168 protein-coding genes and 26 pseudogenes (2 of these 194 only partly in view) are annotated in these 230,686 nt (G+C 69.5%); 102 read left to right on the top strand and 92 right to left on the bottom strand.

The window, feature by feature from the left end:
- Both QF032_RS01195 and QF032_RS01190 read right to left on the bottom strand, forming a co-directional pair.
- Positions 1-491, bottom strand: the 5' portion of a protein-coding gene (locus QF032_RS01195; protein WP_307039184.1) for an SDR family NAD(P)-dependent oxidoreductase. 310 nt of this gene lie to the left of the window's left edge; the window shows 491 of its 801 coding nt (coding positions 1-491); its start codon is at positions 489-491; its stop codon lies off the left edge, out of view.
- Positions 481-1,554: a MupA/Atu3671 family FMN-dependent luciferase-like monooxygenase gene (locus QF032_RS01190; RefSeq protein WP_307039182.1), complete on the bottom strand. Its 1,074-nt coding sequence runs from the start codon at positions 1,552-1,554 to the stop codon at positions 481-483. The genes QF032_RS01195 and QF032_RS01190 overlap by 11 nt, the downstream gene beginning before the upstream one ends.
- Positions 1,555-1,714: 160 nt before the next feature.
- On the opposite strand from QF032_RS01190, the gene QF032_RS01185 reads away from it, so the two are divergent.
- The 12 genes from QF032_RS01185 (at position 1,715) to QF032_RS01130 (ending at position 47,078) form a co-directional block, all read left to right on the top strand.
- Positions 1,715-15,274, top strand: coding sequence for an SDR family NAD(P)-dependent oxidoreductase (locus QF032_RS01185; RefSeq protein ID WP_307054470.1), 13,560 nt, complete (start codon positions 1,715-1,717; stop codon positions 15,272-15,274).
- Complete coding sequence (locus QF032_RS01180; RefSeq protein ID WP_307054468.1) at positions 15,210-15,641, top strand: acyl carrier protein; 432 nt, start codon at positions 15,210-15,212, stop codon at positions 15,639-15,641. Before QF032_RS01185 ends, QF032_RS01180 begins: the two co-directional genes overlap by 65 nt.
- Positions 15,642-15,707: 66 nt before the next feature.
- A complete protein-coding gene (locus QF032_RS01175) occupies positions 15,708-22,292 on the top strand; it encodes an SDR family NAD(P)-dependent oxidoreductase (RefSeq protein WP_373430273.1) in 6,585 nt (2,194 codons plus the stop codon).
- 27 nt (positions 22,293-22,319) lie between these two features.
- The gene (locus tag QF032_RS01170) at positions 22,320-33,953 is read left to right on the top strand and encodes an SDR family NAD(P)-dependent oxidoreductase (RefSeq protein WP_307054464.1); all 11,634 of its coding nucleotides are present in this window, start codon (positions 22,320-22,322) and stop codon (positions 33,951-33,953) included.
- A gap of 58 nt (positions 33,954-34,011) precedes the next feature.
- On the top strand, positions 34,012-37,296 hold the full coding sequence (locus QF032_RS01165) for a type I polyketide synthase (protein WP_307054462.1): 3,285 nt from the start codon (positions 34,012-34,014) through the stop codon (positions 37,294-37,296).
- Positions 37,293-38,783, top strand: a complete 1,491-nt coding sequence (locus tag QF032_RS01160; protein WP_307054460.1) for an FAD-dependent monooxygenase — start codon at positions 37,293-37,295, stop codon at positions 38,781-38,783. Before QF032_RS01165 ends, QF032_RS01160 begins: the two co-directional genes overlap by 4 nt.
- Positions 38,784-39,154: 371 nt before the next feature.
- Positions 39,155-40,399 carry a cytochrome P450 gene (locus QF032_RS01155; protein ID WP_307054458.1) on the top strand — a complete coding sequence of 415 codons (1,245 nt, stop codon included), beginning with the start codon at positions 39,155-39,157 and terminating at the stop codon, positions 40,397-40,399.
- Positions 40,396-40,617: a ferredoxin gene (locus QF032_RS01150; RefSeq protein WP_306945771.1), complete on the top strand. Its 222-nt coding sequence runs from the start codon at positions 40,396-40,398 to the stop codon at positions 40,615-40,617. The genes QF032_RS01155 and QF032_RS01150 overlap by 4 nt, the downstream gene beginning before the upstream one ends.
- The gene (locus QF032_RS01145) at positions 40,614-42,074 is read left to right on the top strand and encodes an MFS transporter (protein ID WP_307054454.1); all 1,461 of its coding nucleotides are present in this window, start codon (positions 40,614-40,616) and stop codon (positions 42,072-42,074) included. The genes QF032_RS01150 and QF032_RS01145 overlap by 4 nt, the downstream gene beginning before the upstream one ends.
- Positions 42,075-42,280: 206 nt before the next feature.
- Positions 42,281-43,093: a hypothetical protein gene (locus QF032_RS01140; RefSeq protein WP_307039169.1), complete on the top strand. Its 813-nt coding sequence runs from the start codon at positions 42,281-42,283 to the stop codon at positions 43,091-43,093.
- 26 nt (positions 43,094-43,119) lie between these two features.
- Positions 43,120-46,290: a non-ribosomal peptide synthetase gene (locus QF032_RS01135; protein ID WP_307054452.1), complete on the top strand. Its 3,171-nt coding sequence runs from the start codon at positions 43,120-43,122 to the stop codon at positions 46,288-46,290.
- Complete coding sequence (locus QF032_RS01130; RefSeq protein WP_306945764.1) at positions 46,287-47,078, top strand: AfsR/SARP family transcriptional regulator; 792 nt, start codon at positions 46,287-46,289, stop codon at positions 47,076-47,078. The genes QF032_RS01135 and QF032_RS01130 overlap by 4 nt, the downstream gene beginning before the upstream one ends.
- A gap of 81 nt (positions 47,079-47,159) precedes the next feature.
- Here QF032_RS01130 and QF032_RS01125 read toward each other — a convergent pair whose 3' ends face one another.
- Positions 47,160-48,668, bottom strand: coding sequence for an MDR family MFS transporter (locus tag QF032_RS01125; RefSeq protein WP_307054450.1), 1,509 nt, complete (start codon positions 48,666-48,668; stop codon positions 47,160-47,162).
- Positions 48,669-48,893: 225 nt separating this feature from the next.
- On the opposite strand from QF032_RS01125, the gene QF032_RS01120 reads away from it, so the two are divergent.
- Positions 48,894-49,559: a TetR/AcrR family transcriptional regulator gene (locus QF032_RS01120; protein ID WP_306945760.1), complete on the top strand. Its 666-nt coding sequence runs from the start codon at positions 48,894-48,896 to the stop codon at positions 49,557-49,559.
- 63 nt (positions 49,560-49,622) lie between these two features.
- Here the strand turns inward: QF032_RS01120 and QF032_RS01115 are convergent, their stop codons facing one another.
- On the bottom strand, positions 49,623-50,399 hold the full coding sequence (locus tag QF032_RS01115) for a thioesterase II family protein (protein WP_307039162.1): 777 nt from the start codon (positions 50,397-50,399) through the stop codon (positions 49,623-49,625).
- Positions 50,400-50,542: 143 nt separating this feature from the next.
- Between QF032_RS01115 and QF032_RS01110 the strand changes: the two genes are divergently transcribed.
- Together QF032_RS01110 and QF032_RS01105 are read left to right on the top strand one after the other, a co-directional pair.
- Entirely contained in the window at positions 50,543-54,088 is a 3,546-nt protein-coding gene (locus QF032_RS01110) for a multifunctional oxoglutarate decarboxylase/oxoglutarate dehydrogenase thiamine pyrophosphate-binding subunit/dihydrolipoyllysine-residue succinyltransferase subunit (RefSeq protein WP_307054447.1), read from the top strand.
- Positions 54,089-55,214: 1,126 nt separating this feature from the next.
- Positions 55,215-56,339, top strand: coding sequence for a glycoside hydrolase family 5 protein (locus QF032_RS01105; protein ID WP_307039158.1), 1,125 nt, complete (start codon positions 55,215-55,217; stop codon positions 56,337-56,339).
- Between the two features lie 228 nt (positions 56,340-56,567).
- Here the strand turns inward: QF032_RS01105 and QF032_RS01100 are convergent, their stop codons facing one another.
- Positions 56,568-57,095 (bottom strand): hypothetical protein, encoded by a 528-nt coding sequence (locus QF032_RS01100; RefSeq protein ID WP_307039156.1) that lies wholly within the window; start codon positions 57,093-57,095, stop codon positions 56,568-56,570.
- A gap of 477 nt (positions 57,096-57,572) precedes the next feature.
- On the opposite strand from QF032_RS01100, the gene QF032_RS01095 reads away from it, so the two are divergent.
- Positions 57,573-58,223: a DUF7691 family protein gene (locus QF032_RS01095; protein ID WP_307054445.1), complete on the top strand. Its 651-nt coding sequence runs from the start codon at positions 57,573-57,575 to the stop codon at positions 58,221-58,223.
- A gap of 87 nt (positions 58,224-58,310) precedes the next feature.
- Here QF032_RS01095 and QF032_RS01090 read toward each other — a convergent pair whose 3' ends face one another.
- Genes QF032_RS01090 through QF032_RS01080 form a run of 3 tightly spaced genes read right to left on the bottom strand, consistent with a single transcriptional unit; the run spans position 58,311 to position 60,426 of the window.
- Complete coding sequence (locus tag QF032_RS01090) at positions 58,311-58,520, bottom strand: SDR family NAD(P)-dependent oxidoreductase (protein WP_307054442.1); 210 nt, start codon at positions 58,518-58,520, stop codon at positions 58,311-58,313.
- On the bottom strand, positions 58,517-59,509 hold the full coding sequence (locus tag QF032_RS01085; protein WP_307039151.1) for an alpha/beta hydrolase family protein: 993 nt from the start codon (positions 59,507-59,509) through the stop codon (positions 58,517-58,519). Before QF032_RS01085 ends, QF032_RS01090 begins: the two co-directional genes overlap by 4 nt.
- Positions 59,506-60,426 carry a zinc-binding dehydrogenase gene (locus QF032_RS01080; protein WP_307054440.1) on the bottom strand — a complete coding sequence of 307 codons (921 nt, stop codon included), beginning with the start codon at positions 60,424-60,426 and terminating at the stop codon, positions 59,506-59,508. The genes QF032_RS01085 and QF032_RS01080 overlap by 4 nt, the downstream gene beginning before the upstream one ends.
- 89 nt (positions 60,427-60,515) lie before the next feature.
- Here QF032_RS01080 and QF032_RS01075 point away from each other — a divergent pair, with 89 nt between their 5' ends.
- The 11 genes and pseudogenes from QF032_RS01075 (at position 60,516) to QF032_RS01025 (ending at position 71,584) form a co-directional block, all read left to right on the top strand.
- Positions 60,516-61,460: a LysR family transcriptional regulator gene (locus tag QF032_RS01075; RefSeq protein ID WP_307039148.1), complete on the top strand. Its 945-nt coding sequence runs from the start codon at positions 60,516-60,518 to the stop codon at positions 61,458-61,460.
- A gap of 456 nt (positions 61,461-61,916) precedes the next feature.
- Positions 61,917-62,663, top strand: a complete 747-nt coding sequence (locus tag QF032_RS01070; RefSeq protein ID WP_307039147.1) for a class I SAM-dependent methyltransferase — start codon at positions 61,917-61,919, stop codon at positions 62,661-62,663.
- 123 nt (positions 62,664-62,786) lie between these two features.
- Positions 62,787-63,227: pseudogene (locus QF032_RS01065) on the top strand (dihydrofolate reductase family protein); the annotation flags it as partial.
- A gap of 231 nt (positions 63,228-63,458) precedes the next feature.
- A complete protein-coding gene (locus QF032_RS01060) occupies positions 63,459-64,442 on the top strand; it encodes a BtrH N-terminal domain-containing protein (protein ID WP_307054438.1) in 984 nt (327 codons plus the stop codon).
- A 113-nt stretch (positions 64,443-64,555) separates the two neighbouring features.
- Positions 64,556-65,086, top strand: coding sequence for a GNAT family N-acetyltransferase (locus tag QF032_RS01055; protein ID WP_307039143.1), 531 nt, complete (start codon positions 64,556-64,558; stop codon positions 65,084-65,086).
- Positions 65,087-65,327: 241 nt separating this feature from the next.
- On the top strand, positions 65,328-65,885 hold the full coding sequence (locus QF032_RS01050) for a PadR family transcriptional regulator (protein ID WP_307054436.1): 558 nt from the start codon (positions 65,328-65,330) through the stop codon (positions 65,883-65,885).
- A 70-nt stretch (positions 65,886-65,955) separates the two neighbouring features.
- The gene (locus QF032_RS01045; RefSeq protein ID WP_307054434.1) at positions 65,956-67,680 is read left to right on the top strand and encodes an acyl-CoA dehydrogenase family protein; all 1,725 of its coding nucleotides are present in this window, start codon (positions 65,956-65,958) and stop codon (positions 67,678-67,680) included.
- 496 nt (positions 67,681-68,176) lie between these two features.
- Entirely contained in the window at positions 68,177-68,563 is a 387-nt protein-coding gene (locus QF032_RS01040) for a nuclear transport factor 2 family protein (RefSeq protein WP_307054431.1), read from the top strand.
- A 183-nt stretch (positions 68,564-68,746) separates the two neighbouring features.
- The gene (locus tag QF032_RS01035) at positions 68,747-69,685 is read left to right on the top strand and encodes a helix-turn-helix domain-containing protein (RefSeq protein ID WP_307054429.1); all 939 of its coding nucleotides are present in this window, start codon (positions 68,747-68,749) and stop codon (positions 69,683-69,685) included.
- A gap of 260 nt (positions 69,686-69,945) precedes the next feature.
- On the top strand, positions 69,946-70,794 hold the full coding sequence (locus QF032_RS01030) for a class I SAM-dependent methyltransferase (protein ID WP_307039133.1): 849 nt from the start codon (positions 69,946-69,948) through the stop codon (positions 70,792-70,794).
- 235 nt (positions 70,795-71,029) lie between these two features.
- A complete protein-coding gene (locus QF032_RS01025; RefSeq protein WP_373430272.1) occupies positions 71,030-71,584 on the top strand; it encodes a hypothetical protein in 555 nt (184 codons plus the stop codon).
- 75 nt (positions 71,585-71,659) lie between these two features.
- Here the strand turns inward: QF032_RS01025 and QF032_RS01020 are convergent, their stop codons facing one another.
- From QF032_RS01020 to QF032_RS01005, 4 genes are all read right to left on the bottom strand, one after another.
- Positions 71,660-71,797 (bottom strand): hypothetical protein, encoded by a 138-nt coding sequence (locus tag QF032_RS01020; protein WP_307054427.1) that lies wholly within the window; start codon positions 71,795-71,797, stop codon positions 71,660-71,662.
- An 81-nt stretch (positions 71,798-71,878) separates the two neighbouring features.
- A complete protein-coding gene (locus QF032_RS01015; RefSeq protein WP_307054425.1) occupies positions 71,879-72,040 on the bottom strand; it encodes a hypothetical protein in 162 nt (53 codons plus the stop codon).
- An 84-nt stretch (positions 72,041-72,124) separates the two neighbouring features.
- On the bottom strand, positions 72,125-72,730 hold the full coding sequence (locus QF032_RS01010) for a dihydrofolate reductase family protein (RefSeq protein WP_307054423.1): 606 nt from the start codon (positions 72,728-72,730) through the stop codon (positions 72,125-72,127).
- 524 nt (positions 72,731-73,254) lie between these two features.
- Positions 73,255-73,677 (bottom strand): hypothetical protein, encoded by a 423-nt coding sequence (locus QF032_RS01005; protein WP_307039126.1) that lies wholly within the window; start codon positions 73,675-73,677, stop codon positions 73,255-73,257.
- Between the two features lie 442 nt (positions 73,678-74,119).
- Here QF032_RS01005 and QF032_RS01000 point away from each other — a divergent pair, with 442 nt between their 5' ends.
- Positions 74,120-74,758, top strand: a complete 639-nt coding sequence (locus tag QF032_RS01000; RefSeq protein ID WP_307054421.1) for a hypothetical protein — start codon at positions 74,120-74,122, stop codon at positions 74,756-74,758.
- Positions 74,759-74,868: 110 nt separating this feature from the next.
- On the opposite strand, the gene QF032_RS00995 is transcribed toward QF032_RS01000, so the two are convergent.
- The 3 genes from QF032_RS00995 to QF032_RS00985 are packed head-to-tail and all read right to left on the bottom strand — an operon-like array spanning position 74,869 to position 79,681.
- On the bottom strand, positions 74,869-76,308 hold the full coding sequence (locus QF032_RS00995; protein WP_307054419.1) for an MFS transporter: 1,440 nt from the start codon (positions 76,306-76,308) through the stop codon (positions 74,869-74,871).
- Complete coding sequence (locus tag QF032_RS00990) at positions 76,305-78,311, bottom strand: PEP/pyruvate-binding domain-containing protein (protein WP_307039120.1); 2,007 nt, start codon at positions 78,309-78,311, stop codon at positions 76,305-76,307. Before QF032_RS00990 ends, QF032_RS00995 begins: the two co-directional genes overlap by 4 nt.
- On the bottom strand, positions 78,308-79,681 hold the full coding sequence (locus QF032_RS00985) for an ATP-grasp domain-containing protein (RefSeq protein WP_307039119.1): 1,374 nt from the start codon (positions 79,679-79,681) through the stop codon (positions 78,308-78,310). The genes QF032_RS00990 and QF032_RS00985 overlap by 4 nt, the downstream gene beginning before the upstream one ends.
- A 359-nt stretch (positions 79,682-80,040) precedes the next feature.
- Between QF032_RS00985 and QF032_RS00980 the strand changes: the two genes are divergently transcribed.
- Complete coding sequence (locus QF032_RS00980; RefSeq protein ID WP_307054417.1) at positions 80,041-81,246, top strand: PAS domain-containing protein; 1,206 nt, start codon at positions 80,041-80,043, stop codon at positions 81,244-81,246.
- A gap of 206 nt (positions 81,247-81,452) precedes the next feature.
- On the opposite strand, the gene QF032_RS00975 is transcribed toward QF032_RS00980, so the two are convergent.
- Both QF032_RS00975 and QF032_RS00970 read right to left on the bottom strand, forming a co-directional pair.
- Positions 81,453-81,698 carry an ABC transporter permease gene (locus QF032_RS00975; RefSeq protein ID WP_306945701.1) on the bottom strand — a complete coding sequence of 82 codons (246 nt, stop codon included), beginning with the start codon at positions 81,696-81,698 and terminating at the stop codon, positions 81,453-81,455.
- Between the two features lie 36 nt (positions 81,699-81,734).
- A complete protein-coding gene (locus tag QF032_RS00970; RefSeq protein ID WP_307054416.1) occupies positions 81,735-84,179 on the bottom strand; it encodes a WD40/YVTN/BNR-like repeat-containing protein in 2,445 nt (814 codons plus the stop codon).
- 640 nt (positions 84,180-84,819) lie between these two features.
- Here QF032_RS00970 and QF032_RS00965 point away from each other — a divergent pair.
- The 3 genes from QF032_RS00965 to QF032_RS00955 all read left to right on the top strand — a co-directional run bounded on the left by QF032_RS00965 (position 84,820) and on the right by QF032_RS00955 (position 87,296).
- On the top strand, positions 84,820-85,056 hold the full coding sequence (locus tag QF032_RS00965; RefSeq protein ID WP_307039113.1) for a hypothetical protein: 237 nt from the start codon (positions 84,820-84,822) through the stop codon (positions 85,054-85,056).
- Positions 85,057-86,064: a cyanobactin maturation protease PatG family protein gene (locus tag QF032_RS00960; RefSeq protein ID WP_307054414.1), complete on the top strand. Its 1,008-nt coding sequence runs from the start codon at positions 85,057-85,059 to the stop codon at positions 86,062-86,064. It begins immediately after the preceding gene.
- Positions 86,065-86,402: 338 nt separating this feature from the next.
- Positions 86,403-87,296: a S8 family peptidase gene (locus QF032_RS00955; protein WP_307054412.1), complete on the top strand. Its 894-nt coding sequence runs from the start codon at positions 86,403-86,405 to the stop codon at positions 87,294-87,296.
- A gap of 194 nt (positions 87,297-87,490) precedes the next feature.
- Here the strand turns inward: QF032_RS00955 and QF032_RS00950 are convergent, their stop codons facing one another.
- The 5 genes from QF032_RS00950 to QF032_RS00930 are packed head-to-tail and all read right to left on the bottom strand — an operon-like array spanning position 87,491 to position 93,356.
- The gene (locus QF032_RS00950) at positions 87,491-88,876 is read right to left on the bottom strand and encodes an MATE family efflux transporter (protein WP_307054410.1); all 1,386 of its coding nucleotides are present in this window, start codon (positions 88,874-88,876) and stop codon (positions 87,491-87,493) included.
- Positions 88,876-89,961, bottom strand: a complete 1,086-nt coding sequence (locus QF032_RS00945; RefSeq protein WP_307039106.1) for a cysteine synthase family protein — start codon at positions 89,959-89,961, stop codon at positions 88,876-88,878. The genes QF032_RS00950 and QF032_RS00945 overlap by 1 nt, the downstream gene beginning before the upstream one ends.
- Before the next feature lie 13 nt (positions 89,962-89,974).
- On the bottom strand, positions 89,975-91,342 hold the full coding sequence (locus QF032_RS00940; protein ID WP_307054409.1) for an alanine racemase: 1,368 nt from the start codon (positions 91,340-91,342) through the stop codon (positions 89,975-89,977).
- On the bottom strand, positions 91,339-92,370 hold the full coding sequence (locus tag QF032_RS00935) for an ornithine cyclodeaminase family protein (protein ID WP_307039102.1): 1,032 nt from the start codon (positions 92,368-92,370) through the stop codon (positions 91,339-91,341). Before QF032_RS00935 ends, QF032_RS00940 begins: the two co-directional genes overlap by 4 nt.
- Complete coding sequence (locus tag QF032_RS00930; RefSeq protein WP_307039100.1) at positions 92,367-93,356, bottom strand: TauD/TfdA family dioxygenase; 990 nt, start codon at positions 93,354-93,356, stop codon at positions 92,367-92,369. Before QF032_RS00930 ends, QF032_RS00935 begins: the two co-directional genes overlap by 4 nt.
- 230 nt (positions 93,357-93,586) lie before the next feature.
- Between QF032_RS00930 and QF032_RS00925 the strand changes: the two genes are divergently transcribed.
- From QF032_RS00925 to QF032_RS00910, 4 genes are all read left to right on the top strand, one after another.
- The gene (locus QF032_RS00925; RefSeq protein WP_307039098.1) at positions 93,587-95,140 is read left to right on the top strand and encodes an ABC transporter substrate-binding protein; all 1,554 of its coding nucleotides are present in this window, start codon (positions 93,587-93,589) and stop codon (positions 95,138-95,140) included.
- A complete protein-coding gene (locus tag QF032_RS00920) occupies positions 95,125-96,150 on the top strand; it encodes an ABC transporter permease (protein ID WP_307039096.1) in 1,026 nt (341 codons plus the stop codon). Before QF032_RS00925 ends, QF032_RS00920 begins: the two co-directional genes overlap by 16 nt.
- Before the next feature lie 89 nt (positions 96,151-96,239).
- Entirely contained in the window at positions 96,240-97,073 is an 834-nt protein-coding gene (locus QF032_RS00915; protein WP_307060129.1) for an ABC transporter permease, read from the top strand.
- Positions 97,070-98,632 (top strand): ABC transporter ATP-binding protein, encoded by a 1,563-nt coding sequence (locus QF032_RS00910; protein WP_307054405.1) that lies wholly within the window; start codon positions 97,070-97,072, stop codon positions 98,630-98,632. Before QF032_RS00915 ends, QF032_RS00910 begins: the two co-directional genes overlap by 4 nt.
- A gap of 238 nt (positions 98,633-98,870) precedes the next feature.
- Here the strand turns inward: QF032_RS00910 and QF032_RS00905 are convergent, their stop codons facing one another.
- Positions 98,871-99,989, bottom strand: a complete 1,119-nt coding sequence (locus QF032_RS00905) for a fatty acid desaturase family protein (protein WP_307039092.1) — start codon at positions 99,987-99,989, stop codon at positions 98,871-98,873.
- A gap of 7 nt (positions 99,990-99,996) precedes the next feature.
- Positions 99,997-101,058 (bottom strand): ferredoxin reductase, encoded by a 1,062-nt coding sequence (locus tag QF032_RS00900; RefSeq protein WP_307054403.1) that lies wholly within the window; start codon positions 101,056-101,058, stop codon positions 99,997-99,999.
- Positions 101,059-101,144: 86 nt separating this feature from the next.
- Between QF032_RS00900 and QF032_RS00895 the strand changes: the two genes are divergently transcribed.
- The gene (locus tag QF032_RS00895; RefSeq protein ID WP_307054401.1) at positions 101,145-102,284 is read left to right on the top strand and encodes a PucR family transcriptional regulator; all 1,140 of its coding nucleotides are present in this window, start codon (positions 101,145-101,147) and stop codon (positions 102,282-102,284) included.
- A 557-nt stretch (positions 102,285-102,841) separates the two neighbouring features.
- Here the strand turns inward: QF032_RS00895 and QF032_RS00890 are convergent.
- The 3 genes from QF032_RS00890 to QF032_RS00880 all read right to left on the bottom strand — a co-directional run bounded on the left by QF032_RS00890 (position 102,842) and on the right by QF032_RS00880 (position 106,075).
- Positions 102,842-104,038 (bottom strand): SGNH/GDSL hydrolase family protein, encoded by a 1,197-nt coding sequence (locus QF032_RS00890; protein WP_307039084.1) that lies wholly within the window; start codon positions 104,036-104,038, stop codon positions 102,842-102,844.
- A 184-nt stretch (positions 104,039-104,222) separates the two neighbouring features.
- The gene (locus tag QF032_RS00885) at positions 104,223-105,437 is read right to left on the bottom strand and encodes an alpha/beta hydrolase (protein ID WP_307054400.1); all 1,215 of its coding nucleotides are present in this window, start codon (positions 105,435-105,437) and stop codon (positions 104,223-104,225) included.
- A gap of 173 nt (positions 105,438-105,610) precedes the next feature.
- Positions 105,611-106,075 (bottom strand): LysR substrate-binding domain-containing protein, encoded by a 465-nt coding sequence (locus tag QF032_RS00880; protein ID WP_373430457.1) that lies wholly within the window; start codon positions 106,073-106,075, stop codon positions 105,611-105,613.
- Between QF032_RS00880 and QF032_RS40535 the strand changes: the two genes are divergently transcribed.
- A complete protein-coding gene (locus QF032_RS40535; RefSeq protein WP_373430271.1) occupies positions 106,074-106,514 on the top strand; it encodes a helix-turn-helix domain-containing protein in 441 nt (146 codons plus the stop codon). The genes QF032_RS00880 and QF032_RS40535 overlap by 2 nt on opposite strands.
- Positions 106,515-106,787: 273 nt before the next feature.
- The gene (locus QF032_RS00875; protein ID WP_307054395.1) at positions 106,788-107,372 is read left to right on the top strand and encodes an SMI1/KNR4 family protein; all 585 of its coding nucleotides are present in this window, start codon (positions 106,788-106,790) and stop codon (positions 107,370-107,372) included.
- A gap of 245 nt (positions 107,373-107,617) precedes the next feature.
- Here the strand turns inward: QF032_RS00875 and QF032_RS00870 are convergent, their stop codons facing one another.
- Both QF032_RS00870 and QF032_RS00865 read right to left on the bottom strand, forming a co-directional pair.
- Positions 107,618-108,445 carry an SCO6745 family protein gene (locus tag QF032_RS00870; RefSeq protein ID WP_307054393.1) on the bottom strand — a complete coding sequence of 276 codons (828 nt, stop codon included), beginning with the start codon at positions 108,443-108,445 and terminating at the stop codon, positions 107,618-107,620.
- Between the two features lie 310 nt (positions 108,446-108,755).
- Positions 108,756-109,187: a cupin domain-containing protein gene (locus QF032_RS00865; RefSeq protein WP_307039078.1), complete on the bottom strand. Its 432-nt coding sequence runs from the start codon at positions 109,185-109,187 to the stop codon at positions 108,756-108,758.
- Between the two features lie 183 nt (positions 109,188-109,370).
- On the opposite strand from QF032_RS00865, the pseudogene QF032_RS00860 reads away from it, so the two are divergent.
- Positions 109,371-109,749 (top strand): annotated as a pseudogene (locus QF032_RS00860) (RNA-guided endonuclease TnpB family protein); the annotation flags it as partial.
- A 340-nt stretch (positions 109,750-110,089) separates the two neighbouring features.
- Here QF032_RS00860 and QF032_RS00855 read toward each other — a convergent pair.
- Complete coding sequence (locus QF032_RS00855; protein WP_307054391.1) at positions 110,090-110,374, bottom strand: GNAT family N-acetyltransferase; 285 nt, start codon at positions 110,372-110,374, stop codon at positions 110,090-110,092.
- 185 nt (positions 110,375-110,559) lie between these two features.
- Here QF032_RS00855 and QF032_RS00850 point away from each other — a divergent pair, with 185 nt between their 5' ends.
- The 8 genes from QF032_RS00850 (at position 110,560) to QF032_RS00815 (ending at position 122,106) form a co-directional block, all read left to right on the top strand.
- Positions 110,560-110,763, top strand: a complete 204-nt coding sequence (locus QF032_RS00850; protein WP_307039072.1) for a hypothetical protein — start codon at positions 110,560-110,562, stop codon at positions 110,761-110,763.
- Between the two features lie 153 nt (positions 110,764-110,916).
- On the top strand, positions 110,917-112,152 hold the full coding sequence (locus QF032_RS00845; protein ID WP_307054389.1) for an MFS transporter: 1,236 nt from the start codon (positions 110,917-110,919) through the stop codon (positions 112,150-112,152).
- 545 nt (positions 112,153-112,697) lie between these two features.
- Positions 112,698-113,993, top strand: coding sequence for an ABC transporter substrate-binding protein (locus QF032_RS00840; protein ID WP_307039068.1), 1,296 nt, complete (start codon positions 112,698-112,700; stop codon positions 113,991-113,993).
- Entirely contained in the window at positions 113,990-114,958 is a 969-nt protein-coding gene (locus tag QF032_RS00835; RefSeq protein WP_307039067.1) for a carbohydrate ABC transporter permease, read from the top strand. Before QF032_RS00840 ends, QF032_RS00835 begins: the two co-directional genes overlap by 4 nt.
- Positions 114,955-115,812, top strand: coding sequence for a carbohydrate ABC transporter permease (locus tag QF032_RS00830; protein WP_306945650.1), 858 nt, complete (start codon positions 114,955-114,957; stop codon positions 115,810-115,812). The genes QF032_RS00835 and QF032_RS00830 overlap by 4 nt, the downstream gene beginning before the upstream one ends.
- 9 nt (positions 115,813-115,821) lie before the next feature.
- Positions 115,822-118,077 (top strand): alpha-xylosidase, encoded by a 2,256-nt coding sequence (gene yicI / locus QF032_RS00825; RefSeq protein ID WP_307054387.1) that lies wholly within the window; start codon positions 115,822-115,824, stop codon positions 118,075-118,077.
- A gap of 33 nt (positions 118,078-118,110) precedes the next feature.
- A complete protein-coding gene (locus tag QF032_RS00820) occupies positions 118,111-119,121 on the top strand; it encodes a LacI family DNA-binding transcriptional regulator (protein ID WP_307039065.1) in 1,011 nt (336 codons plus the stop codon).
- 84 nt (positions 119,122-119,205) lie between these two features.
- Positions 119,206-122,106, top strand: coding sequence for a glycoside hydrolase family 3 protein (locus QF032_RS00815; RefSeq protein ID WP_307054385.1), 2,901 nt, complete (start codon positions 119,206-119,208; stop codon positions 122,104-122,106).
- Positions 122,107-122,734: 628 nt separating this feature from the next.
- Here the strand turns inward: QF032_RS00815 and QF032_RS00810 are convergent.
- The 4 genes from QF032_RS00810 to QF032_RS00795 all read right to left on the bottom strand — a co-directional run bounded on the left by QF032_RS00810 (position 122,735) and on the right by QF032_RS00795 (position 126,141).
- Entirely contained in the window at positions 122,735-123,382 is a 648-nt protein-coding gene (locus QF032_RS00810; RefSeq protein WP_307054383.1) for an HAD family hydrolase, read from the bottom strand.
- 285 nt (positions 123,383-123,667) lie between these two features.
- Complete coding sequence (locus QF032_RS00805) at positions 123,668-123,979, bottom strand: SCO5918 family protein (RefSeq protein ID WP_307039058.1); 312 nt, start codon at positions 123,977-123,979, stop codon at positions 123,668-123,670.
- 151 nt (positions 123,980-124,130) lie between these two features.
- Positions 124,131-125,624 carry a DEAD/DEAH box helicase gene (locus QF032_RS00800; protein WP_307054381.1) on the bottom strand — a complete coding sequence of 498 codons (1,494 nt, stop codon included), beginning with the start codon at positions 125,622-125,624 and terminating at the stop codon, positions 124,131-124,133.
- A 313-nt stretch (positions 125,625-125,937) separates the two neighbouring features.
- The gene (locus tag QF032_RS00795) at positions 125,938-126,141 is read right to left on the bottom strand and encodes a cold-shock protein (RefSeq protein ID WP_307054379.1); all 204 of its coding nucleotides are present in this window, start codon (positions 126,139-126,141) and stop codon (positions 125,938-125,940) included.
- Positions 126,142-126,954: 813 nt separating this feature from the next.
- Here QF032_RS00795 and QF032_RS00790 point away from each other — a divergent pair.
- A complete protein-coding gene (locus QF032_RS00790; RefSeq protein ID WP_307060128.1) occupies positions 126,955-127,848 on the top strand; it encodes an IS5 family transposase in 894 nt (297 codons plus the stop codon).
- Positions 127,849-127,893: 45 nt separating this feature from the next.
- Here QF032_RS00790 and QF032_RS00785 read toward each other — a convergent pair whose 3' ends face one another.
- Positions 127,894-128,289, bottom strand: a complete 396-nt coding sequence (locus QF032_RS00785) for a contact-dependent growth inhibition system immunity protein (RefSeq protein WP_307038924.1) — start codon at positions 128,287-128,289, stop codon at positions 127,894-127,896.
- 274 nt (positions 128,290-128,563) lie between these two features.
- On the opposite strand from QF032_RS00785, the gene QF032_RS00780 reads away from it, so the two are divergent.
- Complete coding sequence (locus QF032_RS00780; RefSeq protein ID WP_307038950.1) at positions 128,564-129,433, top strand: IS5 family transposase; 870 nt, start codon at positions 128,564-128,566, stop codon at positions 129,431-129,433.
- A 370-nt stretch (positions 129,434-129,803) separates the two neighbouring features.
- On the opposite strand, the gene QF032_RS00775 is transcribed toward QF032_RS00780, so the two are convergent.
- The 12 genes and pseudogenes from QF032_RS00775 to QF032_RS00720 form a co-directional block, all read right to left on the bottom strand.
- Entirely contained in the window at positions 129,804-130,829 is a 1,026-nt protein-coding gene (locus tag QF032_RS00775) for an aldo/keto reductase (protein ID WP_307039051.1), read from the bottom strand.
- Positions 130,826-131,569 carry an HAD family hydrolase gene (locus tag QF032_RS00770; RefSeq protein WP_307039049.1) on the bottom strand — a complete coding sequence of 248 codons (744 nt, stop codon included), beginning with the start codon at positions 131,567-131,569 and terminating at the stop codon, positions 130,826-130,828. The genes QF032_RS00775 and QF032_RS00770 overlap by 4 nt, the downstream gene beginning before the upstream one ends.
- A gap of 55 nt (positions 131,570-131,624) precedes the next feature.
- A pseudogene (locus QF032_RS00765) lies at positions 131,625-132,861 on the bottom strand (beta-ketoacyl-[acyl-carrier-protein] synthase family protein).
- A complete protein-coding gene (locus QF032_RS00760) occupies positions 132,858-133,100 on the bottom strand; it encodes an acyl carrier protein (RefSeq protein WP_307054377.1) in 243 nt (80 codons plus the stop codon). Before QF032_RS00760 ends, QF032_RS00765 begins: the two are co-directional and overlap by 4 nt.
- A gap of 45 nt (positions 133,101-133,145) precedes the next feature.
- Positions 133,146-134,147 carry a beta-ketoacyl-ACP synthase III gene (locus QF032_RS00755; RefSeq protein WP_307054375.1) on the bottom strand — a complete coding sequence of 334 codons (1,002 nt, stop codon included), beginning with the start codon at positions 134,145-134,147 and terminating at the stop codon, positions 133,146-133,148.
- A gap of 5 nt (positions 134,148-134,152) precedes the next feature.
- Positions 134,153-135,247 carry a ScbA/BarX family gamma-butyrolactone biosynthesis protein gene (locus QF032_RS00750; protein ID WP_307054373.1) on the bottom strand — a complete coding sequence of 365 codons (1,095 nt, stop codon included), beginning with the start codon at positions 135,245-135,247 and terminating at the stop codon, positions 134,153-134,155.
- Positions 135,238-136,482, bottom strand: coding sequence for a hypothetical protein (locus tag QF032_RS00745; RefSeq protein ID WP_307054371.1), 1,245 nt, complete (start codon positions 136,480-136,482; stop codon positions 135,238-135,240). Before QF032_RS00745 ends, QF032_RS00750 begins: the two co-directional genes overlap by 10 nt.
- Positions 136,479-137,369, bottom strand: coding sequence for an HIT family protein (locus tag QF032_RS00740; RefSeq protein WP_307054368.1), 891 nt, complete (start codon positions 137,367-137,369; stop codon positions 136,479-136,481). Before QF032_RS00740 ends, QF032_RS00745 begins: the two co-directional genes overlap by 4 nt.
- A 32-nt stretch (positions 137,370-137,401) precedes the next feature.
- Positions 137,402-138,109, bottom strand: a complete 708-nt coding sequence (locus QF032_RS00735; RefSeq protein WP_307039038.1) for a DUF6182 family protein — start codon at positions 138,107-138,109, stop codon at positions 137,402-137,404.
- Entirely contained in the window at positions 138,109-138,762 is a 654-nt protein-coding gene (locus tag QF032_RS00730; RefSeq protein ID WP_307039036.1) for a hypothetical protein, read from the bottom strand. The genes QF032_RS00735 and QF032_RS00730 overlap by 1 nt, the downstream gene beginning before the upstream one ends.
- Entirely contained in the window at positions 138,759-139,667 is a 909-nt protein-coding gene (locus tag QF032_RS00725; RefSeq protein WP_307039034.1) for a hypothetical protein, read from the bottom strand. The genes QF032_RS00730 and QF032_RS00725 overlap by 4 nt, the downstream gene beginning before the upstream one ends.
- Positions 139,664-142,504 (bottom strand): PEP/pyruvate-binding domain-containing protein, encoded by a 2,841-nt coding sequence (locus tag QF032_RS00720; RefSeq protein ID WP_307054366.1) that lies wholly within the window; start codon positions 142,502-142,504, stop codon positions 139,664-139,666. The genes QF032_RS00725 and QF032_RS00720 overlap by 4 nt, the downstream gene beginning before the upstream one ends.
- A 344-nt stretch (positions 142,505-142,848) precedes the next feature.
- Here QF032_RS00720 and QF032_RS00715 point away from each other — a divergent pair.
- Positions 142,849-142,987 (top strand): annotated as a pseudogene (locus QF032_RS00715) (type I restriction endonuclease subunit M); the annotation flags it as partial.
- Between the two features lie 55 nt (positions 142,988-143,042).
- Here QF032_RS00715 and QF032_RS00710 read toward each other — a convergent pair.
- Positions 143,043-143,732, bottom strand: a pseudogene (locus QF032_RS00710) (IS701 family transposase); the annotation flags it as partial.
- Between the two features lie 17 nt (positions 143,733-143,749).
- Entirely contained in the window at positions 143,750-144,616 is an 867-nt protein-coding gene (locus QF032_RS00705) for an aldo/keto reductase (protein ID WP_307054363.1), read from the bottom strand.
- 459 nt (positions 144,617-145,075) lie between these two features.
- On the opposite strand from QF032_RS00705, the gene QF032_RS00700 reads away from it, so the two are divergent.
- Together QF032_RS00700 and QF032_RS00695 are read left to right on the top strand one after the other, a co-directional pair.
- On the top strand, positions 145,076-146,371 hold the full coding sequence (locus tag QF032_RS00700) for a phosphatase PAP2 family protein (protein WP_307060126.1): 1,296 nt from the start codon (positions 145,076-145,078) through the stop codon (positions 146,369-146,371).
- Positions 146,372-147,544: 1,173 nt separating this feature from the next.
- Positions 147,545-147,991 (top strand): hypothetical protein, encoded by a 447-nt coding sequence (locus QF032_RS00695; protein WP_307054362.1) that lies wholly within the window; start codon positions 147,545-147,547, stop codon positions 147,989-147,991.
- A gap of 105 nt (positions 147,992-148,096) precedes the next feature.
- Here the strand turns inward: QF032_RS00695 and QF032_RS00690 are convergent, their stop codons facing one another.
- Positions 148,097-148,423, bottom strand: coding sequence for a hypothetical protein (locus tag QF032_RS00690; RefSeq protein WP_307054360.1), 327 nt, complete (start codon positions 148,421-148,423; stop codon positions 148,097-148,099).
- Between the two features lie 81 nt (positions 148,424-148,504).
- On the opposite strand from QF032_RS00690, the gene QF032_RS00685 reads away from it, so the two are divergent.
- Positions 148,505-149,452 carry a hypothetical protein gene (locus tag QF032_RS00685; protein WP_307054358.1) on the top strand — a complete coding sequence of 316 codons (948 nt, stop codon included), beginning with the start codon at positions 148,505-148,507 and terminating at the stop codon, positions 149,450-149,452.
- A 6-nt stretch (positions 149,453-149,458) separates the two neighbouring features.
- On the opposite strand, the gene QF032_RS00680 is transcribed toward QF032_RS00685, so the two are convergent.
- Both QF032_RS00680 and QF032_RS00675 read right to left on the bottom strand, forming a co-directional pair.
- Positions 149,459-150,208 carry a transposase family protein gene (locus QF032_RS00680; RefSeq protein ID WP_307054357.1) on the bottom strand — a complete coding sequence of 250 codons (750 nt, stop codon included), beginning with the start codon at positions 150,206-150,208 and terminating at the stop codon, positions 149,459-149,461.
- A 92-nt stretch (positions 150,209-150,300) separates the two neighbouring features.
- Positions 150,301-150,630, bottom strand: a complete 330-nt coding sequence (locus QF032_RS00675; protein ID WP_307054355.1) for a hypothetical protein — start codon at positions 150,628-150,630, stop codon at positions 150,301-150,303.
- Positions 150,631-150,721: 91 nt separating this feature from the next.
- Here QF032_RS00675 and QF032_RS00670 point away from each other — a divergent pair, with 91 nt between their 5' ends.
- Together QF032_RS00670 and QF032_RS00665 are read left to right on the top strand one after the other, a co-directional pair.
- Positions 150,722-151,312: an ISAs1 family transposase gene (locus QF032_RS00670; protein WP_307054353.1), complete on the top strand. Its 591-nt coding sequence runs from the start codon at positions 150,722-150,724 to the stop codon at positions 151,310-151,312.
- Between the two features lie 238 nt (positions 151,313-151,550).
- Entirely contained in the window at positions 151,551-152,624 is a 1,074-nt protein-coding gene (locus QF032_RS00665) for a hypothetical protein (RefSeq protein WP_307054351.1), read from the top strand.
- A gap of 253 nt (positions 152,625-152,877) precedes the next feature.
- On the opposite strand, the gene QF032_RS00660 is transcribed toward QF032_RS00665, so the two are convergent.
- The 3 genes and pseudogenes from QF032_RS00660 to QF032_RS00650 form a co-directional block, all read right to left on the bottom strand.
- Positions 152,878-153,288: a hypothetical protein gene (locus tag QF032_RS00660; protein WP_373430270.1), complete on the bottom strand. Its 411-nt coding sequence runs from the start codon at positions 153,286-153,288 to the stop codon at positions 152,878-152,880.
- 175 nt (positions 153,289-153,463) lie between these two features.
- Positions 153,464-153,544, bottom strand: a pseudogene (locus QF032_RS00655) (VOC family protein); the annotation flags it as partial.
- Between the two features lie 245 nt (positions 153,545-153,789).
- Complete coding sequence (locus QF032_RS00650; protein WP_307054349.1) at positions 153,790-154,212, bottom strand: nuclear transport factor 2 family protein; 423 nt, start codon at positions 154,210-154,212, stop codon at positions 153,790-153,792.
- Positions 154,213-154,321: 109 nt separating this feature from the next.
- Between QF032_RS00650 and QF032_RS00645 the strand changes: the two genes are divergently transcribed.
- From QF032_RS00645 to QF032_RS00635, 3 genes are all read left to right on the top strand, one after another.
- On the top strand, positions 154,322-154,930 hold the full coding sequence (locus QF032_RS00645; protein ID WP_307054347.1) for a TetR/AcrR family transcriptional regulator: 609 nt from the start codon (positions 154,322-154,324) through the stop codon (positions 154,928-154,930).
- A 94-nt stretch (positions 154,931-155,024) separates the two neighbouring features.
- Positions 155,025-156,449: a carboxylesterase/lipase family protein gene (locus QF032_RS00640; RefSeq protein WP_307054345.1), complete on the top strand. Its 1,425-nt coding sequence runs from the start codon at positions 155,025-155,027 to the stop codon at positions 156,447-156,449.
- A 256-nt stretch (positions 156,450-156,705) separates the two neighbouring features.
- On the top strand, positions 156,706-156,900 hold the full coding sequence (locus QF032_RS00635) for a hypothetical protein (RefSeq protein ID WP_306945585.1): 195 nt from the start codon (positions 156,706-156,708) through the stop codon (positions 156,898-156,900).
- A 237-nt stretch (positions 156,901-157,137) separates the two neighbouring features.
- Here the strand turns inward: QF032_RS00635 and QF032_RS00630 are convergent, their stop codons facing one another.
- The 4 genes from QF032_RS00630 to QF032_RS00620 form a co-directional block, all read right to left on the bottom strand.
- Complete coding sequence (locus QF032_RS00630; RefSeq protein ID WP_307039017.1) at positions 157,138-157,914, bottom strand: NAD-dependent epimerase/dehydratase family protein; 777 nt, start codon at positions 157,912-157,914, stop codon at positions 157,138-157,140.
- A gap of 72 nt (positions 157,915-157,986) precedes the next feature.
- Positions 157,987-159,144: a transposase family protein gene (locus QF032_RS40530; RefSeq protein WP_373430456.1), complete on the bottom strand. Its 1,158-nt coding sequence runs from the start codon at positions 159,142-159,144 to the stop codon at positions 157,987-157,989.
- A 331-nt stretch (positions 159,145-159,475) separates the two neighbouring features.
- Positions 159,476-160,906 (bottom strand): vanadium-dependent haloperoxidase, encoded by a 1,431-nt coding sequence (locus QF032_RS00625; RefSeq protein ID WP_307054343.1) that lies wholly within the window; start codon positions 160,904-160,906, stop codon positions 159,476-159,478.
- 14 nt (positions 160,907-160,920) lie between these two features.
- A complete protein-coding gene (locus QF032_RS00620; protein WP_307054341.1) occupies positions 160,921-161,301 on the bottom strand; it encodes a hypothetical protein in 381 nt (126 codons plus the stop codon).
- A 216-nt stretch (positions 161,302-161,517) separates the two neighbouring features.
- On the opposite strand from QF032_RS00620, the gene QF032_RS00615 reads away from it, so the two are divergent.
- Together QF032_RS00615 and QF032_RS00610 are read left to right on the top strand one after the other, a co-directional pair.
- Positions 161,518-162,669 carry a sensor histidine kinase gene (locus QF032_RS00615; RefSeq protein ID WP_307054338.1) on the top strand — a complete coding sequence of 384 codons (1,152 nt, stop codon included), beginning with the start codon at positions 161,518-161,520 and terminating at the stop codon, positions 162,667-162,669.
- A complete protein-coding gene (locus QF032_RS00610; RefSeq protein WP_307039009.1) occupies positions 162,666-163,322 on the top strand; it encodes a response regulator in 657 nt (218 codons plus the stop codon). Before QF032_RS00615 ends, QF032_RS00610 begins: the two co-directional genes overlap by 4 nt.
- A gap of 30 nt (positions 163,323-163,352) precedes the next feature.
- On the opposite strand, the gene QF032_RS00605 is transcribed toward QF032_RS00610, so the two are convergent.
- Positions 163,353-163,724, bottom strand: coding sequence for a hypothetical protein (locus tag QF032_RS00605; RefSeq protein WP_307054337.1), 372 nt, complete (start codon positions 163,722-163,724; stop codon positions 163,353-163,355).
- Between the two features lie 54 nt (positions 163,725-163,778).
- Between QF032_RS00605 and QF032_RS00600 the strand changes: the two genes are divergently transcribed.
- Positions 163,779-164,210 carry a VOC family protein gene (locus QF032_RS00600; RefSeq protein WP_307054335.1) on the top strand — a complete coding sequence of 144 codons (432 nt, stop codon included), beginning with the start codon at positions 163,779-163,781 and terminating at the stop codon, positions 164,208-164,210.
- A 67-nt stretch (positions 164,211-164,277) separates the two neighbouring features.
- Here the strand turns inward: QF032_RS00600 and QF032_RS00595 are convergent.
- Positions 164,278-164,645: pseudogene (locus QF032_RS00595) on the bottom strand (transposase family protein); the annotation flags it as partial.
- A pseudogene (locus QF032_RS00590) lies at positions 164,646-165,388 on the bottom strand (transposase family protein).
- A 162-nt stretch (positions 165,389-165,550) separates the two neighbouring features.
- On the opposite strand from QF032_RS00590, the gene QF032_RS00585 reads away from it, so the two are divergent.
- Together QF032_RS00585 and QF032_RS00580 are read left to right on the top strand one after the other, a co-directional pair.
- Positions 165,551-166,483: a methylenetetrahydrofolate reductase gene (locus QF032_RS00585; protein ID WP_307054333.1), complete on the top strand. Its 933-nt coding sequence runs from the start codon at positions 165,551-165,553 to the stop codon at positions 166,481-166,483.
- Between the two features lie 315 nt (positions 166,484-166,798).
- Positions 166,799-167,667 (top strand): annotated as a pseudogene (locus QF032_RS00580) (IS5 family transposase).
- A 24-nt stretch (positions 167,668-167,691) separates the two neighbouring features.
- On the opposite strand, the pseudogene QF032_RS00575 reads toward QF032_RS00580, so the two are convergent.
- Together QF032_RS00575 and QF032_RS00570 are read right to left on the bottom strand one after the other, a co-directional pair.
- Positions 167,692-167,865: pseudogene (locus QF032_RS00575) on the bottom strand (IS5/IS1182 family transposase); the annotation flags it as partial.
- Between the two features lie 115 nt (positions 167,866-167,980).
- Entirely contained in the window at positions 167,981-168,550 is a 570-nt protein-coding gene (locus QF032_RS00570; RefSeq protein ID WP_307054331.1) for a transposase family protein, read from the bottom strand.
- Positions 168,551-168,826: 276 nt separating this feature from the next.
- Between QF032_RS00570 and QF032_RS00565 the strand changes: the two genes are divergently transcribed.
- Complete coding sequence (locus QF032_RS00565) at positions 168,827-169,987, top strand: pentapeptide repeat-containing protein (RefSeq protein ID WP_307054329.1); 1,161 nt, start codon at positions 168,827-168,829, stop codon at positions 169,985-169,987.
- A gap of 133 nt (positions 169,988-170,120) precedes the next feature.
- Here QF032_RS00565 and QF032_RS00560 read toward each other — a convergent pair whose 3' ends face one another.
- Positions 170,121-170,744 carry a helix-turn-helix transcriptional regulator gene (locus tag QF032_RS00560; protein WP_307054327.1) on the bottom strand — a complete coding sequence of 208 codons (624 nt, stop codon included), beginning with the start codon at positions 170,742-170,744 and terminating at the stop codon, positions 170,121-170,123.
- Positions 170,745-170,853: 109 nt separating this feature from the next.
- Between QF032_RS00560 and QF032_RS00555 the strand changes: the two genes are divergently transcribed.
- The 7 genes and pseudogenes from QF032_RS00555 to QF032_RS00525 all read left to right on the top strand — a co-directional run bounded on the left by QF032_RS00555 (position 170,854) and on the right by QF032_RS00525 (position 175,716).
- Entirely contained in the window at positions 170,854-171,702 is an 849-nt protein-coding gene (locus tag QF032_RS00555; RefSeq protein WP_307054325.1) for an oxidoreductase, read from the top strand.
- A 31-nt stretch (positions 171,703-171,733) separates the two neighbouring features.
- The gene (locus tag QF032_RS00550) at positions 171,734-172,111 is read left to right on the top strand and encodes a hypothetical protein (protein ID WP_307054323.1); all 378 of its coding nucleotides are present in this window, start codon (positions 171,734-171,736) and stop codon (positions 172,109-172,111) included.
- Between the two features lie 175 nt (positions 172,112-172,286).
- Positions 172,287-172,727, top strand: a complete 441-nt coding sequence (locus QF032_RS00545; RefSeq protein ID WP_307054322.1) for an ALF repeat-containing protein — start codon at positions 172,287-172,289, stop codon at positions 172,725-172,727.
- Between the two features lie 137 nt (positions 172,728-172,864).
- On the top strand, positions 172,865-173,641 hold the full coding sequence (locus QF032_RS00540) for a hypothetical protein (RefSeq protein ID WP_307054320.1): 777 nt from the start codon (positions 172,865-172,867) through the stop codon (positions 173,639-173,641).
- A 237-nt stretch (positions 173,642-173,878) separates the two neighbouring features.
- A pseudogene (locus QF032_RS00535) lies at positions 173,879-174,196 on the top strand (transposase); the annotation flags it as partial.
- Positions 174,197-174,930: 734 nt separating this feature from the next.
- Positions 174,931-175,269, top strand: a complete 339-nt coding sequence (locus QF032_RS00530; protein WP_307054318.1) for a MerR family transcriptional regulator — start codon at positions 174,931-174,933, stop codon at positions 175,267-175,269.
- Positions 175,270-175,512: 243 nt separating this feature from the next.
- Positions 175,513-175,716, top strand: a complete 204-nt coding sequence (locus QF032_RS00525) for a cold-shock protein (RefSeq protein WP_307054316.1) — start codon at positions 175,513-175,515, stop codon at positions 175,714-175,716.
- 274 nt (positions 175,717-175,990) lie between these two features.
- Here QF032_RS00525 and QF032_RS00520 read toward each other — a convergent pair whose 3' ends face one another.
- Positions 175,991-176,551 carry a hypothetical protein gene (locus tag QF032_RS00520; protein ID WP_307038989.1) on the bottom strand — a complete coding sequence of 187 codons (561 nt, stop codon included), beginning with the start codon at positions 176,549-176,551 and terminating at the stop codon, positions 175,991-175,993.
- A 252-nt stretch (positions 176,552-176,803) separates the two neighbouring features.
- Between QF032_RS00520 and QF032_RS00515 the strand changes: the two are divergent.
- Positions 176,804-177,149 (top strand): annotated as a pseudogene (locus QF032_RS00515) (hemolysin III family protein); the annotation flags it as partial.
- Positions 177,150-177,313: 164 nt separating this feature from the next.
- Positions 177,314-177,802, top strand: a complete 489-nt coding sequence (locus QF032_RS00510; protein ID WP_307038987.1) for a GNAT family N-acetyltransferase — start codon at positions 177,314-177,316, stop codon at positions 177,800-177,802.
- Between the two features lie 177 nt (positions 177,803-177,979).
- Here the strand turns inward: QF032_RS00510 and QF032_RS00505 are convergent.
- The 3 genes and pseudogenes from QF032_RS00505 to QF032_RS00495 all read right to left on the bottom strand — a co-directional run.
- Positions 177,980-178,360, bottom strand: a pseudogene (locus tag QF032_RS00505) (hypothetical protein); the annotation flags it as partial.
- A gap of 311 nt (positions 178,361-178,671) precedes the next feature.
- Positions 178,672-179,562: a PP2C family protein-serine/threonine phosphatase gene (locus tag QF032_RS00500; protein ID WP_307054314.1), complete on the bottom strand. Its 891-nt coding sequence runs from the start codon at positions 179,560-179,562 to the stop codon at positions 178,672-178,674.
- A gap of 567 nt (positions 179,563-180,129) precedes the next feature.
- Positions 180,130-180,534, bottom strand: coding sequence for a hypothetical protein (locus QF032_RS00495; protein ID WP_307038985.1), 405 nt, complete (start codon positions 180,532-180,534; stop codon positions 180,130-180,132).
- A gap of 339 nt (positions 180,535-180,873) precedes the next feature.
- Between QF032_RS00495 and QF032_RS00490 the strand changes: the two are divergent.
- Positions 180,874-181,362, top strand: a pseudogene (locus QF032_RS00490) (IS630 family transposase); the annotation flags it as partial.
- Positions 181,363-181,405: 43 nt separating this feature from the next.
- Here QF032_RS00490 and QF032_RS00485 read toward each other — a convergent pair.
- Complete coding sequence (locus QF032_RS00485) at positions 181,406-183,748, bottom strand: FhaA domain-containing protein (RefSeq protein WP_307054312.1); 2,343 nt, start codon at positions 183,746-183,748, stop codon at positions 181,406-181,408.
- A gap of 1,103 nt (positions 183,749-184,851) precedes the next feature.
- Between QF032_RS00485 and QF032_RS00480 the strand changes: the two are divergent.
- Positions 184,852-185,261 (top strand): annotated as a pseudogene (locus tag QF032_RS00480) (helix-turn-helix domain-containing protein); the annotation flags it as partial.
- 95 nt (positions 185,262-185,356) lie between these two features.
- Complete coding sequence (gene mscL / locus QF032_RS00475; RefSeq protein ID WP_307054310.1) at positions 185,357-185,800, top strand: large conductance mechanosensitive channel protein MscL; 444 nt, start codon at positions 185,357-185,359, stop codon at positions 185,798-185,800.
- Between the two features lie 638 nt (positions 185,801-186,438).
- Here the strand turns inward: mscL and QF032_RS00470 are convergent.
- On the bottom strand, positions 186,439-186,816 hold the full coding sequence (locus QF032_RS00470; protein WP_307038979.1) for an STAS domain-containing protein: 378 nt from the start codon (positions 186,814-186,816) through the stop codon (positions 186,439-186,441).
- A 146-nt stretch (positions 186,817-186,962) separates the two neighbouring features.
- On the opposite strand from QF032_RS00470, the pseudogene QF032_RS00465 reads away from it, so the two are divergent.
- The 3 genes and pseudogenes from QF032_RS00465 (at position 186,963) to QF032_RS00455 (ending at position 190,012) form a co-directional block, all read left to right on the top strand.
- Positions 186,963-187,439: pseudogene (locus QF032_RS00465) on the top strand (ATP-binding protein).
- Between the two features lie 1,290 nt (positions 187,440-188,729).
- Positions 188,730-189,080, top strand: a complete 351-nt coding sequence (locus QF032_RS00460) for an STAS domain-containing protein (protein WP_307054307.1) — start codon at positions 188,730-188,732, stop codon at positions 189,078-189,080.
- Positions 189,080-190,012: an anti-sigma factor RsbA family regulatory protein gene (locus QF032_RS00455; RefSeq protein ID WP_307054304.1), complete on the top strand. Its 933-nt coding sequence runs from the start codon at positions 189,080-189,082 to the stop codon at positions 190,010-190,012. Before QF032_RS00460 ends, QF032_RS00455 begins: the two co-directional genes overlap by 1 nt.
- 56 nt (positions 190,013-190,068) lie before the next feature.
- On the opposite strand, the gene QF032_RS00450 is transcribed toward QF032_RS00455, so the two are convergent.
- Entirely contained in the window at positions 190,069-191,709 is a 1,641-nt protein-coding gene (locus tag QF032_RS00450) for an NAD-dependent malic enzyme (protein ID WP_307054302.1), read from the bottom strand.
- A gap of 438 nt (positions 191,710-192,147) precedes the next feature.
- Here QF032_RS00450 and QF032_RS00445 point away from each other — a divergent pair, with 438 nt between their 5' ends.
- The gene (locus tag QF032_RS00445; RefSeq protein WP_307038969.1) at positions 192,148-192,390 is read left to right on the top strand and encodes an acyl carrier protein; all 243 of its coding nucleotides are present in this window, start codon (positions 192,148-192,150) and stop codon (positions 192,388-192,390) included.
- 128 nt (positions 192,391-192,518) lie between these two features.
- On the opposite strand, the gene QF032_RS00440 is transcribed toward QF032_RS00445, so the two are convergent.
- The 3 genes from QF032_RS00440 to QF032_RS00430 form a co-directional block, all read right to left on the bottom strand.
- Positions 192,519-192,743: a DUF6480 family protein gene (locus QF032_RS00440; protein WP_307054299.1), complete on the bottom strand. Its 225-nt coding sequence runs from the start codon at positions 192,741-192,743 to the stop codon at positions 192,519-192,521.
- 36 nt (positions 192,744-192,779) lie between these two features.
- The gene (locus QF032_RS00435) at positions 192,780-193,202 is read right to left on the bottom strand and encodes a CBS domain-containing protein (RefSeq protein ID WP_307038966.1); all 423 of its coding nucleotides are present in this window, start codon (positions 193,200-193,202) and stop codon (positions 192,780-192,782) included.
- Between the two features lie 910 nt (positions 193,203-194,112).
- On the bottom strand, positions 194,113-196,386 hold the full coding sequence (locus QF032_RS00430) for a catalase (protein ID WP_307054297.1): 2,274 nt from the start codon (positions 196,384-196,386) through the stop codon (positions 194,113-194,115).
- A gap of 783 nt (positions 196,387-197,169) precedes the next feature.
- On the opposite strand from QF032_RS00430, the gene QF032_RS00425 reads away from it, so the two are divergent.
- The 3 genes from QF032_RS00425 to QF032_RS00415 all read left to right on the top strand — a co-directional run bounded on the left by QF032_RS00425 (position 197,170) and on the right by QF032_RS00415 (position 199,557).
- The gene (locus QF032_RS00425; RefSeq protein WP_307054295.1) at positions 197,170-197,784 is read left to right on the top strand and encodes a DsbA family protein; all 615 of its coding nucleotides are present in this window, start codon (positions 197,170-197,172) and stop codon (positions 197,782-197,784) included.
- A gap of 310 nt (positions 197,785-198,094) precedes the next feature.
- Positions 198,095-198,958, top strand: coding sequence for a metalloregulator ArsR/SmtB family transcription factor (locus QF032_RS00420; protein WP_307054293.1), 864 nt, complete (start codon positions 198,095-198,097; stop codon positions 198,956-198,958).
- Positions 198,955-199,557 carry a dihydrofolate reductase family protein gene (locus QF032_RS00415; protein WP_307054290.1) on the top strand — a complete coding sequence of 201 codons (603 nt, stop codon included), beginning with the start codon at positions 198,955-198,957 and terminating at the stop codon, positions 199,555-199,557. Before QF032_RS00420 ends, QF032_RS00415 begins: the two co-directional genes overlap by 4 nt.
- A 422-nt stretch (positions 199,558-199,979) precedes the next feature.
- Here the strand turns inward: QF032_RS00415 and QF032_RS00410 are convergent.
- Positions 199,980-200,138: pseudogene (locus QF032_RS00410) on the bottom strand (dihydrofolate reductase family protein); the annotation flags it as partial.
- A 31-nt stretch (positions 200,139-200,169) separates the two neighbouring features.
- On the opposite strand from QF032_RS00410, the gene QF032_RS00405 reads away from it, so the two are divergent.
- Both QF032_RS00405 and QF032_RS00400 read left to right on the top strand, forming a co-directional pair.
- A complete protein-coding gene (locus QF032_RS00405; protein WP_307054288.1) occupies positions 200,170-201,126 on the top strand; it encodes an ankyrin repeat domain-containing protein in 957 nt (318 codons plus the stop codon).
- Positions 201,083-201,619, top strand: coding sequence for a DEAD/DEAH box helicase (locus tag QF032_RS00400; RefSeq protein WP_307054285.1), 537 nt, complete (start codon positions 201,083-201,085; stop codon positions 201,617-201,619). Before QF032_RS00405 ends, QF032_RS00400 begins: the two co-directional genes overlap by 44 nt.
- On the opposite strand, the pseudogene QF032_RS40525 reads toward QF032_RS00400, so the two are convergent.
- Positions 201,608-201,742 (bottom strand): annotated as a pseudogene (locus tag QF032_RS40525) (transposase family protein); the annotation flags it as partial. The gene QF032_RS00400 and the pseudogene QF032_RS40525 overlap by 12 nt on opposite strands.
- 101 nt (positions 201,743-201,843) lie before the next feature.
- Here QF032_RS40525 and QF032_RS00390 point away from each other — a divergent pair.
- Together QF032_RS00390 and QF032_RS00385 are read left to right on the top strand one after the other, a co-directional pair.
- Positions 201,844-202,080: a tetratricopeptide repeat protein gene (locus QF032_RS00390; RefSeq protein ID WP_307054283.1), complete on the top strand. Its 237-nt coding sequence runs from the start codon at positions 201,844-201,846 to the stop codon at positions 202,078-202,080.
- Between the two features lie 68 nt (positions 202,081-202,148).
- A complete protein-coding gene (locus QF032_RS00385) occupies positions 202,149-202,373 on the top strand; it encodes a hypothetical protein (RefSeq protein WP_307054281.1) in 225 nt (74 codons plus the stop codon).
- 434 nt (positions 202,374-202,807) lie between these two features.
- On the opposite strand, the pseudogene QF032_RS00380 reads toward QF032_RS00385, so the two are convergent.
- The 5 genes and pseudogenes from QF032_RS00380 to QF032_RS40855 all read right to left on the bottom strand — a co-directional run bounded on the left by QF032_RS00380 (position 202,808) and on the right by QF032_RS40855 (position 206,915).
- Positions 202,808-203,676: pseudogene (locus QF032_RS00380) on the bottom strand (IS5 family transposase).
- A 531-nt stretch (positions 203,677-204,207) separates the two neighbouring features.
- Positions 204,208-204,462: pseudogene (locus QF032_RS00375) on the bottom strand (integrase core domain-containing protein); the annotation flags it as partial.
- Between the two features lie 61 nt (positions 204,463-204,523).
- Positions 204,524-205,869 (bottom strand): annotated as a pseudogene (locus tag QF032_RS00370) (IS30 family transposase).
- Between the two features lie 198 nt (positions 205,870-206,067).
- Positions 206,068-206,565: an IS3 family transposase gene (locus tag QF032_RS40860; RefSeq protein WP_307054279.1), complete on the bottom strand. Its 498-nt coding sequence runs from the start codon at positions 206,563-206,565 to the stop codon at positions 206,068-206,070.
- 23 nt (positions 206,566-206,588) lie between these two features.
- Positions 206,589-206,915, bottom strand: coding sequence for a transposase (locus tag QF032_RS40855; RefSeq protein ID WP_282704309.1), 327 nt, complete (start codon positions 206,913-206,915; stop codon positions 206,589-206,591).
- 240 nt (positions 206,916-207,155) lie between these two features.
- Here QF032_RS40855 and QF032_RS00355 point away from each other — a divergent pair, with 240 nt between their 5' ends.
- The gene (locus tag QF032_RS00355; RefSeq protein ID WP_307054277.1) at positions 207,156-207,578 is read left to right on the top strand and encodes an ester cyclase; all 423 of its coding nucleotides are present in this window, start codon (positions 207,156-207,158) and stop codon (positions 207,576-207,578) included.
- Here QF032_RS00355 and QF032_RS00350 read toward each other — a convergent pair.
- The 5 genes and pseudogenes from QF032_RS00350 to QF032_RS00330 form a co-directional block, all read right to left on the bottom strand.
- Positions 207,565-207,867 (bottom strand): YciI family protein, encoded by a 303-nt coding sequence (locus QF032_RS00350; protein ID WP_307054275.1) that lies wholly within the window; start codon positions 207,865-207,867, stop codon positions 207,565-207,567. The two genes, QF032_RS00355 and QF032_RS00350, sit on opposite strands and share 14 nt — an antisense overlap.
- A 92-nt stretch (positions 207,868-207,959) precedes the next feature.
- A pseudogene (locus QF032_RS00345) lies at positions 207,960-208,271 on the bottom strand (ATP-binding protein); the annotation flags it as partial.
- Between the two features lie 336 nt (positions 208,272-208,607).
- A pseudogene (locus QF032_RS00340) lies at positions 208,608-209,326 on the bottom strand (IS6 family transposase).
- A 386-nt stretch (positions 209,327-209,712) separates the two neighbouring features.
- A complete protein-coding gene (locus QF032_RS00335; protein ID WP_307054271.1) occupies positions 209,713-213,366 on the bottom strand; it encodes a hypothetical protein in 3,654 nt (1,217 codons plus the stop codon).
- Positions 213,367-214,689 carry an ATP-binding protein gene (locus QF032_RS00330; protein ID WP_307054269.1) on the bottom strand — a complete coding sequence of 441 codons (1,323 nt, stop codon included), beginning with the start codon at positions 214,687-214,689 and terminating at the stop codon, positions 213,367-213,369.
- Between the two features lie 276 nt (positions 214,690-214,965).
- On the opposite strand from QF032_RS00330, the gene QF032_RS00325 reads away from it, so the two are divergent.
- The 3 genes from QF032_RS00325 (at position 214,966) to QF032_RS00315 (ending at position 215,930) form a co-directional block, all read left to right on the top strand.
- The gene (locus QF032_RS00325; RefSeq protein WP_307054267.1) at positions 214,966-215,160 is read left to right on the top strand and encodes a hypothetical protein; all 195 of its coding nucleotides are present in this window, start codon (positions 214,966-214,968) and stop codon (positions 215,158-215,160) included.
- A gap of 132 nt (positions 215,161-215,292) precedes the next feature.
- On the top strand, positions 215,293-215,514 hold the full coding sequence (locus tag QF032_RS00320; RefSeq protein ID WP_373430269.1) for a transposase: 222 nt from the start codon (positions 215,293-215,295) through the stop codon (positions 215,512-215,514).
- Positions 215,515-215,594: 80 nt separating this feature from the next.
- Positions 215,595-215,930, top strand: a complete 336-nt coding sequence (locus QF032_RS00315; RefSeq protein WP_307054266.1) for a hypothetical protein — start codon at positions 215,595-215,597, stop codon at positions 215,928-215,930.
- Here the strand turns inward: QF032_RS00315 and QF032_RS00310 are convergent.
- Positions 215,927-216,747 (bottom strand): IS5 family transposase gene (locus tag QF032_RS00310; protein ID WP_373430268.1). Its coding sequence is split into 2 segments (ribosomal slippage): positions 215,927-216,393 and positions 216,393-216,747, totalling 822 coding nucleotides; the frame shifts between segments, so codons are not numbered across the junction. The two genes, QF032_RS00315 and QF032_RS00310, sit on opposite strands and share 4 nt — an antisense overlap.
- A 75-nt stretch (positions 216,748-216,822) precedes the next feature.
- Here QF032_RS00310 and QF032_RS00300 point away from each other — a divergent pair.
- Positions 216,823-217,391, top strand: a pseudogene (locus tag QF032_RS00300) (IS5 family transposase); the annotation flags it as partial.
- 130 nt (positions 217,392-217,521) lie between these two features.
- On the opposite strand, the gene ltrA reads toward QF032_RS00300, so the two are convergent.
- Positions 217,522-218,952: a group II intron reverse transcriptase/maturase gene (gene ltrA / locus QF032_RS00295; protein WP_307054263.1), complete on the bottom strand. Its 1,431-nt coding sequence runs from the start codon at positions 218,950-218,952 to the stop codon at positions 217,522-217,524.
- A gap of 819 nt (positions 218,953-219,771) precedes the next feature.
- On the opposite strand from ltrA, the gene QF032_RS00290 reads away from it, so the two are divergent.
- Positions 219,772-220,545 (top strand): hypothetical protein, encoded by a 774-nt coding sequence (locus tag QF032_RS00290; protein WP_307054261.1) that lies wholly within the window; start codon positions 219,772-219,774, stop codon positions 220,543-220,545.
- Between the two features lie 94 nt (positions 220,546-220,639).
- Here QF032_RS00290 and QF032_RS00285 read toward each other — a convergent pair whose 3' ends face one another.
- Complete coding sequence (locus QF032_RS00285) at positions 220,640-221,803, bottom strand: ISAs1 family transposase (RefSeq protein WP_307054259.1); 1,164 nt, start codon at positions 221,801-221,803, stop codon at positions 220,640-220,642.
- 825 nt (positions 221,804-222,628) lie between these two features.
- On the opposite strand from QF032_RS00285, the gene QF032_RS00280 reads away from it, so the two are divergent.
- The 4 genes from QF032_RS00280 to QF032_RS00265 all read left to right on the top strand — a co-directional run bounded on the left by QF032_RS00280 (position 222,629) and on the right by QF032_RS00265 (position 226,419).
- Positions 222,629-222,964, top strand: coding sequence for a hypothetical protein (locus QF032_RS00280; protein WP_307054257.1), 336 nt, complete (start codon positions 222,629-222,631; stop codon positions 222,962-222,964).
- Between the two features lie 193 nt (positions 222,965-223,157).
- A complete protein-coding gene (locus QF032_RS00275) occupies positions 223,158-224,234 on the top strand; it encodes a hypothetical protein (RefSeq protein ID WP_307054255.1) in 1,077 nt (358 codons plus the stop codon).
- A 445-nt stretch (positions 224,235-224,679) separates the two neighbouring features.
- The gene (locus QF032_RS00270; RefSeq protein ID WP_307054253.1) at positions 224,680-225,057 is read left to right on the top strand and encodes a VOC family protein; all 378 of its coding nucleotides are present in this window, start codon (positions 224,680-224,682) and stop codon (positions 225,055-225,057) included.
- A 66-nt stretch (positions 225,058-225,123) separates the two neighbouring features.
- Positions 225,124-226,419 carry an IS701 family transposase gene (locus tag QF032_RS00265; protein WP_444875843.1) on the top strand — a complete coding sequence of 432 codons (1,296 nt, stop codon included), beginning with the start codon at positions 225,124-225,126 and terminating at the stop codon, positions 226,417-226,419.
- A 499-nt stretch (positions 226,420-226,918) separates the two neighbouring features.
- On the opposite strand, the pseudogene QF032_RS00260 reads toward QF032_RS00265, so the two are convergent.
- Both QF032_RS00260 and QF032_RS00255 read right to left on the bottom strand, forming a co-directional pair.
- Positions 226,919-227,035 (bottom strand): annotated as a pseudogene (locus tag QF032_RS00260) (RICIN domain-containing protein); the annotation flags it as partial.
- Between the two features lie 253 nt (positions 227,036-227,288).
- A complete protein-coding gene (locus QF032_RS00255; protein ID WP_307054250.1) occupies positions 227,289-227,975 on the bottom strand; it encodes a PH domain-containing protein in 687 nt (228 codons plus the stop codon).
- Positions 227,976-228,312: 337 nt separating this feature from the next.
- Here QF032_RS00255 and QF032_RS00250 point away from each other — a divergent pair, with 337 nt between their 5' ends.
- The 4 genes and pseudogenes from QF032_RS00250 to QF032_RS00235 form a co-directional block, all read left to right on the top strand.
- Positions 228,313-228,546: a hypothetical protein gene (locus QF032_RS00250; protein WP_307054248.1), complete on the top strand. Its 234-nt coding sequence runs from the start codon at positions 228,313-228,315 to the stop codon at positions 228,544-228,546.
- A gap of 458 nt (positions 228,547-229,004) precedes the next feature.
- Positions 229,005-229,869: pseudogene (locus QF032_RS00245) on the top strand (transposase family protein); the annotation flags it as partial.
- Between the two features lie 172 nt (positions 229,870-230,041).
- The gene (locus tag QF032_RS00240; protein WP_307054246.1) at positions 230,042-230,434 is read left to right on the top strand and encodes an ATP-binding protein; all 393 of its coding nucleotides are present in this window, start codon (positions 230,042-230,044) and stop codon (positions 230,432-230,434) included.
- A 121-nt stretch (positions 230,435-230,555) separates the two neighbouring features.
- Positions 230,556-230,686: the 5' end (the start) of a tyrosine-type recombinase/integrase gene (locus QF032_RS00235; RefSeq protein WP_307054244.1), read on the top strand. 1,015 nt of this gene lie beyond the right edge of the window; 131 of the gene's 1,146 nt are visible here — the first part of the coding sequence; it begins with the start codon at positions 230,556-230,558; the stop codon falls past the right edge of the window.

Below are 230,686 nucleotides of genomic sequence, written 5' to 3'. Positions count from 1 at the left end.
GTGGTCAGGGCGAGTACCGCTCCCTTCGAGGAGCAGTACACCGCCGCGTTGGGCAGTCCGACGGTGGCACCCAGCGAGCACATGTTCACGACGGACGCGTGCTCCGAGCGCCGCAGATACGGCAGTGCGGCACGGGCGACCCGCACCATGCCGAACACATTGACGTCGAAGACCCGCTTCCACTCGTCGAGACCACCCGACTCCACGGTTCCCCGACCGAGGATGCCCGCGTTGTTCACCAGGATGTCCAGGCCGCCCAGCCGTTCGGCGGCCTCCGCCACGGCCGCGTCCACCGAGGTGTCGTCCGCGACGTCGCCGTACACCCCGATCAGCGGCTCGGGAACGGTCGGCCTGCCGTCCGCGTCGAGAGCGTTGAGGTCCAGACAGGCCACCGCCGCGCCCCGGGCCGCCAGCATGCGGGCGGTGGCCAGACCGATGCCCGAGGCACCGCCGGTCACCAAGGCCGTCAGACCGGTCAGTTCACCGCTCATCGCGGTCCTCCATGCGGTCGTCGGCACACCGCTCGCGCAGCGTGTTCAGGTGGTGCATGCCCTCCAGCACCCGGTCCTCGGGCACCCCGAAGTCGATCAGGCAGGCGACCTCGTCGACCCCCGCGGCGCGCAGCCCCCGCACGGTGTCCATGCCGTCCTCCACCGTGCCGAACAGCCCGCCGGTGTCGAAGTAGCGGTCGAAGGACCGCGCCACGAGGAACTCGCGGTCCTGCGGAGACAGCCGTTCCAGGTCGATCCCGCCGGGCAGTGCCGCCGCGGCCGTCTTCATGATCAGTCCGATCGAGCTGCGCAGGTAGTCGCCGAACGGCTCACGGACCTCCTCGCGGACCTTCTCGCGGTCCGTGCCCAGCAAGGTGTGCAGCATCAGCGCCACATGGCCGCGCGTCCCCGGGCCGTGCGCGGCCGCCAGTTCCGCGCGGTAGGCGGCGATGTTGCGCTCCAGATCGGGGATCTCCTGGCCGATCAGATGCGTCAGCACACCCGTGCCGAGCCGGCCGGCCGTACGGAACGTCTCGGCGGAGCCGGCGCTCGTCAACCACAACGGCATCTCCGGCTGTACCGGCGGCGGGAAGATCCGCACCTTCGACTCCTGGCCCGCGCCGTCCGGGAACGCCACCTCCTCCTGCGCCCACAGCCGGCGCAGCGTTTCCACGGTGCGCGTCAGGACCTCCTTGCGGTCCCTGTAGTTCTCCGGCCGCAGGACGAAGTCCATGGCGTGCCAGCCCGACGCCAGCGACACGCCCACCCGGCCGCGGGACAGGTTGTCCACCACGGACCACTCCTCCGCGATCCGCGCCGGATGGTGCAGTGGCGCGACGACACTGCCCGCTCGGATGGCTATCCGCTCCGTCGCCATCGCCAGCGCCGCGCCGGTGACGGCCGGGTTGGGATATTGGCCGCCGAATTCATGGAAATGGCGTTCCGGTGTCCACACCGCGGTGAATCCGTGGGTGTCCGCGAATTGCGCGGTGTCCAGCAGAAGACGGTAGCGGTCATGGGCCGCGGCCCCGTAGTCCGCGAAATAGAAGAGACTGAAGTCCACGAAACTCCTCCCACCTGGCGCGGCTGGTCCTGCAGGACCGTAGCCGCGACCTCGCCACGCAGGGAACTCGCCTTTAGAGCGCGCCAAGAAGACCTTTGGCGGAGGCGGTGACACTGACCCGACGATCTGTGATCGGCACCAGAGGGAGCAGTGAGCCACCGTGGCGAAGACGAGTTTTTCCGACGGTTTCCCGACGGATCAGGCGGGGCCGGCCGAGCAGGAGGCGATCGCAGTGGTCGGCCTCTCCTGCCGGCTCCCGCAGGCCCCCGATCCGGCCGCGCTCTGGAACCTTCTGCGGACCGGCCGCGACGCCATCAGCCCGCCACCGCCCGGCCGTTGGCAGGCCGACGCTCTCGGGGACCTAGCGCCGGACGCCGTCACCGGAGCCGCCCGCGGCGGTTTCCTCGACCAGGTCGACGCCTTCGACGCCGAGTTCTTCAGCATGTCCCCGCGCGAGGCCGCCGCTGTCGACCCGCAACAGCGGCTGGTCCTCGAACTCGCCTGGGAGGTCCTGGAGGACGCCGGGATCCTGCCCGCCGGCCTGGCCGGCAGCCGCACCGGCGTCTTCGTCGGCGCGATGCACGACGACTACGCCGCACTGCTCCAGCGCCGCGGAACCGGCGCCGTCACCCCGCACTCCGCGACCGGTCTGAACCGGGGAGTGCTAGCCAACCGGGTCTCCTACGCGCTCGGCCTGCACGGGCCCAGCCTGGCCGTCGACACGGCACAGTCCTCCGCGCTGGTCGCCGTCCATCTGGCCTGCGAGAGCCTGCGCCGCACCGAATGCGACCTCGCGATTGCGGGCGGCGTCAATCTCAACCTCACCCTGGCCGGCACAGTCGAGGCGTCCCGCTTCGGCGGCCTCTCCCCGAACGGACGCTGCGCCACCTTCGACGCCGACGCCGACGGCTACGTACGCGGCGAGGGCGGCGGCCTGGTCCTGCTCAAGCCGCTGGCCCGCGCCCTCGCCGACGGCGACGAGATCCACGGTGTCCTGCTGGGCAGCGCCGTGAACAACGACGGTGCCACTCCCGGACTGACGGTGCCCGACCAGGCGGCCCAGCAGCGCGTCGTGGAGGCTGCCCACCGGCGAGCCGGAATCCGCCCCGAGCACGTCCAGTACGTCGAACTGCACGGAACCGGCACCAGGGTCGGTGACCCGATCGAGGCAGCCGCTCTCGGTGCGGCCCTGGGCCGGGGCCGCCAGGTCCCGCTGGCGGTCGGTTCGGTCAAGACCAACGTCGGCCACCTCGAAGGCGCCGCGGGCATCGCCGGCCTGCTGAAGACACTCCTGAGCATCCGGCACCGCCAGCTGCCCCCCAGCCTCCATTTCCGCACCCCCAATCCGCGCATCCCGCTCACCGAACTCGGCCTCACCGTCAAGCGCGAGCTCAGCGACTGGCCCCGCCCGGACGCGCCCCTCGTCGCCGGCGTCAGCTCCTTCGGAATGGGCGGCACCAACTGCCATGTGGTGGTGTCGGAGGCACCCGCGCGGACGGAGGCGGCGCAGCGGAGCGACGTACACGAGCCCGACAGGGCGGCCCGTGACGGGCGCCCGGTGGTGTGGCCGCTGGCCGGACGCGGGCCCGAGGCGCTGCGGGAGCAGGCGGCCAGACTGCACGCGCGGCTTTCCGCCGAGGCCACAACGCCCCATCCAGCCGATGTCGGTTACTCCCTGGCCACCACCCGCACCCAGTTCGAGCACCGGGCCGCCGTGGTCGGCTCCGAGCCCGAGCGACTGCTCGGCGGCCTCGCGGCCCTGGCCCGCGGCGAGGCCGCACCCGGCACTGTCACCGGAACCACTGCCCACACCGGTGGTCTCGCCTACCTCTTCTCCGGACAGGGCAGCCAACGGGCAGGAGCGGGATCCGAGTTGTACCGCACCCATCCCGCCTTCACCGAAGCGCTCGACCGCGCCTGCGCCGTACTCGACCCGCACCTGGAACGCCCCCTCAAGGACGTGCTGTTCGCGCCCGAGGGCACCCCCGAGGCCGCCCTGCTGGACCGCACCGGCTACACCCAGCCCGCCCTGTTCGCCGTGGAGGTGGCGCTGTTCCGCCTGCTGGAGACCTGGGGTGTCACCCCCGGCCGCCTGCTCGGCCACTCGGTCGGCGAACTGGCCGCCGCCCACGTCTCCGGCGTGCTGGACCTGACTGACGCGGCGACTCTCGTGACCGCCCGCGGGCGGCTGATGGAGGCGCTGCCCGGCGGGGCCATGGCCGCGCTGGAAGCCTCGGAGCAGGAGGTACTGCCGCTGCTGGAGGGCCGGGACGGACAGGCCGGCATCGCCGCCGTCAACGGCCCGCGTGCCGTCGTCGTATCGGGCGATGAGACCGCCGTCGAGGAGGTCGCCGCAGCCGTGGCCGCACTCGGCCGCCGGACGCGACGGCTGCGCGTCAGCCACGCGTTCCACTCCCCGCACATGGACGCCATGCTGCAGGAGTTCCGCGCCGTCGCTGCCGGACTGACCTACGCCCCGCCGCGCATCCCCGTCGTCTCCGACGTCACGGGCCTGCCCGCGACCCCCGAGCAGCTGTGCTCGCCCGACTACTGGGTACGGCACGTACGATCCGCGGTGCGCTTCGAGGCCGGCATCGCTACGCTCCTAGAGGGCGGCACCACCGCCTTCCTGGAGATCGGTCCCGACGGTGTCCTCACCGCCATGGGCCGCGAGTGCCTGCGGGGCCGACAGGCCGTCCTGCTGCCGACCATGCGCCGGTCGTCCGCGTCCGAGCCGGAGGCCCTGCTCACCGCGCTCGCCGGACTTCACGTCCACGGCCACGCGCCGGACTGGGAGAACCTGTTCGAGGGCACGGGTGCCCGGCGCGTCCCCTTGCCGGGCTACGCCTTTCAGCGTCGGCGGCACTGGTACGGTGACGACGAGGCCCCTCCGCTCGGGCAGCCCGCCCAAGGCGAGAACGTGGCGCCGTTGCCCGCCCCGGAGCCGACGCGGGCCGATCCGGCCGCCGGGCAGGATCATGCCGACTCCGCTTCCGAGGCGTCGGCAGGGTCCCGGACCGATGCTGCGGACCAGGAGCGCGCCATGCTCGATCTGGTGTGCTCCTGCGCTGCCATCGTCCTCGGCCACGGCACGGCCGCCTCCGTCGACCCCACCCGGCCGTTCCGGGACCTCGGTTTCGACTCGCTGCTCGCAGTCGAGCTCCGGGACCGGTTGAGCGAGGCCACCGGCCTCACCCTGGAGTCCGGGCTGCTGTTCAACCACCCCACGCCTGCCGAACTGGCCCGCCGGCTGACGCAGTATCTGTCGGACCCCGCCGACCCGGCCGACTCGCACGGAGCCGAACCGGACACGGCCACGATCACGGCGGCCACGAACGATCCTGTGGTCATCGTCGGAATCGGCTGCCGCCTCCCCGGCGGCGTGCACGGCCCCGAGGACCTGTGGCGGCTGGTCGCCGACGGCCGGGATGCCATCGGCTCCTTTCCCACCGACCGGGGCTGGGACCTGGGCGGCCTCCACGACCCCGACCCCGAGCGCCCCGGCACCACCTACACAAGGGCTGGCGGCTTCCTGGCCGAGGCAGGCCACTTCGACGCCGCGTTCTTCGGCATCTCGCCCCGCGAGGCCACAGCCATGGATCCCCAGCAACGGCTGCTGCTGGAAACCGCGTGGGAGTCGCTCGAACGCGCGGGCATCGTCCCCGAGAAGCTGCGTGGCACCCGCACTGGCGTGTTCGTCGGCGGAACCGCCCTGGACTACGGCCCCCGCCTGCACGAGGCGGACCAGGAAGCGGGCGGCTACCTGCTGACCGGCAGCACCGCCAGCGTGATGTCCGGCCGTATCGCGTACACGTTCGGTCTGGAGGGCCCGGCGGTGACGGTGGACACGGCGTGCTCGTCGTCCCTCGTCGCGATCCACCTGGCGGTGCAGGCGTTGCGGCGCGGTGAGTGCGCTCTCGCCCTCGCCGGCGGTGTGACGGTGATGGCTACACCGGGCATGTTCGTGGAGTTCAGCCGCCAGCGCGGGCTTGCCCCGGACGGCCGCTGCAAGGCGTTCGCGGCGGGCGCGGACGGCACGGCATGGGCCGAGGGGGCAGGGCTCCTGGTCCTGGAGCGGTTGTCGGATGCGCGGCGCAATGGTCATCGGGTGTTGGCGGTGATTCGGGGGAGTGCGGTCAATCAGGATGGTGCGTCGAACGGGTTGACGGCGCCGAACGGTCCGGCTCAGCAGCGGGTGATCCGGCAGGCGTTGGCGGACGCGGGTGTGTCGGCGGCCGAGGTGGACGTGGTGGAGGCGCATGGTACGGGAACGAGGTTGGGTGATCCGATCGAGGCGGAGGCGCTGATCGCGACGTATGGTGCGGCGCGGTCGGCGGATCGGCCGTTGTGGCTGGGTTCGTTGAAGTCGAACATCGGGCATGCGCAGGCGGCTGCGGGTGTCGGTGGTGTGATCAAGATGGTGGAGGCGGTCCGTCGGGGTGAGCTGCCGCGGACGTTGCATGCGGATGAGCCTTCGCCGCATGTGGACTGGTCGGCGGGCACGGTCCAACTGCTGACCGAGTCCCGGGAGTGGGTTTCGGACGGTCCGCGCAGGGCCGGGGTGTCCTCGTTCGGGATCAGCGGCACCAACGCCCACTTGATCCTCGAACAAGCTCCGGACGCCGAACGATCCGCTCTTGCGGACCCGCCCGCCGGCGCCCTGCTGCCCTGGGTGCTTTCCGCGCGGAGCGCCGACGCGCTGCGCGAGCAGGCCCGTCGGCTTGCCGACCGGTTGCCTCTTCTGTCGGCTGGGGCAGGTCTCGCCGACATCGGACACGCCCTGTTGACCACCCGGGCCGCTTTCGACCACCGCGCGGTGGTCGTCGCGGGTGGGACGGACGACTTCCTTGCCGCACTGCGTGCTCTGGCTGAGGGCCGGCGGGTGCCGGGTGTGGTGGCGGGGAGTGTGGTGGGGGCTGCTCGTACGGCGTTTGTGTTCACCGGTCAGGGTGCTCAGCGGGTGGGGATGGGGCGGGAGTTGTATGGGTCGTTCCCGGTGTTCGCGGCGGCGTTGGATGAGGTGTGCGGGTTTGTGGATCCGCTGTTGGGGCGGTCGTTGCGGGAGGTGATGTTCGAGGGTCCGGGTGAGGTGCTGGATCGGACGGAGGTGACGCAGCCGGCGTTGTTCGCGTTCGAGGTGGCGTTGTTCCGGCTGGTGGAGTCCTTCGGGGTGCGGCCGGATGCGGTGGTGGGGCATTCGGTGGGGGAGTTGGCTGCGGCGTGTGTGGCGGGTGTGGTGTCGCTGGCGGATGCGTGCGCGGTGGTCGTGGCTCGTGGCCGGCTGATGGGCGCGGCGCGTGCCGACGGGGCCATGGTCGCGGTGGAGGCGCCGGAGGCGGAGGTCGTGGCCGTCCTCGGCGAGGGGGTGTCGATCGCGGGGGTCAACGGCCCGGCGGCGGTGGTGATTTCGGGGGACGAGGCGGCGGTGCTGGCGGCCGCTGAGGCGTTGGAGGGGCGGGGGTATCGCACGCGTCGGCTGCGGGTCAGCCATGCGTTCCACTCCGCCCACATGGACGGTGTGCTGGAGGAGTTCGCCGCGGTGGTGCGCCGGGTGACGTGGGGGCGACCCTCGTTGGTGGTGGCGTCGACGCTGTCGGGGCGGGTGGATGCGGGGCAGTGGTCGGATCCGGAGTACTGGGTGCGGCAGATCCGTGAACCGGTCCGATTCCTCGACGGTATCCGGGCGTTGGAGGCCGAGGGCGTCACGGCTTATCTGGAGTTGGGTCCGGACGCGGCGCTGACCGGGGCGGTCCCGGCCTGCCTGACGGACCCGGAGTCGGAAACGCCGGCGGTGGCTGCTGTGCGCCGTGACCGCGGCGAAACGGCCACGGTGTTCGCCGCGCTGGCGGTATTGCACACCCACGGCGTGACCGTCGACTGGTCGCCGCTGCTCGCCGGTGCGCGTGTCGTGGATGTTCCGACGTATGCCTTCCAGCGGCGTCGATATTGGCTGGCTGCCTCCCATGGGGTCGGCGGTGCCGACCGGTTCGGGCTCCATGCCACCGGTCACCCCCTCCTCGGCGCCGCCGTCGAACCGGCCGAGGACGGAGGCCTGTTGCTGACGGGCCGGCTCGATCTCGGTACGCATGGCTGGCTGGCCGACCACACCATCGCCGGTGCCGTGCTGCTGCCCGGGACCGTTTTCCTGGAGTTCGCGCTGGCCGCGGCCGACCACGCGGGCTGTGACAGCGTGGCCGAGCTGACCATCGAGAGCCCGCTGGTGATGCCCGACCGTGCTGCCGTGCGTCTCCAGGCCGCTGTGAGCCGGCCCGACGCGGAGGGCCGTCGCACCTTCGGCGTGTACTCCGCCACCGGGTCCGGCGAGTGGACCCGGCACGCCACGGGCATGCTGGACACCGCGCGACCCGCCGTGGTCACCGGGCTCACCGACTGGCCGCCGCCCGGCGCGACCCCCGTACCGACGGATCGCGCCTACGACGAACTGGAGTCGCGCGGATACTCGTACGGCCCGGCGTTCCAGGGCCTGCACGCGCTGTGGCGACAGGGTGAGGAGCTGTACGCGGAGGTACGTCTGCCCGCTGGTCCGGACGGTGAGGCGGGGCGGCTCGGCATCCACCCCGCGCTCCTCGACGCCGCGCTGCATCCCGTCGTACTGACCCAGCCCGAGGACAGGATGCTGCTCCCCTTCTCCTGGAACGGCGTGCGGCTGCACGCGACCGGGGCCACAGCCCTACGGGTGCGCTGGTCGCCGGCCGGAGCGGACACCGTGTCCCTCGCCGCGGCCGACAGCACCGGCGCGCCGGTGCTGAGCATCGACTCGCTGGTGCTGCGCCCCTCGACACCGGTCCGCCGCCGGACCGCGGGCGTCGACGACTCACTGCACCGTGTTCTCTGGTCGCCGGTGTCCACGGGGCAGCCACAGACCGGCGGCTGGGTCGTTGTGGAAGCCGAAGCCGAAGCCGAAGCCGAAGCCGAAGCCGAAGCCGAAGCCGAAGCCGAAGCCGAAGCCGAAGCCGAAGCCGAAGCCGGGGCCGAAGCCGGACGATGCGGTGAGCGGCCCGCCGGGGCCGTGCTGGTGCCGGACCTGCCCAGGTGTGACGGGCTCGGTGCGCTGATCGCCGACGGAGGACCGGTGCCGGACACGGTGGTCGTCGTGTGCGGACCGGTCGGCGGCGAGGAACCGGCGGCCGACGCGGCCCTCGGTGTGGGCCGGGTGCTGGAACTGGTCCAGGACTGGCTGGCCGAGGAGCGGTTCGCCAATGCCCGGCTCGTCGTTGTGACGCGGGGCGCGATCGGTGCCGTGTCCGAGGACACTGTCCCCGATCCGGCGGGCGCCGCGCTGTGGGGCCTGCTGCGCACGGCGCAGACGGAACACCCAGGTCGGTTCGTCCTAGTGGACGTCGACGACACGAACGCGTCGGCAGAGGCCCTGACCGCTGCCCTGGCGGGCGGCGAGCCGCAGCTTGCGATACGTGCCGGCGTGCCCCACGCGCCCCGCCTGACCACCGCCCGCGCCGGCGGCGAACCGATGGAGTTCGACAGTAACGGCACGGTGCTGATCACCGGCGGTACGGGTGGGCTGGGCGCGCTGTTCGCCCGGCATCTGGTCGCCGAGCGGGGCGTACGGCGTCTGCTGTTGACCAGTCGCCGGGGGTTGGAGGCTCCTGGGGCGGAGGAACTGGCCGCGCAGTTGCGTGCGTCGGGTGCCGAGGTGACCGTCGCCGCATGTGACGTGGCGGACCGGGCGGCGCTGGCAGCGCTGTTGGAGACGGTCCCCGCCGAGCATCCGCTGACCGCGGTCGTGCACGCGGCCGGCGTCCTCGACGACGGAACCCTGGAGACGCTGACCCCTGAACGCTGTGCCGCCGTCCTGCGGCCCAAGGCGGACGCCGCCTGGAACCTCCACCTGCTGACCCAGGACAGTCCGCTCACCGCCTTCATCCTGTTCTCTTCGATCGTCGGCCAGATCGGAAACGCAGGCCAGGCCAACTACGCCGCCGCCAACACCTTCCTGGACGCGCTCGCCCACCACCGACGGGGCCTGGGACTGCCCGGCGTCTCCCTGGCGTGGAGTCTGTGGAACAGCGCCGAGGGCATGGGCGCGAGCCTGACGGAAACCGAACTGTCCCGCTGGCGCCGGAACGGGCTGGAACCGCTCGACGTCGAGCTGGGGCTCGCCCTGTTCGACGCGGCGCTCGCCGCCGACCAGGCGCTGCTCGTGCCCGCACGGCTGGACACGGTGGCGATGCGCGCCCGGTTCGAGGCCGGACTCCTCCCCTCGATGCTCCGGCCGACGGTCCGCCGGGCGGCCCGGCCGCAGGTCGGCAACACGACTTCCGGCGAGCGCTCCTGGCTCCGGCGGCTCGCCGCCCTCGAGGCGGACGAACGCCGGAGAAATGCAAAGGAGTTGGTGCTTTCCACGGTGGCCTCTGTGCTCGGCCACGGGGACCAGCAGACCGTCGACGCCCAACTCTCCTTCCGTGAACTCGGATTCGACTCGCTCACCGGTGTCGAACTGCGCAACCGCCTGAACTCCCTCGCGGGCACACGGCTCCCAGCAACCGTGGTTTTCGACCACCCCACGCCCGACGCACTGGTCGAACTGCTGCTCGACCTCATCCCGGGAACGACACCGTCCGGCGCCGGGGAGGAGACCACCTCCCCTGTCGTCTCCGACGACGAACCGATCGCCGTCATCGGCATGGCCTGCCACTATCCCGGAGGCGTCGACAGCCCCGAGGACCTGTGGCGGCTGGTCGCAGACGGCCGGGACGCGATCACCGGGTTCCCGACCAACCGCGGCTGGGACCTGGACTCCCTCCATGACCCGGACCCCGAGCACGCCGGCACCACGTACTGCCGCCAGGGCGGTTTCCTGCACGACGCCGACCGCTTCGACGCCGAGTTCTTCGCCATCTCCCCGCGTGAGGCCGTACCGATCGACCCCCAGCAGCGGCTGCTGCTGGAAACCGTCTGGGAGAGCCTGGAGCACGCCCGGCTCGACCCCGGCACCCTTCGCGGCAGCCGCACCGGCGTCTTCGTCGGCGCCATGTACAGCGACTACGGGTCGCGCATCGCCAAGGCACCCGAGGAGTACGAGGGCTACCTGCTCACCGGTAGCACCGGGAGCGTGATCTCCGGCCGTATCGCGTACACCTTCGGTCTGGAGGGCCCGGCGGTGACGGTGGACACGGCGTGCTCGTCCTCGCTCGTGGCCCTCCATCTGGCTGCGCAGGCGCTCCGGCGCGGTGAGTGCACCCTCGCCCTCGCCGGTGGTGTGACGGTGATGGCCACCCCCAACACCTTCGTGGAGTTCAGCCGCCAGCGGGCACTCTCCCCCGACGGCCGCTGCCGCTCCTTCGCCGCCGGCGCCAACGGCACTACCTGGAGCGAAGGCGTCGGCGTGCTCCTGGTCGAGCGGTTGTCGGATGCGCGGCGCAATGGTCATCGGGTGTTGGCGGTGATTCGGGGGAGTGCGGTCAATCAGGATGGTGCGTCGAACGGGTTGACGGCGCCGAACGGTCCGGCTCAGCAGCGGGTGATTCGGCAGGCGTTGGCGGATGCGGGTGTGTCGGCGGCCGAGGTGGATGTGGTGGAGGCGCATGGTACGGGAACGAGGTTGGGTGATCCGATCGAGGCGGAGGCGCTGATCGCGACGTATGGTGCGGCGCGGTCGGCGGATCGGCCTTTGTGGCTGGGTTCGTTGAAGTCGAACATCGGGCATGCGCAGGCGGCTGCGGGTGTCGGTGGTGTGATCAAGATGGTGGAGGCGGTCCGTCGGGGTGAGCTGCCGCGGACGTTGCATGTGGATGAGCCTTCGCCGCATGTGGACTGGTCGGCGGGTACGGTCCGGCTGTTGGCCGAGTCCCGGGAGTGGGTTTCGGACGGTCCGCGCAGGGCCGGGGTGTCCTCGTTCGGGATCAGCGGCACCAACGCCCATGTCATCGTCGAGGAAGCCGAGCCCGTGGAGCCCACCCCCGCACCGGCTCCGACACCGGGCGCCGTACGTCCGCTCGTTCTCCAGGCCCGTACACCTGCCGCACTGCGTGCCCAGAGCGGCCGACTCCGCCAGGCTCTCAGCGCCGACGCCGGCCTCGATCCGGCGGACGTGGCACTCTCCCTGCTGACCACCCGCGTCCCGATGAAGCACCGAGCTGTTGTCCTCGGCGCGGATCGTGACGAGCTTCTCCGTGGCCTTGAGGCTGTTGCCGAGGGGCGGGATGTGCCTGGTGTGGTTCATGGGGAGGCCGTTGCCAGGGGGCGGACGGCGTTTGTGTTCACCGGTCAGGGTGCTCAGCGGGTGGGGATGGGGCGGGAGTTGTATGGGTCGTTCCCGGTGTTCGCGGCGGCGTTGGATGAGGTGTGCGGGTTTGTGGATCCGCTGTTGGGGCGGTCGTTGCGGGAGGTGATGTTCGAGGGTCCGGGTGAGGTGCTGGATCGGACGGAGGTGACGCAGCCGGCGTTGTTCGCGTTCGAGGTGGCGTTGTTCCGGCTGGTGGAGTCCTTCGGGGTGCGGCCGGATGCGGTGGTGGGGCATTCGGTGGGGGAGTTGGCTGCGGCGTGTGTGGCGGGTGTGGTGTCGCTGGCGGATGCCTGTGCGGTGGTGGCGGCTCGTGGCCGGCTGATGGGCGCGGCGCGTGCCGACGGGGCCATGGTCGCGGTGGAGGCGCCGGAGGCGGAGGTCGTGGCCGTCCTCGGCGAGGGGGTGTCGATCGCGGGGGTCAACGGCCCGGCGGCGGTGGTGATTTCGGGGGACGAGGCGGCGGTGCTGGCGGCCGCTGAGGCGTTGGAGGGGCGGGGGTGTCGCACGCGTCGGTTGCGGGTCAGTCATGCGTTCCACTCCGCCCACATGGACGGTGTGCTGGAGGAGTTCGCCGCTGTGGTGCGCCGGGTGACGTGGGGGCGACCCTCGTTGGTGGTGGCGTCGACGCTGTCGGGGCGGGTGGATGCGGGGCAGTGGTCGGATCCGGAGTACTGGGTGCGGCAGATCCGTGAGCCGGTCCGATTCCTCGACGGTATCCGGGCGTTGGAGGCCGAGGGCGTCACCGCCTACCTGGAGTTGGGTCCGGACGCGGCGCTGACCGGAGCGGTATTGAGCAGTACGGAGGCGGGGACGCTGGCCGTGGCTGCGGCCCGTCGGGACCGGGACGAGGCGTCGACGGTATGTGGCGCGTTGGCCACGCTGCACACGCACGGTGTGGACGTGGACTGGTCGGTGCAGCTGGCTGGTGCCCGGGTGGTTGATGTGCCGACGTACGCATTCCAGCGGCGTCGTTACTGGCTGGATGCCTCCGCGCAGGCCGGCGGGGCCGACCGGTTCGGGCTCGATACCACAGGCCACCCCCTCCTCGGCGCCGCTGTCGCGCTGGCGGCTCGGCAGGAGCTGGTGCTGACCGGGCGGCTGTCGGTGGCGGCGCAGCCGTGGCTGGCCGACCATGCCGTGGGTGGCGCGGTGCTGCTGCCCGGCGCGGCCCTGCTCGACCTGGCGCTGCACGCGGCCGTCTCGAGCGGGTGCTCGTCCGTCGAGGAACTGGAGTTGGAGGCCCCGCTGGTCCTGCCGGAACAGGGTGCTGTGGACGTGCAGTTGATCGTCGGTCAGCCGAAGGACTCGGGGCGGCGGCCGCTGGGAGTGCACTCCCGGCCCGGCGACGCCGAGCCAGACGCCCCCTGGACCACGAACGCGACGGGTGTTCTCAGCCCCGTACCGGCTCCGCCGCCCGCCGATCCGGTCGCGGCCGGAGTCTGGCCGCCGCCGGACGCGGTCCCCGTGGCGCTCGACAAGGTCTACCCCCGGCTGTCCGAACTCGGGTACGCCTACGGGCCCGCCTTCCAGACACTTCAGGCGCTGTGGCGGCTCGGCGACGACCTGCTGGCCGAGGTCCGGCTCCCGGAGGCCGCTCCGTCGGCCGACGGACACACGGTTCACCCCGCTCTGCTGGACGGTGCCCTGCACCCGCTGTTGCTCGATCTGTTCGACGAGACGTCCGACCGGCCCGGGAGTGTATGGCTGCCCTTCGGCCTGCGCGGTGTCTCACACCGTGCCCGGGCGGAGGGAGGGAGCGTACGGGTCCGGCTGGGCCGGGTCGGCGTGGACGAAGTGTCCGTCACCCTGACCGACGCCGCGGGCGCCGTTCTGCTGACCGTGGCCTCGCTCACCCTGCGGAAGGTCGCGGCCGACCGGCTCGCCGACACGGCCGTGCGTGGCATGCTGTTCGGCGTCGAGTGGACCACTCCGCCCGCCAGTGCCTTCGAGGCTCCCGGCACGCCGGAACCGGCGCGCCCCTGGGCGGTCGTAGGTCCCCTGCCCGAGCCGCGCGACGCCGGCGCCCCGGTTCGGCGCCACGAGGACCTCGAGTCGCTGCTGGCCTCGATCGCAGCGGGCGCCCCGGCTCCCGGCATGGTCCTGCTGTCGGCCGGACCGGCGCCCGACGAACCGGATGTCCCGGCGGCGGCCGGAGCGGCACTCGCCGACACCCTCGCGCTGGTGCAGCGGTGGCTCGCCGAGCCGGCCACGGCGGACAGCCGCCTGGTCCTGGTCACCCGGTCGGCGGTCGCCACCCGTGATGGCGAGGTTCCGGACCCGGCCACCGCGGCAATGTGGGGGCTGGTGCGCAGCGCGCAGGCCGAGGAACCCGGCCGGTTCCTGCTGCTGGACACGGACGGGGCGGAGCTGCCCGGCCGTACCGTGGCCGCGGCCCTGGCGGCGGGCGAACCCCAGCTCGCGGTGCGCGGCGGTACCGTCCGGGTCCCGCGGCTCACCCGGACCGCCGCGCCGGCCGAGCAGGCCCCGGCGGAGTGGGGCGGCGACGGCACGGTGCTGGTCACCGGCGGTACCGGTGGGCTGGGCGCGTTGTTCGCTCGGTATCTGGTCGCCGAGTACGGCGTACGGCGTCTGCTGTTGACCAGTCGCCGGGGGTTGGAGGCTCCGGGAGCGGCAGAACTGGCTGCGGAGTTGCGCGGGTCGGGTGCCGAGGTGACTGTCGCCGCGTGTGATGTGGCGGACCGGGCGGCCCTGACGGACCTGCTCGCGGGCATCCCCGCCGAGCAACCGCTGACCGCCGTCGTACATGCGGCTGGCGTCCTCGACGATGCGACCGTCGCCACCATGACCACCCGGCAGTTGCACACCGTCCTGTCCGCCAAGGTGGACGCCGCCTGGAACCTCCACCTGCTGACCCAGGACATCCCGCTCACCGCCTTCGTCCTGTTCTCCTCCGTCGCCGGCACCCTCGGTACCGCAGGGCAGGGCAACTACGCGGCGGGCAACGCCTTCCTGGACGCGCTCGCCCAGTACCGCCGGGCGAGCGGCCGGCCGGCCGTGTCCCTCGCCTGGGGCTTGTTGGGAACGGGAGAGCGGCATGGGCGGCGCACTCGACGCGGGCGCGCTGGCCAGGCTCAAGCGGTCCGGCATCGCCGGCATCGGCGACGCCCAGGGCCTGCGGCTGTTCGACACCGCGCTGGCCCTCGACCGGCCCGTGCTGGCGCCGGTGCACCTGAACCTGGCCGCGTTGCAGGCCTCCGGGGAGGAACCGCCAGCCCTGCTGTCCGGCCTGGTGCGCGCCACCCGGCACCCGGCGCGGGAGACCACCCGGGCCGGGTCCACCGACGAAGCGTTCGCCGACCGGCTGCGCCGCCTCCCGGAGCAGGACCGCCACCCGGCCGCACGGGATCTGGTCCGCGCCGAACTGGCCCGCGTGCTGGGCTTCGAGACGGCCGACGGCATCGACACCGAGCGGGGCTTCCTCGACATGGGCGTTGACTCGCTGACCGCTGTCGAACTACGGCGTCGGCTCGGCACGCTCACCGGACTGCAACTGCGGACCACCGCCGTCTTCGACCACCCCACCGTCACGAGTCTGGCCGATCACCTGCTCGCCGAACTGCTCCCGGACGGCACCGACCGCACATGGACGGCCGCGTTCGAACGCTGGGAGACCGAGCTGGCCGAGTTGGCCGCGGACCCGGAGACCCGCAGCGAGGTCGTGGTGAGACTCCAGCAGTTCCTGGGCAGGCTGCGCGGGCCGGAGCACGAGCCCGACTGCGGCCCGGTCCCCGACGCGATCGACGACGCCAGCGACGAGGAGCTGTTTCGCCTGCTCGACGGCACCCTCGAAACCCCCGAATGACCAGGTGGTGGTCGCGGTCGCCGGCTTTAGCGACGGCTAAGGAGCCGCCAAGACCACCGATCTACCGTGAACGAACCGCGTGGCTGCCGCCCGGAACGGGACGGCCCACCCGCCGCACACCCTGAGGAGAGTGGATCGCCGATGGCGGACGAGGACAAGCTCCGCGCCTATCTCAAGCGGGCGACGACGGACCTTCAGGAGGCCCGACGCCGACTCCAGCAGGTCGAGTCGGACAGGCGTGAGCCGATCGCCCTCGTCGCCATGTCCTGCCGGTACCCCGGTGACGTCCGTACCCCGGGCGATCTGTGGCGGACGGTGGCCGACGGGCACGACGCCATCGGGGAGTTCCCCGCCGACCGTGGCTGGGGCGTGGACGAGCTGTACGATCCCGACCCCGACAGCCTCGGCAAGTCCGCCACCCGCCAGGGCGGCTTCCTGTACGACGCCGGTCACTTCGACGCCGGGTTCTTCGGCATCTCGCCACGAGAGGCACTCGCCGTCGACCCGCAGCAGCGCGTGCTGCTCACCCTCGCCTGGGAGACGGTGGAGCGCGCCGGTATCCTGCCCGCCGCCCTCCGCGGCGAACAGGTGGGTGTGTTCACCGGTGTCATGTACAGCGACTACGGCACCCGCATCCACCAGCCCTCCGAAGAGTTCGAGGGCTACCTCGTACAGGGCAGCGCCGCCAGCATCGCCTCCGGCCGGATCGCCTACACCTTCGGCCTCCAGGGCCCGGCGGTGACGGTGGACACGGCGTGCTCGTCCTCGCTCGTCGCGATCCACCTGGCCGCCCAGGCGCTGCGGCGCGGCGAGTGCGCCCTCGCCCTCGCCGGCGGGGTGACCGTGATGGCCACCCCCAACACCTTCGTGGAATTCAGCCGCCAGCGAGGACTCGCCCCCGACGGTCGCTGCAAGGCCTTCTCCGCGCGGGCCGACGGCACCGGCTGGAGCGAGGGCGCCGGGCTGCTGCTCCTCGAGAGGCTGTCGGACGCACGCCGCAACGGGCACCCCGTCCTGGCGGTGATCCGGGGCAGCGCCGTCAACCAGGACGGGGCCAGCAGCCAGCTCACCGCGCCGAACGGTCCGGCGCAGCAGCGGGTGATCCGGCAGGCGTTGGCGGACGCGGGTGTGTCGGCGGCCGAGGTGGACGTGGTGGAGGCGCACGGCACGGGCACGTCACTCGGTGATCCGATCGAGGCGGAGGCGCTGATCGCCACGTACGGCCGGGAGCGGTCCGTGGACCGGCCGTTGTGGCTGGGGTCGTTGAAGTCGAACATCGGTCACACGCAGGCCGCGGCTGGTGTCGGTGGTGTGATCAAGATGGTGGAGGCCATCCGTCACGGCGAGTTGCCGCGGACGCTGCATGTGGACGAGCCCTCTCCGCACGTGGACTGGTCCGCGGGTACGGTCCGGCTCCTGACCGAACCCCAGGAGTGGCAGTCCTCCGGCCCGCGCCGGGCCGCGGTGTCCTCCTTCGGGATCAGCGGCACCAACGCCCACCTGATCCTTGAGCAGGCCCCCGACGAGGACTCCGCCGCCCCGCGGGAAGAGACGACGCTGCCGCTGTTGCTGTCGGCGCGCTCGCCGGAGGCGGTGCGGGAGCAGGCGGCCCGGCTGCACGCGCACCTGACGGCGCGGCCCGAGACCGGGGCCGGGGACGCGGCGTACACGCTGGCCACCGCCCGTACGGTGTTCCGGCACCGAGCCGTCGTCCTGGGCACCGGCCGCGACGAACTGCTGGGTGCGCTGGAAGCCCTCGCGCAGGACAGGCCGTCCGCCGACGTGGTGTCCGGTGTGGTCCCCGACCACAGCGGCAAGGCGGTGTTCGTCTTTCCGGGGCAGGGGTCGCAGTGGGTGGGGATGGGCCGGGAGCTGCTGGCGGGTGAGCCGGTGTTCGCGGAGCGTCTTGCCGAGTGTGCGGCGGCGCTGGAGCCGTTCACCGGGTGGTCGGTGGTGGATGTGCTGCGGGGGGTGGCGGATGCGCCGTCGCTGGAGCGTGTGGATGTGGTGCAGCCGGTGCTGTTCGCGGTGATGGTGTCGCTGGCGGCGGTGTGGCGGGAGTTCGGGGTGCGTCCGGCCGCTGTGGTGGGGCATTCGCAGGGTGAGATCGCGGCGGCGTGTGTGGCGGGTGCGTTGAGTCTGGAGGACGCGGCGCGTGTGGTGGCGCTGCGCAGCAAGGCGATCAGGGCGCTCGCCGGAAAGGGCGGCATGCTCTCCGTGCCGCTCGCCGCCGAGCGCGTCGCCGCCGACCTCGAACCCTGGGCCGGCCGTGCCGGAGTGGCGGCCGTCAACGGCGCCTCCTCCACCGTGGTCTCCGGCGACGCCTCCGCGCTGGAGGAGATCCTCGCCGAGTACCTGGCACAGGACGTACGCGCCCGAGCCGTACCGGTCGACTACGCCTCGCACTCGGCCCACGTCGAGGCCATCGAGGAGGAGATCCGCACCGCCCTCGCCCCGATCGTCCCCATGAGCACGGAGATCCCGGTGTTCTCCACCCTCACCGGCGACTGGGCCGAGCCGACCGCCTTCGACGCCGACTACTGGTACCGCAACCTGCGCCACCCGGTGCGCTTCGGCCCGGCCACCCAGGCCCTCGCCGCCTCGGGCCACACCGTGTTCATCGAGGTCAGCGCCCACCCGGTGCTGGTGATGGGCATCCAGGAAACGCTGGACGCGGCCGACCTGCCGGGCACCGCCTTCGGCACCCTGCGCCGTGACCAGGGCGGGTTGCGGCAGTTCACCGAGGCCGTCGGGCACGCCCACCTGGCCGGCCTCCCTGTCCACTGGGGCCGACTCGCTGCGGACGGCGCTCGCCCGGCCGAGCTGCCCACCTACCCGTTCCAGGAGGAACGCCTCTGGCTGGAAGCCGAGTCGGCGCTGTCCGACGCGGCCGAACTGGGGCTGCTCGCCGCTGGCCATCCGCTGCTGGGGGCCGCCGTCGATCTCGCCGACGGCGGTACGGTCCTCACCGGACGGCTCTCGGCCACCGCCCAGCCCTGGCTCGCCGACCACGCCGTGTTCGACACCGTCCTGCTGCCCGGCGCCGCTCTGCTCGAACTGGCCATCCGCCTCGGCGACGAGGTGCGCTGCCCGCGCGTCGACGAACTCACCCTGGAGGCACCGCTCGTTCTGCCCGAGCACGGCTCGCTGCGGATCCAGCTGGTGGCCGAGGCAGCCGACGACAGCGGGCGACGCGCCTTCGCCGTGCACTCCCGCACCGAAGACGACCTGCCCTGGCAGCGACACGCCTCCGGCGTGCTCGCCCCGGACGACGGGGTGCCCGCACCCACGCCCGCGCCCGCGACCTGGCCGCCGACCGGCGCCCGACGGGTCGAACTGGACGGTTTCTACGCCGGGCTGGCCGCAACCGGGTACGGCTACGGCCCCGCCTTCCAGGGCCTGCGGGCGCTGTGGCAGGACGGCGACGACCTGTACGCCGAGATCGAACTGGCCGACGCGTCCGCCACCGAGGCCGCACGGTACGGCATCCACCCCGCGCTGCTGGACGCCGTACTGCACGCGCTCTGCTGCGACCGGCCGGACACCGTCCGGCTGCCCTTCGCGTGGGCCGGCGTCCGGCTGCACGCGGGCGGCGCCACCGCCGTCCGGGCCCAGCTCAGCCGTACCGGACCCGACCAGGTCACCCTCATGCTCACCGACGCCACCGGAGCGCCGGTGCTCACCGCCGACTCGCTCACCCTGCGCGCCACCGACGCCGCGCGGCTCGCCGACCGCCGTCACAGCCCCGACGCGCTGCTCGCCCCGCACTGGCGACCGGCCGCCCTGGAGCAGGCCACACCGGTGGCCGTCGACGCCTGGGCCCTCCTGGGGGACGTCCCGCTCGGTGACCCGAGCCGGCCGGCGGCCGACGCCTCGCGCCGCCACTGCCACCTGGACGACCTCTGCGCCGAGGTGGCGTCCGGCGCGCCGGCGCCGGAGATCGTCCTCCTGTCCGTCGACGCGGTGGCCGGCCCGCCGGCGGGCGCCGCTGCCGGGACCCCGGTCGATCCGGCAGCCCCGGACACCACCAGGGCCACCGTCCTCACCGCGCTGACGGCCGTACAACAGTTCCTCGCCTCGCCCGAGTTGGCGGAGAGCCGACTCGTCCTGCTCACCCACGGTGCCGTCGCCGCGGCACCCGGGGAGACGGTGGACAACCCGGCCGCAGCCGCCGTATGGGGTCTGGTGCGCACCGCACAGTCCGAGCACCCCGGGCGGTTCGTGCTGGCCGACCTCGACGCGCCGGATGCCGCACCCGAGCTCCTGGCCGCCGCGCTCGGCGGCGAGGAACCCCAGTTCGCGATCCGGGGCGGCGAGGTCCTGCTGCCTCGCCTGATCCGCACCGGCGAACAGGAGCGGCTCGCCCCGCCGGCCGACGCGTCCAACTGGAAGCTCGACACCACCGGCATGGGCACCTTCGAGAACCTCGCCCTTGTCCCCTCCACCGACGACACCCGGCCCCTGGAACCCGGCGAGGTCCGCGTCGCCGTCCGCGCCGCCGGCCTGAACTTCCGCGACACATTGATCGCCCTCGGAATGTACCCCGGCGAGGCCGCGATCGGCGGCGAAGCCGCAGGAACCGTCGTCGAGGTCGCCCCCGACGTGACCGGACTGGCACCCGGCGACCGCGTGATGGGCCTGTTCCCACGCGGAGGCGTCGCGCCCCTCGCGGTCACCGACCACCGCCTGCTGGGCAGGATCCCGCGCGGCTGGACCTACACGCAGGCCGCCTGCGCCCCGGTCGTCTACCTCACCGCCTACTACGGGCTGCGCGACCTCGCCGACGTACAGCAGGGCGAGTCCCTGCTGATCCACGCCGTCACCGGCGGAGTCGGCATGGCCGCCCTGCAACTCGCCCGCCACTGGGGCCTGGAGGTGTACGGCACCGCCAGCCCCGGCAAGTGGGGCACCGCCCGCGCCCTCGGCCTGGACGGTGAACGCCTCGCCTCCTCCCGCGACCTGGAGTTCGAGGACCGGTTCCGTGCCATGACCGGCGGGCGGGGCGTGGACGTGGTGCTCAACTCCCTCGCCCGCGAGTTCGTCGACGCCTCGCTCCGGCTGCTCGGCCCCGGAGGACGGTTCCTCGAGATGGGCAAGACCGACATCCGGCCCGCCGCCGACCTGGCCGTCGACCACCCGGGAGTCGCCTACCACCCGTACGACCTGGTGCTGGACGCCGGACCAGACCGGATCGGAGAGATGCTCGGCGAACTCGCCGACCTCTTCGACGGGGGCGTTCTCACCCCCCTGCCCACCACCACCTGGGACGCGGCCCGGACACCCGCAGCCTTCCGCCACCTCGCCCAAGCCCGCCACACCGGCAAACTGGCCGTGGTGCTCCCGCCGCGCCTCACCCCCGCCCACACCGTCCTGATCACCGGTGGCACCGGCACCCTCGGCGCCCTCACCGCCCGTCACCTCGTCACCCGGCACGCCGTACGGCACCTGCTGCTCATCGGCCGGCAGGGCGAACGGGCACCTGGAGCGGCCGAACTGTACGCGGAACTCACCGCGTTGGGCGCCCACGTCACCATCGCCGCCTGTGACGCCGCCGACCCCGACGACCTGGCGGCCCTGGTCGCCCGCATCCCGGCCGAGCACCCGCTGACCGCGGTCGTCCACGCGGCCGGCGTCCTCGACGACGCGACCGTGGACCGGCTCACCCCCGAACAGTTCGACCGGGTCCTGCGCGCCAAGGTGGACGCCGCCTGGAACCTGCATCGGCTCACCCGCGACGCGGACCTGTCGGCGTTCGTGGTCTTCTCCTCCCTCGCCGGCGTCCTCGGCAGCCCAGGCCAGGGCAACTACGCCGCCGCCAACGCCTATCTGGACGCACTCGTCCAGCACCGCCGCGGCCAGGGACTTCCGGCCACCTCCCTGGTCTGGGGCCTGTGGACCCAGGCCTCCGGCATGACCGGAGCGATGAACGCGGCCGACGTACGGCGGGTCTCCGCACACGGCATCCGCCCGGTCGAACCCGCTGAAGGCCTGGCCCGGTTCGACGCGGCCCTCGCCCACGGCGGCGCCGTGCTCGTCCCGGCCGACCCCGACACCGCCGCGCTGCGCGCCGCCGAGCCCACGTCCGTAACACCGCTGCTGCGCGACCTGGCCCACCACACCGTACGGCCCACCGCGCGGCCCGCCGGGGGCGCGGTCCTGGACGGCATGGACGAGACCGAACAACACCGGTATCTGGTCGACCTGGTCCGCACCCACGCGGCCACCGTCCTCGGACACGCCACGGCCGAGGCGATCGACGCGGCGCAGGAGTTCAAGAAGCTCGGCTTCGACTCGCTGACCGCCGTCGAACTGCGCAACCGGCTCGCCACCGCGACCGGGCTGCGCCTGCCGGCCACCCTCGTCTTCGACCATCCCACGCCCACCGGCCTGGCCGCCGAACTGCGCACCCGGCTCGCCCCCGCCCACTCCACCCCGAGCGTCCTCGCCGAACTCGACCGGCTCGCGGACCGGTTGCACACCGCCGACGTCGACGCCGACACCCGTACGGCCATCGGGGAACGTCTCGGCGCGCTGCTGCGCTCCTGGACCACCTCAGCCGACGGCGTCCACGACCAGTCCGCCGAGGGCCTCGGCTCCGCCACCGACGAAGAACTGTTCAGCGTGATCGAGAACGAGCTCGGAATCTCCTGAGCCTGCCCCGGAGGATGTTGACGTCGCATGGCAAACGATCAGACGGCGAACGACGCCAAGCTCCGTGACTACCTGAAGAAGGTCACCACCGAGCTCCGGCAGGCCCGCCAGCAACTCGCCGACACCGAGGCCCGCGCACACGATCCGGTCGCGGTGGTCGGCATGGCCTGCCGCCTGCCCGGCCGCGTGACCTCCCCCGACGACCTCTGGCAGCTCGTCGCCGAAGGACGCGATGCCCTCCGTCCCTTCCCGACCGACCGCGGCTGGGACTTCGACACACTGTTCGACCCGGATCCCGAGCGGCCAGGCAGCTGCTACGCCCGCAGCGGCGGATTCCTCGAGGACGCGGACGGCTTCGACGCCGCGTTCTTCGACATCTCCCCGCGTGAGGCACTGGCCATGGCCCCGCAGCAACGGCTCATCCTGGAGACCGCCTGGGAGGCCCTCGAACACGCAGGCCTCGAACCCGGCGCCCTGCGCAGCAGCCGCACCGGTGTCTACACCGGCGCCGACGACCAGGACTACGCCACCGTACTCGCCGGCACCTCCGCCGACCTGCACGGCTACATCGGCACCGGCACCCTCTCGGCCCTGATCTCCGGCCGTATCGCGTACACGTTCGGTCTGGAGGGCCCGGCGGTGACGGTGGACACGGCGTGCTCGTCGTCCCTCGTCGCGATCCACCTGGCGGTGCAGGCGTTGCGGCGCGGCGAGTGCACCCTCGCCCTCGCCGGCGGCGTCGCGGTGATGTCGACCCCCAACGTCCTCACCGATTTCAGCCGCCAGCGCGGGCTTGCCCCGGACGGCCGCTGCAAGGCGTTCGCGGCGGGGGCGGACGGCACGGGCTTCGCCGAGGGGGCAGGGCTCCTGGTCCTGGAGCGGTTGTCGGATGCGCGGCGCAATGGTCATCGGGTGTTGGCGGTGATTCGGGGGAGTGCGGTCAATCAGGATGGTGCGTCGAACGGGTTGACGGCGCCGAACGGTCCGGCTCAGCAGCGGGTGATCCGGCAGGCGTTGGCGGATGCGGGTGTGTCGGCGGCCGAGGTGGACGTGGTGGAGGCGCATGGTACGGGAACGAGGTTGGGTGATCCGATCGAGGCGGAGGCGCTGATCGCGACGTATGGTGCGGCGCGGTCGGCGGATCGGCCTTTGTGGCTGGGGTCGTTGAAGTCGAACATCGGGCATGCGCAGGCGGCTGCGGGTGTCGGTGGTGTGATCAAGATGGTGGAGGCGGTCCGTCGGGGTGAGCTGCCGCGGACGTTGCATGTGGATGAGCCTTCGCCGCATGTGGACTGGTCGGCGGGCACGGTCCAACTGCTGACCGAGTCCCGGGAGTGGGTTTCGGACGGTCCGCGCAGGGCCGGGGTGTCCTCGTTCGGGATCAGCGGCACCAACGCCCACTTGATCCTCGAACAAGCTCCGGACGCCGAACGATCCGCTCTTGCGGACCCGCCCGCCGGCGCCCTGCTGCCCTGGGTGCTTTCCGCGCGGAGCGCCGACGCGCTGCGCGAGCAGGCCCGTCGGCTTGCCGACCGGTTGCCTCTTCTGTCGGCTGGGGCAGGTCTCGCCGACATCGGACACGCCCTGTTGACCACCCGGGCCGCTTTCGACCACCGCGCGGTGGTCGTCGCGGGTGGGACGGACGACTTCCTTGCCGCACTGCGTGCTCTGGCTGAGGGCCGGCGGGTGCCGGGTGTGGTGGCGGGGAGTGTGGTGGGGGCTGCTCGTACGGCGTTTGTGTTCACCGGTCAGGGTGCTCAGCGGGTGGGGATGGGGCGGGAGTTGTATGGGTCGTTCCCGGTGTTCGCGGCGGCGTTGGATGAGGTGTGCGGGTTTGTGGATCCGCTGTTGGGGCGGTCGTTGCGGGAGGTGATGTTCGAGGGTCCGGGTGAGGTGCTGGATCGGACGGAGGTGACGCAGCCGGCGTTGTTCGCGTTCGAGGTGGCGTTGTTCCGGCTGGTGGAGTCCTTCGGGGTGCGGCCGGATGCGGTGGTGGGGCATTCGGTGGGGGAGTTGGCTGCGGCGTGCGTGGCGGGTGTGGTGTCGCTGGCGGATGCCTGTGCGGTGGTCGTGGCCCGGGGCCGGCTGATGGGCGCGGCGCCTGAGGGTGGTGCGATGGTCGCTGTCGAGGCGTCCGAGTCGGAGGTGTTGGACGTCCTTGGTGACGGGGTGTCGATCGCCGGGGTGAACGGGCCTGGGGCTGTGGTGATCTCCGGGGACGAGGGCGCTGTGGTGGCGGCTGCGGGGGCGTTGGAGGGGCGGGGGTGTCGCACGCGTCGGTTGCGGGTCAGTCATGCCTTCCATTCCGCGCATATGGAGGGTGTTCTGGAGGAGTTCGCCGCGGTGGTGCGGGGGGTGTCCTGGGGGCGGTCCTCGCTTGCGGTGGCGTCGACGCTGTCGGGGCGGGTGGATGCGGGGCAGTGGTCGGATCCGGAGTACTGGGTGCGGCAGATCCGTGAACCGGTCCGATTCCTCGACGGTATCCGGGCGTTGGAGGCCGAGGGCGTCACGGCTTATCTGGAGCTGGGTCCGGACGCGGCGCTGACCGGGGCGGTCCCGGCCTGCCTGACGGACCCGGAGTCGGAAACGCCGGCGGTGGCTGCTGTGCGCCGTGACCGCGGCGAAACGGCCACGGTGTTCACCGCGCTGGCGGTATTGCACACCCACGGCGTGCCCGTCGACTGGTCGCCGTGCTATGCCGGTCTGGGCGACGCGGACCGGCCGGTGCACGTGGAGTTGCCGACCTATCCCTTCGAGCACCAGCGTTACTGGGCGGACGGCACGGGCGCCACCGCCTCGGTGGCGTCGGCCGGGCTGGAGACGGTCGAGCACGCGGTGCTGTCGGCGGCCGTCGACCTGGCGGACGCGGACGGCCTGGTGCTGACCGGCCGTTTCGCCCTCCGTGAGCAGGAGTGGCTGGCCGACCACACGATCGTCGGCACGGTCGTCGTGCCCGGTACGGCCTTCGTCGAGCTGGCTGTCCGCGCCGCCGACCGGGTGGGCTGCGACGAGGTCGAGGAACTAGTCCTGGAGTCGCCGTTGGTGATGTCGGGCCAGGAGACCGTCGACCTGCAGATCGTGCTGGGGCGGCCCGACGCGGCCGGTCGGCGCACCCTTGGCGTCCACAGCCGCCCCGGTGGCGCAACCGGCCCTACCGCGCCGTGGACCCGGCATGCCACCGGTGTCCTCGCGCCCGGTACCCCGGTGCCCGGCGCCGACCTGACGGCTTGGCCACCGCCGGCCCCGGAACTGCCCATCACCGACGCCTACCAGCGGCTGGCCGCGCACGGTCTCGGCTACGGACCGGCACTGCGCGGCATGGCCCGCGCCTGGGGCAGCGGGGACAACCTGTGGGCCGAGGTCGAACTGCCCGCCGGCAGTTCGGCCGCCGGGTACGGCGTGCACCCCGCGCTGATGGACGCGGCACTTCACCCGTTCGCGCTGCTCGCGGTCGAGGGCGCCGGAGCGGACACCGCTCCGGTCCGCCTGCCCTTCTCCTGGAGCGGCATCCGGCTGCACGCCTCGGGCGCGACCGCGCTGAGGGTGCACCTCGCGCGCCGGGGCGAGGACGCGGTGGCCTTGGAGGTGGCCGACGCCGCGGGCGCGCCCGTCCTGTCGGTGGCGTCCTTGGTGTTCCGGGCCATCGCTGCGGAACAGCTGACTGCCGCCGGTGCCCAGCGGCACGACACCCTGTTCACCACCGAGTGGACTCCCGTACCGGTCGGCACGTCCAGCGTTCCGCGGGTGGCGCTCCTCGGCCCGGACGACCTGGGACTGACGGGCGTGGAGCGCCACCCGACGCCCGCCGCACTGGCCGAGGCGGCCGCGGCCGGGGCCGGGCTGCCCGATGCCGTCCTGGTGGCTGTCGGCCCGGCGGACGGGACGGGCGCACCCGCCGACGCTTCGGCCCACGGGCCTGTACCCGCCGCCGTCCACGACACCGTCTCTCATGTGCTGACGCTGCTCCAGGAGTGGGTGAGCGACGAGCGGCTGGACGGTTGTCGGCTGGTTCTGGTGACCCGGAGCGCGGTCGCCCCCGACGCCGGGCCCGGCCCGGACGATCCGGTGGCCGCCCCGGCGTGGGGACTGGTCCGCGCGGCGCAGGCCGAGCACCCGGGCCGGTTTCTGCTGCTGGACGTGGACGACGATCCGGCCTCGGCGCGCGCCGCACTGACCGCGCCCGGTGTCGACGAACCGCGACTGTCCATCAAGAGCGGCACGTTGTACGCCCCCAGGCTGGCCCGGGCGCAGCTCGGCGGCCGGCTCCAGCCGCCGGCGGACGCACCGGCCTGGCGGCTGGACGCCGTACCCAGGGGTTCGCTCGCCAACCTGACGCTGGTGCCGGCCGCGACCCCGGCCGGGCCACCCGGTGCCGGGCGGGTGCGGATCGCGGTCCGGGCCGCGGCTCTGGACAACCAGGACGTGCTCGCGGCCCTCGGCATGCTGCCCGATGAGCCGCCGCTGGGCGCGGAGGGCGCCGGAATCGTGATCGAGGTCGGTTCCGGCGTCACCGGATTCGCCCCTGGGGACCGGGTGTTCGGTTTGTTCCCCGGCGCCGTCGCCTCCCTCGCGGAGACCGACCACCGGCTCCTTGCGCCGATACCCTCCGGCTGGACGTACACGCAGGCCGCGACCTTGCCCCTCACCTCGCTCGCGGCTCACCGGGCCCTGCGCGGGCTCGCCGTCGGCCTGCCGGGGCGGACACTGCTGGTGCGCGCGGCGGACAGCGGGGCAGGCCCGGCGGTGGTGTGTCTGGCCCGGCACTACGGCTGGGAGGTCCAGGCGGTGGCTGCGGACTTCACGGAGGACCACGAAAGCCCGTTCGATGCTGTCCTCGACGCCGCCGAACTCCCGCCGTGGCCGGACCGGCACACCCCGGAGGAGGCCCTCGATGCGTTCGCGGAACTGGTGCCGCTGTGGCAGCGGGGTGTGCTCACCCCGCTGCCGGCCGCGGTGCGTGACGTGGCTGGCGTCCGTGAGTCGCTGAGCCTGCTCAACGAGACCGGGCAGGCCCGGAAGGTCGTCCTGGCCATCCCGGCCGCACCCCGGCCGGACGACACCGTGCTGATCACCGGCGGCACCGGCGGACTCGGCGCTCTGCTCGCCCGCCACCTGGTCGCCGAGCGGGGCGTACGGCGTCTGCTGTTGACCAGTCGCCGGGGGTTGGAGGCTCCTGGGGCGGAGGAACTGGCCGCGCAGTTGCGTGCGTCGGGTGCCGAGGTGACCGTCGCCGCATGTGACGTGGCGGACCGGGCGGCGCTGGCCGCGCTGTTGGAGACGGTCCCCGCCGAGCATCCGCTGACCGCGGTCGTGCACGCGGCCGGCGTCCTCGACGACGGAACGCTGAGCGCACTGACCCCCGGCCGGCTGGCCTGCGTGCTGGCCCCCAAGGCCGACGCCGCCTGGCACCTGCACGAGCTGACCCGCGGCCTCGACCTGGCCTCCTTCACGCTGTTCTCCTCGCTCGCCGGCATCCTGGGCAACGCGGGGCAGGGCAACTACGCGGCGGCCAACGCCTTCCTCGACGCTCTCGCCGCCCGCCGTAGCGCCGAGGGACTCCCCGCGACCTCGCTCGCGTGGGGCCCCTGGGCCACCGACGGGATGGCTGGCGATCTCGACGCTGCCGGCCTCGACCGGTTGGCCCGGCTCGGCGCCGTACCGCTGACGGCCGACGAGGGCCTCGCTCTGTTCGACGCGGCGGCCGGTCTTCCCGGAGCGTTCGTGGCGGCCCGCCTGACACCGCCCCGGCACCCGGACGGCGAGGTGCCGCATCTGCTGCGCGGCCTGCTCCCGCGCCCGGTCCGCCGGGCCGCCCAAGCGGCGTCCGCACCGCGCTCCGCACTCGCTGACCGGCTGGCCCGGCTGCCTGAGGTCGCCCGAGCGCGGGCCCTGACCGACCTGGTCCGCGAGCAGGTCGCGGACGTCCTCGGACACTCCGGGCCAGCCACCGTCGACCCGGGACGGCCTTTCAAGGAGTCCGGTTTCGACTCGCTCACCGCCGTCGAACTGCGCAACCGCCTCGACGCGGCGACCGGGTTGCGACTGCCCGCGACGCTGGTCTTCGACCACCCCACCCCCGAGGCCGTCGCAGCCCTTCTGCACGAACGGCTCGCGCCATCCGGACCGCAGCCCGCCCTTCCCGGCACCGGCGCCCCGGCGACTCCGGACGACGAGGACGCCATCGCCATCATCGCCATGAGCTGCCGCTACCCCGGCGGCGCGAACGAGCCCGAGGACCTGTGGCGGCTGGTCGCGGAGGGCCGGGACGCGACCTCCGCGTTCCCGACCGACCGCGGCTGGCGCGTCGAGGATCTCTACGACGCGGACCCGGACGCCCTGGGCACCGCGTACACGCGGCGCGGCGGCTTCGTCGACCACGCAGACGCCTTCGACGCCGCGTTCTTCGGCATCTCGCCACGAGAGGCCCTGGCCATGGATCCACAGCAGCGGCTGCTGCTCGAGACCGCCTGGGAGGTCTTCGAACGGGCCGGCATCGACCCCGGCGCGGTGCGGGGCAGCGACACCGGCGTGATCCTCGGCGTCGTACCCGCCGAGTACGTCACCCGCCCGCCGGGCACCCCGCACGATCTGGAGGGCTACCTGCTGACCGGCAACACCACCAGTGTCGCCGCCGGACGCGTGGCCTACACATTCGGCCTCCAGGGCCCCGCCTTCACCGTCGACACGGCGTGCTCCTCGTCCCTCGTGGCGCTGCACCTGGCCACCCGCGCGCTGCGCGACGGCGAGTGCTCACTGGCCCTCACGGGAGGGGCCACGGTCATCTCCAGCCCCACGGTGTACGTCGAGTTCAGCCGCCAGCGCGCGCTCTCGCCTGACGGCCGTTGCCGGGCGTTCGCGGCGGGCGCGGACGGTACGGGCTTCGCCGAGGGCGCGGGCATGCTGCTCCTGGAGAGGTTGTCGGACGCGCGGCGCAACGGGCACCGGGTGCTGGCGGTGATCCGGGGGAGTGCGGTCAATCAGGATGGCGCGTCGAACGGGTTGACCGCGCCGAACGGTCCGGCGCAGCAGCGGGTGATCCGGCTGGCGTTGGCGGACGCGGGTGTGTCGGCGGCCGAGGTGGACGTGGTGGAGGCGCACGGCACGGGTACCACGTTGGGTGACCCGATCGAGGCGGAGGCGCTGATCGCCACGTACGGCCGGGAGCGGTCCGTGGACCGGCCGTTGTGGCTGGGGTCGTTGAAGTCGAACATCGGTCACACGCAGGCCGCGGCGGGTGTCGGTGGTGTGATCAAGATGGTGGAGGCCATCCGTCACGGCGAGTTGCCGCGGACGCTGCATGTGGACGAGCCCTCTCCGCACGTGGACTGGTCCGCGGGTACGGTCCGGCTCCTGACCGAACCTCAGCGTTGGCAGTCCTCCGGCCCGCGCCGGGCCGCGGTGTCCTCCTTCGGGGTGAGCGGCACCAACGCCCATGTGATCCTCGAACAGGCACCCGACGGCGAACCGCCCGCTCCCGCCCCGGCGGTGCCGCCGGGCACGGTGCTGCCCTGGGTGCTCTCCGCCCGGAGCACCAACGCCCTGCGAGAACAGGCCCGTCGGCTGCTCGGCCGACTCGCGGCCGACCCGGACGCCGAACCGGCCCCGCTCGCGGCAGCGCTCGCCACCACCCGCGCCGAGTTCGAACACCGGGCAGTGATCGTGGGCGCCGACCGCGCCGAGCTGATCCAGGGCCTGACCGCACTCGCCGACGATGTACCCGCGCCGAACCTGGTCACCGGTCTCGCGGAGAGCCGGATCGACCCCGTGTTCGTCTTTCCGGGGCAGGGGTCGCAGTGGGTGGGGATGGGCCGGGAGCTGCTGGCGGGTGAGCCGGTGTTCGCGGAGCGTCTTGCCGAGTGTGCGGCGGCGCTGGAGCCGTTCACCGGGTGGTCGGTGGTGGATGTGCTGCGGGGGGTGGCGGATGCGCCGTCGCTGGAGCGTGTGGATGTGGTGCAGCCGGTGCTGTTCGCGGTGATGGTGTCGCTGGCGGCGGTGTGGCGGGAGTTCGGGGTGCGTCCGGCCGCTGTGGTGGGGCATTCGCAGGGTGAGATCGCGGCGGCGTGTGTGGCGGGTGCGTTGAGTCTGGAGGACGCGGCGCGTGTGGTGGCGCTGCGCAGCAAGGCGATCAGGGCGCTCGCCGGAAAGGGCGGCATGCTCTCCGTCGCGGCCTCCGCCGAACAGGCTGCCGCCCTCATCGCCGACCGGCCGGGACGGCTCGCGCTCGCCGCTGTCAACGGACCCGCCGCCGTGGTCGTCTCCGGCGACGGCGAGGCCCTCGACGAACTGGCCGACCGCTGTGCACACGACGGCATACGCACCCGCCGGATAATCGTCGACTACGCCTCCCACTCGGCCCACGTCGAGGCCGTCGAGGAGGAGATCCGCACCGCCCTCGCGCCGGTCGTCCCCAGGAGTCCGGAGGTCCCGGTGTTCTCCACCCTCACCGGCGACTGGGCCGAGCCGACCGCCTTCGACGCCGACTACTGGTACCGCAACCTGCGCCGGACCGTCCGCTTCCACGAGGTCGTCACGGCGCTGGCCGAGCAGGGGCACCGGCTGTTCGTGGAGAGCAGCCCGCACCCCGTCCTGGCCCCGGCGGTCCAGGAGACCCTGGACGCCGTGGCGCCCGGCACCGCCGGAGCCCTCGGTACGTTGCGGCGTGACGACGGCGGCCGCACGCGGCTGCTGCTGTCACTGGCCGAGGCATACGTCCAGGGCGCCCCGGTCTCCTGGCGCACGCTGTTCGCCGCCACCGAGGCGATCCCGCTGCCGACCTACCCCTTCCAGCGGGAGCGGTACTGGCTCGACCCGGTCGTGCGGCCCGGCACCGCATCCGCCGCCGGCCCGGGTGGCCTCGGGCACCCGCTGCTCGACACCGCCGTCGTCCTTGCGGGCGAGGCCGGTGTCCTGCTCACCGGGACGCTCTCGCTCGCTGCCCACCCGTGGCTGGCCGGCCACGCCGTGGACGGAGTGGTCCTGCTGCCCGGCACCGCCTTCCTCGAACTCACCCTGCACGCCGGCCGGCAGACCGACTGCGCCGAGGTGGAAGACCTCACCCTGGAGGCGCCGCTTGCCCTGCCCGCCGCCGGAGAGACGTGGCTGCAGGTGCTGGTGGGCCCCGCCGACGCCGAGGGCCGCCGCCCGGTCACCGTGCACTCTCGCCCGGCGGCCGCCGCTTCCGCGGGTGAGACGGACTGGACGCGGCACGCCTCCGGCACCGTACGACCCGCGACGGCGCTCACCCCGCCGCCGGCGCCCGCCGGCACCCCCTGGCCGCCGCAGGACGCCGTCCCGGCCGACGTCGACGCGTTCTACCCGCTGCTGGCCGAGCGCGGCTACGGCTACGGCCCGGCCTTCCAGGGGCTGCGTGCCGCCTGGCGACGGGACGGGACCAGGTTCGCCGAGGTGCGGCTCCCCGGCGGCGACGGCTTCACGCTGCACCCCGCGCTGCTCGACGCGGCCCTGCACGTGCTGGCCCTCGAAGCGATCGCCGATCCGGCCGAAGGCGGGATCCGGCTGCCCTTCTCCTGGAGCGGGGTCCGGCTGCACGCGACCGGTGCCACCGCCCTGCGTGTCGAGGTCACCCCGGTCGGCCCGGACGTCGTGTCGCTGGCCCTGAGCACGCCGGACGGCACCCCGCTCGGCACCGTGGACGAACTGACGGTCCGCCCGATCAGCGCCCGGCAGCTGGCCGCCCTGCGCAGCGCCGACCCCCTGCCGCTGCACCAGGTGGAGTGGGTCGAACTGCCGCCCGTACCGGCCTCGCCCGCACCTTCCTGCGTCCTGCTGGAAGCCGTGGACGAGGCGCACACCCCCACCGGGAACCCGGCCGTGGACCCGGAACTGCTGTCCCTCGCCGTCCTGGCCGATGCCGAGCGGGTGCCCGAACTCGTGCTGGTGCGGTCCACGGCCGCCCCGGACGACGGCAGCCCCGAAGCGGTCAGGGCCGCGCTCGACCGCGTCCTGGAACTCGTCCAGACCTGGCTGGAGGACGAGCGCTTCGACGGCGCCCGGCTGGTCGTCTGCACCCGCAACGCGGTCGGCGCCGACCCGGAGACCCGGCTCACCGGCCTCGCGGACGCCGCGGTGTGGGGGCTCGTCCGCTCCGCCCAGTCCGAACACCCCGACCGGCTGGCCCTCCTCGATCTGGACAGGGACGCCGACCGGCCCGACGTACCGCACCAGGTGCTGTCCCGGCTGGCCGCCGGCGAACCCCAACTCGCCCTGCACGACGGGCGGATCCTCGCCCCCCGGCTCACGCCGGCCCCGACCGCCGGGGACATGGCGCCGAGCACCGGCCGGGCGGCCCCCGCCGATCGGCCGGCCCCCGCTGTGCTCACGGGCATCGACCCGGCGGGCACCGTGCTGATCACCGGCGGCACCGGCACCCTCGGTGCCCTCTTCGCCCGCCACCTGGTCGCCGCACACGGCGCGCGGCACCTGCTGCTCGCCGGCCGGCGAGGCACGGACGCCCCGGGCGCCGCCGAACTCGTCGCCGAGCTGTCGGAGTCGGGCGCCGAGGTCACGGTCGCCGCGTGCGACGTGGCGGACCGGACGGCACTGGCGGACCTGGTCGCGGGCATCCCCGCCGAGCACCCGCTGACCGCCGTCGTGCACACCGCGGGCGTCCTCGACGACGGCGTCGTCGCCTCGCTCGCGCCACACAATCTCGACACGGTCCTGCGGGCCAAGGCCGACGCGGCCTGGTACCTGCACGAGCTGACCCGGGACATGGATCTGGGCGCGTTCGTGCTGTTCTCCTCCGTCGCCGGCACCCTCGGCAGCCCCGGCCAGGCCAACTACGCTGCCGCCAACGCCTACCTCGACGCCCTCGCCCAGCACCGCCGGGCCACGGGCCGGCCGGCTATGTCGCTGGCCTGGGGGCTGTGGGCCGAGGCCAGCGACATGACCGGCCACCTCGACGGCGCTCGCCTCGAACGGCTGCGGCGCGGCGGCGTCGTACCGCTCACCGGCGACGACGGGCGCGCCCTGTTCGACGCCGCGCTGAGTTCCGGACATCCCGCGCTCGTTCCCGTCCGGTTGGACTTCGCCGCGCTGCGGCAGGCGGCCGCCCAGGGCACCCTGCCCGGCGTGCTCCGCGACCTGGTCCCCGCCCCCGCTCGCGCGGCCGCGCCCGCCGAGGCGGAGAACTTGGCGGTCGACCGGATCCTGGCCCTCCCTGCGGAGCAGCGCGACGAGGCCCTCCTCGACCTGGTCCGGGCCGCCGTGGCCGCGGTCCTCGGCCACGCCTCGCCGGACTCGGTGGATCCGCTCCAGGCGTTCAAGGAGATCGGCTTCGATTCGCTCACCGCCGTCCAGCTGCGCAACCGGCTGACCGCGGCCACCGGACTGCGGCTGCCCGCGACCCTCGTCTTCGACTACCCCACCCCGGCGACGCTCGCCGCCCACTTGGGCACCGAACTGCTCCCGCCCGCAACCGCCCCGGCGGACCGCCTGCTGGCCAAGCTGACCGAGTTGGAGGACGCGCTGCCCGACGAGGCGACGGACGAGGAGGCCAGGGAGCTGGCGGCCCGGCTGGAGGCCGTTCTCGCCCGCTGGCGCCGTCCCTCGGCCATCCAGTCGGCCGAGAAGCTCCAGGAGGCGTCCGCCGACGAGATATTCGCCATCATCGACAACGAACTCGGCCGACGCACCACCTGACAGGCACCGGCGCGGCTGCGGCCGTCCGCCGACGAGGCTGAGAAGAGGCTGAACCTGCATGACAAACGAAGAGAAGCTCGTCGACTACCTCAAGTGGGTCACGGCCGATCTCCAGCGGACCCGCGAACGCCTCCAGGAGGTGGAGGCCGAACGGCTGGAGCCGGTCGCCGTGGTCGGCATGGCGTGCCGCTTCCCCGGCGACGTCCGTGCCCCGGAGGACCTGTGGCACCTGGTGGCCTCCGGCACCGACGCCATCGGCGGCCTGCCCACCGACCGGGAGTGGGATCCGGACCTGTACGACCCGGACCCCGAGCGGCCGGGCCACGCCACCACCCGTCAGGGCGGATTCCTGTACGACGCGGCCGAGTTCGACGCCGAGTTCTTCGGCATGTCCCCGCGCGAGGCGCTCGCCGTCGACCCGCAGCAGCGGCTGCTCCTTGAGACCGCCTGGGAGACGGTGGAACGCGCGGGTATCGTCCCCGGCACGCTCCGCGGCGAGCGCGTCGGCGTGTACGTCGGCGCGATGTACGGCGACTACGGCTCCCGGCTGCGGCAGGTACCGAGCGACCTTGAGGGCTTCATCGGCAGCGGCAGCGCGGGCAGCGTCGCCTCGGGCCGTGTCGCCTACACCCTTGCTCTGGAGGGCCCGGCGGTGACGGTGGACACGGCGTGCTCCTCGTCCCTCGTGGCGGTCCATCTGGCGGTGCAGGCGCTGCGGCGCGGCGAGTGCGCGCTTGCCCTGGCCGGTGGTGTGACGGTGATGGCCACCCCGGGCGTCTTCGTGGAGTTCAGCCGCCAGCGCGGCCTGGCACCTGACGGCCGTTGCCGGGCGTTCGCGGCGGGTGCGGACGGTACGGGCTTCGCCGAGGGCGCGGGCATGCTGCTCCTGGAGAGGTTGTCGGACGCGCGGCGCAACGGGCACCGGGTGCTGGCGGTGATCCGGGGGAGTGCGGTCAATCAGGATGGGGCGTCGAACGGGTTGACGGCGCCGAACGGTCCGGCGCAGCAGCGGGTGATCCGGCAGGCGTTGGCGGACGCGGGTGTGTCGGCGGCCGAGGTGGACGTGGTGGAGGCGCACGGCACGGGCACGTCACTCGGTGATCCGATCGAGGCGGAGGCGCTGATCGCCACGTACGGCCGGGAGCGGTCCGTGGACCGGCCGTTGTGGCTGGGGTCGTTGAAGTCGAACATCGGGCATGCGCAGGCGGCTGCGGGTGTCGGTGGTGTGATCAAGATGGTGGAGGCCATCCGTCACGGCGAGTTGCCGCGGACGCTGCATGTGGACGAGCCCTCTCCGCACGTGGACTGGTCCGCGGGTACGGTCCGGCTCCTGACCGAACCCCAGGAGTGGCAGTCCTCCGGCCCGCGCCGGGCCGCGGTGTCCTCCTTCGGGATCAGCGGCACCAACGCCCACCTGATCCTGGAGCAGGCCCCTGAGGAGGATCAGCCCACTGCCGTGGAGACGGCGGCGCCGCTCCTGCTGTCGGCGCGGTCGCCGCAGGCCCTGCGGGAGCAGGCGGACCGGCTGCGCGCGCACCTGACAGAGCGGACCGGCATCGGGATGGGAGATGTGGCGTACACACTGTCCACGGCCCGTACGGCGTTCAAACACCGCGCCGCCGTCCTGGGCACCGACCGCGATGCACTGCTCACCGGACTCGAGGCCCTGGCCGAGGGCCGGGAGGCCCCGGGCGTGGTGCGCGGGAAGGCCGTCACCAAGAACCGTACGGCGTTCCTCTTCACCGGTCAGGGGGCCCAACGCGTGGGAATGGGCCGAGAGTTGTACGAGAGCTTCCCGGTGTTCGCCGCTGCCCTCGACGAATTGTGCGGGCATCTGGATCCGCTGCTGGGAAGGTCGCTGCGGGAAGTGATGTTCGACGGTCCAGCCAGGACGCTGGACCGCACGGCCTTCACCCAGCCCGCGCTCTTCGTGTACGAGGTGGCACTGTTCCGGCTCGTCGAGTCCTACGGCGTACGTCCGGATGTGCTGATCGGGCATTCAGTCGGGGAGCTTGTGGCGGCGCACGTCGCCGGCGTGCTGTCGGCCGGCGACGCGTGCGCGCTGGTGGCGGCGCGCGGGCAGCTGATGGAGGCCGCCACGTCGGGCGGTGCCATGGTCGCCGTCCGGGCTTCCGCCAAAGAGGTGGCCGCCTCGTTGCCGGAAGGCGATCCGGTGGTGATCGCCGCGGTCAACTCGCCCGGCTCCACGGTTGTCTCCGGTGACGCCGAGGCCGTGGCCGCGACGGCCGCGCACTGGAGGGAACGCGGCGCCAGGGTCCGCCGGCTGTCGGTCAGCCACGCCTTCCACTCCGCACACATGGACCCGGCCCTCGACAAGTTCCGCGGGGTGGCCGCCACCGTCGAGTTCAGGCCGCCGACCTTGCCGGTCATGTCCAACCTGACCGGCGAGGAGGCCACCGCCGAGCAGCTGACGTCCCCGGACTACTGGACCCGGCACATCCGCGAGACCGTCCGCTTCGCCGACTGCGTCCGCGACGCCGAGGCCCGCGGAGTGACCGCCTTCCTGGAGCTCGGGCCCGACGCGGTCCTCGCCCCGCTCGCCGCCGAGTGCCTCTCCGCCGACGCCCTGTCCGCCGACGCGCTCACCGCTCCCGCCGTGCGGCGCGACCGGTCCGAGGTCCTGAGCCTGCTTGCTGCCCTGTGCCAGCTCCACCTGCACGGAGTCGCGGTGGACCGGTCCGCGCTGGTCCCACCGGCCGGCACCGTAGAGTTGCCGACGTACGCCTTCCAACGGCGCCGGTACTGGTTGCGGGACACGGTCGCCGAGCCGGGCGAGCGGCTGGACGGCTGGTTCTGGACGGCCGTGGCGAACGGCGACACCGAGGCACTCGTCGACACCCTTGGTCTCACCCCCGGACAAGTGGCCTCCGCCGAAGAACTGTTGACCGCCGCGCGACGGTGGCGCGAGAACGCGCTGAGGGCGGCCGCGGTGCTCGACGGCCCACCGCCGGCAGGGGACGCCCGGGAAGCTGTCGCGGACGGTCTGCCGCACGGTCCCGACGCGCTGGCCGAGTGGCTCGCGGGGCACGACCGGGCCGGCCGGGAACGCCTGTTGCTGATCCTGGTCCGCACCATGGCGGCCCAGGTGCTCGCGCTGCCCGGCCCCGACGACCTCGACCCGGAGGCCGACTTCCTCGACGTCGGGTTCTCCTCGCTGACCGCCGTGGAGCTGCGCAACCGGCTGTGCGCCGTGACCGGACTGCCGCTGCCGCCTGGCGTCATTTACGACCTGCCCACCTCGCGCACGGTGGCGGCCTATCTGGACGAGGAACTGGGCGAGAGGGAAGTGGTGGGCGAACCGATCCCGGAGGCGACGCCGTGAACGACACCGTGGTAATCGCCGGCGGCGGACCCGCAGGTCTGATGCTGGCCTGCGAACTCCAGCTGGCCGGGGTGCCCGCCGTGGTTCTGGAGGGCCGGCCCGTACGCGAGCGGTCGTCCGGCGGGATGCTGCTGCACGCCCGCTCGGTCGACGCGCTGCGCAGACGCGGGCTAGCGGACCGCTTCCGCGACGCCACCACTCCCGTCTGGCCGCGCACCCACTTCGCCTTCCTCTGGCTGGACCTGTCCGAACTCGACACCGACTACGACCTGATCGTCCCGCAGTGGCGTACCGAGGAGCTCCTGGAGCAGCGCGCTGTGGAGCTGGGCGTGCGCGTCCTGCCCGGCCACCGGCTTGTCGGGCTGCGCGAGGACGCCGACGGGGTCGCGGTCCGGGTGCGTTCCGCCGCCGCTGAGCAGGTGTTGCGCTGCGCCTATCTGGTGGGGTGCGACGGTCCGCACAGTACCGTGGCTGAGCTGGGCGGCTTTGAATTCCGAACGTTGGCGCCGTCGTACTACGGAGTGATCGCCGACGTGCAGGTGTCCGGAGACGCCCAGGAGCACTTCCGGGCCGGTGTCCACCCCGACGGCCAGTTCGGCGTGCTGCCTATGAACCCGAGCGACCCGTCCGAAGTGCGGCTGATGACCGTCGAGTTCGACCGTGAACCGCCGGCCGCCGACGTGCCGGTGACCGCCGAGGAGATGCGCGCCGCGATCCGCCGGATCACCGGTGCCGACGCCGACTTCACCGAGCCGCGCTGGATGACCCGGTACGGCAGTCCCACACGGCTGGCCACCTCCTACCGCAAGGGACGGGTGCTGCTCGCCGGCGACGCCGCCCATCCGCATCCCCCGTCCTCGGGCAACGGACTGAACACGGCCCTGCACGACAGCCTGAACCTGGGGTGGAAGCTCGCTGCGACGGTCCGCGGCTGGGCGCCGCCCGGCCTGCTCGACACGTACCACGACGAGCGGCACCCCGTGGGTCGCCGGGCCTGTATGCGCGCGCTTGCCCAGGTACCGCTCCAGCACCCGCCGGAGCGGGCGGAGCCACTGCGGGAGCTGTTCACCGAGCTGATCGAGTTCCCCGAGGTCAACCGTCACCTGGTCCAGGCCGTCACCGACGTCCGCTACTCGATCGCCTACCCCGGCCTCCCCGCCTCCCCGTTGCTCGGCGCCACTCTCCCCGACGTGGCCCTGCGCACCGCGGACGGCGAGGTGGAGGCAGCGGGGCTCTTGACGGACGGCCGCGGGCTCTTGCTGTCTCTCGGCGTGGACGAGGCACCCGATCTCACTGGCTGGGCGGACCGCCTGGACGTCGTCCGCGCGGACAAGGCGGAGGACCTGGACGCCCGATGGCTGCTGCTTCGGCCCGACGGCCATATCGCCTGGGCCGACACGGGCGAGGGCGACCGGGACGCGCTGCGGACCGCGGTGACGACCTGGTTCGGACCGGCCCGGAAGCCACGAACCGCCCGAACGAGCTGACCGGGAGACGTCGGCCCGAAACGATGCCGGCGTGCCAGGGGCGAGCCACGGCATCACTGCGGGGTCCCGCACGGAGCCCGGTCGCGCCGGAAGAGATCCAGTGCACCCTTCCGTCGGAACCCGGTGTAGCGCTCGTCCGAGAGTCACTCCTGGTCACAGCGTATTTGACTACCCGCGCACCGTTCGGTTCGCCACTCGCCGACGGTCTGCCCGCCGAACGTCCGGGGCCGCCGCTGCCCGTCCGTCTCGCCGGGCGCAGGCGCTTAGTCCTGCCTTAAGGGCGTCATTAGGTGCCCCCTCCATCCTGGCTGAAGATGCACCGTGTGCGGCCGGTCGCCGTACACGGTTCGGACGTCGGAGGGAGTTGGCGGATGAACCAGACGGCGGCGCAACACCAAGGGTGCCCGGTCGCACCGGGCACCCCGGAGGAACGGATCCGGAGATGGAGCACCTACCAACCGTGGCTCCAGGCCGACCCGGTCGGCGCGTGGCATGAGCTCCGGGAGCACGGACCGGTGCTGCGCTCCGAGGAGTTCGGCGGCTACTGGATCCTCACCCGCTACGCCGACATCGAGTGGGCGGCGCGCAACCCAGACCTCTTCTCCAGCGCCGACATCGGCATACCGAACCGCCAGATCTACAAGGACAAGCTGATCCCGATCCAACTCGACGGGGAGGACCACCGCAAGTGGCGGCAGGCCCTGTCGGCTCTGTTCAACCCCGCCGTGGTCGGCCACATCACCCCGCAGATCCGCGAGGCGGCCGTGGACGCCATCGAGCCCATCGCCGCCCGCGGTTCCTGCGAGTTCGTCGAGGACTTCGCGGTCCGGCTGCCCGCCGAGACCTTCCTGATCAACTTCGGCATCGACCGCTCCTACCTGCCTGAACTCCTCGCCCACAAGAACTGGTTGCGTCGCGAGGGCCTGCCGAACGCCAGGAACGACGAGGAACTGCACGCGGCCGGACGGCCGTTGTGGGAGTTCTTCAGTGCGGCCGTCGACGCACGCCGTGCCGAGGGCATCGAGGGCCGGCGTGACGTCATCAGCTCACTCCTGCGCGCCGAGCACGAGGGCCGGCCGCTGACCCAGGACGAGATCGTCAACATCATCCTGATGACGATGTTCGCCAGCCTGGACACCTCCAACTCGCTGCTCAGCATGGTTTTCCGCCACCTCGCCGAGCACCCCGAGGTCCAGCGCACGGTCGTCGGGGAACCGCACCGCCTCCCGGCCATGGCCGAGGAGTTGATCCGCCACGAGGCGATGGTCTCCACTGCCCGTGTGGTCACCCGGGACGTCGAACTGCACGACGTCAAGCTTCGTGCGGGCGACCGGGTACTGATGTCCTGGGGCTTCGCGGGACTCGACCCTGAGGTCTTCGAGCGTGCCGACGAGGTCGACTTCGACCGGCAGTCGGTGCGCCACCTCGCCTTCGGGATCGGCCCGCACCGCTGCCTCGGCATGCACCTGGCCCGCCGGATCGTCAAGGTCGCGCTGGAGGAGTGGCACGCCAGGATCCCGGAGTACCACATCACCCCCGGCACCGAGCCGGTCTCCCGCTACTCGCCCATTCGCGGTCTGGACCGCCTGGACCTCACCGTGGGGGCGGCCCGATGAGCAAGCCGATCGGCATCCGGGTCGACGCCGAGGTTTGCCAGGGGTTCTCCCTGTGCCACGCCATGGCGCCCGAGGTCTACGAGATCGACGAGGACACCGGTTTCAACGGCATGGGGGAGTTCGAGGTGCCCGAACGGCTGCGCGGCCCGGCCGCGCGTGGGGCTGCGGCCTGCCCCGAACGCGCCATCAAGCTGCTGTCCGAGGAGGTGGAGCGGTGAGCGAGCCCTCGCTGCTGTCCCAGAACGCCGGCACGGAGGACACCGCGACTGCGGTACGGCATCCCGGTGTCACCCTCGCAGTGATCATCAGCTGCCAACTGATGATCGTCGTCGCGACGACCGTGGTGAACATCGCGTTGCCTGGCATCCGGGAGGACCTCGGCTTCTCGCCGACCGACTTGTCCTGGGTCGTCAACGCCTACATGCTGACCTTCGGCGGCCTGCTCCTGCTCGGCGGCCGGTGCGGTGACCTGCTCGGCCGCCGGGCGGTCTTCCTGACCGGCATCGCGATCTTCACCGCCTGCTCGCTGCTGGCCGCGCTCGCGCCGACGGCGCCGGTGCTGCTGGCAGCCCTGGTGGGCCAGGGCCTGGGCGCCGCGCTCGCCGAGCCGACCTCGCTGGCGATGCTGGCCACCACCTTCGCGGAGGGCCCGCGGCGCAACCGTGCGCTCGGCGCCTTCTCCACCGTGGCCGGCGCGGGCACTGCTGTGGGGATGATCCTGGGCGGCCTGCTCTCCCTGGCCTCCTGGCGTTGGACCCTCTTCCTCAACGTGCCGATCGGCATCGCCGTCCTGCTGGTCACCCCGCGGTTCGTTGCGGAGTCCGAACGCCGGCCCGGCCGGTTCGACCTGGCGGGCGCTCTGACCTCCACGGCCGGCATGGCGGCGCTGGTGAACACCTTCATCCAGGCGCAGAGCCACGGTTGGACCGACCAGGCCACGCTGCTCTCGGGCGGAGCGGCCATGCTGCTGCTGGCGATCTTCGTGGTGGTCGAACTGCGGGCCGAGCAGCCGGTGGTGCCGCTGCGCCTGCTGGCCCGCCGTGAGCGTGCGGCCGCCTATGCGGACACCCTGCTGGTCGGTGCCACCGTCTCCGGACTGTTCTTCTTCCTCACCCAGTTCCTGCAGACGGTGCTGGGATACAGCGGGCTGCGGGCCGGCTTCGGGTTCCTGCCCCTGGCCGTGCTCATGGTGGTTTCCGCGTTCGCCGCGCCGCGCCTGCTGACCCGGTTGGGTGCCCGGCCGCTGCTGGTCGTCGGCGCGGCGGTGCTCGGGGCCGGGACGTTCTGGTTCTCCCGCATCACCGAGGAGACCGGCTACGCGAGCGGGCTGGCCGTTCCGCTGGCCCTGGTCGGGCTCGGGCTGGGGCTGACCATCATGCCGCTCAACTCCATCATTCTGGCGGGAGTGTCCCGCGGGGATACCGGTGCTGCCTCCGGGCTCCAGCAGGCCATGCTCCGGGTGGGTGCCTCGTTGGGCCTGGCATTGCTCGTCACGGCGGGCGGGGGTGGCTCCGGAGCCCATCGCGCGCCCGCGCCCGGTGCGGGTCACGGCGCACTCGTGCACAGCATTGAGACGGGATTCACGGTCGCCACAGGTTTCGTTCTCTGTGCACTGGTTCTCGGACTGACCGCCTTCCGGAAGAGATCGACCGAACCCGCTCGAAATGACAACTGACGATCTTTCAGGGCAGTAATTCGACTGTTATGGCATCGCGCGTGAGTGCTAAGTTGCCATTGCATCCCCTCTCTGGCTTGAAAGGAATTCCATAGGTTTGTAGTTGCGTTTCTCGCAACACCGGAATGAGGTATTCCGTTTACCTCTTCAGGCAAGGTGGTAGCAAAAGATTCCCCAAATTCATCTCAAGAATTCGGAATGGGATAATGACCGCGAATGTATGGAATGTTCTGAGCGGCACCGGAGCCGCCGCAGCAGTGCTCGCCTCCGACTTTCCGGCGACCGGCCGCACCGTCGCCGGATTCGGCGACCTGGTGCGTGAGCTCGGCGATGCCTCGCCCGCCGTCTGGGAGACCGCCCCACCCCGCCCCGGCCGGGAAGCCGGAATGACCGGAGAGGACTATCTCCGGCACTGGCAGCCCGGCGTCGAGTCCGCCGGACCGGTGAACGCGGTGCTCGGCTTCTGCGTGGGCAGCGTGTTCGCCGCCGGCCTGGCCGCCGAGATCGGCCGCCGGCAGGGCAAGGCGCCGCGCCTCGTCCTGTTCGACCCCGAGCGGCCCGACGCCGACCTGCTGTACCGCCACTACCACGAACTCATCGGCGGCCTCGCCCCGATGCTCTCCCCGGACGAGGTCGACGAGGCGCGCCGCGCCGGCGAGAACACCCGGCGAGCGCACACGGCCATGCGTCCGCTCGCCGAGGAACTGTGCGAGCTCTTCGGCAAGTACGGAGAGCCCGCCTTCCGGCGCACCGGCTTGGATGCGGAGCGCGGCGCCGAAGTCGTCGCCACGTTCGCCTCCTTTCTCGGCTACCTCGTCGCCGCCTCCGACCTCGACCCGCGCGAGGACTGGGCGAACGCGGTCGCCATCAGCTCCGCCACGCCACACAGCGGCCTCAACCCCCTCCCCCCACGGGAACGTTCGGCGCTGGTTGCCCGCGAGATCTCCTTCGAACTCCCGCACACGGAGCTGCTCCGCGACACCGGCGTCGCGCGAACGGTGTCCGAGCTTCTCGCGTGACGGTGCCCGCAATGGAAGGAACAGCAATGCAGGTGTTGGGAATCGGGGCGTCCACCGAGGTTCGCGGCCTGGACAGAGCAGAGGCCGCCAGCCGTAAGGAGGAAGCCCTCTGGCTGTTGGAGCGACTGGCCCCGCGCAGCGCGGCCAACAACCTGTCGGTCGCATTCCGGGTGGACGGTAGGCTCCAGGAGTCCCCGTTGCAGGAGGCCCTCACCCTCCTGGTGCGCAGACATGAGACGCTGCGCAACGTCTACCGGGCCTCCGGAGCCCATCTCACCCGGTCCGACCTCGCCCCCTCGGCCGTAAGCCTCGTCCCGCGCGTGCTCACCACGTGCCCGGAGGACCTCGACACCGACCTGACGGCCTTCGTCGCCGAGCGCTTCCCGCTCGACGGCAGCCTGCTGCTGCGCGCCGCCATTTTGCGGGGTGCTGACGGCGACGTGTTCTGCCTGGCCGTCCATCATCTGGTGTTCGACACCCTCTCGGGTGTCTCGTTCCTGTCCGAACTGGCCGAAGCCTACGGCGCGCTTGTGGGCCCCGGTGTACCACCGCCGGCCCTGCTGGAGCCGGTGCCGGCCCTCGTCGAGCCCGAGCCCGCCGAGGAGAGCCTGGGGTTCTGGCGCGAGCAACTCGCCGACTACGACCTCAGCGCTCTCGACCTGTGGTGCGGGGTGCCGGACGCCGCCGAACCCACCCTGGTCGGCGACCGTGTGCTCCACGATTTATCCGAGGGCGCTCGAGCGGCGGTGAAGCGACTTCAGCGGGAGCTCCGGGCCCCGGAGGCGGCCGTCCTGCTCGCCGCCTACCAACTCCTCCTGGCCACCCATGGCGCCGGACCCGACCTAGCGGTCGGCTCGCCCGTGGACGTACGCCCGCGTGAGGCGGCGGGCGCCATCGGCTACCACGTGAACGTGCTTCCCCTGCGGACCCGCGTGACACCGGAGCAGACCGTCCGAGCCTTCGTCCGCGGCACCCGTGACGCCTTCTTCGATGCCTTGGCGCACGCCGACGTCCCGGTCGACCACCTGACCCCGCTGGTATCGCGCGGCGGCTCCAACTGGCGGAACATGCTGTTCCGGCACCTCTTCAACTATGTGCCCGGCAGCGTCCTGCCCCGGTTCACCATCGGCTCACTGCAGGCCGAACCGCTGGTAGTGGAGAACGGCTTCAGCAAGTTCGACCTGGAGTTCTTCGTGGTCGCCACATCGGACGGGCTGCGTGTCCGGGCGGTCTACTGCACCGATCTGCTGACCCGTCAGGACGTCGAACTGCTCCTGGAGCGCTACGACGCCCTGCTGGTCCAACTGGCCGAGGACGTCGAGCGGCCGATCGGCGCATTGCGGGTGTGGAGCGACCGGGACCGCGAGGTGATCACGGCAGCCAACCGGACCCAGGCGGAGGTGGGTTCGGAATCGGTCCTGTCGGCGTTCACGGCCGGGCTCCTGGCCCGCCCGGACGCCCCGGCGATGCACACGGCGGACGGCGCCACCAGCTACCGGCAACTGTGGCACGCGGCGCTCGCCGTGCGGGAGCAGCTGACCGAGGCCGGGGTGCAGGGCGGTGACGTGGTCGCCGTCGCCGCCCTGCGCGGCCCCGAACTGGCCGCGGCCGTCCTCGGGAGCTGGCTGGCCAATGCCGCCTACCTACCGCTCGACCCTGAGCATCCTGAGCAGCGGATCGCCTACCAGCTTGCTGACTCCGGAGCCCGCGCCGTCCTCGCCGGGCCGGGAGTCCACCTGCCGGGCGCGGCCAGCCGGACGGTGCTGACCCTGGCCCTGGCCGGTGACGCGCCGGCCCGGCCGCTGCCCGCCGAGCCCGTGGCGGCCGACCCCGCCGCAGCCGCATATCTCATCTACACGTCGGGCTCGACAGGCCGGCCAAAAGGCACGGTCGTCGGCCACCGTGCGCTGGCCAACCTCGTCGCCCACTTCGGGACCGAGCTGGACGCGGGCCCGGACACCACCGTGGTGTGGCTGACCACCTTCTCCTTCGACATCTCCGGGCTGGAGCTGTATGTCCCGCTCGCGTACGGCGGCAGTGTGGTGGCCGCACCGGACGCAGCCCGCACCGACGGCGGCGTGCTGCGTGAGCTGATCCGACGGCACGACGCGGACGTCGTCCAGGCCACCCCCACCACCTGGCGGTTGGTGCTCGAAGAGACCGGGCCCGCGCTGCGCGGCCGGCGCGTCCTGTGTGGCGGTGAGGCGGCGCCCCAGCCGCTGGTGAAGCGGCTGCTGGCCACCGGCTGCATCCTGCACCACGTCTACGGCCCCACCGAGACCACGATCTGGTCCACCTCGGGGATCCTTCGGCCGGGCGACCCCGAGCCCGCCGGGATCGGCCGACCCATCGCCAACACCCGGGTCATGGTGCTCGCACCGGACGGCACCGAACTGCCCATCGGTGTGCGTGGTGAGCTGTGCATCGGCGGCGACGGCGTCGCCCACGGCTATCACGGCAGACCCGAGCTGACCGCCGAACGGTTCGTGGACGATCCCCAGCGGGGCCGCTACTACCGGACCGGGGACCTGGCCTGCTGGCGGGCCGACGGCACCCTCGAACTGCTCGGCCGGGCCGACCGCCAGATCAAGCTGCGCGGCAACCGGATCGAACCGGGTGAGATCGAGGCCGTACTGCTCGCACACCCCTCGGTCCGTGGCGCGGCAGTCGCGCTGGTCGGCGATCCCGACACCGACGCGGCCCTGGTCGCCTTCGTCGAACCGGCCCGCGCCCGTTCCACCGATGCGGCCGAGGACCTGGTGGAGCGGCTCTGGGAGCACGCTCGGGCCGAGCTGCCGCGTGCCTTGGTACCGCAGGAGTTCCTGGTCCTGGACACGCTGCCGACCACACTCAACGACAAGGTGGACTACGCGGCGCTGGCGGAGCTAGCCCGTGCGCGGCGTGCCACGCCGGCGCCCCCGGGGCCGGCGGACGACACCGCAGACGCGTTGGTGCGGGACCTGATCGGGCTGTGGCAGCGCGTGCTGAACCGTCAGGACATCACCGCGGACACCAACTTCTTCTCCCACGGCGGCCATTCACTGCTCGGAGCGCTGGTGGTGCAGGAGGCGGAGGCACTCCTCGGGGTGAGGGTGGCACTGTCCGAACTGTTCGAGCATCCGACGCCGTCACGGCTGGCCGGACATCTGCGCGCGGCCGGAGGGGACCAGACAGAGGGAAGGCGGGAGGGCGAATGAAGTACCAAGTACTGGGGCCGCTCCAGGTCGTCGACCGCGGTGTCGTCCGCCATATCACTGCACCCAAGATGGAGAACGTGCTCGCGACCCTGCTGGCTCGTGGCAACCAGGTTGTCTCGGTGCAGCAGCTCACGCTGGAGATCTGGGGCGAGAACCCGCCCCGGCGGGCCACCTCGGCGATCCACGTCTACATATCCCAGCTGCGCAAGCTGCTGTCCGGAGCCACGTCGGACGAGTCCGCACGCCCGGTCGGCCCGATCGTCACCTCGACCTCGGGTTACCTGCTCCAAGTGAAGCCGGACGACCTGGACTGCCGGGTCTTCCAGCGGCTGGTGCAGCGCGGGCGCGCCGAACTCACCGCACGCCGCTTCACGGCGGCCAGCGCGACCCTGTCCGGCGCGCTCGACCTGTGGCGCGGCTCGGCGTTCGGCCGGCTCGGCAACGGGCCGATCGTCACCGGGGTCAGCGACTGGCTGGAAGAACTGCGTCTGGAGTGCATCGAGATGCAGATCGAGGCCGAACTCGCCCTCGGCCACCACCGCGAGCTGGTGGGCCAGCTGTACCGGCTGATCTCGGAGCACTCGCTGCACGAGGTCTTCTACGCGCAGTTGATGCGTGCGCTGTTCGCCTCCGACCGGCGCGCCGATGCGCTGGCTGTGTACGCGCAGGCCGCGGACGTCCTGCGTAGCGAGCTGGGCTTGGAACCCGGGCTGCGCCTGCGCGAGTTGCAGCGGGTGGTGCTGATTGCGGACAGCCGGCACCGCGTGGCGCTGGCACCAGCGGTCTGACGGAACAGGGTGGTCGGCCCCGTGGCGAGCGCTCGTCACGGGGCCGACTGCTTCCAAGTGGCGCAAACCCGGTCCGTGGACTCAGCTCGTGGACCCTGCCTGCTGGGGCTTGGCCGGCGCGGGGGCCTGGGCTGCCTGCGCCTGCTTGCTCTTGTCCTGCAGGAACAGCGCCACCACGAAGGCGATGACGAAGAACGGAAGAGCCCAGCGGAACATGCTCTGGGTGCCGCTCGCCACGGCGTCCACGTACGCTGTGCGCGCCGACTGGGACAGCGACTCGATCGCGCTCGAACCCGCACGCCCGCCGTTGTTGTGCACGGCGCTCAGCTCGGCGGGGGAGAGCTTGGAGTCGAGCGAGTCGGTCAGTCGGCTGGTGAACACGGCCGCGAAGAGCGCCGTACCGAACGAGCCGCCGACAGAGCGGAAGAACGTCAGTGTGCCGCTGGCCACGCCCATGTCCTTCAGCTCGACGCTGTTCTGGGTGATGACCATGACGTTCTGGAACAGCAGGCCCAGTCCGATGCCGAAGACCACCATGTAGACCGAGGCGATGACGCGGGAGGTGTCCACGTCCAACAGGGACAGCAGGAACGAGCCGACGCTCAGGAACGCCCCGCCGGCCAGGAGGATCGGGCGGTGGCGGCTGGACTCGCTCATCAACCGGCCGCTGTACATCGAGGCGACCAGCATTCCGCCGAGCACGGGGAGCAGCAGCAGACCGCTGCTGGTCGCGGACAGACGCTGCACGCTCTGCTGGTAGACCGGCAGGTAGGTGATGGTGCCGTAGAGGGCGATGCCGACGAGGAAGCCGAGCAGCAGGCTGGCCACGAAGTTGCGGGAGCGGAACAGGTGCGGCGGCAGAATCGGCTGGGCGGCCCGGCGCTCGACCACCACCGTGGCGACGACGGCGACCACCGCCAGCGCGATCAGACCGAGAATGGTGGGCGAGCCCCAGGCGTACTGGTTGCCGCCCCAAGTGGTGAACAGCACCACTGCGGTGCTGGCCACGGAGAGGAGGGCGGCACCGAGGTAGTCGATGCGGCCGGCGCCCCGGTTGTGCGGCAGGTTCAGCCGGGCCGCAACGAACCAGACGGCGACGGCGGCGATCGGCACGTTGAGGTAGAACGCCCAGCGCCAGGAGGCGTGGTCGGTGAGCGCGCCACCGAGCAGCGGACCGCCGACGGTGGCGACCGCGCTGAGGGCGGCGATGTAGCTCTGGTACTTGCCGCGCTCCTTCGGGGGAGCCATGACACCGATCACCGCCATCACGCCCACCATCAGGCCGCCCGCGCCGATGCCCTGCAGAGCACGGAAGGCGATCAGCTGCCCCATGGACTGGGCGACGCCGCAGAGCACGGAACCGATCGTGAAGATCAGGATCGAGGCCAGGAGCAGCTGCTTGCGGCTGAAGAAGTCGCTCACCCGGCCCCAGAGCGGGGTGGAAACCGTGGAGGTCAGGATGTAGGCGGTGATGACCCAGGAAAGGCGGTTGAATCCGCCGAGGTCACCCGCGATGGTCGGCAGAGCGGTGGTGACGATCATCGCGTCGAGCATGGAGAGCAGGAGCGCGAGCATCAGCCCGGGCAGCACTCTCCGGAGGCCGGAGTTGGGGCTTGGCGCCGCTGAAGTTGACACGGTGGGGACTCCCCGGAATGGAAGGAACGGGTGGAACCAGCCGGACTAACCGGGTCCACGGACCCGGTTGCGGACGATACGGGGCCGCCGCCCCGGTTGTCAACGAAGTGCGGTTACACTCGAAGGCCTCCGCCGCCTTGAGGCGTATCCGCGGGGATGTTGTCACGACCGGGAGGCGCCATGGCAGTCGGAAAATCGACGGGGCTGGACTCCGCCATCCCCTATGCGCCGCCACCCCCACGGCCGCTGCGTGCCGACGCCCGCCGCAACCGCGACCAGATCCTCGCCGCCGCGCTGGAGACCTTCGCAGTGGAAGGGCACTCGGTCTCGCTTGATGAGATCGCGCGCCGCGCCGGGGTCGGGCCGGGTACCGTGCACCGGCATTTCCCCACCAAGGAGGTGCTGTTCGAGGCCGTGATCATCACCCGGATCCAGCGGCTGACCCAGAAGGCCCGCGCGCTGACCGGCCTGGCGGATCCCCTCGGGGTACTGTTCGGCTTCCTCTTCGACGTCCTGGAGGAGGGCCGTGCCAAGAAGGACCTGGTCGACGCGCTGATCGGGGCGGGGGTCGATGTCGGCGAGGTCACGGGCCCAGCCGCCCTCGGCCTGAACGAGGCACTCGGCGAGCTGCTGACACGGGCTCAGGAGGCCGGGGTCCGCGAGGACGTGACCGTCGCCGATCTCATGGCCGTCATGGCGAGCACCCTGATCGCGGCGCAGCGCACGGGTGACGCGCAGCTGCCCGGCAGGATGCTCGCGGTCTACTGCGAAGGTCTGTGCGGCGAGGGCAGCTTGACGGCCGAGCGGTGGAAGCGGGCCGGTGACGGCCCGGCACGGGCGGAGTGACATGTGAAACGGGGGTGGGAGCGCCGCGCACGGCGGCGCGCGCCGAGGCGGGCGGGTCCCGGCTCACATGTGCTCGCGCAGCGCCGCCCGAATCCGGGCTACGACGGCATCCCTCTGCTGCTCCAGATAGAAATGGCCGCCCGGCAGCACCTGCAGGTCGCAAGCGCAGCTGGTGTGCTCCTCCCAGGGGAGGGCGTCCGCCTCCGAGACCCTTGGGTCGGCGTCCCCGATCAGCACGGTCACCGGGCAGGCGACCGAGGCCCCCGGCGCACACCGGTAGGTCTCGATGGCCCGGTAGTCGGACCGGATCGTCGGGAGAACCAGGGCACGCAGTTCGGGATCGGTGAGCAGCGCGGGATGAGTACCGCTGAGCGCCTGCAGCTCGGTGACCAGCCCGTCGTCGTCCTTGCGGTGCACGAATTCCGGCCGGAAGACGCTGGGTGCCCGCCGGCCCGAGGCAAAGAGGCGCAGCACCCGCGGACCCGGCCTGTCCTCCAGCCGCCGGGCCGTCTCGAATGCCACTGCGGCGCCCATACTGTGGCCGAAAAACGCCAGGGGCTCGACCGGGTGACGCATCCTCAGCACCTCGGCCGCCCGGTCCGCCAACGCGCCGATCGTGTCCAGGCAAGGCTCTCCGCGCCGGTCCTGCCGCCCCGGATACTGCACCGCCAATACCTCGATTCCGGGCCGCAGGAGTTTGGCGTACGGGAAGTAGAAGCTTGCTGATCCCCCGGCGTGCGGGAAGCATACGAGGCGAAGTCCGGGGACTGCGGATCCGCTTTCCGAACCTGCGTCGAACGTCCGTATCCAGGCGTCGTAGTCGAGTGCTGCAGCGGTCATGGGTGCTCCTTGTGGGTGTGGAACTCGGCAGTTGCAGGCTAACCGCAGCCGGTCCTATTCTGCTGGCCGATTACTGCAAATCAACGGAAGCGCGGAGTGGTCTCCGCGGAGAGATTTTCGTTACCGACGGAAGTTGAACACCGATGCGTGAGGGATCAGTTCCGATTCAGAGTTTCGGCGCCAACGAGTGGGTCGTCGAAGAAATCCGCCAGCAGTACCGCGAGGACCCCGATTCGGTCGATCTGTCCTGGCGTGAATTCTTCGGTTCTCAGAGAGCGGGCGTCGGGACCCGGTCCGAGGCCACCGGCGGCAGGTTGATCCCCGACGCTTCGACCGCCCCCGCCATCGCGCCGGAGCGGATCCCGGCCCTCACCGGCGACTCCTCCCCGGACATTCCCACGGCGACATCGGTACGGGCGTTTCCCGCCAAGTTACTGATCGACAACCGGATCGTCATCGACAACCATCTCAAGCGAGCCCGTGGCGGGAAGACGTCCGTCACGCACCTCGTCGGATACGCTCTGGTACGCGCGGCGCGGCTCCATCCGGGCATGAACCACGGCTACACGGTGCGGGACGGCAAGCCCACCCTGGTCAAGCCCGAGCACATCAACCTCGGCCTGGCCGTCGACGTGGTGGAGCCGAACGGCGCGCACCGGATGGACGTCGTGGTCATCGAGCAGGCCGAGACGATGGACTTCAGGACGTTCTGGCAGAGCTGCGAGGCCGCCGTAGCCCGGGCTCGGGAGAGCCGGCTCACCCCGGAGGACCGCACCGGGGTCACCCTGACGCTCGCCAACCTCGGTGCCATCGGCACGGTCCACGCGGTGCCGCGCCTGCGGCAGGCCCAGGGAACGATCGTGGTCGTCGGCGCGATGGAGTACCCGGCCGAGTTCCAGGGCACCTCCCAGGACACACTGAACAGGCTCGGCGTCTCGAAGACCATGACCCTGACGTCTACGTACGACCATCGGGTGATCCAGGGCGCCGCCTCCGGCGAGTTCCTGCGGACCATGCACCAACTGCTGCTCGGCGAGGACGGCTTCTACGACGAGGTCTTCACGTCGCTGCGCATACCCTACGAACCGGTGCGCTGGGTCGCCGACGTGGCTGACGCGCACGACGACGTTGCCAAGGCCGCCCGGGTCTTCGAGCTGATCCACTCCTACCGGGTCCGCGGCCACGTCATGGCCGACACCGACCCGCTGGAGTACAAGCAGCGCAAGCATCCCGACCTGGACATCGTGGAGCACGGGCTCACCCTGTGGGACCTGGAGCGCGAGTTCGCGGTCGGTGGTTTCGCCGGCAAGTCGATGATGAAGCTGCGCGACATCCTGGGCGTGCTGCGCGACTCGTACTGCCGCACCACCGGCGTCGAGTTCATGCACATCCAGGACCCGAAGCAGCGCCGCTGGATCCAGGACCGCGTGGAGCGCCCGCACACCAAGCCGGAGCGCGAGGAGCAGCTGCGCATCCTGCGCCGGCTGAACGCGGCGGAGGCCTTCGAGACCTTCCTGCAGACGAAGTACGTCGGCCAGCGAAGGTTCTCCCTGGAGGGCGGCGAGTCCGTCATCCCGCTGTTGGACGCGGTCCTGGACTCGGCCGCCGAGTCCCGCCTGGACGAGGTCGTCATCGGCATGGCCCACCGCGGCCGGCTGAACGTCCTGGCGAACATCGTCGGCAAGTCGTACGCGCAGATCTTCCGCGAGTTCGAGGGCAACCTCGACCGGAAGTCGATGCACGGCTCCGGCGACGTGAAGTACCACCTGGGCGCCGAGGGGACCTTCACCGGCCTGGACGGCGAGCAGATCAAGGTCTCGCTGGCCGCGAACCCCTCCCACCTGGAGACGGTCGACCCGGTCATCGAGGGCATCGCCCGCGCCAAGCAGGACATCATCAACAAGGGCGGGTCGGACTTCACGGTCCTGCCGGTCGCCCTGCACGGCGACGCCGCCTTCGCGGGCCAGGGCGTGGTGGCCGAGACCCTGAACATGTCGCAGCTGCGCGGCTACCGCACCGGCGGCACGGTCCACATCGTCATCAACAACCAGGTCGGCTTCACGGCCGCCCCGGAGTCCTCGCGCTCGTCGATGTACGCCACCGACGTGGCGCGCATGATCGAGGCCCCGATCTTCCACGTGAACGGCGACGACCCGGAGGCCGTGGTACGCGTCGCGCGGCTCGCCTTCGAGTTCCGCCAGGCGTTCAACAAGGACGTGGTGATCGACCTCATCTGCTACCGCCGCCGCGGTCACAACGAGTCGGACAACCCGGCCTTCACCCAGCCGCTGATGTACGACCTGATCGACAAGAAGCGCTCGGTGCGCAAGCTCTACACCGAGTCCCTGATCGGTCGCGGCGACATCACCCTGGAAGAGGCCGAGCAGGCGCTGCAGGACTACCAGGGGCAGCTGGAGAAGGTCTTCACCGAGGTCCGCGAGGCCGTCACCGCCCAGCCGAGCGCGGGCCCGGTGTCGGACCCGCAGGCGGAGTTCCCGGTCGCCGTGAACACCGCGATCTCCGCGGAGACCGTCAAGCGGATCGCCGAGTCGCAGGTCAACATCCCCGACTACTTCCACGTCCACCCGCGTCTGCTGCCGCAGCTGCAGCGCCGGGCGTCGATGGTCGAGGACGGCACGATCGACTGGGGCATGGGCGAGACCCTCGCGGTCGGCTCCCTCCTCCTGGAGGGCACGCCGGTCCGGCTGTCCGGCCAGGACTCCCAGCGCGGCACCTTCGGCCAGCGCCACGCGGTCCTCATCGACCGTGAGACGGGCGAGGAGCACACCCCGCTCCAGTACCTCGCCGACGAGCAGGCGCGCTACAACGTCTACAACTCCCTGCTGTCCGAGTACGCGGTCATGGGCTTCGAGTACGGCTACTCGCTGGCCCGCCCCGACGCGCTCGTGATGTGGGAGGCGCAGTTCGGCGACTTCGTCAACGGCGCGCAGACGGTCGTCGACGAGTACATCTCGGCCGCCGAGCAGAAGTGGGGCCAGACGAGCGGTGTGACGCTCCTCCTCCCGCACGGCTACGAGGGCCAGGGCCCGGACCACTCCTCGGCCCGCGTCGAGCGCTTCCTCCAGCTCTGCGCCCAGAACAACATGACGGTCGCGATGCCGACGCTCCCGTCGAACTACTTCCACCTCCTGCGGTGGCAGGTGCACAACCCGCACCACAAGCCGCTGGTCGTCTTCACCCCGAAGTCGATGCTGCGGCTGAAGGCCGCCGCGTCGAAGGCGGAGGAGTTCACGTCGGGCCAGTTCCGCCCGGTCATCGGCGACACGAGGGTGGACGCGGCCGCGGTCAGGAAGGTCGTCTTCGTGGCGGGCAAGCTGTACTACGACCTGGAGGCCGAGCGCACCAAGCGTGGCGCCACGGACATCGCGATCGTCCGCGTCGAGCGCCTGTACCCACTGCCGGGCGCCGAGCTCCAGGAGGAGATCGCCAAGTACCCGAACGTCGAGAAGTACCTGTGGGCCCAGGAGGAGCCGGCGAACCAGGGCGCCTGGCCCTACATCGCCCTCAACCTGATCGACCACTTGGACCTGGCGGTCGGCGCGGACGTCCCGCACGGCGAGCGCCTGCGGCGCATCTCCCGCCCGCACAGCTCCGCCCCTGCGGTGGGCTCTGCGAAGCGACACCGCCAGGAGCAGCAGGGCGTCATTGAAGGGGTCTTCATGCTCTGATGGCGTTGTCGAGTCGCTGGGTCGACCGACATGGTAGGGGTCCGGCTGGGCGGGCATGGCATGGGTGGATCTCATCTGATGCCGACTGGCGCGTGGCGTCGGCGATCCCCGCTAGGGTTCACATCTCGTCCATAGTTGCTCTCGGCGGGGGTCTTGTTCGTGTCGTGGATTGCCGCTCGTCGTGCTTCGGACCGGCTCGGATCGGGAGTCTCCGGGTGGTCGGGTGCTGGGCACGGGTGGGATGTGCACCGTGTACGCCGCGGTCGGGGAGCGGGTAGCGGTGAAGGCCGGGCAGGCCGCAGATGACCACTTCCGGGCCCGATTCCGGCGCGAGGTGCAGGTTCTGCGGCGAGTGTCGGGTCCGTGTCTGGTGCCGCTGCTGGCGGCCGATCCCGACGGCAATGCGAGGCATGTCAGTTCGGCCTCTGGCCGCCGGAGCGTCAGTATGTGGCCGTGACCGCAGGCTTGGAGTGAATCCGCTCCAGTGGACCCAGCCGGTTCGGGCCTTGGCCGACAACAGGATGAACCGGAGCAGGATTGAGGCCATGACATAGCCGCAGCGCTCACCTGCGCGCTGCGGCTCGGCGCCCTCGGTATCGCCGCGGCATCCACGTGGGCAGCGCCCCACGATGAACCTGCGCAGTGAAGGCGTCGAACTGCACGCCGCCGAGTGGACCCCGGGGGCTTGCCGCCGGACACAACAGGCATCCACGGTGTGCTTCCCAGCTGCGTCGGCCAGCGGGTGCCACGGCCTCGCTGATGGTCGCTTCCGAGACCTGGTCGCCCGCCCCGATCTCCACCTGGTCAGCGGAGGCGAGACTGTCGAGTAGCGCGCGCGTTCAGGGCTGTCGCGGGGAGATCCTGGGGACTCCCATTCCCGTTCATGCAGACAGACCCCACTGACGCGTGGAGCCCCGCGGGTATCGTGGCAGTTGTCTCAACGGAGTTGGTGGTCGCGAGATGGAACAATGGCCCCGCCGACGCCACCCGACCATGGCGCGTCTCTTGCGGGAGCCCGCGGCGACCACGGCGTCCGTTTTCCGCTGAGCAACCTCGCACCCCGATTTCCCCGGCGTGGGGCGCATACGGGATGCGCCCCACGCACCGCCCCCCGTCGGGAGACACGATGAGAGTTCGTCACTCCACTGCTGGAAGCCGCTGGGCAGCAGGCGTTCTCGCCACGCTGTTGAGCCTGATCGGAGCGCTGCTCGTGCCCGAGCCGGCGTCCGCGGCACAGGCTGCCCGCGGTACGTCCGTCACCGGGCATGCCGCCTCCGCCTCCGCCTCGGCGTTGCCCACCAGACTGCGTGGAGTCAACCGCTCCGGCACCGAGTTCATGTGCGTGCAGAACCGAGGCATTTTCGACGGCCCCGCTGACAGCGACTCGATCCAGGCGATCAAGAACTGGCAGGCCAACGTCGTCCGCGTGCCGCTCAACGAGGACTGCTGGCTCGGCATCAACGGCGTCAACTCCGCCTACAGCGGCACGGATTACCGTAACGCCATCTCCGATTACGTCTCCCGGCTCCGCCGGGCCGGCCTGTACGTCATCCTCGAACTGCACTGGAGCAGCGGTGTCCACATAGGCTTCGGCTCCAGTTGCTGGACGTATGCCTCGCAGTGCCAGAAACCCATGCCCAACAGCGACCACACCCCGGACTTCTGGAAGTCGGTGGCCAACACCTTCAAGGGCGACCAGGCCGTCGTCTTCGACCTGTTCAACGAACCCTTCCCGAACCTGGTGATGTTCGACCACAACGCCTCGTGGAAGTGCTGGCGCGATGGCGGTCCGGCCTGCATCGGCTTCCTCTACTCCGTGGCCGGCATGCAGACCCTCATCAACGCCGTGCGGTCCACCGGCGCGACCAACTCCATCATGGTTGGCGGCATCAACTACTCCAACGACCTGTCGGGGTGGCTGACGTACGCACCCTCGGACCCGGCAGGAAAGCTCGTGGTGTCCTGGCACTCGTACAACTTCAACAACTGCAACACCCAGAGCTGCTGGGACTCCCAGATCGCGCCCGTTGCCGCCCGCTACCCGCTGGTGGTCGGAGAGATCGGCCAGAACGACTGCGCCCACGGCTACATCGACACCCTCATGAACTGGCTGGACAGCCGGGATCTCGGCTACCTGGGCTGGACCTGGAACACGTGGGACTGCAAGTCCGGCCCGTCGCTCATCACCGACTACAACGGGACCCCGACCGCTTACGGACAGGGACTCAAGAACCGCCTGGCCTCCGGCTGACCGGAGTGCGGGCGGAGGGCTGCTCCGGCACACCGGAGCAGCCCCGCCCCTCCGCACGACCCGGTTCGTGCTCCGGCGGCACGATGGTGCCCCACTTCCACCGGCCTGAAGACGCCCTCCCAAAGTGCCACGCATACCGACCCGTTGATCGACCCCACGTCATGCCAAGGCTCACTGCCCTGGTAGGGCGGGGGAGGCAGTCGATTCCAGGCCGGAACCGCGGTGGGGTCAGTCGTGCCGGCAGGCTTCGCGCTTGAACTCCGTGAGGGAGACGGTGGTGGTGGATTCCTCGCCGTCGTCGGAGATGCTCTGGTAAAGGACTTTTCCCGGGGTGAGTCGGTCACGGTCGGTCAGTGTGAAGGTGACGTGCGTCGACGACCATGAGTCGTCCTCCGTCCAGCCGTAGAGGGCGTAGGTGGTCCTGACGGTCAGCGGAGCAAGGGGAGTGGTCGCGGTCCAGCCGACGGTAGGAGGCTCCAGAGGCCAAGTGGCGAGACCGGCCAGGAGAGGGCGGTCAGCGGTCCACGAACCGACCGTCGTCGTGTCGTCGGCATCGGCGTCATCCACGTAGAGCGTCGCGCCGTCGATCCGATGCCCGCAGACCATCAGGACGCCGAGCAGGCGACCGTCGTCGGTCACCGAGATACCGGCCACGGCATCGATGGGCACCGTGCACCCTGAAACGCCGGTCATGGCGACGCAGGCCGCAACGGCTATGAGAGTGCGTCGAGTTGCTCGCCGCCGCGTCGACTCCATGAGAACCCCCTGCCGAGGGGCAACTCAGTCCCCGTCCTCTGCATGCAATGCACGTACCCGACAGGCTCCCATGTGTTTTCCGGCGACGGGCACGATTTTCCGTCGTCGGCAGACGGGACTCTGCACAAAGGGGTGCTCACGATCCCTCGTACGTCGTGCCCACCGCCTGCCGAGTACCGTCCCCGTCAGTACCGGCTTGGTGGGCAGCGGCTCGGCTTGTGGTCGGTCACCGCGAGGACCGTCGAATCGGTCGGCTCGGCCACATGGTCCCGCGCGATCGGCACGACGAAGTCCCGCCGACGATTCAAGGCGGGATGGATCACCCTGTTCGCCTCACGGTGCGCGGTGAGGCCGTGCCCGGCGTGAGCGCGTACAGCGCGCCGGCGCCCACGGGGCCGCAGTGTGCGGGTGGCCCTGGTCGACGTCGCGTGGGGTAGGCATCAGCGGATGTCAGTGCCGTTTGGCACCATGGTGATCATGAGTCACAACATCGCGTACTCCACCGCAGACAAAGCCGACGTCCTCGCCTATCTGGGCAGCAACGGCGATCTGAGCGCAGACCGACGCCGCCGCCTCGACGCGATGCGCAAGGCCGCGCAGGCCACCCAGGACGACCTTGACCGTCAGGGCGTCGACTGGGGCATCTCCGTCCCCGACGCTCTCGATCACCTCATCGCCGGGCGCACCGACTCGGATGCGGAGTGTGCGGGCAACGCCTACAACTGCGCTGTGCAGCACGTCATCGACCACAACGCGTCCGACTCGATGCAGCTGGGCACCTATGCGAAGCCCGCGACCTTCTTCGGCCTGGTCGACGACGAGATGCGACGCCTCGGCGTCCCCGCCGACCTGCTGCCCCACGGCTATCTCTACGGCGGGTTGCCCGCCGGCTTCCCGTTCATACCGCACTCGATCGACGGCTACCCCGCCATCGGTCATCTGCCGCTCGCCCAGACCAAGCCCGCCGCCGAGGCCTACCGTGCCGTCCTGGACCGGATGGCCCCTGACTTGCGCTACGACGTGGAAGAGCTGATCGAAAAGCTCGAGACCGAGCACACCGAGTGGGAGTACGCAACGAAGAACATCAGCTGGTACACCCAGGACACCCTCTTCTTCAAGCTCACCTGATCGGTGTTCTCGAACGGCGGGAACGTGTCGGTGCCGGCGTTCATGAAGAGGCTGTCCAGCCGGCCGCGGCGGTCCGGCCGGTCTCCATCAGCGTGTCCACTGCGCCGAGGTAGGCGGCGTCGGCCACGATCCCCGAGGCACGGGACCGAGCTGGTGGACGGCGGAGTCCAGCCGTGCGCGGGTGCGGCCGGTGACGATGACGTGGGCGCCTTCGGCAACGAGGCGGTGTGCGGTCACGAGCCCGGCGCCGCTGGTGCCGCCGGTGATGAGGACGGTCTTCCCGGTAGAGCGGTTCATGCCGGTGTTCCCGTCAGGGTGTGCGCGATGTGGTCGCTGAGGTGGGGCAGCCAATCCGGCCGCGCGTTTCCGAGGAGGTGGTCGCCGTGGGGAACGGACAGGTACGTGCCATGCGGTGCCAGCCGGGCCAGGAACTCGCCGTTCGTCACGCCGGGGATGACGTCCTGGCCGCCGTCCACGACCAGCAGCGGGGCGGCGATGCGGGGCGCCAGGGCGGCGAGGTCCACGTGCTGTACGAACTCCTGCGCGGCACCGGCTCCTCCGGCACGTTGGGCCATGATGTCCCGTACCGGCTGGGGTAGCGCCTCCCATTCCAGGCGGAACGGACCGCTGACGGTGGCGACGGCTGCCACGCGCGGATCGAGCGCCGCGGCCCTGGCCGCGAAATAGCCGCCCAGACTCAGGCCGACGAGCCCGATGCGTGTGACGCCGAGGGCATCGATGGCCCGGCCCACGACCCGCTCGTAGTCCGGCACGAATGTCGTGCCGGCCGCGAGCACGCCCTGTCCGGGACCGTCCATCGCGAACACCGCCAGCCCTCGGTCCAGCAGTGCGGACACGAGATCGAGGAACTCCTCCTTGGCCGAGTCCAGGCCGGGGACGACGACCACGGTCCCCGGCGCGTCGGAGGGGCCGCGCAGCCAGCCGGTGAATCCCTCACCGCTCACCCGCCGCGCACCGGGCTCCAGGATCGTGAGGGCTCTGCTCAAGGCGTGATCGGACTCGACGGCAGCACGATGCGCTTCCGCGTACGGCGCCAGGGTGGCCAGGTGGAACCACCGGGCCGCCGCCAGCAGGTACTCGCCCGCTGAGCGGACTGATCCCGCGTCCTCTGCGCGCTGGAGGTACCTGTGTCCGGTGCGAAGGAAGGCCGGGCCCCAGTCGGCGACGGAGGTGAGGCCATCGGTGATGCGCTGGTACTCGTGAGGGTCCACGCCTGCGCCGGTGGCACGGGTCCGCTGGGCGGCGGCGAACTCGGTGGGGGTCATCGTGCTCCTCCAGTCAGCAGGACAGCTTTGCCGCGTATCCGGCGCTCTCGCAGGTCGACCAGGGTCTCGGCGGTCTGTGCCCAGTCGGCGATGCGACCGATCTCCGGGTGCAAGCGGTCCTGCTCCACCAAGCTCACCAGGGCCGAGAGATCGCAGCCGTACGGGGCGCCGGCGTAGTGGAAGTGCTGGATCGTCACGCGCTCGGGCCCGCCGAGGAGGTGGAAGAAGTCGAGGGTCACCGGGGTGCGGCTCGCCTGGCCGAACCAGATGAGCAGGCCGCCCGGGCGCACCTTCGACAGGGCGAGCGGCAGATCCGGCCCACCTGTTGACTCCAGCACGACATCGAACGGTCCCTCAGCCGTCGCGACCTCGTGCACCACCCGCGCGCCCAGCGCCGCGAGCCGCTCGCCGCGCACCGGTGTGGCCGTCACCGCGGTCACCACCGCTCCGGCCCCCACGGCCAGCTCGGTGACATAGTGGCCGACGCCACCTGAAGCGCCGGTCAGCAGCACCCGTCGGCCGGTCAGGGAACCGGCCGTGCGCAGCAGCCGCAGGGCGGTGATACCGGCCAGGGGAAGAGCCGCCGCCCGCGCGCTGTCGATGCTGTCCGGGAGCACCGCGAGCGAGTGCGTGGGCACGGCGGCGTACTCGGCCCAGCCGCCCTGCGCCGGGTGTCCGACGACGCGGGTACCGATGTCGGGGCCGGAGCCATCGGCTGCCGCCTGCACGACGAGCCCTGCGATGTCCTTGCCAGGCAGCGCCTCCGGCAGGGGGCGTTCGAGAAGGAATGTCTCGCCCCGGTTCGGGGCGAACGCCTCAACTTTGATCAGTGCCTGACCGGGCTCCGGCACGGGCTGGGAGACCTCGGCGAAGGCGACCGGGCGCGCCGCTTCTCCTGTGGGAATCAGTCTTTGCATGGAGAGGATGCAACCTCTGTGGCCGCCCTGCTATCCAACAACGAACAAGCAAAGCCGACAACTTTTGGTTGTCACCTATGGTGGGAGCCATGGATCTCGACGTGGCGCAGGTACGTGCCTTCGTGTGCACCGCCGAAGAGCTGCACTTCGGCCGGGCGGCCGGGACACTCGCGATCTCCCAGCAGGCGCTGTCCAAGAGGATCGCACGGCTGGAATCCCTGCTCGGCGCCGAGCTCTTCCAGCGCGGCGGCAACGGAGTACGCCTCACCGAGGCCGGACAGCGTTTCCTCCCGCCTGCCCGGCAGACCGTGGCTGCCGCCGATGCCGCGGTCGCGGCGGTGTCCGGGAAGGAACATCCGCTACGCGTAGACGTCTGGGGACACCTCTACGCGCCTATGCGGATGCTGGCCCAGGTTGCCGGACGAGCCGGTGAACTGGCCCTGGGGCACGGGCGCGACCTGCCGTCGGTGGCGACGGCACTGCTGCACGGCGACATCGACGCGGCCCTCGGCCGTGTCCACCCCCCGCTGCCCGCGGGGCTGGCGCACCGCCTCGTCCGCCTCGAACCGGTGGACGCCGTACTGAGCGAGGACCATCCGCTCGCAGCCGAACCAGCTCTGCAGCCAAACCAGTTGCGCGACAGCACGCTGTGGGCGCCCGGTGCGCTGGACCGGCTCGACTTCCTCCACCGGTTCGCCGACCGATTCGGCATCCAGAACACGGCCACGAGCGTCAATCTGGGGCTCGCCCACTTCCTGGCCGAGGTGGCGGGCGAGCCACGAAGCTTCTCGCTGGTGCCCGCTGATGTGCCACTGCCGGAGATCCCAGGACTGCGCTCCGTCCCCCTGTTCGATCCCACGCCGCTGTATGCCTGGTCGCTGGTGTGGTGCCCCGGAAACGAACACCCAAGGCTGAACGGGCTCGCCGCCGCCTGTGCTGAGGAAGCAGGGCGGAGCCGATGGCTGGAGTACGACCCGACCCGCGACTGGCTGCCTGAACCACCCACGAGTGATGCCGGTTTCGGACACGATTGATCTCGTCGGAAGCGGACAGTGCCGACTGGTACAGCACTCAGGTTCCGCGACCTTGCGTCAGCCCCGGCCGGGAACGGATCCGGCCACCGCGTGATCATCCGGGGTTGTGTGGGCTCCTGAAGATCGTGAGGTGGTAGCAGGCCGTACGGTAGACCCTGCCCCGTCTTCGACCCACCGGCCAAGGCTTTACCTGCCACTGCCGGCTTTGGGCGTGGGTGTGTTCTCGGTCCATCGCCTTCGGCGCGCTCCTCCTGCTCACCACAGCCCTCTGGTCCGCCTTCGGCACCCAGAAACCAGCAGAACCTCGGTTCCGACCCCGCTGCACCCCACTCCCGCCCCGTAAGGACCCACGCCCTCGCCACACCGAGCACGGAGCCTCCGAGTTTCAGAGGCTGGGGCTGCGCAGAGCGGAGAAATCGTTGGACACCGCACAGGGCAGCGGGGAGCTTTGACGGAATGGACCAGGAGATGATTTGGGACGCCGACATCGCCCAGCGCTATGACACGCCCGGCACCGGAATGTTCGCACCTGGGGTCGTGGAGCCGGCTGTGGACCGCCTCGCTGAACTGGCCGGCGACGGAGCAGCACTGGAGTTCGCCGTCGGAACCGGTCGGGTAGCGGTTCCCCTCGCTCGGCGAGGAGTCCGCGTCACCGGCATCGAACTGTCACGGCCGATGGTGGAGCAGTTGCGATCCAAGGCTGACGAAGCCGCCATTCCCGTGATCGTGGGTGACATGGCGACCACCCTGGCTCCCGGCAGATACACCCTGGTCTACCTCGTCTACAACACGCTCTCCAACCTGCTCACCCAGGCGGAGCAGGTCGGCTGTTTCCGCAACGCTGCCCGTCACCTCCTGCCCGGTGGGCGGTTCGTGATCGAGCTCGGGGTGCCCGACTTGCGCAGGCTGCCACCAGGACAGGCAGCCGTCGCCTGGCAGTCCGTGCCCGGTTACGTCAACGTGGGCACCTACGACGTCCTGCGTCAGCAGGTCGTATCGCACCACTTCTCGTTCGACGACACCGGGCAGGCTCGGCTGTTCCGCAGTCCGCATCGCTACGTCTGGCCGGCCGAACTCGATCTCATGGCGCAGTTGGCCGGATTCGAACTGGAGAGCAGGCATGCGGACTGGGCCGGTGCCGAATTCACGGCCGAGTCGCGTTCACACGTCTCCGTCTACCGGCTCCCGCTCAGCACCCAGTGACTTCCGCGCCGTAGCCGCACTCGCCCGACACCGGCACGTTCCTCAGCGGCCGTAACCGGCGCCTGGTCCGGGCACCTTCCTGATTCCCGGGGACGGGCCGGCCGGCGAAGCCGCCGGGAGGGAACGGGGCGGGAGCAGCAGGAAGCCACCGCGGTATTGATGGGCCGGGCCGGCTACGAGGCGTTCAGCCCGGTGTGGCCGAACATGGAGGATTTCGCCGACTACAAGGTGATGCCGAAGTACGTCGTCTCCAGCACCCTCACCGAGGACGACCTCGTGTCGAACTGGGGCGAGACCACGATTCTGCGCTCGCTCGACGAGGTTGCCGCCTTGAAGGAGACCGAGGGTGGCCCGATCATCCTCCACGGCAGCGCCGCCCTGCACCGTAGCCTTTCGGACGCCGGCCTGATCGACCGTTACCACCTGCTCGTCTTCCCGCTCCCGCTCGGCGCGGGCAAGCGTCTGTTCAGCTCCTCGGACACGGACACCCAGAAGCTGAAGCTGGTCGAGCACGAGGTCTACGCCAACGGCCTGCAGAAGAACGTCTTCGACGTGATCCGCTGACAGGACTCCCGTGCCGGCCGTCGCGTCGCACCCTGGGACCGGCCGGAACCAAGGCGGGAAACGCGCCGATCACTCCCGGCATACCGAGCCCACCCACACATGAGTGACGGAACACGCCCGTCCATCACTCGATTTCTGCTGCACTGGCTGCTGGCCCGGGCCGCGCGAGCGGGCCCGGGCCCTGGCACGTCGTCTGTTGTTGTCATCAGGTGAGGCAGGAGTATCAAGGTCATGGCCATGGTGGAAGGGATCGACAGCCGCGGAATGCGGCACTGCGAGACGACGGCGCTCGGCGTACTGCTGCGGCATGAAGGACTCGACGTGTCCGAGCCCATGCTGTTCGGGCTCGGCTCCGGACTGTCCTTTGTCTACTGGGACGCCAAAGGCATGGACTTTCCCTTCCTGGGCGGCCGGGTCAAGCCGTTCGAGCTCACCAGGAACCTGGCCGCCCTGCTCGGCCTCGAGTTACTCGTCGAAGAGACCACCTCACCTCGCAAGGCCTGGCAGAACGTAACGCGCCCCATCGACGCCGGTCGGCCTGTGGGTCTCCAACTCGACAGCTACCACCTGGACTACTTCACCACCAAGGTGCATTTCGGCGGGCACTTCGTGGCCATCTACGGCTACGACGAACAGCACGCCTACCTGGTGGACACCGAGTCGCAGGGCGGGACCGTTTCGACCAGTCTCGCGGGCCTGGCCAGGGCCCGAGCCGAGCGCGGTCCCATGACCGCCAGACACCGTTCGTTCACCATCGCCGTGCCCGCCGGCCTGACGTCGCTGAAGGACCGGATCACCCCCGCGATCAAGGCCTGCGCCGAGGCCTTTCTGAATCCGCCCATCGCGAACCTGGGGCATCGGGGCATCGAGAAGGCCGCGAAACAGGTGCCGAAGTGGCTGCAGCGCAGCGAGAATCCGCGGGAGGACCTGCCAAGGGTCGCCCTCCTGTCGGAGAAGGCCGGCACCGGGGGCGCCCTCTTCCGCACCCTCTACCGGGACTTCCTCGCCGAGTGCACCCAACTGAGCGAGAACGGTCACCTGCGCACCGGCCACCGCCTGTACGCCGAGGCCGCTGCCCTGTGGACACAGGTCGCGGCGCTCATCGCGACGGCAGGCGAATCCGGCGACGCGGAACACCTCGTACAGGCCGGCTCGGTCCTTCATGAACTCGCGCGCATCGAGCACGATGCGATGCGGGCACTCAGCATGCTCTAGCAGGGCCGCGAGCCGTCCAGCGTGGGCCGCGTGGCCTGAGTCGGATGCGACCGGTCCCGGTGGCGATGACTGACGCCGGTCCTGCGCTCCGCTCGGGTGTTACGGTCGCGCGTATGCCTGAATTGACCACCCCCACAGTCCGGCTACGGAACTCATGGCTCGCGGCGCGTGAGGAGTGGCCTGTAGGCGCCCACCAGGACGGAACGGGGCTGCGCCTGGCGGGCGAAACCGACCTCACCGACCCCGGTGCGTTCTCGGTGTGGGTGGAGCGACTGAAGCGCCAGGCGGATACGTCAGTTGCCGTGGGGGAGGGGCGAGTTCACGCCACCCACTGGTGGATCGTCGAGGGCGGTACCTATCTGGGCGCCGTCGACGTACGGCACTACCTGAACGCTCTTCTGCTCGATCTCGGCGGACACATCGGCTACAGCATTCGGCCCTCCGCCCGCGGACGGGGCTTGGCCACGTGGGCCCTCGGAGCCGTTCTGCCGGAGGCCCGCGCGCTCGGCTTGGACAGGGTCCTCGTCACATGCGACGAGGACAACCCCGCATCGGCCCGCACCATCGAGCGCAACGGTGGGGTCCTGGAGGACGTCCGCTCCACAGCCGCCGGCGTCAAGCGGCGCTACTGGATCACCCTGTAGCCCGTGCCGCGGACGTGCTGCGAGCAGCCGGGCGCCGCGCGGTCCCGGGACGTCCGCGCTCCGATTCGCAGCGAGAACCCGCGCTGATCGATCTCACAGAGGAGAGCGGCCGTGCCGAGCCGGGCGAGGAAGGTCGTGCGAGGCCCGGCGGTTCCTGTGACCTGCATGACGTGTTCAGGGTGAGCTGATTCTCATCGCGGCAGCGTTGCTATGCAACGAGGTGCATAGGAGCATCGTGCGCATGGCGCTCGAGCACGCGATCCTCGTTTCCCTGCTGGAGAAGCCGGGCTCCGGTTATGAGCTGGCCCGGCGGTTCGAGCGGTCCATCGGGTACTTCTGGACGGCCACACACCAGCAGATCTACCGGGTGCTCAAGCGCATGGGCAGCGACGGCTGGATCGACGTCCGGGATGTCCCGCAACAGGGGCGTCCGGACAAGAAGGAGTACTCCGTCGCCGGTCCGGGGAGGGACGCGCTCCGCGCCTGGCTCCAGGAACGCACCGAACCGGAGAGCGTGCGGCACGACCTGGCGGTGAAGGTCCGTGGCGCCGCCTTCGGTGACCCGGCCGCCCTCATCGGCGAGGTCGAGCGTCACCGGAAGGCGCACGAGGACCGTCTCGCCCGTTATCTCGCGGGCCGGGCACGCGACTTCCCACTGCCGTCGGCGGACGGAGCGCCCGACGCCGAACACGAGCTCCAGCACGTCGTGTTGCGGGGCGGCATCGCGTACGAGCGCATGATGATCGCCTGGCTCGACGACGTCCTCGTCACCCTCGCCGGGTTCGCCGCCGGTCGCTGACCGGCCGCACGGGCTTCCCGCCCTCTGCCCGCAGTCCACCCTCACTCTTCCCAGCCGAAAGGCGGCATCCATGGCCGACGCGCTGCTGTTCAACCCGCGCACCTACGACCCCGCGCACTTCGACCCGGAGACGCGCCGCTTGCTGCGCGCCACCGTCGACTGGTTCGAGGAGCGCGGTAAGCGCCGCTTGATCGAGGACTACCGCAACCGCGCCTGGCTCGGTGACTTCCTCGCCTTCGCTGCCAAGGAGGGGCTCTTCGCGACCTTCCTCACGCCTTCCTGCGCCGCTGCGGAGGGGGAGGGCGACAAGCGCTGGGACACCGCCCGCATCGCCGCCCTGAACGAGATCCTGGGCTTCTACGGCCTGGACTACTGGTACGCCTGGCAGGTCACCGTTCTCGGCCTCGGGCCGGTCTGGCAGAGCGACAACGGCGCCGCCCGGGCCCGCGCCGCGGAACTGCTGTCGCAGGGCGAGGTGTTCGCCTTCGGTCTGTCCGAGAAGTCTCATGGCGCCGACATCTACTCCACCGACATGCTCCTGGAGCCCGACGGCGCGGGCGGATTCCGGGCCACCGGATCCAAGTACTACATCGGCAACGGCAACGCCGCCGGACTCGTCTCCGTATTCGGCCGCCGAACCGACGTCGAGGGCCCCGACGGCTATGTGTTCTTCGCCGTCGACAGCCGCCATCCGGCATATCACCTGGTCAAGAACGTCGTCGACTCCTCGAAGTTCGTCAGCGAGTTCCGTCTCGAGGACTACCCCGTGGCCGAGGCGGACGTTCTGCACACCGGCCGTGCCGCCTTCGACGCCGCCCTCAACACCGTCAACGTGGGCAAGTTCAATCTGTGCACCGCTTCGATCGGCATCTGCGAGCACGCGATGTACGAGGCGGTCACTCACGCCCAGAACCGCATCCTGTACGGCCGTCCCGTCACCGCTTTCCCCCACGTGCGGCGCGAGTTGACCGACGCCTACGTCCGGCTCGTCGGGATGAAGCTGTTCAGTGACCGCGCTGTCGACTACTTCCGCACCGCCGGCCCCGACGACCGCCGCTACCTCCTCTTCAATCCGATGACGAAGATGAAGGTGACCACCGAGGGCGAGAAGGTCATCGACCTGATGTGGGACGTCATTGCCGCCAAGGGCTTCGAGAAGGACAACTACTTCGCTCAGGCCGCCGTCGAGATCCGTGGCCTGCCGAAGCTGGAGGGCACCGTCCACGTCAACCTGGCGCTGATCTTGAAGTTCATGCGCAACCACCTCCTCGACCCGGTTGCCTACCCGCCCGTAGCCACCCGCCTCGACGCGGCTGACGACGACTTCCTCTTCCGCCAGGGCCCGGCCCGCGGCCTCGGCTCGGTGCGCTTCCATGACTGGCGGCCGGCCTTCGACGCGTACGGCCACCTCTCCAACGTGAGCCGGTTCCGCGAACAGGCCGACGCTCTCTGCGAGTTCGTACGCACGGCCGCTCCTGACGATGAGCAGAGCCGGGACCTCGACCTACTTCTCGCCGTCGGGCAGCTGTTCGCGCTCGTCGTCCACGGTCAGCTGGTCCTGGAGCAGGCAGCCCTGAAGGGCCTCGACGAGGACGTGCTCGACGAGCTGTTCGCCGTCCTCGTACGCGACTTCTCCGCGCACGCGGTGGAGTTGCACGGCAAGGACTCCGCGACCGAGGGGCAGCAGCTCTGGGCGCTCGGTGCCGTCAGGCGCCCGGTGGTCGACGCGACGCGTTCCGCACGCGTCTGGCAGCGCGTCGAGGCGCTGTCGGGCACGTACGAGATGATGCCTTGAGACCGGGGGTTTCTGGGCACGTCTCGGCGTGAGTGCTCTGATCTCGGCGTTCGGCGTTCGGCGTCGTTGCCGGTGCGATGCTGCTCGTTCTCGCCGTTCGCGACTGCCGTTCCGGGGTGTCATCCCTCTTGCTTGTCGCTGGAGTTGTGATCTTCCTCAGCGCTTCGTGCACATTCGTACGGGACGTACTGCGGCGCCGCACTGAGCCGACCGGCTGACAATCAGCACCGTTCCAGCCTGCCACGCCGGTCGTGGTCGTTTGTGCCGCTGGCTGACGGCCCGGCGGATTCGAACTCGGCCGGGCCGTCGTCTCCCACCGTCGGGATTCGATCGACACGGGTGATATGCGCTGGGTCACCGTCCCATGATCAGCGTGCGGTACTCACGAGATCGACGGTGGTCGCACCCGTCCCTGCGCCGACCGGCGCCAAGATGATTCGCTGGGGGGGGGTAACTCGGTTGCGGTGAACTCGGCTTCCTGGGCGAAGATGCCTGCATGAGCCAAGAATCAGATGCGGTGCATGAGGCGATCGCAGGCGAGCTGCGCCTCATGGACCCCAGTGTTCGCAGTTCACGCTCGCTTGTCCGACAGCTACTGGATCCGAACTTCACAGAGGTCGGCGCTTCGGGGCGACGGTGGACGTATGACGAGATGCTTGCCGCGATGCCCGAGATGGACGGTGCCGCAGTAAGCGGTCCGCGCTACGAGCCTTCAAAGTTCACCGGTGTCCTGCTGGCCCCCGGACTGGTGCACCTCACCTACGAGACCACGCTGGAGGGAAACCGGGCACGGCGCAGTTCGCTCTGGCGCAAGCAGGGTGCGAACGCAGCCTGGCAGATGTACTACCACCAGGCCACGCCCATCCCACCCGACAGCGTGTAGCTTCGAGTCTCGGAAAGCGATTGTCCGTTGTCCTATGCAGGGAAATAGCGGAGTGTCTGATGACGGATGGTCCGTGACGGATCTTTCAGCCGGTTGCTCCCTCACCTCCAGTGCGTCCGCAGGCGGGGCCGGCTGGGGCATAGTCTTGAGTCTCCAGTCACTGGAGACAGCAGAGTGGGGGACATGGACGTTACGACCCTCTGCTCGATCGGGGAGCTTTCCCGGCGGACCGGCTTGTCCGTGAGGACCATCCGGTTCTACTCCGATTCGGGGGTGGTAGCGCCGACCACCCGTAGTCCCGCCGGTTATCGGCTCTACGACCTCGACGCACTGCTTCGTCTGGAACTTCTGCGCACATTGCGCGAACTGGGCATGGACTTGGCCACGATTCGACGGGTACTGGACCGCGAGCTCTCGGTGGCGGAAGTCGCCGCGGCGCACGCCGACGCCATGGACGTCCAGATCCGGGTGCTGCAACTGCGTCGGAGTGTTCTGCGAGTCGTGGCCGGACGCGGGTCCGATCCCGAGGAGATCAAGCTCATGCACAGGCTCACGCAGTTGTCCGGCGAGGAACGCCGACGTCTGATCGACGATTTCATGGACGACACCTTCGGCACAATGGATGCCGACCCGGCTGCCGTGGCCATGGTTCGCGCTGCTACTCCCGACCTTCCCGATGATCCGTCCAGCGAGCAGATCGCCGCGTGGGTGGAGCTCGCCGGGCTGGTCGGCGACGAAGACTTCCGGGCCCGGATGCGCCGGATGGCCATGTGGCAGGCCGCCGGGCACCCGCTCGACATCGAGAGCGAAGCGGGCGAGGAACTGATGAAGTGCACCCGTCAGAAGGTGGCCGAGGTCATGGAGTCGGGCATCGACCCGCTCAGCAACAGGGCCGCACCTGTCATCGACGACCTTGTGCACCGCTTCGCCGAGGTGTTCGCGCGTACCCCTGACACGGAATTCCGGGACTGGATGGCCCAGCGGTTCGAAGAGGCACACGATCCCAGGGTGGACCGGTACTGGCGGCTGGTGTGGATCGTCAACGGTTGGCAGGTAGTACCGAACCTCATCCCGGTGTACCCCTGGCTCATACAGGCCCTGCGAAATGAACACGCCGCATAGTTATCGCAGCGGAGGCCGCCCTCGATCCCTGAACGAGTCCACAGGGTGGCCTGCGCACATGGCGCGGGGGCGTCCGATCTCGGTGTGTGAGGACAGGCATGGACACCCGCGCCCACGGCACTGTACGGGTCGCACCGACCGCCGCTGCATCAACCGCGGCGGAGACCGGCACGCCAACAGCACCGTGGCTGGCTGGCCGGCCGCGCATGAATCTCCCTCCCCCACCAGGCCCTTTGGAATCGATCTTCTAGGGTGGCGCGGTGACTGATGAGCAGGAGTGGGTACAGCCGTCGGGAGTGTGGGCCACGGCGGTGGGAGTGGCCAGGGTGCGGGCGTTGGAGAGCGAGCGGGAGAACGCGCTGTTCCGCGACCCACTGGCGCAGGCCTTCGCCACCGCAGGCGGCCTGTGGCCCTCTTCGCCGCCGGCGGATGACGAGGCCGCGCGTCGCCGCCGGCTTGCCGTCTCGTTCTCCATCGTCATCAGGACGAAGTTCCTCGACGACCTGCTGCAGCAGGCGTCCGCGTCCGGTGTACGGCAGGTCGTGTCGCTCGGCGCCGGCATGGACAGCCGGGCCTTCCGGATGGACTGGCCCGGGGGTACCCGGCTGTTCGAGGTCGACACTGCCGAGCCACTGGATTTCAAGGCGTCGGTGCTGCGCCAGGAGCGGGCCGTCGCCCGCTGCGAGCGGATCACCGTCGCGGTGGATCTGCGTGAGGACTGGCCAGGCGCGCTGGCCGCCGCAGGGCACGACCCGGCGGCGCCGACCGTGTGGATCGCCGAAGGGCTGCTGATCTATCTGCCGGAGGACGCGGTGGAACTGCTGCTGGCCCGGATCAGCGCGCAGTCGGCGGCAGGCAGTCGGATGGGGCTGACGTGGGGCTCGCGCGGGGTGATCGAGCGCTTCGGCGCGGACGCCGTTCCGGGATCGGCGGCGTCCATGTGGGTCTCGGAGATGCCGGACGACCCGGTGGGCCGGCTGGCCGGGCATGGCTGGGAGGCCGACTGCCACACTCTGCGCGAGCGCGCTGCCGCCTACGGCCGCCCGATCGACACCCCGCCGCGGCGCGAGGAACGGCCCGGCGGACTGATCTCGGCGGTCCGCCGGTAAGGCGCCTGACCATGGAGTGAAGCCTGCCTTTCCGCAGCGCGCCGGAGGCATCAGCGCGCTCATGGACGTTCGCTGCCTGATGGGGTGTGGGGTGGTTCTGGGGACGGGGATATGGGGGAGTGGCCGGGGGTGCCCCATGTGATGTGCGCGGCCACGCCGACCGCGATCGGTTCACCGCCGGCCTCGACCTGCTCCTGGACGGCCGTCCACACGACCGCCCGTGCCGGGGGAGCGGTTGCCCAAGGACGGCGGCGTCGAGCTCTGCGGTGTCACCTTCGGTTACGCCAGGCCGGCCGAACCCGTCGTCCGAGACCTCTGCCTCACCCTCACGCCGGGCACCCATCTGGCGGCAGTCGACGCCGTCGGAGCGGCCCCTGACCGAGTGCCTGGGCGGCGACGACGCACGGCGGACCCGGCCCTGCTCGCCGCAGGGGAGCGCCAGCTGATCGCTCTGGTCCGCGCCTGCTTCCCCCGCCCGGCTGCTCCTGCTGGACGAGGCCACCTGCCATCTCGACCCGGCCGCGTAGTCGAACCTGCTTTCGATGTCTGCCCCGCCACCCTGATCGTCTGCGCCCACCGGATCAGCTCCGCCCTGCGCGCCGACCTCGTCCTCGTGCTGGGCGGCCCGCGCCGCCACCTGGGCACTCATGACCGTCTGATGGTCGACTGCGCCCTCTACCGCGACCTGATCGGCCACTGGGACCACGCCACGACCGACACGCCGAACGCTGCCCCAGCGGCCACGGGAACCTGGACTGGCTGGATGAATGCGTCCGGTGTCAGAGGCTAGGGGTGCTTGCCGAGGCTGGCGGCCACGGCGGTCAGTCGGTCCGTCGCGTGAGCCACACCGAGCCCGTCCATGTAGTCACGGACATGCACGATCCGGCTGTTCCGGACGGATCACGAGGAGGCCGGGGAAGTCGAAGGACCGGCCGCCCGTGGTCACGGTCCCGGAGACGATCTGCTCGACGACGATCACCTCCGGGTCGGTGTTCTCATGCACGACGACTTCGCGGATCTCCTTCGGCTGCGCCGGGCTTGCACCCCAGGCCGCTCGATAGTCCGCGCGGACCTCTTCACGCCCCTAGTAGCGCTCAGGCATGCCGGGGAAGAAGAAGGGAAACTCGTGCACGGCATCGACCGCGTACCGGTCGGCCAGGTCGTCCGCGGACTTGTCGAGCATCGCCTGCTGGTAGCGGGCCAAGACCTCACGAGGGCCGAGGTCGGCCGAGGTTGTGTCCGGCATGGCTGTTGGACTCCGTTCAGTCAACGTGCGACTGGTACTTGAGCGTTGGGCCAGAACTTCAGGACGAGTTCCTGACTCAGAAGACTAGTAGCTGTCGTAGCTGGGCTTGCCGTTCGGCCGGTAGACGCCGACGACGGTGCCGCCCTTGGTCGTGGAGACGCTGACCGGTTCCAGCGCAGTGGGGATCGCGCCGTCGGCGAACAGCCGCTTGCCGGTGCCGATGATCACCGGGTGGATGGTCAGCCGGTACTCGTCGACGAGGTCGTGCCGCATGAGGGTCTGGGCGAGGTCGCCGCTGCCGACGACGTTGAGGTTGCCGCCGTCGGACGCTTTCAGCTTGCGTACCGCCTCGACGGTGTCGCCCTGGAGCAGCGTGGAGTTCTGCCACTCGACGGACGTCAGGGTCCGAGACGCCACGTGCTTGTGCATGCTGTTCATCCGATGGGTGAACGGATTCTCGGGATCGGCGGTCGGCCAGTACGACGCGAAGATCTCGTACGTCTTGCGGCCGAGCAGCATCGCGTCGGAGTGCTCGTACCAATCGGCGATGGCCGCGCCGACCTCGTCGTCGACAACCGGCTTCTGCCAGCCGCCGTGCTCGAACCCGCTTTCAGCGTCCTCGTCCGGACCACCCGGCGCCTGCATGACGCCGTCAAGGGTCAGGAACGTGCAAACAATGATCTTGCGCATGGTGCGCTCCCTTCGTCGACGGGTAGACGGCACGTCCGCCGGAAACTCATCGGTGGACCGTCCGCGGCGCGGAACCGGGGCCGTCGCCCCCGGCCATCCGGATGGGGGGTGCGGCACCTCTCGGCCGACCCCGGCGAGGTCTGGAGTGTGCGGCGGAAAGCCCCCTTCGATGGTCCCTCGACCTGGGGCCCCGGCACGCTGGAACGCATCTGTGAGTGATCTCCGCGCCGCCGATTCCGCACCTGCACGGCTGCCCGTCCGTCATACGCAGGACTCGACATCCACGCGTCGAGTGGCAACCGGTCCCTGGAACTCACCTCAACGCGACTTCGCGCCCATCCGAACCGCCCTCAGACGGCTCCGAAGATCTGACTCTCCGTAACAACCGCTCGGAAGGCGGGTCAGAGCCCCTTCCCCTGAACATCGACTGGCCGCATCGCTCTCAACGAGAGTCGTTTGTCGTCGAGTTCGGATGCCGCCAGAGGTCCTGTGGGCCTCTGGATATCGGTGAGTTCCGATGTCGCTCAGAGCGTGCCTGCCGCCCCGGCGGCCGCGCGACGCAAGGGGAGCGAGAGCGCGACGACGAACAGGGCGAAGAGGGTGATGGGCGCCAGCCAGAACAGCTTCGCAGGATCATCCTGTAGCCAATGACGGTTGCCCCACCAGTTCGCGCTGACGTCCATCACCATCACGGTGGCTGCCAGCCAGGACCCTTCCCGTCGCACCAGTCCGACCAGCACGGCGGCCAGCGGATCCAGTACCACCAAGCTGACGAAGAACACTTGCAGGGGAACCTGAGGGAACGACGCATAGGCGTGGATGCCGCCACGGACCAGATCGAGAACGTGGGAGCAGAACCCTTCGAGGAATCCGATCAAGTACACCGCGCGAACCCGACGCGCCCACAAAGGCTGTCCGCCCCATCGTTCCCGCAGTTCAAGCCTCACCAGGCCACCCTAGACGGCGTGATCACGGGTTCGAGGACGGTTTCTCGGTTGCCCTGACCGAGAGCGTTTCCCGGCGTGAAGCGCCGGGGCTGCCCGAGTGTGCGGCCAGGTAGCACCGGACATGTGTCGTGGGCAACGGGCAGCCGGAAACGCGGTCCACGACTTCGGCTCTCCGCCCAGCCCCCCGCAGTTCGGGCGCGGGCACGGGCACGGGAGTGCCGGCATGCTCGTCCTTCTCCGGACGACTGCCGAGCAGGGCGTGACGCTCGTCGACACAGTTGCGGCGTACGGCCGTTCCCTTCGGAGACGGTCGTCGGCGACGGCCTCCGTCACGTCGGCGACAAGGTCGTGATCGCGTCGAGCTGTAGTGGGTTCGGCCCGCCGATGGACCACAGGAGCGTTAGCGTGTCATGCCTATGACATCGAAGGGGTGACGGTGCACATGAACGGATCCGTTGACAAGAGTTCGACCCGTCTGGGCCTCGCACTGGGCGCGGCCCTGGTGTCGACGGTGCTCTGCACGCCGGTGACCGCGGCCGCCCCCGAGGAGGCCGGGAAGGGCCAGGGTGCGGCCGCCACCATGCCCGGGCACGGCGAACGGGCATGTCCCGTCGTGTACTTCGACCTGGGGGAGACCCTGGTGCACACCGCCGCCGACGGCAGCACCACCTACCTGCCCGGGGCGGCCTCGTACCTGCGGACCCTGCGGGAACGCCACGTCGAAGTCGGCCTGATCACCAATGTCCCGCCTTCCTGGGGTACGACCGACGCCGAGCGCGCCGCCCGGCTCCGGACGGAGGTCGACGCGACGTGGCGGGGTCCGGCGGCCTTCGCCTGGGCAGACTTCGGCGACCGGATCCGTACGCCGCGCACCGAGGCCGAACGCAAGCCGTCCCCGGTCCTGTGGCAGCGCGCCAAGGAGGACTCGGCCGGCTGCCGGGTCGTCTACCAGGCGGAGACTGCCCAGGAGGTGTCCGTGGCGTCCTCGCTGGGCTTCGTGTCGTACCAGGTCGGTCTGCCGCACCGGCCCGCATTCCTGCCGGCGGGACTGGTCGAACTCCTCGGCTGTCGCCTCACTTGAACGCAGCCGCAGCCGCAGCCGCAGCCGTCGCCCGGACCGCCCGTCGTCGTACACCCCTGATCCGGGGCGTACGACGACGGATCGGTGCCTGCGCCACGGTTGTCAGGCCGTCAGGTCGTTCGTGGTCTCTGCGGGGTCTGGCCCGGTTCGAGGGCCTTCTTGCGGCCGGCGTCCCCCGTGTCCGCCAGGGCGGGAGTACCGTCGCCCACTTCCGCAGACGCGGGGCCATCGGCTCCCGCGTTGCCGCACGTCGGCGTCGGAAGTGCCCTATTCCCGTCACGGCCGGCACGGGCGACCACGCCGCTGCGCAGCAGCAGTTGGAAGGCCCCGAGCAGCAACGCCGTGGCCAGCGCGCTGTGCCACAGCAGGGCGTCCAGATGCCCGGCGGACAGGTACGCGCCCGCGGCGATCGCGGCCAGGGCGCACACCGCGCGGTCCACGATGCTCTCCACCGACAGCAGGGTGGCCCGCGGTGCGTGCGCGGGGACAGCGTCGTTGACCAGTTTGCGCTGGACCGGGAACGCGAACCCCGTGGCGGCGGCGAACAGGCAGAGCAGCACGACGACGGTCCACGGCCCGCCGAGGGTCATGGCCGCCAGGGTGCCCGCCAGCGCGAGGCTGAGGACGGACACCCAGGCGACCGGCGGCAGTCTGCGGCTGAGCCATTGGGGCCGCGCGGACGCCACCGCCTCCGCCACGGTCATGGCGGCCAGCACCCCACCGTGCGATGCCTCGCCGATGCCGTGGTCCAGCAGGATCGGCTGGAAGAGGTTGACCTGGCAGATGCGCGACAGGGTGAAGACCGCGACGCCCTGCACCATCACCAGGGCCAGCCACGGCGAGGAGGCGACACAGCGCAGCGCGGTCCCCGCGTCCCGCAGGAAGGCGCTGCCCCGCCGCCCGCCGCCATCCCGGCCGGTGTCCGCTCCGGCTTCCGCTCCGGCGAGGCGGGGCAGCAGCACGGCGCAGACGAGGGAGCCTGCCGCGCTCGCCGCGCTGAGCACGTACGGGGCCGGGTGCGCGAGAGCCGTCAACGGCCCGACCAGCGGCCAGCACACCACCTTGGCCGCCAGCCCCAGTGCCCGCGCGGTGCCCTCCGCCCGAAGGTAGTGCTCGCCGCACCGTTCCGCCCGCAGCCCGTCGTACAGGTAGGCGCTCGCCGCGCCCGAGGTGAGCGACCGGCCGGCGGCGATGGCCAGGAAGTGGATCAGGAACCCCGTGTAGGAGGCGCTGACCACCGGGGCCAGGTTCGCGGCCGTCATCACCACCGCGCCGAGCCGCAGGCAGTTGCGGGTGCCGATCCGGTCGGCGATCAGCCCGGTCGGGATCTCCAGCAGGCAGAAGGCCACGTAGTAGATGCTCTGGATGCCGAAGATCTGCCCGTCCGAGAGGCCGGCCGCCTTCTGGTAGGCGTAGAACACCGGCATCCACCACAGCAGGTTGAACAACAGCTGGAAGCCGTAGTTGAGCCGGATGATCCGGCGGGCCGTGTCGGTCAGGCCCGTGGCAGCTCCGGTGCCGGGGCGCGGCCGGCCAAGACGCGCCCTCACAGCGCGTAGGGGCGGATCTGGACCAGCCGGAAGTCGCCCTGCTCGGTCATCAGCCACTCGATGTCGAGTGGCTTGTCCACGTCGGCCGCGCTGAAGTGGGACTGCAGGAGCCGTCCGGTGAGGGACAGGTCGGCGAGCCGGGCGCGGACCGCGGCGGACAGCCCCTGGCCCCACGAGCCCAGTGCGAGGGTACGGCCGCCGCCCTCCACGGTGTTGTACAGGTACTGCTGCGGCAGCACCGTCCCGTCGACCACCTGCTCGGGGGAGCCCGGGGAACAGTTGAGGTAGACGTTGCGGAAGTCCTCGCGGCGGGTCGGGTTGCAGGTCACGAGGACGCCGCCCAGGGAGGCGGGCAGGTACTCCTGAACGATCACACCCATGTAGGTGTCGTCGAGGGAGATGCCGACCTGGTGGCGCAGCCGCACGCTGCGGGGCGACACGAGGGAGGCCCACACGTGGCGTACCGCGTCGAGGAGTTCACCCGTGCCGTGGACGGTGGTGACGGAGTCGTAGACGCCGGCCGCGGAGAACCCGGGGAGGTCCTCGGCGTTGGAGGAGGAGCGCACCACCAGCCGCCCGCGGGAGGCCGCCGCGGCGGGGAAGGCCTGGTCGATCTGCCGGGTGACCGACTCGGGGACGGGAGTGTGCCGGATCAGGTGTTGCAGGTGCAGGCACAGTGAGTCCAGGACGTCGGTGGCGTCGAGTTCGAGCGCCATCTTCAGCTTGCCGATGCCCTGCTGGAGGGCCGGGGAGGAGGCGAGGAACCGCTGCTGGAGCGCGAAGGGGAGTGCGACGCCCTCCGGGGCGCCGACCGCCTCGGCGACGAACTCGGCTGCTTTTGCGCGGAGTTGCTCGACGGTGAAGGCACTGAGGCCGAGGCGGGTGGCGAGGTGACCGTAGAGGTCCTCGCGCGGCGGACGGGGCCGACCGTAGAAGGAGGTCAGGTCCACCGTACGGCTGTCGAGGACGTGGTGCAGCTCGCCGAGGTTGGCCGCCTTCGTGCCGTAGCGGTCGCGGTCGGCGCTGCGCAGCCGGTGCAGGGAGAGCACGGGGGCGTCTTCGAGCAGCGGTGGCTCGAGGCGTATGCGCTGCTGGTGCCAGGCCGGCGCCCGCAGGTCGGGTTCGTGGTCGAGACGCTCCAGGGATATGTCGTCCTCGTCGACCCGGTAGCGCACCCACGCGTCGTCGAGGCCGTCCTTGTCGACGAGTTGCTCCAGATCACGGACGATCGCGTTGGGGATGCCCCAGCCGGAGGCGAGGACGTTGGTGTGCGAAAGCGGCGTGATCGGCGCCGTGTTGATGAAGCCGGCGACGCGCGGTACGTCGTCGGGCAGGCACGGCATCGCCACGATGTCGGCCCAGCCCAGGCCGGCCTCCGCCACCGTGTACTCCTCGGCCGTCCGGAAGAATCGCAGCCGCCCGGTGGCCTCGCCGGGGTTCAGCGGTGTGCGCTCCCGGGAACCGAACAGCTCGTGGCCCAGAATGCGGGGCACCCGCCGTTCGCTGATCGCCGACAGTCCTTCCTCCTGCCCGTGGTTGGCGGGCTTGAGCAGCAGCGGCAGCCTGCTGTCGACCCGAGCCCGGACGAACTCGTAGAAGAACGCGAGCAGTTCGCCGCTCATCGTGTCGGCCTCGGTCGTCTCCAGGACGAGGAACGGCCGCTCCCTGCCCTCCTCCTGCTCGGTGTGCAGGGACAGCACACCGAGCAGGAACCGGCGCTCGGGATCGGTGTAGACGGAGGCGTTGAACGCGTCCAACCGCGCGTCCAGCGAGGCCAGGTCCATACCCAGCACCCGGGTGGCGACATAGTTGACGTGGAAGGGGTGCGCGCCGGTGTCGAGCAGGTGCCAGGTGTTCTCCGCGCGGTCGACGACGACCTTGAGGTAAGGGTGACCCGCCAGGACTCCCGACAGCGTCCGGAAGAGCGGCAGGGAGAGGTTCTCGCCGACGACCGTGCGGTCCGTCGCGGGCGAGGCGGCTTCGGTGGCCAGGTGGGTGCTCATGCGGGAACCTCCTCGGACTGCGCGGCGGGCAGCACTCGGGGCAGGGCGTCCACCAGGGTCTCGAAGTCCCGCAGCACCGTCCGCGGGTCGGCGGCGGAGAGCAGGCACAGGGCCGCCATGGTGTTGGCGCCCGCGGCGGGGTCGTAGACCGGCACGACACTGCCGTCGGGCAAGGAGCTCTCCGCCACCACCGACAGCTCACTGTCCGGGCTCAGCGGGACGTCCGACGCGACCACGGGGAAATCCCAGACCTTGCGGCCCTGCCAGGCCTCGCCCCGGCCGTCGACCGCGAGGACGACGAGGGAGCCCGCCGCACCCCGGGCCCGCTCCGGGGTCAGGGCCTGCTCCGGCCAGGTGACCGGGCGTCCCAGCAGATGGTCGACGAGCATGCCCACCAGGTCCAGTTCGAAGACCTCCTCGATCTGCGGCACCGTCATCGCGCCGCCGAACCGGGCGGCTGTCTCGATGAGCCACATGCTGCCGTCGGGGCCGAGCTTGATCTCCGTGTGCGTTCCGCAGTCACGCAGGCCCAGCGCGTCGACGGCACGGCGCGCCAGGGCCACGACGCGGTCCTGCGCGTCAGGCGAAAGCAGAGCGGGCGTGATGCCGGCGCGTTCGGTGAACGGCTCGATGGTGGGCATCCGGCCGCTGAGGCAGACGGGGTGGAAGACACCGTCCGCCACGACGCCCTCGACGCTGAGGTAGTCGCCCCAGCCGGGCTCGTCGAACCAGTCCGCCGCCGTGCCGCTGACGATCTCCTCGACCACGAAGTCGGCATCCGCCTCGGCGACATGCAGCTCCGCGTATCCCAACTGGGCGGACTCCGCCATGACCTGGCGCGAGCGGGCCCAGGCGGCGGACGCCTCGCCGGGCGAGGTGATGATCTGGTGGGCGGTGGATCCCGCGCTCCAGGCAGCCTTGAGGAGCAGTGGACAGGACAGGGAGCTCACCGCCGCCCGCAGATCCGCTTCCGTGGAGACGGGGCGGAACGCGGGCTGCGGAAGGCCGCTCCGCTGCCAGGTGCTGCGCATCAGCCGCTTGTCGCGCGCGAGTGCGGCGGCTGCGCCCGCGCCCGGCAGACCGAGCTTCTCGCAGGCCTCGGCGACCGCGACGACCGCGTACTCGGAGAAGGTGATCACGGCGTCCGCGCCCACCAGCCGGGCATGCGAGACGATCAGGGCGACCAGGTCGGAGCGGCCTGCGTCGTCCGGCGTCGTGACCGAGGCGCACAGTCTCCCTGCGGAACCCGCCACGGCGGGGGGAAGAGCGCTGAGCGCCAGCAGGTGCACGTCCGCCCTCGCAGCCGTCCGGGACAGGACATGGCCGAGCGGCGGACCACCCTTGGCATGCACCAACAGCACCGTGCTCACAGAAATTCGTCTCCATTCACCTGGTCGGCGGGGGCCGTTCTCGGCACCGGTGGCGCGGTGACGGGCCCGGGGATCGTGTCGGGGAACGGCGTCCGCAGAGCCCGCCCGCACACTCCAGGGGACCAGGCTGTAACCGCACATATCGCCGCAGAGGCCGCCCGCGACTCAGGCAAATGCCTGAGTCGCGGGGGTGGTCCGCAGACTCTCGTCCCCGAAGTCCGGGCCCGAGCGATAGGGGCGGCGGGGACCACCGTCCACTTCCGGCAACTCGGCCGGGAATGGAGCTTGTGCTGTACGGGGCGGGATATCCAACGTCGTGTGACTGTGCGTCAGCCAGTCCTATACGGACGGAGACCGTTGTGCCCGACCCGAGCCACAAGACTCTGCTCGAGAACCTTCCCGTGTCCTGGAGGGAAGTCGACGAGCCGTGCCAGGCGGCGGGGGAGAGGGACGCCGAAGGACCCCCGCGGACGGGTGAGCCCGCCGATGCCGACGGCCTCGCCGACCCGGGCGGCTCACAGCGCACCCGGGACCGGCGGCACCACGAAGCCGGGCTCGCGGTGCCCCCCGGTGGCGCCGCCTTCGCGGACCTCGTGGACCTCGCCCCGGCGCCCGCCTTCATCCGGGACCGCGAGGGGCGCTACCTGTGGGCCAACCACGCCTACGCGCACCTCTACGGCACCGCACCACAGCAACTGGTCGGCAGATACATCGAGGACTTCGACGCCCCGGCCGAGGCCGAGCGGTTCCGGGCCCTGGACCAGCAGATACTCACCCGGGGCACGCCCGTCCGCCACACCCTCCGCTATCTGCGCCAGGACGGCACCACAGGCCGCGCGGTCGGCCACCGCTTCCCGGTGCGGGAACACTCCCGTACGTGCGTCGCCGGCATCTACGTGGACATCACCGACCACCTGCGGGCCACCGCGCAGCGCCAGGAGGCCGAGGAGAACCTCAGCGCTCTGCGCGACCACAGCGGTCTGCCCTGCGCCCTGTTGTCGGCGAACGGGCGGGTGATCGAGGCGAGCGTGGCGGCCGCCGAACTCTTCCACCTCGGCCTGACCGACCTCGTGGGCCGCCGCGCCCACACGCTGCTGGCCCCCGAACCGGGGCCGGATCTGGACCGGTTGCACCGCCGGTGGAACAGTCTGATAGCCCGCCGCACCCGACGTGTCGAGACCACGGCCGTGCTCGTCGACACGCGTGGACTGCAGCGGCGGGCGGAGCTCCACCTGACGACTATCGGCCATTCCGCCAGCCGGGCACGGCACGTCTGGGCCGTGATCACCCATCAGAGTCTCGCCCACGAGGCGCATCCGCCGCTGACCGCCGCGCAGATCCGCATCCTGTCGTTGTTGGCGCAGGGCAGCAGCAACAGCGACATAGCCGCCTCGCTGAACCTGTCGCGGCAGACGCTCGACTACCACCTCAGCCGCCTGCGGCACCTGCTGGGCGCCGCCACCCGTCCGGCCCTCGTGGCCCGCGCGTACGTCCTCGGCATACTCGCCCCCCACACCTGGCCACCACGATCGGCCACGGCGGCCCATCCCCTCAGCACCGCGTGACCTGCGCGGGCGCGAATCCTCACGTCGGCACCGGCACCGGCACCGGCACCGGCACCGTCGAGGTGACGGCTTCGTCGAGTACCCCGAGGGCCTGTTTGGAGCTCGTCCGCCACGGTCAACGGCGTCATTTCGTCGCGAGGGCCTGACGTAGTGTCAGTAACCCACGCGGAGGGCCATGAGGGCGGTCCTGGCCGGGGGCGCGGACGTCACGATCTGGACGACGTCAACCGGGCCCTGCGGTACTCACCGCGCGCAAGCAGCGAGAACGCCACCGTCGCGCCCAGCGTCAGGGCGACGATCGCCCACTCGAGGGCCCCGCTGTGCTGATCGGGGTCCACTCCGAACACTGCCTCGATCCAGTCGCGCCAGATCAGCGTGGCCAGGAAGAGCACTGCGCACAGACCGGCGGCCGCCGCCTCGATCCGGCCTCGCAGACGCACGTCTCGTGTCATCGCCGTCACCTTCGAAATGTGCCAGGTCAAGGATCGTCAGACCGTCGACAGGTCGATCCGGAACATGCCACGGCCATGAGTGACGCTGACCAACGTCTCGTCCATCCAGAACAGCTGGTCGACCGAGCAGTTGGTGGGCCCTTCGTTGGCCGCCGACCAGTTGGTCCCGCCGTCATCGCTGGCGAAGAGCCCCACCTCGGTACCGCAGTACAGGAATGACGTGTTCCGCGGATGTACGGCGACCGCCCGGACAGGTACGTCCGGCAGCGTCTGGGCGAGCTGGGTCCACGTGGCGCCGCCGTCGTGGGTGACCCAGAGGTTGTCCGGTTCGTAACCACCGAAGGCGACGTAGGCCGTGTCCGGCTCGGCCGGGTCGAGCGTGACGCAGGTGAGGTAGCGTCGCGGCCGCAGTGGGCCGGGTCCGGTCACCCCGACACGACTCCACGCCGGCGTCGTCGCCGTGCCGTTGACGGTACGGAACAGCATCCCGTTGACGTGCCCCACCCAGATCAGGTCGGAGTGGCCGGCCGCCACGGCGAGCGCACTGATCTTGGATCCCGCGCTGGGTTTGACCGCCCGCCAGCTCGGCCCGGACGTGGGCGTGTTGGCTTCCTTGGCGTTGTCCGTCCGCCACAGCGACAGGCCGCCGGCGAGCATCCGGTCGGGTTCGTTCGGGTCGAGGGCGAACGGTGCGATGAACAGGGCCTGGTTGGTCATGGCGTCGGGGATACGGAATGGCAGCGGCTTCCAGTCCCACTCCCTGATGGCGGCGTTCCAGAACTGGCCGCTGATGTAGCGGTCGCCCTCGGTGTCGTCACTGGCGCCGCCGTCGGTGTTTCGGTGGATGTTCAGGAAGACGTACTCACCGTAGAAGACCTGCGGATCGCCGGGGTCGGAGGCGCACCAGCCGCCGTCGCCGCCGAAGATCTGCTGCCAGCCTTCGGTGCCCTGGGCAGGGTCGAAGCAGAGGGTGCCGTTGTCCTGCGCGCCGCCGACGATCTTTCCGCTGAGCCGGTTGCCGGCGCCGGAGTAGAACTGGGTGACCCCGTAGTTGTTGTCCAGTTCGGTCCAGCCGTCGACGAACGGCGGTTCCTGCTCGGTGCCGGTCTGCGCCAAATCCTGTGCGGTGAACACGCCGCCGTCGTTGCCGAAGAAGACCGTCCGGTTGTTCGCCCCGTCGTATCCGGGGTGCGAGACGATCGTGTGGTGGTCGGCGTGCACGGAACCCGGGGCCCACCAGGTGCTGATCTCGGTGATGTGGTCGCCGCCGTCGGTGCTGCGCCACAGGTCGACGCCGCCGAGCACGACGAGGTTCCCGTCCGTCGGGTCGCCGGCCCACACGGCGTTGCCGTACCAGCCCTGGTCGCCCAGATAGTTGGCCATCTGGCCGCTGGAGTCGAGGGTTTTCCGGAGACGGTAGGTTCGGCCGCCGTCCGTGGAGCGATAGACGCGGCCGCTGGTCATCTGGACGGAGGCGTAGACGATCCCGGGATCCGCGGCAGCGTAGGCGAGTTCGACCCGCCCCGACCACGGGTTGCCGCCCGGAGTCGCCGTCTGCCAGGTGCGCCCGCCGTCGGAGCTGACGAAGGCCGCGCCGGCCTCCAGGGCGCCGGCCACGGCCAGGTCGTCGTCGGTGGGGTCGAACAGGACGGTGCCGAGCGGGACGTCCAGGACCTGTGTCCAGATTTTGCGTTCCTCGTCGGAACAGCGGAAGAGCCCGGTCGTGGTGGCAGCGAGGACGACCTCGCCGGTCGAGGAGACCGCCATCCGGGTCACGGCGCGGAAATCCGTTGTCTGGGTGGCGGTGATCGGCGCCCAGTTGACGCCGTCGGTGGTGCGGAAGACGCCGTTGCCGCGCAGGGCGTCGCTGTTGGAGAAACCCTCACCGGTACCGACATAGATCGTCGAGGGGTCGCCGGGGTCCATGGCCAGGCAGGAGCAGGCCAGGTTGCCGAGGAAGTCGTCGACGGGCGCCCACTGCGCTCCGCCGTCCTCGGTGTGCCACACGCCGCCGCCGGCGCCCGCGGCCCACATCCTCCGCGGCTCCTCGGGATGGATCGCGATGCCGCGGGTGCGACCGCCGATGTTGCCCGGGCCGAGCCACTCCCATGCGGCGAGTTGCATCCCGGCCGTCGGGGTCGGGCCGGCCCCGAGGCCCTCACGTGCGGCGCCGGTCGGCACGCCCGCGGTCCGCGCGGGCGGGGCCTCCTCCGCTGCCAGCCGCGCGTGCATCCTGTCGAGTGCCGTTCCCTGGGCGTGCGCCGGGACCGTGCCGTCGTCGCCGCGCTCCTGGTCGAGCCTGAACAGTCGTCGCGCGTTGGGCAGGTCGGGGTAGTTCAGGCGCCGCAGCGCACGTCGTACCGCGGCGTCGGGCAGCCTCTGGAGGGTCTCGTTGGTCACGCCGCGGCTCCTGCGCAGCAGCGGCACCTGTTCGACCCGGATCTCTTTCGCCCGCGCCAGTTCTTCGTCGGAGATGGCCATGACGTCCCCATTGAGTGCGCCGAGGTGACAGCTGAGCGATTCCCGCTCCGGATCATTGCGCCGAGGTGACAGCTGAGCGATTCCCGCTCCGGATCATCCGGCAGGAGATCCCGCCGAGCGGAACAACCGCGATGCGCTGGGGGAAGCTGATCCTGCCGCACGCCCGCAACGCCTCTCGGCATGCCGTCCCCGTCCGGTCCGAGCCGAGGGTCCACCTCCATCGTCACCCTCGTACGGGGAGGACGCCAACTCGGGGCGAGGGCGACGACAGGCCTCAAGTGCATGCCTCAACTGTTGCCCTTTCATCCAACGTGGCGTGGACGCAGAAGCCCCGGGCCGACCCCGAGTTGCCGACGCGAGAGGGGCGACGGCAGGACATCGCCCGCCTCCGTGTCAGGTCAGTGTCAGGCATCAAGTCGACCGTGACGCAGCGACGTTGCTCTGTGGAGGTGAACCGGTGAGCGGGGCCGTCGACTTGGTGACAGGCCGAGGTGCGGGCCGGGAAGGGCAGGAGGAACATGGGAAGCGGGGGAGACCGAGCCCCTGGCCGCACTGGGCACGTCCGGCCCCCCTTCGGAGCGGTCGTGCCGACCCGTGCGCGCCGGCGGCCGCCCTCACCCTGATCCCGGAAGTGGTGGCGATGAGCAGCGAGGACGAGAACCCCGGCCGGCAAGCCCGGACGGAGGACACCGCCGAGCGACGACCGCACCGGATGCGGATCCCCGGGTTCGTGACCGGTGACGAAGAGGTGGGGCTGGGCGACGTCGTCAAGCGCGTGACGTACGCGGCGGGGATACGGCCCTGCGGCGGCTGTGAGCGACGGGCCGCCGCCCTGAACCAGTGGGTGGCGTTCTCGAGCCGACGCGGCCGCTGGTAGGTGACGACGGCTCACCGTATATCCCAGGAAGGCTTGAGGGAGGAGTCACCCATGGAGCCCGAACAGACCGGCGTGCCGGCCAGCCCGTCCGTGGACGAACCTGACGACGAACAGACGGGGATGGCGTCGGCCGGGGACACCTCGCTCATGCAGACCGCCTGTCACTGTTCCGAGACTCCACCGTCCGCCACGGACAAGGAGCAGGCGTGGGAGGACGCTCATGCGCGGACCGGCGCAGGCTCGGGCTATGTCTACGCGTTGGGGCAGATCCAGGTGCGGTTCCCCAGTCTCGGCGTGGAGAAGGAGTTCGCACAGGTCGTCGGGCGGGCCGAGCCACCGGATCTGACGGACGAAGAGGCGTTGCACCGTGTGTTGTCGGATCCGGACAATCGTTACCTGGTCAGGCAGTTGTGCTTCATCCTGACCGTTCAGGGGGTCGAGACCTACATCCTGCGCCCTCGCGACTCGGCGGGATACGACCTGTTGGTCGAGGCGGTCCGTCCCGTGAGCAGCCCCTGGGACCTCGACGTGGTGATCGGAAGGCGCGGGCCTGTCGCTCCGCCGGAGCTGTGCAACGGCCTGACCGTGCCGGTCGTCGTCTTCGAGCAGATCTACTCCTTCGACAGCGGCGAACTGATCAGGGCGGTCGAGCGCCCTGCCGAGATACCCGCCAAAGACTTCGAAACGGCGTCGAGGAAGCTACTGGAAAGGCTCCTGCAGATCGGCGACAACTCCGGAACCACGGATGAACACCGCGCAATCAACTACGCGGCCGTCCGGAACGAGAAGATCTATCAGGAGACGGTCAAGGAGCACGCGAGGGGATTCCGCCTGAGCGCTGTGGACGTCTGCCCCTCGCGGCTCAGCGGCAGTCGAAGAATTCTTGACATCGTGTTCTCCTACACCAGCCGCAAGACGGATGTGACGGAGAAGTCGTTCGTGCGGATCGATGTCACCGAGTTGTTCCCCTTCACGAGGACCAACTGGTCGCCGTACTACGACCGATGAGAGGGAGGTGGAGACGGGGGCGGACGGAAACGGCGGGGAATGCGGACAGGTGCGAAGGCCTGATACCGGGCTGACGCCGAAGGAGAGGCGATCATCATGAGGATTCCTGGCTTCACCGCCGAATCGGCGGTGTACGAGTCAAGGACAGCGGGAGGCGGCCGGGTGCCGCGTCCCGGGGCCGGACCGGACGGGGCCCGGATCGTCCCACAAGGACTCTGTGAAATTGAGCTCAGGCCGGTGTGCAGCTCAAGTTGCAAACGTTCCTCCGATCCGCGCCGCTGCGTTGCGCAATGCCTCGACGAGCTGTGCAGGCATGAGTACGACGGCTGGTAGGACGAATGGACCCGCTGGCTCTGGTCGGGCTCCAGCCCTTGATGGAGCGCACTCCCGGCCGGCCCGGAGTCGCCGTCGGACTGATCGACGGAAGGGTGGCACGGGATCATCCCGATCTGCGGGGTCATCCCGTGCGGGAGCTCCACCCGGCACCCCGGAGTGGATGCGGCGCGGACGACCGCTGCTGCGCTCACGGAACCTTCGTCGCCGGAATCCTCAGTGCGCGACGAGGGTCCGCGGCACCGGGCATCTGCCCGCACTGCACCCTGCTGTCGCGGCCCGTCTTCCCGTCCCGCCCGGCGACGTCCGGTAGCGCCCCGGAGAAGGGCTGCCTCTCCGGAGCGCGGGCCGATGAGCTGGCGGCGGCCGTCGTCGAGACCGTTGACGCGGGCGCCCGGGTGCTCAACCTCAGCCTCGCGCAGCCGGAGCCGTCCAGCACCCGGCACCGGGTGCTGGAGGAGGCCCTGGACCATGCCGCGAACAACGGAGTGATCGTCGTCGTCGCGGCGGGAAACCAGGGAACGCTCGGCACCTCGGTCATCACCCGCCATCCCTGGACGATTCCGGTGATCGCCTGCGACGGCGACGGGTGGCCGCTGAGCCTGTCCAACCTGGGCGCGGAGATCGGCAGACGCGGACTCAGTGCGCCGGGCAAGGACGTCATGAGCCTCGGCGTCGCCGAGAGGTCGCTGAGAATCACCGGCACCAGCGCGGCCGCGCCCTTCGTCACCGGTGCCATCGCGCTGCTGCTCTCACAGTTCCCGGCGGCACGGCCCGCCGCCGTGCGCTTCGCGGTCACACAGTCCGCCGCCGCCGGCCGGGGCCGGCGCGGTTCGGTGGCCCCACCGCTGCTGAACGCCTGGGCGGCGTACAACGCCCTGCGCCGGGAGAGCGGGTGACGCAAGGCGGTGGAGCTGAGACGTCGCTTCTGCGGCTCCCGCTTCTACGGCTCTGGCTGCTCCGGCCCAGGTGAGGGCTGAGCGGCCCGGGGGAAACCCAGCTGGCCGGAGAGGGCGGAGAGATCGCAGAGAGTGGAGCCGTCGGCGACGCAAGCCGGGTGCCCTGCTCGGCCGGCCCCCGTTCGTCACAGGGCTCAGGGCGTGGCTGTCGCGACCCCGTACAGGCGCCCGACACCCCGGTCGAAGCGGCGCAGGAGGAGGACCGCGGTGGTCGCGAGGCCGGCGAGCAGACCAAGCCAGATGCCGACGGTGTCCCAGCCGGTGGCGAAGCCGAGCAGTGCGGCGGCGGGCAGACCGACGAGCCAGTAGCCGACGAGGGTGACGCGGAAGCCGCCCTTGGTGTCGTCGAGCCCGCGCAGCAGTCCGACGCCGATGTTCTGGGCACAGTCGAAGAACTGCAGCACGGCGGCGACCAGGAGGAGCTTGGTCGCCAGGTCCGTCGCCGCCCGGTCCCCGGTGTCGAAGAAGGGGGCGAGGATCAGTCGGGGCATGGTCGTGTAGATCAGCGCCACGACGGCCATGACCGCGACCGCGTAGGCGAGCGCGGTGGTCTTCAGGCGTCGGGCGGCCGCCAGGTCGCGCAGTGCGAGTTCGCGGCTGACGCCGATGGAGGCGGCGTGCGAGAGGCCCACGGCGATCTGGAAGACAAGGTAGACGAGCTGGTTGACGGCGGTGTGCGCGGCCAGGGCGGCGGTGCCGAAGCTGCCGACGAGCAGGGCGACCACGGAGAAGAAGCCCGCCTCCGAGCCGTAGGTCGCGGCGATCGGCGTGCCCAGGCCGACCAGGCGGCGCAGGGTGGCCGGGCGGGTCTTCCAGACGTTCAGGGAAAGCAGCGGGGCGAGCCGGGGGTCGCGCCGGGCGGAGAGGTACAGCGCCAGGCAGGTCAGGGCGTACACCGAGGACGTGGCGAGCCCGATGCCGGGCAGCCCCAGCTTCGGGAAGAACCAGGTGCCGTGGATGAGTGCCCAGTTGAGACCGGCGTTGAGCGCGATCGAGGCGACGGTGATGCGCAGCAGTGCCTGCGGGCGGCGCATGCCGACGGTGAACTGCCGTATCGACTGGAACCACAGGCACGGGACGAGACCGGGGGCCATCAGATAGAGCACGGGCTTCGCGGCGTCGACGACGTCCGGGTCCTGGCCGAGCCGGACGACCGCGTGGCCGATGAGCACCATCAGGACGGCGCCCGCGATGCCTGCGAGGGTGGACAGCAGCAGACTCGCGCGGACGAGATCCCGGATGTCCTCCTCGGCGTCGGAGGCGCCGGACTCGGCGCGGGCCCCCGCGGCGGCGATCTGGTTGCCGACGGCGGTCACCAGGCCGACGCCCATGGTGCGCAACTGGTTGAAGATCACCATGGCGAGGCCGCCGGCTGCCAGTGCCTCGGTTCCGAGCAGGCCCATCATCACCGTGTCGGTGGTGGTCAGGGCCACCTGCGCGAGCTGGGTGAGGGCGAGAGGCACGGCGAGGGCGCCCAGGGCGCGGCCGTCGGCCAGCAGTCGGGCGAGGGAGGGCTGCATCAGATCTGTTCCTGCGACGTGTGCGGCGAACGGGCTTGCGGGGTGTCCTGCGATGTGGGGAGTCTGCGGAGTTTCGCCAGTGTCTCCTCGACCTCGCGCTCGGCCGTGGGAGACAGGAGGCCGCGGGCTGCCATCCAGTCGTCGTCGAAGACCGTGTCCATGTACTTCTCCCCGCCGTCGTTGATCAACGCGACCATAGTCGTGCCGGGCGGGAGCGAGGGGAGGCGGGTAAGGGCCTCGTGCACGACACCGCCGGCCGAGCCGCCGATCAGCAGCCCGGTGCGGCGGGCGACGACCCGGGCGGTGGCGAACGCCTCGACGTCGCCCACCTTCACACCCTCGTCCAGCAGGCTGTAGTCGACCATGGCGCCGATGGTGGCGCCCTCGGGTGTGCCGGTGCCGGACTGGTAGTAGTCGTGGGCGGGTCCGCCGAAGGCGATGGATCCCTTCGGTTCGACGCCGACGATCCGCACTGCGGGCACGGTCCGGCGCAGCGCGCCGCCGGTCCCGAACAGCCCGCCGCCGGTGCCGACGGCCCCGATCAGCACATCGACGCGTCCGTCGAGCGCGGCGTCGAGTTCGCGGGCGACCGGATGGTAGCCGACACCGTTGGCCAGGTTGTTGTGCTGCTCGGTGAAGTACGCGTTGTCGGTCTCGGCCGCCATCCGCTCCGCGAGCTCCTCGCGGGCGGCGGTGGCCAGTTCCTCGTCACCGTCCGCGGCCACGTACACCAGCTCGGCGCCGAGTGCCTTCATGGCGCGCAGCTTGTCCGCCGCCGCGTGGTGGTCGACGACGGCGGTGAAGGAGTAGCCGCGTTCGGCCGCGACGACCGCGAGGCCCAGGCCGGTGTTGCCGGAGGTGGATTCGATGATCCGACCGCCGGGGCGGAGCAGCCCGCGTTCCTCGGCGTCGAGAACCATCTGCCGGGCCATACGGATCTTGGCGGTGCCGGTCGGGTTGAACTGTTCCAGCTTCAGCAGAAGCCGGGCCTCGCCCTCGGTACGGCACAGCTCGAACAGTGGTGTGGCGCCGATGAGTTCGCAGACCTGGCGGACGACGGGCGGCCGGTGCAGGGGGTGGTCCATGACGGGCGTGTCCCTAGGGGTGGTGGCGGTCGAGGCGCCAGCGGGGGCGGGGGGAGCCGGGGGCCTGGTCGATCACGACCTTGGGCGGCAGCGGCAGGTCGTGGAACGGGGACTCGTTCGAGTCCATCTGGTAGCCCGCGGTGTTGGGGTAGACGAGCAGGTCGCCCACGACCGGCGGGCGGTGGAAGGGGATCTTGCGCCAGGTGAGCATGTCCGACTCCAGGCAGGTGGCGGCGCCCACGCATGCGGGATACGGCCCGCCGGTCCCTGCCTCCTCGCTCTCTTCGGCGGCCGGCACCAGCAGCGGTTCGGGCAGGAACTCGCTCGCGAACCACTGCTCGGACAGGCTCAGGCTGGTCCCGTCCACGGTGAGGAGGGTGTAGTCCCCGCGCTCCTTGACGCCCTGGACGCGGAAGACCGTACAGCCGGCCTGGTCCAGCAGCGCACGGCCCGGCTCTACCAGGAGGGTCACGTCGTTGTCGAGCAACAGGTGTGCCAGGGACTTCTGTTCGCCCGTCGGTGTGGTGGCGAGGACGGCCCGCAGGGCGTGAGCGCCGGCGACGGGGGAGTGGTAGGGATAGAAGGCGGAGAAGGTCTTGCCCGCGTGGTAGTGCTCGGAGGTCTGCCGCTGGGCGAAGCGCAGCCAGTCCTCCTTCGTGACGTAGTCGACCGCGAGGCCGCCGCCTATGCTGATCCGGTCGGCGCGCAGCCCATGCGCCCGGGCCGTGCGGCACAGCCGGATCAGCTCGGCGGCGAGATCGCCGCGCAGACGGGTGTCGTAGCCGGACAGATGGAAGCTGAAGCCTTCCATCAGGATGCCGTCGGCGACGGTGCAGCGATGCAGGGCGCTCTCCAACTCGTCCGCGTCCATGCCGAAGCGGCTGTGCGGCTGGGCGGGAGGCAGGCGGCGCAACAACACCCGTGCCGGGCGGTCGAGTTCAACAGCCAGAGCGTTGAGACGGTCCAGTTCGTCGAGGGCGTCCACGGCGATCAGGGCGTCGTGGAGCACGGAGATCCGCAGCAGGTGGTCCGCCTTGGCGGGTCCGGTGACCACGAGGTCGGCCCCGCGGACGCCGTGGGCGAGTGCCTCGCGCAGCTCGCCGTGGCTCGCCACGTCGATGCCGAGGCCATGCACGGCGGCCCGTTCGGCGAAGACGGCCGCCTTGTTGGCCTTCTTGGCGTAGTACACACGGCCCTTGACGCCCATGTCGGCGAACACCTCGTGGAATGCCGCCACGTTGGCGTCGAACCGGGCGGGGAACAACGCGTGGTAGGGGCCGTCCAGACCGTGACGCAGCTCGTGCAGCAGGGAGCCCGTCCGCAGCAGCTCCCGCGTCTCCTCGCCGAGGCGGGCCGGCAGGGAAGGAGGTGTCGTCGTCATCGCCACAGCGGTACCGCCGTGCCCAGGCCCTGGGTGAGGGCGAGTTGGGCGAAGCGGTGGCCGAGGGCGATGTCGGTGACGACCAGACCGCTGTTGTAGGCGAAGATCCGCTCTCCCGCGTCCGTACGGCCTTTCGCGCGTCCGGCGAGCACTTCGGGGAACTCGGCGTCCACCTCGCGCAGGCGACCGTCCGCGTCGGCCATGTCCACACCGGTGACGAGCATCTGTGCCGCGCTGGTGGCGATCACCCGGTCCGCCCGGTGCAGGGTCGAGGGGGCGATGCCGTAGCCGATGAGCACGGAGAGCGCCGCGGGTCTGAGCCACTCCGCGTCCACGGAAGCGGGCGTGTGGGGGCCGGCCGTGGCGAGCACGATGTCCGCGTCCTGCGCCGCTGTGCGCAGATCGGTCACCAGTTCCAGCTTCCGGTCGGGGAAGTAGGCGTGCAGTTGCTCGCGTACCGCCCGGATGCCGTCCGGATGCGTGCCGAAGAGCATCAGCCGTTCCAGATCCGGCAGCGTGGTCAACAGGAAGGGCAGCGCCAGTCGGCCCTGGGTACCGGTGCCGATGACCAGGGCGTTGCGGGCGCCGGGCACGGCAAGTTCGCGGGCCAGCAGCGCCGAGACCGCCGGGGTGCGCAGGGCGCCGACCCTGCCGCAGTCCAGCATCGCGACCGGCAGTCCGCTCTCGTCGTCGTACAGGGTCAGCGTCGTGTAGTAGTGCTGCATGTCGCGGTCCTCGTGCAGGCCGTGCTTGTACGACGTCTTGACCGCGACCACGCCCCGCTCACCGTCGCGGCCCAGCATCGCGTACGCCACCGAGTGGCCGTCCCGCGGTTTGACGGTGAGCTTGCGCGGGTTGTCCGACCTGCCGTCGGCCAGTGTGCGGTACGCCTGCTCGACGACGGAGACGACGTCGGACAGGGTGATGTCGATGCCGGCCACGTCGCTGGTGCTGAGGATGTGCAGGGTCGAGTCGTCGGACGCCATGGCGCTTCCCGTCTTCGCGATGTCGGAGTCGATGTCGGTCATGCGAACGCCTCGACGGCCGCCTGCCCGTAGCCGTGCTCGAACCGCTCGGCCGGCGGTCGGGTACGCCGGCCCCGCACACGCACCGAGGAGCGCTTCAGCCAGCGGTCCGTGCCGTCGTAGCGCGCCGTGAAGGGGACGCGTCCGTGCACGACGAGGTCGTTGTCGACCACCAGGACGTCTCCGGGTGTCAGGGCCACCGCCACGGAGACCCGTGAGAGCTCGGCCTCCAGGCGTCCGTATGCCGCGCGGTGTTCCTCCGACGCTCCGTCGAGGGGTGTGTAGGCGGGGTCGAAACGCAGGGTCGGGCCGTTGGGTGACTGCCACAACGTCGGTACGGGTGGTGGTGCGCCGTCGTAGCCCTGCGCCTCGGTGTAGGCGTCGTCGGGCAGCACCGGCAGAACCGGTCTGCTGAGCAACTCCTGTGCCTTCGCGTCCAGTTCGACCTCGCGGATGCTGGCGGCCGTGGTTGCCACGGCGTCCGGGTTGCGCAGGCAGCCGAGGACCAGCAGATGGGCGCGGCCCGGGTGGAAGGCGTCCTCGGTGTGCGGGCTGAGCAGCACACTGCTGCTGGCGCCGGTCTGCTCCTCCTCGTGTCCGGGAGAGGGGACGATGTTGTGCACGAACCGGCCGTCCTGTTGGCCCTCCCAGGCGATCGGCGTGCCCATCACTGTGGACAGCAGCAGCAGGACGACGTCGTACACGGCGCCCGCGTCCCCGGCGGTCGACCAGTGGCCCGGCGTGGGGCCGATGGCGCCGTCGTCGACCTCGAGACCGCGCAGGACGAACAGCCCGGCGGGGGTGTCCACAGGGCGGCAGGCGTGTCGGGTGGCCTCGCTCAACGAAGCGGCTACGAAAGGAACGCGAGTGAGAAGGCCAGGGTGAGTGGCCGAGCCGCCGAAGGCGTCGAGCAGGGCGCGGGCGGCGGTGCCGAGTTCCGTCACCGAGTCCTGGTCGAGATGGCGTACGGGGATGGCTCCCGTGGGCATGGGTGAACCGTCCGTTCCGGTGCGGTGGGGGGTGCGGGATCGGTCGTCGGACCTGTGGTCCGTACCGAGCGTCGTGGAGCGGTAACCGAACGGAAACTTAGCCAGTTCACAGAAATTAGGCAAGGGTGCCCTAAGTTGATCTAGGTCACCAGGACGTGTCCTTGCGTTCTGACGTCGCAATAGGATAGGCAAACCTAAGTAAGTGAACCGCCTGTGAAATCGAGGACGAAGTGGACCTGACGAGACGCCAACTGATGTGGGCCGGTGGCGCGTTCGCCGCCACGACCCTCCTCACCGCCTGTGGCGGCACTGACGCCGAGCCCGCCGGGTCGGCCTCCGGCGGCACGGCCACCCCCCGGCGCGGCGGCACCCTGCGGGTCGGGGCCCTGGGCCGGGCCGCGGCCATCACCCGCGACCCGCACGGCAGTCAGGCCAACGAGAGCGACTACCTCATCCTGAGCCTGATCTACGACACCCTCACCGTCCCCGGCGACAAGCCCAACACCGAACCGCGGCTCGCCGCGAGCTGGACGCCCTCCGCGGACCTCAGGACGTGGCGCTTCAAGCTCGCCAAGGGCGCGAAGTTCCACGACGGTTCGGCCCTCACCGCCGCCGATGTCGTCTACTCGCTGCGTCGTCTGCGAGGCACCCCGGCCGGCGCCTCACGGCTGCCCGGCATCCAGGCCAAGAACATCACCGCCGACGGTGACGACACCGTCGTCCTCGTCTCCGACTACGCCAACGCCGAACTGCCCCTGCTCACCCGCCTGACGACCTTCGTCGTCCCCGACGGCACCACCGACAAGGACATGGCGAAGGCCCCGGGCACCGGCCCGTTCAAGCTCGACTGGTTCCGCGGCGGAAACGCCCGGCTGGTCCGCAACGACGGCTGGTACGGCGGGAACGTGTACCTCGACGCCATCGAAGTCAAGATCTTCGAGAACCCGCAGGCTCTCGCCAACGCCCTGCTCGCCGGCCAGATCGACCTAGCCTCGAACGTCGGCGCCGTGGCCGCCCGGACCGCCAAGGGCCGCAGCGACATCCAGACCGTCCGCCGCCCCAACGACATGGCGATGCCCATCGTCATGCGCACCGCCGACGGCCCCTTCGCCGACCCCAAGGTCCGCGAGGCGCTGCGCCTGGCCGTCGACCGCAAGGCCATGGTCGACCAGGTCCTGTCCGGCTACGGCAGCGTCGCCAACGACGTCCTCGGCACCGGCGATCCCGCCTACGCCAAGAGCCTTCCTCAACGCACCCGTGACCTGGCGAAGGCGAGACAACTGCTCGGCGAGGTCGGCTTCGACACCTCCAGGACCTACGAACTGTTCACCACCGAGGACATCTCGGGCCTGGCCGAGGCCGCCACCCTCTTCGCCACCCAAGTCCGCGAGGCCGGCGTCAAGGTCAAGGTCGTCAAGCAGGAGTCGGCGACCTTCTGGGACAAGACCTGGCTCAAGGGCGACCTCTACAGCACCTACTGGGGCACCAACGACTCCGTCGTGTTCTTCGCCAGCAAGACCATGGTCTCCGGCAGCGCCACCAACGAAGCCGGCTGGAAGTCCACCGAGTTCGACGCCGCCTACCAGAAAGCCATCGGGACCGCAGACGCAGCCGAACGCATCAAGTTCCTGCAGCAGTTGCAGAAAATCGAGTACGACAGCTCCGGCTATCTCCTGTGGGGCATGGCCGACGGCATCGACCTCGCCAGGCCCGCCGTCCACGGACTGCCCACCCTGCCCGGCTACGGCCGGGTCCAGCTCGAGAAGACATGGCTGGCGAGTTGACCTCCATGACCACCGCACCGGCCGGCCCCGATCCCACGGCGGAGCGGGGCCGGTCGGCACGCCACGCCGTCCCCGCCGTGCTCCGCCGGGTCGGCGTGGTGCTCGTGAACAGGACCGCCCTGCTCTTCACCCTCCTCGCGCTCGTCTTCATCGGCGTCGAACTGCTGCCCGGGGACGCGGCCCACGCCACCTCCGAACGCGGCGAGAGCGCGGCCGACCTGGCACAGCGGCGCGCGCTGCTCGGCCTCGACAAGCCGGTCCTGGAACGCTTCTGGGACTGGATGTCCGGCCTGCCGACCGGCAACCTCGGCACCTCCGCACACGGCGAACGCGTCACCGACCTGATCTCCACCGCGTTCCCCAACACCCTGCTGCTCGGCGCAACGGCTCTGCTGCTCACCGCCGTCCTCTCGCTCGCTCTCGGCAGCTGGGCGGCGCTGCGACCCGGCCGGCGACTGGACCGGACCGTCACGGCAGCGTCCACGGCGGTCTTCGCCGTCCCCGAGTTCGTGGTCGCCGTCGCCCTCGTCCTCGTCCTGGCCCTGTGGACCGGCTGGCTGCCCGCCGTCACCCTCACCGGCGCGGACGGAACCCCTTCCTCCTGGACCATGCTGGTCCTGCCGGTCCTGGCCCTGACCGTGCCGCAGACCGGCTGGAACACCCGCATCGTGCGCGCCGCTCTCGCCGACGAGGCCCGCGCACCGCACGTGGAGACCGCGGTCCTGGACGGCCTGTCACCCCTGCGCGTCCTCACCCGGCACGTCCTGCCAGGTGCCATGCCGACCATCGCGACCGGCCTCGCCACGTCCTCCGGGGTGCTGCTGGGCGGCGCCGTCGTGGTGGAGACCATCTTCAACTACCCGGGCGTGGGCGCCGTGCTGGCGTCCGCCGTCGCCGACCGTGACACCCCGGTGATCGCCGGCGTCACGGCTCTCGCCGGCGCGGTCATCAGCTGTGTGCTGCTGTTGGCGGACCTGACCCGGGACGCCGTGACGGGAGAGCGCCGATGACCCCGCCCGCCGGGGAACCGGCGCGGAACAAGGACACCGCGGGTCTGGAACCGCCGGTCGGGGACACCTCGCACGAGCGCGCGACAGCCATGGTTGCCGCGGCGCCCCCGCGTGCCCGGATCGGCGTCATCCTGCTGCACAGCCTGCCGGCCCTGCTGCTGGTCTGCCTCGCCCTGGCCGGTCCCTGGCTCGCCCCGCACTCGGTGACCGACCCGGTCACCGCGCCCTTCGCCGAACCCGGCGCCGGCGCACCGCTCGGCGGCGACCAACTCGGCCGGGACGTGTGGAGCAGACTGCTGGCCGGTGGAGGCCAACTCGTCCTGTCCGCCCTGCTGATCGCCGTCGTCGTGACCGGTGCCGCCGCCGTGCTCGGTGCCGTCGCGGCCCTGCGCCCGAAGGTCGGCAAAGTCGTGGAGCGCGTCGCCGACGTGCTGATCCTGCTGCCGGCCGTGCTCGGCATCATGCTCGTCGCGCTGTCCTGGCCGGAAGGCGGACGGTTCGCGGTCGTCCTGGCCGCGGTCGTGCTGGGCGTCCCGTACGCGGTCCGCCTCGCGGCGAACGCGGCGGCGCCGGTGGCCGGCGCCGGCTACGTCGAGTCCGCCGCAGCGGGCGGCGAGCGGCTGTGGGTCCTCGTCGTGCGCGAGATCCTGCCGAACCTGCGCGCCACACTGCTCGCCCTGTTCGGACTGCGGTTCGTCGAGGCCGTGTACGTCGTCTCCACCGCCGGATTCCTCCAGGTGGGACCGCAACCGCCTGCCGCGGACTGGGCCTTGATGATTCGCGAGAACTCACCCGGCCTCCTGCTCAACCCATGGGCCGTGGTCGCTCCCAGCGCCGTCATCGGCCTGCTCGCCCTGAGCGTCAACCTCGCGGCGGGCGCCCTCGCCCCCCAGACCGGCCGGAAGGCGGTGACCGTACGGTGACCCACACCACCGACCGGAACCCCGAAACCCCCGCACCCGACACCGCCATCGCCGCGGTGAGGGTCACCGACCTCACTGTGGCCGCACCCGACGGCCGTCCGATGCTCCACGGTGCGTCCCTCACCCTGCGCCCCGGGCAGCTCGTCGCCCTGACCGGACCCTCCGGCACCGGGAAGACCACCCTGCTGCGTGCGGTCACCGCACTCCTTCCGCCAGGAACCACACGCGTCACCGGTCGCGTCGAGGTCCTGGGCCACGACGTGTTCGCGCTCCCCGAACGGGAGTTGCGCGCTCTGCGCCGCCACCACCTCGCCTACGTGGGCCAGGATCCCGGCTCCGGCCTCAACCCCCGGATGCGGGTCCGTGACCTCGTCGCCGAACTCTCACCCGACCGCAGCAGCCAGGCGGTGGCAAGCCTCCTCGCCGAGGTCCACCTTCCCGACGACGGCCGGCTCGCCGCACGGCGGCCCACGGCCCTCTCCGGCGGACAGCAGCGCCGCGTCGCCCTGGCCCGGGCTCTGGCCCGCCGACCCCGCGTGCTCCTCCTCGACGAGCCGACCGCCGGACTGCACCCGCAACTCCGCGACGAGATGGGCGATGTGCTCCGCCACCTCGCCCGGGAACACCAACTGGCCATCGGCCTGGCCTGTCACGACCACCACCTCGTCGAACGGATCGCGGACGACGTCGTAGAGCTCGGATCCCCCCTTCCCTCCGCGGGCCCGCGGAACGGGAAGCGCTCCGCCACCCGCGCACCGAGCACGGCCGAGGCCCCCCACCGCACGGCCGAACCCGTACTGGAGGCGCGCGACATCCAGGTGACCTTCGGCCGGCGCGGCACCGGCGCCGTGTCGGTCGACGGGGTCAGCCTGAGTGTCGCGCCGGGTGCCGCGGCGGGCATCGTCGGTGTCTCGGGCTCCGGAAAGACCACCCTCGTCCGCGCGATCGTCGGACTGCAGGCGGTGACCGGCGGCACGATCCTCCTCGACGGCACCCCGCTCGGCAGTGGCTTGCGCGGTCGTGACCGGGAACAGCGGCGCCGGATCCAACTCGTGACGCAGAACCCGCTCGGCGCGCTCAACCCGAGCCGCAGGATCGGGGCCGCGATCGGCCGGCCGATGCGCCTGCACCGTCGCCAGGCACCGCGCGACATTCCCGAGCGGGTGGCAGACCTTCTCGAACAGGTAGGTCTGCCGCCCGAATTCGTCGGCCGCTACCCGCACGAACTGTCCGGTGGACAGCGCCAGCGGGTCGCCATCGCCCGGGCCCTGGCTGCCGAACCCGACGTCCTGATCTGCGACGAGATCACGTCCGCGCTGGATCCCGGCACCGCTGAGTCGATCATGGACCTGCTGGCCGGCCTGCGCGAGCGGCACGGAACGGCCCTCGTCCTCATCAGCCACGACCTGCCCCTCGTCGCCGACCGCACGGACACCGTCACCGTGCTGGAGGCCGGACGGGTCGCGGAGTCCGGCTCCACCGCCGAGGTCTTCGCCGCACCGCGGCATGCGGCGACGCGCCAGTTGCTCGGCAGGCAAGCGCCTGCGACGACGCCCTGAACCGAGGTGTCGCGGACCCCGGGACAACGCAGCCCGCGTCACCGCGGCGCGAGCCGAGTTCGGACGTCGGGGGCCGTGCCGACTACGCGTTGGGCCTGGCCGGAGTCTCCCCGGGTTTCGCGAGGAGGGTGGAGAAGGCGCGTTCCGCGGTGCCGAGGACGGCATCCTCGCCGCGTTCGCCGACGCGGAACCGCACCCGGCGGCGCCGCCGGACGGCCGACCCGACCCCGTAACGGGATCAGGCCGCGATGAGCTCCTGCTCGCGGACAGGCGTCTTGACCTTGGGCTTCTTGTTCGGCAGCGAGAGCCGGAAGACCTTGTGCCACGCGGAGAACACCTGCTTGGGCAGCGGCCCGCTGACGTACTCCAGCTCGTACTTCTCGAACAACGCGCGCACCTTCACCGCGACCTCGGCGTACCGGTTGCTCGGCAGGTCCGGGAACAGGTGGTGCTCGATCTGGTGCGACAGGTTGCCGGTCATGAAGTGCATGGCCTTGCTGCCGCTGATGTTCGCCGAGCCCATCATCTGGCGCAGGTACCACTGGCCGCGCGTCTCGCCCTTGATCGACCGGCGCTCGAAGACCTGCACTCCCTCGGGGAAGTGCCCGCACATGATCACCGAGTGGGACCAGACGTTGCGGACCAGGTTCGCCGTGAACGTGGCGGCGAGCGTGGTGAGGAACGACGGGCCCGACAGCAGCGGGTGGATCACGTAGTCCTTGAGCACCTGCTTGCGGATCTTGCGGCCCACGGCCTTGGCCCGCGCGCGGAACTCCGGGTTCTTGCGGCGGCGCTTGTGCAGGTTCTTGCCGAGCTCCAGGTCGTACGCTGCGATGCCGTACTCGAAGAAGCAGGCGTTGATGAAGTTCCACAGCGGCTGGCCGAGGTGGAACGGGTGCCACTTCTGGTCCTCGTCGACGCGCATGATGCCGTAGCCGAGGTCGTTGTCCTTGCCGATCACGTTGGTGTACGTGTGGTGCAGCTCGTTGTGCGAGTGCTTCCACTGGTCCGCCGGCGAGACGTGATCCCATTCCCAGGTGGTGGAGTGGATCTTCGGGTCCCGCATCCAGTCCCACTGGCCGTGCAGGATGTTGTGGCCGATCTCCATGTTGTCCATGATCTTCGCCACGGACAGACCGGCGGTGCCGATCAGCCACGCGGGCGGGAAGATCGAGAACAGCAGCACACCCCGGCTGACCAGCTCGAGCTTGCGCTGCGCCGAGATGACCTTGCGGATGTAGGCGGCGTCCTTCTCGCCACGGTCGGCGATCACCTCGTCGCGGATCGCGTCCAGCTCGCGGCCGAGCTCCTCGATCTGCTCCGCGGTCAGGTGGGCGGTGGGGTCGATGGCGGTCAAGGTGGTCCTACCGTTCGATGTCGCAGGGGCCCGCCGCGGCGGACACGCAGGTCTGGATGAGGACGCCCGGCTCGGCCTCGGTGATCTCGCCGGTGCGCAGGTCGCGGACGGCGCCCGCCTTGAGCGGCGTGACGCAGCCGAAGCAGATGCCCATGCGGCACCCGGACGGCATGAGCACGCCGGCTTTCTCGCCGACGTCCAGCAACGGCGTGGCGCCGTCCGCGTCGACGGTCGTGCCGGTGGTGCTGAACGTGACCTCGCCACCGCCACCGTCCTCGGTGACGACGACGCCGGGGCGGAAGCGTTCGGTGTGCAGGCGCTCCGGGACGCCGTGCTCGGCCCAGTGCTTCTCGGCGGCGTCGAGCAGGCCCGCGGGTCCGCAGGCCCAGGTCTCGCGCTCGGCCCAGTCGGGCACGAGTTCGTCGAGACGGGCGATGTCGAGCATGCCGTCCGTGTCGGTGTGCAGCTCGATGAGACGCAGCTTCCCGTCCGCGACCAGGTCGTGCAGATCGTTGCGGAAGATCACGTCCTGCGGCTGTGGCGCGGAGTGGACCATGACGACGTCGTCGAACTCGGTGTCGCGCAGCATGCCCATCACCGGTGTGATGCCGCTGCCGGCCGTCAGGTAGAGCACCTTGGCGGGCTTGACCTCAGGCAGCACGAAGTCACCGGTCGCCTGGTCGAGCTGGATCAGCGTGCCTGGTCGCGCCCTGCGGACCAGGTGGTTGCTGACCTTGCCGTCCGGGATCGCCTTGACGGTGATCGTGACGCGGCCGTCCCGGCGGTCCGTCGGCGAGGTGATGGAGTAGGCGCGCCACAGGCGCACCCCGTCGACGTCGACCCCGATCCGCACGTACTGGCCGGCTGTGTGGCCGCGCCAGCCCCGTCCCGGCCTGATCACGATGGTCGCGGCGTCACCCGTCTCGGGGTGCACGGCCTCGATGCGCCCACGCAGGTCGGCGCCCGCACGCAGCGGGCTGACCAGGTCGAGGTAGTCCGACGGCAGCAGCGGCGTCGTGACCATCTCCAGCAGTTTCCACGCCCTGCCGCGGAGGGCTGTACTCGTCATGACTCCAGCTTGCTGTGCCTCAAGGCGTAAAGTCCTGACCGCAGGACGTAAATCTGGTCGGCAGAATTGTTCGCAGGGAACAAAACATGAGCCATGTAATCCGGAGGGCCAGCGAACTGGCCCTGGATGAGACGACGGTCACCGCACTCCGGGCCGCGCTGAGGACCACGGCCGACGAGGTCGTCCAGGCGATCATCGACGAGGTCCCTCCCTACGCCAACGCCCTGTCGGGCCACATGGGCGCCACCATCCGCCGAGCCGTGCGCACCGCCCTGGGGCACTACCTGGACGTCGCGAGCGGGAACGCCACAGGCGGCGACGCCGGTGACGCGGCCTACGAGCTGGGCCGCGGCGAGGTGCGCGACGGCCGTTCGATGGACGCCCTGCTCAGCGCCTACCGCGTCGGCGCCCGCGTGGCCTGGCGATGCCTGGCAGCGGGTGCCGTACCCGCAGGTCTGCCCGCCGCCGAGGTCGCCAAGTTCGCCGAGCTGACCTTCGCCTACATCGACGAGCTCTCCGCCGCGAGCGCCGCGGGCCACGCCGACGAACTGGCCGCGCGGGGCAGAGACCACGAGCGCCACCTGGAACACCTGGCCCGCGACCTCCTCGCCGGCGCGAGCCCGGACGTGCTGCTGGCCTCTGTTCAACGGGCCGGGTGGCAGCCTCCGGTTTCACTGACCGCGGTCCTGCTGCCCGCCGCCCAGGCCCGGCCCGCCTACCGCGCGCTCGACCCGAGCACCCTCGTCCTCGACGATCTGCCGGATGCCACCGGGGTGCTGCTCGTCCCCGACGCCGACCGATCACATCTCCTGCGGCAGCTGACCGACCGCACCGCCGTGGTCGGCCCGGCCCGGCCGTGGACCCGTGCGTCCGCCTCGTACGCACGGGCCGTACGCGCGCGCGCCCTCTCCTCCGACATTCGCGACACCGAGGATCACCTGCCCGAGCTGGTGCTGAGCGCCGACGTGGACGCGTTCGCAGACCTGCGTGCCCGAGCCCTCGCACCGTTGCGGACCCTGCCCGCAGCCACCGCAGGGCGGCTGGAGGAGACATTGCGGGCGTGGCTGCTGCACCAGGGCAGGAGGGACGAGGTGGCGGCGGCGTTGTTCGTCCATCCCCAGACGGTCCGGTACCGGATGTCGCAGCTGCGGGAGCTCTTTCCGGATCTCGCAACGCCGCACCGGGTCCTTGAACTGACGCTGGCGGTCGGTCTTCGGGGCAGCTGACGCGTACGTCGACCGTCCACGACCGCGTCCGTGTCCGCGAGCATTTCAGGAATCGTGCTCCGTTCCCGGTGCCACCGTCTGGCTCATGCGGCCCCGGAAAGTGCGGCATGGCCGACTTTCGGGTTGCGTTTGGTGGTCACATCGTGTGACCCCCGCGGTACGCCACTCGCCACCTGCGCAAGGCCGGTCCGACGGCCATGCGCCTGGCTCGCAACCCGCCGCCGCGGCGGGCCATCAGGAGCCGACCGCCGCGCAGGGCGTGAGGCCGGCCCTCTCCTCCGGGGCGGCGAACCACTGACGGCCGCATGGTCGTCGCCGCCGGGGGCGACGACACGACCGTGTGGACGTGGGACGCGGCTACGGAGCGGCAGACCGGCTCCCGCCCGTTCTCCGCCCGGGCCGGCGGACTGGCGATGGCCCCCGGACGGACGGCTGCTGGTCGGCTTCGACACGGACTCGCGGTCGTGGCCCATGGCTGACCGCCCGCTCCGATGCGCCGCCCGGGCGGCGGGTGCACGACGGACCCTCGGCCCGCCGTCGGCGGGGCGGCGGTGTCGTCACCAGCCGATCGGGAGGCCGGCGACGAACGAGGCGAGCCGGTCGGCGACGAGCCGGTCGTCGTGCGCCGAGTAGTGCCAGTGGCAGCCCGTGAAATCGAGTCCGGAGTCGTCGAGGAACCAGTAGCGCACCCGGCTGTCCCCGGCGTCGGTACGCGTCTTGACGACCTGCTGGACATGGCCGGCGAACGATCCGGCTCCGACGGCCACGATGGTCGTCGCGGCTCCGTACCGCGTCCGCAGCTTCTGGAGGAAGTCGCCGTACGCCGTGCGGTAGGCGGCCGCGAGGCTGTCGGGCGTCCACGGCTCACCGGGGTTGACGGCCGTCGAGAAGTCGTTGGTCCCCAGGTTGACCACGACGAGCCGGGGGCGCCACGTGCCGGGGTTCTGCCAGACGTCCCCGGGCACGTTCAGCAGGGCACGGTCGTAGAAGGTCCGGTAGGTGACATCCGGCGAGCCGCCGTTGTAGTTGCGCACCATGCCGAGGCCGGAGTAGGCGTTGAGCTGGTAGTCGGCCCCCAGTCGGCGGGCGGTGAGGGCGCCGTAGCTCACGTCGGCGTCGGTGGTCCTCCTGACCTGGTCCCCCGTGCAGTCGCGGGAGGCTGAGAGGTTGCCGTATCCGACGGTGAGGGAGTCGCCGATGAACTCGATCTGGCGGTCGCGGGCCGCCGGCCTGCTCAGCACGGCGCCGCCCGGCGCGGCGACGAAGCCCTTGAAGGCGCTGGTGTCCCAGGGGGTGTCGTTGCGCTTGACGAGCCGGACGGTGTGCGTGCGATCCCGCAGGCCCTTGACCCAGTACGTGGTCCGGCCGGGCGTGACGAGCGTGGCGACCGTGGCGCCGTCGACCTGGACGTCGTAGTCGGCAGCCGAGTCGTCGAGCACGACGCCCACGCCGGTGCCCCGGAAACGGCCCTCGAAGTACACGCCGGGCCAGCTGTACTGCACCGTGCTCCCCGCGTCCTTGACCCGTCCCGCGGTGTGCACCTGCGCCAGCACGCCCTTCGCGCGGGCCGCCCGCCCGCCGTCCTGGTCGGCCGGTCCCTGCGGCGTGCGGGTGTCGACGGGCGTCGCACGCGCGGCGCCCGCGGTGCCCACACCGCTCAGGAGCGCCGCCAGGAGGGCGGTCAGACCGGCGAACACCGCCGTCCGCCCGTGGTGCGTCCGCCGGGTTCCGTGGGCCGTGCGCAGCGCGGTCATCCCTGGTGTCTCCTTCGCTGAGTCGCCGTCCGGGTCCGCGATGCCGAACGCCGGTCGGCGGGTGGAGGATTCGTTGCGCACGGTAACCAAGTGCATCGTGACCGTCAACGGGCGAAATGAGACGCCGCCGTTCCCGCCAGGCTTCTCCCGTCTTCGGCCCGGAACCGACACATCCCGTGCCTGATCATCCGGCACCGCCGATGAAGCGCACCTCCGGATACCGGGGTGACGGTCCTTCGAGGATCGGGGCGCGATGCCCGCGCAGGTGAAGGTCGAAGTAGGCGAGCAGGAAGCGCCGCTGGACGTCGACGGCGCGTGTCGCGTCGAGCGGGCCTATGAACTCGGCCAGCTGTTCGTCGGTCGCGCCGAGTCGTGCGGCGACCTGCGGCATGAACGTCTCGTAGTCGGTGTACGAGAAGTGCCGGGTACCGGTCAGCCGGAGACGGCGGCGCCAGCCTCGCAGCCGGGGCCAGATCTCGGGCCAGCTCGCTTTGTTGTCCGCGTCCTCGCTCATCAGGAGGAACGGCTTGCGCAGCCCCTTGGCCACCACCGGACCGAAGAGGCTGCCGTCGAGATTCGCGCCAGCCACGATCGGTACCCCTGCCGCCATCGCCGACGCCGCGGTCGCACCACCCAGGGAGTGGCCGAACATGGCGGTTGTGGACAGGTCGAGGATGTCGCCGAGTCCGTGCGGGAGCGGGTCGCGGCGGCCCCGAACACGTCGCCACAGCTCCTCCAGTACGAAACGGGTGTCGGCCACCCGCACGTCAACCGCCTTGAGGATCACCGGGTCGTCGTCCTCCGCCGTGAAAGGAGGCATCGCGTACCTCTCTACCCGGCCACCGGGGAACTCGACCTGCCCGGCGTCATAAGTGTGGTCGATGGTGACCACGATGTAACCGTGGCTGACCAGTTCCTCGACCAGCGCCGTGCTGGAGCCGCGGTGCTGGCCGTGTCCATGGGAGTAGAGGATCACCGGGAGTCGGCCCCCGCGAGTGTCGGGTACCGCGCCGATACGGGCGTGCGTGTCCGGCAGTGTGGCGTACTCGGGGAGGAGATACCCCGTCTGCTGGAAGACCTCGGCAGCCTGTCCTGTCATCCACGGCGCCCTGGGCTGGCCGGTGGACGCACGTGCGGGGTACCAGAGTTGAACCATCAGCTCCCGCGCCGGCAGGGTGGCGACCCAGGGGTCCCGGCGGCTGCGATCGCTGAGATGCAGCGCCGCGGTGCCCAGGGCATGAGGCCCGCCCGGCGGCGGAAGGACGAGCCGTACGGCCTTCTGAAAAGCAATCGGGGCTCGGCCGGACGACGCGGCGCCGGCGGGGGTTCCACGGGCGGTGGTCGGAGCAAGTCCCGCGGCGAGCGTGGTGCCCGTGATCACCATGCGTCTCCTGCTCATTCCGCTGGTCCTGCCGGTGCTGCTCGGTGAGGAGGATGAGGTCGGACGCGGCATGGCGATCTCCTTCGCAGGTCGTTACGCGCGGTGCCCAGGCAGGTTCACACCTACGGAAAGGCTATGAACCGCGCTGCGGGCGAACTACTGCCGTTCCTCATCGCTTTCACTGACATTTGTCACGCAGTCGACGTCGGTGTGGTCCTCTTCCTGCCCGCGGTAGCGGCGATGTCGGCGGTGACGTGGCGCGCCGTGGGGGTGAAGCCGGCTTGGTGGCAGGCTTGCAGGACGGCCTGTCCGCGCACTGTGGTCGGCGGCGGCACCGCGAGGCTGTGCGTTGCCAGTTCCCGAAGGGTGACGGGCCGCCCGTCGGTTCGGTCGGCAGCGGTGACGACGAGCAGCGGATCCTCGAGAAGCGCGCACAGCTCGATACGGCGGGGTGGGGCATCGGGTAGGTGGTGATAGCGCTGTCCCAGCACCACATCAACCGTGCCGAGCGTGAGTTCCCTCAGGTGCGCCTGGTCGGTGACGAGACAGGTCAGGGCGAGCTGGGGGTGGTCCGACCCCAGCCCGGTCCGTGCGGGGGCCACGATCCGGGCGACGGTCGACGGCAACGCGGCGAGGGTGGCGGTGGTGCCGACCATGCCCTTGACCGCCGCGACGGCGCTCTCGGCTTCCTGCACGGCGTCGAGGATCCGGTCGGCGTGCCGGAGAAGCATCCGGCCCGACTCCGTCAGGGCCACCGTTCGCCCGTCGGGGCGCAGCAGATCCACTCCTGCCGACGCCGACGCGCTGCCCCTGTCCGCGGGCTGGCGTGCGCAGCCCTGCCCCGCCGGCGACCCGGTCGGAGCGGCCATGCAGCGCGTACACGTGCTGTGGGAACCCCGTGGTGCCTGCCATCTGGCGGCGGTGTGCCAGAGCGGACTGAGTGCCAGAGAGGCGATGATCATCAACCTGGGTGTCGAAGAGGCGGCGCACCACGGCTGGCCGAAGCCCCGTCCCGTCGCCGTACCCCTGATCCCCGATGGAGGCATGCCGAGCGCCTCACCGACGAGCTGCATGCGTCGCTCTACGTCACACTGACGCACCGGCAACGTACCGAATTCGCCCAGCTCGTCGGCGCGCTGACCGCCTCCCCGTCTCTGTGACCGGACGTCACCACCAATACGAGCGCGAAGCCTGACACTTGCGCGACGAAGCCCCCCGTGCTGCGCGAAGTGCAGCGGTAGGTGTCGCGCCGCACCGGCTTCTACAGCGCACTGGAGCCGGCCCAGGTCACCGCGGACGTATGGCGTGGTCGGGCCGCTGACATACCCATTGCGATCCCACCACAGAACTCTTTGATTCGGATCTTGCATGATGATCGGCATGAACACGGAAACATGCGACCCGGGCGAGTTGGCCGCCCTCGGCGAGATCTTCGCGTCCCGTCCCGAGGCCGCGCCGCCGGCCGGTTGGGAGGCGGTGCAATCCTTCGAGGCGGAGCACGGCATCGTGCTGCCGGAGCCGTACCGCACGTTCGTGGCGGAGATCTGCGACGGGCTGCGCGCCGGACCGCCCTATTACGGTCTGCTGCCCCTCGCGCAAACACCCCCGGACTGGGGCTCGGATCGCGCCGAGCGCCGGCTCGCCGAGCCCTTTCCGCTCACGGCGGCATGGCTGTGGGAGGACGACGAAGAGGCACTGTCGGAGCAGGAGTTCGAGGCCCGGACGGACGCCGTGTTCGACCACGGCTCACTGCTGCTGGGCACCGACGGCTGCGGCATGTACTGGCACCTGATCGTCACCGGTCCGCAGCGCGGTCACGTCTGGCAGATCGCCGGTGAGGGCGCGATACCCTTCGGCCCCCAGTCACCCGACGCCCTGATGCCCGGCATTCCCGGCTTCACGGGCTGGGCGACCCACTGGGCCCAGGGCCGCCCGTGGTTCGGGGATGCCTAGGGAGGCGATCCGAGAGAGGCGGCCCAGCCGTTGCCCTCAGATCGATCGTCCGATCGCTGGTCCATGTGTGTAGGTTGACTGACGCCCGGTGGGCGAGGACCGTGCCGCTGCTGGCGGACGGGGGGCGCGGACATCCCATCAGGAAGGACCTGAGAGCCGGCAGGGCCCCCCTTCGGACCCGCGGAACGCCTTTCAGCGCAGACGACGCCCGGCCGGAGAGGTGCGGGGAGGTTCGTCACTGCGTGTCACTGCGAGCCTGTGGCCACCAGGGTCGCGGTGATGGGTTCGAGCTCGGTGATCAGTTCGTCGAGTTCGGCGGGGGACAGGGCGTCGTAGGGCGGGGCGGCGAGTTCGTCGGTGGACGTTTCGATGCGCTGTTTGGCCGCGCGGCCGGCGTCGGTGAAGTGGCCGTCGGTGTCGATGAGTCCGCGTTCGCGCATGCCGTCCATGACCGCGGCCAGGCGCTCTTTCGGCAGGTGATGGATGCGTCCGAAAGACTCTGGGGGGTGGATGCCCTGTTCCAGAGCAGAGAGCACGTGGGCCTCCGTGCCGCCGATACGCGCGCCGACGAGGGCGGCGATGTGCCCGTCGCCGCGGTGCTCGCGCAGCATGGTCGCGGAATGCCACAGTCGGGCGACGGGGTCGCTGGGTACCTCGAGGGTGCGCATGCCGGCGTACATCACCCGGCCTTCGGTGGGGGCGCTCGTAGCGGCCTTGGTGGTCAGGTCTGCGGCACGCACCAGGCCCGGGGAGTCGGCCAGCTCGTCGCCGAGAATGCGCCGTAGGGAGGCCGTGCTGCCCCGCTCCCGCGCGGCGACGGAGGCCTCGGGCGGGATCGTCGCCCAGGCGCTGGGGATGTGCCGGGCGGCTTCCCCGTCGGCGAAGTTGTAGAAGGCCGCGTGCACGACTTGGGCCGGTACCCGTCCCAGTGGTGCGGCGCGGCTGGCGAAATAGCCGTCCCAGTAGGTGCGGTGGCCGAGTGCGGTCAGTTCCTGGTTGCACTCGTCGGCGAAGTAGGTGACCAGGCAGATCGGCTCAAGGAGCTCGAACATGCGACGGGCGATGTGAGTCATCGGTTTCTCCCTTTGTCAGGTGTGCCGACTTGGACCATCCGGCAGACCGAAACTCATCGGCGACCGAAGCGAAACAGCGCGGATGGGCTGGCGTCCGTGCGGCTGTGCAGGCGAGAGCGGGTTCTGGTCCGATTTGAGCGTCAGGTGCTCAAGGGCAACGAGGGTGCGTCGGCTCGAGGAGCCCGGCTTCGCAACCCGAGTTGCCAAGGCCTGTTCTCGTGTCTTCGGCCAGCTGCGATCACCCGGTCGAGACGCCCGTTGGACGCACACCCCGCAAGACCAGCTCTCGGCAATCCGGGCTCGTGCGGCGTCACAGCATCTCGAAGTCCTCGTACTCGAAGCCGGGAGCGACAATGCAGGACACCAGGACCGGCTGGTCACCCGCTGGTTGTGCGGTCTGCCAGACCCCGGCGGGCACGAGGAACTGCGGCTGCTGCCCGCTCTCGATGTCCGGCCCCATGGAAGCGATGGCAGCCTCCTGCGGAGCGGCTCCGTTTCCGCCGAGCCGAAGTGTCAGCGGGCCGCCCCGGTGCCACAGCCACAGTTCGTCCGAACGCACCCGGTGCCAACGGGACACCTCACCGGGGTGCAGGAGGAAGTAGATGCCGGTCGCGAAGGGGCGGGGCCCCGTGTACCCGTCCGGAACCGCTGTTGGGCCGGTCCGCCAGGTCTGCCGAAACCACCCGCCTTCGACGTGCGGCTCCAGCCCCAGATGACTGACCAGCTCGGAGATCTCATTCATCGGGTCTCTCCTTCGTGGATACCCCTGCCTTCAGGCAGGGAGGAAACGAAGCTCCTGCGGAGCACGGCAGGGAAAGCCGGTTCGCAGCCAGAGCGGACCGGCGTCCACTGACCACCGACCGACAGCCCGTCGCCCGCAGGGTAGTTGATACGGTGTGAGGCGTGACGCAGCAGGTCAAGCGGGCTGCTGAAGAACGGCAGGCTCGCGCGCGCCGTCTCGGACGCGGGCCTGGACGGACCTGCGCTCCATGCTGGAGTACAAGTGCGCCTGGTACGGGCGCGAACTCGTCGTGATCGACCGGTGGTTCCCCAGCTCGAAGCTGTGCGGGGCCTGCGGTACGGTCGCGGCGAAGACGCCGCTGAACGTCCGCGAGTGGACGTGCGAGGACTGCGGCGTCGTGCATGACCGCGACGTGAACGCGGCACGCAACATCCTGGCCGCCGGGCTGGCGGCGTCTGCCTGTGGAGACGGTGTAAGACCTCAACGGGAGTCCTCCCGGACGGGGCGGTCGTCGGTGAAGCAGGAACCCCAGCGGGCGACCGCTGGAATCCCCCGCCTTTAGGCGGGGGAGGAAGTCAAGGACAGCCATGATGCTCGTAGAGATCGGTATCTGCGCCGTCATCCCCGAACTGCTCCGGACTTGTATGCGCAGCAGGTCTGCCCGATCAGTAGACGCACGGTCCTCAACGGTCGGCTCGCCGATCGGCTGACGCCGCAAGTCATGCGCTCTCGCAGACAAGGCGACTTGCATCAGCCTGCGGGGTGGGCCAAACAGTCGCGCTCAAGCTCCTCCGAAGAGCGGTCACGGTTTGTTGTCTCACAGTGGATCAAGCAGCTTCTCCCACATGATGGATAGCGTGCCGACTGCTCATCGGTCAGCAGGCGCATGCGCCCGCTCGTGGTCACCGAGGCCGGTAGGCGGTGGCCAGCACGGAGACGGTGACCCGACGGGAGGAGCCGATCAGCTGACCGCTCTTCCTGTCGATCACCGCGAGAGCGCCCCCGGAGGCCAGCGCATCACGGAAGAAGCGAGTGAACTCCTCCCTGAGGTGGCGGTCAGGGGCTGGATGCTGCTCCCAGACGAGCGGATCGGAGGCGACTGCGTACAGGTCATCGCAGTCCTCCTCACTCAGCGGCCTGACGTTCACGAGCGCGCCGCTCAGGCAAGGCTGGAGGTCGAAGACCATGGGCCGAGGCTATCGAAGCGGCGAGGGCGGGGTGCTGCATGCGGGTCCTGCCGAGATCGTCTGTTATCACGCGGCCTGGCGCGTGGCCCGCGCCCGTGAGATCGCCACGGCTGGAGGCCTGCCGGGCTTCGGCTGCGTCCAGCAGCGCCACATCTACCTGCGACCGCGCCCGGGAGTCGAGTACGGTGCGAACCCGCACATCACTGGCCGACGTTGCGAAGGAACTGGGTGCGACGCGGAACCAGGTGGTACTCGCCTGGCCACTGCGCGGCAAACCGCCGGTGCTACTGGCGCTCGGCGTCAGCTCGGTGAGCCAACTCGACGGGTGCCTCGGCGCGCTGGACCTGGAGCGGGACGACGAGCTGCGGCACCGCCTCGACAACGCCTGATCGACTCGGGCGACGCCGACACTGCAACGCCGACACTGCAACGCCGACATTGCGGCTACGGCACCGTGACCATGCCCCTGTGATGGAGACATCGCGGTGGTGGCCCTGATATCCCGCTCCGTGGCCGCGGCCGACGGCGCAACTGGAGGTCTCATGACCCGGATCCGTGACCATCGGACCGTCCTGCATCGAGCCCGCGTCGCGACGTCGCTGGCCTTCCTGGCTTTCGGGACGGCGTTGGGCGCCTGGACCTCCCGCATCCCCGCGATCAAGCAGCGGCTCGACCTCGGGGACGGACAGTTGGCTGTCGGGCTGCTCGCCTTCGCAGCCGGCGCGATCACCGGCATGCAGGTCGTCGGCCGTCTCCTCGACCGGCACGGCAGCCGTACGGTGCTGGTCCCGATGGTCTTCGTCGAGGGACTGTTCCTGATCCTGCCCGCCATGGCGGGCGACGTAGTGACCCTCGCCGTCGCCCTCTACGCGTTCGGCGCCGTTCACGGCACCCTCAACATCGCCATGAACGCCAATGCCGTCGATGTGGAACGCGCCGCCGACAGGCCGCTCATGTCGTCCTTCCACGCGATCTACAGCATCGGCGGCTTCGTCGGGGCGGCGGCCGGTGGCCTGTCCGCCCATGCCGGTTTCGCCGCATCCACCACATTTCTCACCGTCGGCGCCGCCGTCGGCGCGGCCGCCCTGTGGACGGCACGCTGGGCGTTGCCCGCCGCCGACGTCTCATCGGTGACCCGGGACCGCTCCGAGACCGGAGACGACCGTCCACAGCGGAGCGCCGCCACTTCGGCCGGAGTACCGTTCCTCGGGATCCTGGTCTTCTGCTGCCTGGTCGGAGAGGGCGCGGCGGCCGACTGGAGCAGCGTCTATCTGCGCGACACGCTGGGTAGTGGAGCCGGGTTCGCGGCCGCGGCGTACGCCGCGTTCTCGATCATGATGGTGGCCGGCCGCCTCGTCGGGGACCGTTTGACTGCGCGGGTCGGCCCGGTAGCCCTGGTCCGTGGTTGCGGTGCCGTCGCGGCGGTCGGCCTGGGCGCCGCGCTGCTCGTCGGCCATCCGCTGGCAGGCATCGTCGGCTTCGGCTGTCTCGGTGCCGGTCTGTCCTGCATCGCGCCGCAGGTGTTCTCCGCCGCCGGCAGCCGCGACCCGACGCACGCCGGCCGCGCGCTCGCCCGCGTGGCCAGCATCGGCTACCTGGGCTTCCTGACCGGGCCGCTGCTCATCGGTGCCGTAGCGGAGCTGACCGGCCTGGCATGGGCCCTGATCATTCCCGTGGTCCTCGCCCTGTTCGTCACTCTGACGGCCGCCGCCCTGCGGCCACGACCGGCGGGGGTGGGTCCGCCGGGGGAGGCCCGTCCGCGTTCGCCGTCCGAGTGACGTAGGCCCGGCCGTGTCCCGCCGCCGGAGGCAAGGACGTGTCCCGCCGCCGGAGGCAAGGTTCGCGACAAGTTCATCTGCGCCAAGAACCAGCAGAACGCCGTCAGTCCATGGTGGTCACGGACGGCGAAGGCCGCGTGCCGTGGTGCAGCCCGGCGCGGCCCGCAAGCTGCGCGGACATCATCCACGCCCGCCAGTCAGGGCTGATCGAGCCAGAGCCGCTCGAACGAGGGCGTGACCCTCGCCGTGACGGCTCTGCTCGGGGCATGGCCTGCGGATTCCGCCACCGGTGGCTGGGCGGTGGAGCACTTGCCTCCGACCGGCGGTTTCGCCCTCCCCACGACCGCCTCGGGACTCGCCATGGCGATCACCCTCGGACACAGGGCGGTCGAAGGAATCCGGACCGATTCGTGCGCCCCCCATTGACGCGCTCACACCGTCCACATACCTTCCCCCGTCGAAGCGCTTCGACATCACGCATCGAAACGATTCGATGATTCGTGCGTGATGGCTCCGATACCCATCCGACTCCCCGGAGGCACTGGATGTTGACAGCACGACGGCGTGTGGTGGCGACGGCCGCGGTGGTCCTTTCCGGATCCCTGCTTCTGGCCTCCTGCGGTGGCTCGGACAGCGGATCCTCCGACGGCAAGACGCTGAAGCTGTGGCACTACGAGGGACCTGACAGCGCGATGGGCGCCGCCTGGAACGCGGCCATCAAGGAGTTCGAGGCCAAGCACCCGGGCGTGAAGGTGAAGTTCGAGGAGAAGGGCTTCGAACAGATCCAGAAGACCGCGCCCATGGTGCTCAACTCCTCCGACGCACCCGACATCATGGAGTACAACAAGGGCAACGCGACGGCGGGCCTGCTGTCCAAGCAGGGACTTCTCACCGATCTGACCGATGAGGTCGCCAAGCGCGGCTGGGACAAGAAGCTCAGCGCGGGTGTGAAGACCACGAGCCAGTACGACGCCAACGGCGTCATGAGCTCCGGCAAGTGGTACGGAGTGCCCAACTATGCCGAATACACCATGGTCTTCTACAACAAGGACCTGTTCAACAAGTACGGGATAGCCGAGCCGAAGACGTTCGACGACCTGACCGCCGCGATGGACAAGTTCGTGGCCAAGGGCATCACCCCGCTCGCCAACTCCGGTGCCGAGTACATGGCCCAGCAGTACCTCTACCAGCTCGCGCTGTCGAAGGCCGACCGCTCCTGGGTCGACAAGTACGAGCTGTACAAGGGCAAGACCGACTTCCACGACGCGGCCTGGACGTACGGCGCGACCACCTTCGCCGACTGGGTGAAGAAGGGCTACATCAGCAAGACGTCCAGCGGCGCCAAGGCCGAGGACGCGGGCGTCGCCTTCACCCAGGGCAAGAATCCGATCCTGTTCAGCGGGAGCTGGTGGTACGGGCGTTTCAAGACGGAGAACAAGTTCGACTGGGGCACCATGCTCTGGCCCGGCTCCAACCTCACCCTCGGCTCCGGCGGCAACCTCTGGGTCGTGCCCAAGGGCGCCAAGAACAAGGACCTCGCCTACGACTTCATCGACATCACCATGTCGCCGAAGATCCAGAACCTTCTGGGCAACAAGGGCGGCGTCCCGGTCGCGGCCGACCCGAACGCCATCACCGACCCGCGGTCCAAGACCCTCATCGCCGACTTCAACACGCTCTCCCAGCGTGACGGCCTCGCCTTCTACCCCGACTGGCCCGTCCCCGGCTTCTACGACACCCTCGTCTCCGAGACGCAGAAGCTGATCACGGGCAGCGAGCAGCCCGACGCCTACCTCAGCGCGCTGCAGAAGGCGTACGACCAGGGCGCGCCGAAGCAGTGACGATCACCGTCGAACGGGGCGCGCGGGCCGTCGGCAAGCGTCCGCACCCCGGTCCTCGCCGCCCCCGCTCCCAGAACTCGTACGCGCTCTTCCTGCTCCCCGGCGTGCTGGCGTTCCTCGCCGTGATCATCGTCCCGTTCCTGATGAACACGGGCGTCAGCTTCACCGAGTGGAGCGGCATCGGCTCGCCGAAGTGGACCGGGCTCGACAACTATCGCCGACTGCTGGACGACAGCGAGTTCTGGGCGTCGTTCCGGCACAGTCTGTTCATGGTCGTCGCCATGGCGGCCGTGCCGACGATGATCGGACTCGTCCTCGCCGCCGCGCTGTTCGACTACATCGGCAAGCACTTCGGCAGCAAGGTCGCCGCCGTGCTCCGCGCCTGCTTCTACCTGCCGCAGGTGCTGCCGATCGCGGTGGCGGGCATCGTCTGGAGCTGGATCCTCGCCCCCGACGACGGCTCGCTGAACGCGCTGCTGAAGGCGGTCGGTCTCGGCTCCTGGCAGCAGGACTGGCTCGGCGACCCGGACGTCGCCCTCTACAGCGTGATGGGGGTGATGGTGTGGGTGCAGCTCGGTTTCCCGCTGGTCGTCTTCATGGCGGGACTCCAGCGCGTCGACCCGCAGTTGTACGAGGCGGCCGAACTGGACGGCGCCGGCTGGTGGCGCCGCTTCCGGCACATCACGCTGCCGCAGATCAGGCCGGAGATCTATGTGGTGCTGACCTGGTGCACGGTCGCGGCGCTGAAGGTGTTCGGGGCGGTGTACGTGCTGACGAAGGGCGGCCCCGGCGGGGCGACCGACGTCCCGTCCTACTTCTCCTTCACCACCTTCTTCGAGAAGACGCAGGCCGGGTACGGTGCCGCGATCTCCACCGTCCTCACCGTGATCATCCTGCTCCTCGCGATGGTGGGCCTGAAGCTCCAGACCCGCGCCGAGGACGCCGAGGAAGGAGCCCGCGCATGACCGCCGTACGCACCGAGATCCGCACCCGGCGCCGCACGGCCCTCGGCCGCTCCCCGGTCCTCGTCGCCCTGTCCATCGCGGCCCTGTTCATGGTGCTGCCGTTCCTGATCGTCGCCGTCAACGCCGTGAAGTCGCCCGCCGAATACTCCCAGCACGGGCCGTTGAGCCTGCCGAATGGCCTGTACCTGGACGGTCTGAAGGACTTCTGGCAGCGCGTCGACTACGGCCAGAAGCTCCTCAACTCCGTTCTCATCAGCGGCTCGGTGGCCGTCCTGGCAGCGGTCCTGTCCGTGCTGAACGCGTACGCGATCGGCATCGGCCGCATCAAGGGACGCACCTGGGTGCTGGCCTTCTTCGTGCTCGCCAACGTGCTGCCGCAGGAGGCGCTGGTCTACCCGCTGTACTACCTCAGCAAGCAGGCCGGCCTCTACGACACCCGGCTGAGCGTGATCATCGTCTTCACGGTGATCCAGGCAGCCTTCGGCACCTATCTGCTCTCCTCGGTCCTCGGGCAGTTCCCGCGCGAGATCATCGAGGCCGCCCGGATCGACGGGGCGAACAAGTGGCAGGTGCTGTGGCGGATCGTGGTCCCGGTCAGCCGGCCCACGATCGGGGTGCTGCTCGTCTTCTTCTTCATCTGGACGTGGAACGAGTTCCTGCTGCCCCTGGTCATGCTGATCTCCAACGACAACCAGACGGTGTCGGTGGCGCTCGGCGTCCTGCAGGGCCAGCGCCTGATGGACGCCACGATGACCAACGCGGCAGCCCTGCTGGGCGTCCTGCCCGCCATCGTCTTCTTCCTCGTCTTCCAGCGCACTCTCACCCGCGGCATCGCCGTGGGCGCCGTCAAGTAGGGGGCACGCTTGAAGTTCACCGACGGCTACTGGCTGCTGCGCGAAGGCGTCACCGCAGCCCATCCGGTGCAGGTCCTGGACGTGACCACGCCCCCGGGAGCCCTTGAGATCCACGCCCCGACCCAGCCCATCCGCCACCGCGGCGACCTGCTGAAGGGACCGGTCGTGACGATCAGCGCGCACGCTCCCATGCCGGACGTCATCGGCCTCACCTTCACGCACTTCGAGGGCGAACAGCCCCGGGGGCCAAGGTTCGACATCCAGCGGGACGACGCCTTCACCCCGCACGCCGAGTACGACGAGGAGACGGCCACTCTCACCGCGGGCGTCCTCTCCGTCCGGGTCACACGCACCGGCCCCTGGCACGTCGACTTCATCGCCCACGGCCGCACCCTCACCACCAGCGGCCCCAAGAACATGGGCATCATGCGAGACGCCACCGGCGGCCACTACCTGCGCGAGCAGCTGGGCCTCGGGGTCGGCACGTCGGTGTACGGCCTCGGTGAACGCTTCGGGCCGCTGGTGAAGAACGGCCAGGTCGTCGACATCTGGAACGCGGACGGTGGCACCGCCACCGAACAGGCCTACAAAAACGTCCCGTTCTTCCTGACGGACGCGGGCTACGGCGTCTTCGTCGACCACCCGGGCAAGGTGTCCTTCGAGGTCGGCTCGGAGGCGGTGTCGCGGGTCCAGTTCAGCGTGGAAAGCCAGCAGTTGACGTACTACGTCATCTACGGGCCCACCCCGAAGGACATCCTGCGCAAGTACACCGCCCTCACCGGCCGCCCGGCCCTGCCGCCCGCCTGGTCGTTCGGCCTATGGCTGTCGACCTCCTTCACCACCTCCTACGACGAGGCCACCGTCACCTCCTTCATCGACGGCATGAAGGAACGCGAACTGCCCCTGTCGGTCTTCCACTTCGACTGCTTCTGGATGCGCGAGTTCAACTGGTGCGACTTCCAGTGGGACCCGCGGGTCTTCCCCGACCCGGAGGGCATGCTGTCCCGCCTGAAGGAGCGCGGGCTGCGGGTAAGCGTGTGGATCAACCCCTACATCGCGCAGCGCTCGCCGTTGTTCGCCGAGGGCAAGGCCCTTGGCCATCTGCTGAAGAGGCCGGACGGCAGTGTGTGGCAGTGGGACCTGTGGCAGCCGGGCATGGCCCTGGTCGACTTCACCAGCCCGGGCGCCCGTGCCTGGTACGCCGCCGAACTGGAGGCGCTGCTCACCCAGGGCGTCGACTGCTTCAAGACCGACTTCGGGGAGCGCATCCCGGTCGACGTGGCCTACGCGGACGGCTCGGACCCGGAGCGGATGCACAACTACTACACGTACCTGTACAACCGCACCGTCTTCGAGGTGCTGCGCAAGCACCGCGGTGAGCAGGAGGCCGTGGTCTTCGCCCGCTCGGCGACCGCGGGCAGCCAGAAGTTCCCCGTGCACTGGGGCGGCGACTGCGAGGCCACGTACGAGTCGATGGCCGAGTCGTTGCGCGGCGGGCTCAGCCTCGGTCTGTCGGGCTTCGGGTTCTGGAGCCATGACATCGGCGGCTTCGAGGGCACGCCGACGCCGGCGCTGTTCAAGCGATGGCTGGCCTTCGGGCTGCTGTCCTCGCACAGCCGGCTGCACGGCAGCTCCTCCTACCGGGTGCCGTGGCTGTTCGACGAGGAGTCCGTGGACGTGCTGCGGCACTTCACCCGGCTCAAACTGCGCCTGATGCCGTATCTGTACGAGGCCGCGCGCACCGCCCAAGAGGGCGTGCCGGTGATGCGGGCGATGGTGCTGGAGTTCCCGGACGACCCCGGCTGTGCGCACCTGGAGCGGCAGTACATGCTCGGCCCGGACCTGCTCGTCGCGCCGGTCTTCAGCGACGAGGGGGACGTCTCCTACTACGTACCCGAGGGCACGTGGACCGACTACCTGACCGGGAGGACGGTGACCGGACCGCGCTGGGCGCGCGAGCGGCACGGGTTCTCCAGTGTTCCGCTGCTGGTCAGGCCGGGTGCGGTGATCCCGGTCGGCGCGGTGGACGACCGCCCCGACTATCCGTACGCCGACGGGGTCACCCTGCGCGCGTTCGGGCTGGAGCAGGGCGCGCAGGTGACGGTGCCGGTCGGGGACGTGACCTTCACGGTCGTACGCGAGGGGAAGACACTGCGGGCCTCCTGCAGTGATCCCCGGGCGCCTTGGAGCCTTGCGAGCGGGGAGCGGACCGCCCGCGCGGCGGCGGGCACCGGGTTCCTCTCGCTGGAGGTGGACTCGGAGTGATGGTTCCTCGCCCCCCACAGGAGCTGGACTGACATGGTGAAGATCACGGACGTGGCCCGGCACGCGGGGGTCTCCCCCAGCACCGTTTCCTACGCCCTCAGCGGCAAGCGTCCCATCTCCGAGGAGACCCGGCTGCGCATCGAGGAGGCCATCCGCGAGCTGGGCTACCGCCCGCACGCCGGCGCCCGCGCGCTGGCCAGCAGCCGGTCCAACGTGCTGGCGCTGGTGATGCCGCTGCGCTCCGGGATCAACGTCCCGGTGGTCATGCAGTTCGCGGTGGCCGTCGTCACGGCCGCGCGCCGGCACGACCACGACGTGTTGCTGCTCACCCAGGAGGAGGGCGAGGACGGGCTGCGGCGCGTAGCGGACACGGCGTTGGTGGACGCGCTGATCGTGATGGACGTTCAGTTGCACGATCCGCGGCTGCCGCTGCTGCGGGCCCTGAACCGGCCGTCCGTGCTGATCGGGTTCCCTGCCTCCGCGCAGGGGCTGACCTGCATCGACCTCGACTTCATAGCGGCGGGCGAACTGTGCGTGGAGCACCTGGTGGGACTCGGGCACCGGGTGGTCGCGCTGGTCGGGTCGCCGCCGGAGGTGTACGTGCGGGGGACCGGGTTCGCGCAGCGGGTGGTGCAGGGGTTCACCGCGGCGGCCGACCGGCACCGGCTGGTGTCGTCGGTGCACCCCTGCGAGGCGGCGCCGGCCGCCGCGCGCGGGGTCGCCGAGCGGCTGCTGCGCGAGCAGCCCGCGCTGACCGGGGTGGTCGTGCACAACGAGGCGGTGCTCGAGCCGCTGATCGACGCCTTCGAGTCACTCGGCCTGCGCGTACCCGGCGATATGTCCGTCACCGCCATCTGCCCGGAGGAGCAGGCCGCCGACGCCCGGGTGCCGGTCACGTCCGTCGCCGTCCCGTCCGCCGAGGTGGGTGAGCGGGCGGTGGAGCTGCTGACGAAGAAGCTGGGTGGGTCGGCCGTTCCGGAAGCCACCCTCCTCGCCCCGCACCTCACGCTCCGCGCGAGCACCGCACCGCGCTCAGCACCCTGAAGCCCGGAAGGCTCGAAGCCGCGAGACCCGGCAGTTCGACCCGTTTCATCACGTTGCAAGGCCCTGATGAGAAGGAGCCGTGGCATGAATGACACGCGAGGAAGACGCAGAACCACCCTGGTCGTGGCGCTCGCCCTGATCGCGGGACTCGGCGCCACCGTCCCCGCCCAGGCCGACGACCCCGCCTACCCCTTCCGCAACCCGAACCTCCCTGTCGACCAGCGCGTGGACGACCTCCTCTCCCGCCTCACTCTCGACGAGAAGATCTCCCTCCTCCACCAGTACGAACCCGCTATCCCCCGCCTCGGCATCCAGTCCTTCCGCACCGGCACCGAGGCCCTGCACGGCGTGGCCTGGCTCGGGAAGACGACGGTTTTCCCCCAGGCGATCGGGCTCGCCGCCACCTGGGACCCTTCGCTGATCCGCCAGGTCGGCTCGGCGGTCGGCGACGAGGCCCGCGGCTTCCAGCAGCAGCGCCCGGCCGGCTGGGGCCTCAACCTGTGGGCACCGGTGGTGAATCCGTTGCGGGACCCGCGCTGGGGCCGCAACGAGGAGGGCTACTCCGAGGACCCGTACCTCACCGGCTCGATCGCCACGGCCTACGGCACGGGCCTTACGGGCGGCGACCCGAACCACCTGAAGACAGCACCCACCATCAAGCACTTCCTCGCCAACAACAACGAGATCCACCGCGACACCACATCCTCGCAACTGCGCCCGCGCGTGTTGAAGGAGTACGACGAGCAGGCGTTCAAGCCCGCGATCGAGGCGGACGCGACGACGGGCGTCATGTCCTCGTACAACCTCGTCAACGGCCGCCCCAACACGGTGAACCCGGCCCTGAACGACACCGTGCGCACCTGGACCTCGCAGGACCTGCTGAACGTCACGGACGCCTACGCGCCCGGCAACCTGGTCGGCAGCCAGAAGTACTACGGCACCCAGACCGAGGCGGACGCGGCGGCGCTGAAGGCCGGCATCGACAGCTTCACCGACAACGACACGGACTCCGGGCCGACGACGACCGCGCTCAAGTCGGCGCTGTCGTCGGGCTTGCTGAAGGAGTCGGACGTCGACACCGCGGCACGCCATGTCCTGAGCATCCGGGTGCGGCTCGGCGAGTTCGACCCCGGCGGCGGCAAGTACGGCTCCATCGACGCGTCCGTCATCGACAGCCCGGCGCACCGAGCGCTGGCCCGCAAGGCGGCGACCGAGGCGGCCGTGCTGCTGAAGAACGACGGCGCGCTGCCGCTGAGGAAGTCGGGGAGCGCGGCCGTGGTCGGCCCGCTCGCCGACACCCTCTACACCGACTGGTACTCAGGCAGTCTGCCGTACGCGGTGACGCCGAAGGACGGCATCGAGGCCAAGCTCGGCACGTCCGTAGCGAGCAGCGAGGGCGTGGACCGGATCACGCTGAAGGACACGGCGACCGGTAAATACGTGACGGCGGGGGCCGGGGACGCGGGTGCGCCGCTGAAGGAGACGACTGAGAACGGATCCGGCGCGCAGTTCGACGTGTTCGACTGGGGCTCGGGAGTCGTCGCCCTCCGCTCGGCCGCGAACGGGAAGTACGTCGGCTACAACTGGTCGAACTTCGTCAACGACCAGACGCAGCCGAACGGCTGGTTCGTGCAGCAGCAGTTCAAGCTGGAGCGGCAGGACAACGGGACGTACCTGCTGCGGTACGCGGGCTACGAGACCGGCGAGTCCTGGTGGTCGAACCCGGTGTACCTGGGCCCGGTGGACGCCGACGGCACGCTCGGCCTGGTGGCCGAGGACAAGGCCGCGCACTACTCGAAGGACGTGGTCCGCAGCGGCGTCGACGAGGCGGTCGCCGCGGTCAAGGGCAAGGACACGGCCGTCGTGGTGGTCGGCTCGATGCCGGCGATCAACGGGCGCGAGGCCCACGACCGCACGGACATGGGCCTGTCCCCGTCGCAGGAGGCGCTGGTCAAGGCGGTCCGCAAGGCCAACCCGAAGACGGTGGTCGTGGTCGAGAACAGCTACCCCACCACGCTGGGCGCGCTGCAGAAGGAGGTCCCGGCCCTGCTGTGGACGACGCACGCGGGCCAGGAGACCGGCACCGCGCTGGCCGACCTGCTGTACGGCGACGCGAACCCGGCGGGCCGCCTGACACAGACCTGGTACCGCTCGGATGCGGACCTGCCGTCGATCCTGGACTACGACATCATCAAGTCGAACCGGACGTACCTCTACTACAAGGGGCAGCCGCTCTACCCCTTCGGTTACGGACTGTCGTACACGACGTTCCGCTACGGCGGGCTGAAACGGGTCTTTGACGGTTATGAGGTGAAGGTCACCAACACGGGCCGCCGGGCCGGTGACGAGGTGGTCCAGCTGTACGTCCACCAGCGGGAATCCCGCGACAAGCAGCCGCTGAAGCAGCTGAAGGCGTACAAACGGGTGTCGCTGAAGCCGGGCGAGACGCAAACGGTCCGTCTGAAGCTGCGGGATTCGGACCTCGCGCACTGGGACGTCACGCGCTCGAAGTGGGTCGTGGAATCGGGGACGTACGACGTGATGGTCGGCGCGTCGTCGACGGACATCCGCTCGCGGACGTCGCTGAAAGTGCGGGGGGAGACCATCCCGCCCCGGGACCTGTCGGCGGTGACGTCAGCCGAAGACTTCGACGACTACAGCGCGACCAGCCTGGTCGACGAGTCCAAGGCCGGCGGGACGGCGGTGTCGGCCACGACGGGCGGGGCGTGGCTGAAGTTCGCGGACACGCGGCTCCGGTCAGGGGCTTCGGAGGTGACGGCCCAGCTGGCGGGCGCGTCCGGAACGCTGGAGGTACGGCTGGGTTCACCGACGGGCCGACTGGTGGGAACGGTCCGCTTCGACGGGACGTCGTCCCCGTACACGTACGAGACGGTGACGGCTCCGCTGACGGGAGCGAGGGGTCGTGCGGATGTGTACTTGGTGCTGAGCAAGGGGGTGCGCTTGTCGACGTTCAGCCTGCGCTGAGTAGTGGGCCGGTCAGCGGCGGATGACCCGGCCGAGAGGGCGTCCGCCTGCCGGTGACCGGGCATCTTCGGCGAGGCGGCGGTACGAGTCGTCTGCTGTCATCTGGCCTCTCGGCAGAACGCATTGAGGGCCCTGGGGCCGTACGGCCCAGGGCCCGAAGGAACGGCTGCACCATCTACCGGCCCTACTCCTGCGCCGGCCTTCTGCCTCCGCACACCCGACCGAACTGCTGCCGGGGATGCTGGGATCGCGGTTGCTCGACCGGAGACCGCCTCACTGTCGATGTCCTGCGGTACGCGGGCTCAAGACTTTCGCCCGGGCGACCCTGATGGCGCGCGAATCCTCCGTTCATTCCCTCATTGCTGGTGCTGCTCTCTGCCCACTGCTGGTGATGCGACCTGCTCCGCGGCCTGTCACAGCGCCGCTCCTCGGCAGCCGGCCCCGTTGCCCGTCCTGCATCTGCTGAGGCTTGGAACCCCACCGCCGAACCTCCCGGTGCGCGCGTCCGCAGCCGACGCCTTCACCGAGATGCCGTTTACTGACTTCACTGCTGGGGGAACTGCGGTACTACGGGGTACTGCTCGCGGCGGCCCCTGATCACTGCGGCGGGCGGGGACGGCGGTGCGTATCACGGCGTTCTGACAACGTGGCTGATCGCAGAGGCTACGTCCTCAGCGATATGCGTGGGTTGGTAGGAGTCCTGGGCCCAGGAACGTCCGTCCGTGACCCACACGCTTCGAAGGCCGAGCGTGCTGGCGCCCGCGATGTCGGCGTGGGGTGAATCACCGATGATCCATGCGCCTGGGAGGGGGACACCGACGGCATCGGCTGCCGCTTGGAAAATCTCCGGTTCTGGCTTCTTGTGGCCGACGGCTTCGGAGATGACCCAGCTGTGGACCAGTCGGTCGAGTCCGGTTTTCCTGATCTTCGCCTCCTGCTGGACGGTGCGGCCGTTGGTGACAATGACGCAAGTCCAGCCGTGCGCCCGCGCTTTGCCCAGCGCCTCGCGGGCCGACTGAGCCAGGACAACGCGGTTGGCGGCGCCGCTGTCGAGAAGGGCACGGACGGCGGCGGTTGGCACCACGTGGCCGTATCGGTCGGTCAGGGCTGCGGCGACCTCGCGACGCGCGGTGTAGCCGCCTGCGTCGATGGCCATCACCCACGGAAGGTCGGAGTTGGGCAAATCGTGCACGGCCAGGAAATCGGCGACGGCGGCGTGGAAGGCCGCGTCCCGGTCGACAAGCGTGTTGTCGAGGTCCAGCAGCAACAACGGCATGACCGGGAGTAGATCACGGGATCCGCTGCGAGGCAGGTCAGTTTCTGGCTGACAGCGGCCCGCGGCCGGCGAAGCGGAAGTTGTGGATCGTCAAGGATGGACTTCTGCAGGGCCACTCAGCAGCGGTAGTAGGGGTGGAAAAAAGGACTCCGCCATGTTTCGACGTCGGATTCACCGGGTTGGTGCGGTGCCTTTCGCACGTCGGCCACGCGCTGAGGGTCCGGCCGGAGTGTTCCGGTCGGACCCTCAGCGCTGCTCGGGCGGCGGCTCGCGCCTGCGCGCCGCTCAGACGGCCGCAGGGGCTCCGAGCAGTGCGGAAGCCTCTTGGTACGGGTCGAGAGTGCGTGCGGGCGCGGCGGTCCGGGAGACGTCGCGGCAGGTGAAGCCGAGCTGGGTCATGGCCCGCAGGACTTCGGCGGCAGTAAAATCGCGGCGGTCCTGGCGTGTGATCACCTGCCCGACCTGCTTGACGGGGTAGGTGCGGCGGCCGACGATCACGGACGTGCCGAGGACTTCCTCAGGCTTCACGCCTTTCATCGATTCCAGGACGCCGCTCTTGGTGAGGTCGAACGGGAAGCGGGCGATGACACAGCGCATGATGCCTCACAGGGAGAAGGAACGACGAGGGGGTTCTGTTGCGGTCGAGGCGGTTCAGCGGGCGACGATGCACGTGTCCGTGCAGGCGGAGCCGGCCCGGACCGCGGTGAGCCGGGCCGGGCCGGGGCCGAACGCGCGGATCACGAACTTCCTAGGCAGCCGTGTCGAGGGAGGACTGCCGCAGGCCCACGCGGCGGGCCGCCGCAGCGGGGCTGCGCCGACCGCGTGAGGCCGTGCCGCGCTTACGCCGCTCGGCCACCGGCGCGGTGATCGTCACCGGAATCCCGGAGGGGGCCTGGGCGCCGGTGATCCGGCTGAGTTCGTCCTCGCCGGAGTGGACCTGCGTGGTCCGGGGCACGATGCCGGCGGCGGTCATGAGGCGGGTCATGTCGCGGCGCTGGTGGGGAGTGACCAGGGTGACGACGCTGCCGGACTCGCCGGCGCGCGCGGTACGGCCGCCGCGGTGGAGGTAGTCCTTGTGGTCGGTCGGCGGGTCGACGTTGACGACGAGGTCGAGGTGGTCGACGTGGATGCCGCGGGCCGCGACGTTCGTGGCCACGAGCACGGTGACGTGCCCGGTCTTGAATTGGGTCAGGGTTCGGGTGCGCTGCGGCTGTGACTTGCCGCCGTGCAGGGCGGCGGCCCGCACACCGCAGTTCAGCAGGTCCTGCGTCAGCCGGTCGACGGCGTGCTTGGTGTCCAGGAACATGATCACGCGGCCCTCGCGCGCCGCGATCTGCGTCGTCGCCCACTGCTTGTCGGCGGCGTGGACGTGCAGCACGTGATGCTCCATCGTGGTGACCGCGCCTGCGGAGGGGTCGACGGAGTGGACGACCGGGTCGGTGAGGTAGCTGCGGACCAGGCGGTCGACGTTGCGGTCGAGGGTGGCGGAGAACAGCATCCGCTGGCCCTCGGGGCGGACCTGGTCCAAAAGCGCGGTGACCTGGGGCATGAAGCCCATGTCGGCCATCTGGTCGGCCTCGTCCAGGACCGTGATCGCGACCTGGTTGAGTCGGCATTCACCGCGGTCGATGAGGTCCTTGAGCCGGCCCGGCGTCGCGACGACGACCTCGGCGCCACCGCGCAGCGCACTGGCCTGCCTGCCGATCGACATTCCGCCGACGACGGTGGCCATGCGCAGCTTCACCGAGCGGGCGTAAGGGGTGAGCGCGTCGGTCACCTGCTGGGCCAGTTCACGCGTCGGCACGAGGACGAGGGCCAGCGGCCGGCCGGGCTCGGCGCGCTGTCCGGCGGTGCGGGCCAGCAGGGCCAGGCCGAAGGCGAGGGTCTTGCCGGAGCCGGTGCGCCCGCGGCCCAGGACGTCGCGCCCCGCGAGGGTGTTGGGCAGGGTCGCGCCCTGGATCGGGAACGGGACGCTCACACCTTGTGCGGTCAGCGCGGCCAGCAGCGGCCCCGGCATGTCGAGGTCGGCGAACCTCTCGACTGCGGGCAGCGGGGGAGTGATGGTCTCCGGTAGGGCGAACTCTCCCTGGACCGCTGCGGGCCGCCGGCCGTGGCCGCCCGAGCGGCTCGAGGTGGGCGAGCGGAAGCGTCCGCCCTGCCTCGAACCGGTGCTGGGGGCGAAAGCGGGTCCGTCGGTCCGGCGGGAGCGGGAGGAGCGGCCGTTCGTACGTGTGGGGTTCATGGAGAACCTTCCTTGATACGGCGCGTATCAAGGAATTCCCGCAGCAGGAGAACAGCGCGGGGAATCACAAGAACGGGCCGGAATGGAATGTGTAAGTGAATATGGCGTGCAGTGGAGACCCGCTGCGGGGTGCAGGCGGTGGAACGGGGGCGTCATGTGGTCATGGAATCCCGGACGCCGGCCGGTTCAGCTCCGAAGAAGCACGCATCCGTGAGGGATCGCCGCGTGCGGTGGGCCGCCACGGCAGGAATGTCCGCAGCTGGGGCCCGCACCCCGAGGGATGCGGGCCCCAGCTGCGAAGTGTGCGCCGACGTCAGGCGAGAACGATGTTCTCAGCTGTCGGGCCTTTCTGGCCCGCCGCGATGTCGAAGGTGACCTTCTGGCCTTCGAGCAGCTCGCGGTAGCCGCGGGCGGCGATGTTCGAGAAGTGGGCGAAGACGTCGGGGCCGCCGCCCTCCTGCTCGATGAAGCCGAAACCCTTGGCTGCGTTGAACCACTTCACCATGCCTGATGCCACGTCATATCTCCTCTGGGGCAGTACGCCGGGACCCGTGATGCACGGATACCAGGTCGCCGCGATGATGCCCCGTCCGGGAAAAACCGGCAATGACGAAAGCTTCCGGTGGCCGGGATATGCCGGCGACGGAGCTTGAAGTTTTTTGGGAACCACAACTGCAACTGAGATCAACAGTAGCATGAGGTAGCAGGTCGTGTACGGAGGATATTTCCGCTCTGCCAGTTGCGGTAAAAACGCTCCCCGTGCGGCGTGGTAAATCCTCATCTCGGGGTCACAGATATTTTCCCGGCCGGGATCGCGGTGTTTCTGCAGGAGCGGTGGCTGTTCACGGCCGGGAGCGGTGTGATCTTCCCGGCGGCGTCGCACTTCGCCCGGCGGCGTCGCACTTCGCCCGGCGTCGGGCGCATCGGCCCGTCGCCGGGCGCGGCCCTGCTCACGTGCTGCCCAGGATCGGGCCACCGTGCGCCCGGAGGGCCGACGCCCGGTGCCGGGTCGGCAGTGGGCGCCTGGCCTGGAATGCCACAGAGGCCGGCCGCCAGGATCGGTGACTACCTGCACGTCCACGCCGTGGCGGCGGTGCGTGGCCGGGCAGTCCCGTTGATGACGCTCTTTGCAATCGGCCACCCAGACAAGCGCGACAATTTCACCGTCAATCGAAGCGGGGCCGTACTCGCGGAGGTGCTCCGCTGGCGTCGAGGTGTTCGCTCTGCCGGAGCGGCTGACCCGAGCGCTCGGCAAAGCGAGTTCCGCCGAACTCGAAGATCTCGCAGGCCGCTGGATGACGCGGCTCCGGTCTGAGACCGTGTTTGAGATCTGTCGTGTCCCGGGGCGGGAGGGGGCGTTGGGCCTTGGGTGAGTGGCTCTGGGGACGGGTATCCGTCGGATCTGACGGATGAGCAGTGGGCTCTGGTCGAGCCATTACTGCCGGCGGCGAGGGTCGGGCCGAAGGGCGGACGGCGGGAGAAGCACCCACGTCGGCGGATCGTGGACGCGATCTTCTATGTAGTACGGACCGGGTGCGCTTGGCGCCAGCTGCCGAAGGACTTCCCGCCCTGGCCCACTGTGTACTGGTACTTCACCTGGTGGCATGACGACGGCACCGTCGAGCGGGTCCACGACACGTTGCGTGGCCGGGCCCGTGAGGCTGACGGCCGTAACGCGGAGCCGAGCGCCGGGCTGATCGACTCGCAGTCCGTGCGCACGGCCGATACGGTCCCTGCCGACAGCCGGGGCTTCGACGCGGGCAAGAAGGTGAAGGGCCGCAAGCGGTTCATCGTCACGGACACTCTGGGCCTGCTGCTGGCAGTTCACGTGGTCGCGGCGAACATCCAGGACCGCGATGGCGCGAAGCGTTCACTGCTGTGGACCCGCCTTGATCATCCGGGCGTGCAGAAGATCTGGGCGGACCAGGGCTTCGCCGGCCGCCTCGTGGAGTGGTCAAGCACGATCCTCGGCCGTGAGTTGGAGATCGTGCGCAAAGCTCCGGACCAGCGCGGATTCCAGGTCCAGCCCAAGAGATGGGCGGTTGAGCGCACTTTCTCGTGGCTCACCGCTCACCGCCGTCTCGCGCGTGACTACGAGAGCAGCCCGGCCCGGTCGGAGACCATGATCCGCTGGGCGATGATCGGCATTATGGTCCGCAGACTCACCCGTGGCCGACCAGCGACGCGTCCGGGCCCGCGCTTGCTCCTGCGAGACGTTCCGTAGATTTGTCGGCCGTCCCTTCGATGGGGACCGTCCTGCGTCGGTGCTCTATGGAGCCAGGAAGCGTTCAACCTTCTGCTGCAGGTCAGGGGGCAAACCGGTCAGCTTCAAGACGATCACGCGAAGTTCTCGGCTGAGTTCGGAACACTCGGCCCAGACTGATGGGTTCCTGGTGAGGACCGCGGACAGCAGATCGCCTTCGTACATGTGCCCCTCTGCCATCGGGTTGTCCCGCAGTACCTCCAGTGCCAGTGGCAGGAGGTGGGGCAGGCCGATGTCCTGCCCGATCAACAAGCGCATGTCCTCGACGGTCAGCTCGCCGATCGGCCGACGCCGCAAGGCGAGTGCAGTAGCGACAAGACGGGTGTCGTCGGCTGACGGGGCTGGCCAGCGGTCGCGTTCAAGCTCTTCAAGGGAGCAGTCACGATTCAAGGGGCGCGTCACCGATCGATTGTCCTACGACCAGATCTCAAACGCGGTCTGAGAGGTCGTTTTCATCTGTCTTGCCTGTTTATAGACGGATTCCCGATGGGTGAGGATGCGATGCGAAGGAGGCAGCCGGTGTGGCTGGGGTCGATGAGTCCTGAGGTGTGGCTGTTGGGGCGGAGTGCTGCTTGTTCCTGTCTCATCCCAGGATGCCCGGCTTCCCAGGCTGCGTGCTTCCGTCGTCATTGCTGTGCGCCTGGGCGCACTCGTTGAGCGGCGGTACGCCGGAGGCATGCCAAGCCGACGTCCTTATCCAAGTGATCTGTCCGATGCCCGCTGGGAGTTGGTCGAGCCGGTCCTGGCGGCCTGGCGCTTCGAGCGCCGCGGCAGGGCCCTGGACTTCGGCCGGCCGCCGGAACACGACCTGCGCGACATCATGGACGCGATCTTGTATGTGGACCGCACCGGCGTCCAGTGGCGCTACCTCCCGCACGACTTCCCGCACTGGAACACGGTCTACGGCTACTTCGCCAGGTGGCAGCAGGAAGGCGTATTCGCCCAGCTCAACGGCCTGCTCAGGCAACTCTTACGACAGAAGGAAGGCCGGGAGGCCGAACCGTCGGCCTGCGTGATCGACGCGCAGAGCGTGAAAACCTCCACCAGCGTGCTCGCCACCAGCCAGGGCATCGATGCCGGCAAGAAGATCGTCGGACGGAAACGGAGCATCGTCACCGACACCATCGGCCTTGTGCTCGCCGTGCTGGTCACCGCGGCAAGCGTGCAGGACTCCATCGCCGGCACCCAGCTCCTGGACCAGGTCGCCGCCGCACATCCCAGCATCCGCAAAGCGTGGGTCGACGGCGGCTACCGCCAGCACCTCGTCGAGCACGCAGCCACCCTCGGCATCGACATGGAAATCACTCAACGCAAGCCCGGCACCAAGGGGTTCGTCCCGATCTCGAAGCGGTGGGTGGTCGAGCGGACCTACGGCTGGCTCATGCTCCACCGCCGACTGGCCCGCGACTACGAAACCCACCCGCACCGATCCGAAGCCATGATCCACATCGCCATGACCGACCTCATGGCCCGCCGCCTCACCAGCGAGAACACCATCTCCTGGCGCGACCCGGAACCGCAGACCAAACAGCAGATTCCGGGATGAAACAACGGGAGAAAACGACCTCTGAGGACGGCGACGATATGACCGACGATGATCTCCTTGCGGTCTTGCAGGGCGTTGCCCGCCTTGCAGCGTCTGCGACGAATACGGGTGGCGGCCTCTACAGCTGGAGCTTCTGACTGTTCCCCCGCGAGGACCGCTCGTTCTTCACGCCGCTGTATGCCAGGGGCTCGGTCCCGATGGCGTCGAAGTACAGGGTCGAGCGCCGTGGCGCGTGTCGCCGTGATCCACATCGCCATGAACCGACCGCATGGCCCGCCGCCTCACCGGCGAGAACACCATCTCCTGGCGCGACCCGACCCGCAGAGCAAACGGCGGATTCCGGGATATGACACCGGGATAGCACGACCTCTCAGCGTGTCCCTCCTTCTGCGACAGCGTCAAACTTCAGGCCGATGTGGCGGGAGCCGGCCACCTGGCCGGCGATCGGTTCCAACTCGGCGAGTTCCTCCGCGGTGAGCTCCAGGGCCGCAGCGGCGGTGTTCTCCTCCAGCCGGGTCCGTCGACGGGTGCCGGGGATGGGTATGACCGTCAGGCGGTGGACGGATGCCCGCTGGTGGAGCCAGGCCAGCGCGATCTGGCCCGGTGTCGCGCCCCGCTCCATCGCGATCCGCTTGACCGGGGCCAGCAACGCGGTGTTGTGTCGGCCGTTCTTCCCGGTGAAGCGCGGCATTGTGCGGCGCCAGTCGTCGCCGGACAACTCGTCGACGCTGGTGAAGGCGCGGGCGAGGAAACCCCGGCCCAGAGGCGAGTACGGCATGAACGCCACACCGAGCTCCGCCGCGGTCGGAACCGTCGCCGTTTCGACGTCGCGGGAGAACAGCGACCACTCCGACTGGACTGCGGCGATCGGATGGATCTCGTGGGCGGCCCGCAGATGTTCGCCGGTGACCTCGCACAGGCCCAGCCAGCGGACCTTGCCTTCCCTCACCAGCCCGGCCATGGCACCGACGGTCTCTTCGACCGGTATGCCGGGGTCGAGCCGGTGGACGAAGTAGAGGTCGATGGTGTCGACCCCGAGACGTCGCAGACTCCCTTCGACAGCGGCACGCAGATATCCGGGCGAGTTGTCGATCCCCCGGTATCTGGGGTCGTCGGCCCTGCGTACGAGGCCGAACTTGGTGGAGATCACCACTTGGTCGCGGTGTCCGCGCAGGAACCGGCCGACCAGTTCCTCGTTGTGACCGTGGCCGTAGTTGTCGGCGGTGTCGAAGACGGTGACCCCGAGTTCCACCGCCCGGCCCAGGGTTTCCCACGACTCCGCGGAGTCGCTCGGGCCGTAGAACTCACTCATCCCCATGCAGCCGAGCCCCTGCACGCCGACGGGCCGCCCGGACCTTCCCAGCGGAGTGGTGGACAGCGTCGCAGGAGCGGTCACGCGTCCGCCGTCCTCGTGAGTTCGGCGGCACGTCGCGCGTCCCGGCCGGGCCAGAGAGCCCCGGAGGCAAGGTCCTCGTCGACCCTGGCGAGCAGCTCAGCGTCGATCTGTCGGATGTCGTCGACCATGTAGCGGACGCCGGTGGTCTCCATCTCGGCGCGCTGAAAGTTGTGCGGCATGGAGGCGGGTACGCCGATGAAGCCGGAGCCCAGGCACTTGGTGACCTCCGCCACCCGGTTGATGTCGTCGACGAAGAGGACCTCGTCGAACTCGTAGCCGAAAATACGTGCGATTTCCTTGGTGCCGGGCCGGAAGTCGTTCACGTCGACGTAGGGGATCTCGGAGTCGAAGAACCCGGCCAAGTGGCCGAGGTACTTGTCGAAGGTGTACTCACGGTTGCGGCCGCCGTAGCAGACCACCCGGACGCCGGTCTCCTTGAGGACGGCGAGGAACTCCGCGGTGCCATCGATCACCTCGACCGGGTGCGCCGTGAGGTATTCGTCGCGCTCCTCGAAGAACGCGTCGATGGTTTCCCTCGCCGACCACGGGAGCCGGCAGGCCAGGGCCATGTTCTGGCCCGCCGCAAGCTGCGGCGAGCCCCACACACCACGCTCGACGGCAGCCGTGTACTCGCCTCCATGCCGTCGCACGAAGCGCTCGATGACAGGGCTGTAGGTGTCGTTGAGCAGCACGCCGTCGCTGTCCAGGGCCACCAGGCGGATCTTTTCGAAGGTGCTCATGGGTGTCTCCCGTTGGGGGATGTGGTGGATGGGGAACTGTTCTCGGGTCCGCGGTTCAGGAAGCGGCCAGTACGAGCGCCGCGTTGTGGCCGCCGAAGCCCAGCGACGTGCTGACGGCGACATCGATGACGGCATCGCGTGCGACGCCGCTCACCACGTCGATCTCGACCTCTGGGTCGAGCCGCGTCAGGTTGGCCGTGGGCGGAACGCTGCGGTGCTCGATGGCGAGCGCGGTGTACGCCGCCTCGATGGCACCCGCCGCGGCAAGCGCGTGGCCGGTCACACCCGTTGGTGGAGGTCACCAAGGGGCGGTCGCCCAGGACCCGGTGGAGCATGCGGCCCTCGGTGACGTCGTTGAGCGGGGTCCCGGTGCCGTGTGCGTTGACGTGGTCGACGTCGGCGGCCGTCATCCCGGCGTCGGCCAGAGCCGCCCGCAAGGCCTGCTCGATACCGTGGCCTTCGGGGCTGGGAGACGTCGCGTGGTAGGCGTCCGTGGCGCTGCCGAACCCCCGCACCACGGCTCGGACGTGGGCGCCGCGGGCCCGTGCGTCCTCCGGGCGTTCCAGGACGAGCACGCCGGCTCCCTCCGCGGCCACGAATCCGTCACGGCAGGCGTCGAAGGGACGTGATGCCGTGCTGGGATCGTCCCCGCGCCGGGACAGCGCGCCCATCTTGCCGAGCCCGGCGATGACCAGCGGTGTCAGCGCCGACTCGGTGCCCCCCGCCAGGACCACGTCGCATGCCCGGGAGCGCAGGAGTTCACGGGCGGTGCCCACCGCGGTCGTGCCGGAGGCGCACGCTGTGGCCGTGACCAGGCTGGGCCCCGTCGCCCCGATGTCGATGGCGACGTAACCGGCGACCATGTTCACCATTAGCCGTGGGATCAGGAGAGGGGAGACCTTCCGCGGACCGCCTTCCAACAGGGTGGAGTGCTGGCGTTCGAAGGTCCCGACCCCGCCGAGCGAGTTGCCGAGGACGACCCCGACACGTGCGCCGTCCCAGGCGACCGGGTCCCAGCCGGCGTCCTCCAGGGCCTGCCGGGAGGCGACCAGGGCCAGTTGCACGAACCGCTCCAACTGCCAGGACGAGGAGCCTGTGAGCAGTTCCCGTGGGGCGAACCCCGGTATCCGGCAGCTGAAGGAGACCGGGGAGTCCCGCAGGTTCTCGTCGGCCGTGGCGCAGGAGACTCCGGACTGGACGCGGTCCCAGTTCTCCTTGACCCCGATGCCCGCCGGCGTCACCAGCCCCAGGCCGGTGATCGCCGCCCCGAAGGATTTCGGTCTGCTCGTCATCGGACCGCGGTTCCCTTGGCCGCTACCAGAGCGGCCGTGTCGCCGATGGTCATGGTGTCGGTCAGTTCGCCCTCCTCCACAGTGATGCCGAACTCCTTCTCCAACACGAGTGCCAGCTCGACGAGTGTGAGGGAATCGAACTTGAGTAGCGCGAGTGTCACATCGGAGTCGACCGCATCGGGAGTGATCTCGAAATCTGTCGACAGCACCTTGGCGATGCGCTCTTCGAACGCATGCATCATCGCTCTCCTCACTGTTTGGAATCCTGGTCGTGGAATGTGTGTCTACGGGGTGTTCAGCTGGGGCCAGACGAGGGCCACCGACCCCCAGGTGAGTCCTCCGCCGAAACCGCAGAGCACCACGCGGTGGCCCGGGAGGAGTTCACCCGAGGCGACGCCGTCGGCCAGTGCCAGTGGGATGGAGGCGGCCACGGTGTTGCCCAGCTGGTCGATGTTGGTGACGAACCGTTCGACCGGTTGGCCCAGCCGCTTGGCGGTGGCGGTGAGGATTCGGGCGTTGGCCTGGTGAAGTACGAACCTGTCGACGGTTTCCAGCGGCCACCCGGTCCGGGCGCCGGTCTCTCGAACCGATTCCGACATGCGGTGTACCGCCTGGGCGAAGACGGCCTGCCCCCGCATCGTGAGGTACGTGCCCTCCAGGTCGGTCGGCAGGCCCGTGGACCGCTGGCGGGATCCGCCGCCGGGGATCTCGATGAGATCGCTGCGGCTGCCGTCGCTGCCCAGACCGAGGTCCAGGAGGGCACCGTCCTGCTCCGGGGATCCGGCGCGCAGCACCACTGCTCCGGCGCCGTCGCCGAAGACGGCCCTCGTGGCGCGGTCCGATGGGGAGAGGACCGTGGAGAAGGTGTCCGCGCCGATGACGAGGACGCTGTCGGCGGTGGCCGTGGCGATCAGACCCGCCCCGACCGCCAGGGCGTAGACGAAACCGGAGCACACCGCCGCCACGTCGAACGCCGGGACGGTGCCCAGGTTCAGCCGGCTGGCCACCTGGGGGGCCGTCGCCGGGCAGAGCCGGTCCGGAGTGCTCGTCGCGAGGACGAGTGCGTCGGCGGTCATCGTCCCGGCCGATTTCAGTGCCCGTCGCCCAGCCTCAACGGCGAGATCGCTGGTGGCCTCACCGGGAGCGATCACGCGCCGTTGCCGAATGCCCGTGCGGGTGCGTATCCATTCGTCATCGGTGTCCAGGCACGACGCGAGTTCCTCATTGGTGACCACCGTGGGGGGCGCCCACGCCCCCAGCCCGGTGAGCACTGCCGCTCGGCTCATGGATCTCACCCCCTCGGCCCCGTGACGGGTGACGGGGCGACATGGCTGACCGCCGCCATGACAACGCTCATACGCGCGATCACGGAGCCGTCCTGATGGAACGCCACCGCGACGCGTCGGTGGCCCGCCGTGTCCGTGTGCGCCCCGGAGGGCCCGGCCCCATCCGTCGGGGTGGCAGCCATCGCGACGGGCCGGTCGAGTTCCGCGTAGGAGGAGAACGACGACTCCACCGCGACCAGCGCGGTCGTGCGCGGTGCGCCGCCGCCCCAGGCGTCCGTCGCCAGGGCCGCGATCTGCCGTGCCGCTTCCAACAGCACCATTCCCGGGACGTGGTCCTGGGGATGGTCGAAAAGGCTTGGGTTCTCGACCGGGACCCGGAGAGCCGCCGTCACCGAGTCCGGGTCTGTCACGGCGTCGAGCAACAACGTGTCGGTGGCGTTGATCCGGCCTGCCCGTGCGGGATCGACCGGCCGACCCGTGACGACTGGCGGCTGCTTGTCCGAGGTCGGTGGCGGACCCCCGCGACGACGGCTCCTGATGGCGGCGTACGTCCTCGGAGCGACGTAGCCGACCTCCATGCGCGCCTGGCCGATGTGGACGCCGGAAAGCCGAAGTCCGAACTCGAATTCGAGGCTGCGGACGCTGCCACCGGTCTGCCCGCCGGGGTCGCGGACCACCGCGCTCATGAGCAGTTCCCCGGGACCGGGGCCCCACGGGACGGCCGCGTCCGGTGACAGGACGACGGACCAGTTCCGCAGGATGAAGGCCGCGTCCATGGCGACGTCGAAGAAGGCGTGCGCGGCAAAGGTCTCGGCCTGCCGGCAGCACTCCAGGAGCAGCACCGCGTCCGGAACCCTACGGCCCGTCGGTCCGGTGTGGCTGGTGTAGTGGGCGTGCACCAGGGGCAGCAGGGCCGCTGCCACAAAGCTCCGCCGTTCGACCGGCCGGATGTCGGTGAGGAACACCTCGGTGAGATTCCGGCGGTGGATCAGTTCCCGCTCGACGGTCCGTGAGAATCCCAGTGCGGCTGCGGCTTCCTGGAATTCGGGGCCGGTGGCGGCGCTCGGCATTCCCGCCTCCGACGTATCCGCTAGCGCCATTCCCACTGCCTCCCTGCGGTGCTGAGCACTGTGTGGTCCTCGGTCGCACCCATGACGACACGGAGCAGTCCGGCCACCGGTACCGCCGGATCGTTGCTCATCAACAGAGTGGCCACCTGGTAGGGGTCCGCGTAGCCCCGCCGCCCCGCCCTCGCGGCCAGGAACTGTGCGGTCATGCGGGATGCGCCCGGGTCCATGCCCTCCCCGCCATAGCCGCAGTGCTCTTCGAGCAGCCGCCGGGCGCGGCGCGTCCAGCGGCGGAGTTGATAGGTGGAGAAGGACTCATGGGCAGTACGTCCCAGCCCGGCCACCAGGTACAGGCGCAGGCCGAGACGGAAGGCCTCGGGGCCGAATTCCTCCAGCAGTGGACCGGCGAAGGCCCCGAGGGTGTGGCCCTGCCAGCCCCCCAGCCGGGTCGACTGGGTGACCCCGTCGAGGGGGACGCGGGGCACCTCGAAGCGTGTGGCGTCGGCGCCCAGAGTGCTCAGTACATGGGCGATCGTTCGGTAGTCGGTGCGCAGTTCGTTGTCGTGGGCCAGGACCACCAGGTCATGGCGGCCCAGCAGCGGCACCAGTTCACGGAGCAGGTACAGGAGGTAGTTCCGCTGCCCCTCCGGATTGGTGACGGCTCGCAGGGGAAGTCCGGCCGCGGTCGCATCCAGATAGGCGAAAGCGTTGAGGCCGCGCGCGTCGATGCACAGGTCCCGGCTGACGAGCAGGTCCAGGATCTCCGCCTCGGAGGCGGGTGCGGGACCGGTCCGGCCCAGCTTCGGGTCGAACATGCCCAGCAAGCGGTAGTGGCCCTCCCACACGTCGAGCAGGCGCCTGCTGATCGGATGGGTCCAGCCCGCCTCGGCACGCCGAACCACCGGTTCGACGGCGGCGTACGGAAGCCCTTCGGCCGCCCGATGGTACGCGGTGTACAACTCGCCGATGTCCTCCTCGGTGAGGGCGTCGCAGGCCAGCCCGGGGTGACAGCGCTCGACGTACTCCCAGAACCCGGCGACCTGTCGGCTGCCGGAGTACGTGGCGTGGTGGTAGACGAACGTCACGTCGGCGAACGTGCTCGTGGCCCGGTGCAGGACGTCGAGGGAGAGCAGGTACTTCAGATGGGTCGGTGTCAGCGGTTTGGTGGGACTGACCGTCACCGGCGCGAGCAGGACACGGGCTCTGGTGCCGTCCGCCGCGGCGGAGGCCTCCGCCACCGCGCGGACCGATGTGGCACTGCCGCTCACCGGTCAGCCGCCATGCGGCCCAGCGCCTTCCGGAGCCGGTCGATGACGTCCTCGGCCTCGGCCGGGGTGCAGTACCCCGGGTCGGCTATGAAGGTGCGCCCTGCGGGCTTGTCGTCCGTGCGGGGTACCAGCCAGACGTGGAAGTGCCGCGTTCCCTCCATACAGGAGAACACATGGACCCGGGACGCGCCGGTAGCTGCCTTGATCGGTCCGGTGAACCGCCGGATCAGCGGCCCGATGGAGGCTGCCTCCTCAGTGTCGAGGTCGGCGAAGTCGACGAAGTGGCGCCGGGACTCGATCAGCAGGGTGCCCGCCGGCCAGTACGGTGTGGGACCGTGCCCGACCCGCCACGTCCCGTCGTCGACGAGGTGACCGCCGGGCGGCACGGGAAAGCCCGCCCAGGCCGGCACTGGCAGCCCCGCGTACTTTCCGCAGATGAGACAGTCCTCCGCGCGAGGGGCGCGCCCGTCGAGGAGGCGGCTGAACGGGTCGCGGACCTTCCCCAGTGGTTCGACCTGTGCGTGCTGCACATACCAGGCGTCGAGCGCCGCGGCCTGCGCCGCCGGGTCCGGCGGGTGGCCTACGCCGACTGCGGCCTGCCGGGCGAGTGCCTCCTGCCAGTTCAAGCCGTGTACATCGGGCAGGTCGGCAAGGTCGTGCCCCGTCGTGTTGCGGGTATGCGCGTAGCTTGCGATCGCCTCCTGCAGCAGGGGCACCTCGGTCGCCAGCAGGGACCAGAGCTTCGCCACCAGTCCCGCGCTCTCGTCCGGGGCCGCAGAGCCGTCCTCCTCGGCGACCGTCAATCGTAGGGAGTCCGAGAGTTTCTGCAACTGTGAGGAGAGCGCGAGTCGAGCCAGATCGCTTTCGGTGAAGTAGGGAAGGTCCATGTGTTCTCCGGGGTTCTCGCTTTTCTGATGGTTCATGCCTTGGGCGGGTCGGATGAGAGCGAGACGTAGAGACGGAGCCTGTCCGGGTCGCTGCGCTCTTGGTGGACACGGGCGTAGTCGGGGTCCTGGTCCAAGGCCCTGGCGTCGAGGTCCGGACGGTGGACCAGACGCAGCGGTCCGCCGGGCGCCAGCCGTCCCATGAGCACCGACTCGGCCAGCGCGTGATGGAGATGGACGAGATACTGCGCGAACGACAGGTCTCGGACGGCTATGTGCAGTTCCCGGTACGTGGCGTCGGCCGGGCCGCCGGTGCCGGGTACCTCAACGGTGTCCGGCAGATCCAGCAGCACACCGGCCACCGGTTTGAGCAGCCTGCTCGGCCCGGGCAGACGAGTTGCGGGGAAGGGGCCGAGCCAGGCTGTGTTTCCGCCAGGGGAGATGACGCGCGCCGGAGCGCGTGCGGTGAGATTGGCGGGATTGCCGAACAGGAAGCGGGTCGTGGTCCAGGAACGTCGCCAGGCATCGGCTTCGTCGTGGGTCAGCCTTGCCGTGAAGTCCAGCGCGCCGCGCACCAGTCCGGGCAGGTCGACGGCGCGCAGGACCACCAGCACCGTGGTCTCCGGGGGTTCACCGGCCACTGGGCGGCGCGGAGGCCGCCCCACCCAGGCAGCACGCCGGGCGAGGAGTTCGGCCAACCGCTCCTGTGTGGGCGGTCTGGGCGGGCGTTCGTCCAGGTTCATCACATGGCCTCCGTCCCGAGGACGGCCAGTACCTTCGCCACGACCGTTTCCGGGTCGGCGGCTCCATCGACGACGGTCACCGGGACGCTGCCGACCTCCTCCAGCACCGCGGAGCGCATCTCGGACTGGAGCCGGAGAAAGCCCCCGGGCAAGTCTGGGACGGCGTGGTACTCGAACGGGTTGAGCCGCGAGCCCTGCGCGCTGCGCGTCCAGGCGACTTCGGGCGGCACGTCGAGGTAGAGCACACCCCGTGGGCGGGGGAAGCTGCGCCAGTAGCTGAAGATGGGTTCGTGCTCCACGCCGAGCAGCCGGCACTTCGCGAGCAGTTTGTAGAAGTACGAGTCGACGATCAGCCGCTCGTATCCGGCGAAGCGGGTGAGTTCGTCCCGCAGGTGCAGCACGATGGGGTGCAGTACGGACAGGACGAGTTCGGGGGAGTAGCGCTTGCCGGACCACACGAAAGCGTCGTCGATCCAGTGTTGCCGCAACTGGCTGATCAGCGGATGGTCGCCGAGGTAGCGGTCATCGTAGGACACGACCCGCCAGCCGTGATCGTCGTGCAGGGTGTTCAACACGGTTGACTTGCCGGCGAAGTCGGAGCCGAGGAGTGTCCAGAAGCCGAGGGAATCGGGGGCCGAGGTGGTCTCGTTCATGACAAGGCTCCTTTCGTCAGCCAGCCGATCGCGAGGAAGCTGATGTACACGGCCGGCAGGTAGCTCCTGAGGAGCGGTCCCGGCCAGCGTGGCGTGCCGGCGGAGAAGCGCAGGGCCGCGACGGCCGGCAGCGCCGGCGGCAGCACGACCAGCCATCCCCAGGCATGGACGGGGGAGGCGTCGTGCCACGGCCGCAGGATCACCAGCACGATGGCGGCGGCCGTCGTCGCGGCCGCCATCGCTGCGGCGGATGTCACCGATGGGCCGAGCACCGTGACGTAGGTCCGCTCTCCCGGCCGTGGGTGGCGGGTGGTCTTCCGGCCCAGTTCCAGACAGAGCCCGCACAGGGTCGCCGCGACGAGAATCATCAGCCCCGCCAGGTCCGGCTGTTGGTGCTCGGCGCGTAGGAAGCCGGCGTACACGTAAAGGCTCAGCAGTGTCTGGATCGGCAGGTTGAGGGCGAGGCCCAGCCACAGCCGGTCGGCGGGCGGCCAATCGGTCAGCCAGTCGACCGTCATCACGCCGATGCCGTAGCAGAGTTGCAGGAGGAGTGCGATGAGCACAGGGCCGCGGTCGGCGTTGAGCAGCAGCAGGGCCAAGGCGCCCACGGCGACCAATGCTCCCAGGTCGCGTTGGCTCACGACTCTGCTGGGCAAGGGCCGACTTGGGTTGTGGGTGAGGTCGTACGCGTGGTCGCGTAGATCGTCGAGGGCTCGCAGCAGGAGCATGTCGATCACGAGGGTCACTGCCGTGACGGCCAACTCGCCGTCTGGGCGCCAGTGGTTGATCGTGTCGGAGGCGGCGGCGAACAGGGCGGTCAGTCCGACGGCCCAGGACGCCATGATGGGCAGCTGAATCCTGAGCGGGTAGGCGACAGCGATGTAGCGGCCCCATCTGAGGATCATGACGCCTCGTCCAGGATACGCACGGTGCCGGCGGAGCCGTCGACCTCGACAAGGCTGCCGTCCGCGATGAGATCCGTGGCCTCGGGCACCGCCACGACTGTGGGGATGCCCAGCAACCGCCCGGTGATGGCGGTGTGCGACAACAGCGTCCCGCGCTCCACTACGAGGGCCTTGGCCGACATCATGAGGAACAGCCAGCCGGGGTCTGTCTCACGTGCGATGAGAATGCGGTCACGGCATTCATCGGCGCCGGTCGAGGGGTCGAGGACGACCTTGGCCCGGCCGCGCACGGTGCCCGAGCTGGAGGCCAGCCCGGTCAGTACGCCGGGCGCCGCCGCGCCGGAGCCGGCCGTTCCGGGCTGCGGCTCAATGCCGCCGCCCGCGCCGTCCTCCGACCCTACGACTGCCCGCAGCGCGACAGCCAGCGGCAGGTCGGGGTCGGTCTCCAGTCGGGTCGGCAACACCTCACGATCCGTCCAACGGGCCAGCTCGGCGGCCCGTACCGCCGCCAGCCCTCGTAGGTCAGCCCCCGCAAGCGTGCCCTCGTACGCTCCCAGGACCTCATCGAAGGTGAGGTTCAGCACGTCCCTCGGCCGGTCCAGACGCCCAGTGGCGGCCAGTTCCTCGCCCAGCCGCAGCAGTAGGGCACGGCAGTCCCCGAAGAGCTGGCTGCGGCAGAACCGGGTGTCCTCACGCACGCGCAACAGGACCCGCATCGCCCCGAACACCCCGGTGAGTACGGTCCTCTTCAGTGGGTTGCGGCAGCGCGCCCGAAGTTCCCGCTCAGCCCGCTCCCGCACCTCCTGTCCGACGGCCCGGCTCCCCTGCACGGTCAGTTCCGACTGCAGGAAGGCACGCACAGTGTTCAGCACCGTCCACGGTTCGTCTCGCGGTGTGAGCGTCTCGAGTTTGAGGTCATGCAGTCCGCGGTCGCCGTACACCCGGACGTACTCGCGCAACGCGGACGCGAAGTCCTCGCCGTGGCTGCCCGCCGTCAGCTGGGCCCACAGCCGCTGGGGGTTCGTCTTCGACATGACGGCCGCCCGCAGCGTCGGGTCCTCCGCAGCCGCGGAGGCCAGGGCGACCGCTGAGTGCAGGGCAGCGGCGGACCGGTTCTCCCGTCCGCCGGCCAGCATGCCGTTGAGCAGACTCCGGTCCGCCTGCGGTAACCACCGGTTAAGGAGACTGTTCGCCGCCCAGGTCGCGGTGAACAGGAACACGCCATTGACCAGGGTGACTCCCCAGCGTCGGCTCACCTGCGTCCACAGTTCGCGGTACGCCTGTACCGCCTCGTACGCGCCCATCGCCGACACGTCGGCGAACCGCGGGTGGTAGTCGTCCCACCAGCGCAGAAAACGACGGACCCGGCGGGGGTGGGCCGCCAGTCTGAGGAGGATCTCCGTGACGTCGGCCAGTTCAGCCAGCCGACGGCGTAGCCTCCGGGCGGGTGTCCCAGCGTCCCGGACAGCGCTCCGTTCGGCGACTCCGAGCGCCTGCTCCCAGGTCGACCAGAGCGGGCGGAAGCAGCGGATCTGGCCGTGCAGCCGGTACCAGGAGCCGAGCTGATAGTAGATCCGGCCGTCGAGGTATCCGATCATCCGCTGCAGCAGTGGCCGGTTGTGCCGCAAGGTGGCCGGGGGCACGCCCATCCGCCGGTACAGGTCGGTGAAGCCCACCTCGTACAGCTCACGGGCCACCGAGAAGGTCAGCGCGCTGCTGACACCGGGAAAGCTCTCCGTGACGTTGTTGTTGTCCCACAGGATCGCCGGGGCCCCGCCCTCGGTCCGCGGCGATCCCGTGGGACATTCCGGTGCCACCGCGATGGGCCGCGCCTGTACCAGATGGATCGCACCGTCCGCAGTGATGGTGCCTTCGACATCCTGTGGGGCCCCGAATCGCTTCTCGATATCCGCCGCCAGTGCGGTGATCTCCTGCAGTTCGGTGTCGGTCAGTACGGGCAGGGCCTCCAGCCCCTCCTCGATGGGGACGGCGACGGGCCCCTCGGCCGGCCGTCCCGGGTCGAAGCCGACCGCCCGAGTCTTGATCACCACCTGCGCCTCGATCTCTCCTGACACGGAGTCGACGAAGAAGTGATCGACGTCGGCCTTCTCCTGGACCACTCCCTCCCCGATGCCATGGGCAGCGGCGATCACACAGCGGTTGGAGCCGTCCCGGGGGTCACGGGTGAACGCCACGAACGAGCGCGTGCCCATGACCATGGGCTGGATTCCCACGGCAACTCGCGCCGCGAACGGGTCCAGGCCGCGGACGTCTCGATAGATCACCGCTTCGGAGTTGAACGCCGACGCCCAGCACGCCACGATCCGGTCGGCGATTTCCTCGCGCCTGACATAGAGAAAGCTGTCGCTCAGACCGGCGAAAGGGTCCTGCGCGGAGTCCTCACCCGAGTGCCCCTGACCGGGACGCGGCACCACGCAGGCTCGCACGGCCAACAACCCGTCCGAGCCCGCGAGGCTGTCGAGCCGGTCCGCCAACTCGTGGCGCAGCTCGTCCGGAACCTCGAGGCCGAGGACCCGGCGCCGAAGTTCACGGGCGTGCGCGGCCAGATCTCCGGCCACCTCCGCGTCGGCGGGGTACGAAGCGAGCACGGGACTGACCACGCTGTCGAAGACCGTCGCCGGCACACACACCAGGGGAGGGACCGGGAATTTCTCCCGGGCCAGCACCACCTGCCGCGCGAATTTGTTACCGACCTGTTCTGGATCAGTCAGCTTCGGCCCTTTTTCGAGCAGCCATGTGGTGCGTAACTGCTGGACCATAGTGAACCTCGGGGATGATAGTAAATTCTGGAGCTGATAGAGGGGTGGCGATAACAAGTCACCGCGGATGGCGTTGAACTGGCAGTGTCGCCGAGCTGCGTAAAGTCATGTCGTCTTCGATTGGGGTAAAGCCGAATGTGGGCCGTAGGTGCATCATGCTGGGTGACATCGAATGACGTACTCTTGAAGTGAGATCGACAGACTAGTCATTCCTGGCACGGCTTTCCAAGTCGTGGCCCTGAACGGATTCGATGTTTTGGTGCACTCACTAGACATGACGTGTATCGCCCAGTCTTTTCGCGTGCCCGGCGTGTCCGGGCAATGCGTCGTGAAACCTTTGGAGGTTTTCTCACGTAGCAGGTTCCGCGAGCTTCTGGTAGCAGATCGGTACGGCGGCCATGATCCGGCATGCCGGGCAAGCCGACATCCCGCACGAGGGCTTCGACGGCCGGACCGCGTTTGCGCGCCGAACTCGAGAACCAGATCGACGAGGAGGCCCGCGCAGCCTGCTGCGCGAAGATCGAGCAGGCCGCCAGGTCGGGCTGTACCGATCAACGCTTGGACCCCATGCCGTGTTGCTCCAGCTTGCGGGCCCACCGGTGGTGCGGTTGCGGCGGATCGGCAACTGGTGGCGGCCATGTGCCGCTTCGGCGAGGTCGATGGGCCCAGTCGTAGAACCGCTGCCCCTTCGCGCCGCGTCCGGCTGAGCGCTTCTGCCAGGCACTCTTCGGCACCTTCTTAGCCAGAGCGTCGACGCGGAACGTACCTGTGCCGGTGGGCGCTTCGACCGAGCAAGCCGCCGCGAGGACATAACCGATACCGCGTCCCTACAGAGCCGTCCGCAGTTCTGGGTTGCCGCCGTAGACCTCGTCACCCGTGACCCGGCCGACTCGGTGTCCGGCGTCCAGGAACCGTTCGATCATCACCCGGGCCGGTTCCGGCTTGGTCGCGAAAACGGGGTCCTCGCTGAGCCCCGCGGCCCGGCAGCGGTCCGGGTCGCACGTCCAGGAGCCGGGATGTACAGCTCCCGGTCTACCGCCGCGTGCCCCCGCGCGCCGGCGTAGAGGAGGTGGACGGCGACCTGGAAATTCTCGGTCCGCCCGGCCGTTCCGGTGTACTGCCGCTGCACTCCGCCGGTATGGGTGCCCTTCTTCACGTCGCCGGTCTCGTGGACGACCAGCACCCCGGCCTCGTCGTGGAGGTGCTCGACGACGTATTCGCGCACGTCGTCGCGGACGGCGTCGGCATCCCAAGAGGCCCGGCACAGCAGATGCTGCATGCCGGCCAGTGGCGGTCGGCCCGCTACGCGGGCACGGCCGACCGGTCGAGGCGCTGCCGCTGGGAGTCGGTGAGCCGGAGGTCTGCCGCAGCGAGATTCTCCTCCAGATGGGCGAGCGAAGCGGTTCCGGGGATCGGCAGGACGACCGGGGAACGGGCGAGCAGCCAGGCGAGCAGAACCTGGGGGGCAGTGCCGCCGAGTTCGGTGGCGACGGTGCCGAGCGCGGATGCCCGGCCGGAGTCGGCTGCTGCGGCGACAGGGCGCCAGGGAAGAAAGGCGATGCCATTGGCCTCGCATGCCTCCAGAACCGACTCGCAGTCTCGGTCGAAGAGGTTGTAGCGGTTCTGTACGCTCGCGATCTCGGCGGCCTGCCGGGCCTCTGCGAGCTGCCCGGTAGTGACCTCGGACAGCCCGATGTGCCCAATCTTTCCTTGCAGTTGGAGTTCGCGGAGCGCGCCGACCTGTTCGGCGACCGGAACCTTCGGGTCGATCCGGTGCAGCTGCAGGAGGCCGACGCGCTCGGTCCGGAGCCGGCGCAGGCCCTGCTCGACCTGCTCGCGCAGGCTCTCCGGCCGTGCGTCGTACGCCCACCCTTCCGGCCCGGACTGGGTGATCCCGACCTTGGTGGTGATCAGCAAGTCGTCCGGGTACGGACACAGGGCCTCGGCCAGGAGTTCCTCGTTGGCACCCCATCCGTACATGTGGGCGGTGTCGATCAGGGTGACGCCCAGCTCGACGGCGCGCCGGGCGACCGCGATCGCGGCTTCCCGATCAGGGCCGGGTTCGCTCGACAGGCGCATGGCACCGAACCCAAGCCGAGAGACCCGGTATTCGCCTCCGATGGAGAACGTGCTCGCCGTGCCCGGAGTGTTCGCTGTGCTCGAAGTCATCGGTTCCCCCTCATCGGCCCGACGATACCTGGGCTCGCCCCATGGGGTTCCTCGAACGCGACGCCGCGAACAACCTCGTTCGGGCACGGCGCCGGCCTCACCAAGCAAGTCGATGTCGAGTACCAGAGTGGCCAACGACCAAGGGAAGCACTCAGTCAGCTAGTGCTTGATCCGAGGTCGTCGGTGAGGGCGAGCAGGATGCGCCGGTGAGCAGCCGGGTCGAGTTCGTCCCGGGGAAGCGGTGTTCCGTGCTGGGGCTCGCCGGTGCCTGGGTGGGGTCGACAACCGTGAGGAGGAAGGCCGAGCAGCGAAGCCGCCCGCTCCGCTAGCATGTTCGAGCTCACGACAATCATGTTGAAATATGACGCATCGGTTGAAAAATTGATATCTAGGATAATGCGGGGATCCTCGCGAATAAGCGGTAGCCTTCGGGCGGTTCCGTGGCGTCAACCACGCAGCATGTTGTGGGTCGCGGTGACCGTGGTGGGCCTCGGATTCCTCATCGCGCTGGAGGTCGCCTCGCGTCGACACGGCGCGCGGGGGCCGATCACCGACCAGGCGCGAGAGGTGATCTTCGCCCCCAGATCGGGGACCGTGCTGTACGCCAGCATGGCGTTGATGATGGTGGTGCTCACCTGGCGCCAGCGGTTCATCGCGCTCGGCGCGGCGGTCGGCATCGACGTCGTCTTCTGGCTCGTGCGATGGGCTGTCGGCGCCGAGATGATGTTCGGCAACGGCGCATTGTGGGTGACATTGGCCTGCGGTGTCATCGCCGTCACGCGCCGAACCGGCCGGGACCGTGTCCTGCTGCTGAAGGGCGTGGGACTGGCCCTGCTACTGGTGGCCGGCCGCAAGACCGGCTACGCCTGGCTGCTGATCACGTCGAAGACCCGCCCGAGGGTGCTGGACCAGTACGTGGCCACCGCCGATCACGCCTTGGGCAACCCGTCGTGGCTGGCGGGCCGGATCGTCGCGGCCACCGGCACGGTCGGCGCCCACATTCTCGAATGGGTCTACATCCAGCTCGCGGTCGCGGCGGTCGCGGTCGCGCTGTACCAACTGCGCCATGTGGCGGTCGAGCGCCGCTTCCCGGGCCATCATCTGGTGCGCACCTTCCTGGTCATCGGCCTGCTGGGGCCCGGCATCTACATGATCTTCCCGGTGGTCGGACCGGTCTTCGCCTACGGCGCCGACGGGGGGCACTGGGCCGTGGCCGACCTGTGGCCGGACACGCCGCCGCCGGTCGGCACTCCGCAGCGGATGCCTTTCGACGAGATCACCCCGCGCAACTGCATGCCCAGTCTGCACACGGCATGGGCCACCGCGATCTTCATCCATGCCCTCAAGGGCCCGTGGGTGCTGCGGTTCGCAGGCGCGTTCTGGCTGATCGCCACGCTGGGCGCAACGCTGGGCTTCGGTTACCACTACGGCGCGGACATCATCGCCGGTGTGGTGTTCACCCTCACGATCGATATGGCGCTGCGCTCGCTCGACCGCGGCTGGGACCGGTCGGCGAAGCGGTTCGTCGTCTACGGCGCGGCGGTCTTCACCGCGTTCTTGGCGTCCTACCGCTATCTGTCGACGGAGATGGCCGCCCATCCGTGGGTGTTCGGCCCGCTGCTCATGCTGGCAACGGCTTCCGTGGTCTACGGCTATGCACGGATCACCAGGCTGTCGGAACTGACGGCCGTACCCGCCCACTTGCCGGAACCGCGACGCGAACCGCAGCAGGAACCGCAGCACGAACCGGTCTGATCCGATGTGAGACCGGAGGAGCGGGACAGGGCGTCTCAGTCGGGCGCCGGCGAGGCAACGGGGGTGGCCGGCTGTACCTCGTCAGTCATGGGTGGGTCAGCCGTTTGGCCTGCCCCGCTGGAGCGCACCGGCTGTGCAGGTCAATCTGGGTGGCGAGGCGTGCCGACTCACCTGTCGCCCATGTCGAGGGCCTCACGGTGCCGCCGTTTGCATGGCACGCCCGGCGGCGGCACCCCCTTGCGTGCGAGCCGGGGGGACCTCGTCGATGCGGGAGGCGTCGGCAGTTTCGGCTATGGCGGTCGACGCTATGAAGCCCAGCACGCGTGCGGGAGGACATAGCCCGCGTGCTCCCGCTGTGTCGCACGGTCAGCAGCTGGGACACCGTCGGCTTGTCGCCGTCGGTGATGCCGTCGGTGCGCTGCTGGTGTGGGGCGGGCGGTGGCAGCGGCCTGTTGGGCGCCGTGCCTCCAGCCGCAGGCTCATGATGCCGCTGGCCCGGGTGGTGAAGGCCCGAGCCGCAAGTAGCGCAGCTCCCTGCCGCGCACGCTGCCGGGCCGATCCCGCGTTCTCACCTGGCCCGGCGCGGCCGCGGCGGAGGAGTCACGCGGGAGGTTCTCCCTCGCCGGGCTGGATGAGGACGTCCAGGTCTGGGTGGCCCGCGTCGCCTACGCCCGGCGGTCGACGCGTTCTTCGCCTCCGGCAAGGCCGGCTCCGGGTTCATGGACCTGGAGAAGATCCGGGACAGGCCTGGGTGAGCGGACAGCAGCCGTACGCGGCCCGGCTGTCGCCTCCGGCCGCGAAGGTGCTCGATGCCCCCTGCCCGAGCACGCGGAGCAGAGGGTCTCGGACGTCTTGGCTGCCGCCGCCGGAAACTCGTGGAAGGCTTCCCGCAGCGGGACGCCGGCGACCCGGAGGGCGAGGGGCGGCCCGCCCCCAGCATTGCAGCGACACTGTTGGCGAATCCGGCCCGCCGGGTTCTACATGGTGTTCGTGGGGATCAGTGCCCGCACACAGGGACGACCCAGCCGAGACCCAGGGGCATTGCACGATTGGGATTGGTCCGGTTCGCCGGTCTCGTGAGTGACGTGTCGTCATGTCTGTTGTGCGGCAAGGGATCCCGCAGAGCAGAGCAGAGCAGGCACGGTGCTGGTGAGTATGTGGTTGTCGAGACGCATGAGAACCGAGCGAGACCGTGCCTGCCCGAACATCATCGCCCATCCCTTCCGCACTGGACTGGGCTCCCCGACTGATCCCCTCACCTCAAGCGATGTCGCTGACCTGCGGCGTTTCCTGATCTTGGTCGCCGATTCCCGCGATGCGCGAGGACTGCGGTATCCGGCCCTCGCGCTGCTGTGCGCAGCCGTGTCGGCGGTGCTGACCGGGGCTCGCTCGCTCATCGCGATCAGTGAGCGTTTTCAGCGTTGCCTCTCCAGGGTGAGGGCGGCTCTGGCGAAGGGATCAGGACACTTCCCCGAGCCTCTGCGCTGGATCGCCTCGCTGCGCACCGCCCTTGCCGAAGACAGCTCGACCGCCAACCCGGAAGCCCACCGCACGCAGCTGATCGGAGTCCGCGACCGGCTCACCGTGTGGATGCGAGACCGTCCCGCGGACTACCGCTGAGCACTGGCCACACGGACCTGTAGCAAGGCGGTTGTGCGTGTCAGCCTGTCGACCGGCCGGGGGGCGGTGTCGGAGCATCCACCCCCGAGCCACCGGCGTTCTGTGTCAGCGGTGTTCGACGGCGATGCCGGTGAACAGGACGGTCGCCGACCCGGCCAGGAGCAGATGTACAGCTGCGGCGATCCACAGCCGCAGCCCCAGCAACCCGCTCCCGGCCACCGCCATCACGCAGCCGCTGTTCCAGGCGGCGCGGCGGGCGGCACGGGCCGTACGCGGCCCTGGAGAGCCGAAGTCGTCACCGGCGAACAGCACGCGCCAGCCCAGCCAGAAGACGAGCGCGGCCGTCGCCGCGCCGAGAACAAGCGCCACGACGCCGTCGACCCACACCGAAGGAGAGCCCATGCCCTCCAGGCTGCCGTCGCTGAGACACATACGCCTGAGTACGCCTACTCAGGCGCTGGCGTCCCAGCCAACTTACGATCAGGCCCGAATCGACGGCCGGGGGAGGATGCGATGGGTGCTGCGGTGACCGAACTGCCTGCTGGGCAGGCGAGGCGGGCGGTATGTGCCGCCGCGGCCGGTGTCGTCGCGGTGGCCGCTGCTGGGCTGTCGATGCGGCTGGTGGTCAATTCCAGCGCCTGCCGCAGCGCGCCCGGCTTCGGCTGTCTCGGCTACGCCCTGTGGTGGTCCTACCTGCTGCCGGTCCTGGTCTTCGGCCTCACCTGGCTGGTCTTGCGTCTTTTTGCGGTCCGGCCGGCCTGGCTGATCGCACTGCTGGGCACCGGCATTGGCTGGTATCTGCTGTGGTGCCTGGACTCACTGCGGTGGCTGCCGAATGGCACCCTCCTCATCCAGGCGGCCCTGTGCGCGGGAGCGTACGCTCTCGCGGCCTGGTGCACTCAGCCCCGTCGGCCCCTGTGGCCGCGAGCCGCCGCCGCCCTCGCCCTGGCCCTGCTGATGCCGCTTGACTCCTTCGCCTCCACGCAGCTGGCCCACCACAAGCAGAGCACCGAACTCACCCATGCGGGCGTGCCGTTGCTGGGGCCCAACGTGCCCGACGGCTACCACCTGGAGGGCGTCGGCACCAGCGGAACGGCGCACAGCAGCCAGCCCACCTTCTTCTACCGGATCGCCCCGGACGACGCCGGCCAGCACGCCGAATCCATGGAGGAACTCCACCGAGTCATCCAGGTCGTGGTGGGCCCCCGCCAGCCGAACTTCACACCACCCTCGCACTGCGCGGCGCTCACCAGCGTCTACCCGGTGCCCGCACCCGCCTGCACCCCCGTCGCGCCCGGCGTGTGGCAGTGGTCGAGGTACGAGTTCGTTCAGTACTTCACCCGGGTCGGTGATGCGGTCGCCGTGGTCGAGGCGCGCACCCCACCGGTCAGCAGTGCGGTGCTGCGCAACATCGCCTCCAGCATGCGGGTGCGGCCGCCCGTGTACTTCACCGAGCAGTGAGCGTTTTCAGCGTTGTCTCTCCAGGGTGAGGACGGCAGCGGCGATGGCGGTCATGCGGTTGGGGCTGCAGCGCGACCGGCGGAAGATGCGCCAGGACTTGAGCCGCGCGACGCTTCGTTCGACCGGTGCCCGTGCCGCTGACAGGGCCCGGTTGATCGTCCGCTGGGTCGGGCTGAGGTCCTGGTGCGGAAGTCGTCTGATCGGCGTGGTCACCCAGGGGCCGGCGCCGATGTAGGCGCGGTCGGCGAGGACGGGCACTCCTTGGCGTTCGCAGATCCGGATGATGCGGTGGGTGCGAGCCGCGGTCAGGTCATGGGTGCGGCCGGGCAGCGCAGGCGAGATCCACAGCAAGTTGCCCGCGGGATCGGCGACGACCTGCACGTTCACGCCGTGGCGGCGGTGCTTCTGCGAGAAATCGGCCCGGCTGTCGCCGACCCGGTCGCACTCGGCGAGCGTGCCGTCGAGCAGGACGTGCTCGGGATCGGTCTCCCGCAGGACTCGCAGCAGGCCGGGAGCCCGGCGGGCGAGGTGGCCGACGACGGCGGTGACGTAGGCGTGGGCGGTGCCGACGGATATGCCGAAGCCCGCGGCGATCTGCGTGAGCGGGTCGTGCCGACGCAGGTAGATCAAGGCGACGAGAGCACGCTGGTGCGGTGGGAGCTTGCAGCGGCGGTCACCCTCACGGGTGACGACGAGCATGGTTACCCACTCGACCAAGGCGTGCGGCAGGTCGAGTGAGGCAGGATGGGGAACCAACGAGGCTCCTGCGCTGCTGAGTTGAGACGTCGAACACCTCTCTCAACGGCACAGGAGCCTCGTGCGTTGCGGGCCGCTGGCCGGTCACCCGATCAGTGGCCACACTGAAAGAGCTCAGTGAGTGGATCACGGATGCCCCGCAGCATGTACTGGGTGTCCTCGGCTTTGCTGCCGATCCGCTTACCGGTCTGCGCCCGGTGCCGCACGCCGCAACCGTGCGGCGCCTGCTGCAGCGTGTGGACGGTGACGCGCTGGACGCGGCGATCAAAGTGTATCTGCAGGCCAGAACGCCGCCCCCGACCGATCCGGCTGCGGAGAAAGGGTCGGTGCGACGGGTGATCGCCGTCGACGGCAAGGTGGTCCGCGGCTCGCGAACCGCAACGGCCGTGGCCATCCAGCTGCTGGCGGCGATGGACCACCACGGCGTGGTCCTGGCCCAGCGGCAGGTCGCATCCAAGAGCAACGAGATCCCCTCTTCATACCCTGCTGGATGGTCTCGAGCTGGAGAACACGGTGGTGACCGCCGACGCCCTGCACACCCAGCACGACCACGGGGCCTATCTGACCAGTCGCGGCGCGCACTACGTGGCCGTCGTGAAGAAGAACCATCCGGGCCTGTACGCCCAGGTCAGGACGCTGCCTTGGCAGGACATCCCGCTCGGGCACCGCACACGCGACGACGCCCACCACCGCGACGAGATCCGCCGGCTCAAAGTCGCCGCGTTCAGCCACCTCGACTACCCCGGCGCCCGCCAGGCGATCCAAGTCGTACGGTGGCGACGCGACTTGAGCACCGGGAAGCTGACCATCGAGCGCGTCTACCTGATCACCAGCCTGCGCGTCTTCGACGCCACCTGCGCCGAGCTCGCCACCTGGATCAGAGGGCACTGGGGTATCGAGAACCTCCTGCATCACGTACGGGACCGCACGTTCTGCGAGGACGACTCCAAGGTCCGCACCGGCACTCTGCCCCGCGCCATGGCCTCCCTGCGCAACCCCGCCATCAGCGTCTTCCGCCAGGACGGCCAGACCAACATTGCCGCCGCCCTCCGCCATACCGGCCGCGACTACCACGGGCCGCTACGAGCCCTCGGTCTCACATGACGAACCCAGACAGATCTTGATCACGCAATGACCCTGACCGAAGAATCGAGGATAAAAAGGATCAATAAGCCCCGGGAGGCGCGTAGGTCTCATACGGGCTAATCTGAAAAGGCCGCTCAGTTACAACACAAGGCCGCGTTCTCCTCAAGGGGTTGAGCGCAGCAGTCGAGGTTGTCGGCAAGACCAGGAAAGCTCGGGGGGAACCCACTAGTTCTGCAATGTCAGTCGGGAGAGACAAATGGCAACAACGCTGTCGCTTGGGTTCGTCGATTGGAAGTCCCGCAACGGCAACGTGGCTGCGGGATCTATGGATGGCGCTACAGTGCAGATCGCCGGGCGCCTGGGAGCCGCTATCCTCGACGGATCAGCCCCTGTGTTCAACTCACCGGCATTCACTCCATCACTGTCCGCGTCGGATATGATAGAAATCGTCGGCGAGCCCGAGAATAAGGAGTTCACAGTCAACTTCCTCGGTGAGATGGTGCAGGATCCCGTCTTCCACCTGGGATCGCTCGGCTCAACCCTGACGTTCCCGACAGGCACGCAGATCACCCGGCTCAGCGGCGACACGGGAACAAGCGGGGGGCCCCGGGACTTCAGCGTCGTAGGCAATCAGGTCATCGGCAGAGCGTTCCAGCCCCCACCGGGCGAACCCACTGACTCCAGCGGCAGCGTACGCCTCCCCGGGCGATTCAGCTCGATCAAGTTCAACGTGAAACCGAACTTCGTTGGCGGCTCCATGATAGATGGAGTGGCCCTGCAGATCGGCGGGACAGCCCTTCCCATTCCTTTCACCGATTGGAAGTCCCGCAACGGCAACGTGGCTGCAGGATCTCTGGATGACGCTAGAGTGCAGATCGCCGGGCGCCTGGGAGCCGCTATCCTCGACGGATCAGCCCCTGTGTTCAACTCACCGGCATTCACTCCATCACTGTCCGCGTCGGACATGATAGAAATCGTCGGCGAGCCCGAGAATAAGGAGTTCACAGTCAACTTCCTCGGTGAGATGGTGCAGGATCCCGTCTTCCACCTGGGATCGCTCGGCTCAACCCTGACGTTCCCGACAGGCACGCAGATCACCCGGCTCAGCGGCGACACGGGAACAAGCGGGGGGCCCCGGGACTTCAGCGTCGTGGGCAATCAGGTCATCGGCAGAGCGTTCCAGCCCCCACCGGGCGAACCCACTGACTCCAGCGGCAGCGTACGCCTCCCCGGGCGATTCAGCTCGATCAAGTTCAACGTGAAACCGAACTTCGTTGGCGGCTCCATGATAGACGGAGTGGCCCTGCAGATCGGCGGGATTCGGGTTTAGTATTCCAGCAGCACTTTGACGTTTCCCCTGAACAGGGGAAACGTCAAAGTGCTGCTGGAGAAAAGCTGCTTACGTCGGGTTTCAGCTTCCTCGAGCGGACAGGGGCAATTGCATGATCGAGATCTGTCTGCTCTCCCGGGCCCCTTGCCGCACAACGGACATGACGCCACGTCACTCACGAGACCGGCGAACCGGACCAATCCCAATCACGCAATGCCCCTGAGCCGAGACCCGAGAACACGCACCCGCTGGTCTAGGGCCTGTCCGATGGGTCGGCTGGGCGATCTGCGGTGACCGGCCACGAGGTGCTGCGCAGCCGGACCGTGCCGTCCGCCGCCTCGTGGTCGCGCAGATGTTCCGTCAGGGTGCGGCGGGCGTAGGCCCGTGCAGCCGCGTCGGCCTGCTCCATCAGGTGGCGACCGGGGCCCGTTCCCAGCAGGAACTCCGCCGCGTCCTCGGCTCCGTGTCCCCATGCCCCGTGCATCTGCGCCTGGGTGATGGTGATGCCGGTGAATCCAGCCGCGGTGAGGACATCACGGATGTAGTCCGGGGCGGCTAGGGAGAACATTCCGGGCAGCCCCGGCCTCCCGAAGTCGCCGACCGGCAGGAGGTCGCGCAGTGACGCCACCGCCGCCACCCAGCCGTTGAGCATGGCATCGGCCAACGTCCGCCCCGGTTTTCAGCTCGGCCGGTAGCGGGGACGCCATGACTGACGGAATCGGTGAGCTGCTGCAGCAGCGCACCGATTGCGGGCGCGGCCGGGCCGGTGGCAGGCGGCGGTCTACCGCTGGTAGATGCCCCGGTTCGCCTCGATCTCGACAGGCTGGTCGTCGGGCGTATCAGGCGCGGTCGTGGAGGGTGATCTGGTAGCCGTCGGGGTCGGCGAAGGTGAAGGTCCGGCCGAAGGTGCCGTCGATGATGCCGGTCCTTCCGGTCCCGCCGAGATGCATGAGCAAGCGCCTCGACCTGGGGCCGGCGGCCGCCGTGCCCCGTCCCCGCACAGCGGCGGACACCGCCGAGCGATCGAATACGCAGACGTGATGAGCCGTCGCGGGACCGGGCGGCGGCCCCCATGGCCGGAATATCGCCGAGGTGAGCAGAGCGCGCGGCAAGCGTCCGCGGACGCGTCCCGGGGAGCTGCGGCGCTCTCAGGTCCGGCTGCCCGCTACTGGAGGGGAGGCTGCATGATCTGCTCGATCGCGGTTGCCTGGGACCAGACTGCTTGCCACTGGCCGTCTGCGTTCTCATAGGTGTCGGTGTGCCAGTAGCTCGCGCGGGGTACCCGGCGGCCCTTGAAGATCACCTCCAGCATGGCCTGGTAGCGGATGACGGCGGCTTTTCCGTGAATGCGGACGTCGATGGGACCGGGTTCCCATTCCACGTAGTCGATGTCTCCGGTCGCGATCGCCTGGAGGTATGCGTCTTTGGGCAGTACCTGGCCGACGGGGGTGACGAGCTGGAAGTCGGATGCGTGCAGCTCGGAAGCGGCACTGATGTCGCCTGCGACGAGCGCTCGTAGCCTGGCCCGCTCGACCTCGCGGATCTGCTCGGCGATCACACCACCGGCCGGAACGGCTGTCTGCGCCATGGGTTTCACTCCTGATGGATTGAGAGGCAGGCATCGGGCGTGGAAACCCGGGTTGACCAGCCAAGTTGGACTCATTGACGCTGAGGGTCCATTGCGTCAGAATTACAGCATGGCAGATGACCGAACGGAACACATCCTCGATGCCGCACTGACCGCCTTCTGTCAGTACGGCTACGGCAAGACCACCATGCGGGACGTGGCCCGTGCCGCCGGGATGTCCCGGGCTGCTCTGTACCTGCATTTCGCCAGCAAGGAAGATCTCTTCCGCGCAGGGTCGCGCCGGGCACACTCCCGGGCGCTCGGCGAAGTGGACACGGCTCTCGCCCAGCAGGGCGACGTGCTGTCCCGAATCGACGCCGCGGTGACCGCCTACTTCGGAGGACTCCTGGCGCAGATCTCGTCGAGCGTGCACGGCGGGGAAGTCCTCGATGCGAGTCTCGACGTCGCCGGGGACATCGTGAGCGAGGCCCATGCGGCTCTGGTCGCCCGGCTCGCCTCTGCGCTGCATGCCGCCGCAGCAGCGGGAGAAGTGCAGTTCTCGACCTCCGACGCGACCGCCGAGGACATCGTGCTTCTCCTCCTCGCGGTCGCGGACGGGCTGAAGAAGACGAGCGCGGACCCGCAGTTGCGTGAGCAGCGGAAGGCGTTGTTCCTGCGCCTGGTGACCGCGGGAATCGCACCCATGCGCCAGCCGCCTACAGAAAGCAGCGCCACGTGATGAGGTCCCTGTACTGCCTGCGCCCGTACCCGACACCCCAGGAGCCCGCCATAGCGACCCAGTGCGACCCGACCGTCCCCGCCGGGTGGTCGAGATGATTGTGAGCACGACGACGGGCCGGGTCCGGGGGCTCGGTACTGGTGGCATCACGGCGTTCAAGGGAGTGCCCTACGCAGCAGCCCCTGAGGGCATGCTGCGCTTTCATCCCCCGGCGCCGGCCGCGCCGTGGGACGGTGTCCGCGACTGCGTCGGGTTCGGCGCGGCCCCTCCGCAACTTGCACCGGCGCCCACCGCTCCACCGGCGTGGCGGCCTGGTGCCGGGCTGGACTGCCTGACGCTGAACGTATGGAGCCCGGACATCGGCGCGGCGGGCCTGCCCGTCATGGTGTGGATCTATGGCGGCCTGTGGAAGCACGGCTCCTCGAACATGCCGCAGTACGACGCCTCCACCCTGGCCGGCTCCGGGACCGTGGTGGTCACCTTCAACTACCGTGTCGGCTTCGAGGGCTTCGGGCACCTCCCCGGGGTCGCGGACAACCGCGGGCTGCGCGATCAGGTCGCCGCCCTGGAGTGGGTCCGGGACAACATCGCCGCGTTCGGCGGCGACCCCGCCAACGTGACCGTCTTCGGCCAGTCCGCCGGTGCCGCCTCCACCGCCCTGCTCATGGCTGCGCCCGCCGCGCGCGGCCTGTTCCGGCGCGCGATCACCCAGAGCATCCCCTCCGGGATCCGCACTGGCGCCGAGGCCGAGTCCGTCACCGCGACGATCGCGGCAGCCCTCGGTGTCGCGCCGACCTGGGACGCGTTCGCCGCACTGCCGCCCGAGACGATCCTTGCCGTCCAGGACGCGCCGCTGCGCGACCGGCAGGGGTTCACCGCGTTCGCCCCCGTCATCGACGGCGACCTCGTGACCGGACCACCCTGGACGGCGCTCCGGACCGGCGCAGGCCGGGACGTGGACCTGGTCTGCGGGTTCACCCACGAGGAATACCGGGGCCAAGGACCGCAGTCCCCGTGCGGAGTTGACTTGACGATCGTCGCCGAAGCGGTCGGGCTGGAGAAGGAATCGGCCACCGCCTACCAGCAGAGCCATCCCGGCGTCAGTGACGCCGACCTGTTCACAGTGATGCTGTCCGACGCGCTCGTCCGCATGCCCACCACCTGGGTCGCCGAGGCCCATGCCCGCGCGGGCGGACGGACCTGGCTCTACGACTTCACCTGGCGCGGCCCCACCCTGGGCGCCGCCCACGGCATCGACGTCCCGTTCGTCTTCGGCAACGCCACGAGCCGCCAGGCAGCCCGGTTCCTCGGCTCCCCGCCGCCCGCCGACTTCGCCGGCCTGTCAGAACGTATCCGAACGGCTTGGGCGTCCTTCGCCGCCACCGGCGACCCCGGCTGGCCGCGCTTCGAGCCCGCACACACCAGCCCCACCACCCGGAGCTGGGACACACTCCCCACGGACGCCCCCTACCCGCTGGAAGACTCCCGGCGTATCTGGGAGCACATTGCATCCCGGTAGCCGTTCGTGCCGCTTGCGCCGCCGGGTCGCCGTACCAGCACGACCTGCGCGTCGAGCTCCACGGACGGCTCGGCCGCCACCACGTCGAGCCGGCCCCAGGCCGGCCGAGGGAGCTGGGGCCGGTGACGGGGACGGGTGGAAGGCCTCGTTCGTGGGGCAGCCAAGGGAGCAGGTCTCACCGCCGAGGGATCGACGGCCGTGAGAACGTCCACGGGTGACTCGCGGTGTGCTTACGGCCGCCGGGGGAGGGGAAGTGATGATCTCCATGACGAGCGTGATGCAGAACTACGGCCTCCGGTGGACCGACCCGGACGGCACTCCGCAGGCGTCGGCCGGCAGGTACGACAAACGGTCTGCGAAGCATCGCCGCACCGAACTCAAAGCCGTGGGCTGCACCCGTGTCGAGATCGTGCCGGTCAGGCCGGGCGACGTTCCCGAGCCGCTTTCCTGAGCGAAGCGCGACGAGGCAGAGCATCTCCAGGCGTGAGGGTGTCCGACCGATCAGGCGTATCCCGGCCAGCGGAACCTGAGGGCCGCGTATGCAGCGCCCAGCCACCTTGGCTGTTTCAGGGTGGCCGCTGATCGGGTGACGCCGGTGGTGTGGGACGCCGAACGTGATCGGCAGCGGGCACGGGACGCTGCCCAGGCCGATGCAGGCATGCCCGGCGCACAGCAGCCCAGCCGGCCTTCACATGTGCCGGAGGGTGTATTCCGCGCTGGCGTACTCGCCGCCCTGCGGATCGCTCTCGGCCGGATCCGGGCCCGCCGCAAGACGCGAAGCGAAGGCTTCGGCATCGTCCACGGGTATGTATCCCAAATTCGCCCCTGCATCGGTATCCCAGAAACGGCGGAGGTTGGCGGACACTGCATAGACGGTCTCGAAGCGCACGTCCGGAGCGGTGAGAGCCGTCCGGATGAAACCGAAACCGTCGCGGGGGCTCAACCACGTGGACAGATGCCGTCGCTCGCTCGGCGCGTCCTCAAAGCTCCCGATCCGCAGGCACACCACCGACAGGCCGAACTTGTCCGCATACAGGCGCCCGAGGGCTTCCACGGCAACCTTGCTGACACCATAAAGGCCGTCCGGACGCGCGGGCATCTCGTGTGTCACGGTCTCCGTGACCGGATAGAAACCGCTCACGCGATTGCTGCTGGCCAGCACGACCCGCCGGACCCCCTGCCGACGCGCGCCCTCCAGCACGTGGTGCGTCCCTCGGACATTGCCGTCCAGCAGATCCGGCAATGGTGCCTCATCAGGGATCCCACCCAGATGCACCACCGCGTCCACGCCCTTCAGAGCCGCTGTCACCGCTTCGGCGTCACGCAGATCCAGCTGGTGAACGTCCTCCGTCGGCGTCTGCGCTGTGAGCCCCACACGATCGATGAGCACCAACCGTGCCACCTCATCGCGCAAGCCCGCCCGCACCACCGATCCGATTCGCCCGGCCGCACCTGTGATCGCCACAGTCCCACGTCTTGTTCCCATGACGACCACCCTGCCGCACCGGTGGTCGGTCGCTCGCCGGTGGGCCTGCTTTCATGCGGGCTGTCGGCCTCCAGGGGCGACGACCCCTGGGCGAGGTGGCAGCGGCTGGGGAACCAGGCGATGGGGAGACGGCCGCCGTCCTCCGCGGTGGCCATCGCCTGATGGCTTCTTTCGCGAGCCCGGCTCTGCCGGCGGAGTCACCGCCGACGCCGGGAACTGCCGCTCGGGGAGAGACGCATCCGTGAGGCTGATCGGCGGCGCCGGGTACAGCGAAGTGGTCCTCTCGGCATCTCGCAGGAGCTGACGCGACTGGCGAGTGCGGTGGCACAGGGCCTGTTCGCTGTCCCGTGCGGGGTGACCGTCCTGTAGTCGACTGCCCGATAATCCATGTGGGCGGAGTGGACGATCTTCTGCATTTCCGAGACCGGGAGTGTCCAGTTCGCGAAACGCTTTCGTCGGGCGTGGTAGTCCAGCAGCAGATGGTCCGTGGTCGGTGAAGCGTTGGAACAGCGAGGGTAGGTCTGCTCGGCGTCGGTGCAGGCGCTCCTCCAACGGGCGGAATCTCCCCCAGGAGTCCATCCACGCCACAGGGATGCCGAGGTAGGCCCCTGCTTCTTGCAGTGACATGCCCGTCGCGGCCTGGACGAGATGGGCTGCGAGGCCCCTGCGGATCGCGACGTTGCCGGGCGAGCGGCCCGAGTGGCCGTGCGGCCAGCGGTTCGGCGTCCCGGCCGAGCAGCACGTCCACCGGGCGCGTCTCTCCAGGTCCACCAGGATCGTGGCGTACGAGTCGCCCTTCCGCAGCGCGAAATCGTCGACACCGAGCACACGATTCTGTCCGACGAATTCTTCCGGCGTGGCGCGGACCAGTCGTAACAGGGTGTCCTTGGCGACGCGCAGGCCCAGCGCCGCGGCCAGGCGGGCTCCCGCGCGGCCGGCCAGGGCGAGGGCGATCGAGGTCAACTGCTCACGCACCAGCGGCGTGTAGCGGGCATGCGGGCTTGTCAGCCCCGCGATCTGCTCGGCGAACGTCACCGCCCGGCACGCGGGGTTCGGGCACTTGAACCGACGCACCAGCAACTCGATCACCACTCTGGCGCCACCGGCCGCGGCATCCGCGAGCCGTCGTATGTACCGGCTGTGCACCCGGCCCGATGTGCTACCGCAGTGCGGGCATTCCGCACCCGCCGAGCGGGCCCGCGCATGCATCGTGACCATCCCCGCACAGCCCGCTCGACCAACTCCACCACGACGCCGGCCAGATGAGGGAACAGCACCTCGAAACTCCGCGAAGAACACGCGAGCCCCGATCGCAGCCACCACTGACACCGACAGCGTCACAAGATCAGCGCCAGAGCCGAATTACGTGACGCTCAGGCCGTCGGAAGTGGGGAATTGCGTGAGCGTCGACAAGCGGTGGCGGTCTCGAACAGCCCGAACTGCGGGGCCGCCTGAGGCACGTCGGCCCCGACGACGGTGAAGCCGGGGTCGGCGAACAGGTTGGGCTTGGGCCCGAACCGCGGCCTCGGCCTGAACTTTGCTAGAGCTTGCGCAACTTCGTGGTGAAGACCTGGGCTGCGACCTTGTCACCCAGGGTGAGGCCGTCCTCCGCGTCCCACGGGAAGTGGACTCCGAGCCAGACCCTGCTGTAGGCGTCCTCGGCGGCCGCCGCGCTGAAGCTGGCGAAGTGGCGGGTCTTCACCGGTGACTGAGGCTCGTCGGTGGTCATGTCGAAGGCGATGTTGTCGCTGCCGAAGTAGCGCTTCATCACCCCGGCCCAGGCCCCGCCGAAGGTCGCGTGCCCCGAGGCCCAGGCCGGGAAGCACGGGGTGACGTTCACGCCCGCCCGGGTTTTCAGCAGCGGCTTCCACTCCGGGTCGAGCCCGCCTTCCCGGATCGCGGACACCGGCCGCCACAGGTCGATCGGTGTCAGGAACTTCACGTCCCGTACCGCGATCCCGGCGTCTGCCATGGCGATGGAAACGAGGGCGAACAGCCGAGCGTTCTCGTACGTGCTCAGGCCGCGGGCCTGGGAGACCTCTCGGGTCGCCTGAAGCAGCTGACCCGGCGGTTTGTAGGTGCCGTTCAGGTCGTTGGCCCAGAACCAGGCCGCCGCCTCCTGCTCCGGGGTCCGGTTGACGACGGGTGTACGCGCGGTCGGTTTGTCGGCGCCGGCCGACCGCACCGCCTCGACCTGAGCCTGGTAGGCGTCGCTGGCCAGCAGCTTCTCGTACGTCCCGTACAGGCCCGGGGTCGCCGGGCGGAACTGCGAGCCGGAGGTGAGGGCAAAGGGCTTCACCTCGCCCCAGAACGGTGTGACTGCCTGGCTGTCCCGCTCGCACGAGGGATCGGGCATGTCCGGGTAGCTGGTGGGCCGCCACGCGCCCGGCTTGTTGTCGCCGACGTACACCTTGGGATTGGCGGAGCCGTCACCGTTTCGCGCGTTCCTCATCTGCGTGACCATGCGGTTGACCACGGTGACGTCGAGCAGATCGAACTCGGTGGGCTTGGTGCCGAACCGCTCGAGGAACTTCGAGTCGAGGAACTGCGCCTGGTTCTCGCCGTATAGCCCCAGTAGAATGTTGTACGCCGTACGGCCGATCACCCGCTCCTCCTCGTCGGGACCCTCGACCCAGCCGTCGTACTTGTGGGCGTAGATGTACGGCTCCGAGGTGATCTTGCCCTTCCACTTCAGCTGGTAAGAGCTCTCGGCGTCGTAGAGCGACGCGTTCAGCATCGCCGCGGAACGGGCCATCGGCCCCGGTCCGCCGCCCTCACGCCGGATGACCTGGAGCAGGACATCGTTCCAGTAGTGGACGGGATCGGCGATCTGTTGTTGCGGCAGCGCCGCTTGTGCGGGCTGCGAAGCGACGGTGAGCGCGCTGCCGGTGGTGGCCAGCACCGCCGCCGTGGCCAGCGCCCGGCGCCACATCCCAGTGCTCGGCCGGACAGGTCTGACACTCGTTGACATATCGACTCCCTGGTTCAGTAGAGACGTTGGTTGTACGGCAGGACATTCCTGGTCGGTACGGGCTCGCGCTTGCTGGTGATCCGTTCGAACTCGATGGGCGGTTTCCCGCCGGCCGCACTGAGCTGCGCCACTCCCCGGCGGCGGCACAGCTGCTGGAACGCCTCGGAGGCGTATTCGCTGCCGCATCGGATCCGTATGCCGGCCTCAGCAGATGACGTGGGCACCGCCGACCATGACCGTGCAGACGCCCCCATGTCCCTGCCTTCGCAGACCCAGATCCTCCGCACGCTTAATACGAAGGTGCAGAACACGTCCTTCTCGCTACCGGACCCGCCGCTGTTGCAGATCCACTCGTAGCGGGTTCCGCCAGCCGTGTGGGTGGTGTGGATCTGCACGCAAGCCGACAGGTTGTCTCTGGCAGTGTCCTTGAGAACGGACGCGACTCGTCGTGGTGCTGGTCCAAGACGCTACGGGCGGGCCGCGTGTGGTGTCGCCCCACGCTGGTTGGCACTCCGGGCCGACCCAGCGTGGTAGTCGCCCCGTTCCTGCAACTTCCGTGGTACCGCGGAAGGTTGACGCCCATCAGGCCGGGCAGGCGTTACGCTCCTGCGATGTGGATCCGCCCCCTCGTCGTCGACGCGCTGATTGTGGCGGCGCTGACCGGCGTGGCCTTACTGCTGGGGCCGGAGGCCGCCCGGCAGGGGCAGAACCCGCTCGACGGAGCCGCCTACGCTCTGGTCGTCCTGGTCCACCTGCCGCTCGTCCTCCGCGGCCGTGCCCCTGTCCTGGTCTGCAGCCTCGTGCACGCGATCTGGCTGGCGTACATCACTGCCGGCTACTGGCCCGTGGTGTGCAGCTTCGGCCCCATGCTCGCCGTCTACACGGTCGCCTCCGGGCGCGTGGCGCGCGTCTCCGTAGCCTGCGCCGCGCTGATGGGCGGGGTCTGGATCTACGCGGGTGCGGTGAACCACACCGACTCCTGGGCGTCTGTCATCGGACAGGCGGTGGTCTACCCGGCGATGCTGTGGCGGTTCGGTTTCCTCGCCCGCCGCTCGAACGAGCTGGCCCGGCAGCTGCGCCGGGAGCAGGCGGAGCGGGCCCGGCGCGAGGTGGCCGAGGAACGCGGCCGGATCGCCCGCGAACTGCACGACGTGGTCGCCCACCACATGTCCGTGATCTCCGTGCAGACCGGTCTCGCCCGGTTCGTCTTCGACACCGACCGCCAGACCACACGTACCGCGCTCGACACAATAGAAGCCACCGGCAAGGAAGCCCTCGAAGAGCTGCGCCGCATGCTCATGGTGCTGCGCGCTTCCGACGAGGGTGCCCCCGCCGGTCCGATGCCGGGCCTGGCCCGCCTCGGCGAGATGACCGAACGTGTCCGCGCCGGCGGGACCGAGGTCGCCTTGACCGTCGAGGGCGTCGAGCGTCCGGTGGCCCCTGGCGTGGAACTGTGCGCCTACCGGGTGGTGCAGGAGGCACTCACCAACGTCCTCAAGCACGCGCCCGGCGCGAGTGCGCAGGTACTGCTGAGGTATGAACCGCACCAGGTGACGGTTTCGGTCACGGACGACGGCGAGGGGGTGATTCCAGACAGAGTACGAACCGGCGGGGGACACGGCTTGCTCGGCATGCGAGAGCGGGCCAAGCTCTACGGCGGGCAGATCGACATCGGCCCGCAGGACCAAGGTGGCTTCGCCGTGCGGCTGATCCTGCCGACGTCCGCGCGGGCCGCACAGCAGGGGGACGACACCACCACATGACCACCGTGCTCGTCGTGGACGACCAGTTCCTCATCCGGGCCGGCCTGGTGGGCCTGCTGCGTGCCGCACCCGGCATCGAGGTGGTCGGCGAGGCTAGCGACGGCGCGGAGGGCGTCCTCCTGGCCGCACGAACCGCCCCTCAGGTGATCCTCATGGATGTCCGGATGCCCGGCATGAACGGCATCGAGGCCACCGAACGCATCCTCGCCGCGGCCGGCGACCCCCCGCCCCGCATCCTGATGCTGACCACCTTCGACCTCGACGAGTACGTCTATGGGGCACTGCGCGCCGGAGCCTGCGGGTTCCTGCTCAAGGACTCCGGCCCAGAACGGCTGCTCGCCGCCGTGACCGCGATCGCCGGCGGCGACGCACTCTTCGCGCCCAGCGTCACCCGCCGCCTTGTGGAGGCCTACGCCCGGCAGACCGTCTGCGAACAGCCCCCCGACCTGCAGGCGTTGACCGCCCGCGAACGGGAGGTCCTGAAACTGATCGCACGGGGCCTGTCCAACCTGGAGATCGCTGAGCGCCTCTACATCAGCGAGGCGACGGTCAAGACCCACCTCAACCGCACGATGACCAAGCTGGACCTGGACAGCAGGGCACAGGCCGTGGTGGTGGCGTACGAGTCGGGGCTCGTGACCCCGGGCGGATAGCGGCCGGGAGGCTCTGGCCGTCCCCTGGGCTCAGTGGACGTAGATGCAGGCCTCACCGCCGTAGTGCTGGCTGCCGCCGCTGGCGATCCAGAGCTTGGCGCAGTAGTTGCCCGCCCTCGAAACGGGGCAGTTGAGGACGAAGGTTTCCGTCAATTCGCTGGTGGAGCTTTGGGCGCCGTTCTTCCAGTGCACGCCACCGGCCTTGATGTATTCAAGGTGGATCGACTTCGCATTGTTGTTGTCGGTTCGCCCGGCGCTTCCGATAACTTTCTCGACATACAGGCCATCACCGAAGATCTTGTAGCAGATTTCCCAGTACCCCCAGGGAGTCGGACCCGCCGTTTCCGCAAACTCTTGCGGTGGCGGAGGCGGGGCTGGCTGTAGGGGCAGTCCTCCCGGCAACGTGTGGATCCACCTGCCCGGGGAGATGGGCAGAGCCCCTGTTATCGTGCGCCGATGTCAACGATCAAGCAGTTCCAAGTGACCTTCGACTGCGCGGAACCTGCGCGCCTCGCCGCCTTCTGGTGCGAGGTGCTGGGGTACGTCGTACCCACAGTCCCGGAGGGCTTTGCCACGTGGGAGGAGTACCACCACTCGCTGCCGCCTGAGGAGGAGGTCTACTTCGCGTGCGCTGATCCCTCGGGTGTGGGCCCGCGCGTGCTCTTCCAGCGAGTTCCCGAAGGCAAGGTCGTCAAGAACCGGGTGCACCTTGATGTGCGGGTCGGCACAGGGCTTGTGGGTGACGAGCGCCTGGCCACGCTCGAGGCCGAATGCGCACGGCTGATGGCGCTCGGCGCGAAACACGTGCTGACGCAGCGCGCCGATGGCGTCAACGAGTCGTGCATCACGATGCAGGACATCGAGGGCAACGAGTTCTGCCTCGCCTGATTCTCCTCCGAGACTGCGAGGGAGGGCCGTCTCCCGGGGACCTCTCAGGTCTCGTATGCGGCAGAAGCTATCCCGTGAGAGCGACGTTGTGCAGTCGGGCGATGCCGAGCATGGCGTGTCGGACCCCGTCGCCCTTGAGACGGCAGTCGCGGAGGGTCTTCCAGGTCTTCATGCGGGCGAAGACGTGCTCGACGCGGGCCCGGACCTGCTTGTGCGAGCGATTGTGCTCGGGCTTCCAGCCCGGCAACTCTTCGCCCGGGGTACGACGGTGGGGCATGAGGAGGCCGGTGCCCGGATAGCCGCCGTCGGCCATCGTGGGCTGCCCACGGCGGCCTTCGCGCCAGTCTCCTCCCATGCCCGGCAGCCGTTGTGATTGCCGGGCAAAGGCTCACCGACCACAACGACCAGGCGGATATCCGCGTCAATGAGGGTTTCTCATCCTGAGCGCCAGGCGATCTCGATGGCGTGAACGGCGGCGACCGTGCGGCCGATTCGGTTGGTGCTGCAGCGTGCTTTGCGGAGGATTCGCCATTGCTTGAGGCGGGCGAAGGCGCGTTCTCCCGGGGCCCGCAGCCGAGTGTGGTCGCGGTTGAACTGGGCGTACTTCTCGGGCAGGTCGCGGCCGTAGTACGGGGTGCGGATAGTGGCACCAGCTCCGCGGTAGGCGCGGTAGGCGCGGTAGGCGCGGTCGGCGAAGACGAGGAGCTGACGGGACAGGCATGCCTGGATCACACCGTGCGCGCGGGCCGCGGTCAGGTCGGGCGTGCGGCCGGGCAGTGCCCGCGAGAACCACAGCGGCCTGCCGTCCGGGGCAGCCACGACCTGCACGTTCATCCCGTGACGGCGGTGCTTCATCGAGTAGTACGGCTCATCCGCCGCGATGCGGTCCGTGGCGATCAGGGTGCCGTCGAGGATGACGAACCCCTCTGGTGGCAGCTCGCACAGAGCCTCGTGCAGGCTCGGAGCGCGCTCGGCGAGGATCTCCGACCGGCGGTGGCGGTGGAGACGCCGAACCCCGCGGCGACCTGGGCCAGGGTCTCGTTCTTGCGCAGGTGCACCAGGACGAGCAGGGCCTGCCTGAAGCAGCCCAGCTTGCGCCAGCGGGAGCTCACCTCACACCTTCGGGCGTAGATGAGCCAGGAAACGTGCTCAACGACCTCGTGAGGGACGTAGAGCATGGCACAATACGGGACCAACAGGGCTCCTATGTCGAGACGTTGGCGAGTGAGATCACCAGCGCAACGACCAGGAGCCCTGCTGCGTTACGGACCCCGACCGCCAGTCGCCACCACCCGCGAACCACAAGATCAGAAGCGTTCGTGGGATGAAATGATGCACGAATGGCTTCCCCCGAGACCGTGACAGCCGCCGAGCTCATGGACCGCACCCGTGACGGCGTCCTGCTCTTCGGCCTGACCCCGCCACGGCAGACCACCACCCCCGAGCAGGCCGACGCCGTCGCCGCCGCGGCCCTGACCCGGCTCCGGTCGGTGCAGGTCGACGGGCTCATCCTCTACGACGTGGACGCCGAGGCCGACCGGACCGAGGCCCCGCGACCGTTCCCGTTCATGCCGATGATGGACCCGGCCCACTTCCTCGACGGCCACCTCGCCGACTGGGCCGGCCCGGTGATCGTCTACCGCGCCGTGGGCAAGTACACCGGCGACCAGCTGGACCGCTGGTGGTCGCAAGCCGACCGCGACCGGGTGCTGACCGTCTTGGTCGGCGCGGCCTCCCGGCACCAGGTGGTCCGCACAAGCCTTCCCGAGGCCTACCGCCGGCATGCCGGGTTCTCCCTCCCGCCGCGGATGGGCGGCGTGGTCATCGCCGAACGGCACGCCGCCTCGGGGACGGAGCACGCACGCATGCTGCGTAAGCAGGACGCCGGCTGCGAGTTCTTCGTCTCCCAGGTCTGCTACGACCTGGACCGCACCCGCAACATGCTCTCCGACTACACCCACGGCTGCCGCGACCAGGGCCTGGACCCGAAGCCGGTAGTGCTGACCCTGGCCCCGTGCGGGTCGGTGAAGACCCTGGAGTTCATGACCTGGCTCGGCATCGAGGTCCCGCGATGGCTCCAGGCCGAGATCACCCGCGGCGACCCCCTCGCCGCGTCGTACGAGCAGTGCCTCCTCAACGCCCGGGCCCTGATCGCGTACTGCCGCCGCCTCGGCCTGCCTTTCGGGATCAACGTCGAGAGCCTCACCAACCGCAAACTGGAGATCGACACCTCCATCGACCTCGTCCGGGAGATCCGCGACCTGCTGGGCTGAATCATCGTCAGGTCGGCAAGCGGTCGCCGCCGTTCACGCCATCGAGATCGCCTGGCGCTCAGGATGAGAAACGCTCAGTAAGACGTCGTTTTCATCTGTCTTGCCTGTTTATAGACGGATTCCCGATGGGTGAGGATGCGATGCGAAGGAGGCAGCCGGTGTGGCTGGGGTCGATGAGTCCTGAGGTGTGGCTGTTGGGGCGGAGTGCTGCTTGTTCCTGTCTCATCCCAGGATGCCCGGCTTCCCAGGCTGCGTGCTTCCGTCGTCATTGCTGTGCGCCTGGGCGCACTCGTTGAGCGGCGGTACGCCGGAGGCATGCCAAGCCGACGTCCTTATCCAAGTGATCTGTCCGATGCCCGCTGGGAGTTGGTCGAGCCGGTCCTGGCGGCCTGGCGCTTCGAGCGCCGTGGCAGGGCCTGGACTTCGGCCGGCCGCCGGAACACGACCTGCGCGACATCATGGACGCGATCTTGTATGTGGACCGCACCGGCGTCCAGTGGCGCTACCTCCCGCACGACTTCCCGCACTGGAACACGGTCTACGGCTACTTCGCCAGGTGGCAGCAGGAAGGCGTATTCGCCCAGCTCAACGGCCTGCTCAGGCAACTCTTACGACAGAAGGAAGGCCGGGAGGCCGAACCGTCGGCCTGCGTGATCGACGCGCAGAGCGTGAAAACCTCCACCAGCGTGCTCGCCACCAGCCAGGGCATCGATGCCGGCAAGAAGATCGTCGGACGGAAACGGAGCATCGTCACCGACACCATCGGCCTTGTGCTCGCCGTGCTGGTCACCGCGGCAAGCGTGCAGGACTCCATCGCCGGCACCCAGCTCCTGGACCAGGTCGCCGCCGCACATCCCAGCATCCGCAAAGCGTGGGTCGACGGCGGCTACCGCCAGCACCTCGTCGAGCACGCAGCCACCCTCGGCATCGACATGGAAATCACTCAACGCAAGCCCGGCACCAAGGGGTTCGTCCCGATCTCGAAGCGGTGGGTGGTCGAGCGGACCTACGGCTGGCTCATGCTCCACCGCCGACTGGCCCGCGACTACGAAACCCACCCGCACCGATCCGAAGCCATGATCCACATCGCCATGACCGACCTCATGGCCCGCCGCCTCACCAGCGAGAACACCATCTCCTGGCGCGACCCGGAACCGCAGACCAAACAGCAGATTCCGGGATGAAACAACGGGAGAAAACGACCTCTAAGCGACTGCCAACAGCACCCAGTCCTCCAGCGGCAGACCCCACGGCCGTCCCTGGCCTGGGGAGCTGGCGCCCTCGCGGCGAAGCGCGGTCACCAACTTGCCGAAGATGCGCGGGCTCAGCCCGGTAAACGGGGCTATCCAGGACGGTTCCGACGCCGTGATCACACCTGACATGATCAAGATCATTGCAGAGCGAGATCACTTACGGGACAACCTTACGACCTTGGGAGCGATTGAGTTCGGGGCGTGCTGGTCTGGCGGGTTGGCTGGTGGGTGATCAGCAGGCGGCCTACCGGGCGAGCACCAGTTCCGTGCTCGACTTACGGCGGGTCGCCCGCCGGGCGGAGCGGTCAGAGACCAGGGCTGAGATCGCAAGGTGGGTCTCGGCGTAGATCTCGCGGCGGCCGGTGAACCGTTGCAAGGGCCGCCACTGCTTGTACTCGGCGTTGGTGTGCTCCACGCAGATCCGCGCGGAGGACTGGCGGCGGCGCTGCTCGCGCCAGGCGTGCTGTTCGCCCAGCGGCGCGTCGTCCTTCGGCTTCTTCGGCGGGGCGCTGACCTGGCCGGGGAACTCGTTGGCCAGGCCCCGGTAGCCCTCGTCAACCTCGGCCTTGACTCTGGGGTGCCGGTGGAACTGCTCGGCGATGCCCTCGGTGCGCACGGCGGTTTGGTCGTGCATGCGGCCCGGCCGGACCACACCGCTGAACAGGGTGCGGCCCTGCGGGTCACTGAAGGTGGTGGTCTTAATGGTGTTCTGCTTCTTCTTGCCGGAGACGAACGCCTGTTCAGCCAGCGCGGCGTGCGGGATCCCAAGCCGCAGGTGGACCAGCGTGACCAGGAGCCGGTCTACGAAGACCATGCGCTGCTTGGGCCCGGCGCCGGCCGCCCGCCTCCGGTCTCCGCCACGCCGCTCGTGTAGCGCCGACTCCCGCGCGGCCTGCCACCGGGGCGCGAGTTCTTCGAGTAACTCGCCGAAGTGTGCGCGCGAGATGCCGGACAGGGCAGGATTGGAACAGGCCGCACGGGCCCAGGTGAGCTTCACAACTCATCCAACCCGTACGGCCGTTCTCATGTCACGGGCCAGTGGCACAGCACTCTTGATCGTCTTCTGAGCGGCGCCTAGGCTCTCATGCCCATGGAGATAGGGGAGCCAGACCGCGGGCGGCGGGCATGGCACGACGGGCTGGTCAGGCGTCGTGTAGCCGCAGGTCTGCTGGCCGGGGCGGGGCTGGTCATTCTGGGCACGGTGTTCGTCGTACTGCCGGGGGTGGTGGTCGACCACGATCTCGCCGGGGCGAGCGTCGCCGCGCAGGATCGGCTGAAGGCGGTGAACGATGTCCGTACGACGCTTCTGCAGGTGGTCGGCGGCCTGGTCGTGCTTTTCGGCGCGTACGCCACCTGGCGGCAACTGCGGGTGAGTCAGGACGGATTGCGCGCCACCCAGGAGGGCTACGTCACCGACCGGTTCAGCCGGGCCGTCGACCAGCTCGGCAGCGACAGGCTGGATGTACGCATCGGCGGGTTGCACGCGCTGTGGCGGATCGCGGAGCAGTCCGCCCGCGACCGGGAGGCCATCATCTCCATCCAGGCCGCGTACCTGCGTACACACCTGCCCTGGCCACCCGCCGGGCCGGAATCACCGGCGGCAGACGTGCCCATCAACGACATCGCACCCCTGGAGACTCGCGCCGCCGACGCCCAGGTGGCGCTGACCGCGCTCGGTGTGCTGTGCCAGCACCGGGAGCAGTCCTGGGTCAATCTCAGCATCACCGACTTGCGCCGAGCCGACTGCGACGGACTGTGGTTCCCCGAGGTCAACTTCGACCGCGCCTGCATGGAGGCGGCGGGCCTGTACCACGCCAATCTGACCCAGGCGTCGCTGGTCTCGGTCAACCTGCGGCATGCCGACCTCACGACTGCGATTCTCCGCCGCGCTCGCTGCATTCTGGCCGACCTACGGGCCGCGAAGCTGGTCGAAACCGACTTGCGTGACGCCGACTTCACCGAGACCGACCTGCGCGAGGCAAACCTACGTAAGGCCGACGCCCACGGCGCGGTCTTCCACCGCGCCGACCTCCGCATGGCCGACTTGCGCGGCACCGACTTGAGCACCGCCAGCCTTGTCGAAGCACGCCTGACCGGCGCCCTGGCCAGTGAACACACCCGCTGGCCCGCTGACTTCGACCACACGGCCGCCGGAGTCGTCGACACCGATGACCCCGGACCCGAGCCCTCGCCCCTACTCCAGCCGCCCGGGATGACGTGGCAGGCACCGCCGCTGCGGTCCACTCCCTGACCAAGACGCGCCGGTCAAGGCTGCGGCGACCGCGATCCGCCTCACCGGCGTCACTGCTCCTCAGCGGCGTCCTGATCCCGCAGAGCCCCAGGCAGCCAGGCAGATCCGGGAGCTGATATCGCTCCCCAGGTCGTTAGCGAGGTAACCCCAGCTCGCCTGCACGCAGCCCGGCCTGGAAGCGGGAGTCGGCCTCGAGTTTGGCCATCAGCTCGGCCACACGCCGCCGGTAGGTGCGTAGGGAGACGCCGAGTTGTTTGGCTGCCGATTCGTCGGTGAGGCCCGAAGCGAGGGCTTTGAGGATCATGCGGCCGTCGGCATCGAGGGGCGGGACATCGCTGCGCAGATAGGTTTCGAGATCGACGGCCGCATCCCAGATCGCCCGGAACAGCGAGTGAACGCCGTCGACCAGGATCTGTGACGTCGTCACGGTGTACTCCCGGCCAGTGGGGGTCTCCTGCCCGGCAAGGATCATCACCCGCCGGTCGATGAGGATGGTCTCGTGCGGTAGCGGCGAACGGCTGATCCGAACGAGAGCGCCCTTACTCCGCACCAGCCGCAGGTGCGCGCGGGCCTCCTCGTCGGCGAGTGCCACCGGGCTGAGCAGCTTCCGAGGGGTGAAGTCAGCGGGATCCGCCGCGCGCATCCGATTCCGGACCGCGGCCCTGGCCCCCGGTTGCGACCAGGTCTGGAGGTTTTGGGCGGCGCACAGGAATTCGGTCCGCGCGGACTCGAAGAGATGACCTGCGCGCGCGATCAATTCTGCGTCTCCTCGCACTGAAAACACCTTTTCGTTCCGCATCCTGCCAGTCTGGCATCAAGCTGCCACGAGCTCGCTAGGAGTCGTGCCGGCGGACACCATGAGCGTCATGACGATCAAGACTTTCTCCCTCGGCGGGGAGCTGACGATCAACCGGCTCGGCTTCGGCGCGATGCGCCTGGCGATGGGCGCATTCGCCGGTCCGGCGCGAGATCCCGAGACGGGCATCGCCGTGCTCCGCCGGGCCGTGGAGCTGGGCGTGAACCACATCGACACCGCTGGTTTCTATGGCAGGGACGCGGTGTGGGCCAACGAGCTGATCCGTACGGCATTGACCCCCTACCGTGACGACCTGGTGATCGCGACGAAGGTGGGGCCGTTGCCCGGACCGAACGGTGTGCCGAGCGGGCAGGCGACGGCTGATCAGCTGCGCGGCCTCGTCGAGGCGGATCTGCGCTGTCTAGGTCTCAACCGGCTCAACCTGGTCTATCTGCGCGTCGGCGGGATGACCGGTCCGGGTGGCGAGTCGATCGCCGAACGGTTCGCGGTCCTGGCTGAGCTCCGCGCGGAGGGGCTGATCCAACATCTGGGCGTCAGTAACGTCGACGGCGCCCAGCTCGCCGAGGCCCGGGGAATCGCGCCCGTCACGGCGGTGCAGAACAGGCACACCGGCGACACGGGGTTGCTGCCCGAGTGCGAGGAAGCGGGCATCGCGTATGTGCCGTACTTTCCGCTCGGCGGCGGCGTCGCCAGCGGCCCACTCGACGCCGAACGGCTCGGCAAGGTCGCGGCACGCCTGGGCGCGACCACCGCGCAGGTCGCGATCGCCTCGCTGTTGGCGAAGTCGCCGTCGGTGCTGGCGATTCCGGGCACCGGCTCTCTCGATCATCTGGAGGAGAACCTCGCGGCGAACGACCTCAGTCTCCGTGATGAGGACTTGTCTGACCTGCGAGGCTAACTGGTCGGCTCCGGAAGTCAGCTTGGCTGGCATGCCCATTGCCGCCGCCCGCCCGATATCCCCGACCGCCACCGAGCGGCACCGGCTGAAGAATGCAGTGACCAGCCCCGAACTGGCTCGCGACGCCGTAAAGCGCGGCATCGCGCCCTTCCTGTCGGCCCCCACCGTGCGCCGCTGGCTCGCGCGGGACGCCCTCAAGCCCTGGCAACACCACTCCTGGAGCTTCATCACCGACCCCCACCTCTGCGGCAAGGCCGCGCGCGTCCTGGATATGTACGCCCGCACCTGGAACGGGGCGCCGCTCGGCGCGGACGAATTCGTCGTTCAGCGCCGACGAGAAGACCTCCATCCAGGGCCCGCTGCCGCTGCCACCCCACCCTCACCCCCGGGAAGGCCCGCGCGATGTTAAAAAGCCCGGTTCGGTCTGGTGGGGGGACTGTAAGACGTGCTCGTTTTGACAGACCCTGCCCTGCGACCGCAGCGGGGCAGCTGCCACTGTCAGACCCAGGTGGCAGCATCACCGAATTGAACGCCCTGAGGCGTCCTCAACTCACCTCCGTAGCAAACGAAGAGGAGCATTCCCCTTGCGACTGCATCGCGTAGCGCCCGGCATTGCCGCGGGCATCCTCGCCCCGGCCCTCCTGCTCGCCACCCCGTCCTTCGCCGCCACGGTGGCACCGACCGCGGTGACGGTGCCCGCGGTGTCCTCGTCCGCGGACGAGCCGGACGCCGACGACCTGAGGGTGGCCATAGCCCGGATCCTCGCCGCCCCGGACAGCGGCCGGCGTGTGAGACGAGAAGCCGACGCCCTCCTGGACGCCAACGACCCTGAGGCGATGCGCGCCTGGCTGGAGACCGGCTACCGCATCGCCCAGGCCGAGGACGACCGCGTCGCCATAGCCCGCATCCTCGCCGACCCGTCCATCAGCCCGGCCCTGCGCGCGGCAGCCAACGCCGCCCTCGACGACAACACACCCGAAGCTCTGCGCCACTTCCTGGAAGTCGGCAGGTACCAGGTCGCCTGACCGGCACGGCGCCGCACCACAGCGCGTCGCCCGGCAGGCCCTGTGCCGGCTCGGCGCCCTCCGCAGAGCTCTGGGGTCTCGCCGCCCGGTGCGGCATGGGCCACTGACACCTCCGACAGCAGAAAGCACATTCTTCGATGACCACACAACCCCTACGCACCAAGCGCAGCGGTCCGCAGACCGCTTCCGTCGTGACCGACCTGCCGTTCAAGCCTCAGCTCGTCAAAGCGGTGTTCAGGGACGTGACCTCGTTGCACGTCTCCCGGCCGGCCGCGTGGGCCGCCGCGTCGGTGACGCGGACCGTGCTGACGGAGATCATCGACGGCGCGAGAAGCGCGGCGGCCGAGGAGGCCAGGAAGAGGTTGATTCCCAAGGACCTCATCTCGGCGATCGACCGGAACGTCGAGGTGGAGGTGGGATCGGCGTGGTACCTGCACAGCCCGACCTTCCACGGCCTGATGGGCGAGGTGCGCAACGCAGATGGTGCGCTCGTGTCTCTTCGTGAGCGCCGCGGGGCGCGTACACCGAGTGGTGTGGCTGGCGCCCACCGGTTCGAGGCCGGGGTGAGAAGGCTGCTGGGGAGCCGGGGGGTGAGGGCGGTCCCGGCGATGGTCCGCGACCTGGACGGAATCGCGAGCGTGTTCCTGACGGCCCTGGCCCGGGACGCGGCCAAGGTCGTCCGCGAGGGCGGGGTCAAGCGGTTCGGGACGGTCGGTCTGGTGGTGCCGGGCGAGCCAGCCCCGGCACCGCTGCTCAAGGACCCCCTCCTCGCCCTGTCCACCCGCCGCGGGGACGGGCGCACTGTTGGCGGGGACGACGTCCTGGCCGCCGTCACGATGCAGCTGTTCGGCGATCTCAGACAACGCGCCATCACCGAGGCGGCCGAGATGACACGGAACACGTCGGCCATCTGATCGGGCCAGCCCCTGCGCTCTGCCCACTGCGCACGGTTCCCACGTGTGCGCGGCTCCCGGAATCCGCCACCCGCATCCGGCTCCGGTCGGCTCGCGAGAACGGGCTCGTCGCATGGGCGCGGACCGCCGGCCGCAGGCACCCCAGGGGGAAGTCCTCCCTTACTGATTCGTTTCAGAATGAGTTGAGCTGCGGGTCTTGCGCTCAATGATCTTGGTTGGGTCGGCAGTGTGTTCGGAGTGCGTGCCGATCTTGTTCCTGACGACTTGTGGGAGCGGGTGGCTCCGCTGCTGCCGCCCGCTCCCGAGCGGCGCCGACGCCATCCGGGGCGGTTGCGTGTTCCCGACCGAACTGCACTCGCTGGCGTCCTGTACGTGCTGCGGACCGGTGTCGCCTGGCGTGACGTCCCTGCGGAGGCTGTGGGCTGCTCCGGGGTGACGGCCTGGCGCCGGCTGCGGGACTGGACCGAGGCCGGCGTCTGGCCCTGCCTGCACGCCGCCCTGCTGAGCGAGCTGCGCCGCGCCGACTTGCTGGACCTGGACGACTGCGCCGTGGACTACCTCATCTTCGAGGGCGCGGAAATCTATGCCAGCCGGAGTAGACATTCGTCGGCGGTGCAGTTATGGTTTCTCTCGGCGCCGAGATCGAGCAACACCCGGCAGACATGAACTGCCGGGCAGCAGTACGCAGTTTCAGTTGGCATGACGGTGCGGTGGTGGAGTTCCGAAGCCAGAGCGTTTGCAGGACGGCGACGGGACTGACGACCGGACCGGGTGGCCCGCAGTGATCAGGGGCCGCCATGAGCAGCACCGCAGTGGCAGTGCCAGCAAGTGAAGGTCGCAGTACCCAGCAGTGAAGTCAGTGGCAGTACCTCGGTGAAGGTGTCGACTGCGGGCGCGCGCACCGGGAGGTTCGGCAGTGGGGTTCCAAGCCAGAGCAGACGCAGGACAGGCAACGGGGCTGGCTGCCGAAGAGTGGCGCTGTTCGAGGCCACCAGTAGTTCGCAGTTTCCGTCAGTGAGTAGTTGATCAAGAGGGAAGAACGGAGGAGCCGAGCGCCATCAGGATCGCCCGGGTGGAACTCTTGGACCCGGGTACCGCAGGACATCGATAGTGAGGTGGTCTCCGGTCGAGCAACCGCGATCCCCGCGCCCCCGACAGTGTCTCGGTCGGGTCTGCGGAAACAGAGGGCCGGTGCAGTATCAGGGCCGGCAGATGGTGTAGTAGTTCCTTCGGGGCCCTGGTGCCAGTACGGCGCCAGGGCCCCTCCATGCGTTCAACAGAGAGGTGCAATGACAGCAGACGGCACGTTCGGCCGTCTCGATGACGACGACTACCCCGCCTACACCATGGGCCGGGCCGCCGAGATGCTCGGCACCACCCAGAGCTTCCTGCGCGCCATCGGCGAAGCCCGCCTCATCACCCCACTGCGCTCCGCAGGCGGGCACCGCCGCTACTCCCGCTACCAGCTGCGCATCGCCGCCCGCGCCCGGGAACTCGTCGACCACGGCACCCCCATCGAGGCCGCCTGCCGCATCATCATCCTCGAAGACCAGCTCGAGGAAGCCCAGCGCCTCAACGCCCAATACCGACGCGCCGCCGAGTCGGCGAACCCGACCGCAGCAGCGTGAGATGAGCGTGCCCGGCCCCGTCGGCGGGCACCGCACGCCTGGTCTGCCGTGCGGTGTGATCGCTTCCTGTGGTGACGCGGCGTGTGGGCCTGTAGCGTCTGCGTCAGCTGTCGTGGTTCGGAATTCCCTCCTGCCCACACCTTCGGTGTGGGCGTTTTGCTGTGCTGTGCCGCAGGGACCAGTGCGATCACCCCTGCCTTCCCCATGGAGGGGGAGGCGTTCATCGACTGGAAGGCATCAGACATGGCAACGGGAACTGTGAAGTGGTTCAACGCGGAGAAGGGCTTCGGCTTCATCGCCCAGGACGGCGGCGGCCCGGATGTCTTCGCGCACTACTCCGCCATCAACTCCACCGGCTTCCGTGAGCTCCAGGAGGGCCAGGCCGTGACGTTCGACGTCCCCCAGGGTCAGAAGGGTCCACAGGCCGAGAACATCAACCTGGCCTGACCTCGCAGACCTGCCCGAGAGATCGCGCACCGCGTTCGGTGAGCGCCGCCCGTTGGAGCTTTGCCGCCCACCGGGCGAAGCGCCTGCTTTCGTGCCGGGCGTGCACAGGATCAGGGGCCGCGCAGCCATCGCTGCGCGGCCTCTGATCTGTTGAGGCGGAGGCGAGGCGGGTGCGCCTCGGCCGAACTTCCTGACCTCAGTTGCTTCGAGCGCCGTCCGGTTCGGGTGCCGCATGTGCTGCGTCTCTGTTCGCACAGTTCGGAGCAGCAGACGGTCAGGTGCCCGTCCAGGCGGCGAGGAAGGCTTGACGTCCATCCGGATCGTCCCATCTGCGGTCCGCATGCAGAACGCGCCAGGCGGTGAGCTCGAGATCTCGGAGCCACAACTCGCCGATGACCTGTGTCTTGAGGTCAGGCAAATGGTCGGACTCGGCGAGGGCTTGACCGATCACCTCTCCGGCCGCCACGCGCTGGGGCGGAGTCATCTCATCGACGGCCGAAAGGATCTGCCTGGCCAGGGCGGTTCCTTCTCCTTCCAGAGAACGCAGCACCTGGGCCTTCATGTTGACCGGTAGCAGATACGCGGTGCCCGACGACCTCCACAGGTCCGACCAGAAGCGTTCTCCTGCCTTGGTGGGAGCAGGCAGCGCGGCCAGCAGCCCGAGGAGATGGCCGGTGGCCGCATAGCCGTCGGAATGGGCGGCTGCGACGACCGCGATGCCGGCGATGCCCTCCACATCGAGCCGGCCGGCCTCGAGATGCGGAGTCAGGTCCAGTTGGTGTTCCAACTGGTCTGCGAGGGCGGTGGATACGTGGGGGCGGACCTCAGGAAGCATCGGCGATCCTTGAGCGTAGGCGAGCGGAGATGCCCGTTCGTAAGCCCTGATCTTTCCCATGGCCGGCCGTTCTACTCGGCTTCGGCAGGCCCAATCGGCGGGAGTGTCAACGGGGCTGGTATTCACACGGTGGCGAGCCGGCCCGGGCCCGGCGATGGCCCTGGGGTCCTGGGGTCCTGGACCGACCTTCCAAGAATGCTGCCGGAGTGAGGTCTTTCAGCATTAAGGCATTGCCGCCGGCGGCACCTGCACCCCCTGGCCGTGCTCCTCCTCCGGCCGGAACAGCGGTCCGTGCTGCTGTGGCTCGTATGGACTGGGCGTTGGCCGGCATCGTGTTCCGGGTCTTGTGGGTCGGAGCTCCGCGCTGGCTGTACACCCCGTGTTGTCTGGCCCTGTCCGACTTCCTGCACACCGGCGGAGCGGCCGTAGTCGGCCTGATCGTTGTCGGCGGTCTCCGCTACAGCGCGGCGCGGTCGTCTACGGCCTGCAGCGGCCCGATCCCTCACCCCGCTGGTTCGGTTACCACGAGGTCTTCCACGCCCTGACCGTGGCAGCCTTCACCGCGCACTACATCGCCATCTCCCTGGCCACCTACTGACCGCGACAGCGTCCGGGCTGCGCCGCTGGTCACACGCGTCGACGGTACCCGTGGAGCGGGACGGCATGATCTATTGCCTGTGTGATCTCTCTGTGGCAGCGGGTGAGACGGCGAGGCCCGCCGAGGAACATCCTGAGGGGACATCGATGCGACATACTTTCCCGATGAGTTCACGCACTTCCCCGATCAGCCAGCCGGTCACGATACGGAGAGCCATCGCGCGGGATGCCAAACGGCTCACGCGGCTCGTGCGCGGCTCAGGTGCCTACGAGGGTAAGTACGCAGCCGCAGTCGAGGGCTACCGGGTCGGTCCTGATTACATCGAGGCGCACCGCGCCTTCGTAGCCGTCGGCGCCGGCGAGCATGGAGGCCGGATCTTCGGGTTCTACTCGCTCGTCCTCGTTCCACCGGAGCTCGATCTGCTGTTCGTCGCCGACGAAGCGCAGGGTCGGGGTATCGGACGACTGCTTGTTGCGCACATGCAGTCCGAGGCCCGTGCCGCCGGGCTCGCCCGTGTCAAGGTCGTGTCGCATCCTCCCGCCGAGGACTTCTACCACCGCGTCGGTGCAGTGCTGACCGGGACCGCGTTCGCATCCCCACCCGCCGTGCCGTGGAACCGGCCCGAATTCGAGTTTCGCATTCCTTCGGCATGACGCGGTGTGCGGTACGCGGAGCACCGGATTCTCCTGCGTGCTGCCAGAGTTCGGCGCGCGGCTGCGGACCGTCATGACGACACTGCCGAAGACGCGGTTCAACAACATCAACGTCGGCGTGGTCGCACTCTCGCCGGCCCTTATGGCCGCCGGAGCCGCTTGCCTGGTGAATCAGTCCGTCCCTTTCTGCCGGACCGGCTGGGACAGCCGGTGCTCGATGGTGCGGATGCCGGCTTCCAGGTCCTGCAGGTGCGCCGACTGGCAGCGGCGGGCCAGCGCCCACTGGTCGTGCGTGGCCTTGGTGATCGACCCCGCCCACCGCGACGACGACAACGGCGTCAGCTCCCGCTGACGCACCGCCCACGCCTCACCGGAATGAGAAAGACCGTCCCGACGGCGCGCCTTGAGGTCCTTCGCTGCCAGCGACCCCAGATGCGCGCCCACCAGCCGCAGCACCTTGTCGTCCCCGGGCGTCAGGGACTTGAGGCGGGTCCGGACGGCCACACCGGGCGGACCGGGAATGACGAACGACGCCGCGACACTCCGCAGCTCACCCACCCCTGTCACCCCCTGCCCGAACCCACCCGAAGAAGCCGTCGCCATGAGCAACGAGCACCATCCGCGAAGGTCACACATTCGATGCGAGAACGCCAGTACGCCACCGAGACGCGCCCCCACAGCCAAGGCACACGACCCGGCACAGACCACACTCACTCCCACTCACCAGAACGCTCTTGAGCACACTCCAACGCCAGCAGGCCCAAACCCCCAAACTCAACCGGCATCCTGGGCCAGGGCTGATGTGGTGTGTGAACTGCTCGCACGGCCCGCCCGCCCGGGCTCGTCCCTGAAGCGTCGGACGGGTCGGTTCACGCCACGTTCTGGTCCAGCGGGCTGGTCGGCTGGGCGAGCCGGGCCGGGCGAGGAGCAGGGCGCGGTCGTCGGGGTAGTCGGCGCCGGGCTGGTGGGTGAGGAACAGCTCGCACCGATCGTGCACGTTCATGCCTGCGCCCGAATGGCCGTCTCGGTGAGCCGGTCCAGGCCGGTGTCCAGGGCTTCCCTGCGGCGTTCGATGAGGCCGTCGGTGTAGAGCAGGAAACGGCCTCGCCTTCGGCCAGGGTGGTCTGACCTTGGTGGTAGCGGGCGCCGGGGACCGGTCCCACCGGCGGGCAGATCGGACCGTCGAGGTAGCGGCTGGAGCCGTCGGGGCGTACCACGAGCGGCGGAGGATGTCCGGCCTTGACGTAGGTCAGGGTGCGGGTGGGCCGGTGGTAGAGCAGGTAGGCGGCGGTGGCCATCTGGCCGCGGTGGTACAGGTGCAGGTACTCGTTCAGCTCGGTGAGGACCGCTTCCGGGCGGGTGCCGCAGCGCAGGACGATGCCGCGCAGGGCGGCGATTATCTGGGCCATGACGGCCGCCTGGGGCGAGCCGTGGCCGGCAACGTCACCGATCGACAGGCCGATGTGGTCCTCGTCCAGCACCCGTGCGGCGGTGGCGGCCACGGCCTCGGCGACCTGCGCGAGGGTGGCGGAGGAGGCCAGCACCGCGGTCAGCTGATACAGGCGTTGCAGACGGGCGCGGGCGGCCTGCTCGGCGAACAGCAGTTCCTCGCGCTGGGCCTCCGCGGTACGGCGGATGGCGATCTCCCGGTGGAGTGCGCCGACCTGTTGGCTGAGGACGGCGAACCGGTCGGCATGATCCACCCTGCGCAGGCTCAGCTGCACGACCGGCGCGGGGCCCTGCCACCAGGTGGCGCGCACACCCTGGCAGCGAAAGCGCACCAGGCTGCCGTCGCCGTCCTTGAAGACGAGCGCGTCCGGCAGCGGGCTGCCGCTGCGCAGCCAGTTGCCCAGATGCCTGCGCAGGGCGTCGCCGTTGAGGGCGTACAGGCTCGCACCCGCGCACAGCTGAGGGACCGAGGCGCGGGCGGCCGGATTGGCCGCCAGGATCGTGCCGCCTCCCGCGCATGGCGCGAGACGCGATGCGATGCGGGACGCGATGCGATGCGATCAGTGCCGAGCTGGGGCTTCTCGCTCTGTGGCATGTCCGGGTCAGCGACCAGTGGTCGTTGACCCGGACATCTGCGACTGAGTCACCCGCATTGATCCAGTGCTCTGGTCAGCTACCGGTCGGCGGCTCGTACGGCATCTATGGCGGTCGGGGCCGCTTCCCAGCCCGGCGGCCTGGAGTGAGGCCCGGCTCACCGGTGATCCGTCGGCCCGGCCCTGGGCTGCCGGTTCGAGTGCGGCGGCATGCGGCGCGAGAGCCTCCTCCCAGCCGGGCGGCCGGCGGAGCACGAGATCTCAGGTTACGGAGCCGGCACTGTGTCAGCTGGCTCCGCAGCCGACACGCGGAAGGCAGGCACGGAAGGCCAGGTTCTTGAGGCCGGAGTACGGCGTGTAGTCGTGCGTGCCGACTGCCACCTCGTAGCCTGCGTCCCCGGTGGCGCGCCAGGTGTTCGGGCTGATCCGGGCCTGGAGGTACATGATCCCGTTCGAGCGCGACTGGTCGTTCCACTTGGCGTCGATGACACCGTTGTAGGCACCGTGACCGTCCGGGGTCCAGTTCCAGCAGACGTAGGCGGAGGCACTGTAGCCCGAGACCGCCGGAGTGTAGAACGTCATGCACTTGTCGCCGTTGGCCGCCGCTGCCGGGCCGGCCGTCGTCACGCCGATTCCGACGGTGAGCAGTGCGGCCGCGAGTGCGCCGCCGATGGTTTTCCCGAGTGCCATGGGTGATCCTCCCGTAGGTTCTGACGTCGCCTCGCGGCGAGCCCCGTTCACCCGAGAGTCGCAGAAGCCCCAGATCCTGCGGTACAGCGGCAGGTTGGCTTTTCGGGTAAACCTGCGCGGTAGCACCGGCTGCCCCGTTCCACCCAGCGCGGTACACCTGACCTGGCCCCTGCCCGGTTGTCGCAGGGGTACGAACTCCTCGTGGCCGAAGCGGACGCCGCCCGCGTGCACACCGGCTCGGCGAACTCGGCGAACCCAGGCGGTCGTGACCCTGGTGTTCTGAGTCAGGAATTCCGTTCAGATATGTAGGTTTGCTCCACAGCACGGACGGGGCGGCCGAAGGCCGAGTTGACACTGTCGGACGAGGAACGGGCCGCACTCGAGTTCGCGGCCCTTGAGGTCGCCACCGGCAAGGTGATCGGTTCCCTGCACCGCAGGCATCGGGCCGAGGAGTTCAAGAAGTTCCTGATCAAGCTCGACAAAGAGGTGCCCGCCGACCTGGATGCCCACCTCATCTGCGACAACCACGCCACCCACAAGACCCCCGCCATCAAAAGATGGCTGCTGGCCCACCCCCGTTTCCACCTGCACTTCACACCGACCGGATCGTCCTGGCTGAACCTCGTCGAGCGATGGTTCGCCGAACTGACCAACAAGCAGATACGGCGCGGCGTTCACAGGTCCGTCCAAGCCCTGGAGATGGACATCCGCAACTGGATCGCCGCCTGGAACACCGACCCGAAGCCCTACGTCTGGACGAAGACCGCAGACGAGATCCTCGAACACCTCGCCAGCTATCTGAACAGAATTCCCGACTCAGAACACTAGGGCGTGTTGTGCAAGTGCTGGTCAGAGCCACTAGGGTCCGTCGTCAGCCCCAGCTGGGGGTGGCGAACATGGTGGCCGCGTTGTACCCCGAGTGCGGGTAGGAGGCCGCCCAGTGCAGCGCCTCGGGCTGAGTGCGGGGGAAGTCCGTGGCCACCAGGGTGGCGAGGTTGTAGTAGGCCTCGCGCGTTCGGCCGTTCATCTGTGCGAGGTCGACCTCTGCACCTGCGGCCAGATGCTCGTCGAACGGAATCTCCACCACTCCCCGGCAGCGGGCGCGAAAGTGGTCTACGACCTCGTTCACCTTGACTGCCCTGCTCTTCTTGCGTGCCTCGGACACGACGGTGAGGCTGCGCTTGACGAGGTCGTCGTAGCCATGCGCACTGAGCCAGTCCAGTGTGGTGCTGGCACTGGTGGCACCATCCACGCTGGACGTGGCCACCACGATCAGCTGGTCGGCGACATCCAGGACCCCTCGCATCGCGCTGTGCAGCAGTCCGGTACCCGAGTCGGTCAGGATGATCGGGTAATGCTGACCGAGGCAACCGACGACCCGCCGGTAGTCCTCGTCGTTGAAGGCCGTCGACAGGGTGGGGTCTGCCTCATTGGCCAGGATTTCGAGGCCGCTCGGAGCTTGCGACGTGAAGCGGCGGACTGCCATGTAGTTGGTGAGGTGGGGGATCTCGGCCACGAGATCACGGATGGTCGCTGTGGTTTCCCGGTGCACCCGACGGCTCAGCGTGCCCGCGTCCGGGTTGGCGTCGATCGCGATGACCCGGTCCTGGCGCTCGGTGGCCAGTGTGGCGCCCAGAGCGGTCGTCGTGGTCGTCTTGCCGACTCCGCCCTTGAGGCTGATGACGGCGATCTTGTAGCACTGCATCACGGGGGTGCGGAGAATGGCCAGCTTCTGCAGCCGCTCCCGTTCGGCTGCCTTGCCACCGATGCGCAGCCGGCTGATCCCCCGGCCATCGCCGCGCTTGCCGCGCAACAGCCGGTCGGAGGAGAGATCGGCCGCGGAGCTGTGCTCGGCTCCTCCACTCCGACCTGCCCAGGGAGCCTGAGCATGGTGAGCTGGCGTGTAGGGGGCAGGCATGTGGGACGCTGCCAGGTAAGAGGCGGGCGGCGTGGGCGGAGCCCCAGCCGGACCCCACGGCGGCGCTGTCTGTGCGTAGCGAGCGGACAGAGGCTCACGAGGGTGGCCGTTTCCGGGGGCGGCAGGGAGACTCCCAGGCTCGGGCACCGGGGGCACGGCATCTGCCGCTACTGCCGCGGACGTCTGGAGTTCGGTAGCTGTGCCGGTCTGGTGCCCGTTCGTGAGACTGCGGTCCGGTGGCGCGGCTCCGGGGCCGTCGGCGCACTGGTCGCTTCGGGCGGTTGGTGGACCGCCGACGATGTCTGACTCGTTCGTCATGGTGATCATTCCTTTTGGCGAGAGGGAAGGTCCGTGTGCCGGGGAGTTGTTTCCCCGGTGCCGTTCTTGATCCGCGGGCATCAGCGGGGCCTGCGGCAGGGATCGGTGGTCTGGGGCCGCTATGGGGCGGTATGTGCCGGCCGATCCGCCGAGGGCGGGCGGCCACCGGGGATCCTGGCCGGTCTGGCCTGCTGCCGTACCGATGAGTTCGCGGTCCTCGCCGCTGACGCTCGTGTGAGGCGTTCCGCCCGGCGCCGGCCTGAGGGCAGGCCGCCTGCCCTGGTCGAGGAAAGGCGCAGGCCGTTCCGGCACGGAGAGACACAGGGGGGCGACGCCCGGACGGCCTATCAGCGGCCGTGCCGACGAAAGCGATGCAGCCCTGCCGGGAGACCCGGACCCCTGAGCGTCCGCGCGGACCAGCTTGCCGCTGTCGTTGATGGTGATTCCCAGGGCAAGGAATTGATCCACGCTCAGGACGCTCTTCTCACCGCGCAGAATCAGCGCTTGGGAAAGCTGGACGCCGGTCTTGCCCCCGGCGCGGACGGCAGGCGCCGAACGCGTGATGGCTGCCCGCCGAATGGATCCGAGGGCGTGCTGGACCTCCGGTTGGATCTCGAGGCGGCTGCGCACCCGGAACTGTCCGGCACGCAGGGTTTCGGTCCGCAGCAGCTGGACCTTCAGGGGACCCACGAAGGAGTAGCGCTGCTCCTCGGCGTATTCGCGAACCTTCTCCACCAGGTCTTCACCGAGCATGACCAGACACGCGTTGTTCAACTCGTGGTCGCCTGAGCTCAGTTCGACAACGAAGGCGTTGGGTACGATGGTGCAGTCCTGGTTCCAGATCCTGGCGTTGATGTCGCATTCACGACGCAGGGCCCCGATGAATTCCAGGGGCTGTACCGCGGACTTGAAAACCTTGGCGAACACACCATTTATCAGTATCTCGAAGCGCTGTTCCAGCTTGTTGAGTCCACCCACTGACAGCCTCCTAGAAGCCGAGCTGAAGCGCGCGGGGTGAGAGACCGCGAGCGTCGCATTACTAATAGTATTTTTATAACCACGGTGAGTGATCTCGCTCGCTACGTCGCCCAGGTTCACCGGATCGGGCCCTGAGCCGGTAACCCGTTGGGGACGCCTCCGACGCGGATGGCATGGCTTCCGACGGAAGAGGACGCTCCCAGGGGGGGGCGTCGCCCCCGGCCGCTGCGTGGCGCGTGTCACCGACCCCGGCACCGCCGCCGCCATTGAGAAGGCGCGCACGGCCGCGGCCGACTGGCGGCGTTTCGTCGGCGACGACGAACCCCGCGCGCGCAGGGCGCGCGCCGGCCGGAATCCTGCCGGCTTTCGGCCGGTTCCTGGCAGCGGGCGGTTCCGGCTGCCGCCGGGCAACCATCGCCCCAGCCTGCGACATGGGACACGCGCCCGCCGCTGGCCGACCGGATCGAGGCACTCCTGTCCGACGCTGTGTCCGCCGACGCGCTCGCCCGGCTGCGGCGGTGCGGTATCGCCGTCCGCATGGGTCCTCCTACGGGTGATCTCTGCGGGCCGGAAAAAAGTCCGTCCGTCCCCGACAGGGGGACGGTGCCATTGCGTCGGGCGTAACCCGGGCAGGTCAAGATCATTTGACCGTGCATGCCCAACACCAGACCCTTGCCGCGCTCTCCCTGGGAGCTGCCGCTCTTCTCGGAGCCCTGACCACGCCCGCGAGTGCCGCGCCGGTCCTGTCGACTGTTCGTACAGTTGAGACATGCCCATCGCTGTGACCTGCAACATCTCAACTGCACTCACAGAAACTGGGGTTGAGCCCTCTGTCTGGCTGACTTGCGCTGATGGGATGCAAGGGCTCCTGAGACCCTCGGTGGCAAGCCTGTGAACTGGGGTGCCACATCTCTGTCGAGAATGTCTCAACTGCACGGAGAATTTCTTGGGATTGGAGTCTCCGGGGTCTGGTGAAGTTGATCTTGATGTGAGGAGTGGGAGCCGCTCCAAGAGAGGCGGGGGAGGCGAGGAGTAACGAGCTGGTGCGTGATAGCGGATGAGGCATCGTGCCTGGCTGGTGGCGTGATCCGGCTGTGGTGATCATGGTTCATCGGGCGGTGCTGGCGCGTCGGCTGTTCACGGGGATCTCTCGGCGTCATCTCGCGTTTCTGATCGACGAGTTGGCGGTGCCGTGGCAGGCCGGGGTGGAGGGGCGCCGTCCTGCTGCGCGAGGTGGAGCACGCAAGCGGGCCGCGGGTGCCGGTGCCCGCCACCAGTTGGTGTTCGTCGACCGGCTGGTCGCCACGCTGATCCATCTGCGGCACGATCTGCCGCACGCAGTGCTGGGGCTGCTGTTCGGTGTCGACCGCTCCACCATCACCCGCGCGATCGCAGAAGTACGCGGGCTCCTGGCCGATCGGGGTCTGCGGTCCCCGACCCCGACCGCCCCGGCCTGCGGCTTCGGACCCTGGCCGATGTGTTCGCGCATGCCCAGGCGGAGGGGATCGAACTAACGTCTCCGACCGCATCGCCAATGCCTGACCGCGACCCCGACCAGGAAAACACGCCTCATCCGCTATCACGCACCAGCTCGTTAGGGGTGAGAAGGTGAAGGGCTTCCGCAGCTTCATCCTGCGCGGCAACGTGGTCGACCTGGCCGTCGGCATCGTCATCGGGGCAGCGTTCACCGCCGTGGTGAACGGCTTCGTCAGCGCTTTCCTGACGCCACTCGTCGGGCTGGCCACCGGAGCCACCGGCGACATGAGCCGCAAGACCTTCACCCTAGGCGCCACCGAGTTCCCCTACGGCGCCTTCATCAATGCGGCGATCAGCTTCCTCCTCCTCGCCAGCGCCCTGTACTTCCTGGTCGTGCTCCCGATCAACAAGCTCCACGAACGCCTCGCCCCGCACCACGACGTCCAGGCCCCCGAACGGGACTGCCCCGCATGCCTCAGCCTCGTACCCGCCCAGGCCCGACGCTGCGCCTCCTGCACCGTCTCCCTGCCCGCCGTACCCGCTCAGGCCGGGGAGACAACGCAGCGCGCCGGGTGACCCGACCTCCATGGCCTGGCCTGGGGTGCGGGCCCGTAGCGGGCACGTCCGTGGTGACCGTAGTTACCGACGGCGTCCGATGCCGAACCGGCTGCGTGGCTTCACGGCCGGCGCTACGGCGGCCGCGCTCGCCGACGAGGCCGGCGAGCGTGCCGCTTGGTGCCCGGGTGCCGACCCCCAACCACCTGGTGATGGCCTGTGAGGGTTTCTTAGCCCAGCGGTGACGTTGACGATGCGGAACCGGGGCACATGAACCCGGCACGGTCCATGCGGGTGTCCGGCAGGAGGAGCCAGTGGCCGGTCATGAGGTCTATGCAGCCAGCGCATTGTCGGTGGTGGCCGCGATACTGCTCGCGCGATGGTGCCTGGCGGGCCGAAGCGGCAGGCAGCGCACTGCTGCCGGATCCCGCCGTGCCTCGCGCTGGACGGCGCTTAGGGAGGTCCGGCGCACGGGATCCCCCGCGGCCCAAGCCGGGCCACGCCTGCCGACGGACGCGGCGGGTGCTCAGGGGGCGGTGCAGGAGGCCGAAGAGCTCGTGCACGGCTACTGGCGCCAGCTCAGTCCCCTCTACCTGTCCAAGCGCGATCACCCTCAGCACTGAGCCGGTCGGGCAGCGCAGGCCCCTACGGGGGAGAGGTCAGGGGCCGAGGGCTTCGCGCAGGGTTTCGCGGCAGTCGATGACGGCGTCGACGCCGACGATCTGCAGGAGGCGCATCACGGCCTCGGTCGGTGCGGCCAGGCGGATCCAGCCGTCGGCCTGGGTGAGGCTCCGGTGGGCGGCGATGAAGAGGTTGATGCCGGTGGAGTCCATGAACGTGACCCGGCTCAGATCGACCACGATGCGGGGGCGGCGAGTTCCGGAGGCGTCCAGGGCTTGGCGCAGCGGCGGACTGGTGTCGTAGTCGATCTCTCCCGCCAGAGTCAGCACACGGATGCTGTCGGTGGCGGTGGAAACGACCGTCAGCCTGGTCGGCTGGGCGGCTTGTCCGGTGCCCGCCATCTCTTGCTCGGCCATGTCGGTGATACTGGCACACCAAGACCTTCACCTGGAGTGCTGCCCGGCACAGAGCGGCTAATGCCTTCGCGATCAGGGGGTAAAGCGTGTACCGAGCATGCGCGGGTAAGCGCGGGGTGTGAGTGGGGTAGGAGAAGCGGGCCACGATGGAACCGGCCCCGGTCGGTGAGGACAGCGCGGCACCGGCTGAGCAGGCCATACAGACCACGGTGGCCCTGGAGGGTGACGGCACGTCCATCGCCCGCGCCCGCCACCTCGCCGCCGGCTTCCTCACGCGGGTCCGGACCGAGTGCGGCCGGCCGGTCTCGCAGCGTGCCGTGGACCCACCCAGCTGGTGGTCAGCGAGCTGGTCACCAATGCCCGCAAGTCCGCCGGGCCCGGTGCTGATGGAACTGCGCATCGTCGGCGACGCGGTCGAGGTGGTGGTGTGGGACTGCGATCCGTTGCTGCCGGTGGCCCGGACCGCCGACGCGGGCCGAGTGGGCCAGCACGGTCTGGAGATCGTCATGGCCGTCACCCATGGCTTCGAAGCGCATCGGGAGCCGGTCGGCAAGCGCATCACTGCCCGCATCGCCCTCCTGGACGACCCCGGCGGTGCCATCGCCGGACGCAGGCCCCTGTAGACGCTGCAGACCACCCTCAGTCAGACGGGGCGTGAGGCGGCGTGGCGGGCCAGCGCTGCGTGCAGTTCCCCGAGAAGTACATCGGGGCAGCGCCGCGCCCTGACCGTGTTTGAGGACCTGTTCAGCGACCTGGGTCAGCTTGATGTTGGTGCTGGGAGACCTCCCGCGCAGCACCGTGAAGCCCCACGCGGAAGTATCTGTCCCGCGACGGGCAGGACCGCCGATGGCCTGGTCGACGACGACGGCCTGTGAGGCGAGGGCATGCTGTAGTTGCCGGTTCTCCGTCCGCAACCGTTCCAGCTCTTCCGCCGGCATATCGACAGGAGCCGATGTGGACTGAGGGCGGGGATGGGCGGATGAGTCAAGGCAACCACCGGGAAAGACAGCGGACAGGGGCGCCCTCACACGCCTGCCCCGCTTCCCCGTCAGCATCCAGCCTTCCAGCGCGTCACTACGCGGGTGTCCCCCGGCAGTAGCTTCCGGAGGGCACCCGCGAAGGGCTCGCTTCCCAACCCCACCGGGGACGAGTCACCACATGCTTCCAGAACATTCCCGCGCCGACGATGAGCCTTGGGAGCGCGTAGATCAGCTCGATGCGGGCACATGCGGTGCGGCGCGACGGGTGGCGCTGAGGTGAGTGACGCGGCGGCACGGCATTGAACGTGCCGCCGCGCGGCCTTCCAGCCCTCGAGCCCGAACCCGCGCCACGTTGCGTCTGAGTGTGGCGCGAGTCTTGGGGGAGAGGAACCCCTGTCCCCGCATGAGACGTATACAGACATATCGATCGAAAGCTGGCAGTCTGTGTGTCCGTCGCTCATCACGCTGAGGACCCGCGCATGGCTCACGAAACCGCCCCCCGTCCTCCAGTCCGGCCCCCTCGCCCCGACCTCTCCCTGGCCCAGGACTGCAAGGACTGTCATGAGTGGGGAACCGTCGTCACCTCCGCGGGCCACCACACGCTTTGTCCGGCCTGTCAGCACCCCGCCGGCGAAGGCATCGACCCGCAGTTGCCTGAGGAAACGATCGACCGCGCGTCCCCTCACCCGTGACGCTCACACCCGGGGCCGGTTGCGGCCGACGTCAGCGTCCGGTCCCCTCGGAACGTTGCTGGTTCTCATCGACATCTTCGCGATCCCCGACCACTATCCGAAACCGTCGATAGACGCTGCTCGCTCCCACTTACAGGCAGGCGTGTCTGCCGCCTGGATACACTGCCCCGTCAGGTGGGACCTTTTCCTCTGCCCGTGCCAGAAGGGGCCGGCAGGCGGCTTGATGTGAAGGAGTCCGAGCGTGGATGCCCCACATGTGGTGGGCGGGCCCGCCCAGGTGCCCGGGAGGGCGGCGTTGGAGGTGAGCCCATTGCCCGGTCGTTCCGGGATACGTGCCCGCGGTGAGATCAGCGTCCTCACGCGTCCGTCTTGGGAGCAGGCCCTGTCCGAGCTGGCCCGGCAACACGCGAGTGTGTCGTACGTGGAGCTGTCGGATGTGGTCTTCGTCGACGTGGCCGGGGTGACCGCGCTGGCGGTCACCGCCATGAACCTGCCCGACGGGAGGGTTGTGGTCGAGAATCCTCCGCCGCAGCTGCCGCGGGTGCTGGAGATGTTCTGGCCGGGCCTGGACCGGATCGAGGTGGCTGTGTGATGAGCACGGTGACCACCCACGAGGCGTTCGTGCACCCTGCCCTTTTCTACCGCACCGAGCAGGAGTACACGCAGCAGACGGTGGCCTTCCTGCGTGAGGGCCTGACGGGCGGCGAGCCGATGGCCGTGGCGGTGCCCGGCCCCAACCTGGAGCTGATCAAGGCAGGTCTGGGCGGGGACGCCGAGGGCATCCTGTTCCTGGACATGACCGAGGCCGGCCGCAACCCGGGGCGGATCATCCCCAAGGTGCTGCGCGGATTCGCCGACGCCCACCCGAAGGGGCGGGTGCGGATCATCGGCGAGCCGATCTGGGCCGGGCGCAGCGCGGTGGAGTACCCGGCGTGCGCGCAGCACGAGGCGCTGATCAACGCCGCGTTCGAGGGCCGGGCTGTGACGATCCTGTGCCCCTACGACGAGGTGCGGCTGGATCCGCAGGTGATCGCCGATGCGAAGGTCACCCACCCGACCCTCATCAGCGGGGAGGGCCGTGAGTCGGTCAGCGACGTCTACGACTGGCAGGCGGTCGTCGACCGGTACAACCAGGAGCTGCCCACGGTGCCGGACGCCGCGGCCTTCTCCTACGGTGGTGAGGACCTTCCGGCGGTCCGCCAGTTCGCTCTCGCTCAGGCGATGCGGCTGGGCATGGCCGGGGAGCGTTTGATGGATGTGGAGCTGGCGGTCGCGGAGCTGACGACCAACAGCGTGGTCCACGGCGGAGGCCGCGGGACACTCGCCATCTGGGCCGAGCAGGGGCAGCTGGTGTGTGAGGTCCGCGATGCGGGCCGGCTGACCGATCCGCTGGCCGGCCGCCGCCCGCCGGAGCGCGGCCAGCTGGGCGGCCGGGGCCTGATGCTGGTCCACTACGTGTCCGACCTGGTGCGCGTGCACACCGGCGACGATGGCACGACCGTGCGCTTCTACCTCAGCCTGTGACATTCGACTGGCGGGGCGTGGGATCTCCCGCTGATCCGGAGACGATTCGGCATGGGTCATCGCTCGTACTGAGGGGTCCACTGGGCGCGTTCGACCGCTGCCCGCAGTTCGTCCTCGGTCGCGTGCGGGGCGACGCCGTCTTCGACGGCGGCCATCCCCGCGGCCACGGCGATCTCCCGGGCCGCGTCGCGCATCTCTCCCAGCGGTGGCAGCAGCGGCGCGGGGACGGCGTCGTCCGTCGCGGACCGTGCGGCACACCGGCCCACGGCGCGGGCGGCGGCGACCATCATCCGGTCGGTGACCCGGGTCGCCCGGGCTGCGGTCACCGCAAGGCCGATGGCCGGGAAGACGTACACGTTGTTCGCCTGCGCCACCGGCACCTCGCGGCCGTCGGTCTTCAGGGGCGGGAACGGCGAGCCGGTGGCGACCAGGACCTTGCCGTTCGTCCAGCGGGCGAGGTCGGCCGGGTCGGCCTCGGCGTGCGAGGTCGGGTTGGACAGCGGGAAGATCACCGGCCGCTCGCAGGCGGACGCCATCTGCCGGACGATGTCCTCGGTGAAGGCGTTCTTCGCGGTGGACAGGCCGATCAACACGGTCGGCTCCGTCCGCCGGACCACCTCGGCTAGTCCGTACGACTCCTGCTCGTCGTCGCGGGCGTAGACGCGCTGTTCCTCACTGAGCCCGTTGCGGGAGGCGGTCAGCAGCCCGTCGACGTCCACGAACCAGAAGCGTGAGCGGGCCTCGTCCGGCGACAGGCCCTCGTCCGTCATCGCCGTTCGGATCATGTCGGCCACCCCGACCGCCGCGGACCCGGCTCCGAGGATCACGATCCGCTGGTCGGTCAGGCGGGTGCCCGCGACCGTGGTGGCCGTGGTCAGCGCCCCGAGGGCGACGGCTGCCGTGCCCTGGATGTCGTCGTTGAAGGTCAGCAGCCGGTCCTGGTAGCGGGTGAGGATCGGGCGGGCGTGGGCGGTCGCGAAGTCCTCCCACTGCAGCAGGGTGCCGGGCAGTTCTGCCTCCACGGCCGCCACCAGCGACTCCACCAGCTCGTCGTACGCGGAGCCCGTGACACGACGCTCGCGGCGGCCCAGGTAGTGCGGGTCGGCCAGCAGTTCCTCGTTGTCGGTCCCGGCGTCCAGCAGGATCGGCAGCGTACGGGCCGGGTGGATGCCGCCGATGGCGGTGTAGAGGCTGAGCTTGCCGATCGGGATGCCCATGCCGCCGACGCCCTGGTCACCCAGACCCAGGATGCGCTGCCCGTCGGTGACGACGATGACATCCACGTCCGGGTGGGGGCGGTTGCGCAGGATCTCCCGGAAGCGGTGCCGGTCCTCGTAGGACAGGAACAGCCCGCGCGGGCGGCGGTAGATCTCGCTGAAGCGCCGGCACGCCTCGCCGACGGTCGGCGTGTAGACGACGGGCAGCATCTCCTCCAGGTGCCGGGTGACCAGGCGGTGGAAGAGGATTTCGTTGGTGTCCTGCAACTGGCGCAGATAGATGTGCCGGTTCAGCGGCTTGTCATAGCCGCGGAACGCCTCGTACGCGCGGTCGGCCTGTTCGTCGAGCGTCTCCACGGCGGCCGGAAGCAGCCCGTCCAGACCATGGTCGGCCCGCTCCCGGAGGCTGAAAGCGGTGCCTTTGTTGCGCAGGGGGTCTGCGAGGAGGGCCGCGCCGCGCGGAAATTCGTTCACTGTCATGTGAGCCGTCTTCCCGTGCTGCGGCGCATGGACGCAAAACCATCGGCAAGTAACGGTCATCACTTCGTCCAGCCGACGTCCGACGACATCCCCGCCGCGTCGGCGCACCCCGTTCCGCCCGCCAGGCGTGGCGCCGGAAGGGGGGCCGCCAGCACGATGAAGGCATGTGCGCGCAAGCCGAACTTGCGCAGTGCGACGGTGCGGCCGGGTGTGCCATGAGCATCGGGAGCCACCCTGGTCATCGCTCTTCGCGTGCGTCATACACGCGCCCGTCTGCCCCAGCTCTCGGTGGCCATGCCCGCATGGTGCTGCGCCGGCACCGGCGAGGGGCCTGTCCGTGGGCCTCGGCCGCGCGCCTGGTGGAACCGGCGGTAGTTCGTTTCAGTCGCCGAGGTGGGGATATACGGTAATTGGTCCCTTTTTGCGCAAGGAGGACTTATGGCGACGGGTGAAACGGGATTCAGTGACGTCGTGTACGACCTCGTATCCGTTCAGTACCACTCTTTGAAGGCTGGACACGATTGCGGTCAGTATGTGCGCGACGCGGAGAACGCGGGGAAGAAGGAGATCGCCGAGTTCTTCCGCACCGTGATGGAGCAGGATTCGGAACGCGCGGCTCGCTGTCATCGGTTCTTGGCCGAACTGTCCGGTACCGAGGAAGCCGGCCCGGCTGTCAGCTGAGGGCTGACGGAGAGAGCGCGGGCCGCACCCGCGTGCAGCGGTGCGGTCCGCAGCCGCCCCCTGGGCAGGCGGGGCGGAAGCACCGGCCAGCAGTGGCGTCGGCTATGCGGTGCTGACCTCGGGGCCGCTTATGCGATCAGGGCCACCACCATGGCGATCAGCCCGATCGCTATCAGCGCCACAACGATCATGATCAGGGTGAGCGGCATAGGCCCCCACCCCTTGCGCAGTTCGGGCACTGGATGGGAGATGCCGTAGGTGCCTCCTTCGGCGGGTGGCGTTTCACCGGGTGCCACATCGCCGCCTGGCCCGACTCCCGGAGTCTGCCGGGGGTCGGGATCAGGAGTGGTCATGGCGGACACTCCTTTCGGGCTTGCCGATCGTCGGGCCTACTGGTTGGACCGCGCGGCACTGATGTCGCCGAGAGCCGACTCGGAGTCGCGCTCGATGGCCAGGTCGCCAAGGGAGACGATGCCCACCGGGTGCTGCTCTTCGTCGACCACCGGGACTCGGCGGACGGAATGCTCACGCATCACTTCGACCGCGAGAGTCAGATCGTCGTCGGGTCCTACCGTGACGAGATCCTCGCTGCACGCGCCGGCCACCGTCATGTCGTTCGGGTCGCCACCCTCGGCCAGCGCGCGCACCACCAGGTCGCGGTCGCTGACCAGGCCACGCAGATGCTCGCCGTCGGTGACGAGAACGGCGCCGATGTTCTCGTCCCGCATCATCCGGGCCACGGCCGTCACCGAGGCCTGCGGCTCGACGGTCACCAGGGCGCTCGTCATGACGTCGCTGACATGCTGGGTCATGGGACATCCCTCCAGGTGCGGGCGGTGCTCTTCACCGCCGTTCACAGCCCGAGTACCCGCAGACGGTCCCCCCCACGACATCGCCAGGGCGACTGAAGGCAGTCAGTACCCGCGACCGTTACGCGAGCGGGGCCCGGGGGGTGCCAGGGGGCAGGGCGTCAATTGGTGTCGGCGCGGGAAAACGGGCATGGATGCTTTCAGTGGACCGGATCGCGCAGCAGTGGGGCGGCCGTACCCCGTACGGCGGGCACGAGCAGTGGCCCACGCGCGTCGACACGTGTCTCGAGCCGGGCGTCGACCCGGACCGGGTGCGCTGGGTACGGGCCGCGTCGGTCCTGTATTCCGACGCCAGGCGATGCTGCAACTCCTGCGCCTGCGGTGCCTCGGTCCAGGCCGCGCAGGCACCGCACACCAGCCGCACCGCGCCAGCTCGCCGGGCAGATACTCCGTCCAGGAGACCGGGTCCGCCGATCCCCTTGATCGACATGCCCTCCGCACGGTGGAGCCGCCGGATCTCAGCCCAGTCCTCCACGCCGATCACCTTTTCCACCTGACTCCCACGGAGCCAGACTGATCACTTGATCACGGAAGGGGTCACTTGTCATCGGCCGATAGGGGTCACGGTTCACGGAACGGCGACAGCGCTGGTCGAGGAAACCCGAAACCTCGGCCAGCGCTGACTTCGGACCTCGAGGTGGTGAGGCAGCGCGCGGTGCTTGGCGCATGGGGCACCTTTCGGGCACGAGGAGCCCCTGCCACACTCTGTGTGTAGTGCTGATGCCGTGTACGTATCCCCGTGACGGCATCAGCATTCGCTTTTTTGCTATGCAGTGCACGCGGCGAGCACGATGTCAGCTGCCCTCCTCGAGGGCCCCGCCTGAAGAGGCAGGGCCCTGGTGCGCTGGGAGGGTCAGACGGTGGTGGGGAAGCGGTCCCAGACCCGGTGCCGTGCCAGCAGCGGGATGATTTCGGTCAGTACCGCTTCGCCGCTGTCGGCGAGTACCACTCCGGGGGCACTTGCGGGTACCCCGGCCGCTTCCAGGACGGCTTCTGCACCCGCCCAGCCGCCGATTGCCTTGGCGTGCCGGAACGCTTCGGAGGCCAGCAACAGCAGGCGGGGGTCGAGCCCCGTCTGCCTCTGTCCCGGCTCTACGGCCTTGGCGTCTCGGGCGCCGTAGGAGTCGCCGCCCGGGGCGGGAACGCCGGCAAGGACGAGGGCGTCGAACTCGACCGAGCGGGCGGTGGCGAAGGTCCGTTGGACGGTGATCGCCTCGGCGCCTGTGCCGACTTTCCCGCCGGCGGGTGCGATGACCAAGGGGACCATATGCGAGTCAAGGACGGTCTGGCGCAGTGCGCGCACGCCCTCAGGGTCCGCAGCCCCGTCGGTGATGATGCCGATAATGCGGCCGTCCGGAGGCCACTCCTGGCCGATCTGGGACAGCGCGGGGCTCGGCTGCACGTCGGCGAGCGGCTGGCTGGCCTCTGGGGTGGGCAGGCCGAGGCCCTGTGCGACCCGGGCGCACAGCTCGGCGTCGATGTTGGCCAGCGCCTTCAGCTGTCGTTCCTTGATGGTGTTGCTCCAGCACTTGCCGAGTTCGAAGGTGTAGGCGGCGATGATGTGCTCGCGTTCGACCGGGGACATGCTCAGCCAGAACAGCCGTGGCTGGCTGAAGTGGTCGGCGAAGCTGGCGGGGGCTTCGCGGCTTTTGCGGCTGGCCGGTACCTCGACGGGTGACTCGACGAAGGCGCCCGTGTCGGCTCCGGCGAAGAACGGGCAGCCTCCGTCCAGCGAGTTCGGCTTATAGGGTGCTACGCCGGTGTGTACGGCCTGCTGGTGGAAGCCATCGCGCAGCATGTCGTTGACGGGCGCGTGCGGTCGGTTGATCGGGATCTGGTTGAAGTTGGGTCCTGCCAGACGTGTGATCTGGGTGTCCAGGTAGGAGAAGAGCCGCCCCGCCAGCAGCGGGTCATCGGTGACATCGATACCCGGCACCAAGTGCCCCACGTGGAAGGCGACCTGCTCTGTCTCAGCGAAGAAGTTGCTGGGGTTGCGGTTGAGCGTGAGCAGGCCGATCGGCTGGACTGGGGCTAGCTCTTCGGGGACGATCTTGGTCGGGTCGAGCAGGTCGATGCCCTCGAAGGTCTGCTCCGGAGTGTCCGGGAAGGTCTGGATGCCCAGCTCCCACTGCGGGTAGGCACCGGCTTCGATCGCGTCGGCGAGGTCGCGGCGGTGGAAGTCGGGGTCGACGCCGCCTGCGATCTGGGCTTCCTCCCACACCTGGGAGTGCACCCCGAGCTTCGGCTTCCAGTGGAACTTCACCAGCGTCGTGCCGCCCGCCGCGTCGACGAGGCGGAACGTGTGGACGCCGAAGCCCTCCATGGTCCGGTAAGAGCGTGGGATGCCCCGGTCGGACATGTTCCACATGGTGTGGTGCTGGGCTTCGGTGTGCAGCGAGACGAAGTCCCAGAAGGTGTCGTGGGCGCTCTGCGCCTGCGGGATCTCTCGGTCCGGGTGCGGTTTCCCCGCGTGGATGACGTCGGGGAACTTGATGGCGTCCTGGATGAAGAAGACCGGAATGTTGTTGCCGACGAGGTCGAAGACCCCCTCCTCCGTGTAGAACTTGGTGGCGAACCCACGGGTGTCACGCACCGTGTCGGCGGAGCCGCGGGAGCCGAGCACGGTGGAGAACCGGACGAAGACGGGGGTCTCGGTGCCCTTGCGCAGAAACGCCGCGCGCGTGACGTTCTCTGCGGTGCCGTACGCCTGGAAGACGCCGTGAGCCGCGGAGCCGCGGGCATGGACCACACGCTCGGGGATGCGCTCGTGATCGAAGTGCATGATCTTTTCGCGTAGGTGGTGATCCTGCAATAGCACGGGCCCCCGGGGCCCCACCTTGAGTGAGTGGTCGGTGTCGTACAGCCGGGTCCCTTGCGCGGTGGTCAGGTAGGCGCCGCTTTGGGCCTTGCGGGCGGGCTCCGCGCCGGTCGGCTGGCCCGTTGGGCTGACCGTTTCAGGGGCGCCCTGGTCGGACTTCGGCGGCAGCGGCTCACGCGGTTCGGTGGCCTCCTCCAGCGCCACAGGTTCGGGGGAGGGAGCGCCGGGAACACCCTCGGCGGGACCGCCGTCGCTCAAAGCCTCGGTCAGCTTCGCAGCGGCAGCTTTGAGCGGATTAGAGTTGGACATCGTTCCTCCAGGCTAGGGACGGGACCCCACAGTCATGACCGCCGCAGCCGCGGCCGTAACGGGCGGACCATTGACATCCGCCCGACGACGCAACTCCTCGCTTTCCACCGTGGCCGGTCACGACAGCGCAGGTACCCTCCACCGGTGGTGGAAACCGTCGACAGTTCTGTCTGCAATTTCGGGCAACGCAAACGGATCAACGTTGGCCAAGGCCGATGCTTGGACGGCTGGGCGAGCTGACTCCGGCCCGATCAAGGCAGCGTCCAGAGCCGGCCCGCCGGCGGGCGCGCGGGATGCCGGGGGCCGACCGTGTCACCGGGGATCGCATCGCCGATGTTGGGACGCATTTTGCCGGGCGGCGGGTATGCACGATGCACGCGTCTGGTACGCGCGATGCACGCTCGGGGTGCGCGCCCGAGGCGCGCTCGGCGGTCGCAACGGGCGGCCAGCGCTGCAGATCCTGGTGGACGCGGACGGCACATGGGCAGGGGCGAGGAGCGGGCGCGTGCCCGTCCCCGCCCACACCTCTGTCCGAGCTCCACCTCGCCCGGCGTCCCCTACATCGGGCCGTGGAAGCGACTTGGCTCCTCTGTGAGCGCCGCCTGATGGGCCGCGACGACCGGAGCAGGGAAACCACCACCCTCGCTGCGTAGCCACACCAGACACACGGACGGAGACTGCGCCAGCAGAGCACCCCCGGGGGGCCTGGTGAGGGGTATTCCTGGTGCGGTTGTCGTACGGATGATCTGAGTTCGCGCTGTTCTCAAGGGGAGAGGATGACGCATGGTGCGTAAGGGGTGGGGGGGGGTTGGGGTGTGCGCGGCCGCAGTGCTGATGTTGGTGGGGTGTGGGCAGCGACATGCGCGGTACGGGCCTGACCTCGCGAGCGCAGAGGAACTGCCGGAGAAACTCGATGCGGACTGCACCACCCTCACGGTCGGCGATCCCGAGACGCCGGTGACCGTGCACCTGCATGAGGATCCCCGCTGTCCGTACTGCGAGGAGTTCGAGACCGCCGGCGGCGGTCCGCAACTGCGGGAAGCGATGCTCGACCGCAGGGTCGGAGCCGAGTACACCCTCGCTTCCTTCCTGGACGACCGGGTCGGCGGCACCGGGTCGAAGAAGGCGGTCAACGCGCTGCGGGCCGCGCTGGAGGAAGGCAAGTTCGTGGAGTACCACGAGGTGCTTTACGCCAACCAGCCCGAGGAGAGCACCGACGGCCACACGGATGCCTACCTGCTTCAACTGGCCGGCAAGGTCAAGGGTCTGGGCGGCCCGGAGTTCGATGCGGCTGTGAGGTCCATGAAGTACCGCGGCTTCGTTACCGACTCCCAGAAAGCCTACGAGAGGGCCGGGGGAGCACGGGAGCCCGAGGCCCCGGTAAACCCACCGCGCTGATCAACGGCAAGCGGATCCCGCTGCAACACAACGGCCTGCTCCTGGAGAGCGACGACTTCGCCGAGCTGCTGCAGAAGATCTACGACCAGCCCGGAGCGTGGGAGGACACCACTCTGTAGACCCCGGGCCACGCGCCGCCGGCTCAAGCGGCTCGGCAAGGAAGAACGGCGCTTCCGCAGCCGTCGGTTGGCCGTGACCCGTATACGGTGCCCTGCCACTACAAGGAACCGGCCAGGTCCTCTTTTTTTCGGGCCTCGGCGGCTAGAATATTCCTTGACACGAATATTCTAGGTAGAGAATACTTCTTCTCATGGACGCACTTCTCTCCGCGCTGGCCGACCCGGCCCGCTGGCGGCTCGTGGCACTGCTGGCCGAGCGGCCCCGCTCGGTCGGGGTCCTGGCCCAGCTCGCCGGGGCGCGGCAGCCGCAGACGACCAAGCATCTGCAGGCCCTCGAGCGTGCCGGTGTCGTGACCTCCCAGCGCACCGGCCAGCGCCGCGTCTACGCCCTCCAGCCCATTCCTCTGCGAGACCTCGCCACGGCTCTCAACCGGCTAGCCGACGCCGCCGACGAGGCCGGCACGCGCGAGACCTACGACCGCTACGGGCTCGACCTGGACGCCGAACGATCAGCAGCGCAGGAGCCCGGCTGGGCCGACGGCCGCTCGTTCGCCTTCCGGCGGTCACTGGCCGCGCGACCCGATACGGTCTGGCGGCACCTGACCGAGGACTCGCTGGCCGCTCGCTGGTGGGCGCCGGACGGCCTGCGTGTCTCGGAGCTCGTGTTCGAGGCCCGGCCGGGCGGGCGGATCGTCCTGGAGTACCGGGAGGACGAGGACGCCGACGACTCCGCCGCGGTCGTCGGACGCGCCCGGGGCGCCGTCGAGGAGGTCCGGCCCGCCGAACGCCTGGCCTACCGGCTCTCCCCCTTCCTGCCCGACGGCGGCCTCGCCTTCACCGGCCATCTCGTCTTCGATCTCCGGCCTGCCACAAACGGCACCGACCTCGAAGTCCTCTACCGGATCACCGACAGCACCGTCGAGTCCGCAGACTTCGTCGCCGGCATCGAGATCGGCTTCGGCCAGTCCCTCGACCGGCTCGCCGCCCTCGTGGCAGCCGCTCCCCACACCACCGAATTCACCGAGCACGACCCTGACACAAGGAGCACGACATGACCGAGCAGACCACCGGACGCAAGGTGACCGCCAACCTGGTCATCAGCCTCGACGGCCGCTACCACGGTGCCGGCGGCCCCGCCGATTTCGCCGCGTTCGCCGCCTACGCCACCTCCGACGTCTCCCGCGACCAGATGACCCGCATGCGCGAGAACGCCACCACCGCGCTCCTCGGCCGGGTCCTCGCCGAAGGATTCCTCGCGTTCTGGCCCTCCGTCGCCGCTGACGACAACGCCGACCCCCGCGACCGCGAATACGCCAAGTGGCTGGTCGACACCGACAAGGTCGTCCTGTCGACCACCCTGACCCAAGCGCCGTGGGAGCACGCCCGCATCGCCAACGGCCCCGTCACCGACGTCGTCGCCGACCTCAAAGCCGACGGCGAGGGCGACATCCTCGTCAACACCAGCCCGAGCCTCACCAAAGCGCTGCTGTCGGCCGACCTGATCGACCGGCTGTACCTCATCGTCATCCCCGAGATCGCCGGCGGCGGCCTGCGCCTGTTCGACGACGGCCTCCCCGCCTCGAAGTGGAAGCTCACCCACCAGGAGACCGGCGACCTCGGCGAGATGGCCCTGGTCTACGACCGGCTCCGCTGACCCTTAAGGCCGTCGCGCGATCCCACGCGGGCGGCCAAGTTTCACTGGACGAAGACCGCCGCGCCCTGTCGCTGCTGTTCTGGGCGCACGTCAACCCCCATGGCTCGTTCACCCTCGACATGAACAGCCGCCTGTGGTCAGTTTGAGGGGTTGATCGGGATCACCGGCGCGAGCGGACTCGCACGGTGTCAGCGACCGTCATGCCATGCTCTCCTGCGGCTCAGCCCATTCTTTGCTGGCTCGCCTCCCCACTTCGCTGGGGGCTGCTGCCTGAAATCGCGAACTCGCGTGCGACTGCAATCGCGTGTCATTTCAGCGACCAGGGACGTCGCGAAGGAGGCGGCCACTGGATTGCGTCCCCCTGCCTGCCGCTGGCCAGGCCGGCCCCAGGCTTGGCTGCGGCTTGCGTACCACCTCGACGGTGTCGCCCTGGAGCAGCGTGGAGTTCTGCCACTCGACGGACGTCAGGGTCCGAGAGGCCACGTGCTTGTGCATGCTGTTCATCCGGTGGGTGAACGGGTTGCCGACTCGGTGGTCGGCCAGTACGACGCGAAGCCGTCGTACGTCTTGCGGCCGAGCATTGGTGAGAGCGCGCGAAGTAGAGGGGGAGCGGTGGCAGCAGAGAGTGACGGCTGGGCTGGCATGGGCTGGGACTGGACGGATGCCGAGGACATCCGCCGGCGCCTCGACGAAGGAGCCGATCCGGAGAGATGGAGCGGGGGTAGGCCCCTGCATCGGGCAGCGGCGTTCGGCTCCCCGGAGGCCGTTGCGGAACTGGCCCGCCGGGTTGCGGATGTGGACGCGCTGGAGAACGGGGTGACGGCACTGTGGGAAGCCGTCATGTGCAGGAAGCCGGAGAACGCACGAGCGCTCTCCGCCGCCGGGGCCGATCCCTGGCGGCTGTCGCTCGGTGGCTGGTCACCGGGGCGGCTGAGCCTGGCCGGACCGACGTCGGAGCTGTTTCCGGTACCGGAAGGGGTATCCCTGACCGACACCGAGCGGGCGGCAGCGCAGGAGGCCCATCGGCTCACCACGGCATTGGGCGAGTTCTACTACGACGGCACGGGCCTGGCCTGCGTGGCCGGTATCGACGCGGCCGAGGCGGTGCGCCGTCTCAAGGCGACGCCGGTGGACGGCGAACTCATCGACGAGCTGCTGGAGGACCCCTACGCGTACGACATGGACGAGAGCCTGCAGATCATCGGCGTGACGTCCGTGCCGGGCGGCTGCGTCGTCACCCAGCCCTGGGCATACGCGCCGCAGATGCCGGGCGTGCTGGCCCGGTTGTCCGACGGCACCCTTTGCTACGGCCTCTACGCCAATCCCAAGAGCGGCCATCAGGGCAGCATCGCCCGTCATGGAACGATCGAGGGCTCAGACCTGCACCCGGGCGGGGGACCGGACGAGGACGACACCTCCGCGGAGGTGCTGGCCTCGTACCTCTACCAGCACAACGCCGTCGCCTACGCCTGCGCCTTCGCAGGACTGCGTCCGACCGACAGGCGCGCCGTGGCCGGACCGCCCGATGTGTGGGTCGAACTGCCCCGCCGCGACTACTGGAGTCACTGACTCAGAGAAGAGCTGTCATGACTGTGGTGGAACTGCCGCGCCCGGCCGCCCTGAGCGCGCGCGGCTCTTTCCCGACCAGGCGGAGGCGGTCAAGCGGCTGGTACGGCATCTGCGGCGCGCCGGGAAGCGGGGTCTGTTCGTGTCGGCGACGGGCACCGGCAAGACGCTGGTGTCGATCCGAACGGCGGACGAACTCGGCGCGCGGCTGGTGCTGTTCGTGGTGCCCACCCTGGACCTGGCCGCGCAGACCGCGCTGGCGTGGCGGCGGGACGGCCACCTGGAGCACATGGTGATCGTCTCCGCCCTGGGCACCAGCGGCTGGGACGACCTGGTCGCGGCCCGCGTCATGTCGACCACCGACCCGTACGCGCTGGGCGGGCTGGCGTCGGTGATGGGCCAGGGTGAGGACCAGATCCCCGCTTTGACGGTGATCTGCACCTACGACTCCGTGAACAAGATCGAGGAAACGCAGAACACGGGGGCGGGCTCGTAAGCGGGCTTCGTGGACCTCGGGTGGGCTGATTTTGTTCGCTTTTCTTGGTGGCGTGACCGCCTGGCCGGGGTGGTCACGCCTGAGGCCGAGGTAGCCGTCGTCCAGGAGCACTTCCACGTCGGGGCGAGGACCACCCCCACACCCTCACCGCCCGGAGCGACCTCGCCCTATGGCGCGGGCGGGCGGGGGACACGGCGGGGGCCACGCAGGAATTCGACGGCCTGATGAGGCACGCGGTGCAGGTGCTGGGTGAGGACCACCCCTCCACCCTCACCGTCCGGGGCAACCGCGCGAGTTGGCGGGGGCAGACGGGGGATGCGGCCGGTGCCGCGCAGGAGTACGCCGACATTCTGGATCACATGGTGCGGATGGTGGGCGAGGACGACCCCCGCACTCCCTCCGTCCGGACCCACCTCGCCTCGTGGCGTAGAGAAGGAGGGAGGACGCAGGACGTCGGGTGATGGTGTTCTCGGCTGCGACGGCCGCACCGGGGTCGCCGGGTGGGCTTGCCGGGGGCACGCCGCGAAGGGTGAGCAGCGCGTCGATCGTCGTGCACCCGCCCTCCAGCACGGGCGGCCGGAGGGTCTCCGTGCACTGGCGGGGCCGAGACGAGACCCTCGGCGCTGCCTTCAGCGATCACGATCTGGTGGTGTTCCTCGAGGGCGCGGGTGTCCAAAATCCCGACAGCATTCTGGATGACGACCGGTGGATCGAGTGGCGCGGTGGGCGTGCGCGTCAGTGGAGTGCCGTCTGAGCCCCTGCGGGAGCGGCTGCGTGCCGGGCGGGGTGCCGGGCGGCCGCCGTGTCGGCCGGCCGTACGGGGGCGACCGCGCCGTCCACCGCAGGGTGCGGCCCTCCGACGCCGAGGGCTCCGCATGGTCCTATGGGCCCACGAGCTTCACCAGGCCGCGCCGGCGAGGTTGAACACGCTCTGCCTGACCGGGCCAAGGTCCCGGTCCAGGCCCAGCCATGGCCAGCCGCCTTCTGACGTGTGGCCACCACCTGTGGCAGCACTGTGACGGCATCGTCGACACCGTCTGGCATCCGGCCGCCTTGGGAGGTGCCGGTGGTCTGGACGGCTCCGCGTCCCGGGCTGTGCAATACCCGGCGCCGAAGCGGGGACGTGGACGCAGGGGGCCTACATGTCCCGTATCGACAGGGTCTTAGAGGTCGTTTTCTCCCGTTGTTTCATCCCGGAATCTGCTGTTTGGTCTGCGGTTCCGGGTCGCGCCAGGAGATGGTGTTCTCGCTGGTGAGGCGGCGGGCCATGAGGTCGGTCATGGCGATGTGGATCATGGCTTCGGATCGGTGCGGGTGGGTTTCGTAGTCGCGGGCCAGTCGGCGGTGGAGCATGAGCCAGCCGTAGGTCCGCTCGACCACCCACCGCTTCGAGATCGGGACGAACCCCTTGGTGCCGGGCTTGCGTTGAGTGATTTCCATGTCGATGCCGAGGGTGGCTGCGTGCTCGACGAGGTGCTGGCGGTAGCCGCCGTCGACCCACGCTTTGCGGATGCTGGGATGTGCGGCGGCGACCTGGTCCAGGAGCTGGGTGCCGGCGATGGAGTCCTGCACGCTTGCCGCGGTGACCAGCACGGCGAGCACAAGGCCGATGGTGTCGGTGACGATGCTCCGTTTCCGTCCGACGATCTTCTTGCCGGCATCGATGCCTGGCTGGTGGCGAGCACGCTGGTGGAGGTTTTCACGCTCTGCGCGTCGATCACGCAGGCCGACGGTTCGGCCTCCCGGCCTTCCTTCTGTCGTAAGAGTTGCCTGAGCAGGCCGTTGAGCTGGGCGAATACGCCTTCCTGCTGCCACCTGGCGAAGTAGCCGTAGACCGTGTTCCAGTGCGGGAAGTCGTGCGGGAGGTAGCGCCACTGGACGCCGGTGCGGTCCACATACAAGATCGCGTCCATGATGTCGCGCAGGTCGTGTTCCGGCGGCCGGCCGAAGTCCAGGGCCCTGCCACGGCGCTCGAAGCGCCAGGCCGCCAGGACCGGCTCGACCAACTCCCAGCGGGCATCGGACAGATCACTTGGATAAGGACGTCGGCTTGGCATGCCTCCGGCGTACCGCCGCTCAACGAGTGCGCCCAGGCGCACAGCAATGACGACGGAAGCACGCAGCCTGGGAAGCCGGGCATCCTGGGAGCTCCGGGGCTGTTGCGGCCACGCTCGTCGGATGGTGGCTGTTCCGCGGTATGTATACGCTGATCGACGGTGCTACCGAAGCCGACAGTGCACGCAACCCTCTCGCGGGAGTCCCCTATTACTGGGCAGCCAACGCGGCAGGCATCGTATTCCAGCCCTTCGCTCTGTGGGCGAGCCTCAGACTGGCCAGAGTCCGCGGTAACCATTTAGCGATCATCATCAGCGCATACGTGTGGGCCACGATGACCACAGGACACCTCGTCGACTCGCCGCCCGGCCCGTGGGTGGCCGTCCTGTGGGTGGCCGTCCAGTCCGCAGCCACGACCGGCGCCTCGCTCCTGCAAGCCGGGCTCATGCCTGCCAGCACACAGCCCAGAGAGCTGTCCTCTTGACCTGCCGCCCGATGAAGGACATTGAACCGCTCCGGGATCGGTGGAGGCTCTATGCGTTGACTCCAGCCACCGGTTGGGGCTGGTGTTGAGCGTAGTGGTTGGTCTCGTGTTCGCGTGGCGGGACGTCTCCGATCGCGGAGTGGAGGCGCTGGTTGTTGAACCAGTCGACCCATTCCGCGGTGGCGAGTTCGACGTCGGCCAGGCCGTGCCAGGGCCGACGGGGCTTGATCAACTCCGTCTTGTAGAGGCCGATCTGGGACTCCATGAGCGCGTTGTCCAGGGCGTCGCCGACGGTGCCGATCGAAGCATCGATGCCGGCCTCGAGGAGATGAGCGGTGAACGCGAACGACGTGTACTGGGCGAGTTCAACCAGTCGTTGCAACACCGGGCTGTTGCAGCGAGCGTAGCTGTTCTTCGAAGACCTCGGTCGGCGTCCGCCAACCCAGGACTTTGCGGGGCCGGTTGTTGATCGCCATGGCGACGGCTTCGAGTCCGTGAACGACCAGCGGGAGAGATCGGTGCCCTTCGGGAAGTACTGGCGCAGCAGCCCGTTCGTGTTCTCGTTCGTCGGTCGTTGCCGGGGCGAGTGCGGATCGGCGAAGAACACCTTCGTCCCGGTATCGAGGGCGAACTGGGCATGAGCGGAGAGTTCCTTCCCGCGGTCCCAGGTGAGGGTTTTGCGTAGCTGCTCAGGCAATTGCGTCATCGACGTGGTGAGCGCTGTGTTCATCGCGATCGCGCCATAGCCCCCGAGCGAGGGGCCGTTCTTCACGGGCGGCTTCTCGCCCCAGCCCTCGAGCCGGGGCAGGTGCACCAGGAGCGTGGAGCGGCTGCTGCGCTCGACGAGCGTGCCGATCGCGGAGCGGCCCGTCCCGATGATCAAATCGCCTTCCCAGTGTCCGGGGACCGCGCGGTCCGTGGCCTCGGCGGGGCGTTCGCTGAGGACGACGTCCGCGGTGACATGCCCCTGCGGTTTGTTCTGCGACCGTGCACGGGGAGTCCGCAGCGCCCGGCCGGTACGCAGACACGTGACCAGCTCCCGCTTGAGCGCGCCACGGCCCTCGATGAACAGCGCCTGGTAGATCGCTTCGTGGCTGATGCGCATGGACTCATCATCGGGGAAGTCGGCATGGAGACGGTGCGAGATCTGCTCCGGGCTCCATGCCGTCGCCCATCGTCTGTCCTGCCGGTGTGGCTTGTTCAGCCCCTTCCATGCGGGCGTCCTGGGTCCGGGGACGATCGTGTTGTCGGGGCGGCGGATGCTGTCGGCGAGCCGGTCCTGCACGTACTCACGCAACCTGTCGTTGCCTGTGAGCTTCGCGGTCTTCGGCCGCTTGGCGGCCTGCTGTGCTTTCCACTGGGCGACCGTCGCGCGGTACTCCTGCTTGCCGCTGCGCGTGGCGGCGTTGCGGCGCAGTTCGCGAGAGATCGTTCCGGGGTCACGCCCCAGGGCGCGGGCGATCTCGCGCACGCCCTTGCTCATCGCCCTGAGGATCGCGATCTCCTCGCGCTCTTCGAACGTGAGGTACCGGCCCGTGGGCTCGGCCAACGAGATCGGCATGCCGCCAGCGTGACGAAACCACCTCGCACCCACCGGCCACGACACGCCGACCGCCAACGACGCCTCCACCGTCGTGACCCCCGTGGCGATCAGTCGCCAGAACTGGCGCTGCACGACCCGAGACGGATCAGGCCGCCCCGGCGAACGCATCGCCGGCCGCAACGCACGGTCAGCGCGCCACTGCCGACGCCGCCCCTCCGGCTGGTCTTCAAACTCCAGTCCGCCGTAGCCACGTCGCACACCTCCGAGATCAGGGTGTTGCGACGACCAGTTGAATCCACCCTGGCTGCCCGCATCCGAATGATGAACCAGCCCTGGACCAGCGGGAGTTCCGGCACGATCCCGGCGCTACAGTGCCATGTCGAGGGCGTCCAGGACGAGCTTGGCCCGCTTGTTGGTAGAGGCGGACCAGCCGACGATCGCCCGGGAGAACACATCCACGACGAACGCGACGTAGACGATCCCGGACCAGGTGGCGACATAGGTGAAGTCGGCCACCCAACGCTCGTTCGGACCAGACGCGGTGAAGTCGCGCCTGAGCAGGTCAGCAGCCCGCTCCTGGCCGTCGTCCCGGATGGTGGTGCGGATCTTCTTCCCGCGTCGGGCGCCCTCGAGGCCGAGGTCGCGCATCAGCCGGGCGACTGTGCAGCGAGCCACCGGTATGCCTTCGCGGTGCAGCTGCCGCCAGACCTTCCACACCCCGTAGACGCTGATGTGCGTCTTCAGCTCGGCGTCACGGACGGCCCGGGTGCTGGGGGTGCGGTTCTTGGCGGCGTAGTAGGTGCTCGTTACGATCTTGAGCCCGTGACCGGACAGGACACGGCAGATCGGCTCGACTCCGAACACCTGGCGGTACTCGTCGATGAACGCTACGAGCGTTTCGACGGCCGGTCGAGCTCGGCCGCGAAGAAAGCCGACGCCGCCTTCAAGATCTCGTTCGCCCGCCGCAGCTCGGCATTCTCGGCCCGCAGCCGCTTGATCTCAGCAGCTTCCTCGGACGTGACACCGGGTCGCTGACCGGCGTCTACCTCAGCTTTGCGGACCCAGGTCCGCACCGTCTCCGCCGCGCCGATCCCCAGCTTCGCCGCGACAGCCTTCATCGCGGCCCACTCGGTCGGGTAGTTCGGACGGATCTCCGTGACCATGCGCACCGCACGCTCACGAAGCTCAGCAGGGTAGGGGGACGGACGTGCCATGACTCGATCCTCTCAGGGAATCGAGCCTCCATCAGACCCGGAGCGGTTCAGCCAACGCGTTCCTGAGGGAGACGGTCCTGGGGCGGCCGGATGACCACGCTGAGTTTCTTGAAGCTGATGTCGGCCTCGTTCGGCTCTTCTGACTGACCAAGCTCGAGCCGGCGCGCCCACGGAGTCATTTGAGGCCGCGATGTCAGCGAGACGGCGTTCCGTCTCGGCGGGTACGTCGTCGTTGGCTGTGTGCTCTTCGAGAACGCTGACGAGGCGTTCAACGCCCGTGACCTCAGCGCGGCAACGACGATCTTCTCCGCCGACTTCGTGAGCCACCCGTTGGGGACCGTTGGCGTCGACAGCGTTGTGAAGGCGTGGAGCGGGCTCCATGCCTCGTTCCCGGACATGCAGGTCATCGTCGAGGACATGCTCGTGGAGGCAGACAGAGCCGCAGTCCGTACGAGCCTGCATGGCATCCCGGCGGAAGCTGAGGGACAGGCTCTCCCTCTCCCCTCGATGATGGAGATCTTCCGGGTGCGGGACGGGCGCATCGCCGAGCTGTGGGGGCCTTTCTTCACTCTGCCGCCCCGGACCGATGAGCTCAGCGCTCAGCCTTCTCTGGGAGTGTGGGCGGAATGGGCGATGGGGCCGGGGAATGTCAACGGTCCATAGTCAGGATGGGGCTCAAGCCGGGGTGCACTCGCCCAGGGGCAATGGTCGTGATGGTGTACTCGGCAACGTTGTTGAGGACGAAGGGGTCCTGCGCCACGATCCGTTCGATGGCCGGGCGATCAACGCCATGCGCGATGATCACGCCGCCGATCGAGGTGGGGATGGTCTGTCCAGAGACCAGGAAGGTGCCGTCCTCGTGGTGTCGTTCCAGATACGCGACGTGGTCGCGGATGAAGGGATCCGCCTCTTGTTCCGTGGCCGTGTAGTGCAGTGTCAGTAGATGCAGCATGACCCTCTCCAGTTGAGTCGTGACCGGACAGGATCATGCCACCGCGTTCCGTTCGGGCGGGACCCGCGGATCCGGCGGAGGCTGGTATGCGGCTACCACGGCGGCGGATCGGAGGAGCCGGTCGTGTTCCGGGGCCGCTTGTTGGGGCGGTAACTGGGGCCGTTCATGATGACCTGGTGGCTGGCGTTGATCAGCCGGTCCAGCAGCGACTCGGCGACGACCGGGTTGGGGGCGAGGGGATACCAGTCGCTGGGTGCCCGGTTGCTGGTGATGATCAGGGACCGGCCCTGCCGTTCGGAGACGAGTTCGTAGAGGTCGTCGGCCTGCGGTGCGCTCATCTGACGCATGGCGAAGTCGTCGAGGATGAGCAGGTCGGGGCGAGTGAGTTCGCGCATGCGCTTGTCCCTTGCCGGAGCGCCGTACCAGGGCATCGACGTCGACCCGAACGCGGTCTTCCTCAACTCCACGGACCCGGCGGCCTACTGTGACGGTGGCGCCGGCGGTACCGGCGTCCTCAGGTTCGCCTCACCCTGCTGGACCGAGGCGGAACCGGCTCGATTCGAGAGCACTTCGGTCGGAAGGGCTGTCCCACCCAGGGGGTGTCGACAGGAGCATCGGCCGGTGCTTCGCGCAAAGCGGGGTTCCCAGGTGGTAGCTGCGTGGACGGCGTTGTCACGTTGTTGGCTGTGACTGCCTGACGGCGCGTCGGGACAGGGTGGGCTTGGGAGCTGGGCCTGTGCTCAGGCCGCGGTGGCAAGGCCGGCGACGCCGGTGATCTGCTCCCAGATTGCGAAGCGGACGGTCATCTCGGCGCGGTAGTGGTGTGCGGGCATCAGGTGGCGGCGGGGCCGGAAGTGGGGCGAGATGCCGCTGAACGCGGAGAGGAACCGCTGTGCTCCGCCCACGGAGCGGAAGCCCTTCATCGCCCGTTCCCGCCGCCTGGTGGGTTGGTGGCTGTTCTCCGCCCGGTTGTTCAGGTACTTCGACTGGCGGTGCTCGACGCAGGCATGACCTCGCGGCGGGCAGCGCCGTAGGAGCGGAGCTTGTCAGTGACGATGACCCGCGGCACCACCCCGGTCCTCTTCAAAAGTCTGCGGAAGAAACGCCTGGCCGCGGCCTTGCCCCGCCGGTTCTGCACCAGGATGTCCAGGACGTTGCCATCCTGGTCGACGGCCCGCCACAGGTACTTCCGTTCCCCATTGATCTTGATGAAGATCTCGTCCAGGTGCCACTTGTCCCTGGGCTGGGGCTGTCGGCGGCGCAGCGCGCCTGCGTAGGCCTGCCCGAACTTGGCGCACCAGCGGCGGATCGTCTCGTAGGAGACCGTCACGCCGCGCTCGAGCATGAGCTCCTCGACCTCGCGGAAGCTGAGCGGGAAGCGGTGGTACAGCCACACACAGTGGGAGATGACCTCGACCGGGTACCGGTGCCCCTTGTACGACAGCGACGCGCTCCCCACGGACGACCCTTCCCAGGCTGATCAACCAGAAGATCATCCCACCGGTCAGCCAACGTGACAGTGCCCGAAGAGGCCTTCGCCTACTCATAGGCCCGAGGTGCCCCCCTTCTTAACAGAACACTCAAGATTCTTTCCGGGCTCCGTCACGACCGCGCCCAGGCTCTCGAGCACCCGTACGACGACAGACCGGGGCACCCGGCCTCTGGCGTCCGCCCGTGCACCCGGCATGACCTGCAACGGACTCGGGACTTCGCATGGAACTATGTGCTGCTCTGGGACGCGGAGGAGGAGTCCGTCGTCCTGACGGTCCGCCTGCCGTCCGTCCTGGAGACGAGGTGCCGTGAGGGGCGGTCAGCCGGATTGATGATCCCCTCCCGCGCTCGGAGTCAATGCTCCCACTCGGGAAACAGCAGGAACCGGTCGAGACGGTCGAGGTGAGCCGACTCCCCGGTCCCGATCATCCGCACGATCTCCTTCGGAAGGTGCTCCTGGTCGAGGCCGAGCAAGGAAGCAGGCCGGTCGGTCGATTCGTTGCCACCGGTGTCGCCGTCGTGGAGCAACATGCTGGGGAGAAGCGCCCCTCGGGCCTCCGTAGCGGCTTCCTCGGTCAGCAGCGGGAAGATCCTGACAGGAGCGCCGAGCCGGTCCCAGCCGAGGTGGTCGAACAGGCCCGGATCCAGCTTCAGGGAGAGGTCGCCGGTCAGACGGCCGACGCGTACGGCAAACAGCGGCCACCGGGTTCCCGGCACCGAGATCAGCACTGTCGTGTGCTGACAGAGGGCCTGGAGCCGCGCCCACGCCTGTCGGGTGCGGTCGCGCACGGCTTGCCGGGCGAGCGCGATGTTCGGGCTGTCCCCCGTGTCGACCAGCTTTCCGATCAGGACCGGCGCCAGGAGCGTCCAGGCGATCCGGTCGGGAAGCAGCGCTGCGTCCAGGTCTCCGGTCGTCTCCGCGACCAGCGTGGTACAGGCGCTGAAATCCGCCGGACGCTCGAAGAGCCGCTCTCGGAAACCTCCGCTGCGACCGGGGAGGATTGTCGTCAGGTCGGCGAGCGTCGCCCCGCCCTCGCCCGGATCGAGAAGGGCGTCGACGGCCTGCTGAAGCAGGGCCCGCTCATGACTGATTATGTGCGACGGAGTTTCGAGGGTGATCAGCCGACGAACTCGGGAGTTGCGGAAGACGATCTGCCTGTACGGGTTGTTGAGTGCGCTGCCGCGTATGCGCCCCTCGTGGACGATCACCGGGCGCAGGTCGGCAGGCAGCACCGGAAGTCTGTGCAGCAGTGCGCCCCGGGGAGGGTCCTGCCCTCGCCGGGAGAACATCAGTCGCACCGCCTCCGCCCCCGTGCACAGCCGGTCCTCGTCGTGGCGGGGCTCCGCCCCCGCGGGCGCGAAGACGAACTCGTCGCGGTCGTCGTCCCTGACGACGTGACACCGTTCGTGGATGATGTCGGCCAGTGTCCCGCGGTCAAGGCCGAGGGCATCACTCAGACGGTCCTTGTACCAGGGATGAACCATGGGCGCGGCCAGCTCGATGCGGCCCATGCGTCGGCGCCGGACCTTGCTGTCCGTCACCTCCACCCCGCACTTTGGGCAGACCTCACCCGCGTGACGTGCACCCCGGAGCCTCCTGCAACGGCACTCGTGGTCGCGGACCGGTCCGAAGACGCTCTGACAGGCCAGGCCGGCTGGCACCAGCAGCCGGGTCCGCAGGTCCACTGTGTCACCGTTCCGCACCTCGCCGAAGGACGCGGCGAGGACCTGCTCGTCATCGATGGCCCGGAACGACAGCCGATCCCCGTGCCACACGGGCTCGATGCAGGCGGCGCGCAGCAGGCGGCCCCAGTTGCGGACGGCCTCGAGCGGTGCGGACTCCAGCGCCGATGCTTGCTCGGACGGCGGCGTCGGGATCTCCCGGAACGAGGTCCCGCCCTCGACCAGGAGCTGGTAGAAGCCGAGGCGCCCGTCGACGAAGTCACTCCGGAACACATGGATCTCGAAGGCGGTTCGGGTCGCGCCGTGTCGCAACAGCCACGCCAGATCCGTTAGCCGGACCGGTTGCCCCGGATCGCTTGCGTCGGTCCATACCGGCAGCTGCGTGACCATGGAGTACGAGCCGGTCGCCCGGGCGCGGACGACGGCTCGGGAGCGCTCGTCGGGGCGGAGCCGGACACCGACGGTCCTGGTCGGCTCTCCGCTCGCCCAGGGATGGTCGGGGCCGACGAGTACGTCTGTCCCGTGGCCGTCATGGCTGCCGCACACCACCACGCTGGACCCGTCCGGGCCGTGCAGGACGTCGCCGGTCTCCAGGGGGTCCGTCGTCGCCAGGCTGATGCTGATCCTGGCGCGTTCGTCGGGGCGCAACACCTCTTCCTGGACCACCCGTTGCGGATGCCAGGCGACCTCGAAGGGCTCGGACGCCGCCGTACTGATGTGCACACTCAGCACCCTCGCGGGGTGTCGGCCGGACCAGCGGAACGACGCGTCCCGGCGATCGGGGGACTTCTCACCGAAGACCGCACGCAGCAGCCGTTCCTCCTGGGTCAAGCTCTCCTCGGTGCGGGGTGTGCTGATACCGACCAGAAGATCACCCGGCTCGACTGTCTCGCCGGGCAGCACGATGCCGTCCGAGGCGAGCGCCCCGCACAGGTCGGGCTTCACCTGCGGCGGCTCGGCGGTGAGCTCGTCGGGCCCGAGCGGGGTCACACGTAGGGATACGCCGACGTTGTCCAGGCCCGAGCCGGAAAGGGTGCCGGGCCTGGACAGGTCCAGTGAGACCAGTGCCGCATCGCCCCGGAGGTTCGGGGACACGGCCACCACACAGGGCCGGTACAGGTCGGCGCCGCGGGCGAGGCCAGCGTTGTCGTGCCGCTCGGCGGCGAGGGCGTAGCCCGCCCTGCGGGCGAACCTTGCGCTGAACCCGTCGGTGTACCGGCGACGCCGCTCGGGGCGGCGGATTCCGGCCTGCGCGGCGATGACGGTCCGCAGCTCGGATCCGGCCGGGCGGTTGCGGCCGGTGACGGCGCGCCGGAAGGCGGCTTGCAGGATCCGTTCGACGTCGGTCTGCCGGTCGTACTGGGGGTGATCGGCGACGGCGACGAGTTGCCCGGTCGGCCGGTCCTGGCCGTGCCGATCCCGGATATCACTGACCCACAGCATGTCCGGCAGGTCAAAGACGAGTTCGTCGTCCCGCTCGGTCAGCCCCAGCATCAACGGCAGCTGCATCAACTCCAGACACTGGAGGTCCGCCGGCTGCCCCGGCCGGCGGATCCGCAGCTCGAGGGTGAGCGGGACCCGGCAGTCGGAGGGGTGCACGCCGCCTTTCTGGATCTGCCACCACAGGCTCAACGTCACCCGGGTTCCGCACAGGTCGCAGGTGACGTACGCGGCTGCGGTTCCGCATCCGTGACACCAGCGCCCCTGTGCGGGCAGCCGGCCATTGCCGGACATCGCTCCGCAGTCGCAGGCGTGGTCGAAACGGGCGGCGTGCCCTTGCCGCCTCCCGCACGAACAGGACCACGTACCCAGGTGGTACCCGGTGAGGTCCACGTCGACCGGTGGCTCTGAAGAGTCGTCGTCCGTCAGCCGCATCGGGAACAACCGGTGCAGGGCCTGCTCCAGGCCGATCTTGCGCCGGTCGGCAGCGGGCACGTCCAGCTGGAGGAAGTCGGCGAAGCCCTGGCAGTGCCGCCGGTGCAGGGACGCGTGCGCGTCGTCGCGCTCCGCCGACCGCTGGCGGAAGAGCAGCCGGGCGTAGCGCAGCAGGTCGGGCCGGGCCTGGCTGAAGTACTCCAGGCCGAGGTCGAGGTCGTCGCGCAGAGCGAGCACACCGAACCGTGCTAGGCGAAGCTCACGGAACTGCTCGTCAGTGAGGACCTCGTGCACCTCGTCGGCGAGGTCGTCCTCCACGGTATAGCGCACCACGGTGGAGAGCGCGTAGTCGCTGCGGTGCGAACGCCACTGCCGGGCGTCCTCCGCCAACTGCTTGCGGTACGTGCCCTGCGCGATCCCTTCGGCGACGCGCTCGCGGAACGACGGCACCTAGCGCTTCTCCCGGAAGTATTCCCTGAACCGGTTGTGACAGAAGGTGTACGACTGCCTGCGCTCGCCGGTCCGCAACAGGAACCGCTGCAGGTCACGCACCACCTGCTCGAGCGTCCCGCCGGTCAGGCCAGAAATACGGAGCAGGTCGTCGCGGTGCAGAGGACCGTACGCCTCCAGGATCATGCCGAGCACCTTGTCGTGCAGACCGCTGTTGACGGAGCGGTGGAGCTGATCGAACTGCTCGTCGAGGTACGAGTACAGGCCGTTCGGGGTCCGTCGGATGTTCTGCGGGGTGAGCCTGCCTTGTTCCACGTCCTCGACCAGGAACCGCAGATAGAACGGGTCTCCCTCGGAGACGTCGTGCAGGGCGTCGACGAAGCCGGGCCGCTGGCCGAGGGCGGCACCGGCCGGCCCGGCGTGGTGCAACAGCAGCTGCCGGACGGCGTCAGTGTCCAGGCCGCTGAGCGTCACCCGCAGACCGATGCCGTCCGGTGTCAGGCCCACTTCTTCGAGGTAGGACCGGTCGCCCTGGGACCGGGCCGAGAGAAGGACGAACAGATTCTTCGGCAGGCGCCGCGGGAGGAGACCGCGCAGGAAGCTGGGGTGCTCATCCACCTCGTCGATGGCGTCCAGAACCAGCACGGTCGGGTTCTCCCGGTCGCTCTCGACCACTTCGAGGAACCGGTCCGTCAACGCGCGCCCGCCGATGGGGGCGGCACGGTGCGGGTCGAGTTGCTCGCACAGGTTGGAGAGCAGATCGTCGAGCCGGGTCGGGTCGAAGGCGCTGCCAGCCGTCTTGTAGCGCTGACTGATGAAGTGGTAAAGGTAGCCGGGCTGTTGCCGGACCAGCACGGCCAGCAACGACGTCTTGCCGTACCCGGAAAGCCCGTCGACGAAGACGTATCCGCGGTCGTGCCCGTCGATGTGGTCGCGGATGGCGCTGACCTCGCTGTCGCGGCCCGCGAACTTCTCGGTGTGGTAGTCGAGCAGGTGGTGGAAGAACCGTCGCGATCCACCGGACGACGAACCCGGCGCTTCGGGCGAGGGAGGGGCCGGAGTGTGTCCCGTCTCCCGTGTGAGAGCGCTCGCCCAAAGCTGCCGGACGCTGTTCACCACAGCCCGTTCGTCGCGCCCGGCTCTGCGTGCCAGGACGGTGGCCACGGACACGACAGCTTCGGCCCGGCGTGGAAGAGCGGGCTCCGACAGGATCCTGCGGACGGTGTCCCCGCTCGGCGCGTCCGGCAGGAAGTCGTCCTGTTTGATCTCGTCCGAGATCTCGTCCGTAGCCGGCGCGCTGGCGTGTGCGTAGAGCTCGTACAACAGTGACTTGAGTTCGCCAAGAGGGCCTGGGGCGACGACTGGAGGCCGGACGGGCCGTGGCCGTGGGACGGGCCGTGGCCGTGGTGTGCGCCGCTCCGTGTTCTCTTCGTTCGTCACTGACCAAGCATCGCGCAGAACTTCTCCCGTTTACGTGACTTCGGCGCGACTCAGCGCAACCGGGCGCGGCTCAGATTCCGGGCCCTGACACGCCGCAGGCTGGTGGACAGGTCGGCCGACCCCAACGTCCCTCCGTCCACAGCCCCTTGGAGCTGCTCCATGTCGGTGCCCCCGCAGAAGCATCCGTCCGTCCCGGACCCGACCAGCCGATCGGCTGGTGCCACATCCGTCCCCACGGCCCCCGAACGCTCCGTCGACACCGCCCCGCTGCGTCGCGACTTCCTGAAGGGGGCGTTCTTCGAAGCCGGCAAGACGTTGTTCCGGGAAGCTTGGAAGACGATCGCCGGCGAGTGACGGCCGACCGGGGCCTGGCCGGCGGATCAAGTCGGAGGAAAGATGCGGCGCTGCATGCGCAGATGGGCGTGCCAGCGTCGCCGGCATGATCCGCCAGCCAGGACCTAGGGTCCGTCTTCAAAAAATCGTTCGATGGTGGATCATGTTTTCGTGATCCGTCGCCATGAACTGATCGATGTCGAGGGGGAGTTGCTGGCTCCGCTGATATCGAGTGCTGGCAGGGGCCGGCCTCGGGCGGAGGACCGGCGGGTGATCAACGGGATGGTCTACAAGATCCGGACCGGGGTTTCCTGGCGTGACCTGCCGGAACGTTACGGCCCGTGGAAGACGGTCTACACCCGCTTCCGCCGCTAAGAACCCCTAACGGAATGCTCTGCGAGGACTTGAGAGCTAACTCAGGGGCCGTGAACGAACGCGGTTGCTACTGTCCGGACGTGACCCTGACCGACCTCAACAACGGCTTTCGTGACGATGAGCAGCGGCGGCGCGTCCAGAGGGTCGTTCACGATCGCCTCGCAGACGACCGCGACCCACAGGAATGTCGCTTCCTTATGCGGTTCTGGTGGCAGCTGGTCATGTCGTACCAAGAGGTGTCGATGGACGAGCTCAGCCTGAACGTCGGTAAGCCGAAGCTGGACGTGATCGAGGCGCTGATCAGCGCCATCAGGTCGTCCCATGCCGACATCGACGCCTGGATCACCACCACACAGCAAGTCTTCCCGCTGGTCCAGGATCGCGGCTTCAGGGCCGCCCAGGACAACGAACGTTAACGCGGCCGGAGCTTCTTCAGCCGTCGCCAGCAGATGATGCTGCAAGCGAGGCTGAGGAAGGCTTCGTGGATGTCATCGCGTATCTCCCAGCGGATGCGCAGGCGGCGGAACCAGTGCAGGTGGGCGAACGCTCGCTCGACGACCCAGCGTTGGGTGCCCAGGCCGGAGCCGTGCTCGGTCCCGCGGCGGGCGATCTGCGGCTTCACGCCGAGGTCCCAGACCAGGCGGCGGTACTTGTCATGGTCGTAGCCGCGGTCGGCCAGCACCACATCCGGGCGGCGCCGGGGCCGGCCGCGCTTGCCCCGCACGGGCGGTACGGCCTGGAGGAGCGGGATCAGCTGGGTGACGTCGTTGCGGTTGCCGCCGGTCAGCGTCGCGGCGAGCGGAATGCCCGTGGCGTCGGTGATCAGGTGATGCTTGCTGCCCATCCTGCCCCGGTCGACGGGACTTCGTCCGGTCTTGGGCCCCCTTTTAACGCGCGGATGTGGGAGCCGTCGACCGCTGCCCGGGAGAGGTCCAGGGCGTTCGCGCCGCGGAGTTCGGCGAGGAGGACCTCGTGCAACCGGGGCCAGACGCCGGCCTCGGTCCACTCGGCCAGGCGGCGCCAGCAGGTCATGCCCGCGCCGAAGCCGAGTTCCTGCGGCAGGTGTTCCCAGGAGATCCCGGTGTGCAGGACGAACAGGATGCCCTGGAACACCAGCCGGTCCGGATGCCGCTTGCGACCCGGATGCCGGATCCGACGCTCGACCTTCGGCAGCAGCGGCTCGATCACCGCCCACAGTTCGTCGTCGACTTCCCACGGCTTCGGCCGAGCCACCCGCACCCCCAGATCGCCAGTCTCAGAGTGATCCAACCACCTCGAAGATCATTTCGTTAGGGGTTCTAAGCCATCGACGGTGTGTTCACCCGGGCCCTCCAACAAGTCCAGGCCCGGGCGGATGCCGCCGGTGACATCGATTGGCTGGTCCAGATCGACTCCACCATCGTCCGCGCCCACCAGCACGCCGCCGCCACCGGCCGAAAAGGGGGAAACACCGAACGGACGAACCGGATGATCACGCCCTCGGCCGATCCCGAGGAGGCCTGACCACCAAAATCCACCTCGCCTGCGACGGCCGCGGCCGGCCCCTGGCCGTCCTGCTGACCCCGGGGCAACGGCACGACGGCGTCTGCGCGAGGCCTCTGCTCGAACGCATCCGAGTGCCCCGCACCGGCCCCGGGCGCCCCCGCTGGCGTCCCGGTCACGTGATCGCCGACAAGGCCTACAGCTCACGCGGATTCCGCGCCTACCTGCGACGACGCGGCATCGGACACACCATCCCGGAGAAGAACGACCAGAAGATGCACCGCCGCAACCGAGGCCGGCGAGGCGGCCGGCCAACAGGTTTCGACGGCGAGACCTACCGCCGCCGGAACACCGTCGAACGCTGCTTCAACCAACTCAAGGGATTCCGCGGCATCGGTGAGGTCGACTCGGGGCGCCCTGCTGGTGTTTCCACCCGTGGGTTTCCCCGAGCCGCCTCCCGAACCCGGCGTGCCCGTCTCCGGGCACCGGGCTCTCCACAAATCCCGTTCCGGGGTGTTCAGTTCCTCATGCCGTAGTGGGCCACGGAGCCGGAATGAGTTTTCCCCGGTATCGGTATCTGGTCGTGCTTACCTTTGCCGGGTTGAACAGTTCCGCTTCCTTTGTGACGGGCCACCAGCCGCCGCCGTAATAGCGTCGACGGAGCTGTTTCCAAGTGATCCCGGGGTGCTTGCGTCGGATCCATCGTGTCACCCTCATCCACGCGTAGTGGCTGAGGTAACAGAAAGCGACGTTCGAAACTCCGGGGCGGAAATACGCGCACCATCCTCGCAACACCGAGTTCAGTCGGTGGAGCAAGGACTCCAGCGACAAGCCGACGTTCTGCCGTCCGGTCAGTTCCTTCACCTTGCCCGTGACGGAACGTACTGATTTCCGTGCCGGGTAGGTGTAGATGTACTGCCGATCAGTGCCAAGTTTCCGGTGACGCTGGATGCGCCATCCGAGAAAATCAAGGCCCTCGTCAATGTGCGTGATCTTTGTCTTCTCCACCGACAGGCGAAGGCCCATTGGCTTCAATGCCTCTGCGACCTCGTCGCGTAGTTCCTCGGCATGATCTCGGCGCCCGAAGACGAGTACGAGGAAGTCGTCCGCATACCGGACCAGCCGGTAGTTGGGCAATCCTCGGCGCCGTCTCCTGCGCCGATCCTCGGAGGTGCCATCTGGGCCTCCGAGGCCCTGGGCGATGTGCTCGTCCAGGACCGAGAGTGCGATGTTGGCCAGCAGCGGCGACAGGATCCCGCCCTGCGGGGTCCCGGTGCGTGTGTCCGTGAAGGCTCCGTCACGGGACAGGATCCCAGACTTCAAGAACGCCTTCACCAAGGACAACACCCGTTTGTCCCCGATTCGATTCCGCACCCGCTCCATGAGGGCCGGGTGCGCGATCTCGTCGAAGCACGCCGTGATGTCGCCCTCCACCACCCACTCGTATCCGTGGCTGGCGAGGTAGCGAGTCTCGGCGATCGCATCGTGAGCTCGGCGGTTCGGGCGGAACCCATAGGAACACGGGAGGAAATCCGCTTCGAATACCGGCTCCAGCACCAGTTTCAAGGACGCCTGGACCACTCGGTCCGCCACGGTCGGAATCCCGAGACGACGAAGCTTGCCGTTCGCCTTGGGAATCATCCGCTCGCGGACAGGAACCGGATGGAAGCTGCGGTCTCTGAGCTGGGTCCGCAGCTTGTCGAGAAACGCCTCGACTCCCTGCCCGGCTTCGATGGAGCGGGCGGTCTTCCCGTCTACTCCGGCCGTGCGGGCACCCTTGTTTCCCCGGACACGGTCCCACGCCACCAACAGGAAGGCAGGGTCGGCCACGAGGTTGAACAGGTCGTCGAACCTGCGATGAGAATCATCGGCAGCCCAACGGTGCAGCTTGGTCTGGATCTCCAGTACCCGGCGTTCGGCCTTCATCAAGGCCCATTCCAGCTCGTCGGTATTCACCGGCGACAGCCTCCTGGCATTCCAGTTTCCTTACTGCTGACTTGCTGGCCCCCTTCCCCATGTGACCGGCTTTCCCGGCCTCGGAGTACTACGAAGCCTCCGTCCTGCCCGACGGCCATCAGCCGGCGATGGGCCTGCTCCCGATCGAACTGGATGTCCGATATGAGGGCGACCGCGGACAGTTCCCACGTTCACCACGAAATCGATCGACAGGTGAGGTGCCCAGCTCTACCCCGGCAGCATCGCCACGCTTACGCCGCAGACTTTCGGCGTGGCCTCCCCACCGATGAGTAGAGTCGGCTTCGGAGTCGACCACCGACGAGCGCTGGTGGTCGTGCACTGCGTCCGGCCCAGATCCGCCAGGTTCGAGCCGGTGTCGTAATTACGGGGCGTCAGGCACTGATTTCTCGCGTGCACCTTCCTGTCTCGCTAGCCGGACCCGGGTCGTCTGGCAGTACCAACCCGTCCCGGCGTTGTCGGGGCTGCTTACCGCTCGGCTCGGCATCCCCCGAACCGAACTGCCCCCAGCTTCAACCGGATTGCTACGACAACCCGGTGGTGAAGGTCTCTCACCTCACTCGATTCCATGGCGCCTCGTGGCGCACCCACCCGCTACGAGAAAACCGCCACCTCCTACGACAGGGTCCCTTGCATGATCGAGGTCTGTCCGGATTCATCCACCACCGCAGGGCGCCGCTGCCCGGACAGCCGACCCGTCTTCCAGCGTTCCGTTCCGGCGCTCCGCCGGGTTTCGGTACCGTCCCAACGTCGGTGTGATCATGAGGGGGACGGGTGAAAGGTACAGGCACGGAGGCGGGGATGCCTGAGTCGAGCTGTCTGGTCGGCAGTTGGCTGGTCGGGCGCAAGAATCCGATGCAGATAGTGATGTGCGAAACTGTGGCACTCGCCGAGGACGGCTATCTGCGAGTGACGGCGTACGAAGACGGCTACGTGATACTTCCCGGCACACGGTCCGGGGCCGGGCTTCCCCCGGACCGGGCCGCCCTGCTGAACGCGATCCTTGGCAGGGAAGGTGAGCTGCGGCTCCGGCGAGAACCCGGTCCGCCGGCCTCCCTCCGCGGTACCAGGATCAGCCTCGCGCAGATCCAGGAGAGCGTTACCAAGGCTGCCCGTGAGCGCGGCTACTTGGCCCGACCGTATTACCTGCTGTTCAGCATGACGATTGCCGTACTGTCCGGTGGGTTCCTGATGTGGAGGGGGAACACTTCCACGGCTCTCCTGCTGTGCATGGCAGCGGCCTTGCTGGGCACGTGGTCACTCCGGAAGACTCATATCAGCAAGGCCGGTGCCGCCGAGCAACGACGTCTCCTCGCGCTGCAAGCCAGTCTCCGACGTCCGAGCCGGCCCGCTACAGAGGCGGAAAGCTCGCTCGGCTATCGTCTGCTGCCCTGGGCCACTCTTCTGCTCGACGGCGAGGATTATGGGCGTTGGTACGCCGACAACCTGTTCGACGTCGAGTTGCCCCGATGGTGGGCGCAGGACCCGGACGGCCAGGACCAGACCTTGCGGTTCGTCTCCCAGGAAGGGATGAAGGGGCTCCTGCATTCACTGCTGCATCACGTCGGCCCGTAGTCAGATTTCGCATCTCGGTACCCCAACACGTTCGGTGACGGAGATCAGCCGGTCTGGAGGCAGGGTCCCTTGCGTGATCGAGGTCTGTTCGGATTCATCCGGTGAGGCCGAGGGCCGTCAAAGATCTGCGGCAGTCGCGGGCGGTGTAGCGGAGGGCGGCGGCGATGTTGGTGCGACCGTCCTGACGGTGGACGCCGATGGCGAGGTTGCGCAGGCCGGCCATGATGCGCGGGAGGCGGCCGACCTGGATCTTGGAGTCGTCCTCGCGGAAAGTGCGGTCGCGAACGTGGTGCAGGAGATTTTCGATGTGCCAGTGTCCTCTGATCCAGGCCGCGAGCTGGGGGCCGGTCGCCGTGCCGGGCGGCAGGCTCGTGATCAGGTAGACGCGCTGGATGGTGAGCTTGCCGCTGGTGAAGTCCTTCCTCCAGCGCACAACTTGCAGGGCCTGGCGCGCGTCGGGGTAGTCGAGGTGGGCGAAGGCGACGGTCTTCAGCCGCCGGATCTCCAGGCGGTGGTGAGCGCGGGTGCGGTCGTGGTGGTCGAGCGTGATCTCGCGCCAGGGCAAGCGGCGGACACGGTCGAACAGGCCGGGATGGTTGGCCTTGACCTGGGCGATGTAGTGGGCGCCACGGGTGCGGAGGTAGGTGCCGTGGGCGTGCTGGGTGTGCAGGGCATCGGCGGTGATGACCGTGCCGGTCAGGTCGATGCTGTCCAGCAGGGGCTGGAAGGCGGGGATCTCGTTGCTCTTGTCGGCGACCTGCCGCTGGGCCAGGACGTGACCGGCGTGGTCCATCGCGGCGAGCAGGGTGATGTAGGGGGTGGTGGCGGTGCGCGAGCCGCGCAGGGCCTTGCCGTCGACGGCTATCGCCCGCAGTTCGGGGCCGGTCGGGGTGGTATGGGCGGCGAGGAAGGCTCCGATTGCCTGGTCCAGGGCGTCGCCGTCCAACTGGACGAGGAGACGGCGCAGGGTATGGGGGTGTGGGACGGACACCGTGCCGGTCAGCGGGTCCAGGGGGAAGCCGAGGGCCCGGCAGGCCCAGGCAGGGGCGTCGCTGATCCACGCGGTGATCGCGGTGAGCGACCGGGCACCGGCCAGCACACTCGCCGCGGCTGCGGTGACCAGGGCGGACAGCTGGTAACGGCGCCCGCGAACACCTCTCGGATCGGGCCCCAGGCCCAGGAAGCCGGACAGAGTAACCGCGTCCGTCAGCGGGACCGGCGCGGAAGCCTGGGTCAGCTGGTCCAGCGCGTCAGGCACGGTGGAAGATGCAGGAGCAGGCACGGACTCACCAAGTGTTCACGGGACTTCGACACTCACATGATCACCGGGGCCGTGCCGGTACAACGTCCCCCTCTGCCCGAACCAGGACGTCCGACGCGACTCCGACCCAGCCCGACGATCCGGACGAACCCCGATCATGCAACGAACCCTGCCCCTAGAGCCACTCACGCAAGGCTCAACGACCCCTCCCGCACCGGGACACGAAGATCTCAAACGCGGTCGCAGACAAGCACGTGTGAGGGCCTGGAGCATCCGCTCCGGGCCCTCACACGGTGAGACCACAACCGATGTCACCGAGAGCAGCTCCGTCGAGCGCCGCGTGTACACGCTCCATCGGCTGGACAACCGGAGCACGGCCCCTTCATCCTGGCCATCAAGGCGCAAGGGAGGAAAGCCCCGCCAAGTTCGCCGGTAGGGCTTTGTTCCAAGCTGAACTGGCCAAACATGTGGTATTGAGCCACATCGACATCAGGAAGCTCAGATGTTCCTCAGCCTTGCAAGCAGCAAGGCACGTACGCCGCTATCTTCCTGACACCGCATCGAACATGCAGTTCGATCGGGAAACGGGAGGAAACTGTCATGAGGAAGAGACTTCGCGGCGGCGCCTTAGCCGGCATCTTCACGCTTGGCGCTGGTCTGCTGTTGGCACCAGCTGCGGTCGCCGACACTCAGTCCTCACAGGGGTGCCCCGCGGAACAGTGGTACGAAGTAACCGAGGTTGGCGGGCCGAGGTATGAGAGCATCGGGAGCCCAGCCGGCAAGAGGAACGCAAGTTCGACGTCAGCCACCCTTCGGTACGACATGACCACCACCACGGCACGGGCCTCCTCATGGCACGGAAGCGGAGGTCTCAGCTTCGACTGGGGCATCGTCAAGATCGAGGGTGAAACAGGGCATGACGTGACCAAGACGACCTCGACGGGAAAGACTGTCTCCAACACCCTCAACGTGCCTGGCCATTACTACGGCTATACGACTCCGAAGGTCGAACGACGGCACTTCGACATCGACAAGTACGAAGAAACCCCCGCATGCAAACCTCGGCACCTTGCCAAGTCGGGTTGGTCGGACGCAATAACCGCCTACCCCTTCTTCTCCGAGTGCGTGGGCACCTCGGCATGCACGCCCAAACCCTGACGGCAGCCAACCAGTTCGCCCGTGACCAGGCGGACAACGACTAAATGAGCAGGGCCGGGGGCTGGCGTGATCGCGTCGGCCCCCGGCCGTCACGATCCATTGGACATGGGGAGTTGCGCACATGGGACAGTCGCAGGATTGGTTCACGAGCTTGCCTCGGAGGGCCGGGCGGCCACATGTCACAGCTGCGGTCGTGACCATCGTGCTGGGGGCATCCGGTCTCTCGGCGTGCGACAACGGAAGTGACAGCGCGGCAGGCACGGCACCGCCACAAGGGATCGTGCTGGACCTCGACGGTCAGGTGGCCGTGCTCCCCACAGTGGGCTCCAGACCCAAGGTCGTCGGGCCACGTCCCGAGGGCACGGAGAAGCTTGACGCATACCAGCTCGACAACCCTCGTCAACTCGCGAGCGGCAGGATCGCCGCCATTCGGCGAGGAAGCCTGGTAGCCATCTCGCCGGGCACGCCCACGCGGGCGACGCTCGTCGCGCCGGCGAGCGACTGGTTCGTGAGCTCTGACGGACAACATGTATGGGCCGTCACGGAGGAGCCCGCCGCCACAGCATGCGCGGGAGCGGAGTCCGCTCAAGGTGTCACGGCCAGGTACACGGCGGCAGAACACGAGACCAACGGGCGCCCGTCACATCACATACTCAAACTTCCCTGTGGCTATGAGCCCGTCGCCGACACCCCTAAGGGCGTCCTCGCCCAACAGACGACGGACTCAACCTCACCATCGGGCAACGGCAGCCGTTCCATCACGCGCATCGTCATCATGAACGCGGCCGCCACCTCCGCGACCCATACGCTGACCGAAGACGGCACCATCATTGACGCAGCGAAACAGCGCGTGGTGTGGCATGACGACAACTGTTCCCGAGGAAGCTGCTTCAACGTATACGACACCGACAGTGGAAAGTCGTCCGCGCTGCCGGCGTGCTTGGAGAACCAGCCGGTCGGAGTTGGCGAACTTGATTCCAGTGGACGTTGGTACACCACAATCGAGCAGACTGCTGATAGCAAGCGCCTTGCTGTCATCGACTTGGAAAAGGGCAGCTGCAAGGACCTCGGCAATTTCCCCAGCCTGGAACTCGGCGATGCCAACCTCAATTCGGCACTCCCCGTGGCCTGGACAGGTGCAAATCTGGTCGTGCTGGATACTCAGTCCGGTGAGCTGACGTCCTACAACGCTGTAAGCGGCAAATCGGAGGAGCGGGTCCGTCTGTCCGTTGGCGACGGAGCACAGGTTTGGGGTGCCCTTCCCGCGTAGGAGGGCCTCTCGAATCCGGGTGGCGGCCGGGAGTTTCGTACGGGTGTGCTGGAAAAAGCGAACGCGAGGGCCGAGGGCTCGTGGTCTCCCGGCCCTCGCGCGTCTGGGGGGTGCAACTTCAGGACCCCCGCGCCCGTCGTCGTCGCCAGGGAGCAGCTCCCACAGCCATCGGCCCTGGGGGCATCCGAGGGACCATCCCCGCGGGTGCGGGGAGCAGACTGCCTGACCTACGGGTCTATAGCTCGTGGTGGAGGTTTTCCCACACTTTCGCTAATTCCGGCTAGTTGCAAATTTCGCTCTCTTGGTTGTCTTGGTGGTGGCGTTAAGCGGGTCACCATACGACGCAAGTGTGCTCAAGGGTGGCTGGATGGCCTAGTACTCCAGCTGTAGATCGTGATCAGGCTCGCTGGAGGCCGGTGCGCGGCGCTGCTCTACGCTGCTCTTCATGATCGCCAAGCTGCAGTGTGTGGTGTTGGATTGTGTCGATGCCAATGAGCTGTCCCGGTTCTACCAGTCGCTTCTCGGCGGCGTGGTGGACCAGCCGGATCCGCGGTGGTCGCTCGGCAACGGCTGGGCGACGCTCCACACCGACGGTGGGTTCGTGCTGGCCTTCCAGCGGGTGGAAGACCATCAGCCACCGCGGTGGCCGGATCCCGTTCGGCCCCAGCAGTCCCATCTCGACCTGGCGGTCAAGGACCTGGACCAGGCTCAGGAAGACGTCCTCAAGCTGGGCGCCACACTGCTCGATGAGGGTGACGGAAAGCGGAGCTGGCGCATCTTCGCGGATCCGGCAGGACACCCGTTCTGTCTCGTCCGGGACTGACAGCAGACACCGCATGGGTGCGGCCACCGTTGATCATCGTGAGTTGTGTGGACTAACGAAGAGACGGTGGCCGCAGGTCACAGCATAGATCCCGGCCGCTGGCGGGAGGCGTTCGAGGTGGCCATAGACCGGATTGCGGGCCGGTTCGCCCGATACGAGCCCCGCTTGCGGGCCGGGCGGTTGGGGCTGGGCCTGTTGTCGGACCTGCCGCGCAAGAACTGCTGGACGATCGCCGAGTGGGCCGGGGAGGCCGGCCCGAACGGCATGCAGCATCTGCTGTGTCGGGCCTCCTGGGACGCCGATGCGGTCCGTGACGACGTGCGCGAATACGTCGTCGAGCACCTCCACGACGAGGCCGCGGTGCTGGTCGTCGACGAGACCGGTGACGTGAAGAAGGGCACGCACACCGTCGGGGTCCAGCGCCAGTACACCGGCACCGCCGGGCGGATCGAGAACTCCCAGGCCGCCGTCTACCTCGTCTATGCCGGTGAGCGCGGACACGCGGCGGTGGACCGGGAGTTGTACATCCCGCGTTCGTGGACCTGTGATCCGGACCGCTGCCGGGCTGCGGGGCTCGGCGAGGACACCGTCTTCGCGACCAAGCCGGAACTGGCCCGGGTGATGAGCGAACGGTTCCTGGACACCGGGCACCGCGTCGGCTGGGTCACAGGTGACGAGGTCTACGGCGGCAACCCGAAACTACGGGCCGCATTGGAGGAACGCGGCATCGGCTATGTGCTCGCGGTGGCCTGCTCGGCCGAAGTGCCCACCGGTGCAGGCACGTTCCGCGCTGATGCACTGGCGCGGAAGGTGCCGAAGCGGGCCTGGCAGAAGCTCTCGGCCGGACGCGGCGCGAAGGGGCAGCGGTTCTACGACTGGGCCGTCATCGACCTTGCCGACCCGTCGCCGGGCCGCCACCAGCTGCTGATCCGCCGCAACCGCACGACCGGTGAACTCGCCTACTACCGCTGTCACTCCACCACGTCGGCATCCCTGGCCACCCTGGTCAAGGTCGCAGGTTCCAGATGGCGTGTGGAGGAGACCTTCCAGAGCGAGAAGGGGCTGGCCGGGCTGGATGAGCACCAGGTCCGCCGCTACCCGTCCTGGGCCCGCTGGGTCACCCTCGCCATGCTCGCCCACGCGTTCCTCGCCGTCGTCCGCGCCGACGAACACGCAGACCGCTCCACATCCGACGACCTGATCCCGCTGACCTGCAACGAGATCCAGCGCCTGTTCATCACTGTCGCTGTCCGGCCCGATCACGGCCCGGCCCACCGGCTCAACTGGTCCGCCTGGCGACGCCGCCACCAGGCACGATCACGAGCAAGCCATTACCGGCGACAAGCCGCATCTCAGGCATGAAGATCACGATCTACAGCTGGAGTATTAGAGATCGAGTTTCTTTCTTCGATTTGGCCTGCTGGAGGCCGGTTTGCGTGTAGGCAGTCTGTATGACGAGCGGGGGGACTGCCGTGATGGTCTGCTGGCGCGGCTGGGGGCTGCGGCGCGGTCGGTGTGGGCGAAGCATGATCGTGATGCTGATGGATGGTTGCCGTTGTGGCGGCACATGGAGGATAGTGCCGCCGTCGCTGGCCTTCTGTGGGATGAGTTCGACCCACGGGAGGCGCTGGCCGAGGGCACCCATGTGGACGTGACCTTCGACCCCGACCGGGCCTGCCTGCTCGCCCGGGACCAGACCGAACCGCGGCTCGTCGCGCGGAGGGGCGGAGGGAGGACAGCGGGTGAGCCCGAGGCCGGCCTGACACGGGCCGGCCTCGGGGCCGGGCCGCGACAGCGTCGGGCGACGCTGTCGCGGCGGGGAGGGCCGCCAGGGGTTGAACGGCGTTGCTCCGTCGTCCGTGACGAGGCGCCACAGCTGGTCGGCGGCGCCGCTGTCGTCCCACTGCAGGACCGTGGCCCCGGATGCGGTCGACATGTTCTGGATGCCCAGGACCATGCCGCTGTTCTTGTTGACGATCGGGACACGAACGAGGGCCCGTCCCGCCGAGTCGGTCGGCCGGGCTCAGATGCTGCCGGTCAGCGTCTGGGCTGGCAGGGCCGTCCCAGTGGTCATCCCCGTGCTGCTGGGGGGCTTCGAGACGGTCGGCGTACACCCTGTAGGCCTTCTTCCGCCCGGCCGGTGACGCCCCGTCGGCGGCGGGGGCGGCACAAGCCTCCAGGGTCACCGGTGAACACCGAGCGGTGCGGGGCACCCGCCGTGTGCCGTGCCGTCAGCTCATGGCGAACTGGGCCAGCAGCAGTACCAGGCCGGCAACTGCCGGGGTGATGATCTCGTACGCCCAGCGCGCCTCAACAGGGCCTTGGCCCTGCTCGGTTGTGGCGCCTGCCTCCTGGAGCGCGCGCAGCCCTTCGATGGCGCTTTCGGACCTCGGCCGCAGGCGTTTCGTCTCGCCGGTCGGCCGGTCCGGTCGGCCCCCGTCGAACTGGCCGCGGCGGTTCAAGGGCGGGCCGCCGGGAACTAGGGAGGACTCGACCATTCTCATCTGCTCGTAACCGGCCTGCCTGACGCCCCGCACGGACACCGGTATGGCCCACAACTGGTACTTGGTGCCGATCTGGTCGAAGACTTCGTTGGAGTGGCCGGCCCGCAATCCGGAGACGGCTGCCCAGGGCAGGGTGATCGTGCGGAACGGATTGCGGACGCGCAACCGGTGCTCGTCGGCGAAGACCGCCGGGCGCAGAGTGAAAGCGAAGAGCAGGGGGACCACCAGCAGCATCCCCGCCAGCGCCTTCCAGGGCGTGCCGCTCCCGGTGCTCACGACCGCGCTGGTTCCGAACCCCAGCACGACGGTGAGCGACAGCGCTCCCGTGGCAATGGCGAAAGGTGACCGGAAGACCCGGGCAGTGGAAGCGGTCTGCGTGGCGGCCGGCGGTAACTGGGGGTCAGGTGTCGACATGCCAGCGATTGTGCCTGACATGGTCTGAGCCGAACAGAGGCCGTATCGGCGGATCCCGCATGCCCAGGACCTGTTCTGTGCGCGGGTTGCGAGAGTTCGCCGTCACGGGAGCGGGAGGTCGTGCCCCTATGCCAGCAACTGGTCGGGAGGATGTGAGCCGCCGGCCAGGCCCCCGGCGGTTTGATCGAGAGCGCGCATTGCGCTGACGATGAGGGCAAAGCCGCTGGTCACCTCATGGATGTCCGTGGCCCGTGCCATGATCCGGCCTCATGAGTGACCGTTCGCTTTCGCCCGCCTGGCCGTCTGAAGAGACAGAGTGCCCCGGACCCTCACGGCAATGACAGAAGAGTTCGAGCGTCGGCACTGCGACCACCACACCAACACCGCCATCCGGGACGGCCGTACCCTCTACACCTGCACCACACCCTGCACCCTGTGCGGCCACCCCGGCCACGTGCACCGGGACTGGTACACGGCCCAGTACGGTGCAGGACTCTGCCGCCGCTACCACCCCGACCAGGCTGGCTACCGACACGACTACCAGCCCACCGGCCGCGACGCCGAGAAGTGAGGATCCAGCTACAGCACACGGTGGCCCTCGCCTGAGGAAAGCAGGCGGGGGCCACCTCGTTCAATCCCTCTACGCAGTTCACGAAGCGTCAAAGCATCGGTGCTGCCTCGCTCCGCTATGCGTGGGGCGGCACGTGCCGACGACGACATGCTCACCTTCACCGTCGCGTCGAAGAACAAGGGCGCCATGGTCCCCGACATCGCGAAAGAGCTGACGATCAAGACGGGCAAGGACGCAGGGCGTTGACCGACCGCGCCAGCCACCACACACGGCGGAGTGCCGCCCGGCACTGTGGGAGGGGCCTCCGCCCTGCCGGAAACTGCGCCGGCAGAGAACCTGCGCGGGGGAGCGGAGCGGTATTCCTGGTGCGGTTGTCGTACAAATGATCTAACGAGTTGGTGCGTGATAGCGGGTGAGGTGTCGTGCCAGGTGGATGGCATGATCTCGCTGTGGCGATCATGGTCAATCGGGCGGTGCTGGCGCATCGGCTGTTCACGGGGCTCTCTCGGTCTCATCTTGCGTGCCTGGTCGAAGAGTTGGCCGAGCCGTGGCAGGCCAGGGTCGAAGGTCGTCGCCATGCGACGCGGGGCGGGGCCAGGAAGCGGGCCGCGGGTGCCGGCGCCAGCCATCAGCTGGTGTTCGTCGACCGGCTGGTGGCCACGCTGATCCATCTGCGGCACGACCTGCCGCACTCGGTGCTGGGGCTGCTGTTCGGTGTCGACCGTTCCACCGTCACCCGGGCGATCGCAGAGGTGCGCACGCTCCTGGCGGAGCGGGGGTGCGCGGTTCCCGACCGTCCCGGCCTGCGGCTTCGGACGCTGACGGATGTATTTGCCTATGCCCAGGCCGAAGGCGTCGAGCTGCTTTTGGACGCCACCGAGGTCCAGGTCCGCCGGCCACCGGCCAGCCGCGGCGGACGCCGTGCCTTCGTCTCGGGCAAGAAGAAGCAGAACACGATGAAGGCCCCCGTGATCGCCGACTGGCGTGGCCGCACGTTATGGACCGATGCCCTGCGGCCTGGGCGTATGCACGACGCCACGGCCGCCCGCAACGAAGGCATCGCCGTCTGCTTCCGGCACTTCCCCGACGTCGAGGTCCTCCTGGACGGCTATCTCGGCCTGAGCCGCGACCACCCTGGCCAAGCGATCACACCGCCCCAGAAAACCGCGGCCAGGAGCATTGCCCGGCAGAGTCGAGCAGTGGGAACGGGACCGACACGGGCACTCGTCCGACCGCATCACCGTCGAACACGCCCTTGCCGATCACAAACGCTGGAAGCAACTGACCCGCTGGACACACCGACGCGACCGCCTGGCCGACACCGCTCCCTCGCGCAGCTGCTCACCACCGCCGCGCAGGCAGCCGGACGGATCGAGCCGGACCGCGACGGCGAGATGTCCTGTCCGCTGCACGAGGCCGCCGCGCTCATCACCGACAACGCCGGTCTGCAGACCTACTACGCCACCCGTGCTCTTGACCCGCAGGGAGAAGCCGAATGAAGACCTTCCGCCTGGACAACGCGCTGCCCGTCGACACGACCATCCCCGACCCGTCGCTGGTGGTCCTGATCGGCGCGGCCGGGTCGGGCAAGTCGACGTGGGCCAGCACCTGGCCCGCCACGCAGGTCCTGGAACTCGACAGGTACAGGGCCCTGGTCAGCGACGATTCGGGCTGCCAGGAAGCAACCGACGACGCCGTGTTCGCGCTCCAGGCCGTCCTGGAAGCCCGCCTCGCCCGCCGGAAGATGACGGTCGTCGACGCCACGAACTGCGAGCAGGCTGTACGCGCCAACCTGATCGACACCGCCCGCCGCCACGGCGTGCCCACGGTCGCGCTGGTCATCCCCACCCCGGCCTCCTTCTCTGGGGGTTCTGAACCTGTGGCGTGACGTTGTTGGAGACCCCCTCGTTGGGAGCCGCAGGTCGGTTCTCAGGGGGTGCGGCTCTGTGGCCGGTCGTTGCACAGGTCTCAGAGCAAGAGGGTGAAGAGTGAGGGCTTTCCCAGTTCGGATGCCGTCCGGAACTCGGTACTGGACGGTCATCGATGACGGGTTGGACGTGGTGCGGCCAGCGGATCACTGGCTGCGCCACCTCCGCTTCGGTCAGCACCGCGCGGAGCTGACCACGAAGGCGTACGCCGG

The sequence above is a fragment of the Streptomyces achromogenes genome (assembly GCF_030816715.1).
In the GTDB taxonomy this organism is placed as follows: domain Bacteria; phylum Actinomycetota; class Actinomycetes; order Streptomycetales; family Streptomycetaceae; genus Streptomyces; species Streptomyces achromogenes_A.
Note: the sequence above shows the minus strand (reverse complement) of the source record. Positions and strands in the feature narration are given on the sequence as shown.

Coding starts and splice junctions, on each gene's coding strand:
- QF032_RS00570 (WP_307054331.1), bottom strand. CDS start 168,550: ATGGTCTTCGTAGACCGGCTCCTGGTCACGCTGGTCCACCTGCGGCTT.
- QF032_RS01120 (WP_306945760.1), top strand. CDS start 48,894: ATGGCAGTCGGAAAATCGACGGGGCTGGACTCCGCCATCCCCTATGCG.
- QF032_RS00880 (WP_373430457.1), bottom strand. CDS start 106,075: ATGGTCGGCACCACCGCCACCCTCGCCGCGTTGCCGTCGACCGTCGCC.
- QF032_RS01100 (WP_307039156.1), bottom strand. CDS start 57,095: ATGGAGTCGACGCGGCGGCGAGCAACTCGACGCACTCTCATAGCCGTT.
- QF032_RS01095 (WP_307054445.1), top strand. CDS start 57,573: ATGAGTCACAACATCGCGTACTCCACCGCAGACAAAGCCGACGTCCTC.
- QF032_RS01165 (WP_307054462.1), top strand. CDS start 34,012: ATGACAAACGAAGAGAAGCTCGTCGACTACCTCAAGTGGGTCACGGCC.
- QF032_RS00600 (WP_307054335.1), top strand. CDS start 163,779: ATGTCAACGATCAAGCAGTTCCAAGTGACCTTCGACTGCGCGGAACCT.
- QF032_RS01035 (WP_307054429.1), top strand. CDS start 68,747: ATGGACGTTACGACCCTCTGCTCGATCGGGGAGCTTTCCCGGCGGACC.
- QF032_RS01010 (WP_307054423.1), bottom strand. CDS start 72,730: ATGCGCAAGATCATTGTTTGCACGTTCCTGACCCTTGACGGCGTCATG.
- QF032_RS00820 (WP_307039065.1), top strand. CDS start 118,111: ATGGTGAAGATCACGGACGTGGCCCGGCACGCGGGGGTCTCCCCCAGC.
- QF032_RS00940 (WP_307054409.1), bottom strand. CDS start 91,342: ATGACGACGACACCTCCTTCCCTGCCGGCCCGCCTCGGCGAGGAGACG.
- QF032_RS00935 (WP_307039102.1), bottom strand. CDS start 92,370: ATGACCGACATCGACTCCGACATCGCGAAGACGGGAAGCGCCATGGCG.
- QF032_RS00900 (WP_307054403.1), bottom strand. CDS start 101,058: ATGACGAGTACAGCCCTCCGCGGCAGGGCGTGGAAACTGCTGGAGATG.
- QF032_RS00640 (WP_307054345.1), top strand. CDS start 155,025: ATGATTGTGAGCACGACGACGGGCCGGGTCCGGGGGCTCGGTACTGGT.
- QF032_RS01170 (WP_307054464.1), top strand. CDS start 22,320: ATGGCAAACGATCAGACGGCGAACGACGCCAAGCTCCGTGACTACCTG.
- QF032_RS00520 (WP_307038989.1), bottom strand. CDS start 176,551: ATGCTTCCTGAGGTCCGCCCCCACGTATCCACCGCCCTCGCAGACCAG.
- QF032_RS00455 (WP_307054304.1), top strand. CDS start 189,080: ATGAGCACGGTGACCACCCACGAGGCGTTCGTGCACCCTGCCCTTTTC.
- QF032_RS01110 (WP_307054447.1), top strand. CDS start 50,543: ATGCGTGAGGGATCAGTTCCGATTCAGAGTTTCGGCGCCAACGAGTGG.
- QF032_RS00865 (WP_307039078.1), bottom strand. CDS start 109,187: ATGAATGAGATCTCCGAGCTGGTCAGTCATCTGGGGCTGGAGCCGCAC.
- QF032_RS01140 (WP_307039169.1), top strand. CDS start 42,281: ATGACCGCGAATGTATGGAATGTTCTGAGCGGCACCGGAGCCGCCGCA.
- QF032_RS00800 (WP_307054381.1), bottom strand. CDS start 125,624: ATGAACCCCACACGTACGAACGGCCGCTCCTCCCGCTCCCGCCGGACC.
- QF032_RS00250 (WP_307054248.1), top strand. CDS start 228,313: ATGACAGAAGAGTTCGAGCGTCGGCACTGCGACCACCACACCAACACC.
- QF032_RS00830 (WP_306945650.1), top strand. CDS start 114,955: ATGACCGCCGTACGCACCGAGATCCGCACCCGGCGCCGCACGGCCCTC.
- QF032_RS00975 (WP_306945701.1), bottom strand. CDS start 81,698: ATGACACGAGACGTGCGTCTGCGAGGCCGGATCGAGGCGGCGGCCGCC.
- QF032_RS00350 (WP_307054275.1), bottom strand. CDS start 207,867: ATGCTGCATCTACTGACACTGCACTACACGGCCACGGAACAAGAGGCG.
- QF032_RS00750 (WP_307054373.1), bottom strand. CDS start 135,247: ATGGCGCTAGCGGATACGTCGGAGGCGGGAATGCCGAGCGCCGCCACC.
- QF032_RS00550 (WP_307054323.1), top strand. CDS start 171,734: ATGCCCATTGCCGCCGCCCGCCCGATATCCCCGACCGCCACCGAGCGG.
- QF032_RS40535 (WP_373430271.1), top strand. CDS start 106,074: ATGCCCTTGACCGCCGCGACGGCGCTCTCGGCTTCCTGCACGGCGTCG.
- QF032_RS01040 (WP_307054431.1), top strand. CDS start 68,177: ATGAGCCAAGAATCAGATGCGGTGCATGAGGCGATCGCAGGCGAGCTG.
- QF032_RS00450 (WP_307054302.1), bottom strand. CDS start 191,709: ATGACAGTGAACGAATTTCCGCGCGGCGCGGCCCTCCTCGCAGACCCC.
- QF032_RS00895 (WP_307054401.1), top strand. CDS start 101,145: ATGAGCCATGTAATCCGGAGGGCCAGCGAACTGGCCCTGGATGAGACG.
- QF032_RS00950 (WP_307054410.1), bottom strand. CDS start 88,876: ATGCAGCCCTCCCTCGCCCGACTGCTGGCCGACGGCCGCGCCCTGGGC.
- QF032_RS00725 (WP_307039034.1), bottom strand. CDS start 139,667: ATGATCCTCAGATGGGGCCGCTACATCGCTGTCGCCTACCCGCTCAGG.
- QF032_RS00280 (WP_307054257.1), top strand. CDS start 222,629: ATGACCACCACCACGGCACGGGCCTCCTCATGGCACGGAAGCGGAGGT.
- QF032_RS00555 (WP_307054325.1), top strand. CDS start 170,854: ATGACGATCAAGACTTTCTCCCTCGGCGGGGAGCTGACGATCAACCGG.
- QF032_RS00510 (WP_307038987.1), top strand. CDS start 177,314: ATGAGTTCACGCACTTCCCCGATCAGCCAGCCGGTCACGATACGGAGA.
- QF032_RS01060 (WP_307054438.1), top strand. CDS start 63,459: ATGGCCATGGTGGAAGGGATCGACAGCCGCGGAATGCGGCACTGCGAG.
- QF032_RS01135 (WP_307054452.1), top strand. CDS start 43,120: ATGCAGGTGTTGGGAATCGGGGCGTCCACCGAGGTTCGCGGCCTGGAC.
- QF032_RS40530 (WP_373430456.1), bottom strand. CDS start 159,144: ATGCATGCGCGGGCCCGCTCGGCGGGTGCGGAATGCCCGCACTGCGGT.
- QF032_RS00685 (WP_307054358.1), top strand. CDS start 148,505: ATGGGTGCTGCGGTGACCGAACTGCCTGCTGGGCAGGCGAGGCGGGCG.
- QF032_RS00930 (WP_307039100.1), bottom strand. CDS start 93,356: ATGCCCACGGGAGCCATCCCCGTACGCCATCTCGACCAGGACTCGGTG.
- QF032_RS00815 (WP_307054385.1), top strand. CDS start 119,206: ATGAATGACACGCGAGGAAGACGCAGAACCACCCTGGTCGTGGCGCTC.
- QF032_RS01045 (WP_307054434.1), top strand. CDS start 65,956: ATGGCCGACGCGCTGCTGTTCAACCCGCGCACCTACGACCCCGCGCAC.
- QF032_RS01130 (WP_306945764.1), top strand. CDS start 46,287: ATGAAGTACCAAGTACTGGGGCCGCTCCAGGTCGTCGACCGCGGTGTC.
- QF032_RS00740 (WP_307054368.1), bottom strand. CDS start 137,369: ATGGACCTTCCCTACTTCACCGAAAGCGATCTGGCTCGACTCGCGCTC.
- QF032_RS00885 (WP_307054400.1), bottom strand. CDS start 105,437: ATGAGCAGGAGACGCATGGTGATCACGGGCACCACGCTCGCCGCGGGA.
- QF032_RS00470 (WP_307038979.1), bottom strand. CDS start 186,816: ATGGCCGAGCAAGAGATGGCGGGCACCGGACAAGCCGCCCAGCCGACC.
- QF032_RS00635 (WP_306945585.1), top strand. CDS start 156,706: ATGATCTCCATGACGAGCGTGATGCAGAACTACGGCCTCCGGTGGACC.
- QF032_RS00780 (WP_307038950.1), top strand. CDS start 128,564: ATGCCAAGCCGACGTCCTTATCCAAGTGATCTGTCCGATGCCCGCTGG.
- QF032_RS00325 (WP_307054267.1), top strand. CDS start 214,966: ATGTCGGTGCCCCCGCAGAAGCATCCGTCCGTCCCGGACCCGACCAGC.
- QF032_RS00810 (WP_307054383.1), bottom strand. CDS start 123,382: ATGCCGTTGTTGCTGCTGGACCTCGACAACACGCTTGTCGACCGGGAC.
- QF032_RS01085 (WP_307039151.1), bottom strand. CDS start 59,509: ATGACCCCCACCGAGTTCGCCGCCGCCCAGCGGACCCGTGCCACCGGC.
- QF032_RS00495 (WP_307038985.1), bottom strand. CDS start 180,534: ATGGCACTCGGGAAAACCATCGGCGGCGCACTCGCGGCCGCACTGCTC.
- QF032_RS00530 (WP_307054318.1), top strand. CDS start 174,931: ATGACAGCAGACGGCACGTTCGGCCGTCTCGATGACGACGACTACCCC.
- QF032_RS00760 (WP_307054377.1), bottom strand. CDS start 133,100: ATGCATGCGTTCGAAGAGCGCATCGCCAAGGTGCTGTCGACAGATTTC.
- QF032_RS00610 (WP_307039009.1), top strand. CDS start 162,666: ATGACCACCGTGCTCGTCGTGGACGACCAGTTCCTCATCCGGGCCGGC.
- QF032_RS01055 (WP_307039143.1), top strand. CDS start 64,556: ATGCCTGAATTGACCACCCCCACAGTCCGGCTACGGAACTCATGGCTC.
- QF032_RS01105 (WP_307039158.1), top strand. CDS start 55,215: ATGAGAGTTCGTCACTCCACTGCTGGAAGCCGCTGGGCAGCAGGCGTT.
- QF032_RS00700 (WP_307060126.1), top strand. CDS start 145,076: ATGTTGTGGGTCGCGGTGACCGTGGTGGGCCTCGGATTCCTCATCGCG.
- QF032_RS00540 (WP_307054320.1), top strand. CDS start 172,865: ATGACCACACAACCCCTACGCACCAAGCGCAGCGGTCCGCAGACCGCT.
- QF032_RS00920 (WP_307039096.1), top strand. CDS start 95,125: ATGGCTGGCGAGTTGACCTCCATGACCACCGCACCGGCCGGCCCCGAT.
- QF032_RS01115 (WP_307039162.1), bottom strand. CDS start 50,399: ATGACCGCTGCAGCACTCGACTACGACGCCTGGATACGGACGTTCGAC.
- QF032_RS00440 (WP_307054299.1), bottom strand. CDS start 192,743: ATGACCACTCCTGATCCCGACCCCCGGCAGACTCCGGGAGTCGGGCCA.
- QF032_RS00735 (WP_307039038.1), bottom strand. CDS start 138,109: ATGAACCTGGACGAACGCCCGCCCAGACCGCCCACACAGGAGCGGTTG.
- QF032_RS00425 (WP_307054295.1), top strand. CDS start 197,170: ATGGTGCGTAAGGGGTGGGGGGGGGTTGGGGTGTGCGCGGCCGCAGTG.
- QF032_RS00320 (WP_373430269.1), top strand. CDS start 215,293: ATGGTGGATCATGTTTTCGTGATCCGTCGCCATGAACTGATCGATGTC.
- QF032_RS00430 (WP_307054297.1), bottom strand. CDS start 196,386: ATGTCCAACTCTAATCCGCTCAAAGCTGCCGCTGCGAAGCTGACCGAG.
- QF032_RS00525 (WP_307054316.1), top strand. CDS start 175,513: ATGGCAACGGGAACTGTGAAGTGGTTCAACGCGGAGAAGGGCTTCGGC.
- QF032_RS01080 (WP_307054440.1), bottom strand. CDS start 60,426: ATGCAAAGACTGATTCCCACAGGAGAAGCGGCGCGCCCGGTCGCCTTC.
- QF032_RS01070 (WP_307039147.1), top strand. CDS start 61,917: ATGGACCAGGAGATGATTTGGGACGCCGACATCGCCCAGCGCTATGAC.
- QF032_RS00965 (WP_307039113.1), top strand. CDS start 84,820: ATGAGCAGCGAGGACGAGAACCCCGGCCGGCAAGCCCGGACGGAGGAC.
- QF032_RS00435 (WP_307038966.1), bottom strand. CDS start 193,202: ATGACCCAGCATGTCAGCGACGTCATGACGAGCGCCCTGGTGACCGTC.
- QF032_RS00705 (WP_307054363.1), bottom strand. CDS start 144,616: ATGACTTCGAGCACAGCGAACACTCCGGGCACGGCGAGCACGTTCTCC.
- QF032_RS00645 (WP_307054347.1), top strand. CDS start 154,322: ATGGCAGATGACCGAACGGAACACATCCTCGATGCCGCACTGACCGCC.
- QF032_RS00945 (WP_307039106.1), bottom strand. CDS start 89,961: ATGGACCACCCCCTGCACCGGCCGCCCGTCGTCCGCCAGGTCTGCGAA.
- QF032_RS00665 (WP_307054351.1), top strand. CDS start 151,551: ATGGCAACAACGCTGTCGCTTGGGTTCGTCGATTGGAAGTCCCGCAAC.
- QF032_RS00955 (WP_307054412.1), top strand. CDS start 86,403: ATGGACCCGCTGGCTCTGGTCGGGCTCCAGCCCTTGATGGAGCGCACT.
- QF032_RS00255 (WP_307054250.1), bottom strand. CDS start 227,975: ATGTCGACACCTGACCCCCAGTTACCGCCGGCCGCCACGCAGACCGCT.
- QF032_RS01155 (WP_307054458.1), top strand. CDS start 39,155: ATGAACCAGACGGCGGCGCAACACCAAGGGTGCCCGGTCGCACCGGGC.
- QF032_RS00845 (WP_307054389.1), top strand. CDS start 110,917: ATGACCCGGATCCGTGACCATCGGACCGTCCTGCATCGAGCCCGCGTC.
- QF032_RS00915 (WP_307060129.1), top strand. CDS start 96,240: ATGGTTGCCGCGGCGCCCCCGCGTGCCCGGATCGGCGTCATCCTGCTG.
- QF032_RS00650 (WP_307054349.1), bottom strand. CDS start 154,212: ATGGCGCAGACAGCCGTTCCGGCCGGTGGTGTGATCGCCGAGCAGATC.
- QF032_RS00870 (WP_307054393.1), bottom strand. CDS start 108,445: ATGACTCACATCGCCCGTCGCATGTTCGAGCTCCTTGAGCCGATCTGC.
- QF032_RS00625 (WP_307054343.1), bottom strand. CDS start 160,906: ATGTCAACGAGTGTCAGACCTGTCCGGCCGAGCACTGGGATGTGGCGC.
- QF032_RS01000 (WP_307054421.1), top strand. CDS start 74,120: ATGAACGGATCCGTTGACAAGAGTTCGACCCGTCTGGGCCTCGCACTG.
- QF032_RS00615 (WP_307054338.1), top strand. CDS start 161,518: ATGTGGATCCGCCCCCTCGTCGTCGACGCGCTGATTGTGGCGGCGCTG.
- QF032_RS00730 (WP_307039036.1), bottom strand. CDS start 138,762: ATGAACGAGACCACCTCGGCCCCCGATTCCCTCGGCTTCTGGACACTC.
- QF032_RS00270 (WP_307054253.1), top strand. CDS start 224,680: ATGATCGCCAAGCTGCAGTGTGTGGTGTTGGATTGTGTCGATGCCAAT.
- QF032_RS00890 (WP_307039084.1), bottom strand. CDS start 104,038: ATGACCGCGCTGCGCACGGCCCACGGAACCCGGCGGACGCACCACGGG.
- QF032_RS00445 (WP_307038969.1), top strand. CDS start 192,148: ATGGCGACGGGTGAAACGGGATTCAGTGACGTCGTGTACGACCTCGTA.
- QF032_RS00770 (WP_307039049.1), bottom strand. CDS start 131,569: ATGAGCACCTTCGAAAAGATCCGCCTGGTGGCCCTGGACAGCGACGGC.
- QF032_RS00690 (WP_307054360.1), bottom strand. CDS start 148,423: ATGTGTCTCAGCGACGGCAGCCTGGAGGGCATGGGCTCTCCTTCGGTG.
- QF032_RS01150 (WP_306945771.1), top strand. CDS start 40,396: ATGAGCAAGCCGATCGGCATCCGGGTCGACGCCGAGGTTTGCCAGGGG.
- QF032_RS00755 (WP_307054375.1), bottom strand. CDS start 134,147: ATGAGCCGAGCGGCAGTGCTCACCGGGCTGGGGGCGTGGGCGCCCCCC.
- QF032_RS00420 (WP_307054293.1), top strand. CDS start 198,095: ATGGACGCACTTCTCTCCGCGCTGGCCGACCCGGCCCGCTGGCGGCTC.
- QF032_RS00805 (WP_307039058.1), bottom strand. CDS start 123,979: ATGCGCTGTGTCATCGCCCGCTTCCCGTTCGACCTCACCAAGAGCGGC.
- QF032_RS00290 (WP_307054261.1), top strand. CDS start 219,772: ATGCCTGAGTCGAGCTGTCTGGTCGGCAGTTGGCTGGTCGGGCGCAAG.
- QF032_RS00390 (WP_307054283.1), top strand. CDS start 201,844: ATGAGGCACGCGGTGCAGGTGCTGGGTGAGGACCACCCCTCCACCCTC.
- QF032_RS00990 (WP_307039120.1), bottom strand. CDS start 78,311: ATGAGCACCCACCTGGCCACCGAAGCCGCCTCGCCCGCGACGGACCGC.
- QF032_RS00415 (WP_307054290.1), top strand. CDS start 198,955: ATGACCGAGCAGACCACCGGACGCAAGGTGACCGCCAACCTGGTCATC.
- QF032_RS00585 (WP_307054333.1), top strand. CDS start 165,551: ATGGCTTCCCCCGAGACCGTGACAGCCGCCGAGCTCATGGACCGCACC.
- QF032_RS01090 (WP_307054442.1), bottom strand. CDS start 58,520: ATGAACCGCTCTACCGGGAAGACCGTCCTCATCACCGGCGGCACCAGC.
- QF032_RS00855 (WP_307054391.1), bottom strand. CDS start 110,374: ATGGTCTTCGACCTCCAGCCTTGCCTGAGCGGCGCGCTCGTGAACGTC.
- QF032_RS00970 (WP_307054416.1), bottom strand. CDS start 84,179: ATGGCCATCTCCGACGAAGAACTGGCGCGGGCGAAAGAGATCCGGGTC.
- QF032_RS00695 (WP_307054362.1), top strand. CDS start 147,545: ATGAGAACCGAGCGAGACCGTGCCTGCCCGAACATCATCGCCCATCCC.
- QF032_RS00875 (WP_307054395.1), top strand. CDS start 106,788: ATGATGATCGGCATGAACACGGAAACATGCGACCCGGGCGAGTTGGCC.
- QF032_RS00400 (WP_307054285.1), top strand. CDS start 201,083: ATGTGTGGGTCGAACTGCCCCGCCGCGACTACTGGAGTCACTGACTCA.
- QF032_RS00565 (WP_307054329.1), top strand. CDS start 168,827: ATGGAGATAGGGGAGCCAGACCGCGGGCGGCGGGCATGGCACGACGGG.
- QF032_RS00240 (WP_307054246.1), top strand. CDS start 230,042: ATGAAGACCTTCCGCCTGGACAACGCGCTGCCCGTCGACACGACCATC.
- QF032_RS40855 (WP_282704309.1), bottom strand. CDS start 206,915: ATGGCACGTCCGTCCCCCTACCCTGCTGAGCTTCGTGAGCGTGCGGTG.
- QF032_RS01050 (WP_307054436.1), top strand. CDS start 65,328: ATGGCGCTCGAGCACGCGATCCTCGTTTCCCTGCTGGAGAAGCCGGGC.
- QF032_RS00840 (WP_307039068.1), top strand. CDS start 112,698: ATGTTGACAGCACGACGGCGTGTGGTGGCGACGGCCGCGGTGGTCCTT.
- QF032_RS01015 (WP_307054425.1), bottom strand. CDS start 72,040: ATGCCGGACACAACCTCGGCCGACCTCGGCCCTCGTGAGGTCTTGGCC.
- QF032_RS01075 (WP_307039148.1), top strand. CDS start 60,516: ATGGATCTCGACGTGGCGCAGGTACGTGCCTTCGTGTGCACCGCCGAA.